The sequence below is a fragment of the Achromobacter sp. FW305-C-28 genome (assembly GCF_058783235.1).
The window spans coordinates 55,542-279,879 of record NZ_JBYSYL010000002.1 but is presented as its reverse complement, the minus strand read 5'-3'; the positions used below and the strand labels follow the sequence as shown (position 1 = coordinate 279,879).

The window sequence follows — 224,338 nt, the reverse complement described above, 5'->3', positions numbered from 1 at the left end:
CGGCGACGTTCACGTTGGACGTTTCCACGTAGTTCTGCATGAACGTGCCGGCGCCGTCCACGCCGGGCTGCAGCAGGTTGGCCGGGCCCGAGGCGTCGGTTTCCAGGTACAGGTTCTCGCCCACGCTTTGCAGGCCGGTCGGGTTGATGAACGTAGCGACCTGCAACTGGCCGATCTGCACGTTCACGCCGGCCGCGCCAGGCTGCGTCACCGACACGATGCCGTCCTTGCCGATGGAGATGGACAAGGCGTTGTCCGGCACGTTCATGGGCGGCTGGATCACGTAGCCGCTGACCGTGGTCAGCTGGCCGTTCTGGTCGCGTTGCAGCGCGCCGTCGCGGGTGTAGGCCTGGGTGCCGTCAGGCAGTTCGACCTGCAGGAAGCCGCGGCCGTTGATCGCCACGTCCAGTTCGCCGCCGGTGTTGTTCAGGCCGCCGGTGGTGTGGATGCGCTCGGTCGCGGCCACGCGCGCGCCGGTACCCAGTTGCAGGCCCGACGGCAGCTGCGTCGCGTCGCCCACCTGGGCGCCCGGCTGGCGCAGGGTCTGGTACATCAGATCCTGGAACACGGCGCGGCCGCGCTTGAAGCCGTTGGTCGAGACGTTGGCCAGGTTGTTGGAAATGACGTCCATCGAGGTCTGTTGACCTTCCAGGCCCGTCTTGGCAATCCACAGTGAACGCATCATGATGAAGTACTCCTGCTACGGCGGCCAGGCCGCCCGCGAAAATTTTTATTGGGATCAGCTGACCGACAGAATGCCGTTGGCACGCTCGGCGTTGCGATCCGCCTGCTGCACCACCTGCATCTGCTGCTCGAAGCGACGGGCGTTTTCGATCATGCCCACCATCGCTGCCATGGGGTTGGTGTTGCTGCCTTCCAGCACGCCGGACAGCACCCGCAGGCTGGGGTCGGCAGGCACCGGCGGCGCCGGCTGGCCATTGACCGGCGCCAGGCGGAACACGCCATCGTCGCCATGCACCAGTTGCGCTTCCGGCGGATTGACCAGCTTGATGCGCCCCAGGTTCAGGATGTTGTTGGGCGCGTCGCCCGCGCCGATGGCCGTGATGGTGCCGTCGGAGGTGATCGTCAGCGATGCCTGATCGGGCACGTCGATGATGCCGTTCTGGTCGGACATCACCGGCTGGCCCAGCGACGTCTGCAACAGGCCGTTCACGCCCACTTGCAGGCTGCCGGCACGGGTATAGGCCTCGCCCTGCGGGGTCTGCACGGCGATCCAGCCGTTCGAGCTGGCCAGGGCCACGTCCAGGTCGCGGCCCGTGGTCTGCATGTTGCCCATTTCGAAGTTGTTGCGGGGCGTGGACGCCACCGTCGAGACACGCGTCGGCAGGCTCACGCCGTCGTTCACCGGAACCGACCGGTACAGCGCGATCTGCTCGCGAAAGCCCGGCGTGTTCACGTTGGCCATGTTGTTGGAGAGCGCGGCCTGGTGCTCCGTGATCCGCGCTGCGCCATTCATGGCGGTGTAGATGATTCGATCCATTGCCTATTCCGTCGGTGTCGTCGCTTGCCCGTCAGCCATTACTTCAGGTTCATCAGGACTTGCATGATTTCGTCCTGGGTCTTGATGGTCTGGGAGTTGGCCTGGTAGGTGCGCTGGGCGATGATCATGTTGACCAGCTCCTTGCTCATGTCCACGTTCGACGCTTCGGTCGCCTGGCCCACGACCTTGGACAGGCCGTTGCTGCCCGGCTGGCCCAGGATCGGCTGGCCGGAGGTCGACGTTTCCTTCCAGGCGTTGTTGCCCACCGGCTGCAGGCCTTGCAGGTTGGCGAAGTCGGCCAGCACGATGGTGCCCACCACGGACGTTTCGCCGTTGGTGTAGTCGGCCACCAGGCTGCCGTCGGCGCCGATGTTGATGCCGCGGAATTCACCCGAGGTGTAGCCGTCGGGCACGGACTTGAGCGCGTAGGCGCTGCCGTACTGGGTGGTGCCGGTGTAGTTCACGGCGATCGCCAGCGGATCGGCGGGCGTGGTGCCGCCGCCCGGGGTCGCGAACGACAGGTTCACCGTGGTGGCGCTGGTCATCACGCCGGCCTTGTTGAACGTGAACTTGGTCGGGTTGCCCCACGTGCCGGCCGCCTCGGTGGTGGGGGCCATGGCCTGGCCGTCCATCGTGTAGTAGACGTCGTAGGTGCTGTTGCCCGCGGCATCGGCCGCGCGCTTGACGAAGTACTGCATCACCTGGTGCGAGTTGCCCAGCGAGTCATAGACCGTCATGGGCGAGGCGTTGGTGTAGCTGCTGGTGACCTTGGGGTCGAACGGCTTGCCGACTTCGGTCACGGCGGCCGTGTAGTTCTTGTAGCCGGGCACCTGGGCCAGGTCGCCCGTGGTGACGGCGCCGGCGGCGTCGATGGTGACCAGGTTGGGCGCGGCGCCATAGGTGCCGGCCGGCGGCTGGTTCACCCACACGATGTTGCCGACCGGATCACGCGTGAAATCGTATTGCGTGGCGGGCGACGGCGGCGTGGTGCCCGTCATCGTCACCGAGCCGTTCACGGCCGGCGAGGTCACGGTGTTGGTTTCGTAGATGACCTTGGCGTTGGCGTCCAGGTTGGCCACGGTGGTCGCGGTGGTGGTCGCCTTGGGCGCCACGTTGGCGGTGGGCAGCTGCAGCTCGACCGGGTTGGCGCCGATCGCGCCGGCGGGGTAGCCGGTCAGGCGGTAGCCCTGGGCATTGACGATGAAGTTGTTCTTGTCGACCAGGAACTCGCCGTTGCGGGTGTACATCACGGCGCCGCTCTGGTCCGTGACGCGGAACATGCCCTTGGCGCCGTCGATGGCGATGTCGTATTCGCCGCCGCCGCCGTTGACCGTGCCCACGGTGAAGCGCTGGGTGATCGCCGACACCTTGGTGCCCAGGCCCACGCGCGAGCTGGCGTACACGTCGGCGAACGACGCGGTCGACGACTTGAAGCCGACGGTGCCCGAGTTGGCGATGTTGTTGCCGATGACGTCCAGGTTCTGCGCCGCGGCATTCAAGCCGCTCAATCCTTGTCCGAAGCCCATGTTTTCTCTCGCTAATCTCTAATGTGGAAACCGCCGCCGTGGCGCCGGCTGATAATCAAACCGGCCCGGGTCAGGCGCCGATCACCTTGCGCACATCCAGCATGCTGGTCTGGCCGTCCAGGCCCATGTCCAGACGCAGGCCATTGGTGGAGTACGCCACGCTCTTGACCTGGCCATACTTCAGCACTTCAGCGGAAACCTTCTTGCCATCGGCGTCGGACGCCGAAATGGACACGGTGTAGGCGCCCGGCTCCATCGCCAGGCCGCCGTCGTTCTTGCCGTCCCAGTCCAGCGTGTAGACACCGGCTTCTTTCTGGCCCAGATCCATCGTGCGGACGACCGCGCCGTTGGCGTCCGAAATACGCACCTGCACCTTGGTGGCGTCGCCCTGCAGGTCGATACCGTAGGGCGTCACCACGCGTTCGGACGGATGTTCGGCGTCCACCCCCACCTTGACCGTCGAACCCGGGATCAGCACGCCCTTGCCGATCATCGCGACCGCGTTCATGGACTGCGACACGTCGATCTGGCCGCTGATGGCCAGCATGGTGTTCTTCAGGTTATTGATGCCTTCCACCGTCGAGATCTGCGCCAGCTGTGAGGTCAGCTCGGCGTTCTGCATCGGGTTCAGGGGATCCTGGTTCTTCAGCTGCGTCACCAGCAGCTTCAGGAACTGGTCCTGCAGCCCTTGCGCGGTGGACGAGCCGTTGGCGCCCGATTGCGCCAGGCCCAGGCCGGTCTTGCTCGTGGATTGGTCGACGGTGGTCATGGATTCACTTTGTCTGGATTATTCCGCGCGGGCGGCGCGGCGCGCGGAATCTGGAGATCAGGACTGACCGATGGTCAGCGTCTTCTGCATCAGGCTCTTGGCGGTGTTCAGCACTTCGACGTTGGCCTGGTAAGAACGCGACGCCGCAATCATGTTGACCGTTTCGGCCACCGGATCGACGTTGGGCATGCTGACGTAGCCCTGGGCATCGGCCAGCGGATGCTTGGGGTCGTAGACCTGCTTCAGAGGCGACTGATCCTGGATCACGCCGGCCACGCGCACGCCGCCGATCTCCTGGCCCAGGGCCTGGCCGGCCGACGGGTTGACCTGGAACACCACCTGGCGGGCGCGGTAAGGCTGGCCGTCGGGGCCCACCACGCTGTCGGCGTTGGCCATGTTGCTGGCCGCCACGTTCATGCGCTGCGATTGCGCGCTAAGCGCCGAACCGGCGATATCGAAAATGCTCAACAAGGACATTGCCTGCGGCTCCTTATGAAAATCAATCCTGGATGGCGGCCATCATGGTCCGGATACGGCCGGACAGCATCTGCATGGTGCTTTGGTAGTGCAAAGTGTTGTCGGCGAACTGGACGCGTTCGATGTCCATGTCCACCGTGTTGCCGTCCAGGCTGGGCTGGTACGGCAGGCGGTACAGCAGGTCCGTCGGACCCTGCGACACGGCCTTGGCGGGAATATGGCGCGCCGACGTCAGCGTGAGCGAGGTGTCCGGCAGGCGCTTGGAGCCTTCCATCGCGTTCTGCATCGCGGCCTTGAAGTCGAAGTCACGCGCCTTGTAGTTGGGCGTGTCGGCGTTGGCGATGTTCGAGGACAGCACTTCCTGGCGCTGCGCGCGCAGTCCCAGGGACTGCTGGTAGAAGCGGAAATCTTCGTTAAGCCTGTCTAGCATCGGATCGCCTTCAATACGGATGAAACCCGGGACAGCGGACACACCGTTATCCCATTGGATGACGGCATCATAGGGGTCGCAGGCAGAACACAATCAGCCAAATAACCCGTCATTTCTCATCCAATTCACGTATTGCCAAGCGGCGCGGGCTTCTACAATTCAGTCATCATGAAATTCCCCGCAAGCATCCGCGCGCGCGCCGCCTGCCTGGCCGCCCTGCTCCTGGCCCCCGCCGCCGCGGCCCAGGCGCAAGAGGCCGCCGTCCAGGCGCCCGAGGCGGTCGTCATCGCCGCGCAGGCCTATCTGCTGGAACAGCTGGCGGGCCTGTCCGGCCAGCCGTCGGTCGCCATCGACCCGCCTCGGGTCGAGCGGCTGGCGCCCTGCGATGCTTTGTCCCCATTTATGCCGGCAGGCATGAAGCCGCGCTCGCGCATGACCGTGGGCGTGCGCTGCAATGCGCCCAAGTCCTGGACCACCTACGTGCAGGCCACGGTCAGCGTGCCGGGCTATTACTACGTGGCCTCGCGCATGATCGCGGCCGGCCAGGCGCTGACGCCTGCCGACCTGTCGCCACGCGACGGCGACCTGGTCGCCCTGCCCCCGGGCGTCATCACCAACCCGGACACCGTGGTGGGCATGACGGCGGCCTATCGCATCAACGCCGGCCAGCCGGTCAAGGGCGCGGCCCTGCGCAACGCCCAGTCGGTCACGCGCGGTTCCAATGTGCGCATCAACGCCCGCGGCAACGGCTTCGTGGTCAGCAGCGAAGGCCAGGCCCTGGACAACGCGGCGCCCGGCGCCACGGTGCAGGTGCGCACCGCCAGCGGACAGGTCGTAACGGGTGTCGTGCGCAATGCCGGGCTGGTCGAAATACAACTTTAGGCTATGTTACATATCGCGCAGCGGCAGAGGCCGGTCTACCCTAAAGTTCCTTCCAGCCCTGTCGTTACAGAGACATAAGTAGGCGGAACCGTCGCACATCGACCCAGGACGCCCTGCGGAGAAAACCTTGAAAATCAATTCGACCACCAACCGGCCCATCTCGGCCGACGCCGTCAGCCCCCGCGCCGAGTCCTCGGTCGCCCAGGCCTACGGCGCCGGCGGCGGCAGCGGCGCCAGCAGCTCGCAAGTCGCGCTGAGCTCGGCCTCGCGCAAAATGCTCGCCCTGCAGGACGGCTCGAACGACATCAATGTCGAACGCGTCGCTGCCATCCGTGCAGCCATCGCCTCGGGCCAGCTCAAGATCGATACCAGCCGCATCGCTGACGGCCTGATCGCCAGCGCCCGTGACCTGTTGAAGTAGGCCTGCCCCGCGCAGGCCCGTTTGCCTCAGTCCGATTCTCCTTACGACCCGCAGCCACCCGCATGACCATGAACCCTGTCGATTCCCTGCAAGCCTGCCTCAAGCAGGAAGATGCCCTGATCACCGAGTTCTCCACCATCCTGGAAGAAGAAACCAAGGTGCTGGTCGGCCCGGGCAACGTCGACGCGCTGCATGACGTCACCGAACGCAAGGGCAACGTCGCCCGGCAACTGGTCGACCTGAGCCACGCCCGCGACGGCCTGCTGGCCGAACTTGGCCTGCCCGCCGGACACGCCGGCACCGAACAGGCTGCCGTACTGCACCCGCAACTGTCGGGCGTGTGGCAGGCGCTGCTCAGCAAATCCGCGTCGGCCAACGAAATCAACATGCGCAATGGCGCGCTGATCGACGTGCACATGCGCTACAACCAGCAATCGCTGGACGCCCTGCGCAACCTGGGCGGCATGGGCGTCACGTCCACCTACGACGCGCAAGGCCGCGGCGCCCGCAGTGCCCCGGGCCGCAAGCCCATCGTCGCCGGCTGATCGCCAGCCTGCCCAAAGAAAACAGCCCGCATCAGCGGGCTGTTTTGTTTTACCCCTCAGCCATTTCCAGCAGGGCGAACATTTTCAGCAACGCGACTGGCAACAGACGTCCCGACAGCTTGCGGTCGGCGCTGACCACGCCCGACAGCGTCGAGCGGGCCGAGTCGGCCGCCGGCGCATGCGCCAGTTGCCAGCACGCCGCGCCCAGCTGGCCGGCCATCAACGATTGGCGCGCCAGGGTGTGGGCGCCATCGACGGCCGGCAGCGCCTGCCAGGCGTTGGCCATGTAGCGGAAACCGGCGCGAGCTTCTTCCTGCAACACCAGCCAGCGCGCCACGGTGGCGGCATCGGCCTGGCTGGCCGTCAGGTTGGTCAGGCCGAAAAGCTGGCCGGCGACCTCGCCGCTGGCCGTGTCGATCAGGCGGGCGCAGACCAGCCGCAGGCGCGTGTCATCGCCCCGGCCCGGCAGGCCGATTTCGGTGCCCGAGGCCCACAAGGCCAAAGGCGCCGGCCGCGAACCCGGCACGGCGCGCAGGCCGGGCATGTCACCCGGCTGGCCCACCGGCAGGTAGCCCACGCTCTTGCCCACTGCATTCAGGTTGGTGGGGCATTCGTCCTGGATCACGCGCAGGCCGCCCGGGTTGCGCGCCACCCACGACACGCCCTGTTCGGAGAGGCTCTGCCACAAGGCAGACGTGCCGGCTTCCAGCATGTGCACCACGGGCAGGCGATCGAGCTGGCCGCCCAGCCAGCGGATGCGGGCTTCCAGCGCCAGCGCCGTGTCCGGCTGGGCCGCGCTGGCGGGATCGAACGAGGACAGCATGCCGTGCGGCAGCACCAACTGCTGGGCCGGCGCGGCCATCGCGGCGCCGCGATCGCTCATCAGGACCGAACTGAGCAGCGTGCCGCCCGGCAGACCGTCGCCCTTCATGCTGGTCTTGCCGTGCATGGCCAGCAGATGACGGCCGCAGGCGCTGGAGAATTCGCGCCGCACCATCGCCAGGGGCGATTCGCCCAGCGCGGCCAGGCTGGAGCCCGCGCCATCGCTGACGTATTCGCGCCACGACGCGCGCGCCTGCACGCAGGCCGCGTCGCTGTCGAGCCAGCCGATGGCGTCGTCCAGGTTCTGCGCGGCGTCGATGGCGGCCGCGCCGCCCTGCGGACGCAGGATGGCGGACGCCAGCAATTGCCGCCGGCGGGCGGGATCGACGGCGGCGCTGTCGCGCGGGGCGGCGGACCATAGCGAGGCCAGGTCGGCCTCGCTGGGGGTATACAGGGCGCGGGCGCGCTCGACCATGGCGAAAGCGCGGTCGATCAGGGCATCGGCGCGGGCCAGTTCCAGATGCTCGGGCACCTTCTGGCCGATAGACGAATAGTGGATCGGCAACCGGTGGCGAATCGCCGTGTCCAGCGCTGCACCCAGGCGCGAGGCCTCGTCCAGCTTGGTGATGATGCAGCCGGCCACGTCTTCGCCCACGCCGTTGCGGTAGGCGTGCGCCACTTCGTCCAGCGTATCGCCCTGGCTGGCGGCGTTCAGCACCAGCAGCCGGCGCACCGGTTTGCCGGCGTTGCACAGCATGGCGGCCTGTTCGGCCACATGGCGGTCGCGCTGGCTGATGCCGGTGGTGTCGATCAGCACGATCTTGCGATTGCCCAGTTCGGCCAGGATGCGGCGCAGTTCGCCGGCATCGCGCACCGAGTGCGCCGGCACGCCCATCAGGCGGCCGTAGATCTGCAGCTGTTCCAGTGCGCCGATCCGGAAATTGTCGGTGGTCAGCATGGCCACCTGCTCGCGGCCCTCGCGGGCCACGCAGCGCGCCGCCAGCTTGGCCAGCGTGGTGGTCTTGCCCACGCCGGTCGGGCCGACCAGCGCGTACACGCCGCCGCCCAGGAATTCGTCTTCCGATCCCAGCACCGGCAAGTGGGTCACCAGTTCATTGCGGGCCCATGCCAGCGCGGCCTCGGCAGACATGCCTTCCGGCATGCGCTCGACCAGCGCGCGCACGAGCTTGGTGCTGAAGCCCGCGTCCAGCAGGCTGCGGAACAAGGCCGCGCCGGCCGGCTCGCGGCCAGGGCCTTGGCGGCCGCCCCACAGCAGGCCGTCCATGCGGCTTTCCAGCGCGCCGCGCAAGGCGCTGATCGCGTCCTGCAGGCCGGCCGCGGCATCGCCCGGCAAGACCGCGGGCGGCACCACGGGTCCGTTGCGCAGGGGCGCGTCGGGCATGCGGGACATGGGCGGTTGCGGCGCGGTCGGTTGCGACATGGGCGGCTGCGGCGCCGGCATGGCGGGCATGCGCGCGACGGGCGGCTGGGGCGCCTGAGGCATGCGGGCCACTGGCGGCTGCGCCGCGGCCGGCTGCTCGCGCGAGAGCGGCGGCAAGGCGGGCATTTCCATGCGCACCGGCGCGACGGGCGCGGCCACGGCGGCGGCAGGCGGTGCCGCGACGACGGGCGGTGCCGACGGTGCGACCGTTTCCTGCAGTTCATCCTGCTCCGGCAATGCCGACGACGCGTAGGCAGACTGATAGGCGGCGATGGAGCGCGCCGGCGCGGCGTAGCCGGGCTGCGGCGTGGCGGCAGGCGCGGCGTAGGCCGGCTGCGGCGCGGTTTCCTGCGGCGCGGACTGACGCGGCGATTCCTGCGGCACGTCGTCAAACGCGCCCTCCACCGTGGCCAGCACCTCAATGCCCCCATCGACGCTGCGGTTCGACACGATCAGCGCGTCCGGGCCCAGCACCTGGCGCACCTGGCGCATGACGTCGCGGCTATTCGCCCCAAAGAAGCGGCTTATCTTCATTGACCATTACCCCCGCCGATCAGCGCGGTCACGCGGACCATGCGCTCATCCGGAATTTCCGTATTCGACAACACACCCAACTGCGGCAAATGGTGGCGCAGGAAGCGCGACAGCGGCGCGCGCAGCACCGGCGACACCAGCAGCACCGGCGCGTTGCCCTGCGATTCCTGGCGCTCGACCGCCGCCTGCGTCTCGCGCAGCAGCGTGTCGGCCAGGCCGGGCTCGAGCCCGCCGCTGGTGGTCAGCGCCTGCGACAGCACGCGTTCGAGCTTGACGTCCAGCCCGATGACACGCAGTTCGCCTTCGCCCGGGAACCATTGCTGGGTGATGGCGCGGCCCAGCGCGCGGCGCGTCAGCGCGATCAGTTCGTTGATGTCCGGCTGCCCGCCCGCCCCGGCCGCCAGCGCTGCCAGGCGCGGACCGTGTTCGGACAGGGTGTCGATGATCGTGCGCATGTCGCGGATCGGCACTTCCTCGGCCAACAGGCCCTGCAGCACCTTCTGCAACGCGGTCAGCGACAGGGTCTTGGGCACCAGGTCCTCGACCAGCTTGGGCGCGTCGCGGCCGATGCGATCCAGCAGCTGCTGCACTTCCTGGCGGCCCAGCAGGTTCGAGCCATGGCGGTGCATCAGGTGGTTCAAATGGGTGGCTACCACGGTGCCGGCATCCACCACCGTATAACCGACCACCTGGGCCTGGTCGCGCAGGCTGCCGTCGATCCACAGCGCCGGCAGGCCGAACGCCGGATCGGTGGTGGGCGTGCCCTTGATCTGCATGGTGACGCCGCCCGGGTCGATGGCCAGCCACTGGCCCGGCATGGCCACGCCGTGGCCGATCTCGACGCCGGACAAGAGGATGCGATAGTCGTTGGGCTTGAGTTCGAGGTTGTCGCGGATGTGCACCACCGGCGGCAGGAAACCCACGTCCTGGGCGAACTTCTTGCGCAGGCTGCGGATGCGGTGCAGCAGCTCGCCGTTCTGGGCGTGGTCCACCAGCGGAATCAGCCGGTAGCCCACTTCCAGCCCCAGCTGGTCCACCATCGACACGTCGTCCCAGCTCGCTTCGGCCGCCGCGGCCTGCGCCTGCGTCACGGCCTGCTGCGGCACGTCCCGGGCAGCCGCCTCGGCCGCCTTGCGCCGCTTCTGCAACGCCCAGCCGCCCCAGGCCAGGCCGCCGGCCAGGGTCAGGAAGGCGATGTGCGGCATGTTGGGAATCAGGCCCATGATGCCGATGATGCCAGCCGTCAGGAACAGCACGGCGGGGTTCGAGAACAGCTGGCTGATGATCTGCTGGCCGATGTCCTGGTCGGTCGACACGCGCGACACGACCACGCCCGCGGCGGTGGAGATCACCAGCGCCGGGATCTGGGCCACCAGGCCGTCACCGATGGTCAGCAGCGTGTAGACGCGGGCCGAATCGCTCATCGACATGTCGTGCTGGGCCACGCCCACGATCAGGCCGCCGATGATGTTGATGGCCATGATCAGCAGGCCGGCGATGGCGTCGCCGCGCACGAACTTGCTGGCGCCGTCCATCGAGCCGAAGAAGTCGGATTCCTGCGAGACCTCGGCGCGGCGCCGGCGAGCCTCGTCCTCGCCGATCAGGCCGGCGTTCAGGTCGGCGTCGATGGCCATCTGCTTGCCGGGCATGGCGTCCAGGGTGAAGCGCGCGCCGACTTCGGCGATACGGCCCGCACCCTTGGTGATGACGATGAAGTTGATGATCGTCAGGATGATGAAGACGATGATACCGACGGCGAAGTTGCCGCCCACCAGGAAGTGGCCGAAGGCCTCGATCACCTTGCCCGCGGCGTCCGGCCCGGTGTGGCCATGCAGCAGCACCACCCGGGTCGAGGCGACGTTCAGCGACAGGCGCAGCAGCGTGGCGAACAGCAGCACGGCCGGAAAGGCCGCGAAGTCCAGCGGCTTGCGCGTGAACATGGCCACCAGCAGGATCATCACCGACAAGGCGATGTTGAAGGTGAACAGCAAGTCCAAGAGGAAGGTGGGCAGCGGCAGCACCATCATGCCCAGCACCATCACGATCAGGACGGGGCCGGCCAGAAGGCGCGCGTGCGTGCCTCCGCTGCTTTTCAACATGGTGAGCAAAGCGCTCATTCCTTACACTCCTTGTGCTGCGGTTTTGGCATGCGGGTCCAGGTCGGCCGGCACGGGCAGGGACGACGGCGCCGTCGGTTCGACCCCCCATCCCGAACGCCATGAGCGCAACTGGAAGACCCACGCCAGCACTTCCGCGACCGCGGTATATAGCTCGGCCGGGATTTCTTTGCCCAGCTCGACGTGTTGATACAGGGCGCGCGCCAGCGGCGGCGCTTCCAAGGTGGGGATACGGTGTTCGGCGGCCAATTCGCGGATCTTGGCCGCGATCAGCCCGGTGCCCTTGGCCAGCACCCGCGGCGCGCCGTTCTTGTCTTCTTCGTACTTCAGCGCCACCGCGTAGTGGGTCGGGTTGGTCACGACCACGTCGGCGTTGGGCACTTCGGACATCATCCGGCGGCGCGCGGCCTGGCGCTGCTGCTGGCGGATGCGGGCCTTGGTGTGGGGGTCGCCCTCGCTTTCCTTGTGTTCCTGGCGCACGTCCTCCTTGGACATGCGCAGCTTTTTCAGGTGGCTCCAGATCTGCCACGGCACATCCAGCATCACGATCACCATCAGCGAGGCCACGATGAAGGCGCAGCACATCGCCACCAGGGTCAGGGCCTTGGTCAGCGCCGCCGTGGGCGCCACGTGCATCAGGCCCAGCATGTCGTCGTGGTAGCGCCAGATGATCCAGACGGCCACGCCGCCCACCAGCAGCGCCTTGGCCAGCGCTTTGACCAGTTCCACGACGGTCTGCGCCGAGAACATCCGCTTCAGACCGGCAAACAGGCTCAGCTTGGAGAAATTCGGCGACAACGGCTTGCCCGAGATCACGATGCCGCCCAGCAACACGCTGGACAGCACGGCAATCACGGCCAGCAGGCCAAAGATCGGCAGGATCACCATCAGGGCATGGCCAAAGCCATTGACCGCCAGTTCGACCATCACGCCCGGGTCGGACACCACGCGCTGGTCGAACGCCAGTCCGCCGCGCAGCACCCCGCTCAGTCCCCGATAAAGCGAGCCGCCGCCCATCCAGATCGCCCCGACACCGGCGGCCAGCATCATGAACGTGCCCAGTTCCCGGGAACGCGCAATCTGCCCCTCCTCGCGCGCCTTTTCCAGGCGCCTGGGAGAGGCGGCTTCGGATTTCTCGAGGTCGCTTTCTTCGGCCATGCTCTGCGGTGTCGTTGCGGCTCGCGGATTGACGGATTACGAGCTGCCCGCCGAGATTCTAGGTGGCATGGCCGTTTGGCGATAAGCCAAGAAACGGGGGGAAAGCGGCGCTATTCCTCAGCCCGCCGCCGCCAGCGGGTGCCGGCCGGGTTCGCCAGCCGCCAGGGCAGCCTGGAAGCGCATGTAATCCAGCCCGATCCGGACCGCGCCCCAGTGCTCGCCGTCCAGGTACAGGGGCACCGAAATGTCGTTGACGATCTCGCCGGTATCCCGGGAATAGGTCTGGAACAGCAGCGTTTCGGTGTTCGCCGCCAGGCGGGCCCCCACCGGGTCGTTGAAGATGCGCTTGTGACGCGAGCGCAGGATGTCCTGGGCCGGATCGCCGCTGGGCGGGTGCGAATAGCGGCTGTTATGGGCCGGGGCGTAACCGCGCTGATCCACCAGCAAGGTGTAACTGCCGCCGGGTACCGCTTCCAGCACGCTGTCCAGCAGGCGCGTCAGGGCCTCGTCGATGCCCTGGTCATACGCCGTGTGATAGCGCGGCGGCTCGCTGCCCGCGATCCGCTGGTAGTGACGGTCGAACACGTCCAGCCCGCGCCCCTGGGCGTGTTCGAGCAGCCGGATGGCCGCCAGCCGGAAGGCATCCAGCGTCTCCGACAGCCGGTCGAACGCCGTATTGCCCGTACGCATGTCCGACAGCACTTCCTGCACGCTCTCGGTCTGGCGCCGGATGCGGTCGATTTCGCCAGACATGCTGGCCACCCGCTCGCGCACGTCGGCGCTCAGGGCCGCGATCCGGCTGACGTCCTGGCTCATGCCGTGGTTGGTGGCGTCGACCTCGCCGATCGCCTGAACCACCTCGCCCACCTGGCGGTTCATGCTGTCGAAGTCGCGCACGAAATGCTGGAAATCCTGGCGGGTCTTGCCCAGCACGGCGCCCGAAGCGTCGACGTCTTCCCGCAACAGGCCGGTCTGGCGCTGGGTCGAATCCACCAGTTCCAGCATTTCGCCGGTATGGCGACCGATATCGCTGGTCGCCGCATTGACCCGCTCGGCCAGCCGGCCGACTTCGCTGGCCACCACCGCGAAGCCGCGGCCGGCGTCGCCCGCCCTCGCCGCCTCGACGCCGGCGTTCAGCGCCAGCAGCTGGGTCTGCAAGGCAATGTCCTTGATCAGCTTGCTGATGTCGCCCACCGAGCGCGCCCGGCCGGTCAGTTGTTCCACCACCGTCGTGAACGTGGCCATCTCGCGGGTCATGCGGTCGACCCGCTCCTTGACCTCGGACAGTTCCGCCAGCGCCTGCTCGGCGGCCCGCAGGTGCTGGCCCGACACCTGTGCGATCTCGCGCGCATGGGTCGAGGTGGACGCGGACAGGGCTGCTATCTGGGCGCCACTGGCGGCCAGGGCCTCGGCCGCGCGCGCCTGCTCCTGCGCCAGCACGGCACAGCGCCCCGCCTGGAACTGGGTACGGGCGGTGTTCAGGGCGATTTCGATGCTGGATTGCCGCACGGTCACGACGCGGCTGCGGATGCCGGACAAAAAGCGGTAAAGCGGCCAGGCGGCCGGACTGACGGATAGCGGGCGATCGGACAGCGCGGCGCGGCCGCGATTGAGCCGGCGCAGTAAACCCCAGATGCCTCCGAATGCGAATACGGATCTGGCCACGATGCACCTCCTTGTGCGGCCCGGATCGCCTTCTATGGGCATCCGTTGCCTGGGCGCGGCGGGCGCGCCCTGTCTCCTGCTGCTGGCCCCGATTCTTATGGTTGTGCAGTCTACCCAAGCATGCGGCTTCGTACTCTTAGGGAATACGACCATGCCCGGTCAAGCAAAGCGGCGGACGGGACAAGCCCCGGCCGCCGCCGAGTCCGGGTCAGAAACCCAGGCTGGCCAGCAGGTCGTCGACCTGATCCTGGCTGGTGACCACGTCGGTCTTGCCTTGCGGGCTGACCTGCGGGCCGTTGAGCAGGCTGTTGGCCTCGTCGCGGCGCTCTTGCGGCACGTTGTCCAGCAGCACCTGCAGCAGTTCGCGCTCGATCGCGCCGACCACGTCCATCATGCGCATGATGACCTGGCCGGTCAGGTCCTGGAAGTCCTGCGCCATGATGATTTCCATCAGCTTGGACTGGGTCTGCTGCGTCTGCTTGGGCACGTCCTGCAGGAAGGCGCGCGTGTCCTTGACCAGTTCGCGGGCCTCGGGCAATTCCAGCGGCTGGTCATACCATTGCTGCCAGCGGGCATCCAGCGCCTGGGCCGAGCGCGACATGCCATCCTGGATCGGGCCGGCGGCCTCGGTCGCGTTCAGCACGCGGTTGGCGGCCTGTTCGGTCATCTGCGCCACGTAGCGCAGGCGGTCGCGGGCGTCGGGAATGGCGTTGGCCGCGTCCTTGATGGCCTGGTCCAGGCCCAGCTCGCGCATGCTGTCGCGCAGCATGCGGGTCAGCGAGGCGATGCGGTGGATCAGGTCCGGGGATTCGGCCGGGTCAACATTCTGCGTCGTGCTCATTCACGCACCTCAGCCGGCAATTTTCTCGAAGATCTTGACCAGCTTCTCTTCCAGCGTCGCCGCGGTGAAAGGCTTGACCACGTAGCCGTTGGCGCCGGCCTGGGCCGCCGCAACGATGTTTTCCTTCTTGGCCTCGGCCGTCACCATCAGCACCGGCAGCGAAGCCAGCGCGGCATCGGCGCGGATCTGCTTGAGCATTTCCAGGCCGTCCAGGTTGGGCATGTTCCAGTCGGACACGACGAACTGGAAGCCGCCGTTACGCAGCTTTTCCAGGCCGATGGCGCCGTCTTCGGCCTCATCCACGTTCTCGAAACCCAGCTCTTTGAGCAGGTTGCGGATGATCCGCCGCATAGTGGGGAAGTCATCCACCACCAGAATCTTGATGCCCTTGTCTACCATCTTCTACTCCAAAAGAAATGTGCTTGAGACCGATCGGGGAGACGTCCGCGTCAAACGCGGTGCCCCCGGTCGCCCAGGCGAGTCAGAATGCGCTCACTCATCGCCGACAGCGGCACCACTTCGTCAGCCGCGCCTATCGCGATAGCCTCCCGGGGCATGCCGAAGACCACGCAACTGGCTTCATCCTGCGCAATGGTGTGGGCGCCGGCGCGGTGCATGGCCAGCATGCCGGCCGCTCCGTCCTTGCCCATCCCGGTCAGGATGACGCCGATGGCGTTCTTGCCCGCTGCCACGGCGGCGGAATTAAACAGTACATCCACCGACGGGCGGTGGCGATTGACGGGTTCGCTGGCGTCCAGCTCGATCACGTAGTTGGCGCCGCTGCGGCCCAGCCGCATGTGCGTGTCGCCGCCCGGCGCCAGGTAGACGTGGCCGGGCAGCACGCGTTCACCGTGCACGGCCTCTCGCACCGTCACCGCGCACAACGCATCCAGGCGCTGCGCGAACGACCGCGTGAAACCGGCCGGCATGTGCTGCGTGATGAGAATGGCCGGGCTGTCCGGCGGCAACGGCTGCAACACCTCCCGGATGGCTTCCGTGCCGCCCGTGGACGCGCCCACGATCACCAGCTTTTCCGAGCTGGACAGCGGCCGGCGCAACATCGGCGACGGCGCCGACGGCGCCGCGTGCGGGCTGGGTGCGCGCAGCTTGGCGCGCGAGGCCGCGCGGATCTTGTCGGCGATCAGTTCCGTGTATTCCAGCAGCCCGTCGCGGATGCCCAGCTTGGGCTTGGTCACGAAATCGATGGCGCCCAGTTCCAGGGCGCGCAGCGTGATTTCGCCGCCGCGCTCGGTCAGCGACGACACCATCACCACCGGCATCGGCCGCAGGCGCATCAGCTTTTCCAGGAAATCCAGCCCGTCCATGCGGGGCATTTCCACGTCCAGCGTCAGCACGTCCGGGTTGTGCTTCTTGATCAGTTCACGCGCCACCAGCGGGTCGGGCGCGGTCGCGACGACCTCCATGTCCGGCTGGCTGTTGATGATCTCGGTCATCAGCCCCCGCACCAGCGCGGAGTCGTCCACACATAACACTCTTATTTTTTGCATTGTTTTGCCGCCTCAGTCTCACGTAGCTTTACGCACGACCCGCGCATTCGTATACGGTCTGCCCGCGCAGACGGAAATCCCGACTGATGTAGGTGAAGTTCTCGGAATGGCCCGCAAACAGCAGGCCGCCCGGCTTGAGCAGCGGAACAAAGCGCTCAAGGATCTTCGCCTGGGTCGGTTTATCGAAATAGATCATCACGTTGCGGCAGAAGATCACATCGAACTTTTCGCTGATCGGCCAGGACGGCGCCAGCAGGTTCAAGGTTTCGTACCGCACCATGTCCGCGATCTCGGGCCGCACCCGCACCTGGCCCTCGTTGGCGCCGCGGCCTTTCAGGAAGAACCGTTTGAGCCGGCTGTCTTCCATCTTGGCCACGCGTTCGGCCGGATAGACCGCCGTGCGCGCCCGATTCAGCACATTGGTGTCGATGTCGGTCGCCAGCACCGAGCAGCCGCTGGCCCGGGCGCCCAGCGCCTCGGCCAGGGTGATGGCGATGGAATACGGCTCTTCGCCGGTCGACGCCGCACAGCACCACACCGATACCGGGCCGCCGCGCTTTTGCGCGAAATCGGCCAGGATCGGGAAATGATGCGATTCGCGGAAAAACGCCGTCAGGTTGGTCGTCAAGGCGTTGACGAAGTCTTCCCATTCGGCCGCGTCGGGCTCGTTTTCAAGCTGGTCCAGGTAACTGCCGAAGTCCTGCCGGCCCAGCGCCCGCAGGCGCCGCGCCAAGCGGCTGTAGACCATTTCGCGCTTGTGCGTGCCCAGCGAAATGCCGGCACGCGCGTGGATCATCTTGCGCACGCGGGTGAAATCCGCGTCGCGAAAATCGAATTGGCGGTCCACCGAAATGGACGGCGCCGTGTTTGCTGCTGTCGCCACCACTGCCCTCAGTGTCCAAGGGCAAGCGCATCGGGCGCTTGCAACCGCGAATCATCCCCAGGCGCCGTGCGCCCCGCGGACAGCCGGTGCGCCGGCACTTCGATGACTTCGCCCGCATTGATCTTGAAGACGGCCACGGCCTCGGCCAGGCGCTGCGCCTGTTCCTGCAGCGAGCCGGCCGCGGCAGCGGCTTCTTCCACCAGCGCCGCGTTCTGCTGCGTCACTTCGTCCATCTGCGACACCGCGCGGTTCACCTGGTCGATGCCGCTGGACTGCTCTTCGGACGCTGCCGAGATCTCGCCCATGATGTCCGTCACGCGCTTCACCGACGCCACGATTTCCTGCATCGTGGCACCCGCACGTTCGACCTGCTGCGAACCGGCGCCCACCTTGGTCACCGAGTCCTCGATCAGGCCCTTGATTTCCTTGGCCGCCTGGGCGCTGCGCTGGGCCAGCGAGCGCACTTCGCCCGCCACCACCGCAAAACCCTTGCCCTGCTCGCCGGCACGGGCCGCTTCCACGGCCGCGTTCAGCGCCAGGATGTTGGTCTGGAAGGCGATGCCGTCAATGACCGACACGATTTCCGAGATCTTGCGCGAGCTGGCCGAAATGCCCTGCATGGTGTTGACCACTTCGGCCACGGCAGAGCCGCCGCGCTCGGCCACGTCCGACGCGCTCGCGGCCAGCTGGTTGGCCTGGCGGGCGTTGTCGGCGTTCTGCTTCACGGTCGAGGCCAGCTCTTCCATCGAGGCCGCGGTTTCTTCCAGCGAGGCCGCCTGCTGCTCGGTGCGGCTGGACAGGTCCGTATTGCCGGCCGCAATCTCGTGCGAACCGACGTTGATTTCGTCCACGCCACGGCGCACCGACGCCACCGTGCGAGTCAGGCTTTCCTGCATGCGCTTGAGCGCGGCGAACAGCTGGCCGATCTCGTTGGTGTTGCGGGCGTCGACGCGGGCGGTCAGGTCGCCGCCGGCAATGCGGTCAAAGTGATGGCCGGCTTCCTTCAGCGGCTGCAGCACACGGCGGCGCAGGAACACGTAAGTGGCGAACACCAGCAGCGCAGCGATCACACCGCCGGCGCTGACGGCGAGCAGCACGAATTGGTAGCGCACCTGCGCCACTTCATGGGCGTCCAGCATTTTGCTGGCGCGCCAGAAATCAAATCCTTCGACGGCGCGGGCGAAACGCCCTTCCAGCGCGTCCTGCACCTTCTGCACCTGCGCCTGGTAGGCCGGCATGTCGGCCTTTTCCAACGCGGCGGTCAGCGGCGTCAACCCTTGCTGGACCAGCGCGGTGTACGAATCCTCGACCTCTTTCAACGACTCGGCCGCTTCCGGGGGCTTGGGCAGCGTCTTGAAGAAATCGAATTCGGCCTGGCCCTTGTTCATCGATGCCTTGGCGCGCTCCAGCAGGCCGGCGGCCTCGCTGGACAGGCCTTGCGTCAAGAGCGTGGGCTGGCCAACGCTGCGCACGATGTCGGCGTAGTTCGCCGCGGCCGAGCGGCCCAGGCCGTTCAGCGTGTCCTTATAGCTGGACACGACGCGGCCTACCGCGTCGTCCAGTTCCTGCGATTGCTTGATTTCGGCCAGGGTGCCGTTGCTGATGCGCAGCGACAGCACGCCGAGCGCCGCTCCAATCACCAACATGAATGAGAAGAACGCCAGCACCCACAACAGGCTGCTGCGTATCGTCATGTTCGCGAAAAACTTGCGCATCACAAGAACCACTCCTGACTGCCATCGTTAAGGAAAGCGCCATATTGGTTCAATATGGCGCGCTCATCTCACTGGATTGCAACCGCTCCGATCAGGAGGCGGCCTTCTCCACCAATGCCATTTCGTCGCTGGTCATCATCTTTTCGATGTCGACCAGGATCAGCATGCGTTCGTCGACCGTGCCCAGGCCCGTCAGGTATTCCGTGGACAGCGTGGCCCCGAACTCTGGGGCCGGACGGATCTGGCCGGCGTTCAGCATCAGCACGTCCGACACGCCGTCGACCACGATGCCGACGACGCGGCGATCCAGGTTCAGGATGATGACGACGGTCTGCTCGTTATATTCGACGCTGCCCAGGTTGAACTTGATGCGCAGGTCCACGATCGGCACGATGATGCCGCGCAGGTTGGTCACGCCCTTGATGAACGGCGGGACGTTGGCGATGCGGGTCACCGTGTCGGCGTCGTAGCCGCGGATTTCCTGCACCTTCAGGATGTCGATGCCGTACTCTTCGTCGCCCAGCGTAAACACCAGGAACTCGTTGCCGACATCTTCATTGCGCGCGGCTTGCGCTTGCGGTTTGGCTGCCATGGGGCTATTTCTCCATCAATTCAGAATGGCTTCGGGCTGCGACCAACGCTCACGGTTGGCGCGCGCAAGCGCAAATACGTCGACGATCAACGCCACGCTGCCATCGCCCAGGATGGTGGCGGCGGAGATGCCGGGGACCTTGCGGTAGTTCGATTCCAGGTTCTTGACCACCACCTGGTGCTGGCCGATCAGGTGATCCACCAGCAGCGCGAAACGGCGGTCTTCGGCCTGCATGATGACCGCGATGGCCTGGGTCGGGTCGGTCTGCGCCGAGCCGACCGAGAACACGCGGTGCATTTCCACCAGCGGCAGGTATTCGCCGCGCACATGCATCACGCGCTCGTTGCCGGCCACGGAATAGATCTGGTCGTTGGTCGGTTGCAGCGATTCGGTCACGTGGTTCAGCGGCAGGATGAAGGTTTCTTCGCCCACCCGCACCGACATGCCGTCCAGGATCGCCAGCGTCAGCGGCAGCACGATGCGCGTGGTGGTGCCGTTGCCCGGCTCGCACGACAGCTGCACGTGGCCGCCCATGTCCTGGATGTTGCGTCGCACCACGTCCATGCCCACGCCGCGTCCCGAGATATCGGTGACCTTTTCGGCGGTGGAAAAACCGGGCGCGAAGATCAGCTGCCAGATTTCGTCGTCCGGCGAATTCTCATTGACCGGCAGACCCTGGGCCATGGCCTTCTTCAGGATCTTCTCGCGATTCAGGCCGGCGCCGTCGTCACTGACTTCGATGACGATGTTGCCGCCGTTGTGCTGGGCCGACAGCACCAGCTGGCCAACCGGGTCCTTGCCTGCGGCGACCCGCTTTTCAGGCGTCTCGATGCCGTGGTCCAGGCTGTTGCGCACCAGGTGGGTCAGCGGATCGATGATGCGTTCGATCAGGCTCTTGTCCAGCTCGGTGGCACGGCCATAGGTCTGCAGTTCGATCTGCTTGCCCATCTTGCCGGCAATGTCGCGCACCAGGCGCGGAAAGCGGCTGAACACGTAGTCCATCGGCATCATGCGGATGGACATCACGGCTTCCTGCAGGTCGCGCGCGTTGCGTTCGAGCTGTTCCATGCCGTTGAGCAGGCGATCGTGCAGCACCGGGTCCAGCGTCGACGCGGTCTGCGCCAGCATGGCCTGGGTGATCACCAGTTCGCCGACCAGGTTGATCACCTGGTCGACTTTTTCCACGCCCACGCGGATCGAGGTCGATTCCTTGTCGGCATGGGCGGGCGCGGCGGCGCGGCTGGTGCGAGCGGCCTGCGAGATGGCTTCGGCCGCCGCGGCGGATTCGGCCACGGCCGGCGCGGCGGCTTGCGGGGCAGCTTCGACCGGGGCCACAGCCTCCGGGGCGGCCGCGACCGGCTCGGCAACCGCCGGCACCGCCACGGCAGGCGCGGCCTCACGGGCGATGTTCAGTTGGTCGGCATCGACGATGAAGCAGCACACCGCTTCGATATCGTCCGGCGTGCAGGTGCTGTCGACCCACACGGTCAGCACGCCATTGGCGCGCTCGCTGGCCTTGACCTGGCCCAGGTTGCCCATTTCTTCCAGCAACGACTCGGCGTCCTTGTCGGACACCTTGGTGATGCGCACGCGCAACGGCAGGCCGGCGCTGTCGGCGGCCGGAGCGGCCTCGGCCACCGGTTCGGGCGCAACCTGCACCGGCGCGGGCACGGGCGTCGCGACGGGCGCTGCAACGGGGGCCGGAGCGGGCGCCGCGGCGGCGGGGTCCTTCTGCTCCAGGGCGAGCTGCCTCAAGACCGCGCAGATGCGTTCAAACACGGCTTCATCGGGCTCTTCGGAGGCCCGGTAGGCATCCAGTTGGCTTTTGAGCACGTCTTTCGTTTCCAAGAAAATATCAATCATGTCCGTGCGCAGCGCCATTTCGCCGCGACGGATCGCGTCCAGCAGGTTTTCCAGCAGATGGGTCGTGCCCGCCAGCTGCGTGAAGCAGCCGAACGTGGCCGCGCCGCCCTTGATCGAGTGGGCTGCGCGGAAAATGGCATTGAGCTGCTCGATGTCGGGCGCACCCACGTCGAGCTCGAGCAGAAGCTGCTCCATTTGCGCGAGCAGCTCGTCTGCCTCGTCGAAAAAGGTCTCGTAAAACTGACTGAGATCCAAACCAGAACTCATGACCCGTACGCCTTCATAAATGAACTTGCTTACGCGCCGGACTGCTCGTCGAGCAATTCGGACGCCAATTCCACCAGCACATCGGGGTCGACCGGCTTGGAAAGCCAGCCACAAACGCCCAGATCCCGAGCGGCCATCTTGCTATCCACATCGTCTTCGGTGGTCAGCACCAGCACCGGTACGTCCAGGTACTGGTCCTGTTCACGCAAACCCTGGATCAGCTCCAGGCCGCCCATCACGGGCATGTTCCAGTCGCTGACCACGAGGTCCACCGGGTGGCTCTTGGCCATCTCCAGCGCTTCCTGGCCGTTGCCGGCCGTCAGCACCTTCCACCCCGCGCCCGTCAGCGTCGCCTGAACGATCATTCTCATCGTCGCCGAGTCGTCCGCCACCAGAATCGTTGCCGCCATTGCTATCGAGCCCCTTCGGCTTGCGGCGTTGCCGCCGTTTCGCCCTGCTTGGTTGCCGTCGTGGCCTGGGCGGCGGCTTGCACCGCCTCCACGGCCGTTCCAACCTCGCGGGCATCCTTGGCGCTCACGTCCGCAGCGGCGGCGTTCTCGTTTTCGATGCGCCGCTGGGTGCTCTGGTTGAGCACCACTAGGCTGATACGTCTATTAACGGCCGCATACGGATCATCTTTAACCAGGCTCATGCTGGAAGACAGACCCTGGATGCGCATGACCTTGCTTTCGTTCATGCCGCCGGCCACCAATTCCTGGCGCGACGCGTTGGCGCGGTCGGCCGACAGCTCCCAGTTGCTATAGGCGCGCTCGCCCCGGGCGTACTGTGAGGCGTCCGTGTGACCGGAGATGCTGACCTTGTTGGGCAGCTCGTTCAACACCGGCCCCAATTCGCGCAGGATGTCGCGCATATAGGGCTGCACCTCGGCGCGGCCGGTGGCGAACATCGGGCGGTTCTGGTTGTCGATGATCTGGATGCGCAGGCCTTCGGTGGTCAGGTCGATCAGCAATTGGGGCCGGAAGCTTTTCAGGATCGGGCTGTTCTCGATGACGTTTTCCAGCCGCTTCTTGAGGTTTTCCAGGCGGTGCTGGTCGCGGCGTTCGGCGTCGCCCATGGGCTGGGCCTCGACCCGGTTGCCCTGCGCGCGGCGCACATCGCCGTCGTTGCGCAAAGGATCGCGGCCGCCGCCGGGTACGGCGCTGGTTTCGGCCGAACTGCTGGGGCCGCCGGTCAACGCCACGCGCAGCGGCATGCGGAAGTATTCCGCGATGCCCTTCAGTTCTTCGCGCGGCACGATGCTGATCAGCCACATCACCAGGAAAAACGCCATCATCGCGGTGATGAAGTCGGCGTAGGCAATCTTCCAGCTGCCGCCGTGATGTCCGCCGCCGTGGACCTTCTTGCGGCGAATCACCACACGGTGGTTGTTTACCGTGCTCATGGCCCGCTCCGTCAGGCCTTGGCGGTCGACTTGGTCTGCCGGACGTGCTCTTCCAGCTCACCGAAGGTCGGACGCACGGACGAGAACAGCACCTTGCGGCCGAATTCCACCGCCAGTTGCGGCGGGTAGCCGTTCATGCTGGCCAGCAGCGTGGTCTTGATGCATTCCAGCACTTTCATGGCTTCGTCCGAGCGGCGTTCGACGCGCGAGGCCATCGGGCCGACAAAGCCGTAAGCCAGCAAAATGCCCAGGAAGGTGCCGACCATGGCCTTGGAGATCAGGTCGCCCAGGATGGCGGGCGGCTGGTCCACGGCGGCCAGCGCCTTGATCACGCCCAGCACCGCGGCCACGATGCCGAAGGCCGGCAGGCCGTCGGCCATCTGCTTGAGCGCATTGGCAGGCACTTCGCGCTCGTGGCGGTAGGTCTCGATTTCCTCGTCCATGAGCGTTTCGATTTCGAACGAGCTCATGTTGCCGCTGATCATGATGCGCAGGTAGTCCGTGATGAACTCCATGAGCTTGGCGTCTTTGGCGATACGAGGGTATTCACTGAAGATCGGGCTGGACGCCGGATCCTCGATATGCGATTCGATGGCCATGAGGCCTTCGCGCCGCGCCTTGTTCAGCAGCACGTACAGGAGCGCCATCAGCTCCATGTAGACGTCCTTGCCGTAGCGCGAGCTTTTCAGCATGTCGGGCAGCGCGCTCTTGACCAGCATCAAGGACTTCTTGCTGTTGCTGGCCAGGAAGGCGCCGAAGGCGGCGCCAAAGATCAGCGTGAGTTCGAACGGCTGGTAAAGCGCGCCCAAGTGGCCGCCCAGCGCTATGAAGCTGCCGACGACCGACACGATCACCACGAGAAAACCGATAACAATCAACACATCAGGCCCCTGCCAACGAAGTCTAAAACCGGCGTCAATGATCCCCTGTTCCCCCCGACCCAAAAAGGCGGGTTACGGGGAGTTTTCCAGGGCTTTTGATGTATTTGGACACGCCGCTCAAGAGCGGGCGGCGTCCACGGCGGGTGCGGGACGGCTGCCGGCGCGGGCTTTGGCCGCGGCGCGGGTCTTGCCTGCCCGGGGTGGCGGGCGGCAGATCGCGCACACGAAATCCGACTGCGGATCATGGGCGTGCGCAATGAAATGGCCGCCGCACTGGCGGCAGGCGGACAGCTGCAGCATGCCGCTGTCGAAAAAGCGCACCAGCATCCATGCACGCGTGAAGCTCAGCACGGGTTCGGCGGACTCGGCGTTGTCCACGCCGGCGTTTTCGAGGTACAGGCGATACGCGTCGATGATGGCGCGGATGCCTTTGCTGCTGGTGCGTGCATTCAGGAACGAATACACGTTATAGAAGAGCGAAGAATGGATGTTCGGCAGCCAGGTCATGAACCAGTCGACCGAAAACGGCAGCATGCCCTTCGGTGGCGAGCAGCCGCGTATTTCGCGGTACAGGCGTGCCAGGCGGTCGTGGCTCAGGCTGGTTTCAGCCTCGAGCACCTGCAGCCGCGCCCCCAGCGTGATCATGGAGCTGGCAAGCAGGATGTCATCCGCTTCCTGCGAAACGCTCTTGGTGGCCATTACACGTGTCCCAGTGGGGTAGACAGGCCGTCAGGCCAGTTCTTCAACAGGTTGCTTGGCCAGCAGGATCGTCGCGTGCGCTTGCTGCAGCGCGCCGCCCAGCACATCGTGCGTCAGTGCGGACAGCAGGCTGTAGTCGTCGAAACGGAAACGGCACAGGAGCGAACTGGAGCTGGCCAGCTTCACCAGCTGAGCCGGAGAAAGACGCATCAGGATATCGGCAACTTCGTTGCTGAAACCCAAGCGGAACATCGATGCAGCATAGTCATCGCGCAGCATGCGCTGTGCGAGCAATAGATAAGACAGATTCACTTCGCGAATATCTGCCAGCAAAGAATTTTCGACTTGTTGCACGCCCGACTCCCTATTCCCTATCCCACCGAAGGGGCTTGATAACCAAGGACAATTCGCAACATTGTTGCGCCCTGCCCGCTGCATCCTGTTTTAATGCGAAATGTATCATTTGTTCGCAATTTAAGTAAAATTTACCACAGGTCATGTCATTTTCTATGACTTATATGACAAATCTTTGTTGATATTGCGCAACTTGGAAGTTTAGATACACCTTGACATAGAAATTCCTGACAAATCTACGTCAATTTGCCAAATAAGCATTCAAAACGTTGCGTACTTTAAGGAATGAAATAACGGCTTTTGCCGACAATGACACCTTGCCGATCACAGAATCTTGCTAGCTTTAGCGCAGCCGCGCGTTTGTCGACAATGTCGCAAATTGACAACAATCGACGATGCGTCACGATGGACACCGCCCGACATTCCCGCAATGCCCCACGCAGATGACAGCTTGGTCGAATATGCCCCGCTAGTGCGGAAGCTGGCCCTGCAATTGCTCGCCCGGCTGCCGGCCAGCGTCGAACTGGACGACCTGATCCAAGCCGGCATGATCGGCCTTCTGGACGCCGTGCGGCGTTACCAGGAAACCGCTGACGCGCAGTTCGAAACCTACGCCACCACCCGCATCCGCGGCGCCATGCTCGATGAGCTGCGCGGCCAGGACTGGCTGCCGCGCAGCGTGCGCGCCAAGGCCCGCAAGATCGAACAGGCCATCCAGCAACTGGAACAGCGCCTGATGCGCGCCCCCACCGAGGCCGAGATCGCGCAGCAGCTGGACATGCCGCTGAACGAATACCAGACGCTGCTGCACGACGCCCAGGGCGTGCAGATCGTGCACTACGAAGATTTCGCCACCGAGCCCGACGCCGCCTCGGGCCAGACTGACTGGGCCGCCACGCTGAACCACGGCTCGGCTGGCGGCAATCCGCTGGATTCGCTCCTGGCGGGCGATTTCCGCCAGGCGCTCATCCACGCCATCGACACCCTGCCCGACCGCGAAAAGCTGCTGCTGTCGCTGTGCTACGAGCAAGGCCTGAACCTGAAGGAAATCGGCGCGATCATGAACGTGACCGAGGCCCGCGTCTGCCAGCTGCGCTCGCAGGCCACCGCCCGCATCCGCGCCAAGCTGCGCGAGCAGGCCTGGCAGGATTTGCCCCAGGAAGGGCAGATCGCGCAGATCATCTGACCGCGCCAGACGAGCGCCCGGGAATCCCGGGAATTTCGCACCTTGTTCGGGCCATCGGCCCGGCGCCATTGTTGTTAGCCTTGCAGGCTGACACCCCTAGGTGCGCCGGCAGCGGTTAACCGCAAGCCGCGACCGCGACCCCTGGAATTTCGCCATGAATGCACCCGACGTCCTGACGCAGGCCATTTCCGACGCCTACGACGAAACCCCCTACATTTCCCTGCCGTTCTCGTATTCGTCCCCCGGGCACCTGCGCGCGGTCGCCAGCCTGTACAACCTGGACGCGCCGGCGCTGAGCCATGCCCGGGTACTGGAACTGGGTTGCGCCGCCGGCGGCAACCTGCTGCCATTCGCGCTGGCCCACCCCGAGGCCACGATCGTCGGCATCGACCTCTCGCCCCAGCAGATCGATGCCGGCCGACGGGCCGCCGAAGCGGTCGGCGCCCGCAACGTGGATCTGCGGGCCATGAGCCTGACGGACATCACCGCCGAGTTCGGCGTGTTCGACTACATCATCTGCCACGGCGTGTTCAGCTGGGTACCTCCGGAGGTGCGCGAGGCCATCTGGCGCATCTGCCGCGACAACCTCGCCCCGGAGGGTATCGCCTATATCAGCTACAACACCTACCCGGGTTGGAAGGCGTCGGACGTCATCCGCGACGCCATGATCCTGAATACCTTCGGCGCCGAAACGCCGCAGGAAAAGGTGGCCCGGGCCAAGGACATGCTGGAACTGATCGAGGGCGGCCTGTGGCACAACAACCCGCTGCGTTCGGCCCTGCAGCTGGCGGCGCGGCAGTTGCGCGGCCAGACCGACCACTACCTGCTGCATGAATACCTGGAGGCGATCAACACGCCGTGCTACTTCCTGGAATTCGCCGCCGCCGCGCAGCAGGCCGGGCTGGCCTATGTGACCGACGCCGAACCCCAGGTGACGTTCCCGTCCACCTTCGGCGCTGCCGTGGCGGTGGGCTTGAATGGCCTGTCCGTCAACGCCGGCCGCGAAATGCGCGAGCAATACCTGGATTTTGCCGTGGGCCGCTCTTTCCGCAGAAGCTTGCTGGTGCACGCCGAACGCGCTGAAGGCATGCTGGACCAGCCCGAAGGCGGCGCCTTCACCCGCATGCATTTCGCCGCCGACCTGACGGCGCAGCCGGGCCCGACCGGCCAGCGCCAGTACCGCGCCCCGCACGGCGTCATCGATAGCCAGGACGCCTCGATGATCGCCCTGATGGATGCATTGGCGCAGGCCTGGCCGCAATCTCTGCCGTTCGACACCCTGGTCGACGCCGTGCGCCCGCTGGCCCCCGAGACGCCTGCCGACGGCCTGGCAACCATCGTGATCGGCCATCTGGTGGCGCTGGTCCAGGCCAACGCCCTGCACTACCGCCTGGAACCCGCCGCCTATCAGGCAGCGCAATCCAGGCCACGGCTGATTCCGGGCGCCCTTGAGTTGCTACAACAAGTAACCAAGCCCGGATGCCAGGTCGGCATGCACAACCTCTGGCATCACCCTATCACCGCGCCCGCCGACGCCCTGTACCGCTACGCGACCAGCCAGATCGACGGCGAACGCAGCACGACCGAACTACGCACCCTGGTGCGCGACGCGCTGACCTCCGGGCGATACCTCCATCCCACTGGCCAGTCCTATAAAGGCGCCCGCAACCTGGATCCGGTGGCGCAAGAGGTGGTCACCAGCCTTCTGGGCGAGCTGCGCCGCGTCGGCCTGCTGCTGAACTGACCGGCCCGCGGCGGGCCGCCCTGCAGCCAGGCCCGCCGTTTTCCCCCGCTTTCGACAACATATTTACGAATACCAAAAAAAAGCCCTAAAGATTGATTTGCGACTGCCGTAATCCTGGCAACGGAGAAATTCGCAGACGCAAGAACCCGAATTCTTCCCGTTACAACGATGGGCGGCCCCGCTGCCCGGTTTGAAGAAGCCTTTCTCTCTTGGGAGCCTAAACATGGCTGCAGTCATTAACACCAACTACTTGTCGCTCGTTGCTCAGAACAACCTGAACAAGTCGCAATCGTCCCTGGGTACCGCCATCGAACGCCTGTCGTCGGGCCTGCGCATCAACAGCGCCAAGGACGACGCCGCCGGTATGGCCATTGCCAACCGCTTCACCGCGAACGTCAAGGGCCTGACCCAAGCCGCTCGTAACGCCAACGACGGCATCTCGCTGGCCCAGACGACGGAAGGCGCCGCCTCCGAAATCAACACCCACCTGCAGCGCGTTCGCGAACTGACGGTGCAAGCCGGCAACGGCAGCTACTCGCAAGAGCAGCTGAACTCGATGCAAGACGAAATCAACCAACGTCTGTCGGACATCGACCGCATCTCGCAGCAAACCGACTTCAACGGCGTGAAGGTCCTGTCGGCCAACGCCAAGCCCCTGACGCTGCAAGTCGGCGCCAACGACGGCGAAACGATCACCCTGAACCTGTCGGAAATCAGCGTCAAGACGCTGGGTCTGGACGGCTTCAACGTCAACGGCTCGGGCGTGACCCAGAACCGTTCGGCTACCGTGTCCGACCTGCAAGCCGCTGGTGGCGCAACCGTCGCTGCCAACGAATGGCAAGTGACGACCACGCACGCTGCCGCGACCGCTGACCAAGTCTTCGGCAAGCTGCAAGGCGGCAACACCGTCACCGTCGGTACCGGTGCAGGCGCCACGACCTACACGTACGACGCCACCAACAAGAACTTCACGTTCACCGACAAGTCGGCTTCGGACGCCACCGCCATCACGGCCCTGGCCACCTCGCTGCGCCCGGCTACCGGCACCACCACCGGCACCTACACCCACTCGAACGGCTCGGCCACGACCTCGTTCAACGTGGACGCCACGGGCAAGGTCACGGTCGGCGGCCAAGACGCCTACCTGGACGCCGCTGGCAACCTGACCACCAACAACGGTGGTGGCGCGACCGCCGCTACGCTGGATGGCGTTCTGCAAGCTGCTGGCGCCAACACCGGCGCCGCCGGTACGTCGTCGGTCTCGATCGGTGGCAAGACGTACTCCAACACGGGTACCGCTGCTGCCCTGTCGTTCACCAACACCATCGCCTCCGATGCGCTGCTGGCCAACGTCAAGGCTGCCGCCAACTCGTCCGTGACCCTGGGCTCGGGCATCACCAGCGCCACCGTGACGCTCGTGAACGGCGCCTCGAACAACACGTACGTCGACGGCAAGGACGCCTTCACGACCACCAAGAACTACACCACCAACTACCTGGTTGATCCCAACACGGGTAAGGTGACGGTCAAGAGCGGCACGGGCACGGGCGACTACGCTCCCAAGGTCGGCGCCGAAGCCAAGATCAACAGCAGCGGCAAGCTGACGACGGAAGACACCAGCAAGGGCACGCTGACCAGCGACCCGCTGAAGACGCTGGACTCGGCCTTCACGAAGCTGGACAAGCTGACCGGCGAACTGGGCGCTGTGCAAAACCGCCTGGAATCGACGATCGCCAACCTGAACAACGTGGTCAACAACCTGTCCAACGCCCGTTCGCGTATTCAAGACGCCGACTACGCCACGGAAGTGTCGAACATGTCCAAGGCTCAGATCCTGCAACAGGCTGGCACCTCGGTTCTGGCGCAAGCCAACCAAGTGCCGCAAACCGTGCTGTCGCTGCTGCGTTAATTCTCGGCAACAGACCGTACGGCAGGGAGACTCCGGTTTCCCCGTCCGGACAGCCGGCCAAGGTCTTTCGCGCCCTGGCCGGCGCCCCGAAAACCCGCCTCACGGCGGGTTTTTTTCGTTTTGATCCCCCGGAATCCGGTTTTGTCCAAACTGGCGGGAAATTCAGACGCTGATTCGCCGAATGAGCGCTCGCCCCCATTCGTAGAATTCCCGCAATAGCTCCCCTGTGCCCGCCCCGCCGCACCACGACATGTCCTATCCGGCCTACACCCACCGCCAAGCCACCGCCGACCCTGGCCGCCTGGCTCCCAGCCATTCCCCCGCGCGGCTGCGTGCCACGGCCCACCTGTATGGCGTGGAAACCGTGCCGCTGGAGCGCGCCCGGGTACTGGCCATCGGTTGCGGCGACGGTGCGGGCCTGATGCCTTTCGCGCTGGCCTACCCAGAGGCCCAGGCCATCGGCATCGACGCGTCGGACGCGCTGATCGCCCAAGGCACCGCGGCCGCCCAGCGCCTGGGCATGACCAACCTGACGCTGTATGCCGGTCAGGCCACCGATATCGGCACGCAGCTGGGGCTGTTCGACTACATCATCGTCTCGGGCCTCTATAGTTACTTGCCCGCCGAAGCCGGCCAGGCATTGATGCACGCCTGCGGCCAGTTGCTGTCGCCACGCGGCATGCTGTACCTGGACAGCCACGTCTATCCCGGAGCCAAGTCCCTGGAAGTCGTGCGCGACGCGATCCTGCTGCACGGCCACGCCGCGCAAACGGATGCCGAGCTGCGGGAAAGCGCCCTCGCGGCGCTGTCTCTGTTCAAGGACGGCATGGCGCCGGCCAACCCGCACGGTGCCCTGCTGGCTGCGGCCGCGGCGCAATTTGAACGCGCCCTGGGAGCCGATTCGGCCGGCGCACCAGCGGCTGCCGGGCCGCTGGCCTGCAACCCCAGCTATTTCGTCGAGCTGGCGGGCATTGCCGCCCAGGCCGGACTGGCCTATCTGGGCGACGCGCAGCCGCTCAGTGAAATTGCCCTGTCGTTCGGTCCGGGTGTGTCGCTCAATCACAGCCTGCTGGCCATGGGCCAGCCGGCCACCGTACGCCAGCAGTATCTGGATTTCGCCACAGGACGCGCCTTTCGCCAATCTCTCTGGGTCGCGCAGGAACGTGCCGCGCAGGTTCAGAGCCAGCCCGATATGGCCCGGTTACAGGACCTGCGTTACGCGGCCGGCCTTGTCCGCCTGGCAGCCAATGGCCAGGAACAGGGCGCCACCTATGTGAATCACCTGGGCCGGGCGCTGATCACGCAGGACGACGACGTCGTGACCGTGGTAGATACCCTGGCGCACGCTTGGCCGGCATCAATGCCCTATAGCACCCTGGTGGCGGTGCTGATGCACAAGAACCAGATCGACACCACAGCAGCGGCCAAAACGCTGAGCCGTGTCCTGCAGACCCTGCTGGAAAACGACCTGCTTCATTACTGTCTGGATCGGGGCCCCTATGAAGCCGAGACCGACGCGCCGCTGCGCCTGCCCGCTTTTCTGACCGAACCGGCCCCAGCGCCGGGCGACGCGCCGCTGCCTCGCTTCAACCTCTGGCACGAGCCCGTCAATTACCTGCCCTCGCCCGCCCAGGCGGCGATCCTGGGCCATCTGGCCGCGGGCCGGCTGCCCAGCGAGCCGGCCGCCGACGGATCCTCGGCCGAACCGGCGGAAGTGGGTGAAACCCTGGCGCTGCTCAAACGCTATGCGCTGGCGCTGGCCAATACCAGAACCTGGGCTGACGTACTGCGCCGCACGCTCGAAGCGGCGGATGGCTACATGCCCCTGATAGGCCTGTATGTCAGCGCCCAAGCCACCCTGACCCTGAATGCGCGGGTGCTCTCGGCCAGCGGGCATCAACCCAATCCGGGCGCCAACATCGCCTCGCAGGTCCAGCGCATGCACGAGTTGATGGTGCAAAAGGCCTATCTCGACGCCGAACCGCTGGCGCGGCGCCTGACGAAAGTCGCGCCCCGCTTCTGGGACGCCTGGGAAGCGCTGGCCGTCGCCTTGTTCAGCACCTTCCGCGGCCAGGAAGCGCTGCGGCCGGCGTTGACCATGGTGGATCTGGCACCGGCCGACACCCAAAGCTATATCGTGCTGGCGGCCATCCTGACGCAGCTTGGACGCACCTCCGAAGCGATCGGCGCGGGGCGGCGTGCGGTCGAGCTGGCGCCTCGCCATGCCGAAGCGCATTCGGCGCTGGCGGACGCCCTGGCCGCCGAACGGCGTTACAAGGAAGCCCAGGCCAGCAATCGCACCGCGATTGCCCTGGACCCCAGGCAGCGTAAGGCGCGCGTCAACCTGAGCAAGGCGTACATCGACGCCGGCGAAGTCGCGCTGGCCACGCAGGCGGCGCGCGACACCGTGGAGATGTTCCCGACAGAAGCCCTGCCTCGCAGCAATCTGCTGTTCACACTGAATTATTCCGAGGAACACACCGCCCAGGAGGTGTTCCAGGCGTATCAGGAATGCGATCGCGTACTCTACCAGCCGCTGCGCGACAAATGGCGCCCCCATGCCAACCCACGGCACACGAACCGCAAGCTGAAGATCGGCTATGTCTCGCCCGACTTCAAACAGCACTCAGGCAACAGCTTTATCGAACTCGTCTTCGCCCATCACGACCGGCAGACGTTCGAGCTGACCGCCTACGCCGAACTGGCCAGGGAAGACAGCGTCACTACCCGCTTCAAGACCTACTTCGACCACTGGGTGCCTACCGCCTCATTGACGGACGCCGAGCTGGCCGAAAAGATCCGCGCCGACGGCATCGACATACTGATCGACCTGGCCGGGCATACCCAAGGCAACCGGCTCGGCGCGTTCGCCCGCAAACCCGCCCCGGTATCACTGACCTGGATGGGGTACGGCTACACCACCGGCCTGACGGCCATCGACTATATCGTCATGGACGAGGCGATGGCGCCGGCAGGCAGCGAAGCGCTGTTCTCGGAAAAGATCTGGCGCCTGAAGACCTGCTGCGCGTACCGTCCCGACACGGCGATGGGCGAAGTCAGCGCGTTGCCTGCGATGTCGAATGATTACGTCACCTTCGGCACGCTGTCGCGCGCCATCCGCATCAACCACCGCACCGTCCGCACCTGGGCCGCGATCCTGCGACAGGTGCCGAACGCCCGCCTCGTGGTCGACAGCGGCAGCTACCGGGATGCGGCCATGTGCGATGTCTTGGCCGCTCGCTTCGAAGCCCACGGAATCAGCCGCGACCGCCTCATGATCGGCTACCACAGCCCGCCCTGGGATGTGCTGCGCCAGATCGACATCGGCCTGGACTGCTTCCCCCACAATTCCGGCACGACCCTGGTGGAGTTCATCTACATGGGCGTGCCCTACCTGTCTCTGGCCGACCGGCCAAGCGTCGGCCGCCTGGGAAGCTCGATTCTGAAGTCGGTGGGCCACCCCGAACTGATCTGCGGCACCGAGCAAGAGTACGTGGAAAAGGCCGTGGCGCTGGCCAGCGACTTGCCAGCGCTTGCCCGCATCCGCAAACAACTGCGCCAGGCCATGCAGGACAGCGTCCTGATGGACGAGGTGGGTTTTACCCGCGAATTCGAAATGGGACTCAAGAAAATGTATACCCAATGGTGCGAGGAACAAGCATGAAGGCTATCATCCTCGCTGGCGGTCTGGGCACCCGGATCTCGGAAGAAACCCAGTCTCGCCCCAAGCCGATGATCGAGATCGGCGGTCGCCCCATCCTGTGGCACATCATGAAGACCTACTCCGCCTACGGCGTGAACGACTTCGTGATCTGCTGCGGCTACAAGGGCTACATGATCAAGGAGTACTTTGCCAATTACTTCCTGCACATGTCGGACGTGACGTTCGACATGGCCGACAACCGGATGGAAGTCCATCAGCGCAAAGCCGAGCCCTGGCGCGTCACCTTGGTGGACACGGGCGAAACCACCATGACCGGCGGGCGGCTCAAACGTGTCGAGGCCTACGTCAAGGAAGAAGAGGCGTTCTGCTTCACCTACGGCGACGGCGTATCCGATGTCGATATCGGCGCCCTGATTGCATTCCACCGCCGCCACGGCAAGGCCGCCACGGTCACCGCAGTGCAGCCGCCGGGACGCTACGGCGCGCTGCGACGCGACGGCGACGCGGTGACCGGCTTCACCGAGAAACCGCGCGGCGACGGCGGCCTGATCAATGGCGGCTTTTTCGTGCTGTCGCCCAGTGTGCTGTCGTTGATTGAAAGCGACGACATGCCGTGGGAAGGCGTGCCCCTGGAAACGCTGAGCCGCAATGGCGAGCTGCAGGCCTACGAACATCTGGGTTTCTGGCAGCCCATGGACACGCTGCGCGACAAGAACCAGCTGGAAGCCTTGTGGGCGCAGGGAAATCCGCCATGGAAAAAATGGGCGTAACGCAATTTGACGGAGCCTACGACGGCGCCCGGGTCCTGCTCACCGGCCATACCGGGTTCAAGGGCAGCTGGCTCGCGATCTGGTTGAAGCAGCTGGGCGCGCGGGTGACCGGACTGTCGCTGCCGCAATTGGACGAACCGAGCCACTGGACCGGACTGCGGGATTGCGCGGTGGACCTGCGCGGCGATGTGCGCGACGCAGACGCCGTAACCGACGCCATGGCGCAGGCTCGGCCGGATATTGTCTTTCACCTGGCCGCGCAGACCCTGGTACGGCAATCCTACGGTGCGCCACTGGACAGCTGGTCAACCAATGTCATGGGCACGGCGAATGTTCTGGACGCTTGCCGCCGCACGCCTGGTGTCCGCGCCGTGGTCGTCGTCACCACGGACAAGGTCTACGCCAACCGGGAATGGCATTGGGGGTATCGCGAGAACGACATCCTGGGTGGCCACGACCCCTATAGCGCGTCCAAGGCTGCCTGCGAAATCCTGGTGGAAAGCTATCGCAAGTCGTTCTGGCAAGCCGGTGCGCCGGTGCTGCTGGCCTCGGCGCGGGCCGGCAACGTCATCGGCGGTGGCGATTGGGCCCCGGATCGGCTGGTGCCGGACCTGGTGCGGGCGGTGCAATCGAACCAGCCGCTGGAAATCCGCTCACCGACATCGACGCGGCCGTGGCAACATGTGCTCGACTGCCTGTCGGGCTACCTCATGCTCGGCCAGCAGTTGCTGGCCGGCAACGCCACATTCGCCGATAGCTGGAATTTTGGCCCCGCCGCACAAGACAACCGCAGCGTGGCGCAGTTGCTGGGCATGCTGAATGGCTACTGGCCACAGCTGCAATGGGCCGCGCGTCCGCCCAGCCCGGCCCTGCACGAAGCCGGCCTGCTGCTGCTCGATTGCGCCAAGGCGCACAACGTCCTGGGCTGGCGCCCGACGCTCGCGCTGCCTGATGCCCTGTCGATGACCGCAGACTGGTACCGGCATCATCACGCGACCGGTCAATCCCTGTCGTTGGAGCAACTCCGCCGGTATGTCGAGATGGCCGCCGCCATCGGCAACGCATGGGCACGGTCATGAATGTAATGCCGACCCCCATCGCCGGCGCGGTCGTGGTCCGGACACTGGCACACCAGGACACGCGGGGCGCCTTTTCCCGCCTGTTTTGCGCAGAGGAACTGGCCCACGTCATCGGGTCGCGGCAGATCGTGCAGATCAACCAGTCACGCACGCTGCATGCCGGAGCCATACGGGGCATGCACTTCCAGCATCCGCCCCACGCTGAAATGAAACTGGTGCGCTGCATCCGCGGGCGGGTCTGGGACGTGTTGGTGGACCTGCGCGCCGGCTCGCCCACTTTCCTGCATTGGCATGCACACGAGCTTGATGCCCGATCCGCTGACATGTTGGTGATACCGGAAGGCTGCGCACACGGTTTCCAGGTGCTGCAGGCCGACAGTGAACTGCTCTATCTGCACACGGCCTTCTACACGCCCGCGGCGGAATCGGGCGTCAGGCACGACGACCCCAGACTGGACATTCGTTGGCCGCTCACGGCGACGGACCTTTCTCCCCGGGACCGGGCCCATGCCCTGCTACCCGACGATTTCGCAGGAATCCAAGTATGAAATGCCGCCATTGCGCGACGCCGTTGCAATTGACGCTGGTCGATCTGGGCACGGCGCCGCCCTCGAATGCGTATCTGACCGAGCAGGATCTGAGCCGCCCCGAAGCGTATTACCCGTTGAAGGTCCGCGTCTGCGACCATTGCTGGCTGGCCCAGACAGAGGACTACACCGAAGCCGATGCGCTGTTCACGCACGACTACGCCTATTTCTCGTCCACCTCGGCCAGTTGGCTGGACCACGCGGAACGCTACAGCAACATGATCACCGAGCGCTTGGCGCTGGCACGCGACAGCCTGGTGGTTGAGCTGGCCTCCAACGACGGCTACCTGCTCAAGAACTTCGTCGCTGCCGGCATTGCCTGCCTTGGGATCGAACCTACCGCCAGCACTGCCCAAGCCGCCCAGGCGCTGGGCATTCCCGTGCTGCGCGAGTTTTTCTCGGAAGCGCTGGGCCGCAGACTGCACGCCCAGGGCCAGGCGGCGGATTTGATCATCGGCAACAATGTCTACGCCCACGTGCCGGACATCAACGACTTCACCCGGGGCATGAAAGCCCTGCTGAAGACGGGCGGAACCATTACGCTGGAGTTCCCCCACCTGCTGCGCCTGTTGGCACAGACCCAGTTCGACACCATCTACCACGAGCATTTTTCGTATCTCTCGCTGTACGCCGTGAGCCGGATCTTCGCCCACTGCGGCCTACGCGTGACGGACGTCGACGAATTGCCGACCCATGGCGGCAGCCTGCGGGTCTATGGCTGCCACGCGGACGATGCCCGCGCAGATAGCCCCGCGGTCGCGCGCCTGCTGCAGGCCGAACACGATGCCGGCCTGCAATCGCCGCAGGTCTATCAAGCCTTTCAGGCGCGCGTGGACGAGATCAAGAACAACTTCGTCGAATTCCTGATCCAGCAACAGCGCGCAGGCAAGACCGTGGCGGCCTACGGCGCCGCGGCCAAAGGCAATACCTTGTTGAACTATGCAGGCGTCAAGCCGGATCTGTTGCCGTTGGTCTGCGATGCGGCGGCGTACAAGCAAGGCAAGTATCTGCCGGGCAGCCGGATTCCGATCCATGCCCCCGAGAAGCTAAAAGATGCCCGGCCGGACTACGTGATCGTGTTTCCCTGGAACATCGTCGACGAAGTCATTGGCCAGAACCCGCACGTACACGCCTGGGGCGGAAAGTTTGTGACAGCGGTTCCTACCCTGGAAATCCGATGAGCGCGCGCATCCACTACACCAAACCGTCCATCACCGATCTGGAAGTCGAATACGCCACCGACGCCGCACGGCATGGCTGGGGTGAACGTTGCTACGAATACCTGGGCCGCTTCGAGCGCGGGTTTGCGCAACACATTGGCACCCGGCAAGCCATCGCCACGTCCAGCTGCACGGGCGCACTGCACATCGGCATGGCGGCGCTGGGCATCGGCCCGGGTGACGAAGTCATCATGGCTGACACCAATTGGATCGCCAGCGCCGCGCCCATTGTGCACCTGGGCGCCAAGCCCGTATTCGTGGACATCCTGCCCGACTCCTGGTGCATCGACCCGGCACTGGCCGAAGCTGCGATCACCCCCCGCACCAAAGCCATCCTGGCCGTCCATCTGTACGGCAACCTGTGCGACATGAGCCGCCTCCTGGACATTGGCAAACGCCACGGCATTGCCATCATCGAGGATGCCGCAGAAGCCATCGGTTCATCCTACCGCGGTCAGCGCGCCGGCAGCATGGGGGCATTCGGCACCTTTTCGTTCCACGGCACCAAAACGTTGACGACAGGCGAAGGCGGCATGCTGGTCACCAACGATGCCGCCCTGCACGAAACCGCCGCGACCTTGTCCAACCATGGCCGGCACGCCAGGCAGACCAAGCAATTCTGGCCCGACCTGCTGGGATTCAAGTACAAGATGTCCAACATCCAGGCGGCAATCGGCTGCGCGCAGCTCGAGCGCATCGACGAGCTGATCGCCGGCAAGCGCCGGGTGTTCGAGTTCTACCAACAAGCCTTGCGCGACGTGCCTGGCGTGACACTCAATCCCGAACCGGAGGGCACGCGCAACGGCTACTGGATGCCCACGGTGGTACTGGACCGTGCGCTGGGGATTTCCCGCGAAATGCTCCAGGCCGCGCTCAACCCCGAAGGCATCGACGCCCGCGTCTTCTTCCACCCCCTGTCCAGCCTGCCGATGTTCGAGCGTTGCCCGCAGAACACCCATGCTTACGACATTGCACAGCGGGCGATCAACTTGCCGAGCTATCACGACATGACTGATGCAGACCAGGAACGCGTGGTCCGCACGATCCGGAGGCTGGTGCAGGAGTCGCCCCGTGGCTAGCCCGTCGCGCTGCGCCGTGGTTTCCCAGCCCATGTACTTTCCCTGGGTGGGCATGCTTGAGCAGATCCGGCTCGCCGACCACTTCGTCTACTACGACGATGTGCAATTCGCGCGGGGCTTTTTCAACCGGGTGCAGATCAAGACGCGCACCGGCTCGAGCTGGCTGACGGTCCCGCTGGCGGGGCTCAAGCGCGGACAACTGATCAACGAAGTCCGGATCGACAATCAGACCAATTGGAAACGCAGCCACATCGATCAATTGAAACAGGCTTACGACGGTGCGCCGTTCCGCGCGGACATGCTTGCCGTGGTGGAGCAGGTATTTTCGGCTGACTATCGAACGCTTGCTGATCTGGCGCGGGCCTCGATGGATGCCCTGGTTCACTACTATCCGGCCATCGGGGCGAACAAGCCCTTCTCGGCGTCTTCTGCCCTGGAGGTTCCGGGTGCAAGCACGCAGCGGCTGGTGAACATTTGCGTGGCCCTTGAAGCCGACCACTACCTGACGGGGCATGGTGCGCGGCATTATCTCGATCACGCAGCCTTCGAGTCGCGCGGCATCGCCGTGTCATACATCCGATACGGCACCCCGCCCTACTCCCAGCTGCACGGTGAATTCACGCCCTACGTCAGCGCGCTGGATCTGATTGCAAACCGCGGCGCCGCAGGCCTGGCCGACATTGCCGGCCAAGCCGTTCCCTGGCGTGAATTCATCACCACATCGGCCGAGACCGCCACATGAACATGAAACCCGATCTGAATGCCGTCTCTTCGGAATACCGTCCCAACGGCGCCACCGAAATCGAAAACAACCTGATGCTGAATTGGTATCCGCATCGAATCATCGATCGGTTCAAGCACACCGATTCGCTCCTGGAACTGGGGCTGGGCCACGGCTATACCTCGCGCATTTTTGCGCAGGCCAGCAATCGGCACGTGATCGTCGACGGCGCCAGCGTCGTGATCGAGCAATTCCGCCAGAACACGCCGGGTTTCACCGGCGATATCGTCGAAGCCTATTTCGAGGACTACACCCCGAATGAGCAATTCGACGTCATCGTCATGGGGTTCATTCTCGAACACGTCGAAGATCCCGACCTGATCCTGGAGCGCTATCGGCGCTTTCTGAAACCCGGCGGAAAGATGTACGTGGCGGTGCCCAACGCAAAGTCGATGAATCGACGCCTGGGCCTGGAATTGGGGTTGATTGACGACATCTACAGCCTGAACGCCAATGACATTGCGCTGGGCCATCAGCGCCAGTACTGCCGCGACACACTGACCGCCGCGGTGCAACGGGCCGGTTATCGCGTTACCCACGAAGAAGGCATCTATCTGAAGCCGCTGCCCCTGGCCGTGCTCAAGACCCTGGACGACTTTGACGCGAACCTGCAAGCGATGCTGCGGGTCGGCGTGGACTTCCCGGATCTTTGCGTTGCCTTGTTGATGGAACTGGACGCCAAATGAGTTCGCCGGATCAGGACACCGGTGTCGCCGCCGTGCCGCCTGAGACCATGGTGATCGCCGTGACCGGCGTGGGCGCCATCATCGGCCAGGGCATTGTCAAGAGCCTGCGTCAATGCCGCTACGCCGTTCGGGTCGTAGGGGTCGATCGCAATGCCGACTCCCCCGGTCCCAGGCTGTGCGATGCCTTCGAACAGAAGCCGGACGCATCGGAAGACAGCCAGGCCTATCTGGACTATTGGACTCGCATCGTCCAGACGCACGGCATCTGCCTGGTCCTGCCAGGCCTCGAAATCGATATGGCGTTTTTCAACCGCCATCGGACGTTCTTTGCCGATCTTGGGGTGAAACTTGCCCTGAATACCGCCGGACTGATCGAGAAAACCGGCAACAAATGGGATTTCGGCCTGGAACTGGCGGCCTTCGGCTACCCGGTGATCCCCTCGGCTCGGCCCGCATCCTGGGCCGAGGCGATCGCGAGCCTCGGGCCGGCGCCATTGCTGCTCAAACCGCTGCAAGGCAATGGGTCGCGCGGCATCCAATGGCTTGAAGACGAAGCTGACTTCAACTACTGGACGCGTAAGGCCAGCTACGCCTGGATGCTGCAACGCATCGTCGGCACGCCTCAGGAGGAATTCACGGTGGGCGTGTTCGGCTTGGGCGGTGGCCGACGGCTGCGCCCGCTGATATTCCGGCGCCGGTTATCCAGCGCCGGCAACACGCTGGTCGCGCAGGTCGTTCCCGAACATCGGGTGCTCGAAGCCGCTCTCGACCGACTTTGCGAGCATTTCCAACCCCTGGGGCCGACCAACTTCCAATTCAGGGTGGAAAACGACACGGCGTTCCTCCTCGAAATCAATCCGCGCTTCTCCAGCAGCAATTCTCTGCGCACGGCATTCGGCTTCAACGAGGCGGAGATGGCGATCGAACTGCACCTGCTGGGCCAGACGCCCCCCGAGCCTCGCATCTGCGCAGGCAAAGCCTGGCGCTACACCGAGGACTTTGTGATCCATGCTGGCCATTCTTTCTGACATACACGGCAACCTGCCCGCGCTGGAGGCAGTCGTCGCGGATGCCCAAGCCCAAGGCTGCACCCGCTACCTGTCGCTGGGCGACGTTGCCGGCTATTACGCCGAGCCTGGCGCTTGCATCGATCTGCTACGCGACCTGGGCGCGCCCAATGTGCTGGGCAATCATGACAGCTACATCACCCTGGACGAAAACTGCCCGCGCTCGCGGGTCGTCACCCAGATCATCAATTTCCAGAAGACCCAACTCAGCAAGGAGCAGGTGGACTGGTTGAAAGGTTCGCACGCGTTCATACGCGACGACGATCGGCTGTTCGTGCACGGTGGCCCCGAAGATCCCCGCGACCAGTATCTCTACACGATCCAGCGTGCCAGCATCCCCGCAGACGTGCGGCTGCTGTTCTCGGGCCATACACATGTCCAGGTGCTGGCCGATTTCGGCGACAAGCGCTATTGCAACCCGGGATCGATCGGCCAGCCCAGGGACGGCAACAGCCAGGCAGCCTATGCGATCCTGGACAACGACGAAATACGGCTACGCCGCGTGGCCTATGACATCGACCGCACCGCCCACGCCATGAAGAACGCGGGATTCGAACCGTTCTGCTACGAAAACCTCTATAAGGGCGCGCAAATCGGCGGCAGAGTCGATAGCGTCACTATCCTTCACACCTCAGAGTAAGACACCATGGACGCCATCAAGCAGTTCAACAACGAAGTACAAGCGAATATCGAGCGACTGGGTGCGGACGAGGCGCTGGCCGCCGACACCCTGGCTTGGATGATCAAGGCCGGCACTGTCGGTGCGTACACCTACAATTTCCAATGGCTGGGCCGGCCCATCATTCAATATCCGCAAGACATTCATGCGATGCAGGAGCTGATCTGGGCCACCCGTCCGGACGTCATCATCGAAACCGGCATTGCCCACGGCGGTTCGCTGATCCTGAGCGCTTCAATGCTGGCGATGCTCGACTACTGCGACGCCCAGACCAACCGGACGCCCCTGCTGCCAGGCATGTCCAACCGGCGCGTCATCGGCGTGGATATCGACATCCGGGCCCACAATCGCAAGGAAATCGTCGCGCATCCGCTGAGCCATCTCATCACGATGATCCAGGGCTCCAGCATCGCCCCGGACGTCATCGAACAGGTGCGCCAGGCGGCGGGCGATGCCAAACGCGTGCTGGTCTGCCTGGACTCCAACCACACGCACGATCACGTGCTCGCCGAACTCGAGGCATACGCCCCAATGACCTCCGTTGGCAGCTATTGCGTCGTCTTCGATACCGTCATCGAGGACATGCCGGCCGAGCTTTGCGCCAACCGCCCATGGGGTCAGGGCAACAGCCCGAAATCAGCGGTCCGTTCATGGCTCCCGCAGCATCCCGAATTCACGCAGGACTTGGCCATGCAACACAAGCTGCAGATTACGGTCGCGCAGGACGGTTTTCTCAAGCGCACACGCTAGGCCACGGCTGGCCGAGCCGCCCGCGGATGCGCCGAAGCCATGCCAAGCCCCCATTTTTCCCAGCTGTTCGCACGATGGCATGACAACCGCGTCATTCATAATTGACGCAGGCTGTTTGTATCTATATTTTTCGTAACATGACCATCCCCCCGCTCGGTCCTACCGCTACGCAGCATGACAGCATGACGGATCCCCACGACGAGGAGCCGGAAGACGCGCAGACCCAGCAGTTGCGCGAAGAGAACCGCGCGCTGCGAGAGTTGCTGGCCGCGCAGGTGCAGGCGTCGCTGCCCCAGCCTGGCCCGGCCAGGCGCCTGGGCTGGTGGTTGATCAGCGCACCCGGCGCCGCCCTGGTCGGCTGGCGTCGTTTGCTGGGTCGCGGAAACGCCCGCCCCATGACCGGCAAACGGGTGGGGTACGCCACGCTGACAGTCCTGTACACGCTGGCCATCTACGGCGCCCTGGTATTGCTGGTGGTGTCGTGGAGCACACCCAAAGCCGCGCGCTCGGGCGTTAACGCGGCCGGGCCAGTACGTGTCCCGCTGCAGTCGCCCCCCGCGCCCGGCAAGGAGTCCCAGCCCAAATCGTTCGATCCCGCTGCGACCAGCACGCCTTCGCTGGCGGCGGTTGCCACGGACGAACGCGTGACGACCGCTGCCGGGACGGAGCCTTCCCCCGGGACGCCAGCCAGGTCCTCCACCGAGCCCGACGTTACCGAAACTCCACCGTCGGACAGGCCGGCGATCAGCTCTCACACACCCGCCCCGCGTGACCCAGCCGCCACGCCGGCCCCCTCCACGCCGCCCAAATCCACGCTGCGCATCACAGAAATACCCGCCGAAAACCCCCACGCCTGGGTCGACCACCTGAAAGCGGCACTCGCACGCTGCGCCACGCTGGGATTTTTCGAGCGTCCCGACTGTGCCTGGGCTGCGCGCAAGCAATTCTGCGAGCCAAACCAGGGCTGGGGCGCGATCAAGGAATGCCCGATCCTGCAATGACATCGGCCGTCGAGCGGTCGTAAAACGTTGCCCCTGAGATGCGAAGCAGGCGATAATCGACTCATCCTTGCCGGACTCCGCCCGGCATGCACGCCACCAGGACACCCCGCCATGGATCTTTCCGTCAACAACACCGTCAATACCGGCCTGGCCATGCGTGATGCGCAGCTGATGCAGGAAATCCAGGCGCGCGTGACCAAGAAGGCCATCAATGCGCAAGCCGATACGGTCGCCACGCTGATGCAATCGCTGCCGGTAGTCGCCATCGACGGCACCCTGGGCACGCGCATCAACACCCAAGCGTAACGGCCGCGCTGCCCGCCACGCGGCAGCGCCACCCGCCGCCCGAGCCGGACGGCGCATGCCCGTCCCATCCGCCCTCACTACGCCGCTACGCCCGAGTCCAGGTGCTTGCGCATCAGCTCCTCGAACCATTCCAGAAATATCGCCAAGCGGCGCGAGCGCTGCCGCCGGTGCGGATACAGCAGGGTCACCGGCATGGCCGGAGCACGGTGGGTCGGCATGACCTCGACCAGTTCACCCGCATCCAGCAGGTGCTGCACATCGAAGCGCGGAATCTGGATCAGCCCCAAACCTGCCAGGCAGCAGGCGATATAGCTTTCGGCATTGTTCACCACGACGCGGCTGGGTAGCCCGATCGCCTGCGTGGCCCCCTGCCCGGCCTCGATCTCCCAGGGCAATTCGCGGCCCGTCGTCGGCGAGGCATAGCCCACCATCCAATGGCCCTCGGCCAGATCTTCCGGCTTGAGCGGCGCCCCCTGCTCGCGCAGGTAGGCCGGGCTGGCGCAGTTGATCAGGGCGATGCTGCCCAGCGGCCGCGACACCAGGCTGCTGTCGTGCAGCGCGCCGACGCGCACCGCGCAATCGACGCCTTCCTGAATCAGGTCGATGGCGCGGTCGCTGGACCCCAGCGCCAATTGCAATCGCGGATGGCGGCGCAGCAGCCCGGGCAGCGCCGGCGCCACCAACCGTCGGGCGATGCGGCTGGGCACGTCCACGTTCAGGCGCCCGGATACCTGGCGGGCGCTTTGCTCGAACAAGTGGTCGATCTCTTCCACCTCGGCCAGCAGCGGCCGCAGGCGTTCCAACAATTGCCCGCCGTCGGCCGTCAGGCGTACCTGGCGGGTAGTCCGATGCAGCAGGCGCACGCCCACGTGGGTCTCCAATTGCTGGATCGCCGCCGATACGGAGGCGCGCGGCAGCTCCAGCGCATTGGCGGCCTTGATGAAACTGCCCATCTCCGCGACCTGCGCGAAGACGCGGTACTGTTCGAGTCTATCCATGATCCCGATCCCGGCGTTGCCCGGCGGCACCGTGCCGCCGGAGCCAGCATAGCCGGTCTGCCCGCTATTTCTCCCTGGCCGGCCGGTCCGGGCCGCCCGCCGCTGGGTCTGGCCGCTGCGTTGGACGCCTACTTGGTGGTGTAGCCGCCGTTGATCAGGATGGTCTGGCCGGTGATCCACCAACCATCGCTGACCAGATGGCGGATAAAGGGCACGACATCCTCAATGTCGGTCAGGCCGGTCTTGGAGAACGGCGACAGCGCCGCGGCGGTCTTGTGATACGCCACCGCGTCGGCGCCTTCGGCCGGATAGAAGAACGGCGTATCCATCGGGCCCGGACCCACCGCCGTCACCGAGATGCCGCGGGCGCCGAACTCCTTGGCCGCCGCGCGGGTGTAGTGCTCGACCGGCGCCTTGCTGCCGGCATAGGCCGCATAGAACGGCGTGAATGCCCCCAGCAACGAGGTCACCAGCGTGCAGACCTTGCCGTTGTCGTTGACGTGGCGGCCCGCCTCTTTCAGGAAGAAGAAGGCCGATTTGGCGTTGACCGCCGCCATCTCGTCGTATTCGGCTTCGCTGATCTCGGTCAGGGGCTTTTTGAGCACTTTGCCCACGGTGTTGATGGCGATGTCGGGCCGGCCCACCGCGGCCACGGTATCGGCAAACAGCTTTTCAACGGCACCCGCGGTGCTCAGGTCGGCTTGCAACGCCACGGCCTGGGCGCCGGCGGCCTGAATGGCGGCCACCGTGGCGTCGGCGTCCGCCTTGGACGCCGCGCTGTTGTAGTGGATGACGACGGCGCGAGCGCCTTGCTGGGCCAGATCGCGTGCGATCAGGCCGCCCAGGTTCTTGGCGCCGCCGGCAATCAGCGCGACTTTGCCCTTGATGGAATGGTCTGCCATGGAAACTCTCCTGCTTCGGTGGGGAAGCTTCGATTCTAGGCAGCCGCACCGCGCGGATCAGCCCGCTACGGCGAGATGGATTATCCAGAAAAGCGTTCCAATGCCAGGCCGAGTGCCCGGCGCCGGCCCGGCAAGCCGGCCCCCCCAATGCAAACAGCCCGAAGGGAGGACCGTGGTCCTGCCTTCGGGCTGGGGTGCGCCGACCGCGGCGGACCCAGGTCCGCCGCGCGTCGTAACGGCTTACTTCTTCTTCATGGGCGGCAGATCGGTGCAGACGCCTTCGGCCACTTCGGCCGCCATGCCCACCGATTCGCCCAGGGTCGGGTGCGGGTGGATGGTCTTGGCGATGTCGATGACGTCGGCGCCCATTTCCACGGCCAGCGCCACTTCGCTGATCAGGTCGCCGGCGTGGGTACCCACGATGCCGCCGCCCAGGATGCGATGCGACTCGGCGTCGAACAGCAGCTTGGTGAAGCCTTCGTCGCGGCCGTTGGCGATGGCGCGACCCGAGGCTGCCCAGGGGAAGACGCCCTTCTCTACCTTGATGCCCTGCTTCTTGGCTTCGTCTTCGGTCAGCCCGACCCACGCCACTTCCGGATCGGTGTAGGCCACCGACGGAATCACGCGGGCGTCGAAGAACGACTTTTGGCCGGCGGCGACTTCGGCTGCCACGTGGCCTTCATGCACCGCCTTGTGCGCCAGCATGGGCTGGCCCACGATGTCGCCGATGGCGAAGATGTGCGGCACGTTGGTGCGCATCTGGCGATCGACTTCGATAAAGCCGCGGTCGGTCACCGCGATACCGGCCTTGTCGGCACCGATCTTCTTGCCGTTGGGGCTGCGGCCCACGGCCTGCAGCACCAGGTCGTAGCGCTGCGGTTCTTTCGGCGCGCCCTCGCCCTCGAAGGTGACGTAGATGCCGTCTTTTTTGGCCTCTGCGCCGACCGTCTTGGTCTTCTGCATGATGTTGTCGAAACGGCCGACGTTCTTTTTCTGCCAGACCTTGACCAGGTCGCGGTCGGCGCCCTGCATCAGGCCGTCCAGCATTTCCACGACGTCCAGGCGCGCGCCCAGCGTGGAATACACCGTGCCCATTTCCAGGCCGATGATGCCGCCGCCGATGATCAGCATCTTCTTGGGGATTTCACGCAGCAGCAACGCGCCGGTGGAATCGACGATGCGCTCGTCGGCGGGCAGGAACGGCAGCTTCACCGACTGGCTGCCGGCGGCGATGATGGCCTGCTTGAAGCGGATGGTCTGCGACTTGCCGTCGGCGCCCTTGACCGCCAGGTGGTTGGCATCGGCGAACTCGCCCACGCCCGTCACCACGGTGACCTTGCGGGCCTTGGCCATGCCGGCCAGGCCGCCGGTCAGCTTGGCGACCACGCTGTCCTTGTAGCCGCGCAGCTTGTCCAGATCGATCTTGGGCTCGCCGAAGCTGATGCCGTGGGCCGCCAGCTCGCGCGCTTCGTCGATGATGGCGGCGTTGTGCAGCAGCGCCTTGGACGGAATGCAGCCCACGTTCAGGCACACGCCGCCCAGCGTCGAATAGCGCTCGACCAGCACCACGGACAAGCCCAGGTCGGCGGCGCGGAAGGCGGCCGAATAGCCGCCGGGGCCGGCGCCCAGCACCAGCACGTCGCATTCGGAATCGGCCGAACCCTTGAAGCTGGCGGCCGCGGGAGCCGGTGCGGCGGCCTTGGGGGCCTCGGCTTTCGCGTCGGCCTTCGGGGCCTCTGCCTTGGGCGCGTCGGCCTTGGCGGCCGGCGCGGCAGCGGCATCCGAGGCTTCGACCTCGAGCACCACGGCGCCCTCGGCGACCTTGTCGCCCACCTTCACGGCGATCGACTTGACCACGCCACCCTGCGAGGCCGGGATTTCCATCGAGGCCTTGTCGGATTCGACGGTGATCAGGCTTTGCTCGGCCTTGATCGTATCGCCCACGGCCACCAGCACTTCGATGACTTCGACTTCCTTGAAGTCGCCGATGTCCGGCACTTTGATTTGAACGGTATTGCTCATAGGGCTCCCCGTTTACAGCGCGATGCGGCGGAAGTCGGCCAGCAAGGCGCCCAGATAGGCGTTGAAGCGGGCAGCAGCCGCGCCGTCGATGACGCGATGGTCGTACGACAGCGACAGCGGCACGATCAGGCGCGGCACGAACTGCTTGCCGTCCCAGACCGGCTTGTGCGACGAACGCGACACGCCCAGGATGGCCACTTCGGGCGCGTTGATGATCGGCGTGAACGACGTGCCGCCAATGCCGCCCAGCGACGAGATCGAGAAGCAGCCGCCCTGCATGTCGGAGGGCGAGATCTTGCCGTCGCGCGCTTTCTTGGACAGGTCGGTCATTTCCTGGGCGATCTGCAAAATGCCCTTCTTGTCGGCATCGCGGATCACCGGCACCACCAGCCCGTTGGGCGTGTCGGCGGCGAAACCGATGTGGTAGTACTGCTTGAGCACCAGGTTGTCGCCATCCAGCGAGGCGTTGAACTCGGGGAATTTCTTCAGGGCCGCGACCACGGCCTTGATCAGGAAGGCCAGCATCGTGACCTTGATGCCCGACTTCTCGTTTTCCTTGTTCAGCGTGACGCGCAGCGCTTCCAGGTCGGTGATGTCCGCTTCGTCGTTGTTGGTGACGTGCGGGATCATGACCCAGTTGCGGTGCAGGTTCGCGCCGGAAATCTTCTTGATGCGCGACAGGGGCTTGGCTTCGACCGGACCGAACTTGGTGAAGTCGACCTTGGGCCACGGCAACAGGCCCAGCGCGGCGCCGTCGGCCGAACCGCCGGCGGCGGCAGGCGCGGCCGAAGACGACAGGGCCTGCTTGACGAAGGCGCGCACGTCCTCGGCGGTGATGCGGTCTTTCGGACCAGAACCCTTGACGCGGCTGAGGTTCACACCCAGTTCGCGGGCGAACTTGCGCACCGACGGCGATGCGTGCGGCAGCTGGCCGGGCTTGAGGTTGGCGTCTTCCAGCGCGGCGGCCGGGGCCGGGCGCGAGGCGGGCGCTGCCGGGGCGGCTTCCGACTTGGCCTCGGCCTTCGGCGCGGCGGCGGTTTCGGTCTTGGCGGCAGGTGCAGCGGCCGGTGCGGCGGCGGCAGGCGCGCTGCCTTCCACCACGACCACGATCGAGCCCTTGGCGACCTTGTCGCCGACCTTGACCTTCACTTCCTTGACCACGCCGCCTTGCGAGGCGGGAATTTCCATCGAGGCCTTGTCGGACTCGACGGTGATCAGGCTTTGCTCGGCCTTGATCGTGTCGCCCACGGCGACCATGACTTCGATGACTTCCACTTCCTTGAAGTCGCCGATGTCCGGCACTTCGATCTCGACCGGGCCGCTGGCGGCGGCCGGCGCGGCCGCTTCCGCCTTGGCGGCGGGCGCGGCGGCGGCAGCCTGCTTGGGCGCTTCCTTGGCTTCGGCCTGGGGGGCTTCTTCCTTGGCGGCCGGCGCGGCAGCGTCCGACGCTTCCACTTCGAGCACCACGGCGCCTTCGGCGACCTTGTCGCCGACCTTCACGGCGATCGACTTCACCACCCCGCCCTGCGAGGCGGGGATTTCCATCGAAGCCTTGTCGGACTCGACGGTAATCAGGCTCTGCTCGGCCTTGATCGTGTCGCCCACCGCCACCAGCACTTCAATGACTTCCACTTCCTTGAAGTCGCCGATGTCGGGAACCTTGATTTGCACGACGTTGCTCATGTCTCTTTACCCTCAGGCGTATTGCGGGTTGGCTTTGTTCGGATTGATGCCGTACTTCTTGATGGCTTCGGCCACCTTGGCAACCGGCACCTTGCCTTCGTCGGCCAGCGCGCGCAGCGCGGCGACCACGACGAAGTGGCGATCCACTTCGAAGTGCTCACGCAGCTTGGCACGGAAATCCGAGCGGCCGAAACCGTCGGTGCCCAGCACCTTGTATTCGCGGCCCTTGGGCACGAACGGGCGGATCTGGTCGGCGAACAGCTTCATGTAGTCGGTCGACGCGATGATCGGGCCTTCCGTCTTGGCCAGCTGCTCGGTGACGTAGGCCACCTGGGGCTTCTTCTCGTCGGGGTGCAGCATGTTGTGGCGCTCGGCGTCCAGGCCATTGCGGCGCAGCTCGGTGAAGCTGGTGACGCTCCAGAGGTCGGATGCCACGCCCCAATCGGCTTCCAGCAGCTCTTGCGCGGCCATGACTTCGCGCAGGATCGTGCCCGAACCCATCAGTTGCACGCGGTTCTTGCCCTTGCCGTGCGACTTGAGCTTGTACATGCCCTTGATGATGCCTTCCTCGTCGCCCTGGGTCAGACCGGGCTGCGGGTAGTTTTCGTTCATCACCGTCAGGTAGTAGTAGACGTTTTCCTGGTCTTCCACCATGCGCTTCAAGCCATGCTGGATGATGACGGCCAGTTCATGGCCGAACGTCGGGTCGTACGAGACGCAGTTGGGGATGGTCGAGGCCAGGATATGGCTGTGGCCGTCTTCGTGCTGCAGGCCTTCGCCGTTCAGCGTGGTGCGGCCCGCGGTGCCGCCCAGGAGGAAGCCACGCGCCTGCATGTCGCCGGCAGCCCAGGCCAGGTCGCCGATGCGCTGGAACCCGAACATCGAGTAGTAGATGAAGAACGGGATCATGATGCGGTTGTTCGAGGAGTACGACGTGGCCGCCGCAATCCAGGAGCTCATCGCGCCCGCTTCGTTGATGCCTTCCTGCAGGAGCTGGCCGTCGGCCGCTTCCTTGTAGTACATGACCTGGTCCTTGTCGACCGGGGTGTACTTCTGGCCTTCCGGCGCGTAGATGCCGATCTGGCGGAACAGGCCTTCCATGCCGAAGGTGCGCGATTCGTCGGCCAGGATCGGCACGACGCGCGGACCCAGTTCCTTGTCGCGCAGCACCTGGTTCAGGATGCGCACGAAAGCTTGGGTGGTGGAGATCTCACGGCCTTCGGCGGTGGGTTCCAGCACGGCCTTGAAGGCTTCCAGGGCGGGGGCCTTCAGTTGCTCGTCGGCCTTGGCGCGGCGGCGCGGCAGGTAGCCGCCCAGCGCGGCGCGGCGCTCGTGCAGGTACTTCATTTCGGGCGAATCATCGGCCGGCTTGAAGTACGGCAGGTCGGCCAGCTGGTCGTCCGGGATGGGGATGCCGAAGCGGTCGCGGAATTCGCGGATCGAGTCCAGTTCCAGCTTCTTTTGCTGGTGGGTCGGGTTCTTGGCCTGGCCCACGTGGCCCATGCCGTAGCCCTTGATGGTCTTGGCCAGGATGACGGTCGGCTGACCGGTGTGGCTGGTCGCGGCGTCGAACGCGGCGTAGACCTTGTGGGGATCATGGCCGCCGCGGTTCAGGCGCCAGATGTCTTCGTCGCTCATGCGCGACACGGCTTCGAGCAGCTTGGGGTGCTTGCCGAAGAAATGCTCGCGCACGAACTTGCCGTCGTTGGCCTTGTACGCCTGGTACTCGCCGTCGACGGTTTCTTCCATGATCTTGCGCAGGATGCCTTCCTTGTCGTGCGCCAGCAGCGGGTCCCAGTAGCCGCCCCAGATCAGCTTGATGACGTTCCAGCCCGAACCGCGGAAGTCGCCTTCGAGTTCCTGGATGATCTTGCCGTTGCCGCGCACCGGGCCGTCCAGGCGCTGCAGGTTGCAGTTGACGACGAAGATCAGGTTGTCGAGCTTTTCGCGGGCCGCCAGGGCGATGGCGCCCAGCGACTCGGGTTCGTCCATTTCGCCGTCGCCGCAGAACACCCAGACCTTGCGGTTGCTGGTGTCGGCGATGCCGCGGGCGTGCAGGTACTTCAGGAAGCGGGCCTGGTAGATGGCCATCAGCGGGCCCAGGCCCATCGACACCGTGGGGAACTGCCAGAAGTCGGGCATCAGCTTCGGATGCGGGTACGACGACAGGCCCTTGCCGTCCACTTCCTGGCGGAAGTGGTTCAGCTGTTCTTCGGTCAGGCGGCCTTCAAGGTAGGCGCGGCCGTACATGCCGGGCGAGGTGTGGCCCTGGAAGTAGACCAGGTCGCCGCCGTGGCCTTCGTCTTCGGCGTGCCAGAAGTGGTTCTGGCCGCAGCCGATCATGGTGGCCAGCGAGGCGAACGACGCGATGTGGCCGCCCAGGTCGCCGCCGTCCGGCGGATTGTGCTTGTTGGCCTTGACCACCATGGCCATGGCGTTCCAGCGCACGTACGAGCGGATGCGCGATTCCAGTTCCAGGTTGCCCGGATGCGCGGGCTCCAGGCCCGGGGGAATCGTGTTGACGTAAGCGGTATTCGGCGAGAACGGGATGTGGGCGCCGGAGCGACGGGCTTCGTCGATCAGGCGTTCCAGCAGGTAATGTGCGCGCTGCGGTCCTTCGCGATCAAGGACTGCCGCCAGGGCTTCGAGCCACTCCTGGGTTTCAAGGGTGTCTTCGTCGTTGGCAGCCTGCACGGCGCCAGCCTGGGCGAAAGAGGACATCGTGTGTCTCCTGTTGGGGTTCGTTCGTGACCACACCCGCTTATTTGATCTACTCGCGGACACGCCATGGTAGCCGGGATCATCCGGGCTGCCCTGCCATGCATGGGTCGGGGTGTTGTGCTAGAGACCGGCTACTAGATGAGCGGTATCTCTCTATCAGCCGGCATTCTAAGAAAGAAGATTAACCGGTCGCAAGGAAAATTTCATGTTGCGGTACGGCATTTCATAATGCGAAAATATGAATGCAAGCTGAAAAGGAGGAGAGCCACTTTTTTAGCCGATCGCCGGGTTCGCGGGCTTGATTCCCGGCAATTCCGTTCCGACACGCATTAAAATGCCCCCCACGCCGCGCCTTCGGCTTGCTGCCCCCGCGGGGTCGTTTTCATCTTGAGGCGGCTCGGCAATGAAAAATGCCCGCCCTATCCGGCCCGAATTCCATGTCCAGCGCGCCCAAGTCCAATATACCCACGCCGTTCCACGACCACGCCCGCACGCGCCGCCGCGGGGTGTACTGGGTCACGCCCGCGATGGTGCTGATCCTCTATATCTGTGTGATGGGGGTGTTTTTCTGGTTGCAGCGCATCCACGACGACAGCGTCATGTTCGTGACCATCGACCAGGAAATGCGGCAGCAACGCCTGATCTGGGTGGTGCTGGCGCTGTCGTGCGTGATCGTCATCAGCCTGTTGATGCTGTGGCGCTATACCCGCTTCCGCTCGGCGGCCGAGGCCGCGCTCATCGCCGAAACGGGTTTTCGCCGCGCCATGGAAAACTCCATGTCCACCGGCATGCGGGTGCTCGACATGGAAGGCCGCATCGCCTACGTCAACCCGGCGTTCTGCCGCATGATCGGCTGGAACGAAGCCGACCTGATCGGCCGCAGCCCGCCCTTCCCTTATTGGGTGCCCGGCCGCCACGAGCAGCACCAGCACACGCTGGACGTGCTGATGTCGGGCAAGACACCCAGCAGCGGCCTGGAAGTCGAAGCCCAGCGGCGCGACGGCTCGCGCTTCACGGCGCGCATGTACGTGTCGCCCCTGCTGGACCCCAATGGCAACCAGATCGGCTGGATGACCTCCATGACCGACATCACCGAGCCCAAGCGCATCCGCGAGGCCCTGACCGCCGCCCACGAACGCTTCATGACCGTGCTGGAAGGCCTGGACGACGCCATCTCGGTCACGGCCGATACCCACGACGGGCTTGAGCTGCTGTTTGCCAACCGCACCTACCGCCGCGTGTTCGGCGCCCAGACGGGCGGCCACGACGAACTGCTGGCCGGCCGCCGCGGCCGCTTCACCGACGAATCCGTCGAAGTGTTCGCGCCGTCGGTGCAGCGCTGGTTCGAAGTGCACCACCGCATGCTGGCCTGGACCGACGGGCGCCGCGTGCGCATGCAGGTGGCGCGCGACATCACCGAACGCCGCGGCCACGAAGAAGCCTCGCGCGTACAGCAGGAAAAGATCCAGCTGACCAGCCGCCTGACCACCATGGGCGAAATGGCCTCGTCGCTGGCGCACGAGCTGAACCAGCCCCTGACCGCCATCGCCAACTACAGCATGGGCGCCGTGGCCCTGGTCAAGGCGGGCCACACCAGCCCCAACATGCTGTTGCCCGCCCTGGAAAAGGCCGCCTCGCAGGCCGAGCGCGCCGGCAAGATCATCAGCCGCATCCGTGAATTCGTGAAGCGCAGCGAGCCGCGCCGCCAGCGCGTGGCCATCGGCCGCATTGTCGACAACGCCATCGGTTTTGCCGAAATCGACGCCCGCAAGCGCCGCATCCGCATCGACAGCTTCGTGCCGTCCAACGCGCCCGACGTGCTGGCCGACCCCATCCTGATCGAACAGGTGCTGCTGAATTTGCTCAAGAATGGCCTGGAAGCCATGGAAAAGAGCGAGTCCGACGAGCTCAAGGTGGCGGTCATCCTGCACGAACAGCACATCGAAGTGGCGGTGGTCGACCGCGGCCACGGCCTGGCCGAGCCGGAACGCCTGTTCGAACCCTTCTTCAGCACCAAGACCCAGGGCCTGGGCATGGGACTGAATATCTGCCGTACCATTATCGAATCGCACCACGGCCGCCTTTGGGCGGACCCCAATCCCGCCGGCGGTACTATTTTCCGCTTTACCCTGCCCTGCGCTGCGTCTCAGACGCAGGCTCAGAATGATCAGTCCGAGGAGTTGCACGCATGAACACGCCCCACCTGTCGAGCACGGTATTCATTGTTGATGACGACGAAGCGGTCCGCGATTCGCTGCGCTGGCTGCTGGAAGCCAACGGCTATCGCGTCCGCGCCTATGCCAGCGGCGAATCCTTCCTGGAAGACTACGACGCCAGCCAGATCGGGGTGCTGATCGCCGACGTGCGCATGCCCGGCATGAGCGGCCTGGAACTGCAAGAGCAGCTCATCGCTCGCAACGCCCCGCTGCCCATCGTCTTCATCACCGGCCACGGCGACGTGCCCATGGCCGTGTCGACCATGAAGAAGGGCGCCGTCGACTTCCTCGAAAAGCCGTTCAACGAATCCGATTTGCGCGAAATCGTGGCGCGCATGCTTGAGCAGGCCACGCAACGCGTGAGCAAGCACCAGGCCCAGAAGGACCACGAAGCCATGCTGGCGCGCCTGACCGCGCGCGAGCAGCAGGTGCTGGAGCGCATCGTCGCCGGCCGCTTGAACAAGCAGATCGCCGACGACCTGGGCATCAGCATCAAGACCGTCGAGGCGCACCGCGCCAACATCATGGAAAAACTTGAAGTGACCACCGTTGCTGATTTGATGAAAGTGGCTTTGGCCAAACCGGAGGCGCACGCATGAGCCGCAGGGCCGCTCCCAAGGCGAATACCGTAGCGCTCCGCGCGGAGGCTGCCGAATGACCGCCAGGATTATCGATGGCGTGGCATTGTCGCTGCGCATTCGCGAAGACGTCGCCCAACGCGTCGCCGCCCTGGCCGCCAAGGGCACGCGCCCCGGGCTGGCCGTGGTGCTGGTCGGCGAAGACCCGGCGTCGCAAGTGTATGTCCGCAACAAGGTCGCGGCCTGCGAAAAGGCCGGGCTGCATTCCGTCAAGGAACAGTACCCCGCCGACATGACCGAGGCCGAGCTGCTGGCCCGCATCGACAAGCTGAACCGTGATCCGTCCATCCACGGCATCCTGGTGCAGTTGCCGCTGCCCAAGCACATGGACTCCCACAAGGTCATCGAAGCCATCGCGGCCGAAAAGGACGTGGACGGCTTTCACATCAGCAACGCCGGCCTGCTCATGACGGGCCAGCCGCTGTTCCGCCCCTGCACGCCCTACGGCGTGATGAAGATGCTGGAATCCGAAGGCGTGGCCCTGCGCGGCGCCGAAGCCGTCATCGTGGGCGCCAGCAACATCGTGGGCAAGCCCATGGCCATGCTGCTGCTGGCCGCCGGCGCCACCATCACGATCTGCAATTCCAAGACGCGTGACCTGGCGGCCCAGACCCGCCGCGCCGACGTCCTGGTGGTCGCCACCGGCAAGCCCGGCATGATCGACGGCTCGATGATCAAGCCCGGCGCCGTCGTCATCGACGTCGGCATCAACCGCGGCGCCGACGGCAAGCTGTGCGGCGACGTGGACTTCGCATCCGCCAGCCAGGTGGCCGGCGCCATCACGCCCGTGCCGGGCGGCGTAGGCCCCATGACCATCGCCATGCTGCTGGTCAACACCGTCGAAGCGGCGGAACGGGCCGCTGCCTGAAGCCGACCGTCTGCCCCGCTGCGGCGCCCCTGTGGGTTTGCCCCGCGCCCTTTCGAGGGACGGGGGGCAAACCCATAATCGTTTCTGGGCGCGGCCAGGGTCACCCGCCGCGGCCGGCGCGCCTGCGGCAAGCGACGCCCTTGCTTTTCGGCGCGCCGCCCCAACCTGATCCTTATGTTTGCCGGCGCGCTCGCGTGCTGCCCGCCCCCCTCTTACGCAATTGGTAACGCCATGACCCAGAATCCCCTGCTCGCCCCCGTCTCCGAACTGGTCGATTACCAGGCGGTCAAGCCCGCCCACGTGGTGCCGGCCATTGAAGAACTCCTGGGCATCGCCCGCCAGGCCGTGGACCGCGCCGCCGATCCGGCGCTGGCGCCCACTTGGGAAGCCGTGGTCGAGCCGCTGGACACGGCATCCGAACGCTTGTGGCGCGCCTGGTCGGTGGCCGGCCACCTGAACGCCGTGGTCAACACGCCCGAACTGCGCGAGGCCTACAACGCCGCCCTGCCCCTGGTGACCGAGTTTTCCACCTGGGTCGGCCTGCACGAGGGCCTGTACCAGCAGTACCAGCGCCTGGCCGCCGCGCCCGATTTCGCATCGTGGACCCCGGTGCGCCGCCGCATCGTGGAAATGGCCCTGCGCGACTTCCGCCTGAGCGGCGTCGAACTGCGCGGCGCCGACCGCGAACGCTATGCCGCGATTTCCGACCGCGAAGCCCAGGCCTCGCAGAAATTCTCTGAAAACGTGCTGGACGCCATCGACGCCTGGTCGCTGGTGGTCGAGGACGAATCCCGCCTGAAGGGCATTCCGGCCGACGTGCTGGCCGCCGCCCGCGCCGCCGCCGACGAAGACGGCAAGGCCGGCTGGAAGCTGACGCTGAAGATGCCCTGCTACCTGCCGGTGATGCAATACGCGCAGGACCGCACGCTGCGCGAAGCGCTGTACCGCGGCTACGGCACGGTGGCCTCCGAGCAGGGCGATGCCCAGTTCGACAATTCCCCGTTGATCGAAGAACTGCTGTCGCTGCGCGCCGAAGAATCGAACCTGCTGGGCCTGGGCACGTTCGCCGCGCTGCGCCTGCAGACCCGCATGGCGCGCGACGCCGCCGAAGTCACCGGTTTCCTGCGCGACCTGGCCGCGCGCGCCAAGCCCTACGCCGAACGCGACCTGGCCGAACTGAAGGCCTTTGCCGCCGCCGAACTCGGCCTGGCCGATCTGCAACCCTGGGACGTGGGCTATGCGTCCGAGCGCCTGCGCGAGTCGCGCTATGCGTACTCGGAAGACGAGGTCAAGCAGTACTTCACCGAGCCGCGCGTGCTGGCCGGCCTGTTCGAGGTCATCGAAACGCTGTTCGACGTGCGCCTGGCCGAAACCCCGGTGTCGTCCTGGCATGCGGACGTGCGCGGCGTGCGCGTCGAAAGCCCCAAGGGCGACCTGATCGGCTACCTGTACCTGGACCTGTACGCCCGCTCGGGCAAGCAAAGCGGCGCCTGGGTCGACAGCGAGCGCACCCGCCGCGTCGTGGCCGGCCGCGTGCAGACGCCCATCGCCTACCTGACCTGCAACTTCTCGCGCCCCAATGGCGACCGCGCCGCCGTGCTGACGCACGATGACGTCATCACCCTGTTCCACGAAACCGGCCACGCCCTGCACGCGCTCCTGTCCGAAGTGGACGAGCCCGGCGCCGCCGCCTTCGCCAGCGTCGAATGGGACGCCATCGAGCTGCCCTCGCAGTTCATGGAAAACTTCTGCTGGGAATGGGCCGTGGTGCAAAAGCTGTCGGCCCACGTCGAGACCGGCGAACCGCTGCCGCGCGCGCTCTACGACCGCCTGGTCGCGGCCCGCAATTACCAGAGCGGCATGCAGACCGTGCGCCAGATCGAATTCGCGCTGTTCGACATGCTGATGCATGACCGCGCCAAGGGTGCGTCCATCGACGAAGTACTGGCCTTGCTGCAGCAGGTGCGCAGCGAGGTCGCGGTGCTGTTCCCGCCGGCCTGGCACCGCCTGCCGCACGCGTTCTCGCACCTGTTCGCAGGCGGCTACGGCGCGGGCTACTACAGCTACAAATGGGCCGAGGTGCTGTCCGCCGACGCCTACGAGGCCTTCGAGGAAGCCGCTGCTGGCCAGGCCGCCAACGCCCTGGGCACGCTGGACCCGGCCACCGGCGCGCGCTTCCGCCGCGAAGTGCTGGCCGTGGGCGGTTCGCGCCCGGCCGCCGAATCGTTCGCCGCGTTCCGTGGCCGCGCCCCACGGATTGATGCGCTGCTGCGTCACAGCGGCATGCAGCCGGCCTGAGGCCGGCACGCAGCGCTACTGCCCGCCGGGCCGGCGCGCTGACACCACCAGCCAGCGCCCGTGCAGCGATGAATCCGACCCAGCCTGCCGCCAGAAGTGGCGGCTGGGTTCGTCCTGGGCACGTTTGAGGCGGGCTTGGCAATCGCGCCGCGCCGGCCACGCAATCAGCCGGTCAAGCCAGGGGACCTGGCCGGCTTCGACCACTTTGTGCAGGGTGATGTCGGCAAAGCCCTGGTCCGCCAGCAGCCGATGCAATTGCGCGAAGCCCCAGGGCAAAGGCATCGCACTCGCGGTGCTGCCGGGCGGGTTCGATTGCGCCGAGGAATCGGCCTGGAACCCCCGCTTGAGCGCCCGAAGCCGGGCGCGCACATCGACCGCATTCGGTGCGGTCAGCACCAGCGTGCCGCCGGGGCGCAACGCTTGACGCAACGCCTGGACCAGCAGGCCGGGATCGGTCGCCTGATGGATGGCTTCGCTGCAAACAACCGCGTCGTACGGTGCCGGCACGGGTAGCGGCGATTCCAGGTCGTGCACCGTCAGTCGGCGATAGCCATTGGCCGACTCGGGCAAGGCAGCCGGGCCGATGCCGTCCACCTCGACGTCGCGCCCCGTGGCCGGGCGCGCCATGTCGCCCAGCCAGCCGCGGCTGCAGGGCGCGTCCAGCACGCTGTCGGCCCGCCGGCTGCGCAGGATGTCCAGCACTACCGGGTAATACGGAAAATAGGGATAGCCCAGCGCATGGTTGGCCGCAGTATTCATGGATGACGCCTCGCCGGTTCGATTACTGACACGGCCCTGAATGTATGCCCTGCCGCGCCCCGCGGGGGCCGTTTTGGCAGAAGGCCAACAATATTCAGACAAAGCTTCACAAGTGGCCTTTGCGCCAGGACAAGTCCGCGTCTGCCGCCCCACCGGCCGCCCCCAGCCAAGCAGGTAGAATCGACGGGTTTATCCCCCAACCGGCGATGGAACTCATGCGACACCTGAACACCGGCCGCGCCTGGCGCGGCCTGCTGCTGGCCCTGTGCGTACTGCTTGCCGCCTGCGGCGACCGCAACGTCGACTGGAAGCTGTACAACGTTCGCGGCCATCTGCCCGACCTGAAGTTCTCGTTGCCGGGCGCCGGCGGCAAGACGGTCAGCAGCGACGACCTGAAGGGCAAGACAGTACTGCTGTTCTTCGGTTACGCCAGTTGCCCGGACATCTGCCCCACCACCATGGCCCAGCTGTCGGCCGTGTTGCAGAACCTGGGCGACAAGGCCCGCGACGTGCGCATCCTGTTCGTCAGCGTCGATCCGCACCGCGATACGCCCGACATCCTGCAGGCCTACGTCAACGCCTTCAACAACAACGCCATCGGCGTGACCGGCAACGAAAAGCAGGTGGCCGACCTGGCGCGGCGCTACCGCGTGGCCTACCAGATCGAAAAACCCAAGCCGGGCGACGATGCCGATCAGTACGAGGTCACGCACAGCCGCGGCGTGTATATATTCGACAAGGAAGGCCGCGCGCGGCTGCTGGCTTCGGACACCGACAGCATCGAGACGCTGACCCACGACCTGCGCCAGCTGATCGACCTGACGTCCTGACGATTGCTTCACCCGCACGACGGCGGGACGACGCGGCGCAGCATGTTGCGCCTGCGCCCCACATACCAGTTGTTACAGCCCCTGCGCGGTGCGCGTGAGTAATATCAGGACGCATTGCCCCTTTACCCTCGCAAGGAGTACGCGCATGAGCATCATCATCATGATCATCGTCGGGTTCATCGTGGGCCTGATCGCCCGCGCGATCATGCCCGGGGACCAGAACATGGGGATCATCATGACCACCATCCTGGGCATCATCGGCGCCGTCGTGGCCGGTTTCCTGGGCCAGAACCTGGGCTGGTATGCCCCCGGCGAACCGGCAGGCTGGATCGGTTCGGTCGTCGGCGCGATCATCGTGCTGTTCGTCGTCGGGCTGATCACCAAGAAACGCGGCTGACGCGCCAGGCGCACGCATCAAGCAAAGCGGGCCGATCTTTCGATCGGCCCGCTTTTTTTTGCACCGTCCCTTGCGACAAGGCGGCGCACCACGCGTGGCAGAACGTCAGCCGGGCTGCGCCTGGCCGGCCGCCGGCGTGGCCGCGCCATCCGCCGGCTGCGCCGCGGTGACGGTGCGCTCGGTCCAGCCGCCGCCCAGCACCTTGTACAAGGTGACCAGGTTCGACAGGCGCGTCAGGCGCGTGTTCACCAGCGTCTGCTGGGCGTTGTAGAGCGAACGCTGCGAGTCCAGCACCGTCAGGTAGTCATCGATGCCCTGGCGAAAGCGCTGGTCGGACAGGTCGTAGGCGCGCTGGTTGGCGGACACCAGCAGTTGCTGCGCCTGGATCTGCTCGTCCAGCGTGCCGCGGCCGGCCAAGGCGTCGGCGACTTCGCGAAAGCCCGTCTGGATGGACTTTTCGTACTGCGCGACCTGGATGTTCTTCTGCACCTTGGCCAGGTCCAGATTCGCCAGCAGCGAGCCGCCCGCGAAGATCGGCACGGTGATCTGGGGCACGAAGCTCCAGGCGCCGGAACCGCCGTCGAACAGGCCGCCCAGGCTGGCGCTGGCCGTACCGGCGTTGCCGGTCAGGCTGATGGTCGGGAAGAACGCGGCGCGCGCCGCGCCGATGTTGGCGTTGGCGCCCTTCAACTGGTGCTCGGCCGCGCGGATGTCCGGGCGGCGCGCCAGCAGTTCGGACGGCAGGCCGGCCGGCAAGGCAGTGGGCAGCATGCCGTCGTCCAGCTTGACCGCGTTGTCCAGCGCTGCCGACATATCGGGCGACAGCGGCTGGCCCACCAGCAACACCAGCGCGTTGCGGTCCTGGGCGGCCTGGCGCGTGTACTGCGACAGGTTGCTCTGGGCAGTGCGCAGCGACACTTCGGCCTGACTCAGGTCCAGCGCCGTGGACAGGCCCTGGTCGAAGCTTTGCTTGGTGAGCTTGTACGAGTCGTCCTGGCTCTTGAAGGTATCGCGAGTCAGGTTCAGCAGTTCCTGGTCGGCGCGCAGCGTCAAGTAGGCGTTGGCCACTTCGGCAATCAGCGTCAACTGGGTCGCCGTACGGGTTTCGTCCAGGGCCAGGTAGGATTCCAGCGCCTTGTCGCTCAGGCTGCGGATGCGCCCGAACAGGTCCAGTTCCCACGACGACAGCGCAGCGCCCACCTGGTAATTGTGGCTGGTGGAAGCCTGGCCGCTGGGCGACAGGTCGGCCGGCGTGCGTTGCGCGGTTTCCTTGCCGGCGAGGCCCACGGTGGGCAACAGGTCGGCGCGCTGGATCCGGTATTGCGCCCGGGCGGCCTCGACGTTCAGGGCCGCCACGCGCAGGTCGCGGTTGTTGGCCAGCGACTGCTCGATCAACTGCTGCAGCAGCGGATCGGTGAAGAAGTCGCGCCAGCCAATGTCGGCGGTGGCCACGCCGGTGCCCGCCGCGTCCGCCTTGTAGGACGGACCGGTCGGGTACGCCGAAGACACCGGCGCATCGGGCCGCTCGTAGGTCGGGGCCAGCGAGCAGCCCGCCAGGGCCGCCGCCAGGGAAACAGACAGCAAGGTTCTCATCTGAAGCTTCATTGCGGTTTTCCTTCGACGGACACGTCCTGCGCATCGTTGGCGCTGGGGTCGTGCTTGTCGCGCCGCGCGCTCATGCGTTCCACCTTGAACAGGCGCAGCATGATCACGAAGAACGCGGGGACGAAGAAGATGGCCAGGAAGGTCGCGGTCAGCATGCCGCCGATCACGCCGGTACCGATGGCGTTCTGGCTGCCCGAACCGGCGCCCGACGAGATCGCGAGCGGCACCACGCCCAGGATGAACGCCAGCGACGTCATCAGGATGGGGCGCAGGCGCTGGCGGGCCGCGTGGATGGCCGATTCGGTCAGGCTGGCGCCGGCCTCGTAGTGCTCTTTGGCGAACTCCACGATCAGGATGGCGTTTTTGGCCGCCAGCCCGATTGTCGTCAACAGGCCCACCTGGAAGTACACGTCGTTGGACAGGCCGCGCAGCAGCGTGGCCGCCAGCGCGCCGATGATCCCCAGCGGCACCACCAGCATGACCGCCGTCGGGATGCTCCAGCTTTCATACAGTGCCGCCAGGCACAGGAACACCACGATCAGCGAAATCGCGTACAGCGCGGGAGCCTGGGCGCCCGACAGCCGTTCTTCGTACGACATGCCGGTCCATTCGAAACCGACGCCCACCGGCAGCTTGCTGGCGATGCGTTCCATTTCGTTCATGGCCGCGCCCGAGCTGTAGCCCGGCGCCGCCTGGCCTTGGATGTTGAAGGACGGCACGCCGTTGTAGCGGTTCAGCTTTTGCGGGCCGAAGCTCCAGGTGGCCTTGGCAAACGCCGAGAAAGGCACCATGTCGCCGTTGTTGTTGCGCACGTACCATTTGTCCAGGTCATCGGGCAGCATGCGCGAGGACGCTTCGCCCTGTGCGAACACCTTCTTGACCCGGCCGCGATCGATGAAGTCGTTGACGTACGACGAGCCCCACGCGGTGGACAGCGTGCTGTTGATGTCCGACACGGCCACGCCCAGCGCACGCGCCTTTTCACGGTCGATGTCCAGCTGGTACTGCGGCGCGTCTTCGATGCCGTTGGGGCGCACGCCCTGCAGGATCTTGCTTTGCGCCGCTTCGCCCAGCAACTGGTTGCGCGCGGCCAGCAGTTTTTCATGGCCCACGCCGGCGCGGTCCATCAGCTGGAAGTCGAAACCGTCGACGTTGCCCAGTTCCATCACCGAAGGCGGCGGCACCACGAACAGCTGGGCGTCGCGCTGGGTCTTCCTGAAGTGGGCGTTGGCGCGCGCCGCCACGGCGGCCGCCTTCAACTTGGCGTCGCCGCGCTCTTCCCAGTCGCGCAGCTTGATGAACAGGATCGAGGCGTTCTGGCCGCGGCCGCCGAAGTTGAAGCCGTTGACGGCGAACACGGACGTGACGGCGTCTTTTTCCTCGGTCAGGAGGTAGTTGGTGGCTTCGTCGATGACGGCCTTGGTGCGTTCGGCGGTAGCGCCGGCCGGGGTCTGGATCTGGGCGAACAGAATGCCCTGGTCTTCGCCCGGCAGGAACGCGGTCGGGATACGGGTGAACATCCAGCCCATCGCGATGACGATGGCCAGGTACACCACCATCAGGCGCTTGGTGCGGCCCAGGCCGCGCGCCACGGTGTTGGCGTAGCCGTTGCTGCTGCGCTCGAACGTGCGGTTGAACCAGCCGAAGAAGCCGCGCTTGGTGCCGTGGTGGCCCTTGGGAATGGGCTTGAGCAGCGTGGCGCACAAGGCCGGCGTGAAGACGATGGCCACGATCACCGACAGCACCATCGAGGACACGATGGTGATGGAGAACTGGCGGTAGATCACGCCCGTGGAGCCGCCAAAGAACGCCATCGGGATGAACACGGCGGCCAGCACCATGGCGATGCCGACCAGCGCGCCGGTGATCTGGCTCATGGATTTACGCGTGGCCTGCTTGGGCGTCAGGCCCTCTTCGGCCATCACCCGTTCCACGTTTTCCACGACCACGATGGCATCGTCCACCAACAGGCCGATGGCCAGCACCATGCCGAACATCGTCAAGGTATTGATGGAATAGCCGAACGCGGCCAACACGCCGAACGTACCCAGCAGCACCACCGGCACCGCCAGCGTCGGAATCAACGTGGCGCGGAAGTTCTGCAGGAACAGGTACATCACCAGGAAGACCAGGATGATGGCTTCGATCAGCGTCTTGAACACTTCCTCGATGGACAGGCTGACGAACGGCGTCGTGTCGTACGGATAGACGACGTCCATGCCCGGCGGGAAGTACGGCTTTAGGTTGTTGATGGTGTCGCGCACCGCCTGGGCCGTATCCAGCGCGTTGGCGCCCGGGGCCAGCTTGATCGCCAGGCCCGAAGCGGGCTTGCCGTTGAAGTAGCTGTCGATGGCGTAGGTCTGGCCGCCCAGTTCGATGCGGGCGACGTTGGCCAGGCGCACCTGGGAACCATCGGGATTGACCTTGAGCAGGATGCGGCCGAAGTCTTCCGGCTTTTCCAGGCGCGAGGGGCCGATGATGGTGGCGTTCAACTGCTGGCCGCGCACGGCGGGCAGGCCGCCGAGCTGGCCGGACGACACCTGGACGTTCTGCTCTTTGATGGCGTTGACCACGTCGACCGTGGTCAGGCCGTAGTTCACCAGCTTGGCCGGATCGAGCCAGATGCGCATGGCGTACTGCGAGCCGAACAGCTGGAAGTCACCCACGCCCTCGGTACGGCTGATGGGATCCTGGACGTACGAGGCGACGTAGTCGGCCAGGTCGTCCTTGGTCATCGTGCCGTCGGTGGACACGAAGCCCGCCACGATCAGGAAGTTCTTGGTGGCCTTGGTGACGCGAATGCCCTGCTGCTGCACTTCCTGCGGCAAGAGCGGTTGCGCCAGCGACAGCTTGTTCTGCACCTGCACCTGGGCGGTGTCGGGGTTGGTGCCCTGGCGGAACGTCAGCGTGATGGACATGCTGCCGTCGGAGTTGCTTTCCGAGGAAATGTATTCCAGGCCGTCAAGGCCGTTCATCTGCTGCTCGATCACCTGCACCACGGTGTCCTGCACGGTCTGCGCGGACGCGCCCGGGTAGGTCACCGCGATGCCGATGGCCGGCGGCGCGATATTCGGATATTGCGAAACCGGCAGTTTCAGGATGGACAACGCGCCGGCCATCATCAGCACGATCGCGATCACCCATGCGAAAACCGGTCTTTCGATAAAAAACTTTGCCATGCAAGGCTCCCTGACTACTGCTTGGCGGCCGCGGCGCCCGCTTGCGGCTGCTGCGGCGACTTGGCGCCGGCTTCGGTGGCAACCACCTCAACGCCCGGACGCACCATCTGCACGCCTTCCACGATGACCTTTTCGCCGGCCTTCAGGCCGTCGGTAACCAGCCACTGGTCGCCGATGGCGCGATCGGTCTTGAGTTCACGCAGTTCGACTTTGTTCTCGGCGTTCACCACCAGGGCCGTCGGCAGGCCGCGCTGGTTGCGCGTCACGCCGCGTTGCGGCACCAGCAGGCCGTCGGCCGCCACGCCGTCGACCAGGCGGGCACGCACGAACATGCCCGGCAGCAGCCGGCGATCGGGGTTGGGGAACACGGCGCGCAGCGTGACCGAGCCCGTGCCCGGGTCCACCGTCACTTCCGAGAACTGCAGCTTGCCTTGCTGGGTGTATTGCGAACCGTCTTCCAGCGTCAGCGTCACCAGCGCGGCCTGCTCGCCTTCGGCCTTTTTCAGCTGGCCGCTGGCCAGCGCATTCTGCAGGCGCAGCAGCTGGACGCTGGATTGGGTGAGGTCGACGTACATCGGGTCGATCTGCTGGACCGCGGCCAGGGCCGTGGCCTGGTTGGCCGTGACCAGCGCGCCTTCGGTGACGGCCGAGCGGCCGATGATGCCGTCGATGGGCGACAGCACCTTGGTGTAGACCAGGTTGATGCGTGCGGTGTCCAGCGCGGCCTTGGCCGACAGCACGTCGGCAACGGCCTGGTCGCGCGAGGCGACGGCGTTGTCGTAGGTCTGTTGGCTGACGGCGCGGGTGGCGACCAGCGGCTTGTAGCGTTCGGCCAGCAGCGCGGCGGTCTTTTGCTGCGCCTGGGCGCGCGCCAGGGCGGCCTTCTGGCTGTCGAAGCTGGCCTGGTAGAGCGCGGGGTCGATCTGGTAGAGCTGCTCGTTCGCCTTGACCTCGCCGCCTTCGGTGAACAGGCGCTTTTGCACGATGCCGTTGACCTGCGGGCGGACTTCAGCCACGCGGAAAGGCGAGGTGCGGCCGGGCAGTTCGGTGGTCAGGGAAACCGGCTTGGTGGTCAGCGTCACCACCGTCACCTGCGGCTTGCCCGCCTGGGGCGCGTCCTGCTTCTTGCCGCAAGCGGCCAACGTCAGAGCCGATGCCGTCAGCGTGACCACCGCCGCGCTGCGCCACATAGCGCTTTTCTTGTTCATAGATTGCATTCCCGATTTCCAACTAAAAAGGTAGCCCTCGCGCCCGCCCGTCAGGGGCTGATCGCCCGCTGGAAGGCCCCGGTCGCCGCGGGAGTCGCGGCGGCATCGGCGGCACGTCCCGAGCCGCGCGGCGGTCGGGATCGCGAGGATTGACTGGGGTGGTGTTGCCTCAGGCATCAGGCGGGGCTTAGACGCAATGCTGCATTGCAGAAATTGCATTTTGCGTTATCCCGTTCCAGAAACAAAGGGGCATATGGAGAAAACATCATTCCAGATATGGGACAATCTTGAGCCCCATCGTGTGACAGAATCGCTTTCATGAAACGCTTACAAGGCATGGAACTCTTCGTCGAGGTCGCCAAGACGCGTAGTTTTAGCCGCGCCGCGGCCGCGCTGGGAGTCCCGAAATCCACGTTGTCTCGCCAGGTGGCCGAACTTGAACGTTCGGTCGGCCTGCGCCTGCTCAGCCGCACCACCCGCAAGGTCGAGCTGACCGACGCCGGCCGGCTGTACTTCGAACGCTGCCAGCGCATCGTGGCCGAGGCCCAGATCGCCCATGAAGAGCTGCAGAAGCTGGTCGACACGCCGTCGGGGCCGCTGCGGGTGAACATGCCTGCGGATTTCGGCACGGACTTCCTGGCTGAATCGTTCATGGAATTCTCGCGCCGCTATCCCGACGTCACCTTTTTCCTGGACCTTGCCAATCCCGACCACGCACAGCGCGTGTTCCAGACCTGCGATATTTCCATCGAAATCGGCGATCTGCCCGACTCGACGCAGATTGCGAGGCTGCTGGGCATGCTGCCGGCCCATCTGTACGCCTCGCGGGAATACCTGGAGAAACATGGCGAACCCACGCACCCCAGCGACTTGACCCGCCACGAGTGCATCGAGTTCCGCGCCGAAGGCGCCGGCCGGGTGACCCGCTGGCCGCTGAACAGCGGCGACCAACACATTCAGTTCACGCCGGGCAACCGGTTTTCCGTGAATGGCGTGGCGATGGCCCGGCGCCTGGCGATGCTGGGCGCGGGAATCACCGTGCTGGTCGGCGGGCAGACCGCCGAACAGAAATCGGGCCAGTTGCGGCGTGTGCTGCCCGATTGGCAGCTGGGCCCGTTTCCGGTGTATGCCGTCACGGAAACACGATTGCTGCCCGCCAAGACCCGGATTTTCATCGAATTCCTGATGGAGCGCCTGGGTGGCGACGGGCAAGCGAAGGATACCGCGCCCTTCATGAAATGAAGGCGGTTCGGAAACAGACTGAAAAGTTTGTGGCGCGGCGGCCAGGCCCCGCGCCGCGCTGAGCGGCGCGCGGGCGCCGGCCCCTAGAAGCGTTCGTCGTCGCGCAGGTAACGCCATTGCCCCAGCGGCAGGTCGCCCAGCGACACCCGGCCGATGCGCACGCGCTTGAGCCCCACCACTTTCAGCCCCACCAGTTCGCACATGCGGCGGATCTGGCGCTTCTTGCCTTCGCGCAGCACGAAACGCAACTGGTCGTGGTTCTGCCAGCGCACCTGCGCGGGCTTGAGCGCCTTGCCGTCCAGCGACAGGCCATGGTTGAGCAGCGCCAGGCCGTGGTCGGACAGGTCGCCCTGCACCCGCACCAGGTATTCCTTGTCGACGCTGGAATCCTCGCCGATCAGGTGCTTGGCGATGCGGCCGTCCTGCGTCAGCACCAACAGGCCCTGCGAATCGATGTCCAGCCGCCCGGCCACGGCCAGGCCGTCCAGGTGGCCGCGTTCGAAGCGCTGCGGGCTGCGGCAGCCTTCGAAGCGCGAGCGCGCGTCGATCAGCGCGACGGCCGGCGTGTAGCCTTTTTCGGCCTGGCCTGACACGTAGCCCACCGGCTTGTTGATGAGGATGGTGACGCGCGAGGTCTGGCGCGCCTGCGCCGCGCGTTCCAGGGTGATGACCTGGTCGGGATAGGCCTTGGCGCCCAGTTCGGACACCACTTCGCCGTCGACCCGGACCCAGCCGCGTTCGATATAGCTGTCGGCCTCGCGGCGCGAACAGAGTCCACGCTCGGACATGAGCTTGGAGATTCGTACTTTTTCCATGGGCGGTATTGTATGCGGAGCCCGGCGCGCGGCCGGTGCCGCGCCTTGCCCGGCGCCCCTGCGGCAATCGGACACAGGGCGCGGGCGCGAATCTGCCCGCAGCCCTTGGCATAATACGCAGCCATGATGAACCTAGCCGTAGCACATCACCCTCCCCTGGCAACGGGCTGGCTGGCCAGCGCCCCGCCCGTGCTGCCCCTGGCGCAGCGCCATTGGCTGTTCCGTCCCGGCGCCCTGACCGCCGGCCTGCGCCAGGTCGGCCAGGTACGCCTGCGGGTGCTGGCCGAATACGCCGACGGCGCCCCCGCCGACGAAGCGCGCGCCATGCGCATCGCCCCCGGCTCGCCGGTGTGGGTGCGCGAGGTGCTGATGTCGGTCAATGGCGTGGACAGCGTGCCGGCGCGCAGCCTGACGCCGCTGCGCGCCTCGCATGGCGCCTGGCAAGGCATGCGCCGCCTGCTGACGCGGCCGCTGGCCGACATGCTTTACCACGACAGCACCGTCATCCGTTCGCCGTTCGCGTGCCGGCGCCTGGCCTCGCCCGTGCCGTTCCATGCCACCGCCACCACGGCGCTGGCGCAAGGCGGCCGGCCGCAGGATGCCGACCGCGTCTGGGCTCGCCGTTCGGTGTTCTGGCGCCAGGGCCAGCCGCTGCTGGTGGCCGAATGCTTCCTGCCGGGCTTCTGGGAACAGGTGACGGGCCGCCAGGCGCCGCCTCTGGTCCCGCACCAGCGCACCCCGCGCTGATCGTTGCGCGTGGCGCACCCTGCCCGCGCGCTCAGGCATGCGCAGGCCGCGGCCGGGTATCCACCGCCAGGCACAACAGCGCCGTCAGCAGCGCCAGGCCCACGTGGCCGATGTACAGCGGATCGAAATCCGCATGGCTCAGCGAGCCCTTGCCCAGCAGCAGCACGGTCAGCGCCACGCCCAGCACCGCGCCGATCTGCCGCGTCGCCTGGTTGACGGCGCTGCCCACCGCATAGTGCTGCGGCGGCAGGCGGTTGACCGCGGCGCCGGCCAGTGACGGCAGCACCATGCCCACACCCAGGCCGCTCAGGATCAGCCCCGGCAGCCATTGCGTCAGATACGCCGGCTCGGCGCCCGGCATCAACAGGAACCACAGGCCGCTGGCCGCGTACACCAGCGATCCGCCTACCAGGAACGGCCGGTGCCCCAGGCGGGCCGCCAGCTTGCCCGTAATGATCGCGGTGGGCATCACCAGCAACGGCCCCGGCGTGACGGCCAGGCCGGCGCGCGGCAGGCTGTAGTGCCAGACGCCCGTCATGTAGAAGAAGAAGGCGAAGAACATCATCGCGAACGCGATGCCGAAGCTGAGCGTGGCCAGGTTCACGTAGCGGTAGGTGCGATGCTTGAACAACGACAGGTCCACCAGCGGATGCGGCGTGGTGCGGGCCCAGCCCACGAAGGCCGCCAGCGATACCAGCCCCACAGCCGCCACCATCCACAGCTCGCCGCGCGTCCAGGTGGGCGATTCGGACTGCACGATGGACAACGCCACCGCCCCCACGCCCACCATCAGCAGCGCCATGCCCACGCCGTCGACGCGGCGGCGCGCTTCGGGCCGCACCGATTCCACCAGCCGGCTGGCGCCGAACCACAGCGACAGCGCGCCCAGCGGCAGGTTGATGTAGAAGGCCCAGGGCCAGCCGGCCGCGTCCACCACGAAGGCGCCCAGGCTGGGGCCCACGGCCGCGGCCAAGCCGGCCACGGCGCCCCACAGGCTGACCGCCACCGAACGCTGCGACGCCGGAAAGGCGGCCAGCACGATGGACAGCGACGCGGGCGTCAGCAACGCGGCGCCGACCGCCTGCGCCACGCGCGCGGCGATCAGCCAGCCCACATTGCCGGCCAGCCCGCAGGCCGCCGACGCCGCCAGGAACAGCAGCACGCCGACCATGAACATGCGCTTGCGGCCATGCGTGTCGGCCAGGCCGCCCGACGGGATCAGCATCGCCGCGTAGACCACGGTGTAGCCATTGAGCACCCACGACATGTCGGCGGCCGAGGCCTCGGGAAAGCCGGCGCGCATGGCGCTGAACGCGGCGTAGAGCATGGTCGCGTCCAGCGAGACCAGGAAGACGGCGACGCTGGCGATCCAGAAGATGGGCCAGGGCGACGCGGCCGCGTGCGGCACGGCGGCGGGCTGGGCCGCCGCGGAACTTGCAGGGGAGGACATGATGGTCGGGCTCGAAAGGCGATGGGAAGGAATAGGGCGACGGGAGGCTGTCAAAGGCAGGCAAGCGGCCGGCTGGCCGCGCCCATCACGCTTGCAGATAGGACGCCTGTTCGGCGGACAGGCCCTGCTTGACCTGGCGGGTCAGCGGGTCGGCCAACACTTCTTTCGCCCCGGCCTCGAGCGCGTCGAACGCCTGCTTGACCACGTCGTCGGGGCTGAGCTTGGGCGCGTCCAGGTCACGGGTCAGGTCGGTATCCACAAAGCCCATGTGCAGCGCCAGCACCTGGGTGCCCTGCTCGCGCAGTTCATGGCGCAGGCCGTTGGTCAGGGCCCAGGCGGCCGATTTGCTCATGCCATATACGCCCAGGCTAGGCCGGTTGATCCAGCTGGCGATGGACAGCACATTGAGCAGCGCGCCACCGCCATTGGCGGCCAGCGCCGGGGCAAAGGCCTGCGCCACGCGCAGCGCGCCGATCAGGTTGGTTTCCAGGTGGCGGCGGGTCGATTCGATGCTGTCCTTGGCCAGGAAGCCGCCAAAGTCCGCAATGCCTGCGTTGTTGATGACCAGCGTCACGTCGCCAGCCCGCGCGGCCGCGGCGGTCACGTCGTCGTCGCGGGTGACGTCCAGCTTGATCGGCTCTACGCCGGGCAGCGTGACGCTGGCGGGATCGCGGGCCCCGGCGTAGACCTTGCGGGCGCCGCGCGCCAGGGCCTCGCGGGCAAAGGCCAGGCCGATGCCGCGATTGGCGCCGGTGATCAGTACGGTTGCGTTCTTCAGTTGCATGATGGGTTCCTTCGGGTTCGCAGCAGTGGCCCTGATAGCGGGGCCGGTTATATAAATATGATGATCATCATATTCAGGGAGTGAAAAAAGGCCGCGGACAGCGGCCGACGACGGCGGGCATCAATGGGAAGCTTGCCCGCCTTCGGTGTCGTATTGATCCAGGATGGACTGGCGCGCCGCGGCCAGCATCGCCCTGCCCTCAGCGTTGTCGCCCAGGGCGCGCGCCAGTTGCATGGCGCCCACCAGGTTCGCAGTGATGGCCATGGCGGCGTGCTCGCCGGCAGTGGCCGGCAGCGCCTGCTGCAAGGCCCTGACCAGCCCCTGCACCCGGGCGGCCGAGGCTGCGCGCACCTCGGCCGATTGGCGCGGCATTTCCGAGGCCAGCGCGGCTATCGGGCAACCGGTTTCGCAACTGACCAGCATTCTGTCGGACAGGTAGCTCTCGACCATGGCGCGCAGCGGGCTGGCGCCTTCGGCCTGGCGCCGGGCCATGCCTTGCGCCATGCGGCCGGCGCCGTCGCGGCCGGCGCGTTCCATCGCGGCGGCCAGCATGGCATCGCGCGATGGGAAATGGGCGTAGAAGCCGCCGTGGGTCAGACCGGCTTCTTTCATGACGTCAGCCACGCCCACGCCGGCATACCCCTCACGCCGGATCGCACGCGCGGCCGCTTCCACGATGCGCTCGTGGGATAACGCTTTGCGGGAGGCGGGGCCGGCCATGATCGGGATTCCTAAAATATGATGGTCGTAATATAAATCCGCCCAAAGAACTTTGCACGTTCTTTTTTGTTGCGGCGCAGTATTTATTCTGGAATGGGCTTCGGCCCAGGGGACGACAGGTTGCCGCCCCACCACCGCTCGCGTCAGGGCTCGATCAGGCGAGCCACCGCGTCAGCAATGGCCTGGCGCGAATCGGCCGGGGGCACCATGCCACTATGGGCCTCGGGGCTGTCAGGCGCGCCCATCCGGGTCAGGGTCAGCACCAGCAGCAGCAGGATCTCGGGGCTGAAGCGCTTGCTGACACGGCCGGCCTCTTGCGCCTGCCGCACGGCATCGATCTTGTGCCCCATGGAGGCCATGGCGGCCGGCGGCAGCGGCTTGCCTTCCAGCTGGTACCAGCCGGCCAGCCGCAAGGTTTCGGGATGCGCCTGGTAGCGGTCGAACAGGCGCACCGCGTAGCCCGGCAGGTCGAAGGCATCGATGGGCACGCTTTCCAGGATGTCTTCGACCATGGCGTCCAGCACGGCGTCGCACAGCCCGTCCTTGCTGCCGTAATAGGCGTAGATCGCCTGCTTGTTGCAGCGGGCAGCGTCGGCAATGCGGTCGACCCGGGCGCCGGCAATGCCATACGCGGCGAATTCGGCGGCGGCGGCTTCGAGCAGGCGCTTGCGGGTGTCTTCTGAATTTCTGGCCATGGCGAATTATAACCAACCGGTTGGTTGACAACATCGCGGCCCCGGTCGTACATTGATAAAACCAACCAGTTGGTTGGATTCCTGAATACCCTACCCAACCCTGCTGCGCCGATTGGATTCGCCCTCATGACCTCCCCTCTTACCCAACGCGTCGCCCTGGTGACGGGCGCCTCTTCCGGCATCGGCGAAGCCATTGCCCTGCGATTCGCCTCGATGGGCATCACCACCTACGCCGCCGCGCGCCGCGTCGACCGCATGGCGGCGCTGCGCCAGCACGGCATCCACGTGCTGCCGCTGGACCTGACCGACGCCGCATCCATCGACGACTGCGTGGCGCAGATCACCGCCCGCCATGGCGGCGTGGACATCCTGGTCAACAACGCCGGCTACGGCGCCTACGGCTCGGTCGAGGAAATGCCGATGGACGAAGCGCGCCGCCAGGTCGAAGTGAACCTGTTCGGCCTGGCGGCGATCACCCGCCGCGTCATCCCGCACATGCGCGCGCAGCGCTGGGGCAAGATCCTGAACATCACGTCCATCGGCGGCGTGCAGGCCGCGCCCTACGGCGGCTGGTACCACGCCACCAAATTCGCGGTCGAAGGGCTGTCGTCGTCGCTGCGCCAGGAACTGGCGCCGTTCGACGTGGACGTGGTGCTGATCCGCCCGGGCGCGATCCGCTCGGAGTGGGCCGACATCGCGGCCGGCCACATGCAGGAGGTGTCCGGCGCCGGCCCGTACGGCGCGGCAGTCGGCGCGCTGCACGCCCTGTTCACCAGCGAACGCCTGCAGAAGATGGCGGGCGACCCGGCCGTGATTGCCGACGTGGCCCAGCGCGCCATTTCGGCGGCACGGCCGAAATCGGCCTATACCGCGCCGCGCGCCGCGCGTGTCATGCTTTGGGTGGGCAAGCTGCTGGGCAGCGACCGCCTGCGTGACGCGTCCACCCGGGCCTTCATGGGCCTGCCGGCCAAAATGTAAGGAGCACGCCATGAAAGTGATGCTGTTCGGCGCCAGCGGGATGGTGGGGCAAGGCGTGCTGCGCGCGGCCTTGCAGGCCGACGACGTGACCGAGGTGCTGGCCGTGGGCCGGGCGCCGTCGGGGCTGCAACACGCGAAGCTGCGCGACCGGGTGCTGCCGGACCTGTTCGGCTTTGCCGCCGCCCAGCCGCTGCCCACGGGCTACGACGCCTGCTTTTTCTGCCTGGGCGTGTCGTCAGGCGGCATGACCGAAGCCGACTACCAACGACTGACCTACGACCTGACGCTTGCCATCGCCACCGCGCTGGCGCCCGCCAATCCGGGCATGACCTTCATTTACGTGTCGGGCGCCGGCACCGACAGCAGCGAGCAGGGGCGCACGATGTGGGCGCGGGTGAAGGGCCGTACCGAAAACGCGCTGTTGCGGCTGCCGTTCAAGGCGGTGTACCTGATGCGGCCCGGCATGATCCAGCCGCTGGACGGCATCCAGTCCAAGACGCCCGCCTACCGCTGGATGTACCGGGTGATCGGCCCGCTGCTGACGCCGCTGCGCCGGCTGCTGCCGCGCCATATCCTGACCACGCGCAGCGTGGGCCAGGCCATGCTGGCGGCGGCGCGCCACGGAGCGCCGTCGGCGGTGCTGGAAACGGCGGATATCCAGGCGCTGGCCGCACGCGGCTAGCGCCTGCGAGGCGCCTTAACGCCAGGCTTCGGGTTCGACGCTGACTTCGCCCTTGTCGGCCGAGAAATACACCACGCCGTCGGAAATGTTGGCGTTCAGCTGCATGGTGCGCTCGGCCAGCTTGGCCAGCGCGCGGGTCTGGTCCGACGGCAGGTTGACCACCTTGAGATTGCGCGTGCGTTCGAGCTTGTTGCGCACGCCGTCCCACCAGATCTTGCTGGCCGAGCCGCCGTAGCAATACACGATGACTTCGTCGGCGCGGCCACAGGCGCGCAGGATGCGGCGTTCTTCGGGCTGGCCCACTTCGATCCACAGCTTGATCGCGCCGGTCAGGTCCTTGACCCACAGGTCCGGCTCGTCGGTGTCGCTCAGGCCCTTGGTGAAGGCCAGTTCTTCCTGCGCGTGCAGCGCGTACGCGACCAGGCGCACCATCATGCGCTCATCGGTTTCGGACGGGTGGCGGGCGACGGTCAGCGAGTGGCTGCCGTAGTAGTGCCGATCGGTGTCGGCGACGTTGAGCTCGGCCTTGTAGATGGTGGCGCGCAGGGCCATGGCGAAAAATCCGTTCAGAAAGCAAATTGTCGAAGGCCGCCATGATACCGCCTGCACGCCCGGCGCTACACTGACGCCCTCGGCCAGCCTGTAGCTGGCGCGCTCAAGCCGGCGGGTTGCCGGCTTTTCCCCGGTCTGCTTGCTTGCCGGCTTTCCCCCCGGTCTGCTAGCTGCCGGTTTCCCTTTCAGGCAGACCCTCATGACCGCCACCGCCGCCCTGCTCGCCTTCACCCTGGCCGCCGCCATCCTGACCATCACGCCGGGGCTGGACACCGCCCTGGTGCTGCGCACCGCCGCGGTCGAAGGCGGACGCCGCGCCTTCATGGCGGGCCTGGGCATCTGCGCGGGCTGCCTGCTGTGGGGCGCCATCGCGGCGCTGGGGCTGGGTTCGCTGCTGGCGGTATCGACGCTGGCCTACGATGTGCTGCGCCTGTGCGCGGCCGTGTACCTGTTCTACCTGGGCGCCAAGCTGCTGTGGCGCACCCTGCCCGGCCGCCGCGCGGCAACGGGCGCCAGCGATGCCCCGGCAGCGGCCGCGCCCACCAGCGCCAGCGCGGCCGGCTGGTTCGCACGCGGCTGCCTGACCAACGCGCTCAATCCCAAGGTGGGCGTGTTCTACATCACCTTCTTGCCGCAGTTCATCCCCGCGGGCGCGGACGTGCTGCGCTTTTCCCTGCTGCTGGCCGGCATCCACGCCTTGCTGGGCGTGGTGTGGTTCGCGCTGCTGGTGGCGGCGACCCGGCCGTTGGCGCGCTGGCTGTCGCGCCCCGCGGTGATGCGAGGGCTGGATCGCATGACCGGCGCGGTGTTCATCGCCTTCGGCCTCCGGCTGGCGCTGGAAAAGCGCTGACGCCCGCGCGGCACGCGGCCGGCGTCGGTGTGCCGCCGCGCCGGGCACACTGCCGTCACTGCACCGGCAGATTGGCCGCACGCACCACGGCGGCCCATTTGACGGTTTCCTTTTCGGCGTAGTCCGCCAACGCCTGCGGCGCGCCGCCCACGATTTCATCGTTGCCCAGCGCCACCAGCCGGTCGCGCACGGCCGGATCGGCCAGCACTTCATTGAAGCAGCGATTCAGGCGGTCGACGATGGCGGCCGGCGTGCCCGGCGGCGCCACGATGCCGCCCCAGGCCACGCCTTCGAAGCCCGGCAAGGCGCCTTCGGCGACGGTGGGCAGGTCGGGAAATTGCGGCGAACGCGCCAGGCCTGTCGAGGCCAGCGCCCGCAGCTTGCCTGAACGGATGTAGGGCGTGATGCTGATGGTGTTGTCGAAGATGGCATCCACCTGCCCGCCGATCACGTCGGTGGTAGCGGCGGGGCTGCCGCGGTACGGCACATGGATCATCCGCAGCTTGGACGCCTGCGCCAGCATTTCGCCGGTCAGGTGACCCGACGTGCCCTGGCCGGGCGAAGCAAAGGTGACCTTGTCGGGATGCTGGCGCACGTATTCGACGAATTCGGGCAGGGTCTTGACCGGCATGTCCGGATTGACCGCCAGCACGTTGGCGACCTTGAGCACGAAGATCACGGGCGTAAGCTTTTGCGGATCGTAGGGCAGCTGGCTGAAGGTGCTGCGGTTGATCGCCAGCGTGACGTTGTTGGCGTAGCCCAGCGTGTAGCCGTCGGGCGCGGCGCGATACACGTCCAGCATGCCGGCGATGCCCGACGAGCCCGGCTTGTTCTCGACGACCAGCGTCTGGCCCAGCCGCTTGCCGGCTTCCTGCGCCACCAGGCGCATCACCGTGTCCGGCGAGCCGCCTGCCGCCGACGGCACCACCAGCCGGATCGGCCGCGACGGATATTCCTGCGCGTGGCTGGCCTGGGCCAGCAAACACGCCGCGCCCACGGACAGCAGCGCGGCGCCACGTTTCAAGACTCGGTGCAACATGGTTTTCCCCTGGATCTTCTATGGCCGGGAGACGGCCCGGCTCAGGCAGTCATCGTAGGCGCTTATGAAACGTTTGATCCATTAATGATTACCCCGATATAAATGTTTCACAATCGGACCAAAAGAAGCGCGGCCGGACGAGGTCGGGCCGCGCGTCTTTTGGTCCAGGCCGCCTTGCGCCTGCAGGCGTCTACCGTATCAATACACGCCGATGGCGTGCCGCGCGACGTAGTGGCCTTCGCCCACCTGCACCAGCGGCTCGACCAGGGGGTCGTCGCCCAGCTTGCGCATCGGGCTGGGGATCTCGTCGACCAGCAGCGAACGCTCGCGGTGGCGCCGCTGCGGATCGGCAATGGGTACCGCCGCCATCAGCTTCCTGGTATAGGGATGCTGCGGATTCTCGAAAATGGCACGGCGCGGGCCGATCTCGACGATCTGCCCCAGGTACATCACCGCCACGCGGTGGCTGACGCGTTCGACCACCGCCATGTCGTGCGAGATGAACAGGAACGACACGCCCAGTTCGCGTTGCAGGTCCAGCAGCAGGTTCACGATCTGCGCCTGGATCGACACGTCCAGCGCCGACACGGATTCATCGGCGATCACGACCTTGGGGTTCAGCGCCAGGGCCCGCGCGATGCAGATGCGCTGGCGCTGGCCGCCCGAGAACTCGTGCGGATAGCGGTCGATCATTTCGGGTGCCAGGCCGCACTTGTCCATCAGCCAGCGCACCCGTTCCTGGGCCTCGCGGCCGCGCGCCACGTTGTGGATCAGCAGGGGTTCCATGATGGAATAGCCCACCGTCATGCGCGGATCGAGCGAGGCGAACGGGTCCTGGAAGATGAACTGGATGTGCCGGCGCAGCGTCTGCATGGCGCTGCCGCGCAGCGCGCCAATGTTCTGGCCGTCGAATTCGATCGAGCCGCCCTGGCTCTTGACCAGCTGCAGCAGCGACCGGCCGGTGGTGGTCTTGCCGCAACCGGACTCGCCCACCAGCGACAGGGTTTCGCCGGGATAGAGGTCGAAGCTGACCTTTTCCACGGCGTGCACGCGCTTTTGCACCCGGCCCAGGATGCCGCCGGTGATGTCGAAACTGGTGGTCAGGTCGCGCACTTTCAGCACCGGGCCGTTTTCGCGACGCACGGTGGACGGAGCCGCCACGGGGGCCTGGTCCGGCAGGGGCTGATGAGCCGCTTCCTCGACCTTCAGCAAGGGGAACGGCGCGGGCTCGTCGGTGCCGTGCATGGCGCCCAGGCGCGGCACGGCCGACAGCAAGGCGCGGGTGTAGGCATGCTGCGGCCGCGCGAAGACTTCGTCGGAACCGCCCTCTTCGACCTTATCGCCGCGGTACATGACCAGCACGCGGTCGGCCACTTCGGCCACCACGCCCATGTCGTGCGTGATGAAGATGACGCCCATGTCCATCTCTTCCTGCAGTTGGCGGATCAGCTGCAGGATCTGGGCCTGGATGGTGACGTCCAGGGCCGTGGTGGGTTCGTCCGCGATCAGCAACTGCGGCTTGCACGACAGCGCCATGGCGATCATGACGCGCTGGCGCATGCCGCCGGACAGCTGGTGCGGATAGCGGTCGAGAATGGCGCGGGCCTCGGGAATGCGCACGCGTTCCAGCATGCGCAGCGTTTCGGCGCGCGCGGCGGCAGCGTCCAGCCCCTGGTGCAGCTGCAAGGCTTCGGCGATCTGGTTGCCGGCCGTGAAGCTGGGGTTGAGCGAGGTCATGGGCTCCTGGAAGATCATGGCCACGTCGGCGCCGCGCACGCGTTGCAGCGTGCTGTCGGGCGCGTTGACCAGGTCCAGCACCTCGCCATTGCGACGGCGCAGCAGCATGCCGCCGTTGACGATCTTGCCGCCGCCATACTCCACCAGGCGCATCAGCGCCAGCGAGGTCACGGACTTGCCCGAGCCGGACTCGCCCACGATCGCCAGCGTTTCGCCGCGGTCGACGTGAAACGACACGTTGCGCACCGCTTCCACGGTGCGTTCGGGGGTCGTAAAGCGCACGGTCAGGTCATTGACCTGGACGACGCGTTTGGAATCCATTGTTGCCATGGTGATCATTTTTCCTGACGGGGATCCAGCGCATCGCGCAGCCCGTCGCCCAGCAGATTGAAGCCCAGCACCACCAGGAAAATGGCCGACCCGGGGAAGATCGACATCCAGGGCGCCTGGGTCATGAAGTTCTTGGCGGTGTTCAGCATCGAGCCCCACGACGGGTTCGGCGGCTGCAGCCCCAGGCCCAGGAACGACAGGCTGGCCTCGGCGATGATGGCCGTGGCGATGGTGATGGTGGCCTGCACGATCAGCGGGGGCATGACGTTGGGAAACACGTGCCGGGCGATGATGCGCAAGTCGGAGGCGCCCAGCGCGCGGGCGCTCTGGACGTAGTCTTCGTTTTTCACGGCCAGCACCTGGCCGCGCGTCAGCCGCACGAACTTGGGCGCCGCGGACACGCCGATGGCAATCATGGCGTTGATCAGGCTGGGCCCCAGGAAGGCCGCCAGCGCAATGGCCAGGATCAGGAAGGGAATCGCCAGCAGCGCTTCGGTGGCGCGCGAGATGCAGCTGTCGGTCCAGCCGCCAAAATAGCCGGCGGCCAGGCCGAACGGCACGCCCACGGCCAGCGCGATCAGCACCGACACCAGGCCGGCCATGAGCGAGGCGCGCGCGCCATAGACCATGCGGCTGAAGATGTCGCGGCCCAGTTCATCGGTACCCAGCCAGTACGAAGCCGAAGGCGCCTTGCGGATGGTCGTGAAGCTGGTCTGGAACGGATCGTGGTTGGCGATCAGCGGCGCCAAGAGGGCCAGCAGCACGAAGAACGCGACGATGCCCAGGCCCAACATGGCCACGTGGTTGCGTTTGAATTTGCCCCAGGCGCGGTTGCGGCTGCGGGGCGGCGTGACGGCAGCGGCCGTTGCAGGAAGTGCGCTCATGAGTGCCTCAGGCGGGGATTGACCAGGATGTACAGGATGTCGGCCAGCAGGTTCATCAGGATGAAGCCCACTGCAACGCAGAGCACCACGCCCTGCACCACCGCGTAGTCGCGCGTGAACACCGCGTCGACCACCAGCTTGCCGAACCCCGGGATCGTGAAGACCTGCTCGGTCAGCACGGCGCCCGCCAGCAATTCACCAAACAGCAGCGTCACCAGGGTGACGATGGGCATCAAGGCATTGCGCAGCGCGTGGCGCAGCACCACCCGGCGCGGCGACACGCCCTTGGCGCGCGCGGTGCGCACGTAGTCGGCCGACAGCGCTTCGAGCATGGCCGAGCGGGTGTGGCGCATCAGGTAGGCGGCGATGGCGGTGGACAGCACCAGCGCCGGCATCAACATGGTCTTGATCGACAGCCAGAAGTCTTCGGCCGGCGACACATAGCCCGACGCCGGCAACAGCTTCCATTGCACCGACACCACCATGATGAGGATGATGCCGAGCCAGAAATTGGGGATGGACATGCCGGACAGCGCCGCGATGTTGGCGCCCATTTCGATGGGCTTGCCCTTGCGCACCGCGGCCAGGATGCCCATGGGTATGCCCACCAGCAACGCGAAGAACATGGCCATGGCCGCCAGTTGCAGGGTCACGGGCAGCTTCTGGGCGATCAGCGTGGTGACCGGCACGTCGGTGCGCAGCGACTTGCCCAGATCGCCCTGCACCACCTGGGTGGCCCAGGCGACGTACTGCATCGGCAAGGGGTCGTTCAGGCGGTATTTTTCGCGCAGGTAATCCAGCACGGCCGGATCGCGCTCTTCGCCGGCCATGGTCAGCACCGCATCGCCGGGCAGGATTTTCTGCAGCATGAAGACGATCATCGACACCAGTATCAGTGTCGGTATCGCGACGATCACGCGGCGCAAGATAAGTTTAAGCATGTGGGAAAACCGTAGAACAAAAGCGGTGGACGACAGCCGGGCCGGTCAGGCTTGGCGCACGGCCACCGCGGGAAACAAGCGGCCGCGCGAAACGCGCGGCCGGCGGGCGCGGCGGCAAGCCGCCGCATCCCGTTTACTTCTGTGCGAACGTCACGCCCTTCAGGCGGATCATGCCGTCCGGGTACGGCACGAAGCCCTTGACCTTCTTGCCCAGCGCGAACGGCCACGGCTGGTAGTAGTTGTACACCCCCGGCAGTTCGTCCTGGATGATCGCCTGGGCCTGATCGTAGATGGCGCGGCGGCGGGTTTCATCTGGCACCGTGCGGGCCTCGTTGAGCAGCTTGTCGACTTCCGGGTTGCAATAGTGGCCGTCGTTCAGGGCGCCCTTGCAGGTCACGAAGGTATGGATGTTGCCGTCCGGATCGACCCGGCCCGACCAGCCCAGCATCACGACCTGGAAGTTGCCGCCGGCCGATTCCTTTTGCAGGGCGGCGTATTCCGTGGGGCGCAGCGACAGGTCGAAGCCCGCCTCGGACGCCATGGCCTGCACCATTTCGGCCACCGAGGAGGTCGTGGTGTTGTTGCCGAACATGACCTCGGCCTTGACGCGGTCAAAGCCGGCCTGTTTGAGCAGCGCGCGGGCCTTGGCAACGTCGCGCTTGGTCACGGGGAACTTGTCGCTGTGGTAGGGGCTGGCGGGCGGGAACGGCTGCTGCGCCGGTTCGAAGATGCCGCCGCCGGCCACGTCGTTGATGGCGTTGCGGTCGATGGACAGCTGGAACGCCTGGCGCACCAGCTTGTTCTTGAACGGGTTGTCTTCGGCGCGCTTGCCGTTGCCCACGTTGAACATGAACTGCTGGAAGCCCAGGCCGGCCACCGGCGCGAAGGTCAGGCTGGCGTCGGTCTTGACCTGCGGCGCGTCGGACGGGTTCAGGCGTTCGAGCATATCCAGGTCGCCAGCGCGCAGGTTCGACAGGCGCACGGTGGTGTCCGGAATGGGCAGGAAAGTGATGCGCTTGAAGGCGTAGTCCTTGGCGTCGTAGTACTGGTCGAATTTCTCGAGCACGACGCGGTCGTTCTGGATGCGTTCGACGAACTTGTACGGACCCGAGCAGATGGGCTTGCGGCCCACCGAGGCGACGTCGGGATCGGCGAAGGTCTTGGGCGACAGCATCATGCCGGCGCGGTCGGACAGCTGCGCCAGCAGCGTGGCGTCGGGCTGCTTGAGCGTCAGCACCAGCGTGGTGGCGTCGGGCGCGTCGACCTTCTCGACCGAGGCCAGTTCGCCCTTGCGCAGGCTGTCGGGCAGCGTCATGGCGCGGTCCAGGTTGGCCTTGGCGGCCGCGGCATCGAACTTGCTGCCGTCGTGGAACAGCGCGTCTTCGCGCAGCTTGAAGGTCAGCACCTTGTTGTCGGGGCTGAACGACCACGAGGTGGCCAGTTGCGGCACGAAGTGCAGCTTGGGATCGATGTCCACCAGCTTGTCGCACAGCGAGGTGAAGACGATGCGGCCGACGTAGGTGCGGGCGCGGTGCGGGTCCAGGACGTCGGGATCTTCCTGCAGGCCGATCCGGATGTTCTGGGCGCAGGCGGCGCCGGCGGCCAGCGCCAGCACGCTGGCGCCGAAGGTCATGGTCAAGCGTTTCATTGTGATTTTTCCCCTTGAGGCTGCACTGCCGAGTATCAGAAGCCGACGGCCTGGCCGTCGCGGCGGCTGTCGCTGGCGGCGACGTAGCCCAACTCGTTGTCGCTTTCGGACATGCGCCAGATGAACTGGCCGGCGCCGAAGTCCATGTAAGGATCGTCCACCGACTTCAAAGCATGCCCGAGGTCTTTCAGGCCCGCAATAGTGGAAGCCTTCATATTGGTCTCGATATCCAGCGTGAAATCGCGGTTGACCTTCCAGCGCGGCGCGCAGCAGGCGGCCTGCGGGTTCTGGTGGTAGTCGATCATGCGCACGACGGTCTGCATGTGGCCCTGGGGCTGCATGTCGCCGCCCATCACGCCAAAGCTCATGACCGGCTTGCCGCCGCGGGTCAGGAAGCCCGGGATGATGGTGTGGAACGGGCGCTTGCCGCCTTCGACCACGTTGGCCGACTTGGGATTCATCGAGAAGCCCACGCCGCGGTTCTGCATGCTGATGCCGGTGCCCGGCACCACCACGCCCGAGCCGAAGCCCATGTAGTTGGACTGGATGAACGAGATCATCATGCCGTTTTCGTCGGCGGCGGTCAGGTAGACGGTGCCGCCGGCATGCGGACGGCCGGCTTCGAAGTGGGTGGCGCCGTCCAGGCGGATCAGCTTGGCGCGGCTGTCCAGGTAGTCGTCGGACAGCATCTGCTCGGGCGTGACTTCCATCGAGCGCGGGTCGGCCACGTACTTGTACAGGTCGGCAAAGGCCAGCTTCATGGCTTCGATCTGCACGTGCTGCGACTGCACCGAGTCGACCGGCAAGCTGGCCATGTCGAAGCGTTCGACGATGCCCAGCGCGATCAGCGCGGCGATGCCCTGCCCGTTCGGCGGAATTTCGTGCAGCTCGTAGCCGCGGTACGACTTGGAGATCGGCTTGACCCATTCCGGGCGGTAGCCACGCAGGTCTTCCAGCGTCATGGCGCCGCCGCCTTCCTTGGCGAAAGCGGCGATGCGCTCGGCCAGTTCGCCTTCATAGAAGTCGCGGCCATGCGATTCGGCAATGCGGCGCAGCGTGTTGGCGGCGTCCGGGAAGCGGAAGTGTTCGCCGACCTTGGGCGCGCGGCCTTCCGGCATGAACGCCTGGGCGTAGCCCGGCTGATTGCTCAGTTCCTGGGCGGCGGCAGCCCACTTGTGCGCCACCACCGGCGGCACGGCGTACCCACGCTCGGCGATTTCGATGGCGGGTTCGAACAGCTGTTCGAACGGCAGCTTGCCCAGCTTTTCGTGCAGGGCCGACCAGCCGGCGACCACGCCCGGCACCGTCACCGAGTCCCAGCCGCGCTTGGGCTGGATGGCCAGGCCGTCGGGGCCCGTGCCGTACTTGCGCTTGAAGTATTCGACGTTCCAGGCGGCCGGAGCCACGCCCGACGAGTTCAGGCCATGCAGTTCCTTGCCGTCCCAGACGATGGCGAAGCAATCGCCGCCCAGGCCGCACGACACCGGTTCGACCAGCACGATGGTGGCGGCCGCGGCAATGGCGGCGTCCACGGCGTTGCCGCCCTTGAGCAGCATGCGCAGGCCCGCCTGGGCCGCCAGCGGGTGCGACGTGGACACCACGTTGCGGGCGAACAGCGGAATGCGGACGGAGGGGTAAGGGTTGACCCAGTCGAAGGATTTCATGGCGCGTGTCTCAGATAGGTAAGCCCGCGAAGGTACTCCCGTGATCTAATTAAATCAATTTGATTTTTTGTTCGCTCATAAAAGAAATTTTTGTGAGTCAACAGGGGCTTTTCCTGCACAGATCGCCCCTGGATTCAACCCCGGAATCACCCTGATGAGCACCATCCGCTTCTTGCGCACGTTCCTGGCCGTGGCCCACCACGGGTCGTTTTCCGAGGCGGCCGAGCAGGTCGCCCTGACCCAGGCCGCCGTCAGCTTCCAGATGCGCTCGCTGGAAGCCGAGCTGGGGCGCGAATTGTTCGACCGCAGCGGGCGTCTTGCCATTCTTAACGCAGCCGGCCGGGAATTGCTACCGGAAATCAAGCACTTGCTGGATTTATACGACCGCATGCGGCTGCCGCGCACCGTCCCGGGTGAACTGGCGGGGTCGGTGTCGGTGGGCAGCATCGTGTCGTGCATGGGGACGCTGTCCAAGGTGGTGTCGGGCATGAAAAAGGCCCATCCCAAACTGGACGTGCGGATTCTGTCGGGCAAGGCCAGCGAACTGGCCGGCAAGGTCGAAGACGGCGAGCTGGACGCGGCGTTCCTGGTGGAAGCCGGCCGCAAGATGGCCAGCACCCGCTGGGTGCCGCTGTATGAAGAACCGCTGGTGGTGATCGCCTCGCCGTCCGCTGCGGGCCGCGATGCCCGCCAGGTGCTGGCGGGCAACCCCTTTTTGCGGTTCGACCGGACCCAGCGCACCGGGCTGCAGATCGACCGGCTGCTGCGGCGCCTGGCGGTGCCGCTGAACGAATTCCTGGAACTGAACGCGATCGAAACCCTGGTCGAGCTGGTGCGCCAGGAGGTCGGCGTAACGCTGTTGCCGCTGATCAACGGCTCGAACTGGCACGCCAGTCCGGAACTGCGCATCCTGCCCCTGCCCGCCGACCTGGGTCCGATGTCGCGGGCCATCGGCATGCTGGAACGCCGTGAACATGCCCGCCAGGGCATCACCGCGGCCATCTGCGAGGCCTGCGCCGCGGCATTCCGGGCACGCGAACCGCAGGGGGCCGCCCCGGCCTGACGGCGCCAGGCCGGATGCGGTGGCGCCCGGGGGCCCGCCGATACGGGGCGGCCCCGGACCCTGCCCAGGCATGGCAGGTCCCGGGGCGCGGGGCCGTACCTTACGTACCCATCGCCGGGTCGGTCACCGTCGGCTTGCCCGTTTCCACGCGGCCGGCAAAGCGGCGCAGGTAGGCGGGGTCTTCGTTCAGGCGCACCGAGAAGTCGTACCAGGCGCCGCTGGCCTTCAGGGCCCACGACTGTTCCACCTGGCTGCCCGCCGGCACCGTGAACGACCACTTCTCATTATTGGTGTAGTAGGCGTTGGGCGTGACGACGAACGTGACCGGTTTCTTGCCGCTGTTGATGAAGCTGGCGTAGACGTCGCCGTTGGCCACGTCGTAGCAGACGCGGATCTCGGCATCGAGCTGCTCGCTGCGGGCCAGGGCCAGGTCGCCGGCAAAATGGCGCAGGTAGCCGTTCGGACCCATCACCCACAGGTCGTACTTGCCGCCGTCCGCGGCCGCATCCCAGCTGCCTTCCAGCTGCTTGTTCGGCTCGACCGTATAGCGGCGCGGCAGGCGGTCCAGGTGCAGGCGGTCATAGACGTGGAACACGCCCGTGGCCGTGCCGGTATTGGCGAACACCAGCCACATGGCGCTGGTGCCCGGCTGGGCGCGGCCGCTGGTGTGCAGTTCGTAAGGCAGCGGACGCGAGAAGCGCACGCCGGTTTCCTGCACGGGCTTGGCCTGCGTGGTGGTGTCGGGCAAGGCCACCTGGGGCAGCGCCTGCTGGTCGGCACGGGTCTGGTCCGCCTGGGCCTTGGTCAGCAAGCTCAGGTCGGGCAGCTTTTCGTCGTTGGGCGTGGCGAAGTTGAAGGCCGACGTCAGGTCGCCCAGCACGGCGCGGCGCCACGGGCTGATGTTCTTTTCCGCCACGCCGAAACGCGCTTCCAGGAAACGCAGCACCGAGGTGTGGTCGAACGCCTGCGAATTGACCCAGCCGCCGCGGCTCCAGGGCGACACGATGTACATCGGCACGCGCGGACCGGGGCCGTAGACGCGGTTGTCGGCCGCATCCTGGGCCGAAGGCCGCGTGTGGCGTTCCAGGTCGGTGTTGACGGTGGATGCGCCCGCCATCGAGCCGTCCGGGTTGATCGACGGCGCGGCCGGCGACGGCACGTGGTCGAAGAAGCCGTCGTTCTCGTCGAAGTTGACCAGCAGCACGGTCTTGCTCCAGACGTCCGGGTTGGCCGTCAGGGCATTCAGCGTTTCCTGGATGTACCAGGCGCCCTGCACCGGGCTCGACGGGCCGGGGTGCTCGGAATAGTTCGCGGGCGCGACGATCCAGGACACCTGCGGCAGGTTGCCGTTCATCACGTCATCGCGCAGGGCCTGCAGCAGGCCGCCGTCCGGCATGGTGTTGGCCGTGCCCTTGTAAAGCGGGTTGGTCGCGTCCGATGCGGGCGTCCAGGCCGGCGGGTTGGGCGTGACGGTGGGGTCGTTGCCCGACAGTTCGTAGGCCTTGCGGAACTGGCGGAAACCGGCCAGCGGGTTGTCGGTGAAGTTGTCGGGCAGGTTCTGGTAGACCTTCCAGGTCACGCCGTTTTCCTGCAGGCGCTCGGGGTAGGTCTTCCAGGTCCAGCCGATGGTCGAGGCGCCCAGGCCGTCCCATTGGTTGCGGGTGGACGGGCCGTTGCCCTGGGCCAGCGGATCGTTGGTGCCGGTCCAGTGGAACAGGCGGTTGGTGTTGGTGCCGCCGTGCGAGGCGCAGTGATAGGCATCGCACAACGTGAAGGCCTCGGCCAGCGCGAACTGGAAGCCCAGCTCTTGCCGGGTGTAGTAGCCCATGGACTGGTTCTGCTTGTAGCGCGGCCACTGGTACAGGCGGCCGCCGTCCCAGGCGTTCTGCGCGTCCAGATAGTCGTGCGGCGTGCCGGACACGCGCTGGGCGTTGCCCTTGGTGCTGTCCAGGTGATACGGCAGCACCACGCGGGTGCCGTTGGTCTGTTCCCAGACCGAGCGGTTCTGCGGCAGCGGCACGGTAATGCGGTCGCCAAAGCCGCGCACGCCCTTGAACGTGCCGAAGTACATGTCGAACGAGCGGTTTTCCTGCATCAGGATGACCACGTGCTCGACGTCGTTGATGGTGCCGGTGCGGTTGTTGGCGGGAATCGCCAGCGCGCGGCGGATGGCCGGCGGGAACATCGACAAGGCGGTCAGGCCGGCGGTCGAGGCGGCGGCGTTGCGCAGGAAGCGGCGCTTGCCGGCGTGGATCGGGTCTTTTTCGGACGTCACAGGTGCTATTCCTTGAATTCTGATTGAGGCGCCGCCGTCAGGGCGCGCAACGCAATTGGGGCTTGGCGGGCTGGGTCGGCGTCTCGGGGTTGCCGCCGCCGGGGGTGCCGCTGTCGCTGTCGTCGTCCTTGTCGCCGCCGCAGGCGGTCAGGGTGGCGGCGATCATCAGCACCGCGCCCAGGCGCAGGAACGCGCGCAAGATCGGAGAAGTATTCATGTTGTGTCTATCCTTGGGACATCAGGGGATCAGTTCGGAAACGGACTTGCCGGACAGGGCCAGCGACTTGATCTCGGCTTCGGTCAGCGCGCGCGACCAGAAGGCCAGGTCGTCGAAATACATCGTGTAGGGGCCCTTGGTGCCGGCGCAGCACACGCCGTAGGTGCCCTTGCCGTCTTCATTCAGACCCAGGTGCGGGCCGAACAGGCCGGCGATCTTGGTCAGGTCGACCGCGGCGGTGGGCGTGGAACGGCTGGTGAAGCCCAGTTCCGGGTCATAGACGTAGGCCGACATGGTCTTGGCCGTCTTGTCCACGGACATGGCCACGTACACGGGTTTGTTCGGCGTGAACTTCACCCCGTTGATGTCGACCCGGGTCCCGCCAGCCAGGTTGAAGCGCAGCTCGGGGCCGGCCCACTGGGCGATGGTGATGCCGGGGTTGCCGCCCGAGTTGTAGTCCTTGTTGCCCAGGATGGAGCGGTCGTTGGCGGTGCCGTCCGACTGGTACCAGAAGCCGATGGTGAAGGCGTTGACGGTGTCCAGCAGGCCCGCCGGATAGTCCAGCTTGAAGGCGCCGATGGGGTCGCCGGTACGCACGTTCTGGAACATCTTGCCGAACACGCCCTTGTCGGCGAACACCGGCGTCTGCGTGCCGTCGTAGGGGGTGATCGCCCCGCCGCCGGCCGCCTTGTCGGTCAGGTTGCCTTCGAACGGGAACAGCAGCGTCAGGCCGGTACGCAGCGACGCCAGCAGCGGCACCGGCGCCGTGTACACCACCGTGGCGCGCACCGCCGTCACGGCATTGCCCACCGAGATGGTGTAGTTCAACTCGTGCATGCCTTCGGTCGTGAACGAGAACGCGGTGTCGACGTAGTCGGTCGCCGTGCCGGGCAGGCGGGCGATTTCGGCGCCGTCACGCGCAATCACGATGTCGCCGGTCGGGATGCCGACACGGGTCCAGTTCAGCGACACGCTCTTGTTGTCCATCGACGTGCGGCTGGCGGCGCGGCGCAGGGCCACCGACTCGGTCAGGGCGGCGCCCGCCATGTCGTACTGGCCGGCGGCCGGCATGGCGCCCAGGTGCGCCAGCACGGTGGGCGCGGCGTCGGCGGCGCTGGGCAAGGCGTACCAGGCGCTGTTCCAGACGCCGTCGAACGACGCGTCGTCGGCGCTGCCGCCCAGCAATTGCGGCCGGTTCACCGCCAGCAGCGTGGTCTTGTTGAGCGAGAGCTGCAGGCCGTCGCTGCCGCCCGTGCGGTCCAGGCCGTGGCTGGACGCCACCACCACCAGCCAGTTCTCTTCCGGATGGTCGGCGCGGCGGCCGGCCACCTGGGCCAGCAAGGCGCCGATAGCGCTGTCGGTCTGGCGCAAAGTGGCCTGGTAGCCGGCGCCGAAGCCGGCGGCCAGGGCCGCGGTCTCGGGCGCGCCGAACTGCGCCACCACTACGTCATAGCCTTCGGTGATGCGATCGCGCGCCTGGCTGGCCACGCAGGTGTCCACGCCCGCACAGTCGGTCAGGCTTTGCAGGTAGCCGGCAGCGCGGTCGTTGCCCGCCAGGCTGGCCAGCAACGTCGCATTGAAGGCCGCCGCGGTGCGTGCGGCGGGCTTGGCCGTCTTGACGCGCTGGAACAGCGTCGGCGTCTTGGGCGCCTGGCCCGGCGCGTTGCTGCGCACGCCGTGCTGGTCGGCCCACTGGCCGGTCAGGAGCGTGGTCCAGCCCGGCACCAACAGCGTGGGTTGCTGCGTCACGCCGCCCGTCACGCCGCCGGTCCAGCTGCGCGTCACGGTCAGTTGCGCCAGGCTGGGCAGGGACTTGTCCGCCACGCTCTGGCGGTAGGCGTCGTACGTCAGGCCGTCCACGCCGATGAAAAGCACCTTGTTGGCCGCAGACGCGGCGGGCGGCTGCGTGGCCGGCGGCGGCGTCGCCTCGTCGTCGTTCTTGTCGTCGCTGCCGCCGCATCCGGCCAACGCGCCCAGGGCGGCCAGCGCCGCGCACCAGCGCTTCCACTTCATTACCTGCATGTTCTTTCCCTTTCGAAACCCGCTTTGTGGGTGGCCCACATAGTGGCTTCGCAAGGTGAACGACGCATGAAGCAAAGAAAGGAATCGCTGATCGACGGATCAGGATTTTTTTCTGATGCGACACACACGGAAACAAAGCGAAGGGACCGGCGCGCCGGTCCCTTCGAGGTATCGCGCAGGCGGGCGCGGCGTGTTGCGCACCGCATCCGCCCTGTTCGGCGCCAGGCCGATCAGCTGCCGATCTTCACGCCGGTCAGGTAGCCCACCGACGCGCCGAAGCCGTCCTTGTAGTTGGCCTTGACCAGCGGTTCCAGCGTGGGCCGCACCTTGGCGTGCACGCTGCCCCAGTCGGCGGCGTGCTGGAAATTGCTGGTGATGTAGGTCCAGCCATTGATCTCGTCCACCGCCTGCAGGCCGGTGGATTCCGCCGCCACCGGGCACGACAAGAGGCGCGACAGCGCCTTGGTGTCGACGTTGTAGGCCCACAGGAAGTTGTTGACGTGGCCGCCGCTGTCCTCACCCACGAACAAGGTGCGCAGCTTTTCCGAGAACTTCAGGTTGTCGGGGTTGGAGATCTTGTCGGCGTTGTGGGTGTTGCCCAGCTCGTCGACCGGAGAGATCGGCGTGCCGACCAGTTCGGCCACGGCCGCCATGTCCACGGGCACCCATTCGCTGTCGATCGCCTGGCCGTTGGTGTCGACCTGGCCGGCCTTCATGTGCAGCTGATAGACGGCGCCGGCCGAGTTGGCCGTGACCTTCATGCCGGCCACGGTGCCGTCGACCATCGAGCTTTCGATGCGCGACATGGCGCTGTAGGCGATCTTGTCCTTGACGTTGACCGTGGTGCCTTCCATCTTGGTGAAGCCCAGCGTGCCGCCGACCAGCGCGGCGTAGCGGTGGGTTTCCAGGAAGGCGGCGGCCTGGCGGCGGCCCGGCATCAGCTTGACCCAGTTGTCACCGCCGCTGAAGCGGATCTTGGTGAAGGTGTTGTCGGCGGGGTCCGTCTTGCGCACGTCCATGATGTCGGCGGCGGTCAGCTGGTCGGCCAGTTCCTTGACTTCGGCGCTGGTGGCGTGACCCAGGTTGATCCAGGTCAGCGTGCCGGCGCCCGGGCCGGTGCCCGAGGTCTGCGCCCACTTGGCCACGTACAGCGAGCCCGACGACAGGTCGGCCTTGCGGTCGGCCACGAACATGAACAGGCCACCGTTGGTGGCGTCGTCGCCCATCAGCGCGGTGCGCTGGTCGGGCATGATCTGGACCAGCTCGTGCGAGATGCGGCCCATGCAGTAGTGCTTCTTGATGCTGCCGGTGCCGTCCGGGTTCACCGTCACTTCCGGCATGTGGCCGTAGTGGTACGGGTTGGCCTTGTTGGGGTCGTTGAACAGGTTCTGGCTGTAGGCCTGGAACTGCGCCTGGGTCTTGGCGACGGTGGCATCGGGTTCGTATTCTTCGCTGGACAGGTGGGTATTCCAGGGCGACAGGCTGGCGCCGCAGGTGATCCACAGGCCGTTCACCGACGAAGTGTCGACGTTGCTGTACTTGACCAGGCTGAGCTTGCCGGTGGCCGGATCCTGCGCCAGGGTCAGCACGGCGATCGGCGACGGCAGGCGGCCGTACATGTCGTTGCCGGCCTGGTCCATCGACTGGTATTCGAACTGCACCACGGCGAACACGGTGTTGCCATTGACGCCCGGCACCTTGGGCGCCTCCAGCTTCAGCAGCGACATGCCGTCCGGGCAGTTCGAGAAGAACGCGCGCGCCTTGGCGGGCACCGAGTTGTCCATGATGGGCGCGCCGGTGTTGTCGAAATAGGCGCCGGCGATGATGCTGCCGCCCTTGCCGTCCGGCACCGCGTCGCCGGTCATGAAGAACTGTTCGTAGCCCAGGTCGACCTTGCGGGTCGAACCGTCGCTGAACGTCAGCACCATTGACGAGCCTACCGTGGTACGCGCCATCAGGGCGGGGTTGGCCAGGGAAGGCGCGGGCATCGACGTGAACGAGGCGGACTTGAACGTGACGTTGGGCGCGGGCGGGTTGCCCGGCGTGACGACTTCATCATCGTCATCGTCGCTGGAATTACAGCCCGCCAGCAGCGCGGCCATGCTTACGCCGCCCAGCGGCAGCATCGGCGCACCGCCGAGCATTTTCAGAAGGCGACGGCGGTTGGCGTGTGTCGTGTCTTGCATCGTTGTTTCCTGTGGGGAGGGGTCAATGCCGCGGGGCTTCGCCGCAGCGTGCACGCATGCTAGACAGACGGCATTTAAGCTTGATGACAGCGCGTCGTTTGCATCTTGAAAGCAATTGCCCCCCGCTATCGCGGACTTGTCATGATCGGCCGCTATAGTCGGGCGCATTCCTGTCTGCGCGCCCCGCCTGTCGGTGCGCGTCTTTCTCCTTGCCTTCATGCCTTTGTCCCTGCGCTTGTCTCTTCCCGCGGCGCCCGCCGCGCTTCGTGTCCTGGCCGTGCTGGCGCTGGCCGCCGGCCTGGGCGTGTGGGGCGCGGTGCTGTTCGCACCCGGCCCCGGTCCCCTGCCCCCCGCGCTGTCCGCGCCCGCGCCGCGCGCCGCGGACAACACGCCGGTGGCGCTCTGGTTCGGCCGCGATGAAGTGATGCGCACGCAGATCAGCGTGCTGGGCGTGATCGCCGCGGGCACGGACGGCGCCGCCGTCTTCAGCGTCGACGGCGGTCCGCCCCTGGCCTGGCGCGTGGGCGATGAAGTCGCGCCGGGGATTCTCTTGAAAGAGATCAGCGCCGACGCCATCACGGTCGAGCAAGGCGGCCGCGCCAGCCGCCTGACGGCCCCGGTGTTCCCGGCCCCCGCGGACGGCATCGCCAGCGCGGCCAGGTGAGCGCGCCAGGCTCATATTGCTGTCATATTTCATGTCCACAATCCTCCGCTTCTACTGAAAGACCGGAGTTGTAAAGTGCGTCAGACATCGCGTGGGCCAGCCCGCCAGCAAGGTTTCACCCTGATCGAGATCATGGTGGTCATCGTGATCATGGGGATTCTTGCGGCCCTGATCGTTCCGCGCGTGCTCGACCGTCCCGACCAGGCCCGCCAGGTGGCGGCGCGCCAGGATATCGGCGGCATCATGCAGGCGCTCAAGCTGTATCGGCTGGACAACGGCCGCTACCCCACCACGGCCCAAGGTTTGCGCGCGCTGGTCGAAAAGCCCGAAGGCGCGTCCAACTGGCGCGGCTACCTGGACAAGCTGCCCAATGACCCGTGGGGCCATCCGTACCAATACCTGAGCCCTGGCGTCAAAGGCGATATCGATGTGTTCTCGTTCGGCGCCGACAACAAGCCCGGGGGAGAAGGCGGCGATGCCGACATCGGTTCGTGGGAACTCTGAACGCGGCTTCACGCTAGTCGAAGTCCTGGTGGTGCTGGTGATCGTCGCCATCGCCGCCAGCATGGTCAGCCTGTCCATCGGCAAAGGCCCGGACCCGCTGCGCGACGACGCGCAGCGTCTGGCCGACGCCTTTACCGTGGCCCAAAGCGAAGCCCGCAGCGACGGCCGGCCGATACGCTGGCTGCCCGCTGCCGGCGGCTGGTCGTTCGAACGCCAGGGCCGCGCCGACTCGCCCACCGCCGACGAAAACGTGACGCTGCCCGTGGACAAGCTGGAACGCGACGACGCGCTGCGCCCGCGCACCTGGCTGGCCGGCCCTGTGCAACTGCGGCTGGACCCGAACCAGCCGCTGGTCTTCAATACCGAGTGGGTGGCCGATCCGTTCAGCCTGCAATTGCGGGCGGGCGAATCGCTCGTGACGCTGTCGCGCGATGCGTCGGGACACTATGACATCCGCTGAATCCCCCGCCTTGCGGCAACGCCAGCGCGGCTTCACTTTGATTGAAGTGCTGGTGGCGCTGGCCATCATCGCCGTCGCGATGGGCGCGGCCCTGCGCGCCACCGGCGTCATGGCCGCCAACAACCGCGCGCTGCAGGACAAGACGCTGGCGCTGCTGGCCGCGCAGAACGCGCTGACCCAGTTGCGGCTGGAGCAGATGCTGCCGCGCGCCGGCACGCAGACCGTGCCCTGCCCCCAAGGCGGCCTGGCGCTGCGCTGCGAGCTGGAATTCACCAATTCGCTGAACCGCAGTTTCCGCCAGGTCTCGGTCAAGGTCCGCGATAACGCGGACGGCGGGGTCCTGCTGCAACTGGACGGCCTGTTGTCGAGCCTGCGATGAGTCTGTGCCACACCTCGCGTCCCACTGCGCGCCCGGCTTCACACTGCCCTCGCCGCCGCGCCGAAGCGGGCTTCACCCTGATCGAAGTGCTGGTGGCCCTTGCGCTGATGGCGCTGGTCAGCCTGATGGCCTGGCGCGGCCTGGAAAGCGTGTCCAGCGCGCGCGAATGGATCTCGCAGCAGGCCGAAGACACCGACGCCATCGTGCGTACGCTGGGCCAGATCGGACGCGACGCCGAACTGGCCTACAACGGCCCGTCGTTCGCCTCGCCCGGCATCGATGCGCGCGTCTTCACCAGCGGCATCCGCCTCTTGCCCGGGACGGCCGGCGCGCAGACGCTGGAAATTCTGCGGCCCGATCCGGACGGCAGCGGCCGCTGGCAGCGCGTGCAATGGTCCGTGCGCAAGGACGGCCTGTGGCGCGCCAGCGGTGCGTCGGCCGAACAGGCGCCGCTGCCGCCGGCGGGCGACGGCGTGCTGCTCCTGCCCGGCGTGCGCGCGCTGGTGCTGCGCGGCTGGGTCCCCGGGGCCGGCTGGATGGACACGCGGTCGCCATTTTCGGCCAGGCCCAGCGGTATCGAGATCGCGCTGGACCGCGGCGCGGGCGGCGACACCCGGCGCTACAGCCGCATCCTGGAGCTGCCATGAACGCGCCCCAGCCCCGCGAACGCGGCGCCGCCGTCATCAGCGCCCTGATCATCGTGGCCATCGTGGCCGCGCTGACCACCAGCCTGTTCCAGCGCCAGACCGCCAGCACGCGCCGCGTCGAAAACGAAATGGCGCGCGTGCAGGCGCGCATGATGCTGGCCGGCGGCATCGACTGGGCCCGCCTGGTGATCCGCGACCACGGCAAGCGCGAATCCACCACCCGCGGCGACCAGATCTGGGCCACGCCGATACTCGACACCCGCATCGAACGCCCCGGTGACGACCGCGTGGCGGTGTTCTCCGGCCGGGTACAGGACGAACAAGGCAAGTACAACCTGAACAACCTGGCCAGCCACGGCGTGCCGCAGCCCGAACAGGAGCAGGTGCTGCGGCGCCTGTTGGCCAGCCTGCGCCTGCCCGACGCGCTGGCCGCGCGCATGCTCGACATCATCGTGGCCAGCCAGCCGCCCGCGCAGCCGGCCGATGCGCCCACGCCGGCCCAGGGCGGCCAGACCCCGGATGCCCGTGCGCCGCAGCCGCGCGGCATCGACGACGTGGCCGCGTTGCTGGGGCTGGCGCCCGCGGTGCGCAACGAACTGCGCCGCACCATGACCGTGCTGCCGCTGGCCACCAATGTCAACGTCAACACCGCGCCGCCGGAGGTCATCGCCGCCCTGGTGCCGGGCCTGTCGCTCAGCCAGGCCCGCGCCATCACCGGCGAACGCGACCGCGGCAACTGGTTCAACAACAGCGGCGACTTCGCCAACCGGCTCGCCGCCACGGGCGTGAAAACCCCGGCGCCGGCCGTCGTCACCGCCAGCGGCTGGTTCATCGCCAATGGCGTGGTTGCTTACGAACGGGCCCGGGTCTCGATGCAGGCGCTGATACGCAGCGCCCCGCCGGCCGCGCCCGACACCCTCTGGACAAGAGAAAATCCGTGAAGAATTCCTTGCGCATCGCGCTGCCCCCCCTGGCCGAATTCGGCCCCGGCTCGCCGCTGCCCTTTGCGTGGTTCGACCGCCGCGGCAATTGCGCGCGTCGCGGTGAACTGACGCTGGCTGCCCTGGGCCAGGCCTATCCGCAAGCCGCTTGCGAAGCGGTGCTGCATCCCGGCGATGTCATCGCCGCCACCGTGCAGGTGCCCGCCGTGGCCCGCGCGCGTTTCGGCGCCGCGGTGCGCAGCGCGCTCGAACCCCTGGTGCTGAGCGACCTGGACGACCTGGCGATCGGCCACGGCCCGCGCGCCGCCGACGGCTCGGTGCCGCTGGCCTGGGCCGCGCGCGAGCCGGTGCGCCGCGCGTGGAGCCTGCTGAACACCCACGGCCTGCGCGCCCACGCCTTGATCGCGCCGCAGACCTTGGCGCCCGACGACGCCACGCCGTTGCGCGACCCCGCCGACCCGCGCTGGCGGGCTCCGTCGCCGTCCTGGTCGCTCGCCATGCCGCAGTTGGCGCCTGCACGCGTATCGCGTTGGCAGCCCGTCTGGCGCTGGGGCGCGGCGGCCGCCGTGGTCTGGATCGGCGGATTGAACCTGCACGCCGCGCAATTGCGCGGCGAGGCCCAGTCCCTGCGCGACGGCATGCGCCGCCAGGTGCTGGCCGCGTTTCCGGACATTCCCGTGGTGCTGGACCCGGCCCGCCAGGCCCAGCAAGGCCTGGATGCGCTGCGCAACCATCGCGGCGCCGCCAGCGCGGGCGACTTCCTGCCGCTGGCCCGCGCCGCGGCACAGACCCTGCCCTTCGCCGCCGACAAAGTGGCGCGGCTGACCTACGCCGACCAGGCCCTGACCCTGCAACTGGCCGACGCCGGCCCTGCCGCCCAACGCGTGGCCGAAACCCCCGCGCTGATCCAGCAAGCGGCCGCGCAAGGCCTGAAGCTGGAACGCGGCGATACCGACAACACCTGGCGCATCACGCGCAGCCAACCATGAAGCCCTTCGAACGCCTTGACGCCGCCTGGCGCGCCGTCCGCAAACCCCTGGCGCCCGCCGCCGATCGCGCCCGCCAACGCTACCTGGCCCTGGCGCCGCGCGAACGCCGGCTGGTCAACGCGGCCGGCGCGTTGCTGGGTGCGGTCGTAGTCTTTACCGTGCTGATCGAACCGGCCCTGACCACCACCCGCAAGCTGCGCGATGAACTGCCCCTGCTGCGCACGCAGGCGGCATCCGTGGCCGACCTGGGCGCGCAGGCCATGGCCTTGCGCGGCAAGGCGGCTGCGCCCGCCGCCACCCTGCCCGCCGCGGCCGACATCGGCACCAGCCTGGAACGCGCGGGCCTGCCGGCCGACCACTGGAAGCTGGATCACCCGGGCCAGGGCGACAGCGTCAAGCTGTCCCTGTCTGAAATCCCCTCGTCCGCCCTGCTGCGCTGGCTGGAAAACGCCGCGGGCGATTGGGGACTGGCCGTCAAAGACGTGGACCTGGCCCGCGCCGCCAATGCCAACGGCCGCCCGTTGCCCGGCCTGGTCAACGGCAGCATCACGCTGGCGCTGCCGGCACGCAAGGCCCGTTCCTGATGCGCCTGCCCCGTTTGCCCAAGCGCACCGGCCTGGTGCTGGCCTGCGGCGCCTGTGCGCTGGCGGCCGCCGCCGCGGTGCTGCCGGCCCGCTGGCTGCTGGCGCTGCTGCCCGCCGACGCACCGGTCACGCTGGCCGACGCCGCCGGCACGGTCTGGAACGGCAGCGCCTGGATCGCGCTGGGTCCGCCCGGCGCGCGCCGGCTGCTGCCACAGGCGCTGCACTGGCAATGGCGCTGGCCGTCGATGACGCTGGAACTGTCGCACCCCTGGCTGCAAGGGCCGGTGCGCGCAGGCGTCAGTTGGACGGGCCTCACGCTGTCGGCTCAATCGCTGCGCCTGCCGGCCACCGCCCTGCCCGCGCTGGGCGCCCCCTGGAACACGCTGGCCCCCGAAGGCACGATCGAGGTCAATTGGCAGGCCCTGCGCCTGGGCGGCAACCTGCCCGACGCGCCACTGGCCGACCTGCGCTGGCGCGATGCCGGCACGGCGCTCACGCGCGTCTCGCCGGTGGGCACCTACCTGCTCAGGATTCGTGGCAACGGCAAGTCCGGCGCCACGCTGGCGCTGACTACCGAAAGCGGCCCGCTGGCCGTCACCGGCCAGGGCAGCGCCAATGCGCGCGGCGTGCGCTTCACGGGCCAGGCCACGTTCGCCCCGTCGGCCAGCGAGACCGACCGCGCGGCGCTGGACGGCCTGATGTCCACGTTGGGCCGGCGCAGCGGCGATACGGTGGAGTTCGGCACCGGCAAGTAAGGCCGCGGACGCGCGCGACGCGCCATGGCGGGCCGCCCGCGCATGCCCTGCGGTCTCGCGCCCTCTTGCGCTGCGGGGCGTGCGCACTGCCGCCCCGCGTCCTTCAGGCGTCCCGCGTCACCCGCAGGATTTCTTCCGGCGACGTATCGCCGCTTGCCACCCAGCGTGCGCCGTCTTCGCGCATGCTGAACATGCCCGCAGCGCTGGCCGCGCGGCGCAGCTCGCGCTCGTCGCTGCCTTCGTGGATCAGCCTGCGGGCCTCGTCGTCCACCGTGAACAGCTCGTGGATGCCCGAGCGGCCGCTGTAGCCCGTGTGGTTGCAGGCCTCGCAGCCCACCGGCTGGAACACCGGCACGCCATCCTGCATCGACGGCTTCTTGCACGCCGGACACAGCTTGCGCACCAGCCGCTGCGCCAGCACGCCCAGCAACGACGACGACAACAGGAAGGGTTCCACGCCCATGTCCGTCAGCCGGGTCACGGCCGACACCGCATCGTTGGTGTGCAGCGTGGCCAGCACCAGGTGGCCCGTCAGCGACGCCTGCACGGCAATCTGCGCCGTTTCCAGGTCGCGGATTTCGCCGATCATGATCACGTCCGGGTCCTGCCGCAGAATCGCCCGCAGCGCCAGCGCGAAACTCATGTCGATCTTGGCGTTGACCTGCGTCTGGCTGATGCCCGGCAGGTCGTATTCGATCGGATCTTCCACCGTCAGGATGTTGCTGGTGGAGGCATCCAGGCGGCTCAGGGCAGCATACAGCGTCGTGGTCTTGCCGCTACCGGTCGGCCCGGTCACCAGCACGATGCCGTGTGGCTGGCGGATCAGCCGGTCCAGCTGGCCCAGCACGCCGGGCGCCATGCCCAGCTTTTCCAGCCGCAGCCGGCCGGCTTCCTTGTCCAGCAAGCGCAGCACCGCGCGTTCGCCATGCCCCGTGGGCAGCGTGGATACGCGGATGTCGATCGGCCGGCCGCCCACCCGCAGCGCAATGCGGCCATCCTGCGGCAGGCGCTTTTCGGCGATGTCCAGGTGCGCCATGATCTTGATGCGCGAGATCAGCGCCGCATGCAGCGCCTTGCGCGGCGACACCACGTCGCGCAGCGTGCCGTCCACCCGGTAGCGCACCACCGAATGCGTCTCGAACGGCTCGATGTGGATGTCGCTGGCGCCGTCGCGCGCGGCCTGCGCGAACAGCGCGTTGATCATTCGGATCACCGGCGCGTCGTCCTGTGCGTCCAGCAGGTCCGCCACTTCGGGCATGTCCTGCAGCAGGCGGTCCAGGTCGATCTCGTTTTCGGCCACGCCCATCACCGAGGCCGCATCCTCGGCATGGCTGTAGGCGGCCGCCAATAACGTTTCCAGCGCCTCGTCGTCCACCTGCGCCACGGCGATATCGCCGTGGCAGCGCCGGATCTCGCGCACCGCCCATTCCGGCGTGCGCGGGCTGACCGTCAACTGCGCATGGCCCGCGCGCAACGACAGCACCGCCCGCTGGGCGCGGGCCCAGGCATAGGGCAAGGGATGCGCGCTCATTGCAGCGACGACAGGTCACGCGCCGCGCCCGCGGCCAGGGGTCGGGTCGCGCGGATCGGCACGGACGGATCGCCGGTCTGAACCAGGTCCGGATACTGCCGCACTGCGAACGACTGCACCGTGGCCGCAGCCGGCCGCGCGGCCTGGGCCTGCGGGTTGCCGCGGAAGTCGTAGACGTTGTTGGACACCGAGCCCGCGCCCGCGCCGGCCGGCGGCAGCATCGGCGCCTGCGCGTCCGGCAGCAGCCAGTGGTTGCTCGGCTGCGTGGCCGCCTGGGCGCGGCGCATGTAGTCGTAGCGGTCCAGCGTGACCGACGCGCTGCGGTTGGCATCGCGCACCACGTAGGGTCGCAGGAACACCATCAGGTTGGTCTTGGTGCGCTTGCGGCTTTCGTACTTGAACAGCTCGCCCAGCACGGGAATCGAGCTCAGGCCCGGCACGTTGTTCGACGTGATCGTCACGTTTTCTTCCAGCAGGCCGCCCAGCACGATGATCTCGCCGTCGTCCACCAGCACGCTGGTGTCGATGGCGCGCTTGTTGGTCACGATGCCCGTGGTGGGCGTCGAGCGGCTTTCGTCGATGCTGCTGACTTCCTGGTAGATGTCCAGCTTGACCGAGCCGCCTTCCGACACCTGCGGCCGGATGTTCAGCTTCAGACCCACGTCTTCGCGTTCGATGGTCTGGAACGGATTGTTGTTGTTGCCGCCGCTGGTCACGTACTGCCCCGTCACGAACGGCACCGTCTTGCCCACCAGGATGCTGGCCGACTGATTGTCCAGCGTCAGCAGATTCGGCGTGGACAGGATGTTGGCCTGCCCCGTGTTCTGCATGGCTCGCGCCAGCACGCCCAGGTTGATCACCTTGTTGCCCAGCACGTCCACCGTGCCCTTGACGACGCCCAGGCTCAGACCGCCGCCCAGCGCATCGATCGACGTCGGACCCTTGCCCGACAGGCCGCTGCCGCCCAGGTTGGTGCCGCCGATGAAGCTGGTGCCGCCGCTGTTGATGTTGCCCGCGCCCGTCATCCACTGGATGCCGAACTCGGCCGCCGCGTCTTCGCTCACTTCGACGATCAGGCTTTCCACCAGCACCTGCGCGCGGCGCTGGTCCAGCTGGTCGATCACTTCACGCAGGCTGCGGTACAGCGGCTCCGGCGCCGAGATGATCAGCGAATTGGTGGCCGGGTCCGCCTGGATGGTGGCGCCGCCCGCCGAATACGACACCGCCTGGTTGCCGGTCTCGTCACGCGCGATGCGTTCCTGGTCGCCCGACATGCCGCCCTTGGACGAACTGGACGAACCCGTCGAGCCCGACAGCCCCAGGCCGTTGTTGCCCGTGCTGCTGCCCGTGGGCTGCTGCGTCCGGTTGTTGCCGGTCTGTGCACCGCCCGCATTGCCGCCCGTCGGGTTGGCGCCGGGCGCGGCATTGGCCTGGCCGGCCAGCAAGCCGCCCAGCACTTCCGCGATACGCGTGGCCTGCGCATTGCGCATGTACACCACGTGCAGGTTGCCCGCGCGGTTCTGCTGCGCGTCCAGCTTCAGGATCAGATCGCGCGCCAAACGCGTGCGCGCCGGGCTGCCCGCGCGCACCAGCACGCTGTTGCTGCGCGGGTCCGCCACCACCGCGATACGCTGCGTGGGGTCGTTGCTTTGCGTGTCCAGCAACTGCGACGCCAACACCGCTATATCCGACGCGATGCCCGACCGTACCGGCACCACGTCCGTATCGATCGAACTGGGCACATCGATCCGCGCGATCACCGCCGCGATGCGCTCCAGGTTGTCCGCGTAGTCCGTCACCACCAGCGTGTTGTTGCCGGGATACGCATTGATCGGGTTGTTCGGCGGCACCATCGGGCGCAGCACCGGCACCAGGTTCGCCGCGTTCTCGTACTTCAGCGGAAATACGCGCGTCAGCATCTCGCCGCTATTGCCCGAGCCGTTGCGCGCAAACGTCGACACCGGCACCGAACCCTTGGCCGCGCCGCCCGCAGGCGCCGCCGGCCGCGAATCGCCCACCACCGCGCTGCCCTGCAGCTTGGCGTCGGCTTCCGGCACCACGCGCGTCACGCCGTCCACCTCGACGATCGCAAAGCCTTGCAGCCGCAGCGCACCCGTCAGCATCGACAAGGCCTGGGCGCTATCGACGGGCCGATCCGACACCAGCGTGAGCTTGCCCTTGACCCGAGGATCCACCAGGAAATTGCGCTTGGTGAACAGCGACAGCGCACGCAGCACGGCCGGGATATCCGTGTCCACGAAGTTCAGGCTGACGCGATTGTCTGCCTGTTGAGCATAGGCCTGGCTGGCCGTGGGTCCGAGTTGGCTTGCCGCGAGCAAGACCGCAAGGCTGAACTGCGCGATATGACGCATGACGAGATGTGCCTGAGACGTGAAGACGTGTGAAAAGACGTGAAAGCGCGTCGGAGTATACGGGGTGACACTGCAACACTACGGTCATAATCCAAAGGCAAGGTGACGGCCTGGAAAGCCTTTATTCACGGGCCTCTCGCGCCTGCGGGCAGGCTCCCGGATCACCCTCCCACCATGCCATCCTTTCGTTACGAAGCCACTGACGCGCTCGGAAAAATCGTGCATGGCACGATCGACGCCGACAGTGAGCGCGGCGCCCGCAATCAACTGCGCGGCCGCGGCCTCTTGCCCCTGTCCACGTCCCCCGCCGCGCGCGCCGAGGGTCTGGGCGCGGCCTTGCGCACGCGACTGTCCGATGCCGACCTGGCCTGGCTCACCCGCCAGCTCGCCAGCCTGCTCGCCGCCCGCCTGCCGCTGGACGCTGCGCTGTCCGCCACCCTGGAACAAGCCGAAAAGAAACACATCGCGGCCACCCTCGAAGGCGTACGCGACGACGTGCGCGCCGGCCACCGCCTGTCCACCGCGCTCGCCTCGCGCCCGCGCGACTTCCCCGAGATCTACCGCGCCCTGATCGGCGCCGGCGAAGAATCCGGCGACCTCGCCCAGGTCATGGAAAAACTCGCCGACTACATCGAAGAACGCAACACCCTGCGCAGCAAGGTCATGACCGCGTTCATCTACCCCGCCGTCGTCGGCTGCGTCTCGGTCATCATCGTCATCTTCCTGCTCGGCTACGTCGTGCCCCAGGTCGTCTCCGCCTTCAGCCACGCCAAACAGCAGCTGCCGCTGCTCACCCGCATCATGCTGTCGCTGTCCGACTACGTGCGTGACTGGGGCCTGGCCACCGGCGCCGCCATCGCCCTGGCCATCATCCTGTGGCGCTACTCCTTGCGCGTGCCCGCCGCCCGCCATGCATGGCACGCCCGCGTCCTGCGCCTGCCCCTGGCCGGCCGCTTCGTCCTGGGCGTCAACGCCGCCCGCTTCGCCTCGACCCTCGCCATCCTGTGCGGCAGCGGCGTCGCCCTGCTCACCGCCCTCGAAGCCGCCCGCCGCACCCTCGGCAACGACGTGCTGCGCACCGCGGTCGATGAAGCCTCCGCCCGCGTGCGCGAAGGCGCCGCCCTGTCCAGTTCGCTAGCCGCCCAGAAAGTCTTCCCCTCCCTGCTCGTCCACCTGATCGCCAGCGGCGAAAAGACCGGCCAGCTTCCAGAACTGCTGGACCGAGGCGCCCAAAACCTCTCCCGCGACCTGGAACGCCGAGCCATGGCAATGACCGCGCTGCTCGAGCCCGCGCTGATCCTGCTGATGGGGGGATTCGTACTGTTGATTGTGCTGGCGGTGATGATGCCGATCCTGGAAATGAATCAGCTGATCCGCTAGAGGGGAAGGTCCGGAGCGAAGGCTCCGGACCGCAATCGTTGGCGCGCACACGCGGTGCGCGGCCCGCGCCGGGCGACCTACGAAGAAAAGATACCTACGAAGACCAACAACCTACAAAAGAATCACAAAGCTTCTTCGTCGCTCTCACCCGTCCGAATCCGGATGGCTTGTTCGACCGGCGTGACGAAAATCTTGCCGTCCCCGATCTTGCCCGTACGCGCCGCTTTCACGACCGCTTCGATCGCGGCTTCGACCTGATCATCCGGCAGCACCACTTCCACCCGGATCTTCGGCAGGAAATCCACCACGTATTCCGCCCCCCGATAAAGCTCGGTATGCCCCTTCTGGCGCCCGAACCCTTTCACTTCCGTCACGGTCAGCCCGCTGACGCCCACCTCGGCGAGCGCCTCGCGGACTTCGTCGAGCTTGAAGGGTTTGATAATGGCGGTGACTTGTTTCACGTTCGTCGTCCTGGTTTTTGATCTGTTGCAACGCCTCGCCCCGGCCACATGCCGGCAAGGCGCAATGATTAAGAGAATACCACCGGGCATAGCGGCCGCCACGCTGGCGCCGCCCCCCGTGCCGCCGGGAAAACCCGCAGGCGCCTAGGGCCTGTTCACACTAGAAGGCGCCTCGTCCGGAATCCGGTCCGCGTCCCGCATCCACACCACCGATTCCGAATCACTCGGCGCCCGCCAGTCGCCACGCGGCGACAGCGACCCGCCCGACCCCACCTTCGGCGCATTCGGCACGCACGTCCGCTTGAACTGGCTGAGCCGGAAGAACCGATCCAGGAAAATCTTCAGGTTGCGCTTGATCGCCGCCAGGTCGTACTGGTTGCGCGCCACGTGGCCGCCGTCCGGCCAGGCCCCCGCATCCCGGTCGCGCCAGGCCGCCAGGGCCAGGAAAGCCACCTTCGTCGGAGAAAAACCGTAGCGCAGCGTGTAGTACAGATTGAAATCCTGCAGCTCGTACGGCCCGATCGTGTCCTCGCTCTTTTGCCCCGGCTTGCCGTCGGCCCCGCCCGGCACCAGCTCGGGGCTCACGTCCGTGCCCAGCACGTCCAGCAGCACCGCCGCGCCTTCCGGCCCCAGGCGGCCCGACTCGGCCACCCAGCGCACTAGGTGCGTGATCAGCGTCTTGGGCACGCTGGCGTTCACGCTGTAGTGCGACATATGGTCACCCACCCCATACGTGCACCAGCCCAGCGCCAGTTCGCTCAGGTCGCCCGTGCCGATCACGATCGCGTTCTTGAAATTGGCGATGCGGAACAAGTGGTTGGTGCGTTCGCCCGCCTGCACATTTTCAAACGTGATGTCGTACACCGGCTGGCCGTCGGCATACGGGTGCCCCAGGTCTTTCAGCATCTGCAGGCAACTGGGGCGGATATCGATCTCGGACGCCGTGCAACCCACCACCGCCATCAGCTGGCGCGCCTGCTGCAGCGTGCGCGTGCTGGTCGCGAAACCCGGCATCGTGATCGCCAGGATGTTCGAGCGTGGCAGCCCCAGCGTATCCATCGCCTGCGCGCACACCAGCAGCGCGTGGGTCGAATCCAGTCCGCCCGAAATGCCGATCACCACCTTGGACATGCCGCTGGCCGACAGACGCTGAGCCAGCGCCTGCACCTGGATGCTGTAGACCTCTTTGCAGCGCGCGTCGCGGCGCTGCGCATCGGCCGGCACATAGGGAAAGCGCGCCACGCGGCGCTCGAGCGGCAGCTCGGCGTCTTCGAGCGGCGGATTCACCGGCACGAGCACGCTTCGAAACTTGCACACTTCGTCCTGGTGGCGCCGCACCGACTGGCCGAAGGTGGTCTGACGCATGCGTTCGCGCGACAGACGTTCCAGGTCGACGTCCGAGAACAGCAGATGCGATTCGGTCAGGAAGCGGTCGGATTCGCCCAGCAGTTCGCCGTTTTCGTAGATCAGGGCCTGGCCGTCCCAGGCCAGGTCGGTCGACGATTCGCCGCGCCCGGCCGACGTGTACAGGTACGCCGACAGGCAGCGCGCCGACTGCTGCGCCACCAACTGGTGGCGGTATTCGGACTTGCCCACCACGATGTTCGAGGCCGACAGGTTCACCAGCACCGTCGCACCCGCCAGCGCCGCGAACGACGACGGCGGAATCGGTACCCACACGTCTTCGCAGATCTCGACGTGGAACTGGAACAGCGGCAGCTTTTCCATCTGGAACAGCAGTTCGGCGCCGAACGGCACCGTCTGGCCCAGCAGGGAGATTTCAGCCTGCGCCGCGCAATCGGCCGCGCTGAACTGGCGCGCTTCGTAGAATTCGCCGTAGTTCGGCAGATAGGTCTTGGGCACCACGCCCAGGATGCGGCCGCCGGCCACCACCACCGCGCAATTGAACAGCTGGTGCGCCACCCGCAGCGGCGCCCCGACGATCAAGGCGATATCCAGTTCGGCCGTGGCCTGCACCACCTGGTCCAGCGCCGCCTCGCAGGCGTCCAGCAGGGCCTTCTGGTGGAACAGGTCGTCGCAGGAGTAGGCCGACAGGCCCAGCTCGGGGAACGCGGCCAGCACGGCGCCGCCCTGGGCGGCCTGCTGCGCCAGCGCAATGGTCTGCGCGGCATTGAAGGCCGGGTCTGCGACCCGGCACTCGGGCACGCCCACCGCCACGCGGGCGAAACCGTGGGAATACAGGTTGAAGAACGGGTTCGACATCGGGTTTCTATCGCCTGGGAATCCAAGCGCCGATTATCTCACGGCGTCATCCGGATAACCGGGGCATTCCCCTATGGGCGGGAGGGTGCCGCCGGAGGCGCCAGGCGGTCCGGCCCCGGGTGTCCGCCCTCCGCCGCCAGCGCGGCCTGGATGGCGCCGTCGCGCAGGTAGCTGCCCATGGCGCCGATGTCGGCGCCGGACGGCTGCTGGTACAGGCGCAGGCCCAGTTCCGGCAGGATCGCCAGGAGGTGGTCGAAAATGTCGCCCTGGATGCGCTCGTACTCGACCCAGGCCGTGACCGCCGTGAAGCAATAGACCTCGACCGGAATGCCGTCGGCCGTGGGTTCCATCATGCGCACCATCATGGCCATGTCCTGGCGCACCTCGGTGTTCTGCTTCAGGAAGGCCAGGCCATAGGCGCGAAACGTGCCGATATTGGTCAGGCGGCGGCGGTTGGCCGGCACGCTGGCCAGTTCGCCCATGGTCTGGTTGGCCTGGGCGATGTCGTGCGTCTTGACCCGCAGGTAGTCGTGCAGCAGGCGAAAGCGCATCAGCCGCTGGGCTTCTTCGTCGGTCAGAAAGCGCACGCTGCTGGCGTCGATGCGCAGCGTGCGCTTGATGCGCCGGCCGCCCGACTCGAACATGTGGCGGTAATTGCGATAGCTTTCGGAAAACAGTTTGTAGGTCGGCACCGTGGTGACGGTGTTGTCCCAGTTCTGCACCTTGACCGTGTGCAGGGCAATGTCCTTGACGAAGCCGTCGGCGTTGGACTGCGGCATTTCGATCCAGTCGCCGATGCGCAGCATGTCGTTGCTGGTCAGCTGGGTGCTGGCCACCAGCGACAGCAGGGTATCCTTGAACACCAGCAGCAGCACCGCCGACAACGCGCCCAGGCCCGAAATCATCCACAGCGGCGAGCGGTCGATCAAGATCGACAGCACCAAAACGGTGCATACGGCCATCAGGATCAGCTTGCTGATCTGGATGTAGCCCTTGATGGAACGGGTCTGCGCCCGCGTGGTGGCCGAATAGGTGTCCTGCCAGGCGCTCAGCACCCCCGAAAACGCCACGAACACGCAGATCCAGGCCCCGGCATGCGCCAGCCGGCCCACCAGCGCGGCCGCCTTTTCCACGTGCGGCACCAGCTCGATGCCGATCGACACCACCGCGAAGGGCACGGCGTACCACAGGTTCTGGTAGGCGCGGCGGCGCTGCAGCGCCTTGTCCCAGTCTTCGTGGCCGCTCACCACCAGCAGCCGGTGGGCCAGCAGCAGCACCACCCGCGCGACCACCCACTGGACGAACAGCGCCGTCAGGATCAGCACGCCGATGCCGACCAGCGTCTGGGCCCAGGGCTGGTGCGGCATGTAGGTATCAAGTTCGGTGGCCAGTTCTTCCCATTCCATGGGCATAGCGCGAGTGCTCTCTAGTGATTCGGACAAGGCGGCGCGGTGCGAACCGGCCAGATCGCTGCCGCCAGGATACGCCCCGGCGGCCCGCGGATACGACCCTGAATTATCCGACAAGTCACGACGGGGCAAAGTATCCAGGCGCTACCAGGACGCCCGGCTGCGGCGCCCCCTCCCCCTGCGGTCACTACGGACTCGGCAAGTCCGGATTCGTCAGCCCTCCATGGCAGGCCCTATAATTCGGGCCATCATGGCAAACACTCCCTCCCCCGATCAAAACCAGTTCGCCAACAAGGCGCAGGCCTGGTCCGCCCGGTTCTCGGAACCGGTTTCCGAACTCGTCAAACGCTATACGGCGTCCGTGGATTTCGACAAGCGCCTGGCGCACGTCGACATTCAAGGTTCGCTCGCGCACGCAGACATGCTGGCCGCCCAGGGCATCATCGGCGCCCAGGACCTGGCTGACATCCAGCGCGGCATGACCCAGATCCTGTCCGAAATCGACGCCGGCAGTTTCCAGTGGCTGCTCGACCTGGAAGACGTCCACCTCAACATCGAAAAGCGCCTGGTCGAGCTGGTCGGCGACGCGGGCAAGCGCCTGCACACCGGCCGTTCGCGCAACGACCAGGTCGCCACCGACATCCGCCTGTGGCTGCGCGGCGAAATCGACACCCTGATCGACCTGCTGCGCCAGTTGCGCCACGCGCTGGCCTCGGTCGCGCTGGACAACGCCAGCACCATCATGCCCGGCTTCACCCACCTGCAAGTGGCCCAGCCCGTCACGTTCGGCCACCACCTGCTGGCCTACGCCGAAATGTTCGGCCGCGACGCCGAACGCCTGGCCGACTGCCGCCGCCGCGTCAACCGCCTGCCGCTGGGCGCCGCCGCCCTGGCCGGCACGTCGTTCCCCATCGACCGCGAACGCGTCGCCAAGACCCTGGGCTTTGACGGCGTCTGCCGCAACTCGCTCGACGCCGTCTCCGACCGCGACTTCGCCATCGAATTCTGCGCCGCCGGCGCACTGATCATGACGCACGTCTCGCGCCTGTCCGAAGAGCTGGTGCTCTGGATGAGCCCGCGCGTGGGCTTCATCGACCTGGCCGACCGTTTCTGCACCGGCAGCTCGATCATGCCGCAAAAGAAAAACCCCGACGTGCCCGAACTGGCCCGCGGCAAGACCGGCCGCGTCAACGGCAATCTGGTCGCCCTCTTGACCCTGATGAAAGGCCAGCCGCTGGCCTACAACAAGGACAACCAGGAAGACAAGGAAGGCCTGTTCGACACGGTCGACACCGTGCGCGACACGCTGACCATCTTCGCGGACATGGCCGCCGGCATCAAGGTCAAGGCCGACAACATGCGCGCCGCCGCCCTGCAAGGCTTCGCCACCGCCACCGACCTGGCCGACTACCTGGTCAAGCGCGGCGTGCCCTTCCGCGACGCCCACGAAGTCGTGGCCCACGCCGTGCGCGACTGCGAACAACGCGGCTGCGACCTGGCCGACCTGTCGCTGGCTGAACTCAAGGCCTACCACGCCCAGATCGGCGACGACGTCCACCAGGTCCTGACCCTGGAAGGCTCCGTCGCGGCCCGCAAGCACGTCGGCGGCACCGCCCCCGAGCGCGTGGCCGAAGAAGCCCGCCGCGTACTGCAGGAAACGGCAACCTGACACGCCAATCGGCTCTGCACGAAAAAACGGCTCCGGATTCTTTCCGGAGCCGTTTTTCTTTGGCCAATGAATGCCTGTGCCGGATTAACAGACGACCGAGATGACAGAGGAAAAGCACGCCTGCCCGACACGCGCCGCAAGCCCCGCCAGGTTCGCTATCATGTTCGCTTTCCGGCCCCACTCCCGCCCCATGCCCTCCTTGCGCGCGCCTGCCGTCACGCCGTTCGCCCTGCCCCGTTTTGGTCTGGCCCTACTGGCCAGCGCCTGCCTGATGGCGCTGGCCGCCGGCCCGCTGGCCCAGGCTCAGACGGCCCGCAAGCCGTCGCCCTACGAAAATTCCCGGCCTTTGCGGCCCGAGGAGATCGAGGCCCGCAAGGCCGAGGACGCCCGCCGGGGCGGGTCGGCCTTTCTGGCCAAGGTGCAAAGCCAGGCGGAATTCCAGCAACTGGCCCGCGTCTACAACGCCGGCACGCCGCTGGAAATGCCGCACGTGCTGTTCGTCATCGATCGCCAGCGCGGCAACCGCATCTATTACCTGGACACGCCGCGCTACGGCCTGCATGAGACCTTTGCGCGCGAACGCAAGCTCTTGCCCGGCAAGGACAAGGCCGCGCTGATCGCGCAGTACAAGGACCCGAACCGGCGCCTGCTGTTCGGCACCCTCAGCTGGCAGCGCGACCTGCCGGGCTATACCTATGAATTCTGGGAAGGCGACCGCCTGACGCCCGATCTGCTGAAAGTGGCGGACGAGGCGGTCAAGAAGAGCTTCTATGCTCCCGTGAAGTTCAAGAGCAATTCCACCTTGCAGGAACAGGCCGCCAAGACCACGGGGCTGACGTTCGTGACGCAGGAAGCCCTGCTGCGCGAGCAGCCCTTCCTGCCGCTGAACCCGGGCCGCGCCCAAGGCCGGCTGCGCATCGTCACGTCGGTGGACAACACCCCCGACCTGGCGCGCGACGACATCGTGGTGCTGGACGAGGTGCCGATCTGGCTGCCGCCCGTGGCCGGGCTGATCACGCAGCGGCCGTCCACGCTGCTGTCGCACGTCAATCTGCTGGCCAAGGGCTGGGGCGTGCCCAACGCCTACGTGCGCGACGCGGCCAAGACGCTGCGCCAGTACGACGGACAATGGGTGACGCTGACCGTCACCGGCAACGACTACCAGGTGCAGCCCGCCGAACGCCCCGCCACCGCCGGCCCGGGGAGCCAACCGCCCAAGCCGCAGGCGCTGCTGCCCAAGCCCGACCTGACGGTGCAGGCCGCAAAGCCGCTGGACGCCCTGGCCGTGCGCGACAGCCGCCATTGCGGCGTCAAGGCCGCGAACCTGGGCGCGCTGAAATCGGCCCTGCCCCCGGCCGCCAGCGTGCCGGACGGCTTCTGCATTCCGTTCTCGCAATACGCGGCATTCATGAAGCAGCTGGGCATCGCCCAGCGGGTGGCGGCGCTGGAACAGCGCGACGATTTCAAGGCCGACGCCACGGTGCGCCGACAGGAACTGGCCACGCTGCGCCAGGACATCCAGGCGGCCCGCCCCGACCCGACGCTGGCCGCCGCCTGGCAGGCACGCTGGCAACAGCAATTGCAGGGCCGCGGCGTGTTCGTGCGCAGCTCGTCCAATTCCGAGGACCTGCCGGGCTTCAGCGGCGCCGGGCTGTACACCACCGTGCCCAACGTGGTGCAGGCCGATGCGCTGACGCAGGCCGTGCTGACGGTGTGGGCCTCGGTCTACAACTTCGAGGCCTACGAGGCGCGCCGCGCCGCGGGCATCGGCCAGGACGCGGTGGTGATGGCCGTGCTGGTGCAGTTGGCCGCGCCGTCCGACAGCTCCGGCGTGATGATCACGCGCGACCCATTCGACGCCAGCCGGCGCTACGTGACCTACATTTCGGCCAAGCGCGGCCTGGGCATCAAGGTGGTCGAAGGCAAGCGCCAGGCAGAACAGGTGATGTATTCCAGCTGGTCCAAGGCGGTACAGGTGCTGACCCGCTCGGCCGAAGACACGCAATTGGTGGCGGACGCCGCCGGCGGCGTGCGCGAAGTGGCGCTGACGGACAACCGCCAGGTGCTGAACGACGCGCTGGTGGCGCGGCTGGCCGCCGTGGGCAGGCAGATCAAGCAGCGGCTGGGCGGCGTGGACCAGGATATCGAGTGGGCCGTGGTAGGCGACAAGATCGTGATCCTGCAGTCGCGGCCCTACGTCGACGGCCGCCGTTGAGCAGCGCCGCCGCCCCGCCCAAGACGTGGCGGCGGCATCCTCAGCTCCCATGAAAAAGCCGCGGCACGATATCCTCGTGCCGCGGCCGGTCACGCCGAGCCAGTCAGCTCAGGCCAGGCCCGCTAGATGTGCAACGCGTGCCCCAGCGCCTTGAGCGCCGCTTCCTGCACCGCTTCGCCCAGCGTCGGATGCGCATGGATGGTGCCCGCCACGTCTTCCAGCGTAGCGCCCATTTCCAGCGACTGGCCAAAGGCCGTCGACAGCTCGGACACGCCGCGCCCCACCGCCTGCCAGCCCACGATCAGGTGGTTGTCGCGACGCGCCACCACCCGCACGAAACCGTCGGTGGATTCCAGCGTCATGGCACGGCCGTTGGCGGCGAACGGGAACGAGGCGGCCAGGCAGTCCAGCCCCGCGGCTTCGGCATCGGCGGGCGACAGGCCCGCCACCACCACCTCGGGGTCGGTGAAGCACACGGCGGGGATGGCGGCCGGCTGGAAGTGGCGGCGCTTGCCGGACACCAACTCCGCCACCATCTCGCCCTGCGCCATGGCCCGGTGCGCCAGCATGGGTTCGCCGGCAATGTCGCCGATGGCCCAGACGTCGCGCATGGACGTGCGGCATTGGTCGTCGATGCGCAGCGCGTTGCCCTTGCGGTCCAGTTGCAGGTTTTCCAAACCCCAGCCCTGCGTGCGCGGGCGGCGGCCGACGGCGATCAGCACGCGATCGGCCGGCAGCTGGGCCTCGGCGCCGCTGGCGTCCTGCACCCGCACCGCGTTGCCTGCGCCGTTCAGCCCCAGCACCTTGCGGCCCAGGTGCAATTCGACGCCCAGCTTGGCCAGCGCGGCCGCCACGGGCTTGGTCAGTTCGGCGTCGTAGGTCGGCAGGATGCGGTCCTGCGCCTCGACCACGGCCACCTCGGCGCCCAGCTTGCGGTACACCGTGCCCAGCTCCAGGCCGATGTAGCCGCCGCCCACCACCACCAGCTTCTTGGGGATGTCGGCGGGCGACAGCGCCTCGGTGGAGGACACCACGATGCCGCCGAACGGCACCGACGGCAGCGGCGTCGGCTCGGACCCGGCCGCCAGCAGCAGGTGTTCGCACTGGATGCGCACGCGTCCCTGGTCGGCGGTATCGACCTCGACCGTCTTGCCGTCCAGCAGGCTGGCCCAGCCGTGCACCACCTGCACGCCGTTCTTCTTGAGCAGCGCGCCCACGCCGCCGGTCAGCTTGCCGACGATGCCGTCTTTCCAGGCCACGGTGCGGCCAATGTCGATGGCCGGCGCCGACACCGAGATGCCCAGCGCCGACTGGCCGGCGTAGTGCCGCGCCTTGTCGAATTCCTCGGCCGCGTGGATCAGCGCCTTGGACGGAATGCAGCCGATGTTCAGGCAGGTGCCGCCCAGGCGGTCGCCTTCGACCAGGATGGTGGGCACGCCCAACTGGCCGGCCCGGATCGCGGCCACATAACCGCCGGGCCCGCCGCCGATCACCAGCAAGGTTGTCGTCTTGGTAGTCTGGCTCATGCTTACTCCACGAAAAGCAGCGCGGGTTGTTCCAGCAGCGCGCGCACGGCCTGGATGAACCGGGCGGCGTCCATGCCGTCGACCACGCGGTGGTCGAACGAGGACGACAGGTTCATCAGCTTGCGCGCCACCACGGCGCCTTGGCGGAAGGCGGGCCGCTCGACGATGCGGTTCACGCCCACGATGCCGACCTCGGGATGGTTGATGACCGGCGTGGTGACGATGCCGCCCAGCGGCCCCAGGCTGGTGATGGTGATGGTGGACCCGGACAGCTCGTCGCGGCCGGCGCTGCCGGACCGTACTGCCTGCGCCAGGCGCGCGATCTCGGCCGCCATGGCCCAGACGTCGCGCGCTTCGGCGTGGCGCATCACCGGCACCATCAGGCCGCCGTCGCTTTGCGTGGCGATGCCGATGTGCACGGCGCCGTAGCGCGTCACCTGGCCCGCTTCGTCGTCATAGCGCGCGTTGATCTGCGGAAAATCGCGCAGCGCGATCACCATGGCGCGCGCCAGCAGCGGCAGCAGCGTCAGCTTGCCGCGCGCCTCGCCGAACTTCTGGTTCAGCTGCGTGCGCAGGTCTTCCAGCTCGGTGACGTCGATCTCTTCCACATAGCTGAAGTGCGGAATGCGGCGCTTGGACTCGGCCATCTTCTGCGCGATCTTCCTGCGCAGGCCGATGACCGGCACGAGTTCCTCGTCGTTGCGTTCGGCGTAGGCGGGACCGCTGCGCGCGCTGGCCGCGCCCTGCCCTTGCAGGTAGGCGTCCAGGTCTTCGTGCATGACGCGCCCGGCCGGGCCGCTGCCCGGCACGAAGCGCAGTTCGATGCCCAGGTCCCAGGCGCGCTTGCGCACGGCGGGCGAGGCCAGCGGCTTTTCACCGGGCTGGCGCACCGCGGCGGGCGCCTGGCGCGCGGCGCCCGAACGGCCCTGGCCTTGCGGCGCGGACGCGTGCGACGGGGTTGCCGCGGTGGATGCCGCCGGCGCCGCCGCTTGCAGCGATGCGGCGATCTGCCCCGCCACGCCGCCCGCGGGCGCCTTGTCCGCCTTGGCGGGCGCCTTGTCCGCCTTGGCGGGCGCCGCCGCGGAGGCCCCCGCCGGCTCCGCCGTGGACACGGCTGCCGCCTGGGGCTTTTGCGCCGCGTCGGCCTTGAGGTTGCCCTCGCCTTCGACTTCCAGGCGGATCAGTTCGCCGCCCACGGCCATCACCTGGCCCACGTCGCCGCCCAAGGCGACCACGCGACCCACCACGGGCGACGGAATCTCGACCGTGGCCTTGTCCGTCATGACGTCGGCCAGCGGCTGGTCTTCGGCGACGGTGTCGCCGACCTTGACGTGCCAACCGACCAATTCGACCTCGGCAATGCCTTCGCCGATGTCGGGCATCTTGATGACATGAATCCCCATCTCACACCTCCATCGCGCGTTTGAACGCTTCGCCGACCCGGCGCGGGCCGGGGAAGTACGCCCATTCCTGCGCATGCGGGTAGGGAGTATCCCAACCGGTAACGCGCTCGACAGGCGCCTCCAGGTGATGGAAGCAGTGCTCTTGCACCAGCGAAATCAGTTCGGCGCCATAGCCGCAGGTGCGCGTGGCTTCGTGCACCACGACGCAGCGGCCGGTCTTCTTGACCGAATTGACGATGGTTTCCAGGTCCAGCGGCCACAGGCTGCGCAGGTCGATGACTTCGGCGTCGATGCCGGTTTCCTCGGCGGCCGTCAGCGACACGTGCACGGTGGTGCCATAGGTCAGCACCGTCAGCGCGTTGCCGGGCCGCACGATGGCGGCCGTGTCCAGCGGCACCGTGTAGTAGCCGGTGGGCACCACGCTGCCGGGGCGCCCGGTCCAGGGCGTGACGGGGCGGTCATGGTGGCCGTCGAACGGGCCGTTGTACAGGCGCTTGGGTTCCAGGAAGATGACCGGGTCGTCGTTTTCGATGGACGCGATGAGCAGGCCCTTGGCGTCGTACGGGTTGGACGGCATCACCGTGCGCAGGCCGCACACCTGGGTGAACATCGCCTCGGGACTCTGGCTGTGCGTCTGGCCGCCGTAGATGCCGCCGCCGCAAGGCATGCGGATGGTCATGGGGGCAATGAATTCGCCCACCGAGCGGTAGCGCAGCCGCGCGGCCTCGGACACGATCTGGTCGGAAGCCGGGTAGAAATAGTCGGCGAACTGGATTTCGCAGACGGGCCGCAGGCCATAGGCGCCCATGCCCACCGCCACGCCGACGATGCCGCCTTCGGAAATGGGGGTGTCGAACACCCGCGAGCTGCCGAACTTGGCCTGCAGGCCTTCGGTGCAGCGGAACACGCCGCCGAAATAGCCCACGTCCTGGCCGAACACCACCACGTTGTTGTCGCGCTCCAGCATGACATCCATGGCCGAGCGCAAAGCCTGGATCATGGTCATCGGCGCAGAGGCCGGACCCACGTTGTTATCGATAGCCATCACTCACACTCCGAGCTGCTGACGTTGCCGGCGCAGATGCTCCGGCATGTCCTTGTAGACGTCTTCAAAGATGCTGGCGGCGCTGGGGACGTGGCCGTCCACCAGAGTGCCGTAGCTTTCCGCTTCTTTCTGGGCCGCCTGGATCTCGGCGTCGAGCTCGGCGCGCACGGCGTCGTGTTCGGCGTCGGACCAGATGCCCAGCAGGATCAGGTGCTTCTTGAAGCGCTCGATCGGATCGCCCAGCGGGAAGTGGCTCCAGTCGTCGCCCGGACGGTACTTGGAGGGGTCATCGGAGGTAGAGTGCGGGCCCGCGCGGTAAGTCACCCATTCGATCAGGGTCGGGCCCAGGTTGCGGCGGGCGCGCTCGGCGGCCCAGCGCGAGGCGGCATACACCGCCAGGAAATCGTTGCCATCCACCCGCAGCGAAGCGATGCCGCAGCCCACGCCGCGGCCGGCGAAGGTGGCGCCCTCGCCCCCGGCGATGGCCTGGAAGGTCGAGATGGCCCACTGGTTGTTGACCACGTTCAGGATGACCGGCGCGCGGTACACGTGCGCAAAGGTCAGCGCGGTGTGGAAGTCGGCTTCGGCGGTAGCGCCGTCGCCGATCCAGCCCGACGCGATGCGCGTGTCGCCCTTGATGGCCGAGGCCATGGCCCAGCCCACCGCCTGGATGAACTGCGTGGCCAGGTTGCCCGAAATCGTGAAAAAGCCGTTGGGCTTGTCGGAATACATCACCGGCAGCTGGCGTCCCTTGAGCGGGTCGCGCTCGTTGGACATCAGTTGGCACATCATGGTCACCAGCGACACGTCGCGCGACAGCAGGATGCTCTGCTGACGGTAGGTCGGGAAACACATGTCGCCCTGCTCCAGCGCCAGCGCATGGGCCGAACCGATGGCTTCCTCGCCCAGGCTCTGCATATAGAAGGAGATTTTCTTCTTGCGCTGCGCGGTCAGCATGCGGCCATCGAAGATGCGCGTCTTGAGCATGGCGCGCATGCCTGCGCGCAGCAGCTCGTTGCTGATCTCCGGGGCCCAGGGCCCGACGGCGCGCCCATCGTCGTCGATCACCCGCACCAGGCTGTACGCCAGGGGGCCGGTATCGATCGCGGCAACATCAATGGGGGGTTTGGGCACCTCGCCTGGCGGCGACAGGCGCAGGTAGGAAAAGTCTGTCTTGCAACCCGGACGCCCGGTAGGCTCGGGGACGTGCAACTTCAGCGGCCCATATTGGCTCATGGTTTGTCTCCACGCTTGATCGTGTCATGCGTCTTCTTCTTGCCAAAGACACTGTTCAAGGGGGTGACCTCGAACACTGCCATCGTCGGCGCATGCAAAGGGATGATCATGCATGGCCGGGGGCCAGATTAGCACAGGGCACGAGGGCTTGCGATGCCCCGGCGGGAGTATGAAAAACCCGGCTGGTGGCCGGGTTTTTCACTTCATGACGAACTCGCGCCCCGCGTCAGACCGGACCGGTCCAGGTGGTGACGAATTCGCTATACGCCGGGCGGTTGGCCGGCGGCACCGCGCAGGCGGGCGTGCCGATGGCCAGGAAACCCAGGAAGCGGTAGTCCAGGGAATCCAGGCCCAGCGCATGCTGCACGTCTTCGACGTAGGTGCCGATGCCGGTGCTCCAGAACGCGCCGTAGCCCAGCATGTGGGCGGCGTTCAGGATGTTCATGGTGGCGCAGCCAGTGGCCAGCAGTTGCTCGGCTTCGGGGATCTTGGTGTTGTCGTGGGCGATCTTCTGCGCCACGGCGATGAACAGCGGCACCCCCGCCATCCATTCGCGCACCGACTTTTCCTTTTCGGGCGTCATGCGCGGGTCGCCGCTGCGCTTGACCGCGTCCAGCGCCACGTCAGCCAGCTTGCCGATGGCCTCGCCCTGGATCACCACGAAACGCCACGGACGCAGCGCGCCGTGGTCGGGGGCCGACATGGCGGCCTGCAGGATCTGTTCAAGTTCGTCGGGCTTGGGCGCCGGAGCGCGCAGGAATTTGACGGAACGGCGCGAGGTGATGGCGTGCAGCGGAGTGGCAGTCGTGGTCTGGGTCATGGATCTGGCGCAATGGGGCCGGAGCGGCAAGAGCCGCAACAGCGTAAATAGGAAAGGTTCTCATATTACGCCACGACCGCGGCGGGGGGGGCTATCCCCCTGCCCCGGGCATGGCGACTCGGGCTGCCGGCGCGGCAAACGCCCGGCGGCCCGGCAGGATCATCCCAGGTGGGTATGACGTTCCTGGCGTTCCTCGACCTGCATTTCCGACAGGCCGTGCAGGATGCCGCAATCGTCCGTATCCGGGCGCGCCGACAGGCAGCGCTGGCGCAGGTCGGTCAGCTGCGACTTCAGCTGGGTCAGTTCGGCGATGCGTTCATCCACGTGGGAAATATGCTCGTCGAACAGCTCGTTAATGGGGCCACATCCCGTCTGATGATTGTCGGCCAGCGACAGGATGGCGCGGATTTCGTCCTGCGTCATATCCAGCGCGCGGCAGTTGCGGATCAGCCGCAGCCGCTCAAGGTGGGTCTGACCATAGCTGCGGTAGTTGTTCAGCCCCCGTTCCGGGGCGGGCAGCAGCCCTTCTTTCTCGTAATACCTGACGGTTTCGACCGTGGTGCCGGCCGCCGTGGCCAATTCGCCGATACGCATGACGCCTCCCGGAATGCATCCGATGGGTCGGGGCCGATTCACACGAAAAAGCCCCAGGGGGTTGACCCTATAGTAACTCCAAGGTGTGAAATGCGGCCAATCGCTTACGAAAAGGCAACGAGCATGTCCCTGGCACCCATCAAAATCTCCCGCGATACCCCGTCCGCGCAGCCAGACGCCTGCTGCGGCGGGCACGGCGATGCCCAGGCCCGGGCGCAGGATCATGGCCTCAAGCATGACCACGGGCACGATCACGGCCATGACCATGGGCACGACCATGACCACGGCCACAAGCACGACCACACTGACGACCACGCCCACGATCACGCCCCCGCCGCCGCGGCCTGCTGCGGCCACGACCATGGCGCGGCCGATGTGCGCCTGTCCGCGGGCGGCGCAGCCGCGCTGCAAGCCGGCCCGGGCCAGGTGCTGGCCCGCCTGCGCATCGGCCAGATGGACTGCCCGACCGAGGAAACGCTGATCCGCAAGAAGCTGGACGGCATGAATGAAGTCCACGCGCTGGACTTCAACCTGATGCAGCGCATCCTGACCGTGGTGCACGCCGAAGGCGCGCTGGACCGCGTCGTGGCCGCCATCCACTCGCTGGGCATGACGCCCGAGCCCCTGGCCGACGACGCCCCGCGCCCGCCGGCTCCCGCCGCCGCCCCCGTGAACTGGTGGGCCATCGGCGGCGCCGGCGTGCTGGCGGCCCTGTCCGAAGCCTCGCACTTTGCCGGCATGCATTGGGGCGCCACCGCGGCGCTGGCGCTGGCCGCCATCCTGGCCTGCGGCATCAGCACCTACCGCAAGGGCTGGATCGCCGTGCGCAATGGCAACCTGAACATCAACGCGCTGATGAGCATCGCCGTCACCGGCGCCGTGCTGATCGGCCAATGGCCCGAAGCCGCCATGGTGATGTTCCTGTTCAACGTCGCCGAACTGATCGAAGCGCGCTCGCTGGACCGGGCCCGCAACGCCATCCGCGGCCTGCTCGACCTGGCCCCGGAAACCGCCACCGTGCGCCAGGCCGACGGCAACTGGCGCGAGGTGCCGGCCGCGCAATTGCAGGTGGACGACGTGGTGCGCGTGCGCCCGGGCGAACGCATCGCCGCGGACGGCATCATCGTCAGTGGCCGCTCGGCGGTCGACCAATCGCCCATCACCGGTGAAAGCCTGCCGGTGGAAAAGGCCGAGAACGATCCCGTCTTTGCGGCCACCGTCAACGCGGCCGGCTCGTTCGACTACCGCGTCACCGCAGCGGCGGGCAATACCACCCTGGCCCGCATCATCCACGCCGTCGAGCAAGCCCAGGGCGCCCGCGCCCCGACCCAGCGCTTCATCGACCGCTTCTCGCGCATCTACACCCCGGCCGTGGTCGGCGTGGCGCTGCTCGTGGCGGTGCTGCCGCCGCTGTTCTGGGGCCAGCCCTGGTTCGACGCGATCTACCGCGCGCTGGCGCTGCTTATCATCGCCTGCCCCTGCGCACTGGTGATTTCCACGCCGGTGAGCATCGTCAGCGGCCTGACGGCGGCCTCGCGCCGCGGCATCCTCGTCAAGGGCGGCGTCTATCTGGAAGAAGGCCGCAACCTGAAGTGGCTGGCGCTGGACAAGACCGGCACGCTGACCCACGGCAAGCCCGTGCAGACCGACCTGCTGGATTGGGACGTGTCCGACCAGACCCGCCAGCCCGCCGCGCTGATCGCGGCCAGCCTGGCCGCCCGTTCGGACCACCCGGTGTCGCTGGCCGTGGCCAACGCCGCGCGCGCAGCCGGCAAGCCCCTGCTGGAAGTCGCCGACTTCACCGCACTGCCCGGGCGCGGCGTCAGCGGCCGGGTGGACGGCGTGCCGTTCCAGCTGGGCAACCGCCGCCTGATGCGCGAACTGGGCGTGGCCAGCCCGCAGCTGGAAACCCGGCTGGACGAGCTGGAACGCCAGGGCAAGAGCGCCATCGCCCTGACCGACGGCATCCGCGTGCTGGCGGTGGCGGCCGTGGCCGACACGGTCAAGCCCACCAGCGCGGCCGCCATTGCCGACCTGCATGCCCTGGGCGTGCGCACGCTGATGCTGACCGGTGACAACACGCCGACCGCGCAGGCGATTGCCCGCCAGGTGGACATCGACGAAGCCCGCGGCGACCAACTGCCCGAAGACAAGCTGGCCGCCATCGAAAGCAAGCTGGCGCCTGCGGGCAAGGTCGGCATGGTGGGCGACGGCATCAACGACGCCCCCGCCCTGGCCCGCGCCGACATCGGCTTCGCCATGGGCGCGGCCGGCACCGGCACCGCCATCGAAACGGCCGACGTGGCCCTGATGGACGACGACCTGCGCAAGATCGGCACCTTCCTGCGGCTGTCGCGCGCCACCCACCGCGTGCTGATCCAGAACATCGTGCTGGCGCTGGGCATCAAGGTGGTGTTCCTGGCGCTAGCGATGACGGGCAACGCGACTCTGTGGATGGCGGTGTTCGCCGACGTGGGCGCCAGCCTGCTGGTGGTGGCCAACGGCCTGCGCCTGCTGCGCGCAGTGCCGCAGGCGGCTTGATTTCCACGCCATCCGGCAGCCAAAAAAACGCCCCGCAGGCATGACCCTGCGGGGCGTTTGCTTTGGGATCGAATAACCCGTCAGCCCGTCTGCTCTTCCTGCGGCCAGTCGCGCAGCACCGGCGCATCGGGCGCGCCCGGCCCCACGTCGCGCAGGTGGTCATGCTGCAGCAGCGCCATCCGGTAGGCGTCGCGATACATGCCATTGGAGAAGAATTCTTCCTTCAGCAGCCCTTCGATCTGGAAACCGCAACGCTCGTACACGTGCACGGCGGCGGTGTTGTCCTTGTCGACGACCAGGTACACCTTGTGCAGGTTCAGCACGCGGAACGCGTAGCCCACCGCGATGCGGGTCGCCGCCTTGGCGTAGCCCCGGCCCTGATAGCTGGGCGCGATGATGATCTGGAATTCGGCGCGGCGGTGGATGTAGTCGATTTCCACCAGCTCGACCAGGCCCGCGGGCTGGCCGGTGTCGTGCTCGATGATGAAGCGCCGCTCGTTCTGGTCGTGCAAGTGGCGGTCATAAAGGGCGACCAGTTCGTCGTAGGCCTCGTAGGGCTCTTCGAACCAATAACGCATGATGACGTCGTTGTTGTTGATCTTGTGCACGAAGTGCAGGTCGCCGCGCTCCAGGGGGCGTATTTTGATATCGGATATGACCGACATAGAAACCTCCGAAAGTGGCTCCATTGTAGCTGACACTGCCCTGAAATGCCCGTCGCACGGTTTTCTTGCAACAGAAGTGGCGTATTCATTGACCTACAGCAACAAAATGCCCGAAAAAGCGCGTGGATGCTGGTTTTGCTATTTTTCACACTCCGCCAACGGTAACGGAATGCACGCCACCTCGGACCGGCGGGTTGCGGCTGCCCGCCGGCCCCCTGGCCGACGGCATCCGCACTTGCCGCGCTACGGCGCCGCAAACGCGGGCAGGCGTTGCTCGATGCGCCTGACCACGTCATGGGCTGCCGACGACAACGGCCGCCCCAGCCGCAGCAACACCTGGCATTCCGGTGCGCTCAGGATGGGATGCGCGATCGGCAGCGCCACCAGTTCGCCGCTGGCCACCTCGTGGTGCACGCCCAGGTTGGGCATCAGCGTCACCCCCGCGCCACTGATGGCGTATTGCTTGAGCACACGTAGCGAATTGGTGGTCAGGCTGGGCGTCAGGTGGATGCGCTCGGTGAATTCCAGCAGGTCCACCGCCTGGCGCAGGCCGTAGGGCGCCGACATCAGCGCGAATGGATACGGCAGGATATCGGCGATGGTCAGCGGCGCGCGGTGCCGCGCCAGCGCATGCCCCCGCGCCGCCAGCAGGCACACCGGGTGCTTGCGGCTGACCCGGCAACGCAGCCGCGGGTCCACCGGCGGGTTGTAGGCCAGGCCGATATGCGCGGCGTCGGTGGCCACCGCCTCGACCACCTCGTTCACCGACCCGACATTGACGCTGATGTTGATCTGCGGGTGCTCGATGCAGAACGGCCCCACCACGTGTTCCATCAGGCTGTCGATGAAGCCTTCGCTGATCATCAGGTGGACATTGCCGCGGCGCATGCCGCGCAGTTCCTGCAGCCGGGTGTTCAGGTGTTCCTGCTGGGCGCGGCAGCCGCGGTGGTATTCCAGCAGCATGTCGGCGGCCTCGGTGGGCGTGAGCCCGCGCGAACGGCGTTCGAACAACGCCACGCCCAGCTCTTTTTCCAGCAGCTGGATCTGACGGCTGATGACCGACGGCGCGGTGCCCAGCTTGTCGGCCGCGCCGCGGATCGAACCGCAGGCCACGACCTCGTTGAAGTACTTCAGCCGCAGCTGGCTGATTTCCTGCATGGCGCTTCCCCGTCTGACGCGGCGTGACCGGCGCGGCCCGCGACGGCGCCTGTGCCGCCCCGGCCGCGCAACCGTCCCGTGCTGCGTCTTGTTTTAAGTGTTGCCTTGAAGGCAACGATAATTTATCACCCCGGTCATTGTTTCGAACACCCGGCTCTCGCAATATGGACGCCGCGCGGACCCGCCCCGGGACCGCCCCCCCTATTTCAGCCGCCGCGGGCGCAGACCCGCGCGAGGAGACTCGACAATGCCCCATCAGGCCACGCCAGGCGCCGATCCGCGCCTGGCCCCCCTTTACCGCAAGATCACCTGGCGCCTGTTGCCGTTCCTGCTGCTCTGTTATGTGTTCGCCTACCTGGACCGCATCAACATCGGCTTTGCCAAGTTGCAGATGCAGCAGGACATCGGCATCTCGGACGCCGTCTACGGCCTGGGCGCCGGCATCTTCTTCCTGGGCTACGTCATGTTCGAGGTGCCCAGCAACCTGCTGCTGACGCGCATCGGCGCCCGCCGCACCATCAGCCGCATCATGGTGCTGTGGGGCCTGACGTCGGCCTCGATGCTGTTCGTGCAGGGCGAATGGAGCTTCTACGTCCTGCGCTTCATGCTGGGCGTGTTCGAAGCCGGCTTCGCGCCCGGCATGATCTTCTACCTGACCTACTGGTATTCGCAGTCGCGCATGGCCGGCGTGATGGCCGTGGTGATGCTGGCGGGCCCCATCGGCGGCATCGTCGGCGGCCCGGTGTCGGCCTGGATCATGACGGCGTTTTCCGGCGCGCACGGCCTGGACGGCTGGCAATGGATGTTCCTGCTCGAAGGCCTGCCCTGCGTGCTGCTGGGCGTCATTGCCTTTCGCTTCCTGGACGACAAGCCGGCCGATGCCCGCTGGCTCAGCGCCGACGAAAAGGCCCTGCTGGCCGCCGACCTGGAAAGCCGCGGCGCGCACAAGAAGCACGCCTTTGCCCAGGTGCTGCGCGACCCGGCCATCTACGGCATGGCGCTGACGTATTTCTGCCTGATCTGCGGCATCTACGCCGTGAGCTTCTGGCTGCCCACCCTGCTCAAGCTGGCGGGCGTGCAGGACACCATGGAGATCGGCCTGTATTCGGCGATTCCGTACATCGCCGCGGCCATCTTCATGCTGGCGTTCGCGCGCAGTTCGGACCGCCGCCGCGAGCGCCGCTGGCACACGCTGGTGCCCGCGCTGCTGGCCGGCATCGCCCTGTGCGTGGCCACCGCCGCGCCGACGCAATTCGCGCTATCCCTGACGGCCATCACGCTGGCCACGGGGTTCATGTGGGCGGCATACACGGTATTCTGGGCGATCCCGTCGCAGTACCTGCAAGGCGAGGCCGCAGCCGGCGGCATCGCGCTGATCAACAGCATCGGCCTCTTGGGCGGCTTTCTCAGCCCGTCCATCATCGGCTGGTCCAAAGCGGCCACCGGCACGCTTGCCGGCGGCCTGTATGTGATCTCGGCGTTGTTGGTGGCCGGGGCCTTGCTGCTGCTGGTGAACCGTCCTCCGAAATCCGCGCCCGCGCGCGCCTGACGAACCAAGGAATCGATCATGCATATCCTGGTGGCTGGCTTCCAGCACGAAACCAATACCTTCGCGCCGTCCAAGGCCGCCTACGAGAACTTCGTGCGCGGCGAGGGCTTTCCCGCCATGGTGCGCGGGCAAGACATGCTGGCGCTGCGCGAGGTCAACATCCCCGCGGGCGGCTTCATCAACGCCGTACTGGCCGATGGCCATACGGTCAGCACCGTGATCTGGGCGGGCGCCAGCCCGTCGGCACACGTCACCCGCGATGCGTATGAGCGCATTGCCGGCGAGATCGTCGACGCCGCGCGCGCCGGCGGCTACGACGCCATCTACCTGGACCTGCACGGCGCCATGGTGGCCGAGCACCTGGACGACGGCGAAGGCGAACTGCTGGCGCGCGTGCGCGCCGTGGCCGGCCCCGATCTGCCGGTGGTGGCCAGCCTGGACCTGCACGCCAACGTCACTGCCCGGATGCTGCACGAGGCCGACGGCCTGGCGGCGTTTCGCACCTATCCGCACGTGGACATGGCCGATACCGGCGAGCACACCGCGCGCCTGTTGGCCGCGCGCCTCGCGGCGGGCAACGCCTGGGTGCGGGCCGAGCGCCGCCTGCCCTTCCTGATTCCCATCAACGGCATGTGCACGCTGTTGCAGCCGTCCCAAGGCGTGTACGAAGAACTGGAACGCCTGGAAAAGACGCCGGGCGTCGCGTCCATCTCGTTCGCGCCGGGTTTTCCGGCAGCGGACTTTCCCGAGTGCGGGCCGGTGGTCTGGGCCTATGGCACCGACGCCGCCGCGGTCGAACGCGTGACCGACGCGCTGTACCAGCGTGTGCTGGAACTGGAGCCGCAATGGTCGCCCGACTTCCTGGCGCCGGCCGACGCCGTCAAGCGCGCGCAGGCCCTGGCGGCCGGCGCCTCGCGGCCCGTGGTCATTGCCGACACGCAGGACAACCCCGGCGCGGGCGGCGACGCCAACACCACCGGCATGCTGCGCGCGCTGGTCGAGGCCGACGCGCAGAATGCGGCGCTGGGCCTGCTCTGTGATCCCGAGGCCGTGCGCCAGGCCACCGCCGCGGGCGTGGGCAACACGGTGCGGCTGCGGCTGGGCGGGCAGTCCGGCGTGGCCGGCGATACGCCCTTCGAAGGGGAATTCGTGGTGGAAACGCTGTCGCCCGGCAAACTGCGCTATGACGGTCCGATGATGCACGGCATGGACGTGGACCTGGAAGCCGTGGCCGGCCTGCGGCTGGGCGGCGTGCGCGTGGTGGTCAGCGCCACCAAGACGCAGATGCTGGACCGCAACCTGTTCCGCGTGGGCGGCGTGCAGCCCGAGGAAATGGCCATCCTGGTGGTGAAGAGCTCGGTGCACTTTCGCGCCGACTTCCAGCCGATCGCGCACGAGGTGCTGGTGGCCAAGGCCCCCGGCCCGATGCAGGCCGACCCCGCCGACCTGCCCTGGACCCGGCTGCAGCCGGGCATCCGCGTCAAGCCGCTGGGACGCGCGTTTACCGAGTGAACGAATGGGCGCGGCAAGCGGCACGACGGCCGCCGCGCCGCGCACTGCCAGCGTTACTTGAGCTTGCCCTGGGGGCTGACGAAATCTTCGAGCGTCAGCCCTTTTTCCTTCAGGATGGCTTCCAGCAGCGGTTGCAGGCGGCCCAGGCTTTCCTGGACGGTTTCGCGCACGGTGTCCACCACCACCTGGGTGCTGCGTTCGATTTCGATATTGACCGAATCGCCCACCTGCTTGTCTTCGAACACCGTCATGCGGCGGGTTTCGGGGATCAGCCAGACTTCGAACCAGCCTTCGGCGCGGTTCACTTCCGATACGGTCAGGCTGGCGCCGTTGATGGCGATGTAGCCCTTGGCGAAGACGTATTTGCGGAACGCCTCGGGGATGGAAAAACGCATCAGCCGGTTGGTGTCCGACGATTTCACCATCACGACTTCCGAGGTGAAATCGACGTGGCCGGACAACGGGTGGCCGCCGATCTCGGCGCCATCCTTGGCGGCCCGCTCGACGTTGGCGCGGTCGCCTTCCTGGTAGCTGCCCAGGGTGGTGATGGCCAGGCTTTGCAGCATGACATCGAAGGTGGCCTGGTTGGCGTCGAGGATTTCGGTGACGGTCAGGCAGACGCCGTCGGTCGAGACGCTGGCGCCGATGGCCAGGTCCTGGCAGAAGCCTTCGGGAAATTGCAGCGTAAACGTGCGCAGGCCTTCGCGGTCCGCGATGTTCGCGATCTTCGCGGTGCCTTGGACAATACCGGTGAACATGCTGATCCTGGATACGGGGCGTGGTGCCCCTGGCAAAACATCAAAGTTAACCGATATTTTGCCACCGGACGCCGGCCCCGGGCGGGGCGCGGCGCCCGATTGCCGCCGGATCAGTGGCGGATGGCGATGGTCTTCAGGGTGGTGAAGCCGTACAGCGCCTCGAAGCCCTTTTCGCGGCCGTAGCCCGATTGGCGCGACCCGCCGAAGGGCAGCTCCACGCCGCCGCCGGCGCCGTAGTTGTTGACGAACACCTGGCCCGCGCGCAGCTTGCGCGCCAGGCGCAGCTGGCGGCCGCCGTCGCGCGTCCACACGCCGGCCACCAGGCCGTACAGCGTGCCGTTGGCGATTTCCAGGGCCTCTTCCTCGGTGTCGAACACCATGGCCGCCAGCACCGGGCCGAATACTTCTTCCTGCGCCAGGCGGCTCTTGGGCGGCACGTCGCGAAACAGCACGGGCGGCTGGTAGAAGCCGGCATCCGGCGTGCCGTCCTTGAGCTTGCCGCGCGCAGCGACCTTCAGGCCTTCGGCTTCGGCCTCGGCCAGGAAGCCGCGCACGCGGTCATGCTGGCGGGCGCTGATCAACGGGCCCACGTCCAGGTCCTGGGCGGCGGGGCCGGTGACCGTGGCCGAGAACGCCTCGCCCAGGCGCGCCAACACCTTTTCGTACACGCCGCGCTGGATCAGCACGCGGCTGCCGGCCGAGCAGGTCTGGCCGGCGTTCTGGATGATGGCGGCCAGCAACACCGGCAGGGCGGCGTCCAGGTCGGCATCGTCGAACACGATCTGCGGCGACTTGCCGCCCAGTTCCAGCGTGACCGGCACGTGGTTGTCGGCGGCGGCGTGGGCCACCATCTTGCCCGTCTGTGGCGAACCGGTGAACGAAATATGGTCGATGCCCGGATGCGCCGACAGCGCCGCCCCGGCTTCGTGGCCGTAGCCCGTGCAGATGTTCAGCGCGCCGGCCGGCAGGCCGGCTTCGGCCGCGATCTCGGCCACCTTGAGCAGCGACAGGCAGGCGTCTTCGGCCGGCTTGACGACGCAGGCATTGCCCGCCGCCAGGGCCGCGCCCACGCTGCGCCCGAAGATCTGCAGCGGATAGTTCCACGGCACGATGTGGCCGGTCACGCCATGCGCCTCGCGCACGGTCAGCACCGTGAAGCCGGGGGTATAGGGAATGGTCTCGCCGTGCAGCTTGTCCACCGCGCCGGCATAGAACTCGAAATAGCGGGCCACGGCGGCCGCGTCGGCACGGGCCTGCTTGATCGGCTTGCCGGTGTCGGCGGATTCCAGCTGCGCCAGTTCTTCCTGGCGGTCCAGCAGCGCAAAGGCGATGCGCATCAGCAGGCGGCTGCGGGCGGCCGGCGCCATCTGGCCCCACTCGCCCTCGAAGGCCTCGCGCGCGGCCACGACCGCGCGGTCCACGTCCGCCTCGCCCGAGCGCGCGATGGCCTCGAACGGCTTGCCATCGGACGGGTTCAGGACGGGAATGGTTTCACCGGTGGCGGCGGCCACCCATTGGTTGGCGATAAAGTTCTTCTGAGTCACGATGTGCGGAGTAAAGTGTGGGCCGTATGGCAGGGGTGTCAGTATCGGAACAAGGTACGAGAGCCCTCCTCGACTTGTCAATTCAATTGACACCTTTCGTCCCAAGCTTCAGGATAATTTGGGTCGACCTGGGGAAATCCCTAGTTGGATGGCGACCTTGCAAAGCCCCTGCCACGGACCCGATTTGTCATTACGAATAACAAAACCGACCGGCCCGGCCGGAGGAACCAAGCAATGAGCAATGTGCGCGACCCGCAGCTGGACAAGCTGCTGATCGCGGCCAGCCGGCCGCGGCCCGAACTGGATGTGCTGGCGGAAGTCGCTTCCGGGTTGGGTTATGTACGCGCCGAACGGTTCGCCGAGCGTGTCTACGAAAGCCTGTTCTACGCCATCGCCACCGGCAAGATCGGCCCGGGCGCCAAGCTGCCTACCGAACTGGAACTGGCCGCGCTGTTCGAGGTGTCGCGTCCTGTCGTGCGCCAGGCGCTGGACCGGCTGCGCGAAGACCAATTGGTCGAATCGATACGCGGGTCCGGCAGCTACGTGCGCGCCAAACCCGACCTGATGGGCGGCATGCCTGCGGTGGACCCGGCCCGGCGCGTGGGCCACATCCTGGAAGGGCTGGAACTGCGCCGCGTCATCGAGCCCGAGTGCGCCTATCTGGCTGCGCTGCGCCGCACCGACGAAGACCTGCAGGAAATGGACCGCATGCTGACCGGCTACGAAGCGGCCGACGCCGCCGGCGCCATCGCCCATCACCACGATTACGGTTTTCATCGCGCCATCGCCGCGGCCACCGGTAACCAGCGTTTCGTGCAGGTGCTCAAATCCCTGGAGTACGACGTCAGCCACGCCGTCAACATGATGCGCCACCTGGTTCACAGCGAACCCTGGAAGCGCACCCGCGCCGCCATCGACGAGCACCGCCAGATCTACCGCCTGATCCAGCAGCAGGACGCCGACGGCGCCCGCCACATCATGCTGGCCCATATCGAGAAAGCCCGCAGCCGCATGCTCAACAGCGGCTCGGAACACTGAACCGGTGCCACTGCGCCTTTGATGCTTGCCCGGCCACGCCGCCGGCCAGCGACCGTTTTCCTGAATCCGAACCGCGGCGCTTCACGCGCCATGAAGCTCCCATGCAACGTCCCGTCTTGAACCTGAACCAGCAACTCGTCATCGTCACCGGCGCCAGCCGCGGCCTGGGCGCGGCCATCGCCCGCGCCTTCCTGCGCGAAGGCGCGCAGGTCGTCATCAACTACCTGAACAGCGAGGCCCAGGCCCGCGAACTGGCCGCCACCGCGCCCGACCGCGCCCTGGCGCTGCAGGCCGATGTGCGCGATGCCGAGGCCGTGGCCGCGATGGTGGCCCGCGCCAGCCAGCATTTCGGCCGGCCCGTCAGCACCGTGATCAACAACGCCCTGCCCGCCTTCCAGTTCAACGGCGATGCGCGTCCGCATGCCGACACGCTGAACTGGGCGCAGATGCAGGCGCAACTGGAAGGCAGCGTGCGCGCGGCCCTGAACACCACCCAGGCCGTGCTGCCGCTGATGCGCGCGGCCGGCGGCGGCAGGATCATCAACGTGGGCACCAACCTGGTCCAGAACCCGGTCGTGCCTTACCACGACTACACCGCCGCCAAGGCCGCGCTGCTGGCCTTCACCCGCACCCTGTCGCATGAACTGGGCGCCGACGGCATCACCGTCAACATGGTGTCTGGCGGCCTCTTGCGCACCACCGACGCGTCGGCCGCCACCCCCGAAGCCGTGTTCGACCTGATTGCCGAAGGCACGCCGCTGCGCGAAGTGACCACGCCCGACCAGTTCGCGGACGCGGTGCTGTTCTTTGCCAGCCCGTGGTCGCGCGCGGTGACGGGGCAGAACCTGATCGTGGATGGGGGGCTGGTGAAGGGGTAGCAAGACTGACCACCGCCACACTGGACCCTGAAGGCTGCAAGGCAGTTACGCAAGATCGTCGAAATCGAAGAAGTGAGGAAACGCGATGAACGCACCTACTAGTATTCAGGTCATCAACGGCCCCGACGGACAGCCGGCATTCGTCGTCATTCCCTACACGGATTACATCAGCGCCCGCATGCGGAAAAAGGCCTTATTCCGCATGCGGTGATCAGCCGCAGCGTGGACGGTGCCACGCCGTCGCGCGCCTGGCGTGAGCATCTGGGGCTGACCCAAGCCGATATGGCCGAGCGCCTGGGTATCAGCCAATCGGCCTATGCGCAACAGGAAGGCAACGCACGGCTGCGCAAGAGCAGCCGCGAGAAGATCGCGGCTGCGCTGGGCATCGAGACAGCGCAATTGGACTTCTGAGGCCTCGGTACGCCGCGTCAGCGGGTATCATCTGGCCTTGCACAAACGATCGACAAGAAACATGAAATTAGCCACCTGGAACGTCAACTCCCTGAACGTGCGCCTGCCGCAAGTGCTGGATTGGCTGGCCGCCAACCCGGTCGACGTGCTGTGCATCCAGGAACTGAAGCTCACCGACGACAAGTTCCCCGAAGCCGCCTTCAAGGAAGCGGGCTACCACGCCGTCTGGGCCGGCCAGAAGACGTACAACGGCGTGGCCATCGTGTCGCGCATGCCGGGCACGTCCATGGTGCGCAACATCCCGGGCTACGAAGACCCGCAGCAGCGCGTGCTGGCGCTGACCTTCCCCAGCCCTGACGGCGATGTGCGCGTGGTCTGCGCGTACTGCCCCAATGGCCAGTCCGTCGGCTCGGACAAATACGCCTACAAGCTGGAATGGTTCGAAGCCATGCGCGCCTGGCTGGCCGACGAGATCAAGCAATACCCGCGCCTGGCGGTGCTGGGCGACTACAACGTCGCCCCGGCCGACGAAGACGTGCACAACCCCGAAAAATGGGAAGGCCAGGTGCTGGTGTCCGTGCCGGAACGCCAGGCGCTGAACCACCTGATCGACCTGGGCCTGGCCGATTCCTTCCGTCTGTTCGAGCAGCCCGAAAAATCGTTTTCGTGGTGGGATTACCGCCAGTTCGCCTTTCGCCGCAATGCGGGCCTGCGCATCGACCACGTCCTGCTGTCGGCCCCGCTGGTCAAGCGCTGCACCGCCTGCGTGATCGACAAGGAACCGCGCCGTAACGAACAGCCGTCCGACCACGCGCCGGTGGTGGCCACGCTGACGTTTGACTAATGCCTCTCGGGGCCGCCTGCTTGCGCGGCCTGTAAATGTTCCTGTATAGTTTTGGTCTTGCTTGATTGGGGCGGTAGCTCAGCTGGGAGAGCGTCGCGTTCGCAATGCGAAGGTCGGGAGTTCGATCCTCCTCCGCTCCACCAAATTCCAGACAAAAAAGCCTTGGACTCGCGTCCAAGGCTTTTTTGTTTTCGGCGCCCTTTTGTGATTGCCGGAGGAGTCATTGCCGGAAAAGTCATTGCCGAAGCATTGCCGGAGCCCGACCATGGAATGCGTACCGAGGGATCCGCAACAGGACATGCCGCAGCTTGCGAGCCCCCCCTGCAAGAGTGATATCATTTAAATAAAGTGATATCATGCGGAACAAGCGGAGGAATCAATCATGCCTTCTATCACCGTCAGAAACATTCCCGAGGAAGTGCACCGAGCCATACGGGCTCGGGCCGCCACGCACGGTCACAGCACCGAGGCGGAGGTTCGGCTCATTCTGGAGCAAGCCGCACGACCTCAGGGACGACTCAAATTCGGTTCAATGCTGGCGTCCATCGCCCGCGACGCGGGTGGCTTGACCGAGGCCGAAGCTGAAGCCATCAGTGGCGGGCGTGACAAGACCCCCGCCACACCGCTGGACTTCGAATGATCGTCATCGACACCAATGTCATCTCCGAGCTCTGGAAAGCCGAGCCCGCGCCACAGGTGCTGGCCTGGATGGACGCGCAGATGATCGAAACACTGTATCTGTCCGCGATCACCGTGGCCGAACTGCGATTTGGCTTGGCAGCCATGCCGCCGGGCAAGCGCCGGACCACCTATCTGGACCGGCTGGAACGCGAAGTCATCCCCGCGTTCTCAGGGCGCGTGCTGCCGTTCGATCTGGATGCATCGCGTGCCTACGGCGACCTGATGGCGGGCGCCAAGGCCACGGGCAACGCCGTGGGCAAGGCGGACGGATACATTGCCGCCTCGGCGGCCGCGCGGGGCTACACGGTCGCCACACGCGACACCAACCCGTTTGAGGCAGCAGGATTGGCCGTCATCAACCCCTGGCAGCACCGCTGATACCTGGGGGCACGCTCAAGCCGCATCGTAGCGTCGATTCGGTCCTGAATGCCGGCGCTATTGCGCCAAGTTACGCCAGCGGGTTCGCGGCGGGAGCCCTGCGGCGCTTCGCGTCATGGATGGCGAACGCCTGAGACGCACCGCGACATAATCATAGAAAATTGCGCCGGGATAATGCATCAGCACGCCGCCCGCGACCGCGGCCAAGGCGGCGACGGTACCGGCTAATTCCCAAGTGCTCATGATGGCTCTCCGTGCAAGGGGGTGGACGTGCAGCTTCGACGCCACACCCATGGACGAAGTCTACCAACGGCCACGCAATTATGGTAGCGGCTGGTGGTGCTTGGAAACACGACGAAACAGGAAATGGGACGAAAAGCGGAAAGGGAAGCGGGAAGAAAAGCGGGATGGGAAACGGGAAGGGAAACGGAAAAAAAGCGGGATGGCGAAAACGCGACGGGTTGAGCCGCCCCCCCAAAAAAACGTTGCCTTGGCGTCCCGCCCACGTCGGCCATCGCTTGATGGCTAGGTCAGGTCTTTCGCCACGCCCCACTCCAGCCGCAAGGCCTTGATTTCCCAGACGCGCTGCGCGCTGCGTTCGGCGATGCACTTGGCACGGGTTTCGGGTTCGGCCATTTCCGGAGCATCGCAGATGGCTTGCGTCTTTTTCAGCCATTCGCGTTGCGCCTGGCGCAGCGTTTCGCCGTGTTCGGGGCGCAAAACCGGCGCGGACAGCGTGTGGCGGTAGATCTGGTTCAGGCGGTCGTCGTAATACTGCTGCAGGAAAGCGTAGGGACGGTTCGGGTCCAGTTCGCCGGGCAAGCGGCTGAGGTCGAAGAATTCGTCCTGGTTGCCATTGTAGAAACCGTTGTAGCCGACCTTGGCCTGGAAGAAGCGGCCGCCTGCGTCGGCGGCGGAAGCGTTGCCCACTGGCGACGTGCGCCAGCGCAGCAGCAGGTAGTCGGTGTTGCCCAATTGCGCCACGACATCGGAACGCAGGTTGGAAATCTGCAGGTGGCTGTCGCGCAACTGCACCGCATAGCAGGCGCCGTCGGCGTTGATGTCTTCGGGCACGGGCCCGGTGCAGGCGCCGGACTGCACGGGGCTTTCGGCGAATTGTTCTTCGTTGCGATCGATGGCGATGACGCCCAGCAGGGCCGCGGCCTGGTCGCCGTCGCGCGCCATGTCGAGCAGGTCGACCACCAGCAGGGCTTCGGCATGGGCCGGGGTGGCGATGGCGGATAGCGACAGCGCCGCGCCGGCCACCCAGGCGCGCCACGTCCGGCGCGGGTACGCGCGTGCAGCGGATACGTTCAGGCAAAGGTCGGCAGTGACCGGGAAAATAGGCATGATGGATAGCGTGCTTTGCGTCCGGGCGCTTATCTTATCCCAGCCGCCGCACCGCCTGGGCGGCCCGGTTGAACTGCGCCACGCCCCCAACAGCACTGCGTTCATTCGCCTTTTGCCACCGGAGTCACCCGCCCATGCCCTCCCCCGCCGCGCCTGCCGATGAACGCCTGCCCTTGCTGCTGAGCCTGAACGGCGGCTATGTCGATACCCTGGGGTTCATTGCCTTGCACGGCCTGTTCTCGGCGCACGTGACGGGCAACTTCGTGACGATCGGCTATGCGCTGGGCAACGGCGCGTCCGGCGCCTGGACCAAGCTGGCGGCGTTGCCGGTGTTCTGCCTGGGCGTGTTCCTGGCGCGGCTGTACGGCCAGTCGCGGCGCGATGCGGGGCGGCCGGCATTCATGTGGCTGCTGTCGATGAAGACGCTGCTGTTGTGCGTGGCGGCGGCGGTGGCATTGGCGCTGGGGCCATTTCCGGTGGGCGACAGCTGGGGGTTGTTCGCCACCGGCATGACGATGGTGCTGGCGATGTCGATCCAGAACGCGGTGCATCGGGTGCATCTGAGCGCGGCGCCGCCGTCGACACTGATGACGGGCACCACCACGCAGATCATGCTGGACCTGGCCGACGCCGCGCGCGGCGAATGCGACGAAGCCGGCAAGCGCCGCATGGCGCGGATGAGCCGGGCGGTGCTGGCGTTTGCGGTGGGCTGCGGCGCGGCCGCGCTGCTGCACGCGGGCATCGGCCTCTGGGCCTTCGTGGCGCCGCCCGTGATTTCGTTGGCGGGCCAGGGCCTGGCGCGACGCTATCCCGGCTGATGACGCGACGCCCGCGCGTGCCGCCCCGCGCAAGCGGCCTATCCCGGCTGACGCACCTGGCGGCCGGGCGTCGAACTGGCGGACGCCGCCGACGTCTCGGCGGCATGGACCTGCCCCGAAGGCTCATCAGATTGCCCGCTCCGCAACCGCGTCGCAAGGTAGTCATAAAGCCGCACGCCCGGCATGCGCACCAGCAGCATCACCAGCCCCCCCAACAGCAGGCACCACAACACGGCGCGACCCGAGATCATGGCGCCCCCTCGGCCTGGCCGGCGCGCAGGTGGCGACGGATGGACTTCGAGAAGCCCATCGAGTCTTCGCCCAGAATGGGCGGGATGCCGACGAAGCCGCGTTCGCGCAGCGTCTGCAGCGGCAGGCTGGTGTCCAGCCCGCCCTGGTCGTACAGGTATTCGGGCAGATAGCCCGACAGCAGGATGCGGTAGTCCAGCGGCAACCCGGGCACGATGGCGCGCACCATGCGATAGACCAAGGTGGTGCAGTTGGCGGTGACGGTGTGATAGAAGCGCGGCGTATCGGCCAGGTCGTTGGCGGTGCGAATGTACGACAGGAAGAGCGCGCGCATGTCCTCTACCGGCATCTTGACGGGGTAGATATAGACGTTCTCGGCGCGCGGGCCGGCGCGCACGTAGAGCACGTCGCGTTCGTCGGCGGCCACCACGCTCAGTTCGAACTTCTTGAAAAAGCCGCCCAGTTCCGAGAATTGTTCGCCACGCTCTTTACGGATCTCGACCGAGAACACCAGGTGGCGGCCGTCGGCAAAGCCGAACGACACCAGCGTGTGGGCGATGGCCGGGCCATCCCAGTACGACAGCACCATGTCCACCGATTGCAGGTCGTTCAGGTCGTAGACGCGGGTTTCCCAGCGCGGCGTGTAGTCGGTGTCCGAGCGCCACTTGAAGTCGCGCACATTGTCCAGCGTGACGATGTTGCCGGCCACCGTGCCGCGCAGTGTCTTGGCGACGTCATCGGCCCAGACGCGGTCATTGGACGGCGCGATGGCCTGCCACCACAGCGCCAGGAGGACCAGCGCCACGAGGTAGGCCCACAGCGCGGGCCGGCGCCGCAGCCGGCCGATACCATGCCACAGGCGCAGCAGCGCATACAGGCCAAGCACCGTCCAGGCCAGCATCAGCAGCCCCTTGGCCCAGAATGCGGACGGCCCCTGGTACCACAGGGCCAGGCAGGCCCACACCATGGACAACAGGATCGCGAGGCTCAGCGCGGCCAGGCCCAGCACGCGCAGGCAGCGCCGGGCGAGGCTGGGAGCGTCAGGCGCCGGCGGCATGTTGGGCCACGATTTCAAGCACGCCGTTGATGACGAACTGCACCGCCATGCACACGAGCAGAAAGCCCATGATGCGCGAGATGGCTTCGACGCCGCTGTTGCCGATCAGGGCGACGATGCGGCCGGCCGAGCGCAGGCAGATCCAGAACAACAGGCCCAGCAGCACGAATACGATGATCGGCGTGACGGCGATGGTCCAGGCGGGGTAGTGCCCGGCGGTTTCGCCGCCCACGGTCGAGGCGGCGCTGATGATCATGGCGATGGTACCCGGACCCGCGGTGCCGGGCAGCGCCAGCGGCACGAAGGCGATGTTGGGCACCTGGCGGTGCACGGCGACGTCGGCGGCCACGTCGGCCTCGCGTTCATCGGTGGCCGTGCTGGACGGGAACAGCATGGAAAAGCCGATGCTGGCCACGATCAGGCCGCCGGCGATGCGCAGGCCGGGAATGGAAATGCCGAAGGTGGCCATGATCCAGGCGCCCGCGTAGTAGGTCACCAGCATGATGCCCACCACATAACAGGCGGCCTGCCGGATCTGGCGTTCGCGCTCTTTGAAGGGAATGTGCTGCCCCAGGGACAGCAGCAGGGTCATCGAAGTCAGCGGGTTGGCCAGCGGCAGCATCAGCGCCAGGCCCAGGCTGACCAGCTTGCCCAGTTGAACCAGATCATCAATCATCGCGGCGGGGGAAAGAGCGGCGGATCGGGAAAGGCGCGCAATGATCCGCCTGCACCGATTTGCACCAGGCCCTCTAGTGTAATGTAAGCAAAGGCACGTTCTAGTATTTACCCTAGTCTCGCTTCCTATACGATGCCGCCTGCTTGCGCGGAGGGCATCGGCTTGATCGATGTGGCCGCCGCGCCCCCCTTTCGCCCTTCAGGAGTTTGCCCCTAGATGCGCCGTTTCTCGCCTTGCTCGTTCGCCGCCCTGCCCCTGGCGCTTGCCGCGTTTGCCGCGCCCGCGGCGGCGGCGGGCATGGACTGTGGCCGCGCCCGCACGCCCGCCGAAATTGCCATTTGCGCCGACCCGGGCCTGTATGCGCTGGACGCCGAGCTGGGCACCACCTACGGCACGCTGCGCGCGGCCCAGCCGCAACAGGCCGATGCGTTGCGGCAGACGCAGCGCGGCTGGTTGAAGCAGCGCGATCTGTGCCGCGCCGATGCCGCCTGCCTGCGTGCGCGCTATGAGGCGCGCGTGGCCGACCTGCAAGGGCAACTGGCCCGCGTGCAGGCGTATCAGCCCGATGACATCGACCGCCTGGCGCTGGCCGACCTGCGCCAGGCCGTGGACGCGGCGCGGGCGAACGATCCGGAATTCGCGCTGGAGAAAACACTGGAGTCCCTGTCGGTCAAGGCTGGCACGACGACCTTTGCCAACGTGCGCGACAAAGACAGCGATGACGCGGCGCACTTTCCCACGGCGCGGCCGGACGGCGTGACGGACGACGAATGGCGCGCCTTGCAGGCGTCCGGCCTGGAGGTCGAGGCCGAAGGCGGCAACGTCGGCTATACGCTGATGGACCTGGACGGCGACGGCCGGCGCGACCTGGTCATCGATGCCTATGTGGGCGGCACGGGCCTGTTTTCGGATGTCAGCGCCTGGCGTCGCGATGGCGCGCGCTTCGTGCCGGCCGACGTCGGCAATGCCGATGGCGACGCCGGCTCGTCGCTGTACACCATCAACGGCCGCGGCGCCAACCAGGAAGGCACCTGGATCCGCTTGCGCGACCGCGTCTACGTCGCCTACCGCGTGGGCGCCTACGGGCAGGACCGCGTGTACCTGATGCGGCCGCTGCACCGCATCGGCGATGTGCCGACGCTGACGGTGCGCTACCGCTACGGGATGTCGGTGCCCAAGCAGCAGAAGATTGACAACGGCGCGACCCGGACGCTGGACGACACCCTGCACGCGGAGTTGACCCGTTCATTGAAGGGCATCGATACCAGCCAGGTGCGCGAGGCCTACAGCGGCGAAGAACCGCTGTGCCCGATGCCGCCCGGCGTATCCCAGGACGACCGCGACAGCTACTACGGTTTCGGCGCTGGGCACTACAGCTACGAAATCGTGGGCGACATGGCCGTGTACGTCGGCCAGCGCTGCCATATCGGCCGGGTGGTGGACTGGTTCGGCAGCTACAACAAGGACGGCCTGGCCGCGCAGCTCTGGATCCGCGACCCGGGCCCCGACGGCAAGGAACAGACGTTCGACCTGACCGGCAAGCGCAACGTGATCAAGACCGACACGTCGATCGGCCCGGTGGTGGGCGACAACGGCTAAGGCCGATCGCCCCCAGGGATCAGGCCAGCGGTTGCCAGCGCTGCGCCGCCAAGGCCAGCAGGCGCGCGTCCGATCCTTCGGCCGCCACCAATTGCAGGCTTACGGGCATGCCGTCTACGAAACCCGCCGGCAAGGCGATGGCCGGCAAACCCAGCAGGTTCCACGGATTGGTCAGGCCCAGCAGGGTTTCGCGCACGCCCGCGCTGCCCGGGCCGGCCACGCTGCGCTGCTGCAAGGCCGGCGCGGTGATCGCCACCGTCGGCAATGCCAGCACATCGACCCGCTCGAAGATTTCCGCGAACACGGCGCGCAGCCGGGTGCGGGTGTTGAGGGCGCGCACGTATTCCCAGCCTTGCACGGGGCGCGAGGCCCGCAGGCGTTCCAGGACTTCGGGGTCGAACTTTTCGGGTTCGTCCTCGACCCGTTCGGCATGCACGGCGTAGGCTTCCGAACGCTGGATGGCGCCCAGCGCGCCTTGCAGCGCGCGGGCATGGCGGGTGACCTCGGCGCCGTCCCGCAGGCCGGCGTCGTCCGGTGACCCCAGAAATCGCAGCGCCGCCGCCCGCACGCAGGCAGTGACCGCTGCCTCGTCGATGGCGAATGGCGCGTTGGGCACCCACATCATGCGCGGCGCGGCCAGGCCCGGATCGGCAGCGTCGGCAAAGGCGCCGATGGCGCCGCCGGACAAGGCCTGCATGAAGGCCTGGGCATCCTGCACGGTATTGGCCAGTACGCCGGCATCTTCGATACTGGGCGACAGCGGGAACAGGCCTTGCGCCGACACGCGGCCATGCGTGGGCTTGAAGCCCACCAGGCCGCACAGCGCCGACGGCACGCGCACCGAGCCGCCTGTGTCGGTGCCCAGCGCCACCGGCACCATGCCGGATGCGACCGCCGCCGCGCTGCCGGCGCTGGAACCGCCCGTGATCTGGGTGGTGCGCCACGGGTTGCGCGACGCGCCCTGCACGCTGCGGTCGCCGGTGGGGCCGTAGGCGAATTCGTGGGTCAAGGTCTTGCCGATGACGATGGCGCCGGCCGCGCGCAGCAACGCTACGCAGTCGGCGTCGGCCGCGGGGCGGTGGCCCAGGAAGTGCGCGGCGCCCATGGTGGTGGGCATGTCGGCGGTGTCGACGTTGTCTTTGATGGCGACGGGAATGCCATGCAGCGGTCCGCGCACCCGGCCCTGCGCGCGCTCGTCGTCCAGGGCCCGCGCCGTGGCCAGGGCGGCGTCGATGTCGACGTGCACGAAGGCGTTGAGCAGCGGGTTCAGGCGTTCGATCGCAGCGCCGGCATGGCGCACCAGGACTTCGGCGCTGAGCGCGCCCTGGCGCATGGCGTCCTGCAGGTCGGCCAGCGTGCGGCCGGCGAAGAAGCCGGGCTCGACGGCCATGGGCGGGCGTGGGGGGTGTTGCGGGTTCATCGTGCGGCTCCTTGGCGCGGGGCGGACGGCAGGCGCGGGCCGACCCCGGGGCGAACCTGCAGCATCGCACACATGCCGACCGCGGTGGCGACCGAAGCGGCCACGAACATGACCGAATAGCCGTGGCGCGCGGCCAGGTAGCCGGTCAGCGTAGGCGCCAGGATGGACGCGATGTTGGCGAAAAAGTGCATCAGGCCGCTGAAGGTGCCGACGCGATTGGCCGGCGCGGTATCGATGACGACGGCCCAGTAGACCGAGTTGGGCAGTGCGTTCAGGGCGTTGGCCAGCGTCATCAGGGCAATCACGGCGAACACCGATTGCGCCTGCGACACGAGCAGGAAGCACAGCGTGGTGGCCAGCAGGCAACCGGCGGCGAACCAGCTGCGGGCGATCTTCAGGCTGCCGGTGCGCTTGAACAGCAGGTCGGAAATACGGCCGCCCAGCAGCACGGTGACGCAGGCGCCGGTCCAGGGGATCATGCCCATGTACCAGAGCGACGACAGGCTGTAGCCGAAGTTGTCCTGCAGGTACTTCGGCGTCCAGGTCAGCAGCAGGAAGTTCACGTACATGAACGAGAAGTAGCCCAGGGTGTTCAGCACCAGGGTCTTGCTGCGAAAGAAACTCCACCACGGCAGCGGCGGGGCGTCGTCGCCCTGCCCGGCCGCGGCCTGGGCGCGGGCGGCCTGGATTTCCTGCAACTCGGCCGGGGACACGCGCGGATTGGTTTCCGGGCGGTCGGTGAAGATGCGCATGAAGAACACCAGCACGATCAGGCCGGCGGCGCCCAGGATGTAGAACATGGCGCGCCAGCTGCCGGTCAGGCTGAGCAGGCCCACGGCCACCGGGGCGGTCAGCAAGGCGCCCAGCGGCGTGCTGAGCAGGCCGAAGCCGACCACGAAGCCGCGCTCGCGGGGGGTGGCCCAGTTGGCAATGGTCTTGTTGATGATGGAATACGCCGGGCCTTCGGCCGCGCCGAACAGGATGCGGATGGTGGCAAAGCCGGCCAGCGCCGAGCCGCCCAGGAAGGCCAGGCCGAAATCCCCCGCCCAGGCGGTGGCGATCTCGAAGATGGACCAGGTCACGCCGGCCACGATCCAGACCTTGCGCGGGCCGAAGTGGTCGGCCAGCATGCCGCCGAACAGCGCGCCGACCATGTAGCCGTAGCCGAAGTAGCCCAGCACCGAGCCCCAGTCGCCGCGGTCCAGGCCATATTCGCCGGTGATGTGGGCGGCGGCGTAGGACATGGCGCCGCGGTCGATGTAATTGATCAGTGCCAGCAGCACGACCATGGTGAAGATCCGGTAGCGGAACCGGGAATTCTGGGTGTCAGGTGTCATTGCGAATCGATCCAGTCGTTTGACCCAAACGTTTGGGTTGCGGAATACTAAGGGGTCGTAAGCGAAAAATCGACACCGTGTAAACCCTAGGTTGCCGGCGAAGGCCCTAAGGCGGTATTCGAACGTGTATCCTCCAGCCCCATGAATAAATCGCGCCCTGTCACGCTGCAAAGCCTGGCGCGGCAGCTCGGTTTGAACGTTTCGACCGTGTCCCGCGTCCTCAACGGTTCCGAGGACGACGCACGCGCCGCCGCCGCGCCCGACACCGTCAAACGCATCCGCACGCTGGCCGCCGAACTGCAATATCAGACCAACCCTCATGCGGCCAGCCTGAAGACGCGCCGCAGCCGCACCATTGGCGTGCTGGTGCCGCGGCTGTCGGACATGGTGCTGGCCACCATCTACGAAGGCGTGGACGAGGCCGCGGCCGAACATGGCTACCTGACCTTCGTATCGAACACCCAGGACGTGCCCGACAAACAGCGCAAGCTGATCGAGATGGCCCTGGCGCGCCGCGTGGACGGCCTGATCCTGGGCGATGCGCACAGCCACGATGGCGCCGAGGTCAATCCCCTGCTGGCCGAGCTGGCGCAGCACGAGGTGCCGTTCGTGCTGGTCAGCCGCCATGCCGACGACCATTGCGCCGTCACCTGCGACGACATCGAAGGCGGCCGCCTGGCCGCCGAACACCTGCTGGCCATGGGCCACCGCCGCATCGCGGTGATGTTGGGCGAGCCGTTCGCCAGCACCGGCCGCGACCGCTCGGCGGGATTCTTCGCGGCCTGTGCCCGGCAAGGGGTGGACGTGCCGGCCCACTGGCGCATCGAAAGCCCGTTCGATACCGATGCGGGCCGCCACGTGGGCGCGCGCCTGTTGGCCGGCCCCGACCGCCCGACTGCCATCTTCGCGGTCAACGACTTCCTGGCGGTGGGCGTGATGGGCGCGGCGCGCGAACAGGGCCTGGAAGCCGGCCGTGACGTGGCCATCGTGGGCTACAACGACACGCCGCTGGCGGGCGCCCTGCCCATCGGCCTGACCACCATTCATTCGCCCATGCACCAGATGGGCCGGCTGGGCCTGGAACTGCTGTTGCAGAAAATCGCCGGCCACCAGCCGGACAGCGTGCGGCTGGCCCCGGCGCTGGTGGTGCGCGGCAGCAGCGATCGGCCGATTCCGGGCTGACGCTGCCGCCCCGGCTGACGGAACCATCCGCGACGGGGCGTTACTCACTTTCCTGGCATCCGGCCGTGGCGGCCGATGCATCGCACCAGGAGAGGCGCATGAACCCCCAAGTACGTTTCGAGGAACTGCTGGCGGCGCTGGCCCAGGCCTTGGGCCAGCCATCCCTGCCCGTGGGGCAGGACGGCACCTGCACGCTGATCATCGACGGCCGGTTGGCGGTGAACCTGGCGGTGGATCCGCAGGGCCGCGACGTTCAGATCTTCGCCTCGCTGGGCCACGTGCCCGCCGAGCATCGTGCCGCCGTCCATGTCCGCATGCTGCAAGCCAATGGCGCGGGCGCCTCGCCCTACACGCTGGGACTGACCCGCCAGGGCGACACCGCCATCCTCAGTGCGCGCCGGCCGCTGGCCGAGCCCGCCGTGCCGGACCTGGCGGACGGCATTGCGGCATTCGCCCAGAACGCCCTGCGCTGGCAGGCGTCGCTGCGGGCGCCCGCCGACGATACTGCCGGCGCCGCGCCTGCCCCCGGCACCTGGATGCCAGCCTGAGGAGCACGCCATGGGCTTTGACATCAGCCAATTCAGAAACATCGCCGCCAACCGCGCAGCGAGCGACCAGATCGACATCGACAGGCAGAATCCGCAGGCGCCGGCATTGACCACACGGCCCGAGAGCAGCGGGTTGGCCTGGTTGCTCGACCAGGTCATCGAGTTTGGCGACAACCTGTTCGAAGGCCCGTTGTTTGCGCAGCAGCAGGAAGTGCTGCTGGCCTTCCACGATGCCTTGAGCCAGGGCCTGAGCCCACAAGCCGCCGATGCCGTGCTGGCCCGCGAACCGATACAGCCCCTGACCGCCGGCCGCATTGCCACGCTGATCCAGCAGGCCGAAGGCTGGGAGGCCACGCGCATGGCCGCCCTGCAGCTGGCGTCGCAGCCCGGCGCCTCGGCCTCGGCCATGAATACCGCGCTGGACTATGTCCTGGACGAATGCGTGCTGCCGGAAGGCGCCCACTGCGCGCTCATCGTGCCCACGTTGCGTGATGCCCTGAGGCAGGTGCTGCCTGCCCTGGTGCAGGCCGACGGCACGGCGCGGCTGGAACTGGCCGGCCGCCTGGCCTCGCAATTGGCGCCGCGGATCGAGGAATACATCGTGCGTGCGCTGTTTGCGCAATCGATGCAGCCCGCCAGCACGGTCAAGGGGCTGAACGGCAAATCCGCAGATGAGGTGATCGCCACCCTGGACAGCCTGGGCGGCCTGCCCCGCCTGCATCAGGACGTACCGGCCCTGAACGTGCATCTGCAACGCGAAGTCGCGGGCTTCGTGACCTGCCTGAACACGCTGTTGAACCGGGTCGACCAGGACAAGGCCGACATCGGCACGCGCTTCTTCGGCGACAACGCGCCGGGCAAGCTGCAAGGCATCAGGCTGACCGACAGCGACCCCCACAAGCAGGGCAACCGCGTCGCCATCCTGAGCTTCGGCACAGACCGGCAGGTCGTGTACAAGCCGCGCGACGTGCGCATCGACGAGGCGCTTTCCGGCGCACACCTGGCGCCCGACGCCCAAGGCCCCCGCCAGAGCCTGCTGGAAATGGCCGGTGCGGACGCCATGACCTACCGCTTTCTGCCGCGGCAGCAAGCGGGCGTGGACTATGGCTACGTGCAGTTCTTGCCCCACGGCGACGCGCAAGACCATGTGATCGACGCGACCGACGCGCCGCGGGTGTTCGGCGACCTGGGCCGAGCCATCGGCGCGCTGATGCTGGCCGGCGCCAGCGATCTGCACCACGAGAACATCATGGTCAGCGGCGGCCGCTTCTATTTCACCGACCTGGAATTCGCGCTGTCGCCGCAAGCCATCGGCTATGCGACGCAACTGTTGTCGCGCCAGCCCGGCCCGCTCGATGCGGATGGCGTGCCGTCCGACCAGGTGGCCGCGCGGGCCGAGTACGACGACCTCATGCGCAGCATGATATTGAACGATACGTTCCAGCGAGCGACCGACAACAATCCGCTATGCAGCCCGTGCACGGTGGCCCAGGGCCGGTTCCATCCGGCCGACACCAGCAGTGAAGTCATCGAAAGCCTGGTCATCCTGCGCACGGTGGGTCCGGACGGTACGCAATACCTTGACAACCGGCGCGCCCCCGACGGGGAAGACGACAACCTCTACGCGCGCTATCACCAGCCTTTCGGCCAAGGCGTCGCGGCGGGCCTGAAGGCCGTGCGCGATGCCGCCGGCCAGGGGCTGCCTCAGTTTCATGCGTCGATCCCGGATTTCCACCTGCGCTATCACCCCATCAGCACGGGGGACCAGCGCACCGTGCTGAGCGATCTGCGTTTTGAATCATTCAACGCCAGCGCCCTGCAGGCGGTGAACGACCTGTACGACGGGACCACCCCTACCCAATCGCTGACCGACAAACTCGCCGACATCACCCTGTGCAACCAGGATGCCGCCAAGCTGAACGCGCTTCGGCAAGCCATGTACGGCGCCTACCAGCAGCACGACATCCCCTACTTCAGCCGGCAGGTTTCGGGCCAGGCGTTGTTCCCGGACGGCATGACCAACCAGCCTTTTCAATGGGGCCCCGGTCCGCACGACTACTTCCCCACGCGCGCCGACACGCACGCCCAGGGGCTGGAAGCGCTGCTGGCAGGCGTGTCCGATGCCGTGCTGGATCGCCTGGGCACCCTGGCAGGCAGCTGGATGAACGAGCAGTCCCCGCGCGAGGCCTACGTGCTGCAATTTCCGAACGGCAAGACGCAACGGATGATCGACGACATCACGCGCCAGTGAGTTTCACCGCGCGCGTCGCCAGGAACGTCGGCAGGTAGCGGTCGATCAAAAAGCGCGGCCGCGGCTGGCGGTCTTCGTGAAAGCCGGCCAGGACGAAGCCGGCATCGAGCTGGCCGCCGATCTGGTCCTGCAGCGTATGGCCGAACACCAGCGCTTCGCCGCGGGCGCGCTTGGCGGCGAGCGCGGCCGGGTCCAGGGCGTCGACATCGGCATACGGCAGTGCGTGCAACGGCCGGATCAGGCCCTGCTCGGCCAGCGCCGGATCGCGGTCGCCAACGAAAACCACCGGGTTGTAGAAGCTGGACAAGAGGCTGCCGCCAGGCCGCAAGACGCGGAAGCACTCGCGCCACACGGGCCGCACGTCGGGCACGTACAGGTTGGAAATCGGGTGGAACACCACATCGAAGGACTGGTCGGCAAAGGCCGACAGGTCGCGCATGTCGCCTTGCACGGCGGTCAGCGAAAGGCCGTCGCGGCGGGCCACGGCGCGGTCCTGTTCCAGCTGGCGTTCGGACAGGTCGAACACCGTGACCTGGGCGCCGGCCGCGGCCAGTACCGGCGCCTGCTGGCCGCCGGCAGACGCCAGGCACAGGATGGACAGCCCGGCGACGTGGTCCAGCCAGCCGGCCGGCAAGGGGCCGGGCGTGAGATGCACGGCCCAGTCGCCTTGGCGGGCGGCGGCAATGAGGTCGGCGGTGACCGGCCGCGACCATTCGCAGTCTTGCGCGGCGAGCTGGTCCCAGGCGGCCTGGTTGTGGGCGATGAGGTCGAACGAAGTGTGAGCAGGCATGAGTCCTCCTTGAACGGGATGCGGGCAGCGGCCTGCAATCAGGCGCGGCAGCGGGCGATGGGTTCAGGCAGCGAGGATCATGTTGGCAGACTCCGGTGGACGGGCGTTATTCTAGCGGACATGAACGCCCCTACGTCATCCCCCACCGTGCGCCACATCGGCGGCCTGCGCACCCTGGTCTTCAGCGACACCGGCCCCATCCTGGCCACGGGCCAGGACACCAACGACCTGATCAGCGCCGCCTGGGAACACGAGGCCGAGTGGCTGGTGCTGCCAGCCGCCCGCGTGCATCCCGATTTCTTCCGCCTCGAAACCCGCATCGCGGGCGAACTAATCCAGAAGTTCGTCAACTACCACCTGCATTGCGCGGTGGTGGGCGACATATCGGCGCACCTGGCCGCCAGCAAGTCGCTGCGCGATTTTGCCTACGAGACCAACCGAGGCCGCGTGTTCTGGCTGCTGGATGACGCAGCGGCGTTTGAAGCGCGGCTGGCGCCTGCCGCGGCCTGATTGCCCTTGCATTGGCCGGCGGACCGTGATGCGGGGGCCGGCACGCGCCCTGCCCTACACCACCGTATCGCCCGGCGCCAAGGGATGGAAGCAGGCCGCGGCGCGGTCGCCGTCCTGCGCCAGCGCCGGCACCTTCTGCTTGCAATCCGCCTGGACCCGCGCGCAACGCGGATGAAAGGTGCAGCCCGGCGGTAGATGGGTGGGCGCGGGAATCTCGCCTTCGATTTTGGCCAGCCGGATGCGCGCCTGCGGGTCGGGCACGGGCGACGAATCGCGCAACACCCGGCTGTACGGATGCCGCGGCTGGTCCAGCACCTGCGCGGTGGGACCCCGTTCGATGATGCGGCCCAGGTACATGACGCAGACCGTATCGCAGAAGTGCCGCACCACGCCGAGGTCGTGCGAGACGAACACGAACGACAGGCCGCGATCGCGCTTCAGGCGTTCCAGCAATTGCAGGATCTGCGCCTGCACCGACACGTCCAGCGCCGACACGGGTTCGTCGGCCACGATCAGTTCCGGGTCCAGCACCAGCGCGCGGGCGATGCCGATGCGCTGGCGCTGGCCACCGGAGAACTCGTGCGGATGACGCTCCAGCGCGGACAGCGGCAGCCCCACTTCCTGGATGGTCTGTTCGACCTTGGCGCGGATCTGCTCGGCGTTGCCGCGGCGATGCACGTGCAAGGGCTCGACCAGCGCCTGGCGCACCGTGCGGCGCGGGTTGAGCGACGCATACGGGTCCTGGAACACGATCTGGATGCGCTGGCGCAGCGCCCGCAGCGCCGACGCGCTGGCCTGGCGGATGTCGTGGCCGTCGAACACTATGCTGCCTTCGTCGGGTTCGATCAGGCGCAAGAGCGTGCGCGCCACGGTGGACTTGCCGCAACCCGATTCGCCCACCAGCCCCAGCGACTGGCCGCGCGCGACGCTGAACGACACGTCGTTGACCGCCCGGACGGTCTGGCGCGGACCGCCCAGCCAGCCGCCGCCGCTTTCGAAACGCTTGACCAGATTGCGCACCTGCAACAGCTCGCTCATGCCTTGTCCTTGTACGGTTCGGCGCGCACCACGCAGCGCACCTGGTGGCCCGGGCCGATGCCGCTCAGATCCGGCCGGCGGGCCTCGCAGCGCGCCTCTTTGAGACGGCAGCGCGGCGCGAAGGCGCAGCCGGCCGGCATCGCCGTGATGGCCGGCACTCCGCCCGGAATCGATTCCAGCACCTGGCTGTCGGCGTCCACACGCGGCATGGCGCGCAACAGCGCTTCGGTATAGGGATGGGTGGGTCGCGCAAACAGCGTCCGCACGTCGGCCGTCTCGACCACTTCGCCCGCGTACATGACGGCGACGCGGTCGGCGATCTGCGCCACCACGCCCAGGTTGTGGGTGATGAACAGCACGGCCATGCCGTGCGCCGCCTTCAGTTCCGACAGCAGGTTCAGGATCTGCGCCTGGATGGTGACGTCCAGCGCCGTGGTGGGTTCGTCGGCCAGCAGCACCCGCGGCTTGCAGGCCAGCGCCATCGCGATCATGACCCGCTGGCGCATGCCGCCCGAAAACTGATGCGGATAGTCGTCAAAGCGCCGCGCGGCGGCGGGGATCTTGACCTCTTCCAGCACCGCCAGCGCCAGCCGCCGCGCCTCTTTCCATGACAGCTTGCGGTGCAGCCGGATGGCCTCGGCGATCTGGTCGCCCACCGTCATGGTGGGGTTCAGCGAGGTCATGGGCTCCTGGAAGATCATGGCGATGGCCTCGCCGCGCAGCCGGCTCATCTGCTTTTCCGACAGCGCCGTCAGGTCCTGCCCGTCCAGCAGCACCTGCCCGCCGCCATGGCGGGCGCCGGCCCCGGGCAAGAGGCGCAGCACCGACAGCGCGGTCACGCTCTTGCCGCTGCCGGATTCGCCGACCACGGCCAGCGTTTCGTTGCGGCCCACTTGCAGCGACACGTCGCGCACCGCCGCGTGCCAGGCGCCGCCGACACGGAATTCCGTGCGCAGCGCGCGCAGTTCCAAAACGGGGGCTTCTGCAGTCATGAGCGCTCCGAACGCAGCTTGGGGTCAATGGCGTCGCGCAGGGCGTCGCCCAGCAGATTGAGCGCCAGCACGGTCAAGAGAATGGCGACGCTGGGAAACACGGTCAGCCACCAGGCGTCCAGGATGTTCTCGAAGCCTTCGCGGATCATGCTGCCCCAGGTGGCCGCTGGCGGCGGCACGCCCAGGCCGATGAAGCTGAGCGAGGCTTCGGTGCGGATGGCGGAGGCCATCCACAGCGAACCCAGCACCACCACGTCGGACACCATGTTGGGCAGGATGTGCACGCCCATCAGGCGCAGCGGGCCGTAGCCCAGCGCCCTGCCCGCCTCGACGAAATCGCGTTGCTTGAGCGCGATGGTGGGCGCCCGCGCCACCCGCACGAACGGCGCGATCTCGGTGATGGCGATGGCGATGATCAGGTTTTCCAGGCTGGCGCCGAGCATGGCGGCCACCATCAGGCCCAGCAGCAGCGTCGGAAAAGACAGCAGCACGTCGACCAGGCCCATGATGAGCTGGTCCACCAGCCCGCCGACGTAGCCGGCCAGGATGCCCAGCGCCGAGCCGATGCACATGGCGATCAGGATGGCCACGAAGCCCACCAGCAGCGACACGCGGGCGCCGTAGATCAGGCGCGACAGCACGTCGCGGCCATAGCTGTCGGTGCCCAGCCAGAATTCGGCCGACGGCGGTTCAAGGCGGTAGGCGATGTTCTGCTGCAGCGGATCGTGCGGCGCCAGCCAGGGCGCCAGCACGGCGGCCAGCACGATGATCAGCAACAGGCCGATGCCGACCCAGGACAGGCGGTTGCGGGACAAGGCCTGCCACAAGGCGTTGGGGCGGGCGGGGGATGCGGCGACGACGGCGCTCATTGGTATTTCACCCGGGGATCGACCAGCCCGTACACCAGTTCGGTCAAGAGGTTGACGACAATCACGCAGGACGCGAACACCACCATCAGCCCTTGCAGCAACGTGTAGTCGCGGCTGTTCAGGGCGCCCAGGATCAGCTTGCCCAGGCCGGGGCGGTTGAACACGATCTCGGTCAGCACCGAGTTGCCGATCAGCGTGCCGAAGTACAGGCCCACCACGGTGACGATGGGAATCAGCGCGTTGCGCAGGCCGTGGCGCACGATCAGGCGCGCCGGCCGCACGCCCTTGGCGCGGGCGGTGCGGACGTAGTCTTCGCCCATCACGCCCAGCATCGACGAGCGCGTGACGCGCATGACGTACGCCATCATGATCAGCCCCAGGTTGAAGGCCGGCAGCACCAGGTTGCGCAGTTGCGAAGCCCAGTCGCCCGAGCCGCCGCTGCCGATCACCGGAAACCAGCGCAGCTGGATGGCGAACACCAGCAACATCAGGATGGCCGAGACGAAAGCGGGAAACGACAGGCCCGTCAGGGACAGCAGTCGACCCAGGTAGTCGGGCCAGGCGTTGCGGCGCAGCGCCGCCCAGATGCCCAGCGGCAGGCCGAAGACCACGCCGATCAGGATGGCGGCGGCGGTCAGCTGCAAGGTCCAGGGCAGTACCAGCGCCACCTCTTGCAGCACGGTGCGGCCGCTGGCCATGGATACGCCAAAGTTGCCCGTCAGCATGTCGCCGAGAAAGCGGCCGTACTGCACGTAGGTGGGCAGGTCCAGGCCCAGCCGCAGGCGCAGCGCGGCCAGGGCCTCGGCGCTGGCCTGGTCGCCCAGCATGACGGCAGCCGGGTCGCCCGGCACCAGCCGTACCAGGATGAAGACCGCGGTCAGCATCGCCAGCAGCGTGGGGATGGCCAGCAGCAGTCGCTTGATGGCGTAACGCATCATGATGCTTGCTCCTTCGCGGGCGGCTGCATCAAGCGCGCCGCCTGCAGGTTGCCGATGGCGCGGGCGGTCTGCCCGCGCAGCGCCAGGTCGGCCAGCGCGGCGCCCACCACCGGCACCAGTTCGAAACCGTGGCCCGAAAAGCCGAAGGCGTGCAGCACGCCGGGCGCATTGGGCGACGGCCCCACCACCGGCAGCATGTCTTGCGTCTTGGCTTCCAGGCCCGCCCAGACCCGCACGATGCGGATGTCGCGCACCGCCGGGAACAGGTCGGTGGCGGCGTGCGCGCCCTTGGCCAGCACGCGCATGCGCGCCGTGGACGTCTCGCGGTCCAGGTCGGGAATGCCCTGCAGGCCGCCGCCGATGACCAGGGTGCCCTGGTCGGACTGCTTGAACGACAGCGAGCGGCCCATGATGGCCACTACCGGCTTGATGAAGGGCCGCAACCGCTCGCTGACCATCATCATCGACGACTTGGCCGACAGCGGAATCTGGTCGCCAGCCATCGCGGCGATGCGCGCCGACCAGGCGCCCGCGGCGTTGATGACGCAGGGCGCGGTGTAGACGCCGGCGTCGGTCTGTACCTGCCAGTCCTGGCCTTGCTGTTCCAGGCCGTTCACGCCGCAATGTTCGATGATGGTCACCCCGGCCGCCTCGGCGCTGCGCCGGAACGCGCGCAGGGCCCGATGCGGGTCCGCCGCGCCGTCGCGCCGCGCGATCGACGCGCCCAGGCAGTGCGGGCTCAGCTCAGGCAACAGGCGCCGCAGCTCGTCGGGGCCGATGATTTCCTCGTGGGCATAGCCGGCGGCGTGCAGGCCGGCCACGCGCGCTTCCAGCTTGGCCAGCGCCGCGGGCGTTTCGGCCACGCAGATCTGGCCGTTGGCATGAAAACCGCAGTCATCGCCCACCAGCGACGCCATGGCGTGCCACATGTCCATGGCTTCCAGCGACAGGTCCAGTTCGCCCAGGTCGCGGTTCAGCGTGCGCACCCCGGCGGCCGTGGCGCCGGAGGCATGGCGGCCCACCCAGTGTTTTTCGATGACGATGACGCGTTTGCCTTCGCGCGCCACGTGCAGCGCGGCCGACAGGCCATGCAGGCCGCCGCCGATCACGATCACATCGCAATGCCGTGCGCTCATGCCTGTTCTTCCTCGATGTCCAGCGACGCCAGTTCGCCCAGCGTCAGGGGCTTGAGCGGCGGGCGGATGCGGTAGAAGCCCACCTCGGCCACCGGCCGCTTCTGCTCGGCCGCCACGATATGGGCGATGGTGTAGCCGCACTGGCGGCCCTGGCACGGGCCCATGCCGGCGCGGGTGTAGGACTTGATCTGGTTGGGGCCGGGCTGGCCGATGGCGGCGGCGCGGCGGATGTCGCCCGCCGTCAGTTCCTCGCAGCGGCAGACGATGGTGTCGTCGGGCGGCGCGAAGATGCCGGCGCGGGGCGGATACAGCGCGTCCAGCATGGGACGCAGCCGCAGCAGCCCGGCCAGCTTGCTGCGCAGCGGCGCCGCGGCATCGGCCGCCCCCTGCGGCGTCAGCTTGCCGGCATGCAGCGCGATGCCCAGCGCCGCCAATTCGCCGCGCACGCAGGCGGCCTGCGCGCCGCCGATACCGGCGCCGTCGCCGGCGACGAAGATGCCGGGCCGGCTGGCCTGGCCCCATTCGTCCAGGTCCGGCGCCAGGCAGGCCTGCTGGGGGTTCCAGCTGTGCGCGCATTCCAGCGCGCGGGTCATGTGGATGGACGGCACCACGCCTTCATGGGACAACAGCACGCTGGCCGGCGCCCGCACCGCGCGGCCGTCGGCCGTGGCGTATTCGATTTCGCGCAGTTGCCCCTCGCCCAGCGCGCGCAGCGTGGTCACCCCGCGCACGCGCTTGACGCCGGCCGCGCGGATCTCGCGCAGCCAGGCCAGGCCCTTGCGCACGTCACCCCACGCCGCCAGCGCGTCGCCCGCCCACGGCAGCGCGCGGCGCCAGCCGCCGGGCGGCGAGGTGTCCAACCAGCCGGCGATCTGGCCGCCGGCACGCAGCAGCTGCGCCATATACAGCAACGGCAAGGGGCCACTGCCCGCCACCCAGACGGGGCCGGCCGGCACCTGGCGCGAGGTCTTGAGCAGGATCTGCGCGGCGCCCACGGTCAGCACGCCAGGCAAGGTCCAGCCGGGGAACGGCGCGGGCCGTTCCTGGGCGCCCAGCGCCAGCACCACGCGGGCCGCCCGCACCACTTCGGCGCGGCCCTTGCAGGTCATGTAGACGTGCCAGTCGGGCTCGATCTGCCAGACCTGGGTATCGGGTTCGTAGAACGCGCCGCAGCGGCGAAAGCGCTCGGCCAGGCTTGCGCCAGCCCGGTATTCGTCGCCCAGCAGCCGGCCGGTGGGCGTGGCCGCCACCGCTTCCACCGCGCGCCAGATCTGGCCGCCCGGCGCGGGCTGTTCGTCCACCACCAGCACCGACAGGCCCTGGCCGCGCAGGCCGATGGCCGCGCTCATGCCGGCGGGGCCGGCGCCGATCACCACCACATCGAATTCGCGTTTCATGGCAGCACGCTCCGCTTGCCGAACTGGCGCTGCACCTGCATGCCTTCACGCACGGTGACCAGGCAGGTCTGGGTGGACGCCACGCCGTCGACGACCGCCAGGCAGTCAAAGCACACGCCCATCATGCAGAACGGGGCGCGCGGGCTTTCGTGCACGGGCGTGGTGCGGCTGGCGGGAGATTCCTGGCGCAGCAGCACCGCGGCCACGGTCTCGCCAGGGGAAGCGGCGACCGGTTCGCCGTCGATGGTGAGCGTCAGCGCGGGCGCGCCGGACTCAGGCAACTTTCTGAACATTGAAGCGCTCATGGTGAAAGGCATCCAGGGTTTCAAGGGGCGCGCCGCCGGCCAGCGCGCGGGCGTACGGCCCCGCGTGGAACGAGGCCAGCGTCACGCCGGAATGGCAAAGCGCGATGGACACGCCATCGTGGGTGGGAGACTGCGCGTAGACCGGGCCGCCGTCGGGCGTCATGATCCGCAGGCACGACCAGTGCCGCACCAGCCGCGCGGCGGCCAGGCCCGGCAGGATGCGCAGGGCGTTGCGGCTCATGCGCGCCGCGGCCGCCGACGTCGTGCCCAGGTCGTAGCCGACTTCTTCCTGCGTCAGGCCCACCATGACGGTGCCCTCGCCGGTCTGGCGCATGCCGCTGGCGGGCACCGGCAGCAAGGGCGCCAGGCGTTCGGTGACCAGGATCTGGCCGCGTTGCGGCCGCAGCGGCACGTCCAGCCCGACCATCGCGCCCAGCGCGGCGGAACCGAGGCCGGCGGCAATGACCAGGCGCGGCGCGCGGGCCTGCAAGGCGCCGGCGCTGACCTGCAAGCCGCCGCCGGCAGCATGGGTGATGGCGGTGACCGCGTGGCGGTTGCGCAATTGGCCGCCGCGCCGCAGGAATGCGGCTTGCAGCGCGGCCAGCAGGCGCAGCGGATTGACGTGGCCGTCCTGCTCGCCCAGGCTGGCGCCGGCCACGGCGTCGCCCAGTCGAAGGGCCGGAAAACGACGCCGCAACTCGGCGCGGTCCAGTATCCGGGTACAGGGCGGCAGGTCCGGCGCCTGCCCGCGCCAGGCGTCCAGGCGGGCGGCGCGGTGGGCCAGATCATCGTCGCTCATGCAGAAATGCAGGCCGCCGCGCTGCTCGTAGTCCAGCGTGATGCCGCTGTCGTCCTGCAGTTGGCGGGCGAATGCCGGCCAGGCCTGTACGGCCTGGCGCGACAGCCGCTGGTAGGCGGGATAGCCGTGGCCCTTGCCTTGCAGCCAGACCAGGCCGAAGTTGGCCTTGGCGGCGCGGTAGTCGGTATCGGCGCCGTCCAGCAGCAGCACGCGCTGCCCCTCGCAGGCCAGGCCGTAGGCCACCGCCGCGCCGACCATGCCGGCGCCGGCCACGATCACGTCGTAGTCATGCGCCATGGTGCGGGGTCCTGTCGAGGGGCGGGGCGTCTGCGTGGGCCATCCTTGCGCAGTCGCGAGCCAGGCTATAACCTTCGCGACTGGAAACCGGACCAACGCCCTGTGAGGTTATGGCATGAAAGAGACCCTGAACCTGCGGCAGATCGAAGCCTTCAAGGCGGTGGTGGAACACGGCACCGTCAGCCAGGCCGCCGTCGTGCTGGGCGTGTCGCAGCCCGCGGTGAGCAAGCTGCTGTCGCACCTGGAAGCCGACACCGGGCTGGCGCTGTTCGATCGCGTGCGCGGCAAGCTGGCGCTGACCGCCCAAGGCATGCGCCTGTACCAGGAGATCGACCGCGTCTTCAGCGGCCTGCGGCAGGTGGAGCAAGCGGTGGATTCGATCCGCCGCGACGAGCAGCGCACGTTGACCGTGGGCGTGCTGCCGGCCCTGGCGGGCTCGTTCATCCGCCGCGCCACCATGCGGTTCCTGGAAAGCCATCCCGACGTGCGGGTGTCGATCCAGATCCGCGGGTCGCTGTTCCTGGCGGACTGGCTGGCGACTCGCCACATCGATGTGGCGCTGGTGGGCAGCCGGGTCGACAACCCGTATATCGAGCGCGAGGCGCTGTTCCGCTTTCCGCTGGTGTGCGCCCTGCCCGTCAACCACGAGCTGACGCGCAAGCGCGTGATCCGGCCGCGCGACCTGGACGGCCTGCCGTTCGTCTCGTTCGGCGCCGACAGCCAGACGCAGGCGTTGGTCCTGCAAGCGTTTTCCGCGTCGGACGCCAGACTGAACGTGGTGCTCGATACCAGCACGGCGCCGACGGTGTGCGAGTTCGTCGCCGCGGGCCTGGGAGTGTCGTTGATTCATCCGCTGTTCGCCGAAGGGTTTCAAAGCCGCCTGGTGCTGCGGCGGTTCGATCCGGAATTGAATTTCCATTTCCAGCTGTGCCGCGCGCAGGCATCGCGCAACGCGGCGTTGGTCGAGACCTTTGTCCAGGCGGCCCGCGACGTGGCCGCGCAGGTCTCCCGGGAAGTGTTGAAGGGACATTGATCGGGGCAGTGATTGCGCCGGGTGACGCGGCCGGGCCGCGTCACCCGGCGCCGCGGATCAGGGCGCCTTGACCGTGGCCAGCTCGGTGATGGGTGGCTGCAGGTTCAGCGCGCCCTTGAGCGCATAGCCGTAGTTCACCCGGTCGCTGTGCACCCAGACCTGCTTGAGCCCGAACAGCGGCACCGCGCAGACGTCGTCGTGGATCTTGGCCTGGGCCTCTTTCCACAGCGCCAGCTGGCGGGCGGCGTCGGGTTCGACGCGGGCCTGGCGGATGGCGTCATCGGCCACCGAGCAGTGCGAGAAATTCGACATCGCGGCCGGCGCGCCGATGGCGGCGGCCGAGTCGTAGAACTCGGTCAGGTAGGTATCGGCGTTGGGAAAGCGCGCCGCGCCGTAGAACACCAGGCCGCTCAGGTCCTGGCGGCTCTTGGCCTGGTAGGTGGCGTGATCCACCACTTCCATGTTGAGCTTGATGCCGGCCTTGGCCAGCTGCGCTTGCACGATTTCCATGATGGGCTGCTGTGCCGAGATATTCGACACGATCGACTTGATCTCGATGCCGTTCGGAAAGCCCGCCTCGGCCAGCAGCTTGCGGGCGCGGTCCGGGTCGTAGGCATAGCCGCCCGCGCCGCAGTCCTGGCCCAGGTAGCCGTTGGGCACCACCGAGCAGCCCTTTTCGGCCACGTCCTTGCCGGCGTAGCGCACGATCTCGTCGACGTTGATGGCGGCGGCAATGGCCTGGCGCACCTTCAGGTTGTCCAGCGGCTTGATGTTGCGGTTGATGTGCAGCGTGCGAAATTCCGCGGGTTCGAAGATGTCGACCTGCATGCCGCGCTTGGCCGAGCGTTCGACCCAGCGCTGTTCGCGCTTGCCCTGCATGATGTCGATCTCGTTGGACGTGAAGGCCAGTTCGCGGGCGCTGTCCGACGGGATCATGCGGTACATGATGCCGCCCAACTTGGGCTTGCCGCGAAAGTAGGCATCGTTGGCCACCAGCTTCACGTATTGCTGCGTGACGTGTTCGCCAAAGGCGAACGGCCCGGTGCCCACGGGCGAGGCGCCGAACTTGTCGCCCAGCTTTTCGGCGGCTTTCTTGCTGACGATATTGCCGCCGTGATAGTTCGACACGCGGCCCAGGAACGCGGCGTCCGGATACTTCAGCGTGAAGCGCACGGTGTAGTCGTCCAGCGCCTCGACGCTGTCGATCAGCGCGAACGTGGCGGCGAAGCTGGAGCGGTTGGGGTCGGCGGCGCGCTGGATCGAATACACCACGTCGTCCGCCTTCAGTTCGCCATAGCCGGCGTGAAACTGCACGCCATGGCGCAGGTGGAAGGTCCAGGTCTTGCTGTCCGGCGAGGCTTCCCAGCGTTCGGCCAGGTCGGGTTCCAGCGCCTTGGGGTCGGCGCTGCCGGCCGGAAAGCGCACCAGCGCGTCGAACATCTGCGCGGCCACGCCCTTGTCGGCCGTGGACGTGGCGCGGTGCGGGTCCAGCGAGGCGTTGTCGGCGGCGCCCGAACTGATGCGCAAGAGCGGGCGATCCTGGGCATGGGCGGGCGCGGTCAGGCCGGCGCTACAGGCCGCGAACATCGCGGCGGCGAAGACGAAAGAGGCAGGACGGTTCATGACTTCCCTTGTGCGCCGCACGGTGGCGGCTTGTCGTGGTCTGCAGTCAGAGGTACAGCGTGCTGGCAGACTAGAAGCGGCAAGCCCATGGCGTCAAAGTCCTGTGTCTACATAACCTATTCCGCAGGGTTATATGATGGCGCTTGCCTGTGCGGGCTTCCCAGGGGCGGCGACCGCACCTAGTGGTTAGTACTGATACGTAGAAAAGCGGCAAATTCAGGGAAAACACCGAGACCATGGCCGCACCTGCAAGCCCCTGCCCGGCACAGGTTCTCGCTTGACCGGGCGAATGGCTGCCCGTATTCTTATTTGAACGAACATTCCACAAAGACCGCCATGCGCACCAAGGACTTCGAACCCGACGACGTCGCCGACGCCGCCATGCACGTGTTCTGGCAACGCGGCTACGCCGCCACGTCGGTGCAGGACCTGGTCGACGGCACCGGCCTGGGCCGCGGCAGCCTGTACAACGCCTTCGGCAGCAAGCAAGGCCTGTACGAGGCCGCCCTGCGCCGCTATCACGACCTGACGATCGCCAACCTGGAACTGCTGGCCCGGCCCGGCACCGCGCGCGAGCGCATCGGCCGCCTGCTCGATTTCATTGCCGACGACGAACTGCGCGAAGCCACCCGGCGCGGCTGCCTGGTGGCCAACGCCTCGCTGGAAATGGCGGGCCAGGACGAAGCCGTGGCCGAACTGGTGCGGCGCAATTTCCAGCGCCTGGAGAAGGCGCTGGAGAAGATCCTGACCGACGCGCAGGCATCCGGCGAGATCGATGCCGGCAAGTCGCCGCGCGCATTGGCCCGCTTCATCGTCACCACCATCCAGGGCCTGCGCGTGGTCAGCAAGGGCAACAACGCCCGCGAACGCCGCCAGTGGCTGGCGGACGTGGTGGCGGTAGCGCTGGGCGCGCTGTAGCGCCCGTTTTCAATCCCCGCGGTCGCCCCGTGGCGCCCGCATTTTTTTACCCCATATTGGAATGATCATTCCAATTTAACCTGTGTTTCAATCCCCGCGAACCATGACACCCCCCTCTGCTTCCTCCGCGCTGCCCGCCAGCGCCAGCCTGCCCGACACCCCTGAAAGCCTGCCGCTGGGCAAACTGCTGGCCATGGCGCTGGCCGGCTTCATCACCATCATGACCGAGACCGTGCCCGCCGGCCTGCTGCCGCAGATCGGCCTGGGCCTGGGCGTCTCGGAATCCCTTGCCGGGCAACTGGTCACCCTGTTTGCCGCCGGCTCGGTGCTGACCGCCATTCCCATCATGGCCGCCACCCGCAGCTGGAACCGCCGGCCCTTGCTGCTGCTGGCCCTGGCCTGCCTGTGCCTCTTCAACGTCGTCACCGCGCTGTCCAACCACTACGTGTTGACGCTGGCCGCCCGTTTCATCGGCGGCATGGCCGCGGGCCTGCTGTGGGGCCTGTTGGCCGGCTATGCCCGCCGCCTGGTGCCGCCCCGCCAGCAGGGCCGGGCGCTGGCAGTAGTGGGCGCCGGCCAGCCCCTGGCGCTTTGCCTGGGCGTGCCCGCGGGCGCCTGGCTGGGCAGCCTGATGGACTGGCGCGGCGTGTTCTGGATCATGGCCGGCGTGTCGCTGGCGCTGGTGGTGTGGGTACGCGCGGCCGTGCCTGATTTCGCCGGCCAGGCCGCGCGCCAGCGCCAGTCCATCGCGCGCACCTTTCTCATGCCCGGCATCCGCCCGATCCTGTTCGTGCTGTTCACCTGGATCCTGGCGCACAACGTGCTCTATACGTATATCGCACCCTACCTGGCCCATCACGGCCAGCCGGTGCAAGTGGATGCGGTGCTGCTGGTGTTCGGCGCCAGCGCCGTCGCGGGCCTGTGGCTGATCGGCCTGCAGGTGGATCGCCGGCTGCGCGCCATGACGTTGGCGTCCCTGGCGCTGTTCGCCCTGACCGCGTGCCTGCTGGGATTGGCCGGCCATCAACCCGTGGCGGTGCTGATCGGCGTGGCCTTGTGGGGCCTGAGCTTTGGCGGCGCGCCCACCCTGCTGCAGACCGCCATTGCCGATACCGCCGGCGAACACTCGGATGTGGCCCAATCGATGCTGGTCACCATCTTCAACCTGGCGATTGCCTGCGGCGGCGTGCTGGGCGGGATATTGCTGGATACGGCGGGCGCGGGCTCGTTCGCCTGGACGGTCGCCGCGGTGGCCGGCATTGCGCTGCTGGCCGCGTGGCAGGCGCGCACGCATGGCTTTCGGGCGGGCCATCGGGCTTGACGCAAGGCGACACGCGGCGCTGGCCGCGCTCTACCCCTGGACGAAGACATCGACGGCGACGTGGCGCTCTGACGCAACGCCACGGCTGGACGCCAAACTGAATGGGACTCGCCGCAGCCTTGATCCCGTGATCCCGATCTACCGAAACAGCCGGCTAGCCCGCCATTTGAATCAGCTATCATGATGTTCAGCATCGCCACTGACGATGCAAATGCCCGCAGCCGATTCGTCTGCCTAGCATAGCGGCAGCCAGCCGGCGCCGCGCCGCCTGCCTTACCGCCTTACACCCCGGAGTTTTCGTTGAGCGACATCTATCACTTCAGCCGCGGGTCCGCGCCGCTGCTGATCTCCATTCCCCATCTCGGCAGCCAGATTCCCGACGCGCAGCGCGCCCGGATGACGCCTGTCGGCCAGCAGTCCGGGGACACCGACTGGCACCTGGACACGCTGTACCAGTTCGCCGACGCACTGGGCGCCTCGGTGCTGGGCGCGCGCTATTCGCGCTACGTGGTGGACCTGAACCGCTCGCCCGACGACGCAAGCCTGTACCCCGGCCAGACCAAGACCGGCCTGTGCCCGACCCACACCTTCCGCGGCGAACCGCTGTACCTGAGCGACGCCGCCCTGACCGACGACGAGCGCGCGCACCGCGTGCAGAACTACTGGCAGCCCTACCACGCCAAGCTGCGCGAAGAACTCGACCGCATCCGCGCCGAGCACGGCACGGTGCTGCTGTGGGAAGCCCATTCCATCGCCAGCGTGCTGCCGCGCCTGTTCGAAGGCAAGCTGCCCGACCTGAACCTGGGCACCGCCGACGGCGCCAGCTGCGCCCCCGACATCCTGGCCGCCATCGGCGAACGGCTGCCCGGCTGCGGCTACACCTCGGCCCTGAACGGCCGCTTCAAGGGCGGCTACATCACGCGCCACTATGGCTCGCCGGCCGAAGACATCCACGCCGTGCAGCTCGAGATGTGCCAGTCCACCTACATGGACGAGGCCTACCCCTACGGCTACCAGGCGCAGTCCGCCAACAAGGTCATTCCCGTGGTGGAAGGCCTGGTGCGCGCCGCGCTGGCGCAGACGCTGGCCCGCAAGCGCTGAGCCGGCCCCGCGCCCGCCTGAATGCCGCCGCCCATGAACCGCTTTTCGGTCAGCGCCACCGAGAACTATCCTGAATGGAGCCTGCTGCTGACCTGGGTGGCGGTGGTGGAAGCGGCGTCGGTTTCAGGCGCGGCGCGCCTGCTGGGGCTGTCGCAGGCGGCCGTATCGCAGCGCATCAAGCAGCTCGAAGCGGCCATGGCCACCGAACTGCTGGACCGCAGCACGCGGCCGGCGCGCCCCACGCCGGCGGGTGAATTGCTGTTCGAGCACGCCGCCCGGCTGCTGGCCCAGGCTGGCGACATGACGGAAAGCGTGCGCAATCTCAGCCGGGCCAAGCGCAACATCGTGCGCTTTGGCTGCGTGGACTCGTTTGCCGGCACCCTGGGGCCGACGCTGATCCACGGGCTGTCGGGCGCGTCGCGCCAGATCCGCCTGTGGTCGGGCATCACGCCCGTGCTGGACAAGCAACTGGAAGATCGGCAGCTGGACCTGGTGGTGACCACCAGCGCCGCCACCGGCAAACCCGGTATCCGCAAGACCCCCCTGTTCAGCGAACCCTACGTACTGGTGGTGCCGCGCACCCTGGACATGGACCGCATCACCACACTGAAAGAACTGGGCAAGCGGGCGCAGTTCATTCGCTACAGCGCCCGCTCGTTCATCGGCGCCGAGATCGACCGCCTGGTCGAGGCGCACGACGTGATGATCGAGCGCACCTTTGAATTCGACAACACCGACCCCCTGCTCAGCCTGGTCACGGCCGGACTGGGGTTCGGCATCAGCACGCCGCTGTGCGTCTGGCAGTCGCGCCATTTCGTCGACCAGTTGCGCGTGCTGCCGCTGGCGCCCTTCCTCGGCATGGCGCGCAGCGACGACGCCAGCCTGTCGCGCAGCTTCTACCTGGCGGCCCGCCCGCAAGAGGTCGGCAAGCTGCCGACCGAGGCGCGCGACGTCATCCTGGTGGCCATGGAACGGCTGGTGCACAAAGACATCGCCCCCGCGCTCGGCCTGCCGCCGGCCACGCTCTGGCGCAGCCTGCGGCGTTAGGCAGTTCGACCGGACCACCGGTCAACCCCATTCAGCCGGCAATCGGTCCATGGGCTTGCCGACCCGTGGGCCAACGGCCAGCCCAGGTCATCACAGTGCCGCGGTCAGCGCCGGCACGGCCTCGAACAGATCCGCGACCAGGCCGTAGTCGGCCACGCCGAAGATCGGCGCATCGCCATCCTTGTTGATGGCAACGATGGTCTTGGAATCCTTCATGCCGGCCAGATGCTGGATGGCGCCCGAGATGCCCACCGCCACGTACAGTTCAGGCGCGACGATCTTGCCCGTCTGCCCCACCTGCCAGTCATTGGGCGCATAGCCCGCGTCCACTGCCGCGCGGGAAGCGCCCAGCGCCGCCCCCAGCTTTTGCGCCAGCGGATCGAGCAGCTTGAAGTGCTGCGCGCTGCCCAGGCCGCGTCCGCCCGACACGACGGTGCGTGCGCCGCCCAGTTCGGGGCGTTCGGACGTGACGATTTCGCGGCTGACGACGCGGGCCAGCCCCGTATCGGCCACGGCGGCCACCTCTTGCACGGGAGCATTGCCGCCGCCCGCGGCCGCGTCGAACGCCGTGGGGCGGATGGTGGCCACCACCACCGGATAGGCGCTGCGCACCGTGGCGATGGCGTTGCCCGCGTAGATGGGGCGCTTGAAGGTGTCGGCGGCCAGCACCTCGATCACGTCCGAGACTTGCGCCACGTCCAGCAGCGCGGCGATGCGCGGCGCCACGCTCTTGCCCTGCGCGGTGGCAGCCAGGAAGACGTGCGTGTATCCGCCGGCCAGCGCCACCGCCTGCGCGGCCAGGTTCTCGGGCAGGCCATCGGCCAAGTGTGGGGCCTGCGCCAGCAGCACCTGATCCACACCCGCCACGTGCGCGGCGGCATCGGCCACCGCCTGCACGCCGTCGCCGGCCACCAGCACGTGGATGGGCCGCGCCAGCCGGGCGGCGGCGGCGATGGCATTGAGGGTGGCGCCGTGCAGCGTGCGCCCATCGTGTTCGGCAATTACCAGGACGGTCATCAGATCACCTTTGCTTCATGCTTGAGTTTGTCGATCAGCGCGGCCACGTCGGCCACCTTGATGCCGGGCGCGCGCGCGGCGGGCGATTCCACCCGCAGGGTCTCCAGGCGCGAGGCGGGGTCCACCGCCAAGGCCTCGGGCGAGGTCACGTCCACCGGTTTTTTCTTGGCCTTCATGATGTTGGGCAGCGTGACGTAACGTGGTTCGTTCAGGCGCAGGTCGGCCGTGACGACGGCCGGCAGCGCCAGATCCACCACTTCCAGGCCGCCGTCGACCTCGCGGGTGATGCGGGCGCGGCCGTCTTCGATCTGGATGGCGCTGGCCTGGGTGGCTTGCGGCCAGCCCAGCAGCGCGGCCAGCATCTGGCCCGTCTGGCAGGCGTCGTCGTCGATGGCCTGCTTGCCCAGGATCACGAGCGCCGGCTGCTCGGCCGCCACCACGGCGCGCAACAGCCTCGCCACCGCCAGGGGCTGCAAGGCGACCTCGGTCTGCACCAGCACGCCCCGGTCCGCGCCGATGGCCAGCGCAGTGCGCAGCGTTTCCTGCGCGGCCGCGACGCCGCAGGTCACGGCCACCACCTCGGTCGCGACGCCCTGCTCTTTCAGGCGCACGGCGGCCTCGACGGCGATCTCGTCGAACGGGTTCATCGACATCTTGACGTTGCCGATGTCGACACCCGTCTGGTCGGCCTTGACGCGTACGTTGACGTTGTAGTCCACCACACGCTTGACCGCGGCAATTACCTTCATGAAATGACTCCTGGGTCAGTAGAAAATGTCCAGCAATACGGCGGCCAGGCCGGGGGCTTGCCGTGACACGCTGGCGATGGGCGCGAACGTGTCTACCGCCTGGCCCGCAGCGGCACGGGGACCGCCGGGATTCACCGGGCTGCCGGGACAGGCCGCCGGCCACAGCAGGAACTCGCCCGCGGCCAACTCAGCCGCGCCATCCGGCGTCTGCCAGCGGCCCGCGACAAGCGCAGCGCACAACCGCAGATGCCGCGCGGCGCCGTCTGCGCAAGCCAGCGCGCCTGCTGACACGTCTGCCGGCGCGGCTGGCGGCGCCAGGCTCACGCCGCGCACCCGCGCCCGCGCCGCCCCGCGCCGCACGAACAGGTTCAGCACCTGCACCGGGCCGTCGACCAGCGTGCCGTGCCAGGCCGCGTCGCCCGCGAAGGCGACAGGCTGGCCGGGCGCCAACAAAACCTGCGCTGCCGCGTCGCACACCTGCGCTTCTACGTCGCACACCTGCGCTTCTACGTCGCACACCTGCGCTTCTACGTCGCACACCTGCGCTTCTACGTCGCGCAGTAGCGCTTCTACGTCGCACACCTGCGCTTCTACGTCGCGCAGTAGCGTTCCTGCATTGCGCCGGGGCATGCTTTCATCGCGCAACGCCGCACGGGTATCGCGCAACACCACACCCGCGCCAGACAGCACCACCGACACGCGGTCATCGCCCGCGAAGCGGGAATACAGGCCATCCCGTGTGATATCCGCGATGCTGACGCGCCACCGCGCCGCCGCGCTCTCGGCCGCATCCTTGTCCGCGGCCAGCGTGCGCGTCACGCCGCCGCCGTTCTTCCACGGCTCGGGCGGCAGCGCCCGCCAAGGGCCGCGCCGCGCGCCGCCGGCTTCAGGAGACGGCGCCAAGGCCGTACTTCCCGGTCAGCAACGCGCCGCGCTGAAAGCGGCTCAGCGCGTACGGCGCCAGCGATACGTCGGTGGCCAGGCCCAGCGCTTCCTGCGCCAGCACCCGGCCCACGGTGGGCGACAGCTTGAAGCCATGGCCCGAAAAGCCGAACCCCACCACCAGCCCCTCGACGCCAGGCACCCGGCCCAGCACCGGGTTCCAGTCCGGCGTCACGTCGTACACGCCCGTCCACGACGACGCCAGGCCGGCGGTTTCATAGGCCGGAAAGCGGTCGGCCACCTGCGCGCCGACCTCGGCCACGTAATCCAGCGGAATGTCGCCTTGCTCGGCGTCGCTGTGCTGCAGGGTTTCGCCCACCACGCCCTCGCTCACCAGCATCTGGTTGCCGCCGTAGCTGCGGCAATACAGCATGCCGGGCGAGGCCAGGTCCTTGTAGACCGGCATCGAATAGGTATAGGGCGCGGCCTCGCATTCCAGCGCCAGCACCGCGTGGCGTTCGGGCAGGACGGGCATGGCCACGCCGGTCCAGGCGGCCAGTTCCGACGTCCAGATGTTCTGCGTGCTGATGACGAGCGGGCTGGCGAAATCGCCCTCGGACGTGGACACGCCGATGACCCGGCCGCTCTCGACCAGCAGGCGCTGCACGTCGACATTTTCGCGGATGGTGACGCCGCGGCGGCGGGCGCCGCGCGCAAAGCTGGTGGCCACCAGGTAGGCATCGGCAAAGCCGGCATCCGGTTCGAAGCCGATCAATGCAGCGTCATCGAAGGTGGCGATCGGCAGCAGTTCACGGGCTTGCGCGGCATTGAGCAATTCCAGCGCGATGCCCTGGGCCTGCTGCTGCGCCAGCGCGCTGCGCAGCGGTTCCAGCTTGTCGTTGTCGGCCGCGCTGATCAGGTAGCCGCACTTGACCAGGCCGCACGAGGCTTCGTCGTCGCCCAGGTAGTTGGCGAAATCGTTGAACACGCCCCACGAGCGCTGGGCCAGTTCCACGTTCTCGCGCACCGAATAGTGGGTGCGCAGAATGCCGGACGATTGCGAAGTGGTGCCCGCGCCGATCGTCGCGCGATCCAGCACCAGCACATCCTTCGCCCCCAACGCGGCCAGGTGGAAGGCCACCGAACTGCCGATCACGCCCGCCCCGATCACGATCACGTCATAACTTTTCACGACTTGGCTCCAAGAACAAGTGGCCGGAGTGTGAACCCGCGTTTCCCGGGCCATCGAAATATAAGCGCGTTGGATTTAGAGCATCGGCATTGCTTATATACAGGCCGGCGCCGCGGCGGCGGGCGAAAGTCTGGGCAGCCGCACCGCAGAGTGCCGGCGACATCAGTCGTTCAGTCCATCACCAATCAAGCAGGGGAAATCGCATGAACATGAATCGCCGCGCCATGCTGGTCCGCACCGCCGCGCTGGCCGGGGCCAGCGCCTTGGGCTTTCCGATGATCGGCCGCGCCGCCGGGGCGTCCTACACCTACGGCGGCTCGGCCTGGCTGGGCCATTACTCGGCCTACATCGCCCTGAAGACGGGCCTGTTCGCCAAGCAGGGCCTGGATATCAAGTGGCAGAGCTTTGCCACCTCGTCCGACCGGATGAGCGCCGTGATGGCCGGCAACATCGACCTGGCCGGCACTGGCGTGGTCTCGTCGCTGGCGCTGATGGCGGCCGGCGCCCGCCAGTTCCAGGTGATCGCCACGCCCAACAATTTCGGCCGCGCCGAAGGCGTGCTGGTGCGCGACGACGTCAAGTCGGTCGCCGACCTGAAGGGCAAGAAGATCGGCGTGACCTACGCGTCCAGCGCCCACGTGCTGCTGCTGGACGTCTTGCGCCAGGCCGGGCTGGACCCGGACCGCGACGTGTCCATCATCAACCTGCCCGCCACCAACATCCTGTCGGCCTACCAGGGCAAGCAGATCGATGCCGCCGTGGCCTGGACGCCGGCCTTCGACCGCATCAAGGCCGTGCCCGGCACCCGTGTACTGCTGGACGACACCGCTTTCTCGCTCTACAAGCAATACGCCATCACGCCCGGCCCGGATGTGCTGCTGACCCGTGCCAAGCTGGGCCAGGACAACCCCGAGGCCGTGCGCAAGTTCCTGGCGGCCGTGTTCCAGGCCAACACCCTGCTGACCGAGCAGCCGCAGGAAGCGGCCGGCGTGCTGCTGGAACTGACCGGCCTGTCGCGCGACGACCAGCTGGGCGTCATCAAGCAGACCCAGTGGTACAGCGCGGCCGACCAGAAAGCGCTGATGGTGGACCCGGGCAATTTCGTCAGCGGCATGCAGAAGCTGGCCGAGATGCTGGTGTCCCTGAAGCAGATCGACCGCGCCCCGGCGGTCAAGGACTGGGTCCAGGCCTCGTACCTGTAAACCCGGAGCCGTCGCCTCATGTCCACGCGTACCGCTCCCCGCGATACCACGCTGATCTGGGTCAGCGTGGTGTCCCTGCTGTGTTTCCTGCTGTTGTGGGAAGGCCTGTGCCGCGCCGGCGCGGTCGACCCGATCTTCCTGCCCGCGCCGTCGCAGGTGCTGGCTCGCGCCCTGTCGATGTCCGACCAGGGCACGTTGTTCTATAACGTGCTGGCCTCGACCCGGCGCGTGATGGTGGGCTTTCTGGCGGCCGTGGCAGTGGCCATTCCGCTGGGCATCCTGCTGGGCACGTCCAAGGTGGCGCGCGCCGTGTTCGACCCCATCATCTCGTTCCTGCGCCCGCTGCCGTCCATGAGCTGGATTCCGCTGTCGCTGCTGTGGTTCGGCATCACCGAGACGCAGAAGTACAGCATCGTCTTCATGGGCTCGTTCGTGCCCGCCCTGCTCTACGTGATGGAAGCGTCGCGCAGCATCGACCCCGTGCTGGTGCGGGCCGCGCGCAACCTGGGCGCCAACCGCTGGCAGGTGATGCGCGAAGTGCTGTTTCCCGGCTGCCTGCCGCAGATCCTGTCGGGCATGAAGATCATCCTGGGCCTGTCCTGGACCTGCGTCATCTCGGCCGAGCTGGTCGCGTCCAAGGAAGGCCTGGGCTTCATGATCATGAACGGCAAGGAATTCTTCCAGACCGACACCGTGGTGCTGGGCATGGTGCTGATCAGCTTCACCGTGCTGGTCACCGACCTCTGTCTGCGTCTACTTGAACGATGGGTACTGGCATGGCAACGATAAGCAACGACACGATGATCCGCCTGCAGGACGTGTCCAAGGCCTATGGCGACATCACCGTGCTGGACAAGGTGGACCTGTCGGTCAAGCGCGGCGAATTCCTGGTGCTGCTGGGCGCTTCGGGCTGCGGCAAGTCCACCTTGCTGAACCTGATGGCCGGCTTCATCACCCCCAACACGGGCACGGTGACAGTGAACGGCAAGCCGGTCACCGACGTCACGGCGGCCTGCGGCATGGTGTTCCAGCAGTACGCGCTGTTTCCGTGGCGCACGGTACAGGAAAACGTGGAATTCGGCCTGAAGATGCGCGGCCTGTCCCGCGCGGAACGCGCGCCCATCGCCCGCAAATACATCGAGATGGTGGGCCTGAAGCAGGCGGCCGATAAATACCCGCACGCGCTGTCCGGCGGCATGAAGCAGCGCGTATCCATCGCGCGGGTGCTGGCCAACGACCCGGACGTGATGCTGTTCGACGAGCCATTTGCCGCGCTGGACGCCATGACGCGGCAGGTGCTGCAGGAACAACTGCTGTCGATCTACGAGCAGAGCGGAAAGACCATTGTCTTCATCACCCATTCCATCGACGAGGCGCTGACGCTGTCCACCCGTATGGCGGTCATGGGGTCCAAGCCCGGTCGCATCGTGCAGGACATCCAGAACGACCTGCCCCACCCGCGCAGCGCGGACGTGCAGCTGTCGCCGCGCTTCGTGGAACTGAAGCGCGCCATCTGGGAACGGGTGCAGGAAGAAGTGACGCGCAGCATGGAGCTGGCCGACGGCTAGGGCACCAACGCCAGCGGGCGCGGCCCGGGCCGCGCCCGCCCCTCAGGGCGCTTCGGTGTACCGCTCGATGCGGACGTGAAAGCTGGGAATCTGGTCCCACTGCGAACGGGACGACAGCAGGGTTTCTTCGGAACCGAAGCCGATCGTGTAGCCGTCCCCTGTGCGGGGATCGCGCCAGAACTGCGGCGGCGTCTGCCAGCCGCAGCACTGGTATTGCAGCGGCGCGATGCCGAATTGACGCCGCAGATAGCTTTCGGCCAGCGCAGCGGCGGCGCCATCCACCCGGTAGCGCGCCACCAGCGGCTTGCCGTGCGTGCGCATTTCCAGGCGGCACCCCTGGTACTCGATGAAATCGGGCTTGTTCGTCAGGGCCGCCAGGAAATCGTCGCAACCTGGCGTGGGCGCGGCCTGCGCCTGGACGGACAGCGGCAACAACAAGACCGGCAGCAACAGCCAGGCGCGCAGCGGGCGCAACAGCAATTGAACCAAGGTATTCAAGGACGCCTCGACAGGAATGGGCCGCGGACACTTGCCCTTTCGCCAGATGGCGCCGCGGGCCGGCGCGCTACCTGCGCGCCGCAACCGGATTCTGCCATGCCGCGGCGGCGCGGCCCTCTTCGGCCAGGAATTCCACCAGCGCCGGCAACGACGCGTCCATCGGCCGGTTGGCATGGATGCGCATCACGTAGCCCCACGAGCCCGGCATGCGCAGGCCCGGCGTCAGCGCCACCAGCCGGCCGCTGGCCAGTTCTTCGTCGATCAGCGGCGCGCGGCCCAGCGCGATGCCCACGCCGGCCGCGGCAGCCGCCACCACCGTGCTCAGGCCCGACAGCACCAGCGGGTCCTGGCCGGCGCTTTCCGCCAGGCCAAGACGCGGGCGCCAGGTGCGCCAGTCGGTTTCCGGGCTGTCGATGTGCTTTTCTTCCAGCCAGCGATGGCGCGCGAAGACGTTGGGGTCGTCGCGATCCTGCGGCGCCACCAGCGCGGGGCTGCACACCGGCACCACGGTCTCGGTCATCAGCGGAATGTCGCCCGGCGCGGCCAGATGCGGCCCCAGGGCGCGCACGTGCAGGAACGCCAGGTCGATGTCCTGCGCCTTCCAGGCCGGGTCCTGGCTGGCGTGCAGGAACACCTGGATGTCGATGTCCGGGTGCAATTCGATGAACCGGCCGATGCGCGGGGCCAGCCACAGCGCCGCCAGCGACGGGTTGGCCGACACGTTCAGGTTGTAGCGGCGCTTGCCCCGGGCGCTGGCCCGCGCGTTGCGGCAGGCGGTCTCCAGCAGGGTCAAGGCCTGTTGTACCGACGCCAGCAGCGCGGCGCCTGCCTCGGTGGTTTCGGCGCGCCGCACCGTGCCCCCGCGCCGCAGCAGGCTCACCCCCAGGTCGGCTTCCAGCGCCCGCAACTGGTGGCTGACGGCGCTTTTGGTCACGTGCAGCTCAACCGCGGCGCGGCTCAGGCTGCCCAGGCGGGCAACGGCTTCAAAGGCGCGCAGGGCGGCCAAGGGCGGCGTATGGGTGGGCAGATCGGACATAGGGGTTGAGTTTATCTCAACCCATGATTGAATAACTATCGCTTTCGCGCCGCTGCCGGATGCGTGACCATTCAGGCTTCAGAGGGAGCATTGATATGTATTTCGATTCCAGGCTTTGGCGATTGACCGAGGGTTTGCGCGCCGCCATGGCGGGCGGCATTTTCCTGGGCCTCTTGGCGCTGGCCGCAGGCATCGCCCGCTATGTTTTCCTGGGCCAGTTGCTGGCACGCGTGTTCGACGGCGCCGCGTGGCAGCAGTGGCTCACGCCCGCTATCTGCGCCGGCGCCATGGTGCTGCTGCGCGCCCTGTTCGACCACCTGCGCACCGTACAGGCCAACCGCTGCTCGGCCGACGTGCAGCAGGCGCTGCGCGCGCGTCTGTACGACCGCATCGTGGCGCTGGGCCCGGCCTGGTTCGCCAACCAGCGCACCGGCGGCGTCATGCTCACCGTCGTGGACGGCGTCGAGCAGTTGCAGACTTTCTTCGGCCAATACCTGCCGCAGGTCGCCATCGCCGCGGCCGCGCCGTTCGCCATCTTCGCCGTCATCGCCTTCTGGGACGTGCCCACCGCGCTGGTGTTCCTGGTGGCCGCGCTGTTCGCGCTGTTCGGCCCGATGGCCGTGCACATGCTCGACCGCCGCGCCAGCCTGGCGCGCACCCGTTCGCTGAATGAATTCGGCGAAGAATTCCTGGACGCCGTACAGGGCCTGCCCACGCTGAAGTCCTACGGCCAGGGCAAGGCCTGGGGGGAGCGCCTGGCCGCCCGTGCCCGCAAACTGTCCGACAACACCTTCTGGGTGCTGTCCGTCAGCCTGCTCACCCGCGGCATCAGCGACCTGGGCGTGGCCCTGGGCGCCGCGCTGGCGCTGACCGTCGGCGCCTGGCGCGTGGCGGCTGGCGACATGAGCGTCGAGGCCCTGCTGATCGTGCTGATGGCCGGCACCGAGATCTTCCGCCCGCTGCGCGACCTGCGCTCGGTCCTGCATCGCGGCATGCTCGGCCAGTCCGCCGCGCTCAGCATCCATGCGCTGATGGACGCCCGCCCCCAGACCGCCGCGCCCCAGGTCCAGGCGGCCACCGCCCCCGCGCGGCTGGCCCCCACCATCGAATTCGACAACGTCGCCTTCTCGTACACGCCGGAACGCCACGCCCACCAGGGCCTGTCCTTCCGCATCGCGGCCGGTGAGCGCGTCGGCATCGTCGGCCCCAGCGGCGCCGGCAAGTCCACCATCGTGCGCCTGTTGCTGCGCGAATGCGTGCCCCAGGCCGGCGCCATTCGCGTCGGCGGCCACGACGTCAACCAGATCGATACCCAGACGCTGCTCGGCCACATGGCCCTGGTCAGCCAGGACATCACGCTGTTTCACGGCACCATCGACGACAACCTGCGCCTGGGCCGGCCCGACGCCACCCACGAACAGGTGCGCGCCGCTGCCCGCGCCGCCAACATCGACGACTTCATCATGGCGCTGCCGCAAGGCTACGCCACCCGCATCGGCGAACGCGGCCTGCAACTGTCCGGTGGCCAGCGCCAGCGCGTGGCCATTGCCCGCGCCCTGCTGCGTGATGCGCCCATCCTGATCCTGGACGAAGCGCTGTCGTCCGTCGACACCGAAAACGAAGCCCTGATCCAGCAGGCGCTGGACCGCCTGATGGCCGGCCGCACCACCCTCATCCTGGCCCACCGCCTGGCCAGCGTCATCGGCGCCGACCGCTGCCTGGTGCTCGACCAGGGCCGCGTCGTCGAACAAGGCCCCCACGCCGAACTGATGCAGCAGCACGGCCTGTACTACCGCCTGATGCACGAACAGGCCGTGGCGCTGGCCGCCCCGCCGGCCGCCGCCAGCGACGCCCTGCGCACGGCCAGCGACGCCCTGCGCACGGCCACCGACACCGCCCTCGCCCAGTCGCCCGCCGATGGCGGCGATAACAGCGGCAACGACAGCGGCGACGGCCAGGGCCCCGCCCTGCGCCCGCTGGACGCCGACGCCGAACAGGTCGGCTGGCGCGCCACGCTCGGCACCCTGCTGTCCGTGGTGCGTCCGTGGCGCGGCACCCTCATCGCCACTATCCTCCTGGGCGTGGCGCGCGTCGCCGCCTTCATCGGCGTGGGCGTACTGAGCGCCCTGGTCGTCGCCGCCATCCGCGACGGCCGCGACACCGGCGCCCTCATCACCGGCCTGCTCATCGCCGCGCCGCTCGCCGCCCTGTTCCATTGGCTGGAATCCTGGCTGGCCCACGCGATGGCGTACCAGTTGCTGGCCGACATGCGCGTCAAGCTCTACGACAAGCTCGAACGGCTGGCCCCCGCCTACCTGCTGCAACGGCGCTCCGGCGACCTGGTCGCCCTGGCCACGCAAGATGTCGAAATGGTCGAATACTTCTACGCCCACACCATCGCGCCCGCCATCGTCTCGGTGCTGGTGCCCTTGTCGGTGCTGGGTTTCCTGGCCGTCTACAGCTGGCCCGTCGCCCTGGCCCTGCTGCCCTTCCTGGCCTATGCCCTGGTCTCGCCCATCAGCGGCCGCCGCAAGGTCGACGCCCTGGGCGACCGCGCCCGCCACGCCCTGGGCGAAATGAGCGCCCATACCACCGACACCATCCAGGGCCTGGCCGACCTCACCGCCTTCCAGGCCACCGGCCGCCGCCGCGACGAATTCCTCAAGGTCGCCCAGCAGTACCGCGGCCGCCGCCTGGACATCCTGCGCGACCTCTCCCGCCAGACCGCCTGGTTCGAAGTCGCCATGGGCCTGGGCGGCCTGGCCGTGGCCGTCGTCGGCGCCCTGCAAGTGTCCGCCGGCGCCCTGTCCGCCAGCATGCTGCCCCTGCTCGTGCTCATCGCCCTGGCCACCTTCCTGCCTGTCTCCGAAATCTCGCAGGTCAGCCGTCAACTGGCCGACACCATCGCCGCCACGCGCCGCCTGCACGTCGTCAACAACGAACCCGAACCCGTCACCGACGGCCCCCTGCCCCCGCCCGTCGCCGCGCACGGCCTGTCCCTGGCCTTCGACCACGTCCACTTCGCCTACCCCGGCAAGCAACGGGACACCCTGCGCGACCTGACCTTCATCGCCCCCGCCGGCGCCACCGTCGCCATCGTCGGCGCCTCCGGCGCCGGCAAGAGCACCGTCGCCAGCCTGCTCCTGCGCTTCTGGGACCCGCGCCAGGGCGCCGTCAAACTCGACGGCGTCGACGTCCGTCAGCTCAACCTGGACGGCCTGCGCGAACGCGTCGCCCTCGTCACGCAAGACACCTACCTGTTCAACGACACCCTCGAAGGCAACATCCGCCTGGCCCGCCCCGACGCCAGCCGCGAAGACCTTGCCCGCGCCCTGGACCAGGCCGCCCTCACGTCCTTCGTCCAGACCCTGCCCGACGGCCTGGCCACCCGCGTCGGCGAACGCGGCATGCAGCTATCCGGCGGCCAGCGCCAGCGCATCTCCATCGCCCGCGCCTTCCTGAAAAACGCCCCCGTCCTGATCCTGGACGAAGCCACCTCGCACCTGGACACCCTGTCCGAACTACAGGTCCGCGGCGCCCTGGACATCCTGATGCGCCACCGCACCACCCTGGTCATCGCCCACCGCCTGTCCACCATCCGCGACGCCGACCTGATCCTGGTCCTGGAAAACGGCACCCTGGCCGAATCCGGCACCCACGACCAATTGCTGCGCAAGCAAGGCGCCTACGCCAAACTCGCCAGCCATCAAGGCGCGCACGTGCAGGACACCGGCAACGCGGCGCCGATCCCGACGTAGCTCACCGCCACCAAGGCGGTGCGCCGCCCTCCCGACAAAACGCCAAGCAAACCACCCGCCCCAACCCCGCCGCGACGGGCGTCACCAGAACCCCACCCCAGGCAAGCAACCAAAGCGATACAACCCAAACCCCTCACCCCCCCGGCAACCACTCCTCCAACGTCACTTCAAACGTCATGCAAATCGTATTGGCCCCCGGCACGAACGCTCCCCCATGGACCCGCCCATCCGGATCCGCCACCACCCCCGACAGCGACGCCACGACAGACCCGTCCGCCTGCGCCCGCACCTCTCCCGCCAGGCTCACGATTTCCACCGCCGGCCCCGCCACCTGCCGAACTCCGTCCCGCGTATAAAGGCAAGCATCCACCAGACTGCCCAACGCCCCTCGCACGAACGCATTGCGAAACCCCTGCGCCAGGCACAGCTTTTCCACCCCCTGCACCAGATCCTCATTCGGACCGATGCGCGCATACGCCACCCGTCCCATGCTTCCGCTTTCCACCTCGGCCGGCATCATCATCAGACCTCCCACGGCTGCAACAGCCGCAAATTCGTTTCCGCGTCATACGTCGCCCGCAGCTCGAAGCCATCCAGCGACGTCACCAGCACCGGCACCGGTACCGGGCCCACGATCGTCGTCTGCGTCATGATGTGTCCGCCCAGCGGCTCGCCATCGGCCGCGCTGAACGCCGCATGGCAATGCACCAGCGGCGCGCCCGTATCGCTCTTGCCCAACGTCGCATTGCCGAAAATCAGGTACGCCGGCCCCGCCGCGATCGGTTCGGTATAGGCCACCACCCGCAGGTGCGCCGGATCGGGCGGCGCCGTGCAGTAATCCAGGTGGCTGAAGGCGCCGCCCAGCAGCGTCATCGACGCGTTCTGCACGCCGGCCTGGGCCAGCGCGTCAACCAGCGCATCGAACAGGGTCGCCCCAGGGCGCAGCCCCAGGCGCAGATGCCTGCCGCGGCCCGCGCAGCGGCTATGGATTCGTACCGGGTTGAACGCCCCGGGATGGATCAGCGTTCTGGGACGGGGTAGTACCGGTGACACCCGCAAGGAACGATCCACGGTGGTGGTTCGCATGATGTGCACTCCGTGCGCTTGTGGCGCAAGATGGGAATCAAACAAGACAGGGATAGAACACAGCCGGCCGCGGTAGCCGGAAACCTCGGTTTCAGTGCACCGCCGGCAGCATCCCCGCCGCAGTGAACCCGCCATCCACGCAAATCACCTGCCCCGTCACGAAGCTGGCCAGCGACTCATCCAGCAGCCAGCCTATCGTGCCGTTCAGCTCTTCCGGCGCCGCGTAGCGATGCTGCGGCACCACCTGGCGCCAGGCCGCCCGCGCCGCGTCCGTATGCATCTGCTCCACCAACGGCGTCTCGATCGGCCCTGGCGCCACGGCATTCACCCGGATGCCATAGGCGGCCAGCTCCACCGCCATCACCCGCGTCAGCGTCACCACCCCGCCCTTGGACGCCCCGTATGCCGCGCGCCCCGCATTGCCGCGGATGCCCGACACCGACGCGATGTTCACGATCGATCCGCGGCCGCGCTCGCGCATGCGCCGCGCCGCCTCGCGCGCCACCACGAACGACCCCACCAGGTTCACTTCCAGGATGCGCCGCAACAACGCCGCGTCCGTGTCCAGGAACGGCACGTCGCGCCCGATCCCGGCGGAATTCACCAAGCCGGAAATCGGCCCGAAATCCACTTCCAGCCGCGCCAGCGTGTCCATCACCTGCGCCTCGTCGGCCACGTCCAGCCGCGCGCAGCCCAGTTGGTCCGGCGGCGCCATGCCGCGCACCTCGTCCAGCCGCTCCTGCGATACGTCGGCCACCAGCACCCGGCGGCCCGCCCCCAGCAGACCGCGGGCCACGGCCAGGCCGATGCCCGACGCGCCGCCCGTGACCAGAACTGCTTCCTGCGTCACATCCATGATTCTGTCTCCTCGTTGTGATGCACTGCGTCGTTGCTGTTGAATCGACTTCCACGTCTTCTTTGCTCCGCGACAGGCACTCGGCAGCGGTCAGCCGGCAGGCAGGCAGCCGCGCTCGCGCAGGGCGTCGCGCACCAGCTTCTTGGTGATCTTGCCGTAGCCCGACCGCGGCAACGCGTCCCAGAAAAACACCTGGCGCGGCAGCTTGTAGCGCGCCATGCGCGGCCCCAGCCAATCCAGCAACGCGTCCGCGTCGAGCGCCTGCCCGGGACGCAGCACGCAGACCATCACGCCCACCTCCCCCCACACCGGGTCGGGCACGCCCAGCACCGCCGCTTCGGCCACTGCCGGATGCGCCAGCACTTTTTCCTCGACCTCGCGCGGATAGATGTTGGAACCGCCCGAGATATACATGTCGGACTCGCGGCCCGTGATGTAGAGGTAGCCCTCGTCGTCCTGGTAGCCCAGGTCGCCCGTGCGGAACCAGCCATCGCGAAAAGCCTTGGCGTTGGCCTGCGGATTGGCGTAGTAGCCCGCGAATACCGCCGGCCCGGCCACGCAGATCTCGCCCGTCTGCCCGCATGGCAACGGGCGGCCGGCGTCGTCCTGAATGCTGATCTGCATGCCGGTACGCTCGTAGCCGCAGGTGCCGACGCGGGCTTCGGGGCCGTCGCCAGCGTGGTGCTGCGACGGCGGCAGCACGGTGATGTTGCCGGTGACTTCGCCCAGCCCGAAGTACTGCACCAGCACCGGACCCAGCTTCGCCAGGGCGCGCTTCTGGTCTTCGCGGTACATCGGCGCCCCGGCATAGATCACGTAGCGCAGGCTGCCATGGTCGAACGCGTCCACCGCCGCATGCTCCACCAGCATCTTGACGATGGTGGGCACGGTGAACAGGTTGGTCACCCCGTGTTCCTGCACCAGCTGCCACGCCTGGGCCGCATCGAACCGGTCGCCCTCGGGCAGCACCGTGCACGCCGCGCGCGCCACCTGCGTCAGGAAATGGATGCCCGCGCCGTGCGACAGCGGCGCCACCACCAGGCTCACGTCGGCTTCGGTCGTGCCCGGCATCAGGTCGCACAGGTGGTTGGTCACCACGAACGCCATCTGCCCGTGCGTGAGCACCGCCGCCTTCGGTTGGCCGGTAGTGCCGGACGTGAAAAAGAACCAGCACGGGTCGTCGTAGGCCACGTCGGCACAGGCTGGCGCCGCCGTCCCCAGCCGCGCCGCAATCAGGGATGCGGTATCGGCCTCGCCGAAGTCACCCGGGCCCAGCCGCGCCAGCAGCGCCAGCTGCGGCATGGCTGCCGCCACCGCCGCGGCATGCTGCGGCGACTGACCTTCGCACAAGAACGCCTTGACCCCGGCCGCCTGCGCCAGATAGACCGCCTCGTCCGGCGAGATCCGGCAGTTGGTCGGCACCCACACCGCGCCCAGGCGCAGCACGGCAAACAGGGTTTCGGCGAACGCAAAGCTGTTGCGTGCGTGCACCAGCACCCGGTCGCCCTTGCCCACGCCGCGCTCGGCCAGCGCCTGCGCCAGCGCCGCCGTGCGCGCATCCAGCTCACGCCAGCTCAAGCGGGCATCGCCGCACACCAGCGCCGGCCGGGCGGGATGGCGGCGCGCCGCCTGCACCAGGAAATGCGCCAGGTTCATCGCCCGGCGCGACACGGGCGCCACGCCGCCCAGCGGCGGCCCCGCGGCCTGATCCGACGGGCCGCTCATTTGACGCGCTCCAGGATGCTGACGTAGTTGGCCACCGCCGCCCCGCCCATGTTGAACACGCCGGCCAGCGTCGCGCCCGGCACCTGCATGCCCCCGGCCTCGCCCGCCAGTTGCAGGCATGCCATCACATGCATCGACACCCCCGTCGCGCCCACCGGATGGCCCTTGGCCTTGAGTCCGCCCGACGGATTGACCGGCAGGCGCCCGCCCCGCTGGACCCAGCCTTCACGCAACGCCCGCGCCCCCTGCCCGCGCGGCGCCAGGCCCATGGCCTCGTACTCGATCAGTTCGGCGATGGTGAAGCAATCGTGCGTCTCGACCAGGCTCAGGTCGTCCAACGTGACGCCGGCGTCGGCCAGCGCGTCACGCCAGGCCCGCGTCGCCCCCTCGAAGGCGATCGGGTCGCGCCGGCTGAGCGGCAGGATGTCATTGACCTGGCGCCGCGCCCGAAAGCCGATGGCGCGCCGCAGGCTGGCCGCCGTGTTGGCATCCGCCAGCACCAGCGCCGCGGCGCCGTCCGAGATCAACGAACAGTCGGTGCGCCGCAGCGGCGCGGCCACATAGGGATTCTTGTCCGACACCGTGTTGCAGAACGCAAAGCCCAGGTCCTTGCGGATCTGCGCGTAGGGGTTGTCCACGCCATTGGCGTGGTTCTTGGCGGCGATGGCGGCCAGCGCCTCGCTGTGGTCGCCATGGCGTTCGAAATAGGCGGCGGCGATACGGCCGAATACGCCCGCGAACCCCCCGGCGATATCGGCCTCTTCCTTGCGGTAGCTGGCGTTGAGCAGGATGTCGCCGATTTCGGCCGTGGGCCGCGAGGTCATTTTCTCGGCCCCCACCACCAACGCGATGCGGCCGCGTCCGGCTTCGATGAAGTCCATGGCCGCATACAGCGCCGCCGATCCCGTGGCGCAGGCGTTTTCCAGCCGCGTCGCGGGCACGTGGGCCAGCGCCGGATCGGCCAACGCCACCAGCGCCCCCTGGAAGTCCTGCTTCTGGAAGCCGCTGTTCATCACGCCGGCATAGATGCCGTCCACGGCGTCGGGGCCGATGCCCGCATGATCCAGCGCGGCGCCGGACACCCGCGCCATCAGGCTTTCGGTGTCGGGGTCGTCGAGTTTGCCGAACGGGATGTGCGACCATCCCACGATGACGGCACGCTTGCTCATTGCTGTCTCCTCTGGTGGCAACCCCGCCGCGCCGACGCGGCGCTTCAGGGTTTGGGCTTGGCGGCCGGCGGGCGCACCCGCGCCTCGCGGCCTGCCGGGTTGGCCTGCGCAAGCAGGCGTTTGGCCTCGCGTGACAACAGCTTGGCCAGCTGGAACTGCCTTTCCTCATCCATGCGCGACTCGACCGCGGCAATGCTCAGCGCGCCCAGCACGTGGCCCGCTTCGTCGCGCAGCGGCATGCCGATGCCCCACGAGCCCGGCACCACCAGACCGCGATTCACGGCGTAGCCCTGCTCGCGCACCTCATCGACCAGCGTGCGGATCAGCGGCACCGAATAATGCGGATAGCGCCGCTCGATCAACCCGGCATTGGCCTGCAGGCAGGCCTGGACCTCGTCGTCGGGCAGCGCCGCCAAAATGGCCAGGCTGCCCGCGCCGATGCCCAGCGGATGGCGGTCGCCCGGCAGCAGTACGTGGGTCTTGAGCGGATAGTCGCCGTCTTCGCGCAATACGCAGACTGCGAACACGTCGCGGCGCAGCGAGAAGAACGCGGAATCGCCACATTCGTGCGCCAGCCGCGCCACCACCGGCGCGGCCAGGCGATTGATGCCGAACCGTTCGCTGGCGATGTTGCCCAGCACGTGGCATTCGGGGCCCAGAAAGTAACGGCGGCTGGCGGCGTCTTGCTCGACCATGCCTTCGGCTGCCAGGGCCGCCAGGATCCGGTGCACGGTCGGTTTGCTCATGCCGGTGTCGCGCGTCAGCGCCAGCAAGCCCGCGCCGTCGCTGCGCGTGCGCGACACGGCGCGCAGCACCAGCATGGCCCGCGAGATCGCCTGGGCGCCACCGACCTGGGATGAGGTCTCCGTCACGTCTCCGCCTGATTTTTCCAGAGGTCCATTTTGTGGACCATCAAACTGATTTTGTTTTTTCATTCTGCACCAGTTTTATTGATTTACGCCAGTAAATCGATGTGATTAAATAAATTTAAGGGTAGTAAGTAGGTCCACATAATGGACCTCATGCAAAGATAAAGCAAGAAGCCTGGCAAGGCGCTTTATCCGGCCACCCTCGATGGCGGCCGGATCTCATAACCAAGGAGACAGCATGAACACCACTCGACGCAAACTCATGAGCGCCGCGGGAGGCGGCGCGATCCTGGCCCTGGCGCCGTTCCAGCGAACGCTGGCGGCGCCGCAGTTTCGCTACAAGTACGCCAACAACCTGCCCCCTTCGCACCCGATGAACCTGCGCGCCAACGAAGCCGCGCAAAACATTCTGAAGGACACCGGCGGGCGCTTCGAACTGGCGGTATTCCCCAGCAGCCAGCTGGGGTCCGACACCGACACCCTCAGCCAGCTGCGGGCCGGCGCGGTCGAATTCTTCACGCTGTCCGGACTGATCCTGTCCACCCTGGTGCCCAGCGCATCCATCAGCGGGGTGGGTTTTGCCTTTCCCGATTACGACTCGGTCTGGAAAGCGATGGATGGCGAGCTGGGCGCGCACATCCGCGCCGAGATCAACGCCAAAGGCCTGTTCGTGATGGACCGCATCTGGGATAGCGGCTTTCGCCAGGTCACCACCAGCTCGCGCGCGATCAGCGGCCCCGACGACTTTCGCGACCTGAAGATCCGCGTGCCCGTCAGCCCGCTCTGGACGTCGATGTTCAAGGCGCTGGGCTCGTCGCCGGCCAGCATCAACTTCAACGAAACCTATTCCGCGTTGCAGACCCGGGTGGTGGACGCCCAGGAAAACCCACTGGCCATCATCCAGACCGCCAAGCTGTACGAAGTCCAGAAATACTGTTCCATGACCAACCACATGTGGGACGGCTTCTGGTTCCTGGGCAACCGCCGCGCCTGGGAAAAGCTGCCAGCCGATATCCGCGACGTCGTCGCCCGGCACATCAACGCGGCCGGCATGGCCGAGCGCGCCGACGTGCTGGCGCTCAACACCCAGCTGCAAGCCAAGCTGGCCGAAGAAGGCCTGGCCTTCAACACCCCCGAACCCGGCCCCATCCGCGAGTCCCTGCGCCACGCCGGCTTCTACGCAAGCTGGAAGGAAAAGTACGGCGACAAGGCCTGGGGCCTGCTGGAGCAGGCGGCCGGGAGACTGTCATGAGGGCTGCGCTGACCCACCCGGCGGACCTGCGGGGCGACGCCGGCGCGGCACCCGGCGCCCGGCGGCCCTGGGCCGTGGCCGCCGACAACGCGCTGGGCCACCTGGTGGAGATTCCCGCGGCCATCCTGGTGGTCGCGGAAATCGTCATCCTGTTCTCGGGCATCGTGGCGCGCTATGCCCTGCACACGCCGCTGGTGTGGTCGGACGAACTGGCCTCGATCCTGTTCCTGTGGCTGGCGATGCTGGGCGCGGTGGTCGCCTTTCGCCGCGGCGAACACATGCGCATGGGCGCGCTGGTCAACCGCGCCTCGCCCGCCACCCGCGCGCTGCTCGACATGGTGGCGGTGGCGGCGGCGCTGGCCTTTCTTGCGCTCGTGCTGGCGCCAGGCTACGAGTACGCGTCGGAAGAACGCTACGTCACCACCGCCGCGCTGGAAATCCCCAATATCTGGCGCGCCGCGGCGCTGCCGGTGGGCACCGCCCTGATGCTGCTGATCGCCCTGCTGCGGCTGGTGGAGCGGGCACAGTGGCGCATCACCGGACTGGCGTTGCTGCTGGTGGGCGGCGTCGTGGCCGGCATGATGGCATTGCAGCCCGTGCTGGCCGGCCTGGGCAACGCCAACCTGCTGATCTTCTTTGTCGGGGTCGTGGCCGCCACCGTGTTCACCGGCGTGCCGATCGCGTTCTCATTCGGGCTGGCCACCTTCGGCTACCTGTCGCTCACCACCGAGGTGCCGATGATGGTGGTGGTCGGACGCATGGACGAAGGCATGTCGCACCTGATCCTGCTGGCGGTGCCGCTGTTCGTGTTCCTGGGCGTGCTGATCGAGATGACCGGCATGGCCAAGCGCATGGTCGCTTTCCTGGCCAGCCTGCTGGGCCACGTGCGCGGCGGCCTGTCATACGTGCTGATCGGCGCCATGTACGTGGTCTCGGGCATTTCCGGAGCCAAGGCGGCCGACATGGCGGCCGTGGCCCCGGTGCTTTTTCCCGAAATGCGCGAACGCGGCGCCAACGAAGGCGACCTGGTCGCGCTGCTGTCGGCCACCGGCGCGCAGACGGAAACCGTGCCGCCCAGCCTGGTGCTGATCACCATCGGCTCGGTCACCGGCGTGTCGATCACGGCGCTGTTCACGGGCGGCCTGCTGCCTGGCCTGGTGCTGGGCGTGATGCTGTGCCTGGTGGTGTGGCGGCGCAACCGCCACGAAGACCTGAGCGCCGTGCGCCGCGCCACCGGCCGCCAGATCGGCCACGCGCTGATGGTTGCGCTGCCCGCGCTGGCCCTGCCCTTCGTCATCCGCGCGGCGGTGGTCGAAGGCGTGGCCACCGCCACCGAGGTCTCCACCATCGGCATCGTCTACGCCACGCTGGTCGGGCTGCTGGTCTACCGCTGTTTCGACCCCAAGCGGCTCAAGCCGATGCTGGTCGACACGGCCTGCCTGTCCGGCTCGATCCTGCTCATCATCGGCACCGCCACGGCCATGGCGTGGGCGTTGACGCAGTCCGGCTTCTCGACCCAGTTGGCCCAGGCCATGTCCGGCCTGCCCGGCGGCGCGGCAACCTTCATGGGCGTCTCCATTGCGGCCTTCGTCATCCTGGGCAGCGTGCTGGAAGGCATTCCCGCCATCGTGCTGTTCGGCCCGTTGCTGTTCCCGATCGCCCACCAGATGGGCATTCATGAAGTCCACTACGCCATGGTGGTCATCCTGTCGATGGGCCTGGGCCTGTTCGCCCCGCCGTTCGGGGTGGGCTACTACGCCGCCTGCGCCATCGGCCGGGTCGCGCCGGAAGCCGGCATCCGGCCCATCTTGGGTTACCTGGGCTCGATGGCGGTCGGCATCGTCGTCATCGCCGCGGTGCCCTGGATCTCGACGGGGTTCCTGAAGTAGCGCCGCGCGCTGCCGCCCCGCCAGAGCGCGCCCTGGGTCAGTCGCGCCACGCGGCCCGCCGGCACCTTGCCGGCGGGCCGCCACCGTTGAAAAAAACCCACACGCGCCCTGATCGCGGCGCCACCCGGTTGATTCCCCTACACCATTTCTATAGAATCATCAATCCGGGCCTACGCCCACGTTTTTTCCCTTCACCTACACCTGGGAGGCGCAAGATGATGAATCCGCATACCGCCATCCCGCGCGTATCTCCGCGACGCCACTAAGTCGTCGTCGCCCGCGCGGACCCATCGCCTGGTTACCTGGCGACTGGTCCTCCGTGCCCGCTCCAACCCCTTGAACGCAATGCCTGCGCCTCGCTGCGCAGGTCGTATCACCCCCTTTCCCACAAGGAATCCGGCATCCCCGCGTTGCCGGCCAATCGCAATGAATCGAACAAAAATCGATCTGCGAGGACAAGCCTTCAAGGACGTCCTCGGCTTTACCTTCCGCTATTGGCGCGCCCAGCCCTGGCGCACCGCCGTCATCATCGGCCTGGCATTGCTGTCCGCATTGGCCGACGTGCTGACCCCGCTGTACGCCGGCCGCCTGGTCGACGCCGTCGCGTCCGGCGCCGCGGCCGACGAGATGATCTGGGGCGCGGCCATCACCTCGTTCTGGCTGCTGATCGCCCTGGGCATCGGCGGCACCCTGCTGCGCCAAGGGGTCTTCCAGAACATCATCACCTTCACCCTGAAGATGATGAATGAAATGGTGTCCAACGCGTTCTATCGCGTGCAGCGCTTTTCCACCGACTGGCATGCCAACAGCTTCGCCGGCTCGACGGTGCGCAAGATCACCCGCGGCATGTGGGCCGTCGATGTGCTCAACGACACCTTGCTGGTGGCCCTGCTGCCGTCCGTCGTCATGCTGGTCGGCGCTACCGCCTTGCTGGGCGTGCACTGGCCCATCATGGGCCTGGTCGTCGGCGCAGGGTCGGTGCTGTACATCGCCGTCACCGCGACGCTGTCGCTGGGCTACGTCGCGCCGGCCGCGCGGCTGGGCAACGCCTGGGATACGCGCATGGGCGGCGCCCTGGCCGATGCCGTCAGCTGCAACCCCGTGGTCAAGGCCTTCGGCGCCGAAACGCGCGAAGAAACCCGGCTGGGCCGCGTGGTCGACAAGTGGCGCCGCCGCACGCGCCGCACCTGGGTTCGCGCCACCATCAACGGTGGCGTCCAGGGCGCGATGCTGGTGGCGATGCAGGCCGGCATCCTGGGCGCGTCGCTGTTCCTGTGGTCGCGCAACCAGGCCAGCGTCGGTGACATCACCTTCGCGCTGACGATGTTCTTCATGCTGCAGGGCCACCTGCGCGACGTAGGCATGCACATCCGCAACCTGCAGCGCTCGGTCAACGACATGGAAGAACTGGTGGCCATGGCGCGGCATCCGCTGGGCGTGGACGACCGGCCCGGCGCGGGCGACATCCGCGTCGGTGCGGGCGAAATCCGCTTCGAGGACGTCACGTTCCGCTACGGCCGGCACGACACGGCGCTGTACGACCATTTTTCGGCGCGCATCGCCCCGGGCGAACGCGTCGGGCTGGTCGGCCATTCGGGGTCGGGCAAGACCACGTTCATCAAGCTGATCCAGCGCCTGTATGACGTGAACGGCGGCCGCATCACCATCGACGGGCAGGACATCGCCCAGGTGAAGCAGTCGTCGCTGCGCAGCCAGATCGCAATCGTGCAGCAGGAACCGGTGCTGTTTCACCGCACGCTGGCCGAGAACATCGCCTACGCCCGCCCCGGCGCGACGCAGGCCGAGATCGAGCACGCGGCGCGGCTGGCCAGCGCACACGAGTTCATCATGGCGCTGCCCAAGGGCTATGAAACGCTGGTGGGCGAGCGCGGTGTGAAGCTGTCGGGCGGCGAGCGCCAGCGCGTCGCGATCGCGCGGGCGTTCCTGGCGGACGCGCCCATCCTGATCCTGGACGAGGCCACTTCGAGCCTGGACAGCGAAAGCGAAGTGCTGATCCAGCAGGCCATGGAGCGCCTGATGGTCGGCCGCACCACGCTGGTGGTCGCGCACCGCCTGTCGACCGTGCGTGCGCTGGATCGCCTGCTGGTGATGGACCGTGGCCGCATCATCGAAGAAGGCAGCCATGACCAGCTGATCCGCTTGAAGGGCGGCCTGTACCGGCGCCTGTTCGAGCGCCAGGCCCTGGAACTGACCAAGGGCCTGACGCAAGCGGAAATGCTGGCCGATGGCGCCCAGCCCAAGCCGGTGAAAACGGATGGCGAGGCCGAGGACCAGGACGAAACATCCTTTGCCTTCGGCAAGTAATGCGCCGGCAACGCCGCAGATGACAAATGGGCCTGACATATGTCAGGCCCATTTTTTTGGCCGAGCCGCCCCTGCGCCTACCGGCTCAAGGTCAGCTTCAAGCCGAACCCGATCAGCGCGGTGCCGAACACCGCGCCCTGCCACTTGCGTACCCGCGGCCGGGCCGCCAGCCAGCGGCCCAGCGCGCCGCCGGCCAAGGCGCACAGCACGTCGAACGTCAGCCCCAGGCTCACCAGCACCACACCCAGCACCGCGAACTGCTGGCCGATGCTGCCTTGGGCCGGCGACACGAATTGCGGCAGCAGCACCGAGCAGAACAACAGCGCCTTGGGATTGAGCACATTGGTCAGCACGCCGCTCAGCAGCGCCGCGCCCAGGCCCTTGCCGCGCGCGGCGGCCTGCGCCTGGGCCGCCACGTCATACGACAGCGGCCCGGCGCGCAGCAGACGCACGCCCAGCCACACCAGGTAGCAGCCGCCCACCGTGCGCGCCGCGTCGAACGCCCACGGATGCGTCTTGAACAGCGCCGCCAGCCCCAGCGCGGCCAGCGTGACGTGGGCGGCGCGGGCAATCGCCAGGCCCACTGCCACGGCCAGAGCCGGCGCCCGGCCGCGCAAGGCGCCGGTTTCGAGCAGCAGGATCATGTCTGGCCCGGGCACCACATAGACCACCAGCAACGCCCCCAGGAACAACGCCATATCGGCCATGACCACCCTCTTTCAACGACTTGGAATGAGGGTCATTCTAGGGAAAAGGCATCGGCATGTGCTTTCTATTCCTGCCACTTGAAGTAGCATTATTGGCATACCTCACCAATCAACGACATTTTCGATCAATTCCATGCCAAAACGTGAATTGGACGCCTACGACCGCCGCATTCTGGAAGCCCTGCAGAAGAACGGCCGCCTGACCAACGTGGAACTGGCCGAGCAGATCGGCCTGTCGCCGTCGCCCTGCCTGCGGCGGGTGCGCCTGATGGAAGAGGCCGGCGTGATCCAGGGTTACGAAGCGCGGCTCGCGCCCGACGAGGTCGGCCTGGGCCTGACCGTGTTCGTGGGCGTCAAGGTCGAACGCCACCACGAGCGCGACGCCGCCCAGTTCCGCCAGGAAGTCAGCGCGCTGCCCGAAGTGGTGGCCGCTCACCTGGTGTCGGGCGAATCCGACTTCCTGTTGCAGGTGGTGGTGCCGGACCTGCGCGCCTATGAAACCTTCCTGCTCGGCACCCTGCTGAAACTGACCGGCGTGAAGGACATCCGCAGCAACTTCGCGATCCAGACCGTCAAGCCGCATGGTCCGCTGCCGCTGGATCATCTGGGGCGCTAGGCGCCCACCCGAGGCCTGGGCAGGCCGGCGCCAAGCCCCCCGAGCAACAGGCGCCTAGTCCCGCGGCATCGCCGCCGCGGCGCGCTCGACCGCCGCGCGGCGCGTCTCGAACCGCGCCTGCGACATATCCAGGTAACGCTGCACGATGGCCGGCTCCGACGTCTTGGGCGTGCCGCCCGGAAACGGCGGCTTGGGGTCGTATTCGATCTGCAGCTGGATCTGCTTGGCCACGTCGTCACCGCACAGCGTGGCCACCACTTTCAGGGCCATGTCGATGCCGGACGTGACGCCGCCCGCCGTAAAGAATTTGCCGTCCACGCACAGGCGTTCGTCGCTGGGGATGGCGCCGAAATGCGCCAGCAGCTCGCGCGCCCGCCAGTGGCTGGACGCGCGCTTGCCGCGCAGCAGGCCCGCGGCACCCAGCAGCAGCGACCCCGTGCAGATGCCGAACACGTGCCCCGCCGCTACCCCCTGCCGGCGGGTAAAGGCTACCCAGTCCGGATCAACGATGGCATCATCCGTGCCCGGCCCGCCGGGCGCCACCAGCAGATCGCAGGGCGGCGCCGAATCCAGCGTCTGGGTTGGCACGAACCGCAGGCCGCGATCACTACGCACCGGTGCGAGCGTTTTTGCGACAAAATCCACGGTGAAGCCAGGCGCGGCGGCCAGTACCTCGTACGGCCCCGTCATATCCAGCTGGGTCAGCCCTTCGAACAAGAGAATATTCACATGCATGACGATGCTCCTTCGCAGAATGGAAACGCCAGCGTAGGCGGACGCGCCGGCAAGCAGGCGCCAAATGCGTCCGCGATCGCGCCAAAACGCATTGTGTTCCTGCTGTACGACGGTTTCCAGCCGCTGGACCTGGCCGGCCCCTGGCAGGCCTTCAGCGCTGCCAACGAAGAAGGCGGCGCCGCCCATTACCAATTGGCCACCGTGGCCGCCACGCCGGTGGTATCCACCTGGGACCAGGGTCTGCGCATGCAGGCCGACGCCACCTTCGCCCACGACGACGACGCCCCGATCGACATGCTGTTCGTGCCCGGCGGCCCCGGCATCGACCTGGCCAGCGCCCACGGCGAAACGCTGGCCTGGCTGCGCCGCCGCAGCCCGCAGGCGCGCCGCACGTGCAGCGTCTGCACCGGCGCTTTCCTGCTGGCCTCGGCCGGCCTGCTCGAGGGCCGCCGCGTGACCACGCATTGGCGCTCGGCCGACCGGCTGCGCCAGCTGCATCCCGGGCTACGGGTGGAAGACGACCGCATCTATATCGAAAGCGGCGCCATCTGGACGTCGGCGGGCGTGACGGCCGGCATCGACCTGGCGCTGGCCCTGATCGAACGCGACGTCGGCGCCCAGGTGGCGCAAGACGTGGCGCGGCGCCTGGTCGTGTTCATGCGCAGAAATGGCGACCAGCGCCAGTACAGCCAATCATTGCGGCTGCAAGACCGCATGTCGGCGCCGTTTCGCGACCTGGTGGAAAAGATCGAAGCCAGCCTGTCGGCGCGCTGGTCGGTGGACGACATGGCGGACGCCTGCCATATGTCGCGCCGCACCTTCCAGCGCAAGTTCGCCGCCCATTTCGGCGTGACGCCGGCCGAGGTGCTGCGCCGGCTGCGGCAGGAACGCGCCGAGGCCTTGCAGGCTTCGGGCAAGGTGTCCGCCAAGACGTTGCGGCACGTGATCGGCCGGAAGCGGCCCTCAGCCTGACCCGAACGCCGCCGCGCCCTTCAGGCCAGAACAATTTCCACGCGTTCGCGATCGCGACCGGGATTTCTGCGCTTGAGCAACACGCCGCCGATTTCGCCCGTGCTGCGGGGATGGGTGCCGCCGCAAGCCATCTGCGCAAAGCCGTCGACCCGCCAGTAGCGTCGCTCGGTGCCTGCGTCGCTGAAGGCCGTGACGATGGGATGATCGGCCTCGATCAGCGCCTGCGCGTCGCCAGCGATGCCGGCCAACAACGGCGCCAGGCTGTGCTCGCTGGTGAAATCGATCCTCGCCTTGGCCGGCGCGATGTGCGCGCCGGTCCTCACGATACCGGGACATCGCTGGTAAATCAGCTGCAGCACCATCTCGGCCGCGAAATGCAGTCGCATGAGCCGGTAGCGACGGTCCCAGTCAAGCTGCGTAGCCACCCTGTCGCCCACCTTGATCGCGTGATCGGCGGGCAAGGTGTAAACGATGTCCAGCCCACGCTTGGCCGCCTGCAGGACGGGATAGCCGGCAATCGTGCCGGCATCGCTTTCCTGGCCGCCAGAAAAGGCGAACAGAATCGTCTGGTCGAGCAGCAGCTGGGCGCCGGCCACCTCGATGACCTGGGCGTCGAGCGCAGTCAGGTACGGGTCTTGCCAGAATATCTTGCGGGTCATCACGGCAACGTCGGGCGAAGAATGCCCGCATCATAGCCACGCCACGTCGGAGGGCGCCGGTACACCTTGTCGGATGCCGCCCTGTACAGCGGGCGGCGCCCGCATTGCGCCAGAACGGATTACGCTACCGGTTCCGCCTCCTGATGATTGCCGCAGGCCCCGCCATTGCCCTCGTACCCCGACCATGACCGAACGCATCACGCAATCGCCCTGCCCCGAGTGCGGCCAGCCCCAGATCGTGGCCGAACAGGGCCTGAGCCTGATCGCGCGGTGCACCGCATGCGGCTGGATGGTGGCCACGACCAATCCCAACCATCCCTTCCACGACCGCACGCCCTACACGCTGTGGGCGACGCCCGGCGCGCTGGGCACGGCCACCGCCATCGCCCGGCTGTCGGTGGCGCTGGGCATTGGCGTCAAGCGGGCGCGCGACCTGATCACGCAGAACCTGCCAGTCGCCGAAGACCAACTGGCGCATGAAGTGATCCGGCTGCACCAATTGCTGTCGCAGGCGGGGTTGGAATTGCGCATCACGCCGGACTTTCCCTGGCCGCTCAACGGCAGCGACGGCGCCGCCTGACCGGCTGGCGCCACCCTGCTCACCCGCCACCGGCCCCTACCCCGCCAACCCCACCGACATTCCCCCGCACACGTACAGCACCTGCCCGGTGATGAAGCCCGCGCGCGGGTCCATGAATCCGGACACCGCATGCGCCACATCTTCTGGTCTGCCGATCCGGCCCACGGGAATCGACGCTTCCAGCGCCACGGTCTTCGGCTCGCCCGGCGGGTTGGACTGATCGAACAGCTCGGTGGCGATGGGCCCCGGCGCCACCGTGTTGACGGTGACACCGGTCTTGCCCAGTTCCAGCGCCCAGGTGCGCGTCATGCCGACCAGGCCCGACTTGGTGGCGCCGTAGACCGAGCGGCCGGGCTTGCCCAGGGCCGCCCGGCTGCCGACGTTGACCACCCGGCCGTAGCCGGCCTGGCGCATGCCCGGCAGCAGCGCCTGCATCAGCAAAAGCGGCGCGGTCAGGTTCAGTGCCACGGTACGCGCCAGATCTTCCTGCGTGACGGATTCGATATCGGCGACCTGGATCATGCCGGCGTTGTTGACCAGGTGCAGCACGGGTTGCGCGGCGACCAGCGCGCCCGCCGCCGCGACGGTCGCCGCGGCATCGCCCAGGTCGACGGACTGGAAGGTCTCGCCGGGCAAGGTTTCGTCAGGCGCGCGGCGGCTGAAATTGACGACCCGAAAGCCGTCCTGCAACAGCCGCGCGACGATGGCGCGGCCAATGCCGCGGCTGCCGCCGGTCACCAATGCGATGGGAGAAGCGTTCATTGCGCGGTGATTCCTTTGTCTTTGATGAGGCCGCCCCATTTCTTGCGCTCGTCGCGCTCGAAGGCGCCCAGGTCGGGGCCGAACAGCGTACCCGGCCGGGCGCCCATGGTGGCGAAATTGGTAGCGATGGCCGGACTGGCCAGGCCCGTACGCGCGGCCTCGATCAGTTGCTTGACGACCGCTTCCGGCGTGCCGCGCGGCGCATACAGCGCGAACCAGGCCGTGACGTCAAAGCCCGGCAGGCCGGACTCGGCCACGGTGGGCAGGTCGGGCAGCGACGGGTCGCGCGTGGCCGAGGTGACGGCCACGCCGCGCACCAGGTTGCCGTCCTTGATCTGCGCCAGCGCGCCCGGCAGGTTGTCGAACAGCAGGTCCACCTGACCGCCCGCCACCGCCGGCAGCGACGCCGACGTGCCCTTGAACGGCACGTGCAGCATCGTCACCCCCGCCATCGCCTCGAAATAGGCGCCGGTCAGGTGCACCGACGAGCCGATGCCGGGCGAGGCATAGGTCAGCTTCTTGTCTTTGGACTGCCGGGCCGCCTGGATCACGTCGGCCACGGTCTTGTAGGGCGACTTGGCGCTGACGGCAATGACGTTGGGCGTGGTGGACACCAGCGCGATCGGCACCAGGTCGCGCTCGGGGTCGAACGTCATATTGGCATACAGGAACGGGTTGATGCTCTGCGTGCCGATGGTGCCCAGGCCCAGCGTGTAGCCGTCGGCCTTGGCGCGGGCCACGTAGGCCATGCCGATGTTGCCGCCGGCGCCGGGCTTGTTCTCGACCAGCACAGTCTGCTTCAGGCCCGGCTGCAGCGCATTGGCGATGGCGCGGCCGAAGATATCCGCGCCGCCGCCCGGCGGATACGGCACGACCACGGTGACGGGATGCTCCGGATAGCCCGCGGCGTGCGCCGCGGACAGGGCCAGCGCGGCCAGGGCGGCCGCGGCCAGCGCCTGCCGCCCGGCACGGCGATGCAGGGAATGCGTCATGGATCTGTCTCCTCGCGAATCCGCTGATCGCGGATTTCTGTTGGCTCCGCCGGCGGCGAATTGCCATTTTTTTCCTGCCGACCCACGCGGCTTGCGGCGAGCGAGGCCAACAGGTGCTTCCTATAGTACGTAAATACGGACTATATTCACAAGCACACGAAAAACAGACCGGAGACATGCCCATGAAACGCTGGACGCAACGGCCCGAAGGATCCACCTGGGGCGATTTCGGCCCCGACGACGAGATCGGCCGCCTGAACCTCCTGACAGAGGAAAAGGTGCTGCAAGCCGTGCGCGAGGTGCGCGCGGGCAAGGTGTTCTGCCTGTCGCTGCCGCTGGACCTGCCCGGCGGCAACGTGCTGAATCCGCGCCGTCATCCGCCGGTGCTCAAGCCCACGTTTCGCGACGGCGCGCCCTACCTGAACTTCGCCATGTCGCGCCTGCAACCCGAGGCCGTGGACGTGCTGTCCGACGACCAGGTCACGCTCAGCATGCAGTATTCGACCCAGTGGGACGGCCTGTGCCACGTGGGCGCGCAGTTCGACATCCAGGGCGACGGGGAGGCCCGCCGCGTCTACTACAACGGTTATGCGGCCGGCGTGGACGTGTTCGGCGGCGACGATGTCGCCCCGGGCGACTGCTGCCCGCCCGGCGGCTCCTATGCCCGCAAGCTCGGCATCCACCGCTACGCCGAAAAAGGCATGCAGGGCCGCGGCGTGCTGATCGACCTGGCGCGCGCCTTCGGCCCCGGCCGCACGCGGGTCGGCCATACCCAGTTGCAGGCGGCCATGCGCGAACAGAAGGTGGTGGTCGAACCCGGCGACATGCTGGTGCTGCGCACGGGCTTTGCCGAAACGCTGGTGGAAATGAGCGGCCAGCCCGATCCGCACCGGCTCGAGCAGACCGGCGCGGTGCTGGACGGGGCCGACCCGGCGCTGCTGGGCTGGATCACCGACAGCGGCGTGGCGGCCATCTGCGCCGACAACTACGCGGTGGAAGCGTACCCGGCGCGTACCTCGGGGCCCGGCCATTCGATCCTGCCGCTGCACCATCACTGCCTGTTCAAGCTGGGCGTGCCGCTGGCCGAGCTGTGGTACCTGAAGGCGCTGGCCGACTGGCTGCACACGCAAGGGCGCAACCGCTTTCTCTTGACCGCACCGCCCCTGCGCATGCCGGGCGCCGTGGGTTCGCCCGTCACCCCCATCGCCACGGTGTAAGCCATGACGCAGCCTGTTGCCTCGGCCCCGTTCGCTGCCACGTCCGACTCGTCGCGCCTGACGCCGATCGCCGCCACCTTTTCGCAGCACCTGGACGCCCTGGCCGCGCGCCAGCCCGATGCCCCCGCGCTGATCGACCGCGACCAGCCCATCAGCCACACGCAGCTGCGCACCCGCAGCCGCGCCCTGGCCGCCGGCCTGGCGCGCGCCGGTGTGCGCCCCGGCGACCGCGTGGCGGTGTGGCTGCCCAATTGCGCCGCCTGGGTCGAGACCTTCCTGGCCGCCGCCCACCTGGGCGCCCTGGTGCTGGCGGTGAACACGCGCTTTCGCGCGCTGGAAGTAGCCGACATCCTGGGCCGCGGCCGCGCCGACTGGCTGGTGTTCTGGCCGGGGTTCAAGGGCATCGACTTCCAAGGCATCCTGAACGACGTCGCGCCTGAATACCTGGCGCGCCTGCGCGGCGTGGTGGCGGTGGCCGACGAAGGCGGGGCGGACGACGCGTCTTCCCTGGCTTCCCGGAACGGCCGGCCGCTCTACCGCTACGCCGACCTTCTGGCCTGCCCCGACGCCCCGCCGCCCGCCCAGCCCAATGCCGGCGTGCTGTGCTTCACCACGTCCGGCACCACCTCGCAGCCCAAGTTCGTGCTGCACGACCAGACGACGCTGCTGCGCCACGGCGCGGCGGTGGCCCACGCCTTCGGCTACGACGACCGCACGTGCGTGCTGGCCAGCGCGCCATTCTGCGGCGCCTTCGGCTTTGCCACCCTGGTGGGGGGCCTGGCACAAGGCGCGCCGGTCGTGTGCGCGCCGGTGTTCGATGCCGCCGAGTCCGCCGCCGCGGTGGCGCGCCACCGGGTCACGCACACCTATGCCAACAACGAAGCGCTGGTCGCCATGATGCGCGCCGCCGCCCCCGGCGGCTTCGCCTCGGCCCGGCTGTTCGGCTTTGCCAGCTTCACGCCCGCGCTGGACCACATGCTGGACCTGGCCCGCGAGGCCGGCGTGCCCTTGACCGGCCTGTATGGATCCAGCGAGCTGATTGCCCTGGTGGCCGGCCAGCCGCGCGAGGCCGCGCAAGGCGACGTGTCGGCCCGCCACCAGCCCGGCGGCACGCTGGTCTACCCCGACGCCCGCGTGCGAACGCGCGACCCGGCCAGCGGCGCGGTGCTGCCGCACGGCGAATCGGGCGAACTGGAAGTTCGGTCGCCCAGCCTGATGCAGGGCTACCTGGACAACCCCGACGCCACCGCCCGCGCCTTTACCGAGGACGGCTACTTCAAGACGGGCGACCTGGGCTACACGCTGAATCCGCGCCAGTTCGTGTTCCAAACCCGCATGGGCGATTCGCTGCGGCTGTCGGGCTTTCTGGTGAACCCGGTGGAAATCGAACAGGTCGTCGAAACCCTGCCCGGCGTGCGCGCCTGCCAGGTGGTGGGCGCCACCCGCCACGGCAAGATCGTGCCCTACGCCTTTGTGCTGCTGCACCCGGACGCCGTGGCCGATGCGGCCGGCTGGACCGCCGCGTGCAAACAGGCGATGGCCGGCTTCAAGGTGCCCGTGGGCTTTACCGCACTGGACGCCTTTCCGTCGGTGGAAAGCGCCAATTCGGTGAAAATCCAGAAACACCGGCTGCGCGACATGGCCGACGCCCTGCTCGCCGCCCCTCTCTCTTCCTGATTCTGCCGACCCATGCCCGCGCGCAAGCTTTTCTCGCACAGTCCCCAGCCCCTGTACCTGCAGGCGGCCGCGCTGTTTCGCAGCCACATCCAGAATCGCACTTGGCGGCCCGGCCAGCAGATTCCGCCGCTGGAATCGCTGATGGACACCTACGGCATTTCGCGCGCCACCATCCGCCAGGCCTTCGGCCTGCTGGAGCAGGACGGCCTGATCCGGCGTTCGCGCGGATCAGGCACCTTCGTCAATGCCGCGCTGCCCGAAACGCCCACGCTGCTGATCCCCAAGACCTGGGCCGAAACGGTGGAACTGAGCAATCAGCTGGGCACCGTGTCGCTGGTGGAATCCAGCGCCGATTCGCCATTGCCGGACACCCTGGGCATGCCGTGCGAGGCCGACCGCGATGGCCGCTTCCAGTACCTGCGGCGGGTGCATACCACCGATGCCGGCCCCTTCTGCTACAGCGAGGTGTTCCTGGAAAGCAGCCTGTTTCGCAAGCACCGGGCCCGCATCCAGAAAAGTACCGTGGCGCCGGTGCTGGACCAGTTCTACGGCGCCCGCATCAGCGAAGCGCGCCAGGTGCTGAACGTGATCGAGGCCGGCCAGGAATCCGCGGAATCGTTGCAGATTCCCGTGTCCTCGCCCGTGGCCGAACTGCGCCGCTACGCCTGCATCGACGGTCGCGTGGTGTATTTCGCGCGGCTGGAGTTTCCGTTCCGCAAGGTCCGCATGGAATTCGACCTGCTGACGCAGCGCTAGCCGCGCCTGTGGCGCACGCGGCGCCCCCCGCTATTCCAGAAAAGGCGCGGCTGACCGCCCAAGCGCCCGCTGTTCCCCGCACGTATCCGGCATAACCATAAATGGAGACAACCATGACCCCGATGCCCCGGATTTCGCAGCAACGCAGCCCCCGACCCCGCCGCCACTTCGCACGGCTTGCGCCGTGCGCGGTGGTGCTGGCCACCGCCCTGGCATGGAGCGGCCCAGGCGCCGCCCAGTCCGCCCCCGCCATCTCGGACGACATCGTCCGGCTGGGCCTGATCCTGGACATGAGCGGCGTCTACGCCGACGTGACCGGCAAGGGCAGCGCCACCGCCGCGCAGATGGCCATCGACGACTTCGGCGGCACGGTGCTGGGCAAGAAGATCGACCTGCTGGTGGCCGACCACCAGAACAAGGCCGACATCGCCGCGGCCCGCGCCCGCGAGTGGTACGACACGCAGAAAGTCGACGCCGTGATGGACGTGGCCGGCTCGGCTCCGGCGCTGGCGGTGCTGGAAGTGGCCCGCGAGAAAAAGAAGATCGTGGTCTTCAGCGGCCCCGGCACCGAACGCATCACCAACGACCTGTGCTCGCCCTATTCGGTGCACTACACCTACGACACCTGGTCGCTGGCCAACACCACCGCCCGCGCCATCGTCGACCGCGGCGGCAAGAGCTGGTACTTCCTGACGGCCGATTACGCCTTCGGCCACACGCTGCAAGCCTCTGCCACCGACGTGGTCAAGGCCCGCGGCGGCACCGTGCTGGGCGCCGCGCGCCATCCGCTGGGGTCCAGCGACTTCGCCTCGTACCTGTTGCAGGCGCAGTCCAGCCGCGCCCAGGTGGTGGGCCTGGCCAACGCGGGCGGCGACACAGTCAACGCCATCAAGGCGGCCAGCGAATTCGGCCTGACCCAGGGCGGCCAGAAGATGGCCGGCCTGCTGCTGTACATCAACGACATCCACGCCATCGGCCTGGAGGCGGCCAGCGGCCTGATGCTGACCGAGGCCTTCTACTGGGACATGAACGACCAGACCCGCGCCTGGTCGCAGCGCTACTACGACAAGCTCAAGAAGATGCCGAACATGAGCCAGGCCGGCACGTATTCGTCGGTGATGCACTACCTGAAGGCGGTGCAGGCCGCCGGCACCGACGCGCCGGACGCGGTGATGAAGCAGATGAAGGCCATGCCCATCAACGACTTCTTCGCCACCAATGGCCGCATCCGCGAAGACGGCCGCATGGTGCACGACATGTACCTGTTCGAAGTGAAAAAGCCGTCTGAATCGAAACGGCCCTGGGACTACTACCACCGGGTGGCCACGGTGCCGGGCGACGAGGCCTTCATGCCTTTGGCTAAGTCGACCTGCCCGCTGGTGAAGGCGGCGGCGAAGTAGGCGGCGCCTGGGCCCGGTCCGTCAGAATGGCCGGGCCTGGCAGCCGCGCTTCACGCCCGCCCCGACCCGATCAGGCCACGCGTCGCTATGCCGGCGCCGCCACCGCCTCTTCCAGCATGTCCAGCCGGTCCTGCCCCCAGAACAGCTCGCCGCGGTACACGTACGACGGCGAGCCGAACACGCCCGCCGCCACCGCGGCGTCGGTGTTCTGGCGGTAGATCTGCTCGGCTTCGGGGCGCTCGGCGGCGGCCAGCCAGGCGTCGGCGTCCAGGCCCTGCTGCCTGATGATCGCGTGCAGCGTGGCGGGCGACGAAATGTCCTGCTCGTCGCACCACTCGGCCTTCAAGATGGCCTTGTACAGCGCCGCCACCGGCAACCCGGCGCGATCCGCCGCGATGACGATGCGCGAGGCCAGCCCCGCGTCCGGGCACATGAACGCCGGCTTGGGGTTGACGGCAATGCCCAGCTTGCGGCACCAGCGCGCCAGCTCGGCCACGCGGTAGGCCTGGCGTTCGGGCGAGCGCTGGCCCAGCAGCACGCCGCCGGTACGCGAGTACACATCGGGCAGGTCCACCGGCAGGTAGCGGATGCGCGCCTGGTGACGCGCCGCCAGGGCTTCGAGCCGGTCGGCGCCCAGGTAGGCCCAGTCGGAATTCAGCCAGAAGTAGTAGTCGATCGTCTTCATGTCGTCCTCAGGTTCGGATGCCGGCCGGAACGGCCCGCGCCACCTGCGCCGGTGTATCGCCGCGCATGCGCCAGGCGCTGAACACGGCAACGACGCCCAGTGCGCTCAGGTAAGCCACCACGTACTTCGGATCGCCGCCCGCCTTGGCCAGCAGCCAGGTCGCGATGATCGGCGCCAGGCCGCCGCCGATGGCGCCGGACACCTGCACCGCCAGCGAGATACCGGTGTAGCGCACCTCGGCCGGGAACTGGCTGGAAAACAGCGTACCCTCGGGGCCGTATAGGCAAGCGTAGACCAATCCCACCGCCAGGCATACCGCCGTGATGATCCAGGCAGTCTGGCCCGTAGCCAGCAGCTGGAAGAACAGCGGCGCGCAGGCCAGGATGCCCACGGCGCCCGCCATGAAGACCCACTTGTGGCCGACCTTGTCGCCCAGCACGCCGAACAGCGGCATGGTGAACAGCGCCAGCGCCGCGCCCCAGATGGTGGCGTCCAGCATTACCGAACGCGGGATGCCCAAGGTGCCCGTGGCATAGGCCAGCGAGAACGTCACCACCGTGTAGAACCACGTCACTTCGGCCAGCCGGGCGCCCACCACCGTCAGCAGCGCGCGTCGGTGGTGCTTGAGCACCACGGCCACGGGCACTTCCACCTTGGCGCCCTGCTCGCGCATCTGCTCGAAGTCCGGCGACTCGGCCACCTTGACGCGGATGAACCAGCCCACCAGCAACAGCACCACGCTGGCCAGGAACGGCAGGCGCCAGCCCCAGGCCAGCATGTCGGCTTCGGGCAGCGCGGCCACCGCCCCCATCGCCAGCGACGACAGGATCAGCCCCGGCGCCACGCCCGCCTGCGGCAGGCTGCCGAAAAAGCCCTTCTTGCCTTCGGGCGCGTGCTCGACGGCCATCAGCACCGCCCCGCCCCATTCGCCGCCCACCGCGATACCTTGCAGGAAACGCATCAGCACCAGCAGCACCGCGGCCCAGTAGCCGATCAGCTCGTACGACGGAATCAGCCCGATCAGGATGGTGGGCACGCCCATCAGCAGCAGCGTGATCAGCAGCATGGACTTGCGGCCGATCCTGTCGCCGTAATGGCCGAAGATCACCCCGCCCAGCGGCCGCGCGAAAAAGCCCACCGAATAGGTGGCAAAGGCCGCCAGCGTGCCCGTCAGCGGATCGAACGATGGAAAGAAGATCTTGTTGAAGATCAGCGCGGCGGCCGTGCCGTACAGGAAAAAGTCGTACCACTCGATGGTGGTACCCATCATGCTGGCCAGGCCAGCCGTGACGTAGTCGCGGCGCGAGCGCGCGCGTGGTGTCTTGGACGTCATCTGCGTGACTCCCCTTGAAATGTTGGTATGGAAAGCCGCGCTTAACGGCTGGGCAGCGGCAACGGCGCGATGCCGTGCGTCTGGCGGCACCAGTAATCGAAGGTGGCGCGCACGATGGAAGGCTTGAGCAGGTAGTCGTGCGCTTCGCGCGCCAGGGCGTCGTCCACCGGCGTCAGCGGGCCGAAGGCCTGCGCCCGGATCTGCATGCGCGCGGCGCGTTCCAGGTAGACCGACAGATACGTCGCTTCCTCACAGCTGGCGCCCGCCGTCAGGTAGCCGTGGTGCGCCAGGATGATGGCGCGCTTGGCGCCCAGCGCGGCCGAGATGATCACGCCTTCCTGGTCGGCGATGGGCACCCCGGGCCACTCGCCCAGGAACGCGCAGTCATCGTGCAGCGGGGTCATGTCCATCTGCGAAATCACCAGCGGCTGGCGCGCCGCCGCCAGCGCCGAGGCCCACGGCGAATGCGTGTGGATGATCGAGCGCACGTCGGGCCGGGCTTCGTACACCCACAGGTGAAAGCGCGTGGCCGGGTTGGCCATGCCCTCGCCCGTCAGGGTGTTCAGGTCGCGATCCACCTCGATGAAATCGGCCGGCGTGGCCTCGTCAAAGCCCAGGCCGAAGCGCAGCGTCCAGTAGGCGCCCGGGCGGTCCGAGCGCACGCTGATCTGGCCGGCCAGGCCGGCTTCCTGCTCGGTCATCGCCAGGATGCGGCAGGCGTAGGCCATGGTTTCCTGCGTGGTGCGCGGCACCGCGCGCAGGTGTTGCGCCATTTCCCTGGTGGCGCGGGTGTCGAAATAGGCTTTCTCGCGCAGGGCGTTGTCCATGCTGTCTCCTCATGTTGCGGACGGCGCGGACGAACCCCGCGCCATGGGAAGCAGTATGGAAACCTTGGCGGCATCAAGCCATGCAGTGCGGGTCATAGCAGGTATTCGGCGGCCGCCGCGGGCCAGCCTTGCCGCCCCTACCCCCGCGCGATGCGGCGCGCGCAGTCCAGCAGTTCGCCCACCAGCGGCAGCGGCTGGCGCTGGGCCGGGGTGATGGCCACCACCCGGCGGCGCAGCACCGGGCTGGCAATGGCCACCTTGCGCAGTTCGTAGTCGGCCAGCAGTTTTTCGGGAATGCGCGACGGCAGGATACAGGCGCCCACGCCCGAGGACACCAGTTTGAGCATGGCGTCGATGGTTTCGGCTTCGGCCACGAATTCGGGCTGCAGGCCCGCGCTGTGGATCATCTTGCGCAGCGCGTAGTGCGGCGGAAAGCCCACCAGCCGCAGCGCCATGGCGCCCAGGTCGACGCCGTCGGCGACGTCGACCCCGCGCCGCACGATCAGGCACATGTCGTCGTCGAACAGCGGCGTGGACGCCAGCGCATCGGACGCCACCGCGGCGTCGTAGACAAAACCGATGTCGGCCTTGCCGCTTTCCACCAGCGCCACCACCTCGGGCGAGCTGCGGCCCATGACCGACAGATTGACGTGTTCCCGGCTGCTGACGAACTGCGCCACCACCTCGGCCATGAAGTAATAGCTGAGCGTATGCACCGTGGCCAGCCGGACCGAGCCCTGCGTCACGCCTTCGCGCTGGCGCACGGCCTCCAGCGTCTGGTCGATGCTGCGATAGGCGGGCAGGATGCCGTCCAGCAAGCGCGTGCCAGCTTCGGTCAGTTCGACCCCGCGGCCCGTGCGCACGAACAGCGGCTTGCCCACGTGCGCTTCCAGCGCGGCCAGCTGGCGGCTCAGGCCCGACTGCGTCTGGTCCAGGTCTTCCGCCGCGCGCGACAGCGATTTCAATTCCGCGATCCGCACGAAATAGCGCAATTGGCGGTCTGGCGTGTCCATGCTTTCCCCTGCGAGGCCTGTCGGCGGGCCCCATCCTTATCGATCGCGCTCGAAGCGGCGCGGCTGACAGTGTGCCCCAAGGGGCGCGGCGCCACTATCGGGAGTTTCATTGATCGATGATAAATTACCGCACTGGACAAGGAACCCCGACATGGCCAAATTGCAACGTGACGCCGTCATCGCCAGCGCGCTGGAACTGCTGGACGAAGTGGGCGTGGACGGCCTCACCACCCGCAAGCTGGCCGAGCGCCTGGGCGTGCAGCAGCCGGCGCTGTACTGGCATTTCAAGAGCAAGCAGGCGCTGCTGGACGCGCTGGCCGAGGCCATGCTGCGCGACCCTATGCAGGCCATGCCGACGCCGGGCGGCCCCTGGAAGGAATTCCTGCAGGCCAACGCCCGCAGCTTTCGCCGGGCGCTGCTGGCCCATCGCGACGGGGCGCGCATCCACGCCGGCACCCGGCGCGCCGAACCCCAATACGACCGCGTGCAGGCCCAGTTGGCACTGTTGTGCGATGCCGGCTTCACGCCGCTGCGCGCGGCCAATGCGCTGCGGGTGATCGGCCACTATGTGGTGGGCTCGGTGATGGAGCAGCAGGCCTTTGACGCCGCCGCGCCCGATCGCGTCGCACCGCCCAGCCCGCCGCCGGCCCTGGCCCGCGCCATGAAGGCGCTGGACAAACAAGGCCCCGACGCCACCTTCGAATTCGGCCTGGCGATGATGCTGGACGGCCTGGCGCCCGACCCGGCCCCACGCCCCATCGCCGCCACCATCGCCGCCGTCGTCCGCGACGGCCACGTGCTGCTGGTGCAACGCGCCAACCCGCCCGACCAGCACCGCTGGGCCTTTCCCGGCGGCAAGATCGATGCCGGCGAACGCCTGGAAGACGCGGCCGCGCGCGAATTGTTCGAGGAATGCGGCGTGCGCGCCGAGCCGTTGAGGGTGTTCGATGCCGTTGACGTATTCGACCGCGACGACAGCGGCGCGCTGCGCCGGCACTACATCCTGACCGCGGTGCTGTGCCAATGGCAGTCCGGCGAACCGGTGGCCGGCGACGATGCGCTGGATGCGCGCTGGGTGCCGCTGGCCGACCTGGATGGCCAGGCGCTGGCTACCAGCTTCGGCGTGGCCGACATCGCGCGCAAGGCGGCGGCGCTGATGGCCCGGGACGGTAAGCTATAGCGCGATCGCCCAGGCCCCGGCCTGCCCATTGCCGAATGACCGACACAAGCCCATGTTCGACCCCTACCTGTCCCGCTGGAACCTCGTGCCCGACGGCGCCCCCCTCACCACGCCCGCCGCGCGGCTCTTGCCGGTGCGCCAGGCGGGCGTGCCCGCCATGCTGAAGGTGTCGGTCGAGGAAGACGAACGCCAGGGCGGCGTGTTGATGACCTGGTGGGATGGCCAGGGCGCGGCCCGGGTGCTGGCGCATGACGCGGATGCCATCCTGCTCGAACGCGCCACCGGCACGCGTTCGCTGGCCGCCTACGCCCGCACCGGCCGCGACGACGAAGCCACCCGCATCATCTGCGGCGTGCTGCGCGACCTGCACGCGCCGCGCGGCAAGCCCCTGCCGCCGCTGCGCCCTTTGCACGAATGGTTCGCCGACCTGTGGCCGATGGCGCAAGCGCGCGGCGGCCTGTTGGCCCACAGCGCCCGCCACGCCCGCGCGCTGCTCGATGATCCGCAAGACCCGGTCGTGCTGCACGGCGACGCGCATCACGACAACATCCTGGACTTCGGCGACCGCGGCTGGCTGGTCATCGACCCCAAGCGGCTCTATGGCGAACGCGCGTTCGACTACGCCAACGTGTTCTGCAACCCCGACCTGGCCGACCCGAACCCGGCGGTTGCCATCGTGCCGGGCTGCTTCGAACGGCGCCTGAACATCATGGTCGACGAATCGGGCCTGGACCGCCGCCGCCTGCTGCAATGGGTGGTGGCTTGGTGCGGCCTGTCGGCCGCGTGGTTCCTGGGCGATGGCGACGATGCGGCCATCGACCTGAACATCGCCGCGCAGGCGCTGGCGCTGCTGGAAGGCTAGCGGGCCACGCCACGAAGATCGGCAGGCCAGGCCCCGGCCAGCCGCGCCCCGCCCCCCCGCTACGTCGGCGCAATCTGCTCCAGATAGCGCGTGGGCGACACCCCCATCAGATTGCGGAACATATACACGAACGCGCTGGCGCTGGCATAGCCCAGCGCGCGCGCCACGCTCACCACCGACTGGCCCTGCAACAGCCGGCAGATGCCTTCGTCGATGCGCACCTGCAGGCGCCAATGGTGAAACGTCATGCCGGTCTCGTCCTTCATGCGGCGTGCCAGCGTGCGGGCGCTGGCCCCCATGCGCTCGCCCCACTGTTCCAGCGTGTCGTCGTTGCCCGGCGTTTGCAGCACGGCCGCGCAGACCTTGCGCAGGCGGCGGTCGAACGGCAGCGGCAGCTGGCGGTGCTGGCGTTCGGTGCCGGCCAGCAGATTGAGCAGCAGTTCGGCGCTCAGGCGCTGCACCGGCCCATGGCGCGCGGCCGGCTGGTTCAGCGTCAGGATCAGTTCGCGCATCAGCGGCGCCACGTCGAGCGCGCAGGTATCCTTCCAGAGCCACGGCGCGGCGTCCGGCGCGATGAAGGCCGACCGCATGGTGACCTTGCCCACCATCCGCACTTCGTGGGCCACGCCCGGCGGAATCCACAGCGCGCGCATCGGCGCCAGCAGCCAGGCGCCGTCTTCGGTCATGACGCGCATGATGCCGGTGGGCGAATACATCAGCTGGATGCGTTCGTGCGAATGCGGCTCCTGGCGCTGGCCGTCTTCATAGTGAAACGAGCGCGCCACCACCGGTGGCGCCTCGGAAGGAAACTCTCGCATTGGCGGGTTTTCGATAGTAATGGGTCAAACGACGCGCATCCAGACAGTTATGTCTGTTTTTCGACATTTTCTGTCCTGCGTTCGGGGAACTTGCTTTTTATCATTAATGCAAATGATTCCCATTGTTTTCAAAAGAAAATGACCCCCGCCGCACTCCTCCCTGTCGCTTTTGGCCCACGCCCCGCTGTCTTCCCCCACACCGCCCCGCACCGCCTGCGCCTGACCCTGGCCGCCGCCCTGCTGGCCCAGGCGTGCCTGCCCGCCCTGGCCCGCGCCGACGACGCCGTGCCGCAACTGAGCCCGGTGCGCGTGACCGGCTCGGCCGACAAGATGTCCGACCCCGGCCAGACCGAAGGCGTGCCGTCCTACACCGCCAACAAGGCCACCGTCAGCAAGACCGGCGCCGACGTGCGCAATATTCCCAATTCAGTGTCGGTCGTGACGCGCCAGCGCATGGACGACCAGAACATGGTCACGGTGGAAGACGCCCTGCGCCAGACCACCGGCGTCAGCGCCATGGCCTACGGCGATGGCACCGCCTATTTCACCGCGCGCGGCTACGAGGCCGACGTGCAGTTCGACGGCATTCCGGCCAACGGCGCCCTGCAATACCTGCCGCAGTTCGACCTGGCCCTGTACGACCGCGTGGAAGTGCTGCGCGGCCCCGCCGGCCTGCTGCAAGGCTTTGGCAGCCCCGCCGGCACCGTCAACCTGGTGCGCAAGCGCCCGCAGGATGCCTTCAGCCTGACCGGCGCGGTCATGGCCGGTTCCTGGAACAACTATCGCACCGAGCTGGATGCCACCGGCCCGATCACCGAAGACGGCCGCGTGCGCGCCCGCGCCGGTTTCGCCGCGCAGGACCGCGACTATTTCTTCGACAAGGCCAACACCCGCCAGGGCCTGGTCTACGGCGCGCTGGAATTCGACCTGACGGCCAACACCACGTTGACCTTGTCCGCCGCCTACCAGCGCCAGCGCATGGCGCCGTTCGACTACGGCCTGTCGATCTACTCGAACGGCAAGTTCGTCGATTCGCCGCGCAAGGGCTTCTACGGCACCGACTGGGCGCGCGGCGACACTACCCTGTCCGAAATCTATACCGAACTGAGCCACCGCTTTGCCAATGGCTGGACCGGCCAGGTGTCCATGAACTACCGCTCGACCGACCTGGACAGCCGCTACGGCTACGTCAATGGCCCGGTCAACCCCGCCAACGACCGCGCCGGCTACCGCCTGCAAGTGCAGAAAGACCAGATCCGCTGGCTGGGCATGGACACCCATGCCACGGGTCCGTTCGAACTCTTCGGCCGCACCCATCAGGCCATGATCGGCGCCAACTACGCCGAGCGTAACCAGGACAGCCGCTCGGGCGGCGCCAACTACACCAACGTGTCGATCTACGACATCGACGTGCCCAACCCGGACCTGCCCTACACCTCGGGCGACAAGTCCACGTCCAGCCAGATGGGCGTCTACGGCCAGTTGAGCTTGAACGTCGCCGACCCGCTGACGCTGATCGTGGGCGGGCGCCAGAGCTGGTATCGCAATTCCACGCAGGCCGTGCTGCCCATGCCGGGCGACACCCGGCGCGACCCCGAAGTGCGCAAGTTCGTGCCCTACTACGGTGCGGTGGCGCAGCTGAATTCGTGGCTGTCCGCTTATGCCAGCTATTCGGACGTCTACGCGTTCTCGGAAGCCTGGCAGATGACGGCCGACGGCAAACCGCTCAAGCCGCGCACCGGCAAGCAGTACGAAGTCGGCCTGAAGGGCGAATTCCTGGACGGTGCGGCCAACGCTTCGCTGGCGCTGTTCCGCATCCGCGACAAGGACCGTGCCGTGGCGGACGACGCCAACCCCGGCCGCTACCTGGCCCAGGGCGAGGCCCAGAGCCAGGGCGTGGAAGCCGAAATCACCGGCCGCCTGCTGCCCAATTGGGACCTGTACGCCGGCTACACCTACCTGCAGACCCGCTACCTGTCGGACCCCACGCAGGAAGGCCAGATCGTCAACCCCGAAACGCCCAAGCACCTGTTCAAGGTCTGGACCACCTACCGCTTCACCCCCGACGTGCTGCCGGGCTGGCGCGTGGGCGGCGGCGTGCGCACGCAAAGCCGCACCAGCCGCAACAACGTCTCGTGGCAAGGCGGCTACGCGGTGGTCGACGCGCAGGTTGGCTACAAGATCAACCGCAACCTGGATGCCTCGCTGACGCTGAACAACGTCTTTGACCGCAGCTACTACGCCCGCGTGCCGTCCAGCTACTACGGCATCTATGGCGAACCGCGCAACGTGATGCTGACGCTGCGCGCGACCTACTAGGCATCCGGGTCCGCGGCGGCGCGGGCCTGTGCCCTGTCAAGCGGCCGCCTGGTTTGATTTGTTAAGGTGTAGCTCCACACCCCTTGACCTCTCATTCCAGGAGTACCGGATGACCGGATTGTTTATCGTGGTGGCGGCGTTGGCATTTCTGATGCTGGCGGCGTATCGAGGCTACAGCGTGATTCTCTGCGCGCCCATCGCAGCCATGGGCGCGGTGCTGTTGACCGACCCGTCGGCGCTGGCGCCCGTGTTCTCGGGCATCTTCATGGAGCGCATGGCGGGTTTTGCCAAGCTGTACTTCCCCGTCTTCCTGCTGGGCGCCGTGTTCGGCAAGCTGATCGAACTGTCGGGCTTTTCGCGGGCCATCGTGCAGGCCGTGCTGCGCCTGATCGGCGCCGAGCGCGCCATCATGGCCATCGTGCTGGTGTGCGCCGTGCTGACCTACGGCGGCGTATCGCTGTTCGTCGTGGTGTTCGCCGTGTACCCCTTCGCGGCCGAGATGTTCCGCCAGGGCGGCATCCCCAAGCGACTGATGCCCGGCGCCATCGCGCTGGGCGCCTTCACCTTCACCATGACGGCGCTGCCCGGCACGCCGCAGATCCAGAACATCATCCCCACGACGTTCTTCGAGACCACCACCTGGGCGGCGCCCTGGCTGGGGCTGATCGGCGCCGCCTTCACGCTGACGGCCGGCATCAGCTACCTGGAATGGCGCCGCAAGCGCGCGGCCGCCGCGGGCGAAACCTACGGCACCGACCTGCGCAACGAACCGGCCACGCCGCCCGATGGGCGCGAGCATCACCCGCTGATCGCCCTGCTGCCCCTGGTGGTCGTGGGCGTGGCCAACTACCTGCTGACGCGCTGGATTCCCGGCTGGTACCCCGCCGGCTCGCAGGTGGACCTGCCCGGCCTGGCCCAGCCCATGCCCGTCAACGCCGACGATCAGGTCGCGCTGTGGGCGGTGATGGGCGCGCTGATCGCCGGCATCGTCACCATCCTCGTGTTCTCGTTTTCCAGCATCAGGGCGCATTTCGCCGAGGGCAGCAAAAGCGCCGTGTCCGGCGCTCTGCTGGCGTCCATGAACACCGCCGCCGAATACGGCTTTGGCGGCGTCATCGCCGCGCTGCCGGGGTTTCTGATGGTGGCCGGCGCGCTCAAGGCCATTCCCGACCCGCTGGTGGGCGAAGCCGTGGCGGTCACGTCGCTGGCCGGTATCACCGGGTCGGCCTCGGGCGGCATGAGCATCGCCCTGGCGGCCATGGCGCAGACCTTCATCGACAGCGCGAACGCCGCCGGCATCCCCATGGAAGTGCTGCACCGCATCGCCGCCATGGCCAGCGGGGGCATGGACACCCTGCCCCACAACGGCGCCGTCATCACCCTGCTGGCCGTCACCGGCCTGACCCACCGCCAGTCGTATGGCGACATCTTCGCCATCACCCTGATCTCGACGCTGTCCGTCTTCCTGGTGATCGCGGTGTACTACCTGACCGGCATCGTCTGACCAAACGCCTGGCCGAAGATCTCGGCCAGCCACTGGCTGAACACCCGCACCCGCGCCGACACCTGGCGGTTCTGCGGGTACAGCACCGACACCGGCATCGGCGCCGGCGGGCAATCGGGCAGCACCACAATCAGCCGCCCGCTGGCCAGTTCATCGGCCACGCGGTAGCGCGGCACCTGCGCCAGCCCCAGGCCGGCCAGCGCCGCGCTGGCATACAGTTCGGCGCCCGTCACGCTGACCACCGCCGCCGGGCGCACCAGCACATTGCGCCCGTCCACCATGAAATCCAGCGGCAGGCTGCGGCCGGTGGACGATGACAGGTAATCCACCGCCTGGTGGCCTTGCAGATCGTCCAGGGTGCGCGGTTCGCCATGGCGCGCCAGGTAGGCAGGACTGGCCACCGTCACTTGCGGCATCAACGCGATCTGCCTTCCCACCAGCGACGAATCCTGCAAGGTGCCCGCGCGCAACACGCAATCGACCCCTTCGCGCACCAGGTCCACCAGGCGATCATCTTCGCCCAGGTGCAGCACGATGTCCGGGTAGCGCGCCAGGAACGCCGGCAACGCCGGCACCACGAACACCCGCGCCAGCGTGCCCTGCACATTCACCCGCAACAACCCCTTGGGCGCCGTGTTCAGAAAGGCCCCGTCCGCCTCTTCCAGGTCGGCCAACAGGCGCACGCAGCGGCGGTAATAGGCCTCGCCGTCGTGCGTCAGCCGCACCTGGCGGGTGGTGCGTTCCAGCAGCCGCGTCCCCAGCCGCTTTTCCATGCGCTTGATCAGGTTGGTCACGGTCGCGCGGGGAATCTGCAGGTCTTCCGACGCCTGCGAAAAACTGCGCCGCTCGGCAATGCGCACGAACACCTGCATTTCCTGAAAGCGATCCATAACCGGCCCCGATTATTAAAGTAAATGAAATTATGTTAGCAAAACCAGGGTAATTATCTTTTGTTTGGAATAGTCGATGATTCGTCTCACCCCCTCACCCACGGAGCCTTATATGAACACCCAAGCCCCCCAACGCGTTGCCCTGGTCACCGGCGGATCCCGCGGCATCGGCGCCGCCATCGTGCGCCGCCTGGCCGCCGACGGCCTTGCCGTCGCCATCAACTACGCGTCCGGCGCCACCGAAGCCGACGCCCTGGCCACCGAAATCCGCCAGGCCGGCGGCCGCGCCACCACTGTGCGGGCCGACGTGGCCAACAGCGCCGACGTGCGCGCCATGTTCGATCACGTCGAGGCCGACCTGGGCCGCATCGACGTACTGGTCAACAACGCAGGCGTGCTCAAGCTGCAGACGCTGGCCGACACCACCGACGAGCAATACGACCAGACCTTCGACATCAACACCCGCGGCACCTTCAACACCCTGCGCGAAGCCGGCGCCCGCCTGGCCGACGGCGGCGCCATCGTCAACGTGTCCAGCACCACCTTGGCGCTGAACATGCCCACCTATGGCATCTACATCGCCAGCAAGGCCGCCGTCGAAGGCTTCACCCGCGTGTTCGCCAAGGAACTGCGCGGCCGCCGCATCACCGTCAACGCCGTCGCCCCCGGCCCCGTCGCCACCGACCTCTTCAAGAAAGGCAAGAGCCCCGAACTGATCGAGCACTTCGCCAAGATGCCGCCCCTGGAACGCCTGGGCGAACCCGAAGACATCTCCGGCGTCGTCTCCTTCCTGGCCAGCCAGGACGGCGGCTGGATCAACGGCCAGGTGTTGCGCGCCAACGGCGGCATCGCCTGATTCAACGGCCGGGTGCTGCCCGTCCCCCCTGATTGAACCGCCAAGTGCCGCGCATCGACAGCGGCACCGAACACTTTCCCAGCGCCGGCAAACCCAGCGACACGGCGCGCGTGGCGGCGTATGCGCGCTATGACGGGGTCATGGATCGGGTGGGCGAGCGGCTGATGGTTCGCTTGAAACAGGCTTCATTGGTCGATTGGCGCAACGATCGGTTTCAAGGCATCAAAGATGCCTGCGCTCTGCCACGGCATCCCATGCCCTCTTAATGCAAAAGGTTCGGTAGGATATCCAACCCAGCCGCCGAGCCAGCACGCCACGCGTCATCGGTCCGTATCATTCCCACCTGCCCAGTGCAGCGCTCATCGACGAAGAATCCACATGCATCGACGTTTTCCGCACGCCCTGTTGATCGCCCTGGCGGCCTGCCTCGGCGCCCTGGCCGCCCCCGCGCACGCTCAGGCCCCATCGACGCCCAAGGTGCAGTCGGGTGACGGGCACCCCTACGAGATCGCCGATAGCGAGGTATGGGACGTGCCCGATCCCGTATCCAAACGCGGCTACCAAGTCTTCGTTGCGCTGCCGCCGTCCTATGCCAAGGAGCCGCAGCGGCGCTACCCCGTGCTGTACGTGACCGACGCCGACTACGCCTTCCCGATCATCCGCCAGTTGGCGCGCCGCCTGAATGTCGAAGGCCCCAAGATCGAGGAGTTCATTCTCGTCGGCTTGTCCTATGGCAAAGGCGAGGCCGGCGGCGCCAGCCGCCAGCGTGACTACACGCCGACACCGAACGGCCCGAGCACGGCCCCCGCAGGGTCGATCCATGGCCAGGCGCAGGCCTATCAACACTATCTGCGCGATCAGGCCAAGCCCTTCATCACCGCTCGCTATCGCACCGACCCTGCCAGGGCAATCTTCCTGGGCCACTCCTACGGCGCGCTGCTAGGCACGCAGATCCTGTTCACCGAACCAGGCTTGTTCAGCAGCTATATCCTCGGCAGCCCGTCTCTCTGGTACGACAAGCGATATGCCTTGAAGCTTGAAGCGAGCTACGCCAGGCAGCACCAGGACCTGAAGGCGAATGTCTATCTTTATGTCGGCGCCTACGAGGCCTTGCGCAAAGGCGATCGACGCTATAACCAAACGGTGGACATGGTCGCCGACAACCGGGCCTTGGAAACGGCGCTGCAAAGCAGAAAGTACCCGGGCCTGAAACTGAAGTCAGTGGTCTTGAACGACGAGGATCATCTCACCGTCGCGCCACGGGGCTTCACGCAAGGGTTGAAGTATCTGCTGCCAGTGCGTTGAAGCGTCGCTGCGCCAGGAACCGCGGATCGCATTCGCCGAACGGATCGGCACGACGGAAGATAACGAACCAGACTACCTTTCAGACGGCGCATGGAATTGAAAACGTAGTCAGGATCGTTATTTCCGTCGTTCCAATTCGGCGAGCAAGCACTCTAACGCAAGCGAATACTGCTGCCGGCGCATTTCGGCCGCTTTCGTGCCGCCCGCGGCGGATATTCTCGCCAGGCCGCTGCCGTGGGCATGATCAATCAGGATATCCCGCCACGTCTCGGCATTCGATGTCAACGTCGCCAGCAAGACGGTGAGATTGGCAGTGATCTGTCTGGTAACGCCAGCAAAGGCCTGTGGCTCGGAGAAAATGGCGAGCGTCAGTTGGGGGTGCCTGGAGACAGCATCGTAGTAGCGCAGCAAGAGCCGCCGGACCTGTGCAAGCTGACTCAGCGATACCTTGTTTTCCTCCAGCACCTCGCCGTACACCTTGTCCGCGAGCGCGCGCAACAGTGACGCGCGATCTGCGACGTGGTGGTAAAGACTCATAGGCGTGACATGCAACTTCGAGGCCAGAAGCGCATAACAGCTTTGCGCCCCCAGGCCCATCCCCAGGCGCTCACCGACTCCTAGACTGGCTGCCAATCATCGCAGTCAAGGAGAGGTCCGTTGCAATCGCTGTTATCCAACCTGAAAGTGCTCGACCTGAGCCGCGTGCTGGCCGGCCCCTGGGCCAGCCAGATCCTGGCGGACCTGGGCGCTGACGTCATCAAGGTCGAGCGGCCCGGCCAGGGCGACGACACCCGGTCCTGGGGGCCGCCCTTCCTGAAGGACGAGCAGGGCCGCGATACGGCGGACGGCGCCTACTTCGTGGCCACCAACCGGGGCAAGCGTTCCATCACGCTGGACCTGCAGACGGCCGAGGGCCAGGCGCTGGTCAAGCAGCTGAGCCGCGATGCCGACGTGGTGCTGGAGAACTACAAGGTCGGTACGCTGGCGAGGCTGGGACTGGACTACGCGTCGCTGTCGGCGACCAACCCGCGCCTGGTGTACTGCTCGGTGACGGGGTTCGGCCAGACCGGGCCGCGCGCGGCCGAGCCGGCCTACGATTTCCTGATCCAGGCCATGGGCGGGCTGATGAGCGTGACCGGCGAACGCGATGACAAGCCGGGCGGCGGGCCGCAGAAGGTGGGCGTGCCGATCGTGGACCTGACCACCGGCGTGTATGCCGCGCTGGGCATCGTGGCCGCCTTGCTGCGGCGCTCGCAGACCGGCCAGGGCGAGTACATCGACGTGGCCATGCTGGACGTGCAGGTAGGCCTCCTGGCCAACCAGGCCATGAATTTTCTGCTGGGCGGGCGCGTGCCGCGCCGCACCGGCACGGCGCATCCCAATATCCAGCCGCAGCGCACCTTTGCCTGCGCCGATGGCGACATCGTCATCGTGGTGGGCAACGACGCGCAGTTCGTCACCCTGTGCGATGCGTTGGGTCAGCCCAATCTGGCGCGCGATCCGCGCTACGTCAGCAACAGCCAGCGCGTGCAGAACCTGGACACGCTCGATCCGCTGCTGGACGCCATTTTCATCCGCGAGCCGCGCGCCCATTGGCTGGACCTGCTGAAGCGGGCCGGGGTGCCGGCCGGCTCGATCAACACGGTGCCCGAGGTGTTCGACGACCCGCAGGTGCAGCACCGCGGCATGCTGCGGCGACTGCCCCACCCCGTCGCCGGCGAGGTGCCGCAGGTGATGAACCCGCTGCGCTTCGGGCAGTCGGCACTGCGGGTGGACCGCGCGCCGGCGCTGCTGGGCCAGCACACCGACGAAGTGCTGGCCGAACTGGGGCTGAGCGCGGCGCAGATCCAGGACTACCGCGACCGCAAGATCATCTGACCGGCCTCGACAGACCCGACAACAAGGAGACACACCATGACCATGCCGGAAAACCTGGCCGGGCCCTACACCGCGCTGGACGTCAGCCTGGACGGCGGCGTCGCCGCCATCCTGCTGGCCAATCCCCCCGTCAACGCGCTCAGCACCGAGATGATGAACGAGCTTGCGTGGGTGCTGGACCGCATTTCCGAGACGCCCGAGGTGCGCGCGGTAGTGCTGTCAGGCCAAGGCAAGACCTTCTGCGCCGGCGCCGACCTGAAGAACCGCGCCGCCACCATCAAGGGGCCGGGCGACCTGCCGCAGCATTCGCGCCGAACGCGCGAGTGCTTCCACGCCATCCGCGAATGCGCCAAGCCGGTGGTGGGCGCCATCAACGGCGCCGCGCTGGGTGCGGGTTTGGCCATCGTGGCCTCGTGCGACATCCTGCTGGCGGCGTCCGACGCGGTGGTGGGCCTGCCGGAGATCAACGTCGGGCTGCTGGGCGGCGGACGTCACGGCATGCGGCTGTTCGGCCATTCGCGCCTGCGGCGCATGATGCTGACCGGGCTGCGGGTGGACGGCAACGAGCTGTACCGGCTGGGCGTGGTCGAGGAAGCGCTGCCGGCCGAGGCCCTGATGCCACGCGCGCTGGAACTGGCGCGCGAGCTGGCGTCCAAAAGCCCGCTGGCGACCATGCTGGCCAAGCAGACGCTCAACGCCATCGAGGACATGAGCCTGCGCGACGGCTACCGCTACGAACAGGACATGACCGCGGCCATCGCCAAGACCGAAGACGCGATGGAGGCGCGCCGCGCCTTCCTCGAAAAACGCGCGCCGGTATTCCAGGGGCGCTAGCAGCGCCGCCCCGGGGACGGGACGCATGACAGCTATTGCGGTGGCGCCGCAGGAGCAAGACCTGGCGCTGCCTGCACTTCGCAGAGAAAAAAGACACAAGGAGACGACATGACGAGCGCATTGGACGGCGTGAAGGTGCTGGACCTGAGCCGGGTGTTCTCTGGGCCGTGGGCGGCGCAGATGCTGGCCGACTTCGGCGCCGAGGTGATCAAGGTCGAGCGCCCCGGGCGCGGCGACGACGTGCGCCACCAGGGCTACCCGATGCCCGGCCGCGACGGCGCACCCAGCCCGCAGACCTCGTCGTTCGTGGCCATGAACCGCGGCAAGAAGTCGCTGACCATCGACATTTCCCGACCCGAGGGGCAGGCGCTGGTGCGGCAGCTGGCACGACAGGCGGACATCGTCATCGAGAACTTCAAGGCCGGAGACCTGCGCCGCTACGGGCTGGACTACGCGGCGCTGGCGGCCGTCAATCCGCGCCTGGTGTATTGCTCGATCACCGGCTTCGGCCAGAGCGGGCCCTACAGCCACCTGCCGGGTTACGACCCCATCTTCCAGTCCATGAGCGGGCTGATGAGCGTGACCGGCGTGCCCGACGGCGAGCCCGGCGCGGGGCCGGTCAAGGCAGGCTATTCGGTGTCGGACCTGACGGCGGGGTTCTATGCGGTATGCGCCATCCTGGCGGCGCTGCGGCACCGTGACCAGGTTTCCGGCACGGGCCAGCACATCGACCTGGCGCTGCTGGACGCGCAGATCGCGGCCTTGTCGCACATCGGCATGAACTACCTGGCCAGCGGCCAGTTGCCGGCGCGCATGGGCTCGGCCTCGCAGATCACCGCGCCGTTCCGTGCGTTCGAATGCCAGGACGGGCACCTGATGGTGGCGGTGGGCAACGACTCGCAGTTCCGCGGCTTCTGCCAGGTGATCGGGCTGCCCGACCTGGCATGCGATGCGCGCTTCGATACCAACCCCAAGCGCGCCGCCGCGCAGCCGCAACTGTCGCGACTGATCGAGCCGGCCATGCGCGCCCGCACCGTGCAGGACTGGAACCAGGCGCTGGCGGCGGCCAACGTGCCCTGCGGGCCCATCTACACCATGGACCAGGTGTTCGAAGACCCGCAGGTGCGCCACCGCGAGGTGCTGGGCAGCGTCGAGCACCCGCAACTGGGCACCCTGCCGGTCATCCGCAATCCAATCCATTTTTCCGGCACGCCGATCTCGGGCGGCCTGCCGCCGCCCCTGCTGGGCGAGCACACGGCCGAGATCCTGCGCACCGAACTGGGACTGGCCGATGACGAGATTGCCCGCTTGCGGGCGGAGGGCATCGTATGAGCGGCATCGACCCTGACCTGATCGAAGAGATCCGCGACAGCGCGCGCGACTTCCTGCAGCGGCGCGACCAGCGCCAGCGCAAGCGCAGCGCGGCCCCGCCGGACCGCGACTACTGGCGCGAGATCGCCGAGGTCGGCTGGCTCGGCATGAGCGTGCCCGAAGCGCGAGGCGGCCTTGGGCTGGACTGGCGGGCCATGGCGGCGGTACTGGAGGAAGCGGGCCGCGCGCAACTGCCCGAACCGCTGGTGGCCGCGGGCGTGCTGCCGGCGGCGCTGCTGGCACGGATCGCGCCGGTCGATGCGGCGCGACGCGACGCGCTATTGCAAGCGGTGTGCGGCGGCGCAACGCTGATCGGGCTGGCCTGGCAAGAGACCGAGGGCCAGCTGGAGGCCGGCGAGGCCGCCACGGCCTTCGGCGTCAGCGTCATCGAACGCGAGGGTGCGTACGTGCTCAATGGCGAGAAGCGCCACGTGGTACCGGGGGCCGGCGTCGATGGCTGGCTGGTCACGGCCGATGGCGAGCGCGGCAGCGCCCTCTTCTACGTCGCGGCCGGCACGCCAGGCGTGTCCGCGCACGTCCACGAGCGCGCCGACGGCACCGTCGCCTGCCACCTGGCGATCGAGTCGGCCGTGGTGCCGGCGCACGCGCTGCTGGCAATCGACGCAGTGCTGGACGCGGTGGACGAAGCGCTGGACCTGGGCCGCCTGATGCAAGCGGCGGAACTGGTGGGCCTGGCGCGGCAAGTGCTGGCCGATTCGGTGGCCTACCTGAACACGCGCCAGCAGTTCGGCCGGCCGCTGGCGTCGTTCCAGGCCTTGCAGCACCGGCTGGTGGACGCCGCCATGCAGGTCGAGCTGGCGGCCAACAGCCTGCTGGACGCGCTGGATGCGCTGGCCGCGCAGCCGGACGACGCCACCTTGCGCAAGAGCGTGGCCAGCCGCGCCAAGGCCCGTGCGGCGCGCGCCGGCCTTGAGGCCGCGCGGCTGGCGATCCAGCTGCACGGCGCCATCGGCTACACCGACGAATGCGACGTCAGCCTGTACTTCCGCAGCGCGCTGCACCTGGCGGCGTGGCTGGGCAATGCTGCGGCCCATCGCCAGCGCTATGGCGCGCTGGCGGCGCTGCCTGCGCAGGACGCCGAGGACGACGCCGCCGTGCCCGCCATCGACTTCCCGCGCGAGGCCGACTGGAACGGCATGCCTGAAGCTGATTTCCGCCGGCTGGTACGCGGCTTTTTCCGCGCCCATTATCCCGAGCACCTGCGCCACGTGCCGTGGCGGCTGCACTGGGACGAGATCAGGGACTGGTATTTCACGCTGTCGCGCCAGGGCTGGATCGCGCCGTCGTGGCCGCGCGAGCATGGCGGCATGGCGCTGTCGCCAGCGCGCCAGATCGCCTTCATCGAAGAGGCCGAACGCCACGGCGTGGCGCGCGCGCCGGACCAGGGGCTGGTGATGCTGGGGCCGATCCTGATCCGCCACGGCACCGCAGAACAACGCGCCCGCTTCCTGCCGGGCATCCTGTCGGGCGTAGCGGTATGGGCGCAGGGCTATTCGGAGCCGAACGCCGGTTCGGACCTGGCCTCGCTGCGCTGCGAGGCGCTGGTCGACGGCGACGAGCTGGTGGTGAGCGGCCAGAAGACCTGGTCGACGCTGGCCCAGGACGCGACCCACATGTTCATGCTGGTGCGCACCGACAAGACGGTCAAGAAGCAGGCCGGCATCAGCTTCCTGCTGGTCGACCTGGCCAGTCCGGGCGTGAGCCGCCGCCCCATCCGCACGCTGTCGGGGCACGAGGAATTCTGCGAGGTGTTCTTCGACCAGGTGCGCGTGCCGCGCGCCAACGTCGTCGGCGAGCTGAACGCCGGCTGGGGCATCGCCAAGGCGCTGCTGGGCTTCGAGCGCCTGTTCAGCGGCAGCCCCAAGCACGCCAACCATGCCTTGCAGCAGATCTACAGCATCGCGCGCCAGCGCGGCCTGCTGGCCGACCCGGCATTCGCCGACCGGCTGGCCGAGTTACGGCTGGACGCGGCCGACCTGACCGCCATGTACAGCGTCTTCGCAGAGCTCGCCAAGGCCGGGCGGCCGCTGCCGCCCGAGCTGTCGCTGCTGAAGGTGTGGGCCACGGAGACGCACGAACGGCTGGGCGCCCTGCTGATCCAGATCGCCGAGGAATACGGCGGCGCGGCGATGCGGCTGGGCTATGGCAACGGGCAGGTGCACGCGCTGGCGCCATACGTCAACGCGCTGGCGGCCACCATTTTCAGCGGCACCAACGAGATCCAGCGCAATATCTACGCCAGGCAGCTCGGCCTGGAAGGCGCATGACAACGATGCGCCGGCCCCGAGCCGGCGCCACAGGAGAGAGACAGATGAAGCAAGCAACCGCAATGACGGTGGCCACCCTGCTGCTGGGCGCCACCTTTGCCGCCCCGGGCCAGGCCGCCGCGCCCTGGCCGAGCCAGCCGATCCGGCTGATCGTGCCCTACCCGCCCGGCGGCTCGGTCGACAACCTGGCGCGGCTGCTGGCGCCGGCGCTGGGCCAGCGGCTGGGCCAGACCATCGTGATCGAGAACAAGGCCGGCGCCAGCGGCACCATCGGCGTGGATGCCACGGTGCGCGCCACGCCCGACGGCAACACCTTCGGCTTCGGCGTGCCGGGCGCCATCACCGGCCTGCCGCACGTGATGAAGGTGCCGTACGACGTGTCCAGGATCCAGTACGTGTCACTGGTGGCGCGCATTCCCTTGGTGATCGTGGTCAACCCGTCCCTGCCCGACGCCACGCTGGCCGACTTCGTCGCCAGCGCCCGGCGCCAGCCCGGCAAGTACAACTATGGCTCGGCCGGCAACGTCACCACCCCGCACCTGGGCGGCGAACTGCTCAAGCAGCAGACCGGCATCGACATCATGCACGTGCCGTACAAGGGCGCGTCGCCCGCCGTCACGGCGCTGCTGTCCAACGAGGTGCAGATGTTCCCCGGAGACGCCTCGGCGGTGCTGGGCTTCATCAAGGCCGGCAAGCTGCGCACGCTGGCGGTCGCCAGCCCGACGCGCTTCGAGGGTCTGCCCGATGTGCCGACCACCAAGGAGGCGGGTTTTCCCGATGTGATCGTGGAATCGAACTACGGCATCATCGCCCCGACCGGCACCCCGCCCGAGATCGTGCAGAAGATGTCGCAGGCCATCGCCCAGACGCTGGCCGAGCCGGCCCTGCGGCAGAAAATGATCGACCAGGGGGCCATTCCCACGGCCACCACGCCCGAGGCCTACCAGGCGCTGATGCAGGCCGAATCGAAGAAATGGGGCGAGGTGATCCGGCGCGGCAAGCTGGGGCTGGAATAGTCCCATGCCGGCCCGCTTTTGCCGTACCCTTATGCCGTCTATTTCGTTGCCGCCTTATTGATCATGCCGCCTGCCAAAGCCACGGGCCTGAGCCTGGACGTCACCGCCGACCTGCACAAGTGGCGGGCCTTCCTGGCCATCGCGGAACTGGGCAGCATCTCGCGCGCCGCCCTGTACCTGGACCAGGACCAGTCGGTGCTGAGCCGCCGCATCAACGCGCTGGAACGCGAGTGCAATGCGCGGCTGTTCAATCGCACCGGCCGCGGCGTGCACCTGTCCGAGGTGGGCGAGCGCCTGTTTCCGCTGGTACGCACGCTGCTTGGCGATGCCGAGCGCCTGGAACTGGAACTGAACGGCGAGGCACGCGAGCCGGCCGGCGAAGTCACGCTGGGGCTGCTGCCGTCCACCGCGCATCCGCTGATCCGGCGGCTGTTCTCGCGGCTGCGCAAACAGTTCCCCAAGGTACACCTGAAGATTCTCGAAGGCTCCAGCGGCCAGATCGAAGAATGGCTGACCGACAGCCGCGTGGACATCGCCATCCTTTACCGCTATGGCGACAAATGCCCACCGGGCGAGCAAGCGCTGGCCTCGGTCGATTCGTACCTGGTGGGCGCGGCCGGCGATCCCCTGACGAGCGGCGGCGAAGTCGCGTTCGAACAGCTGGATGGCCTGCCCTTCATCCTGCCCGGCGCGCCCAACGGCCTGCGCAATGCGCTGGACGGGCTGGCGCGGGCGCGCAAGATCACCATCGCGCCGCTCATCGAGGCCGATTCGCTGCCGCTGATGAAGTCCATCGTCGAGCACGAGCACATGTACACGGTGCTACCGCTGCACGCGGTCTGGCAAGAGGTGCAGGAAGGCCGCCTGGGCATTGCCGCGCTGCGCGATCCGGCCATGGGCCGAATCATCTCGATGGCGTTTGCCCGCGCCAAGGGGCCGGGCCGCACCGTCACCGAGGTGGCGGCGCAAATCCAGAGCCTGGTGCGCGAGATCGGCGGCGAAGGCGTGTGGCACGCCAGCCCCTGACGGGCCGGCGCTTCAGGCGAAGCCGTACAGCCGCGCCGGGTTATCGACCCACACCTTGCGACGCAGGGCGTCATCGCCCAGCCAACGCTGCGCCACCGCCACCAGGGCGTCGGCCGAGGGGGCAGACTCGCCCATGCGCACGAACGGCCAGTCCGAGCCCCACAGCACCTGATCAGGGTTGGCGGCGACGAAGGCGTCGTGGATGAAACGCGCGTTCTCGTAGTCCGGCGCGCTGCCCACGCGGCACAGCGTCAGCTTCATCCACAGGCGGCCATCGGCCAGCAGGCCGCGCAGCAGCTGGAACGCCGGATCCTGCTCGCCACGCGCAGGCACCAGGCTGCCCAGGTGGTCGATCACCAACGGCAGGTTCAGCGTCGCCAGCGCCGGCAGGTGCTGCAGATAGGTATCGCACGGGGCCCACAGCTGCGCGTGCAGGCCGTATTGCTTCATGCGTGGGGCCAGCGCGGCGACCTGATCGAAGCCGACGCTGCCCGGAAACAGATTCCCGGCCGGGTCGCGCGCCTCGACAAAGCGCAGTCCGCGCACGCCGCCGTCATACAGGGCCTGCAGTTGCGCGTCGCTGACCGACGGGTCGGCCACCGCGATACCGCGCAGGCGGTCGCCGCCCTGCGCCAGCGCGTCCAGCAAGGCGTCGGGATGCGTGCCGTAGGGTGCGGGCTGCACCAGCACGCCGCGTGCGGCGCCCAGGGTGTCCAGCATGCGCAGGTAGCGCTGCGCCGGCGCGTCGGGCGCGGCATAGGACGACGGATGCCAGAGCGGAAAGCGGTCGTAGGGGCCGAACACGTGGCAGTGCGTGTCGCAGGCCTGTGGCGGCAGCGGCTGGGCGGGGACCGCCGGCATACGCGGCGTCTCGACGCTGTCGGGCACGTAAGCGCTGGCGGCGGTCATGCCTTGCCTTGCCCGGCCAGCGGCGCCAGCCGGCTCAGCGCCGGCCAGCCATCCTGTTGCGGCACGTCCAGCGGCGCGGGCGCGTCGTCCGGCATCGGGATCTCATGCGCGTTCAGCGTCATCGACACCATGGTGTAGTAGCCGATGACGGCGGTCAGCTCGACCACGCCCACCGCGGCCCAGCGCCGCACCGCCTCGGCGTAGAGCGCGGGTTCGACCTGGCCGGTCTCCTGCAACTGGCAGGCGTAGGCGTAGACGATCTCGTCGTCGCGGTTGTCGAAGGCAGGTTCGCGGCGGGCCTGGATGGCGTCCAGCACCGCATCCGAAATGCCGGCGGCGCGGGCGGCCTGGGCGTGGATGTGCCATTCGATCTGGCTGTTCCAGCGCCGCGCGGTGACCACGATGGCCAGTTCGCTGACGCGCGGCGGCAGGCTGGTGCCAAAGCGTAGCAACGCGCCCAGCGCCTGCCAGCGCTCGGCCAGCTCGGGATTGTGCAGCGCCGCACGCAAGGGGCCGACCAGCCGGCCGCGCGGGCCGGAGACGATGCGCTCGTACACGCGCTTCTGGTCGTCGCTCATGCTGTCGGGCGTGGGCAGGGGAATGCGGCTCATCATCGTCCTTCGCTCAAGGGGTTTCGTCGGGCTGGCTGCGCTGCACCGAGGGCCGTGCACTGAAGTCCTGGTGCCAGGTGGCCAGCGCCGGATGGCCATCGCGCCAGGCCAGGTCCGGGAAACGATAGTCCAGATACGACAACGCGCAACCGATGGCGATCAGGCCCAGGTTGAAGCGGCTGGCCCGCAGCGCCGGGGCCTCGGCTTCCAGCACGGCCAGCACGGCGCGGGTCTTCAGCGCGAAGGCATCGAGCCAGGCCTGGGTCTGCTTGTCGACCGGTTTGTTGCGCTCCTGCCGGTACAGCAGCAGCGCGTCCAGGAAACCGTCGCCCAGCGCCTGGCGGCGTTCGGCCAGCAGGCGCGCGGCCGGGTCCGCCGGCAACAGGCCGGCGCCGGCCAGGCCGTCCAGATAGGCGCAGATGACACGCGAGTCGTACACCGGGGTGCCGTCGTCCAGCACCAGCGTTGGCAGCTTGATCAACGGGTTGTCCGCCACCAGGTCCAGGTTGGGCTTGTCCATCGCCACCGGCGTGCGCACCAGCGTCACGCGGTCGGCGATGCCGGCTTCGTACAGAACGATCATCACCTTGCGCACGAAGGGCGAGCGCGGCGACCAATGCAGTTTCATCAAAAGGCTCCCTGTGGATTCGCAATCGTGACGCGCTTCAATGGCCCTGGGCCGGCCGCACCGCCGGATCGTTGGCGGCGTCCGGCGCGCGCATCTGGAACAGGTCGCTGGTGTGCGCATACCAGCCGGCGCCGTGCATGCGGCCCAGCAGGCGCAGCGCGGGGGTGTCCACGTGGAAGCGCTGTGCATCCAGCAGCGCGTCGTCGCGCAGGTACAGCGCCACCACCCGCGCCAGCACGATGACCCGCTGCGGCGCGGCATCAAGCACCTGCCACACGCGGCATTCCAGCGCTGCCGGGCTGAGGGCGATGCGCGGCGGCGCGACCACCAGCGACGGTTCGGTCGCCAGCCCGGCGCGCGTCAGCTCATCCACCTCAGCCACGTAGTCCAGGCTGGTGTGGTTCATCTGCGCGGCCAGCTCGGCCGACACCAGGTTGATGACGAACTCGCCGGTCTCAAGAATATTGCGCGACGTGTCTTTGAGGTGTCCGCCGCGCGGGCCAATGCCCAGCGCCACGATCGGCGGATCGCTGCTGACCACGTTGAAGAACGAGAACGGCGCGGCGTTGCGTTGCCCCAGGGCCGACTGGCTCACCACCCAGGCGATGGGCCGCGGCACCACCACGCTGGACAGCAGCTTGAAGGCATTGGTGGTGCTCAGTTGGCTGAAATCGAAATTCATGGATGATGCGTCCCTTGCGTCCTCATTTGGCCAGCAGCCCCAGCGCGCCCAGCAGTCGGCGCATGTCGGCCTGGTCCTTGGCGACGTAGGCGTCCGCCTCCTGCGGCGACAACGCCATCAACTCTATCGCCTGCTCCTGCATGACGCGGCGGTAGTCGGGATCGTCGTTCACGGACCGGACGGTCTCGCTCAGCGTGCGCACGATGTCCGCGGGCGTGCCGGCGGGCGCCGCCAGGCTGTACCAGGTGGCCGCGTCCGCGCCCGCCACGCCCGCTTCGGCCAGCGTCGGCACGTCCGGCAGCAAGGGGGAGCGCTTGTCCGACGCATAGGCCAGCGCCACCAGGCGCCCCTGGCGAATGAACGGCAGGCTGGCCGACAGGTTCAGCATGGCCAGGTCGGTCTGGCCGCCCACCACGTCGTTGATGGCAGGCGACGCACCGGCATAGGGAATGTGATTCAACTGCACACCCGCGACCTGCTGAAACAGTTCGGCGCCCAGGTGCGTGGCGCCGCCCACGCCGGCCGAGCCGTAGCTCCACTTGCCGGGTTCGGCCTTGGCGCGGGCGATCAGCGCCGGCACCGAGCGGATGCCGCGCGACGGATTGACCACCAGCATGATGGGCTGCACCGCCACCACCGAGCAGAAGGCGAAGCCCTTGACGCCGTCGTACGCGGTCTTCTGCATCAGCGGCGTGACCACGTGGCCGGCAGAGGTGCCCAGCAGCAGCGTGTAGCCGTCCGGCTTGGCGCGCGCCACGAAGCCGGTGCCGATAGACGCGCCGCCGCCGGGCTTGTTCTCCACCACCACCGGCTGGCCCAGGCGCTTTTCCAGCGCCCGCGCCAGGCTGCGCGCCACCACGTCGGCGGGGCCGCCCGCGGCATAGGGATTGACCAGAATGACGGGCCGGTCGGGATAGGCCGCCATGGCGGAGGCGGCAGCGACGGACAGCGCAACCGTCGCCAGCAGGGATCGAAGCATCATACGCATGGGAGTTCCCTTGGGGGCCGGGGCTTCAATCGGCGCGTGCGCCGGACTGTTCGATGATGCGCGCCCATTTTGCCGTATCGACGCGGATGCGTTCGGCGAAGGCCTCCGGCGTGCTGTGAGTGGTCTGGATGCCATAGCCGGCCATGCGCTCGACCATCTGCGGCGACGTCATCACCGCCTGGATGTCGGCATTCAGGCGGTCAATGACCGGACGCGGCGTGCCCGCCGGCGCCAGCACGCCCGACCACAGGCTGACCTCGTAGTCCTCGAACCCCGGCGTCTCCGACATCGATGGCACGTCGGGCAGCGCCGCCAGTCGCTGGCGGCTGGTCACGGCCAGCGCCCGCACCTTGCCCTGCTTGACCTGCTCGATGAAGTTGGACGAGGTGTCGATCATCATCGAGATGCGGCCGGCCAGGAAGTCATTGATGGCGCCCGACGTCCCCTTGTAGGGAATGTGACGGATGTCGGCATGCGCCGCTGTCTTGAACATCTCGCCCGCCAGGTGGCTGGTGGTGCCGTTGCCCGAGGAACTGAAGGTCAGTTCGCCCGGCCGCTGGCGCGCCATCTCGGCCAGCGCAGCCACCGAGTCGACCTTCAGCGCGGGGTTGACCACCAGCAGGTTGGAGGTCAGGTTGGTCAGCGACACCGGTGCGAAGCTGCGCTGCGGGTCATAGCGCAGCTTGGGATACAACGACGGGTTGATGGTCAGCACGCCCATGGTCGAATACAGCAGCGTGTAGCCGTCGGGCGTGGCGCTGGCCACGGCCTCGGCGCCGATGGCGCCGCCGGCCCCCCCGCGGTTTTCCACCACGACGGTCTGGCCGAGCTTTTCGCCCAGCCCCTGCGCCAGCGAGCGCGCCATCAGGTCGGTGGCCCCGCCGGCCGGGAACGGCACGATCAGTTTGACCGGCCGGTCGGGATACGCCCCGGCCGCCACCGCCGCCGATATCAGGCCCGCACCGAGCCACAGGCTGACCGCTGTCAGCGCACTTGCCATTCGCATGCTGTCTCCACCCTGGGGGTTCTTGTGTTTGCAGCATGGTAGGCGCGGCGCAGATATGGCGCTATGCGCAGGACCGCATATCTGCTTTGCTCGACATCGGGACGCGGAGCGGCAGCGCGACTACGATGCAGACAGCCGCCTCACGCGCGGCCGGGCAGGCGGCGGTGCGTCCGACTTAGAGATCGGCTACGTCGCGCAGCCGTACGCCGGAGAAGTTGGCCGCACGCAATGCGTCAAACATCGCGCGATCGCAGATGGGAGGCGCTCCCATGCGATCCTGGCGGAAAATATGGGCCTCTCCCACAACATCCTGTCTGAACACCAGGCTGGCGCCGCCGACGAGGCTATAAAGCTTCTCGTCCTCGCCGGTCTGATAATTGTGGTCGAGCTTGGTCCGCACGCGGGAGGAGGCTTCATCCAGGGCATCGAGTCTGCGCAGCACATTGCCCAGGTAGTACTGGGGACCGGGGCTCCCGTCAGCAAGGCTGAAGTCGCATGCCACAAATGCAAACGCCTCGGCGTCCATCTGCTCAAACACCTGCTTCAAAGGTTCCGACACAATCCATATGCCGGCAAGCTCCTCCAGATCCCGTGGCATTGCGCCCTTCTCCGGTACATGGACCAGGTGGGGACGCTCCGGATACTGATTTGGCGTTCCGTCAGGCCGCGAGACGACATTCATCCCCGGAAGGATCAACGTCTCTTCGTTGGCGATTGCTATGCCGGCGACCCCGCCGTTGCCCAGGAAGCTGGCGTCGATCATGAAAAAAACGCCCTTAAGCGAGGCGGCTGCGGCTGAAACGTCAATGGCGGTAGGTTCGGTCACGGTGGCTTGCATCATGGTGGCTAAAGGGGTCGAATTCGCTGAAGCCAATCTTGATGAATCCTTTTGTTCGGAGTGAGCTGGATATATAGCCCGCGGCAGATCTTCGTCGCTGCCAGGCAATTTTCGAGGTATCTCATTGAATGCAATGGCCTGCTTTTCTGCGCAGGGTGTGTCCAGCGGCTTGGCATGGGATTTCGCCATAGTAAAACGTATGGCCGCTCGCGGGGCCAGAAGCGGACGCTGGGCGCGTGCGGTCCATCAGGGTTATTTGAACGAACTGGACCGCAGGGAGACTTAACGGGTTGCGTCATTTTCGGGTCGGTCCGGTGCCTCACTGCTGAGAGGTGAGGCTTTACTCCTTCGGCTTGGCCGCACCCTGGCCGCTATGCCCCCGCGCCAACGGATAGGTTGCGTACCTACAAAAGGACACTGGCCGCGCTGGCGAAATTTGAGGGATCAACGTCTTTTACGCAGAACACCAGTAGGGTGAAACTTCGACATTGCCTATGCGACGGCTGGCGTCTTCGTCAAAAAGAGAGCGATGTATGAATGATCTTTCAGGAAAGCGGGCGATCGTCACCGGCGGGGCTCGGGGGATCGGCGCGGCGATTGCGCAGGAGCTATCTGCACGCGGCGCGGACGCCGTGATCACCTACCCAGACGGACGCCACATCACAGGCACCGGCCTGGTCGTTGACGGCGAAATCAACGCCTGACGAGTTCAATCTTCATCGCTCGTTCCAGGATAATGCAAATGGCACCCGGCCCTTCTCAGCAAATAGCGCGGCCCACATTGCTGCTAACCGGCGCGAGCCGTGGTATTGGGCACGCGACAGTGAAATTGTTTCACCACAGAGGGTGGCGTGTCTTGACGGTATCGCGGGCGAGCTTTTCGAGTGAATGCGCGTGGGTGGGCGGCGTAGACGACCACATTACCGCCGATCTGGCGAACCCGAGCTCGTACGAGCTGATCGCGGCTGAAGTCCGCCGGCGCCTGGGTGGCGCGAAACTGGCCGCGATTATCAACAATGCCGCGATTTCACCGAAACTGGCGAACGGCGAGCGCAAGGGCGTCAGCATGACGGCATATGAAGAGTGGCTTTCGCTTTTCAACGTCAATCTTTTCTCCGCAGCGATGATCGTCCGTCTACTCCTGCCGGAACTCCGCATAGCGCAAGGCGCGATCGTCAACGTGACGTCGATAGCGGGTTCTCGCGTTCATCCCTTCGCAGGAGCGGCTTATGCCTGCTCTAAGGCGGCCCTCACCGCGCTCACGCGCGAACAGGCTTTCGAGTTCGGTCCGATGGGAATCCGGGCCAATGCGATCGCGCCCGGCGAGATCGACACCTCCCTCTTGTCTCCAGGCACCGAGGCCATGGTTCAGGCGAACGTGCCGATGGGCCGGCTTGGCGACCCAACAGAAATCGCAGGAGTGATGTTCTTCCTTTGTTCGAACGGAGCCTCGTATGTGAATGGCGCGGAAATCGACGTGAATGGAGGCCAGCACGTTTAATCGCCTGGATGACCGCGGCCTTCCGCAACAACACTCGCTGGGCGCTTACTGGGCATGCCAGCCCGGACGGCCGCCGGATTAAAGGATTGGCTCCACTCCCGGGTGGGCACCATAGTCAGGCAAGCGGAGACGCTTCCCGGGATGCCATGCGCCGGATGCTCTGCGGCGGGTGACCAAGCACGCGAATGAATGCCCGGCGCATTCTTTCGGGATCGGTGAAACCGATTTTGTGGGCGATGATTTCGATAGGCTCCGCGCCACGCTCGACGCGCTGCCTGGCCACCTCGACTCTCAGGCGCTCGACAGCCTTGGCCGGAGTCTCCCCCGTTTCGGCAAGAAAGGCGCGGCCGAACTGCCGGGGGCTCAGGCAGGCCACGGAAGCCAGGAGCTCGGTCGACAATGATTCGTGCAAGTGTTCACGTATATAAGTCAGCACATTACGAATTCTGTCCGACTCGGGCTCCATATCGGCGATGGCCGAAAATTGGGATTGCCCTCCGGGCCGGCGATGGTAGACGACCAGCATCTGGGCGACCGCGTGAGACAAGTCGGCGCCATGATCTTCTTCGATCATTGCCAACGCCATGTCGATGCCAGTCGTGACGCCGGCTGACGTCCAGATGCCACCTTCTCGTGTGAAGATCCGATCGCCATCCACTTTCACCCGCGGGTACTCCCGTTGCAGACGGGCGGCGTATTTCCAGTGTGTCGTCGCGCACCGACCGTCCAAGAGGCCGCTCGCAGCCAGAATGAAGGCCCCTGTGCATACGCTTGCGATGCGGCGAGCGCCCTTGGCGACGACGTGGTTCAAGTAGTCGCGGGTTTCCGGCAATGCGTCATCGGGGTAGGCGCCAAGGCCGGCTCCCGCCACGATCACTGTGTCGTAGGCCGAAAATCCGGCCTTCGCCGTGGTGACTTCCAGGCCCGCCGAACTTTGAACGGGTCCTCCTGCCAGCGATATGACCTGGCATCCGTAAGCGTCGTCGCCCAGGAGCCTGCTGGCCACCTCGAAC

The 224,338-nt window shown here is 67.4% G+C and carries 202 protein-coding genes, 1 tRNA gene and 2 pseudogenes (2 of these 205 only partly in view); 94 read left to right on the top strand and 111 right to left on the bottom strand.

Features of this window, described 5'->3' with window-relative positions; translation table 11 throughout:
* The 6 genes from flgG to flgB form a co-directional block, all read right to left on the bottom strand.
* Nucleotides 1–685: the 5' portion of a flagellar basal-body rod protein FlgG gene (gene flgG, locus AC3WMR_RS06210; protein ID WP_006394443.1), read on the bottom strand. It extends 101 nt beyond the left edge of the window; the window shows 685 of its 786 coding nt (coding positions 1–685); the start codon lies at nt 683–685; the stop codon falls past the left edge of the window.
* Between the two features lie 54 nt (nt 686–739).
* Complete coding sequence (locus AC3WMR_RS06205; protein ID WP_263912020.1) at nt 740–1,501, bottom strand: flagellar basal body rod protein FlgF; 762 nt, start codon at nt 1,499–1,501, stop codon at nt 740–742.
* A gap of 38 nt (nt 1,502–1,539) precedes the next feature.
* Nucleotides 1,540–3,027: a flagellar hook-basal body complex protein gene (locus AC3WMR_RS06200; protein ID WP_492263754.1), complete on the bottom strand. Its 1,488-nt coding sequence runs from the start codon at nt 3,025–3,027 to the stop codon at nt 1,540–1,542.
* A 70-nt stretch (nt 3,028–3,097) separates the two neighbouring features.
* On the bottom strand, nt 3,098–3,796 hold the full coding sequence (locus tag AC3WMR_RS06195) for a flagellar hook capping FlgD N-terminal domain-containing protein (RefSeq protein ID WP_492263755.1): 699 nt from the start codon (nt 3,794–3,796) through the stop codon (nt 3,098–3,100).
* 57 nt (nt 3,797–3,853) lie between these two features.
* Complete coding sequence (gene flgC / locus AC3WMR_RS06190; RefSeq protein WP_175193814.1) at nt 3,854–4,273, bottom strand: flagellar basal body rod protein FlgC; 420 nt, start codon at nt 4,271–4,273, stop codon at nt 3,854–3,856.
* A gap of 22 nt (nt 4,274–4,295) precedes the next feature.
* Nucleotides 4,296–4,703, bottom strand: coding sequence for a flagellar basal body rod protein FlgB (gene flgB / locus AC3WMR_RS06185; protein ID WP_025138895.1), 408 nt, complete (start codon nt 4,701–4,703; stop codon nt 4,296–4,298).
* A gap of 168 nt (nt 4,704–4,871) precedes the next feature.
* On the opposite strand from flgB, the gene flgA reads away from it, so the two are divergent.
* From flgA to AC3WMR_RS06170, 3 genes are all read left to right on the top strand, one after another.
* The gene (gene flgA, locus AC3WMR_RS06180; RefSeq protein WP_492263756.1) at nt 4,872–5,585 is read left to right on the top strand and encodes a flagellar basal body P-ring formation chaperone FlgA; all 714 of its coding nucleotides are present in this window, start codon (nt 4,872–4,874) and stop codon (nt 5,583–5,585) included.
* Nucleotides 5,586–5,712: 127 nt separating this feature from the next.
* The gene (flgM, locus tag AC3WMR_RS06175) at nt 5,713–6,006 is read left to right on the top strand and encodes a flagellar biosynthesis anti-sigma factor FlgM (RefSeq protein ID WP_006385251.1); all 294 of its coding nucleotides are present in this window, start codon (nt 5,713–5,715) and stop codon (nt 6,004–6,006) included.
* Nucleotides 6,007–6,074: 68 nt separating this feature from the next.
* Complete coding sequence (locus AC3WMR_RS06170; protein ID WP_492263942.1) at nt 6,075–6,551, top strand: flagella synthesis protein FlgN; 477 nt, start codon at nt 6,075–6,077, stop codon at nt 6,549–6,551.
* Between the two features lie 49 nt (nt 6,552–6,600).
* Here AC3WMR_RS06170 and flhF read toward each other — a convergent pair whose 3' ends face one another.
* The 16 genes from flhF to flhD all read right to left on the bottom strand — a co-directional run bounded on the left by flhF (nt 6,601) and on the right by flhD (nt 25,293).
* Nucleotides 6,601–9,348 (bottom strand): flagellar biosynthesis GTPase FlhF, encoded by a 2,748-nt coding sequence (flhF, locus tag AC3WMR_RS06165; protein WP_492263757.1) that lies wholly within the window; start codon nt 9,346–9,348, stop codon nt 6,601–6,603.
* Nucleotides 9,345–11,465, bottom strand: coding sequence for a flagellar biosynthesis protein FlhA (gene flhA / locus AC3WMR_RS06160; protein ID WP_492263758.1), 2,121 nt, complete (start codon nt 11,463–11,465; stop codon nt 9,345–9,347). Before flhA ends, flhF begins: the two co-directional genes overlap by 4 nt.
* 3 nt (nt 11,466–11,468) lie before the next feature.
* Nucleotides 11,469–12,623, bottom strand: coding sequence for a flagellar biosynthesis protein FlhB (flhB, locus tag AC3WMR_RS06155; protein ID WP_492263759.1), 1,155 nt, complete (start codon nt 12,621–12,623; stop codon nt 11,469–11,471).
* Between the two features lie 117 nt (nt 12,624–12,740).
* Nucleotides 12,741–14,288, bottom strand: a complete 1,548-nt coding sequence (locus AC3WMR_RS06150; RefSeq protein ID WP_492263760.1) for a methyl-accepting chemotaxis protein — start codon at nt 14,286–14,288, stop codon at nt 12,741–12,743.
* 208 nt (nt 14,289–14,496) lie between these two features.
* The gene (gene cheZ / locus AC3WMR_RS06145; RefSeq protein WP_492263761.1) at nt 14,497–15,129 is read right to left on the bottom strand and encodes a protein phosphatase CheZ; all 633 of its coding nucleotides are present in this window, start codon (nt 15,127–15,129) and stop codon (nt 14,497–14,499) included.
* Between the two features lie 9 nt (nt 15,130–15,138).
* The gene (gene cheY / locus AC3WMR_RS06140) at nt 15,139–15,528 is read right to left on the bottom strand and encodes a chemotaxis response regulator CheY (RefSeq protein ID WP_025138903.1); all 390 of its coding nucleotides are present in this window, start codon (nt 15,526–15,528) and stop codon (nt 15,139–15,141) included.
* Between the two features lie 50 nt (nt 15,529–15,578).
* On the bottom strand, nt 15,579–16,637 hold the full coding sequence (locus AC3WMR_RS06135; RefSeq protein WP_492263762.1) for a protein-glutamate methylesterase/protein-glutamine glutaminase: 1,059 nt from the start codon (nt 16,635–16,637) through the stop codon (nt 15,579–15,581).
* Nucleotides 16,638–16,665: 28 nt separating this feature from the next.
* Nucleotides 16,666–17,520, bottom strand: a complete 855-nt coding sequence (locus tag AC3WMR_RS06130; RefSeq protein WP_025138905.1) for a CheR family methyltransferase — start codon at nt 17,518–17,520, stop codon at nt 16,666–16,668.
* Nucleotides 17,521–17,528: 8 nt separating this feature from the next.
* Entirely contained in the window at nt 17,529–19,235 is a 1,707-nt protein-coding gene (locus tag AC3WMR_RS06125) for a methyl-accepting chemotaxis protein (RefSeq protein ID WP_492263763.1), read from the bottom strand.
* 91 nt (nt 19,236–19,326) lie between these two features.
* A complete protein-coding gene (gene cheW, locus AC3WMR_RS06120) occupies nt 19,327–19,827 on the bottom strand; it encodes a chemotaxis protein CheW (RefSeq protein WP_025138907.1) in 501 nt (166 codons plus the stop codon).
* 15 nt (nt 19,828–19,842) lie between these two features.
* Entirely contained in the window at nt 19,843–21,957 is a 2,115-nt protein-coding gene (gene cheA / locus AC3WMR_RS06115; protein WP_492263764.1) for a chemotaxis protein CheA, read from the bottom strand.
* Between the two features lie 29 nt (nt 21,958–21,986).
* Nucleotides 21,987–22,367 carry a response regulator gene (locus AC3WMR_RS06110; RefSeq protein ID WP_175193820.1) on the bottom strand — a complete coding sequence of 127 codons (381 nt, stop codon included), beginning with the start codon at nt 22,365–22,367 and terminating at the stop codon, nt 21,987–21,989.
* Between the two features lie 2 nt (nt 22,368–22,369).
* Nucleotides 22,370–23,359 carry a flagellar motor protein MotB gene (gene motB, locus AC3WMR_RS06105; protein ID WP_492263765.1) on the bottom strand — a complete coding sequence of 330 codons (990 nt, stop codon included), beginning with the start codon at nt 23,357–23,359 and terminating at the stop codon, nt 22,370–22,372.
* 11 nt (nt 23,360–23,370) lie between these two features.
* Complete coding sequence (gene motA, locus AC3WMR_RS06100) at nt 23,371–24,240, bottom strand: flagellar motor stator protein MotA (protein ID WP_025138911.1); 870 nt, start codon at nt 24,238–24,240, stop codon at nt 23,371–23,373.
* 117 nt (nt 24,241–24,357) lie between these two features.
* Nucleotides 24,358–24,939 carry a flagellar transcriptional regulator FlhC gene (gene flhC, locus AC3WMR_RS06095; protein WP_025138912.1) on the bottom strand — a complete coding sequence of 194 codons (582 nt, stop codon included), beginning with the start codon at nt 24,937–24,939 and terminating at the stop codon, nt 24,358–24,360.
* A 30-nt stretch (nt 24,940–24,969) separates the two neighbouring features.
* Complete coding sequence (gene flhD, locus AC3WMR_RS06090; protein WP_006219025.1) at nt 24,970–25,293, bottom strand: flagellar transcriptional regulator FlhD; 324 nt, start codon at nt 25,291–25,293, stop codon at nt 24,970–24,972.
* Nucleotides 25,294–25,723: 430 nt separating this feature from the next.
* On the opposite strand from flhD, the gene AC3WMR_RS06085 reads away from it, so the two are divergent.
* The 16 genes from AC3WMR_RS06085 (at nt 25,724) to AC3WMR_RS06010 (ending at nt 43,801) form a co-directional block, all read left to right on the top strand.
* On the top strand, nt 25,724–26,479 hold the full coding sequence (locus AC3WMR_RS06085) for an RNA polymerase sigma factor FliA (RefSeq protein WP_492263766.1): 756 nt from the start codon (nt 25,724–25,726) through the stop codon (nt 26,477–26,479).
* Between the two features lie 154 nt (nt 26,480–26,633).
* The gene (locus AC3WMR_RS06080) at nt 26,634–28,223 is read left to right on the top strand and encodes a class I SAM-dependent methyltransferase (protein WP_199164968.1); all 1,590 of its coding nucleotides are present in this window, start codon (nt 26,634–26,636) and stop codon (nt 28,221–28,223) included.
* A gap of 223 nt (nt 28,224–28,446) precedes the next feature.
* Complete coding sequence (locus AC3WMR_RS06075; RefSeq protein ID WP_492263767.1) at nt 28,447–30,132, top strand: flagellin N-terminal helical domain-containing protein; 1,686 nt, start codon at nt 28,447–28,449, stop codon at nt 30,130–30,132.
* A gap of 250 nt (nt 30,133–30,382) precedes the next feature.
* Nucleotides 30,383–33,796 carry an O-linked N-acetylglucosamine transferase family protein gene (locus AC3WMR_RS06070; RefSeq protein WP_492263768.1) on the top strand — a complete coding sequence of 1,138 codons (3,414 nt, stop codon included), beginning with the start codon at nt 30,383–30,385 and terminating at the stop codon, nt 33,794–33,796.
* Complete coding sequence (rfbF, locus tag AC3WMR_RS06065; RefSeq protein ID WP_199164966.1) at nt 33,793–34,566, top strand: glucose-1-phosphate cytidylyltransferase; 774 nt, start codon at nt 33,793–33,795, stop codon at nt 34,564–34,566. The genes AC3WMR_RS06070 and rfbF overlap by 4 nt, the downstream gene beginning before the upstream one ends.
* Nucleotides 34,548–35,645 (top strand): CDP-glucose 4,6-dehydratase, encoded by a 1,098-nt coding sequence (gene rfbG, locus AC3WMR_RS06060; protein WP_492263769.1) that lies wholly within the window; start codon nt 34,548–34,550, stop codon nt 35,643–35,645. The genes rfbF and rfbG overlap by 19 nt, the downstream gene beginning before the upstream one ends.
* A complete protein-coding gene (locus AC3WMR_RS06055) occupies nt 35,642–36,193 on the top strand; it encodes a dTDP-4-dehydrorhamnose 3,5-epimerase family protein (RefSeq protein ID WP_492263943.1) in 552 nt (183 codons plus the stop codon). The genes rfbG and AC3WMR_RS06055 overlap by 4 nt, the downstream gene beginning before the upstream one ends.
* Nucleotides 36,190–37,413 carry a class I SAM-dependent methyltransferase gene (locus tag AC3WMR_RS06050; RefSeq protein ID WP_199164964.1) on the top strand — a complete coding sequence of 408 codons (1,224 nt, stop codon included), beginning with the start codon at nt 36,190–36,192 and terminating at the stop codon, nt 37,411–37,413. The genes AC3WMR_RS06055 and AC3WMR_RS06050 overlap by 4 nt, the downstream gene beginning before the upstream one ends.
* A complete protein-coding gene (locus tag AC3WMR_RS06045) occupies nt 37,410–38,531 on the top strand; it encodes a DegT/DnrJ/EryC1/StrS family aminotransferase (RefSeq protein WP_199164963.1) in 1,122 nt (373 codons plus the stop codon). The genes AC3WMR_RS06050 and AC3WMR_RS06045 overlap by 4 nt, the downstream gene beginning before the upstream one ends.
* Entirely contained in the window at nt 38,524–39,273 is a 750-nt protein-coding gene (locus AC3WMR_RS06040; RefSeq protein ID WP_492263770.1) for a WbqC family protein, read from the top strand. The genes AC3WMR_RS06045 and AC3WMR_RS06040 overlap by 8 nt, the downstream gene beginning before the upstream one ends.
* Entirely contained in the window at nt 39,270–39,998 is a 729-nt protein-coding gene (locus AC3WMR_RS06035) for a class I SAM-dependent methyltransferase (protein WP_233175219.1), read from the top strand. The genes AC3WMR_RS06040 and AC3WMR_RS06035 overlap by 4 nt, the downstream gene beginning before the upstream one ends.
* Entirely contained in the window at nt 39,995–41,026 is a 1,032-nt protein-coding gene (locus AC3WMR_RS06030) for an ATP-grasp domain-containing protein (RefSeq protein WP_492263771.1), read from the top strand. The genes AC3WMR_RS06035 and AC3WMR_RS06030 overlap by 4 nt, the downstream gene beginning before the upstream one ends.
* Entirely contained in the window at nt 41,007–41,705 is a 699-nt protein-coding gene (locus AC3WMR_RS06025; protein ID WP_199164961.1) for a metallophosphoesterase family protein, read from the top strand. The genes AC3WMR_RS06030 and AC3WMR_RS06025 overlap by 20 nt, the downstream gene beginning before the upstream one ends.
* 6 nt (nt 41,706–41,711) lie before the next feature.
* Complete coding sequence (locus AC3WMR_RS06020) at nt 41,712–42,494, top strand: cephalosporin hydroxylase family protein (RefSeq protein WP_492263772.1); 783 nt, start codon at nt 41,712–41,714, stop codon at nt 42,492–42,494.
* Between the two features lie 182 nt (nt 42,495–42,676).
* Nucleotides 42,677–43,495 carry a hypothetical protein gene (locus AC3WMR_RS06015; protein ID WP_492263773.1) on the top strand — a complete coding sequence of 273 codons (819 nt, stop codon included), beginning with the start codon at nt 42,677–42,679 and terminating at the stop codon, nt 43,493–43,495.
* 111 nt (nt 43,496–43,606) lie between these two features.
* Entirely contained in the window at nt 43,607–43,801 is a 195-nt protein-coding gene (locus AC3WMR_RS06010; RefSeq protein WP_183002917.1) for a putative motility protein, read from the top strand.
* A gap of 77 nt (nt 43,802–43,878) precedes the next feature.
* Here the strand turns inward: AC3WMR_RS06010 and AC3WMR_RS06005 are convergent, their stop codons facing one another.
* The 5 genes from AC3WMR_RS06005 to aceE form a co-directional block, all read right to left on the bottom strand.
* Nucleotides 43,879–44,799 (bottom strand): LysR family transcriptional regulator, encoded by a 921-nt coding sequence (locus AC3WMR_RS06005; protein ID WP_199164958.1) that lies wholly within the window; start codon nt 44,797–44,799, stop codon nt 43,879–43,881.
* A gap of 128 nt (nt 44,800–44,927) precedes the next feature.
* Nucleotides 44,928–45,701 (bottom strand): SDR family oxidoreductase, encoded by a 774-nt coding sequence (locus AC3WMR_RS06000; protein ID WP_492263774.1) that lies wholly within the window; start codon nt 45,699–45,701, stop codon nt 44,928–44,930.
* Nucleotides 45,702–45,941: 240 nt separating this feature from the next.
* Nucleotides 45,942–47,723 (bottom strand): dihydrolipoyl dehydrogenase, encoded by a 1,782-nt coding sequence (lpdA, locus tag AC3WMR_RS05995; protein ID WP_492263775.1) that lies wholly within the window; start codon nt 47,721–47,723, stop codon nt 45,942–45,944.
* Between the two features lie 12 nt (nt 47,724–47,735).
* The gene (gene aceF / locus AC3WMR_RS05990; protein WP_492263776.1) at nt 47,736–49,406 is read right to left on the bottom strand and encodes a dihydrolipoyllysine-residue acetyltransferase; all 1,671 of its coding nucleotides are present in this window, start codon (nt 49,404–49,406) and stop codon (nt 47,736–47,738) included.
* A gap of 12 nt (nt 49,407–49,418) precedes the next feature.
* Nucleotides 49,419–52,127 carry a pyruvate dehydrogenase (acetyl-transferring), homodimeric type gene (aceE, locus tag AC3WMR_RS05985; protein WP_492263777.1) on the bottom strand — a complete coding sequence of 903 codons (2,709 nt, stop codon included), beginning with the start codon at nt 52,125–52,127 and terminating at the stop codon, nt 49,419–49,421.
* Nucleotides 52,128–52,564: 437 nt separating this feature from the next.
* On the opposite strand from aceE, the gene AC3WMR_RS05980 reads away from it, so the two are divergent.
* The 4 genes from AC3WMR_RS05980 (at nt 52,565) to AC3WMR_RS05965 (ending at nt 58,147) form a co-directional block, all read left to right on the top strand.
* Entirely contained in the window at nt 52,565–54,319 is a 1,755-nt protein-coding gene (locus AC3WMR_RS05980; protein ID WP_025138923.1) for a PAS domain-containing sensor histidine kinase, read from the top strand.
* The gene (locus AC3WMR_RS05975; protein ID WP_006219003.1) at nt 54,316–54,942 is read left to right on the top strand and encodes a response regulator transcription factor; all 627 of its coding nucleotides are present in this window, start codon (nt 54,316–54,318) and stop codon (nt 54,940–54,942) included. The genes AC3WMR_RS05980 and AC3WMR_RS05975 overlap by 4 nt, the downstream gene beginning before the upstream one ends.
* A gap of 55 nt (nt 54,943–54,997) precedes the next feature.
* The gene (gene folD, locus AC3WMR_RS05970; protein ID WP_492263778.1) at nt 54,998–55,849 is read left to right on the top strand and encodes a bifunctional methylenetetrahydrofolate dehydrogenase/methenyltetrahydrofolate cyclohydrolase FolD; all 852 of its coding nucleotides are present in this window, start codon (nt 54,998–55,000) and stop codon (nt 55,847–55,849) included.
* 231 nt (nt 55,850–56,080) lie between these two features.
* On the top strand, nt 56,081–58,147 hold the full coding sequence (locus AC3WMR_RS05965; RefSeq protein WP_492263779.1) for a M3 family metallopeptidase: 2,067 nt from the start codon (nt 56,081–56,083) through the stop codon (nt 58,145–58,147).
* Between the two features lie 15 nt (nt 58,148–58,162).
* On the opposite strand, the gene AC3WMR_RS05960 is transcribed toward AC3WMR_RS05965, so the two are convergent.
* Nucleotides 58,163–58,906, bottom strand: a complete 744-nt coding sequence (locus tag AC3WMR_RS05960; RefSeq protein ID WP_492263780.1) for a class I SAM-dependent methyltransferase — start codon at nt 58,904–58,906, stop codon at nt 58,163–58,165.
* Nucleotides 58,907–59,121: 215 nt separating this feature from the next.
* Here AC3WMR_RS05960 and AC3WMR_RS05955 point away from each other — a divergent pair, with 215 nt between their 5' ends.
* Nucleotides 59,122–59,736 carry an SCO family protein gene (locus tag AC3WMR_RS05955; RefSeq protein ID WP_492263781.1) on the top strand — a complete coding sequence of 205 codons (615 nt, stop codon included), beginning with the start codon at nt 59,122–59,124 and terminating at the stop codon, nt 59,734–59,736.
* Nucleotides 59,737–59,881: 145 nt separating this feature from the next.
* Entirely contained in the window at nt 59,882–60,133 is a 252-nt protein-coding gene (locus AC3WMR_RS05950) for a GlsB/YeaQ/YmgE family stress response membrane protein (RefSeq protein ID WP_492263782.1), read from the top strand.
* A 105-nt stretch (nt 60,134–60,238) separates the two neighbouring features.
* On the opposite strand, the gene adeC is transcribed toward AC3WMR_RS05950, so the two are convergent.
* From adeC to AC3WMR_RS05935, 3 genes are read right to left on the bottom strand one after another with little or no spacing between them, the layout of a single operon-like run.
* Entirely contained in the window at nt 60,239–61,738 is a 1,500-nt protein-coding gene (adeC, locus tag AC3WMR_RS05945) for an AdeC/AdeK/OprM family multidrug efflux complex outer membrane factor (protein ID WP_492263783.1), read from the bottom strand.
* Nucleotides 61,735–64,917: an efflux RND transporter permease subunit gene (locus tag AC3WMR_RS05940; protein ID WP_492263784.1), complete on the bottom strand. Its 3,183-nt coding sequence runs from the start codon at nt 64,915–64,917 to the stop codon at nt 61,735–61,737. Before AC3WMR_RS05940 ends, adeC begins: the two co-directional genes overlap by 4 nt.
* 14 nt (nt 64,918–64,931) lie before the next feature.
* Entirely contained in the window at nt 64,932–66,125 is a 1,194-nt protein-coding gene (locus tag AC3WMR_RS05935; protein WP_492263785.1) for an efflux RND transporter periplasmic adaptor subunit, read from the bottom strand.
* Nucleotides 66,126–66,461: 336 nt separating this feature from the next.
* On the opposite strand from AC3WMR_RS05935, the gene AC3WMR_RS05930 reads away from it, so the two are divergent.
* Entirely contained in the window at nt 66,462–67,367 is a 906-nt protein-coding gene (locus AC3WMR_RS05930) for a LysR family transcriptional regulator (RefSeq protein ID WP_025138932.1), read from the top strand.
* A gap of 83 nt (nt 67,368–67,450) precedes the next feature.
* Here AC3WMR_RS05930 and AC3WMR_RS05925 read toward each other — a convergent pair whose 3' ends face one another.
* The gene (locus AC3WMR_RS05925) at nt 67,451–68,182 is read right to left on the bottom strand and encodes a pseudouridine synthase (protein WP_025138933.1); all 732 of its coding nucleotides are present in this window, start codon (nt 68,180–68,182) and stop codon (nt 67,451–67,453) included.
* 126 nt (nt 68,183–68,308) lie between these two features.
* On the opposite strand from AC3WMR_RS05925, the gene AC3WMR_RS05920 reads away from it, so the two are divergent.
* Entirely contained in the window at nt 68,309–68,929 is a 621-nt protein-coding gene (locus AC3WMR_RS05920) for a chorismate--pyruvate lyase family protein (protein ID WP_492263786.1), read from the top strand.
* 31 nt (nt 68,930–68,960) lie between these two features.
* On the opposite strand, the gene AC3WMR_RS05915 is transcribed toward AC3WMR_RS05920, so the two are convergent.
* The 4 genes from AC3WMR_RS05915 to AC3WMR_RS05900 form a co-directional block, all read right to left on the bottom strand.
* Entirely contained in the window at nt 68,961–70,379 is a 1,419-nt protein-coding gene (locus tag AC3WMR_RS05915) for a DHA2 family efflux MFS transporter permease subunit (protein ID WP_492263787.1), read from the bottom strand.
* Between the two features lie 85 nt (nt 70,380–70,464).
* On the bottom strand, nt 70,465–71,163 hold the full coding sequence (locus AC3WMR_RS05910) for an SDR family oxidoreductase (protein ID WP_492263788.1): 699 nt from the start codon (nt 71,161–71,163) through the stop codon (nt 70,465–70,467).
* Between the two features lie 120 nt (nt 71,164–71,283).
* On the bottom strand, nt 71,284–71,883 hold the full coding sequence (locus AC3WMR_RS05905; protein ID WP_492263789.1) for a TetR/AcrR family transcriptional regulator: 600 nt from the start codon (nt 71,881–71,883) through the stop codon (nt 71,284–71,286).
* A gap of 143 nt (nt 71,884–72,026) precedes the next feature.
* The gene (locus tag AC3WMR_RS05900) at nt 72,027–72,578 is read right to left on the bottom strand and encodes a TetR/AcrR family transcriptional regulator (RefSeq protein WP_175193841.1); all 552 of its coding nucleotides are present in this window, start codon (nt 72,576–72,578) and stop codon (nt 72,027–72,029) included.
* A gap of 126 nt (nt 72,579–72,704) precedes the next feature.
* Between AC3WMR_RS05900 and AC3WMR_RS05895 the strand changes: the two genes are divergently transcribed.
* On the top strand, nt 72,705–73,556 hold the full coding sequence (locus tag AC3WMR_RS05895) for an oxidoreductase (RefSeq protein WP_492263790.1): 852 nt from the start codon (nt 72,705–72,707) through the stop codon (nt 73,554–73,556).
* A gap of 10 nt (nt 73,557–73,566) precedes the next feature.
* A complete protein-coding gene (locus AC3WMR_RS05890) occupies nt 73,567–74,238 on the top strand; it encodes a Rossmann-fold NAD(P)-binding domain-containing protein (protein ID WP_492263791.1) in 672 nt (223 codons plus the stop codon).
* A gap of 15 nt (nt 74,239–74,253) precedes the next feature.
* On the opposite strand, the gene AC3WMR_RS05885 is transcribed toward AC3WMR_RS05890, so the two are convergent.
* Nucleotides 74,254–74,790 (bottom strand): YaeQ family protein, encoded by a 537-nt coding sequence (locus tag AC3WMR_RS05885; RefSeq protein WP_492263792.1) that lies wholly within the window; start codon nt 74,788–74,790, stop codon nt 74,254–74,256.
* 199 nt (nt 74,791–74,989) lie between these two features.
* Here AC3WMR_RS05885 and AC3WMR_RS05880 point away from each other — a divergent pair, with 199 nt between their 5' ends.
* Entirely contained in the window at nt 74,990–75,640 is a 651-nt protein-coding gene (locus tag AC3WMR_RS05880) for a LysE family translocator (protein WP_492263793.1), read from the top strand.
* Nucleotides 75,641–75,695: 55 nt separating this feature from the next.
* On the opposite strand, the gene AC3WMR_RS05875 is transcribed toward AC3WMR_RS05880, so the two are convergent.
* The 6 genes from AC3WMR_RS05875 to ggt form a co-directional block, all read right to left on the bottom strand.
* Nucleotides 75,696–76,679 carry a Bug family tripartite tricarboxylate transporter substrate binding protein gene (locus AC3WMR_RS05875; RefSeq protein WP_492263794.1) on the bottom strand — a complete coding sequence of 328 codons (984 nt, stop codon included), beginning with the start codon at nt 76,677–76,679 and terminating at the stop codon, nt 75,696–75,698.
* 198 nt (nt 76,680–76,877) lie between these two features.
* Entirely contained in the window at nt 76,878–78,737 is a 1,860-nt protein-coding gene (locus AC3WMR_RS05870; RefSeq protein WP_492263944.1) for a dipeptide ABC transporter ATP-binding protein, read from the bottom strand.
* A gap of 14 nt (nt 78,738–78,751) precedes the next feature.
* A complete protein-coding gene (locus AC3WMR_RS05865) occupies nt 78,752–79,630 on the bottom strand; it encodes an ABC transporter permease (protein ID WP_199167692.1) in 879 nt (292 codons plus the stop codon).
* On the bottom strand, nt 79,627–80,571 hold the full coding sequence (locus tag AC3WMR_RS05860; protein WP_025138946.1) for an ABC transporter permease: 945 nt from the start codon (nt 80,569–80,571) through the stop codon (nt 79,627–79,629). The genes AC3WMR_RS05865 and AC3WMR_RS05860 overlap by 4 nt, the downstream gene beginning before the upstream one ends.
* A gap of 133 nt (nt 80,572–80,704) precedes the next feature.
* The gene (locus AC3WMR_RS05855) at nt 80,705–82,219 is read right to left on the bottom strand and encodes an ABC transporter substrate-binding protein (protein WP_492263795.1); all 1,515 of its coding nucleotides are present in this window, start codon (nt 82,217–82,219) and stop codon (nt 80,705–80,707) included.
* 35 nt (nt 82,220–82,254) lie between these two features.
* Nucleotides 82,255–83,883, bottom strand: a complete 1,629-nt coding sequence (gene ggt / locus AC3WMR_RS05850) for a gamma-glutamyltransferase (protein WP_492263796.1) — start codon at nt 83,881–83,883, stop codon at nt 82,255–82,257.
* A gap of 154 nt (nt 83,884–84,037) precedes the next feature.
* Between ggt and AC3WMR_RS05845 the strand changes: the two genes are divergently transcribed.
* A complete protein-coding gene (locus AC3WMR_RS05845) occupies nt 84,038–84,946 on the top strand; it encodes a LysR family transcriptional regulator (protein WP_025138949.1) in 909 nt (302 codons plus the stop codon).
* A 100-nt stretch (nt 84,947–85,046) separates the two neighbouring features.
* Here AC3WMR_RS05845 and AC3WMR_RS05840 read toward each other — a convergent pair whose 3' ends face one another.
* The 4 genes from AC3WMR_RS05840 to AC3WMR_RS05825 form a co-directional block, all read right to left on the bottom strand.
* Complete coding sequence (locus tag AC3WMR_RS05840) at nt 85,047–87,221, bottom strand: phosphocholine-specific phospholipase C (protein WP_492263797.1); 2,175 nt, start codon at nt 87,219–87,221, stop codon at nt 85,047–85,049.
* A 37-nt stretch (nt 87,222–87,258) separates the two neighbouring features.
* The gene (locus AC3WMR_RS05835; protein WP_025138951.1) at nt 87,259–87,438 is read right to left on the bottom strand and encodes a hypothetical protein; all 180 of its coding nucleotides are present in this window, start codon (nt 87,436–87,438) and stop codon (nt 87,259–87,261) included.
* A gap of 21 nt (nt 87,439–87,459) precedes the next feature.
* Complete coding sequence (locus AC3WMR_RS05830) at nt 87,460–89,460, bottom strand: LamG-like jellyroll fold domain-containing protein (protein WP_492263798.1); 2,001 nt, start codon at nt 89,458–89,460, stop codon at nt 87,460–87,462.
* A 230-nt stretch (nt 89,461–89,690) separates the two neighbouring features.
* Nucleotides 89,691–91,646 carry a PhoX family protein gene (locus tag AC3WMR_RS05825; RefSeq protein WP_492263799.1) on the bottom strand — a complete coding sequence of 652 codons (1,956 nt, stop codon included), beginning with the start codon at nt 91,644–91,646 and terminating at the stop codon, nt 89,691–89,693.
* Nucleotides 91,647–91,863: 217 nt separating this feature from the next.
* Between AC3WMR_RS05825 and AC3WMR_RS05820 the strand changes: the two genes are divergently transcribed.
* The 9 genes from AC3WMR_RS05820 to gspN all read left to right on the top strand — a co-directional run bounded on the left by AC3WMR_RS05820 (nt 91,864) and on the right by gspN (nt 97,569).
* Nucleotides 91,864–92,310, top strand: coding sequence for a hypothetical protein (locus AC3WMR_RS05820; RefSeq protein WP_492263800.1), 447 nt, complete (start codon nt 91,864–91,866; stop codon nt 92,308–92,310).
* 75 nt (nt 92,311–92,385) lie between these two features.
* On the top strand, nt 92,386–92,814 hold the full coding sequence (gene gspG, locus AC3WMR_RS05815; RefSeq protein ID WP_029954106.1) for a type II secretion system major pseudopilin GspG: 429 nt from the start codon (nt 92,386–92,388) through the stop codon (nt 92,812–92,814).
* Nucleotides 92,786–93,274 carry a type II secretion system minor pseudopilin GspH gene (gspH, locus tag AC3WMR_RS05810; protein WP_492263801.1) on the top strand — a complete coding sequence of 163 codons (489 nt, stop codon included), beginning with the start codon at nt 92,786–92,788 and terminating at the stop codon, nt 93,272–93,274. The genes gspG and gspH overlap by 29 nt, the downstream gene beginning before the upstream one ends.
* Nucleotides 93,261–93,653, top strand: a complete 393-nt coding sequence (gene gspI / locus AC3WMR_RS05805; protein WP_492263802.1) for a type II secretion system minor pseudopilin GspI — start codon at nt 93,261–93,263, stop codon at nt 93,651–93,653. Before gspH ends, gspI begins: the two co-directional genes overlap by 14 nt.
* The gene (locus AC3WMR_RS05800) at nt 93,650–94,300 is read left to right on the top strand and encodes a type II secretion system protein GspJ (RefSeq protein ID WP_492263803.1); all 651 of its coding nucleotides are present in this window, start codon (nt 93,650–93,652) and stop codon (nt 94,298–94,300) included. The genes gspI and AC3WMR_RS05800 overlap by 4 nt, the downstream gene beginning before the upstream one ends.
* Nucleotides 94,297–95,241 carry a type II secretion system minor pseudopilin GspK gene (gene gspK / locus AC3WMR_RS05795; protein WP_492263804.1) on the top strand — a complete coding sequence of 315 codons (945 nt, stop codon included), beginning with the start codon at nt 94,297–94,299 and terminating at the stop codon, nt 95,239–95,241. Before AC3WMR_RS05800 ends, gspK begins: the two co-directional genes overlap by 4 nt.
* Nucleotides 95,238–96,230 (top strand): type II secretion system protein GspL, encoded by a 993-nt coding sequence (gene gspL / locus AC3WMR_RS05790; protein WP_492263805.1) that lies wholly within the window; start codon nt 95,238–95,240, stop codon nt 96,228–96,230. The genes gspK and gspL overlap by 4 nt, the downstream gene beginning before the upstream one ends.
* Entirely contained in the window at nt 96,227–96,814 is a 588-nt protein-coding gene (locus AC3WMR_RS05785; protein ID WP_492263806.1) for a type II secretion system protein M, read from the top strand. The genes gspL and AC3WMR_RS05785 overlap by 4 nt, the downstream gene beginning before the upstream one ends.
* Nucleotides 96,814–97,569, top strand: coding sequence for a type II secretion system protein N (gene gspN / locus AC3WMR_RS05780; RefSeq protein WP_492263807.1), 756 nt, complete (start codon nt 96,814–96,816; stop codon nt 97,567–97,569). Before AC3WMR_RS05785 ends, gspN begins: the two co-directional genes overlap by 1 nt.
* 103 nt (nt 97,570–97,672) lie before the next feature.
* Here the strand turns inward: gspN and gspE are convergent, their stop codons facing one another.
* Nucleotides 97,673–99,100: a type II secretion system ATPase GspE gene (gene gspE / locus AC3WMR_RS05775; RefSeq protein WP_492263808.1), complete on the bottom strand. Its 1,428-nt coding sequence runs from the start codon at nt 99,098–99,100 to the stop codon at nt 97,673–97,675.
* Entirely contained in the window at nt 99,097–101,472 is a 2,376-nt protein-coding gene (gene gspD, locus AC3WMR_RS05770; RefSeq protein WP_492263809.1) for a type II secretion system secretin GspD, read from the bottom strand. The genes gspE and gspD overlap by 4 nt, the downstream gene beginning before the upstream one ends.
* A gap of 174 nt (nt 101,473–101,646) precedes the next feature.
* Between gspD and gspF the strand changes: the two genes are divergently transcribed.
* Entirely contained in the window at nt 101,647–102,852 is a 1,206-nt protein-coding gene (gene gspF, locus AC3WMR_RS05765) for a type II secretion system inner membrane protein GspF (protein ID WP_025138965.1), read from the top strand.
* Between the two features lie 122 nt (nt 102,853–102,974).
* Here gspF and AC3WMR_RS05760 read toward each other — a convergent pair whose 3' ends face one another.
* The 3 genes from AC3WMR_RS05760 to AC3WMR_RS05750 all read right to left on the bottom strand — a co-directional run bounded on the left by AC3WMR_RS05760 (nt 102,975) and on the right by AC3WMR_RS05750 (nt 106,942).
* Entirely contained in the window at nt 102,975–103,313 is a 339-nt protein-coding gene (locus AC3WMR_RS05760; protein WP_006386376.1) for a P-II family nitrogen regulator, read from the bottom strand.
* A gap of 144 nt (nt 103,314–103,457) precedes the next feature.
* Complete coding sequence (locus tag AC3WMR_RS05755) at nt 103,458–105,536, bottom strand: NAD(+) synthase (RefSeq protein ID WP_492263810.1); 2,079 nt, start codon at nt 105,534–105,536, stop codon at nt 103,458–103,460.
* 71 nt (nt 105,537–105,607) lie between these two features.
* Nucleotides 105,608–106,942 carry a mechanosensitive ion channel family protein gene (locus tag AC3WMR_RS05750; RefSeq protein ID WP_492263945.1) on the bottom strand — a complete coding sequence of 445 codons (1,335 nt, stop codon included), beginning with the start codon at nt 106,940–106,942 and terminating at the stop codon, nt 105,608–105,610.
* A 253-nt stretch (nt 106,943–107,195) separates the two neighbouring features.
* Here AC3WMR_RS05750 and argH point away from each other — a divergent pair, with 253 nt between their 5' ends.
* Both argH and AC3WMR_RS05740 read left to right on the top strand, forming a co-directional pair.
* Nucleotides 107,196–108,614, top strand: a complete 1,419-nt coding sequence (gene argH / locus AC3WMR_RS05745; protein WP_492263811.1) for an argininosuccinate lyase — start codon at nt 107,196–107,198, stop codon at nt 108,612–108,614.
* Between the two features lie 190 nt (nt 108,615–108,804).
* A complete protein-coding gene (locus AC3WMR_RS05740) occupies nt 108,805–110,829 on the top strand; it encodes a PEP/pyruvate-binding domain-containing protein (protein WP_492263812.1) in 2,025 nt (674 codons plus the stop codon).
* 122 nt (nt 110,830–110,951) lie between these two features.
* Here AC3WMR_RS05740 and lpdA (AC3WMR_RS05735) read toward each other — a convergent pair whose 3' ends face one another.
* The 6 genes from lpdA (AC3WMR_RS05735) to cadR all read right to left on the bottom strand — a co-directional run bounded on the left by lpdA (AC3WMR_RS05735) (nt 110,952) and on the right by cadR (nt 117,453).
* Nucleotides 110,952–112,355 carry a dihydrolipoyl dehydrogenase gene (gene lpdA / locus AC3WMR_RS05735; RefSeq protein WP_492263813.1) on the bottom strand — a complete coding sequence of 468 codons (1,404 nt, stop codon included), beginning with the start codon at nt 112,353–112,355 and terminating at the stop codon, nt 110,952–110,954.
* 2 nt (nt 112,356–112,357) lie between these two features.
* The gene (locus AC3WMR_RS05730) at nt 112,358–113,758 is read right to left on the bottom strand and encodes a dihydrolipoamide acetyltransferase family protein (RefSeq protein WP_492263814.1); all 1,401 of its coding nucleotides are present in this window, start codon (nt 113,756–113,758) and stop codon (nt 112,358–112,360) included.
* A 1-nt stretch (nt 113,759) separates the two neighbouring features.
* Nucleotides 113,760–114,803 (bottom strand): alpha-ketoacid dehydrogenase subunit beta, encoded by a 1,044-nt coding sequence (locus AC3WMR_RS05725; protein WP_025138973.1) that lies wholly within the window; start codon nt 114,801–114,803, stop codon nt 113,760–113,762.
* Nucleotides 114,804–114,806: 3 nt separating this feature from the next.
* Nucleotides 114,807–116,039: a 3-methyl-2-oxobutanoate dehydrogenase (2-methylpropanoyl-transferring) subunit alpha gene (locus AC3WMR_RS05720; protein WP_175193865.1), complete on the bottom strand. Its 1,233-nt coding sequence runs from the start codon at nt 116,037–116,039 to the stop codon at nt 114,807–114,809.
* A gap of 226 nt (nt 116,040–116,265) precedes the next feature.
* Nucleotides 116,266–116,859, bottom strand: a complete 594-nt coding sequence (locus tag AC3WMR_RS05715; protein ID WP_175193866.1) for a nitroreductase family protein — start codon at nt 116,857–116,859, stop codon at nt 116,266–116,268.
* Between the two features lie 159 nt (nt 116,860–117,018).
* Nucleotides 117,019–117,453, bottom strand: coding sequence for a Cd(II)/Pb(II)-responsive transcriptional regulator (gene cadR, locus AC3WMR_RS05710; RefSeq protein ID WP_025138976.1), 435 nt, complete (start codon nt 117,451–117,453; stop codon nt 117,019–117,021).
* Nucleotides 117,454–117,576: 123 nt separating this feature from the next.
* Here cadR and AC3WMR_RS05705 point away from each other — a divergent pair, with 123 nt between their 5' ends.
* A complete protein-coding gene (locus AC3WMR_RS05705; RefSeq protein WP_492263815.1) occupies nt 117,577–119,994 on the top strand; it encodes a heavy metal translocating P-type ATPase in 2,418 nt (805 codons plus the stop codon).
* 80 nt (nt 119,995–120,074) lie between these two features.
* On the opposite strand, the gene speG is transcribed toward AC3WMR_RS05705, so the two are convergent.
* Nucleotides 120,075–120,659: a spermidine N1-acetyltransferase gene (speG, locus tag AC3WMR_RS05700; protein WP_175193867.1), complete on the bottom strand. Its 585-nt coding sequence runs from the start codon at nt 120,657–120,659 to the stop codon at nt 120,075–120,077.
* A 243-nt stretch (nt 120,660–120,902) separates the two neighbouring features.
* Nucleotides 120,903–121,817, bottom strand: a complete 915-nt coding sequence (locus AC3WMR_RS05695) for a LysR family transcriptional regulator (protein ID WP_492263816.1) — start codon at nt 121,815–121,817, stop codon at nt 120,903–120,905.
* A gap of 247 nt (nt 121,818–122,064) precedes the next feature.
* On the opposite strand from AC3WMR_RS05695, the gene AC3WMR_RS05690 reads away from it, so the two are divergent.
* Together AC3WMR_RS05690 and AC3WMR_RS05685 are read left to right on the top strand one after the other, a co-directional pair.
* Nucleotides 122,065–123,366 carry an MFS transporter gene (locus AC3WMR_RS05690; protein ID WP_175193869.1) on the top strand — a complete coding sequence of 434 codons (1,302 nt, stop codon included), beginning with the start codon at nt 122,065–122,067 and terminating at the stop codon, nt 123,364–123,366.
* Nucleotides 123,367–123,384: 18 nt separating this feature from the next.
* On the top strand, nt 123,385–124,878 hold the full coding sequence (locus AC3WMR_RS05685; protein WP_492263817.1) for a M81 family metallopeptidase: 1,494 nt from the start codon (nt 123,385–123,387) through the stop codon (nt 124,876–124,878).
* Nucleotides 124,879–124,931: 53 nt separating this feature from the next.
* Here the strand turns inward: AC3WMR_RS05685 and AC3WMR_RS05680 are convergent, their stop codons facing one another.
* Both AC3WMR_RS05680 and AC3WMR_RS05675 read right to left on the bottom strand, forming a co-directional pair.
* Entirely contained in the window at nt 124,932–125,636 is a 705-nt protein-coding gene (locus tag AC3WMR_RS05680) for a riboflavin synthase (protein ID WP_025138983.1), read from the bottom strand.
* Between the two features lie 110 nt (nt 125,637–125,746).
* Entirely contained in the window at nt 125,747–127,183 is a 1,437-nt protein-coding gene (locus AC3WMR_RS05675) for an aldehyde dehydrogenase family protein (protein WP_492263946.1), read from the bottom strand.
* A 231-nt stretch (nt 127,184–127,414) separates the two neighbouring features.
* Here AC3WMR_RS05675 and AC3WMR_RS05670 point away from each other — a divergent pair, with 231 nt between their 5' ends.
* From AC3WMR_RS05670 to AC3WMR_RS05640, 7 genes and pseudogenes are all read left to right on the top strand, one after another.
* Nucleotides 127,415–128,218: a FadR/GntR family transcriptional regulator gene (locus tag AC3WMR_RS05670; RefSeq protein ID WP_492263818.1), complete on the top strand. Its 804-nt coding sequence runs from the start codon at nt 127,415–127,417 to the stop codon at nt 128,216–128,218.
* Between the two features lie 101 nt (nt 128,219–128,319).
* Complete coding sequence (locus tag AC3WMR_RS05665; protein ID WP_492263819.1) at nt 128,320–129,096, top strand: 3-oxoacyl-ACP reductase; 777 nt, start codon at nt 128,320–128,322, stop codon at nt 129,094–129,096.
* 85 nt (nt 129,097–129,181) lie between these two features.
* Nucleotides 129,182–129,507: pseudogene (locus tag AC3WMR_RS05660) on the top strand (helix-turn-helix domain-containing protein).
* A 61-nt stretch (nt 129,508–129,568) separates the two neighbouring features.
* Complete coding sequence (gene xth / locus AC3WMR_RS05655; protein ID WP_492263820.1) at nt 129,569–130,351, top strand: exodeoxyribonuclease III; 783 nt, start codon at nt 129,569–129,571, stop codon at nt 130,349–130,351.
* A 67-nt stretch (nt 130,352–130,418) separates the two neighbouring features.
* Nucleotides 130,419–130,494, top strand: a tRNA-Ala gene (locus AC3WMR_RS05650).
* Nucleotides 130,495–130,733: 239 nt separating this feature from the next.
* The gene (locus AC3WMR_RS05645) at nt 130,734–130,991 is read left to right on the top strand and encodes a FitA-like ribbon-helix-helix domain-containing protein (protein WP_492263821.1); all 258 of its coding nucleotides are present in this window, start codon (nt 130,734–130,736) and stop codon (nt 130,989–130,991) included.
* A complete protein-coding gene (locus AC3WMR_RS05640) occupies nt 130,988–131,410 on the top strand; it encodes a type II toxin-antitoxin system VapC family toxin (protein ID WP_492263822.1) in 423 nt (140 codons plus the stop codon). Before AC3WMR_RS05645 ends, AC3WMR_RS05640 begins: the two co-directional genes overlap by 4 nt.
* A gap of 57 nt (nt 131,411–131,467) precedes the next feature.
* Here the strand turns inward: AC3WMR_RS05640 and AC3WMR_RS05635 are convergent, their stop codons facing one another.
* Both AC3WMR_RS05635 and AC3WMR_RS05630 read right to left on the bottom strand, forming a co-directional pair.
* The gene (locus tag AC3WMR_RS05635) at nt 131,468–131,653 is read right to left on the bottom strand and encodes a hypothetical protein (protein ID WP_492281564.1); all 186 of its coding nucleotides are present in this window, start codon (nt 131,651–131,653) and stop codon (nt 131,468–131,470) included.
* A gap of 282 nt (nt 131,654–131,935) precedes the next feature.
* Nucleotides 131,936–132,760, bottom strand: coding sequence for a lysozyme inhibitor LprI family protein (locus AC3WMR_RS05630; RefSeq protein WP_492263823.1), 825 nt, complete (start codon nt 132,758–132,760; stop codon nt 131,936–131,938).
* A gap of 134 nt (nt 132,761–132,894) precedes the next feature.
* On the opposite strand from AC3WMR_RS05630, the gene AC3WMR_RS05625 reads away from it, so the two are divergent.
* Entirely contained in the window at nt 132,895–133,578 is a 684-nt protein-coding gene (locus AC3WMR_RS05625; protein WP_175193876.1) for a YoaK family protein, read from the top strand.
* A 38-nt stretch (nt 133,579–133,616) separates the two neighbouring features.
* Here the strand turns inward: AC3WMR_RS05625 and AC3WMR_RS05620 are convergent, their stop codons facing one another.
* Genes AC3WMR_RS05620 through AC3WMR_RS05610 form a run of 3 tightly spaced genes read right to left on the bottom strand, consistent with a single transcriptional unit; the run spans nt 133,617 to nt 135,560 of the window.
* A complete protein-coding gene (locus tag AC3WMR_RS05620) occupies nt 133,617–133,829 on the bottom strand; it encodes a hypothetical protein (RefSeq protein ID WP_492281563.1) in 213 nt (70 codons plus the stop codon).
* Entirely contained in the window at nt 133,826–134,884 is a 1,059-nt protein-coding gene (locus tag AC3WMR_RS05615; RefSeq protein ID WP_492263947.1) for an Lnb N-terminal periplasmic domain-containing protein, read from the bottom strand. Before AC3WMR_RS05615 ends, AC3WMR_RS05620 begins: the two co-directional genes overlap by 4 nt.
* Nucleotides 134,868–135,560, bottom strand: coding sequence for a MarC family NAAT transporter (locus AC3WMR_RS05610; protein ID WP_492263824.1), 693 nt, complete (start codon nt 135,558–135,560; stop codon nt 134,868–134,870). The genes AC3WMR_RS05615 and AC3WMR_RS05610 overlap by 17 nt, the downstream gene beginning before the upstream one ends.
* 216 nt (nt 135,561–135,776) lie before the next feature.
* On the opposite strand from AC3WMR_RS05610, the gene AC3WMR_RS05605 reads away from it, so the two are divergent.
* Nucleotides 135,777–137,159, top strand: coding sequence for a lysozyme inhibitor LprI family protein (locus AC3WMR_RS05605; protein WP_492263825.1), 1,383 nt, complete (start codon nt 135,777–135,779; stop codon nt 137,157–137,159).
* A 19-nt stretch (nt 137,160–137,178) separates the two neighbouring features.
* Here AC3WMR_RS05605 and AC3WMR_RS05600 read toward each other — a convergent pair whose 3' ends face one another.
* A complete protein-coding gene (locus tag AC3WMR_RS05600) occupies nt 137,179–138,579 on the bottom strand; it encodes an amidase (RefSeq protein WP_492263826.1) in 1,401 nt (466 codons plus the stop codon).
* Entirely contained in the window at nt 138,576–139,916 is a 1,341-nt protein-coding gene (locus AC3WMR_RS05595) for an MFS transporter (RefSeq protein ID WP_492263827.1), read from the bottom strand. Before AC3WMR_RS05595 ends, AC3WMR_RS05600 begins: the two co-directional genes overlap by 4 nt.
* Nucleotides 139,917–140,057: 141 nt before the next feature.
* Between AC3WMR_RS05595 and AC3WMR_RS05590 the strand changes: the two genes are divergently transcribed.
* From AC3WMR_RS05590 to AC3WMR_RS05580, 3 genes are all read left to right on the top strand, one after another.
* Nucleotides 140,058–141,098, top strand: a complete 1,041-nt coding sequence (locus AC3WMR_RS05590; protein ID WP_492263828.1) for a LacI family DNA-binding transcriptional regulator — start codon at nt 140,058–140,060, stop codon at nt 141,096–141,098.
* A gap of 98 nt (nt 141,099–141,196) precedes the next feature.
* Entirely contained in the window at nt 141,197–141,646 is a 450-nt protein-coding gene (locus tag AC3WMR_RS05585; RefSeq protein ID WP_492263829.1) for a type III secretion system chaperone, read from the top strand.
* 10 nt (nt 141,647–141,656) lie between these two features.
* Nucleotides 141,657–143,897, top strand: coding sequence for a DUF4135 domain-containing protein (locus AC3WMR_RS05580; RefSeq protein ID WP_492263830.1), 2,241 nt, complete (start codon nt 141,657–141,659; stop codon nt 143,895–143,897).
* On the opposite strand, the gene AC3WMR_RS05575 is transcribed toward AC3WMR_RS05580, so the two are convergent.
* Nucleotides 143,884–144,687, bottom strand: coding sequence for a class I SAM-dependent methyltransferase (locus AC3WMR_RS05575; protein ID WP_492263831.1), 804 nt, complete (start codon nt 144,685–144,687; stop codon nt 143,884–143,886). The genes AC3WMR_RS05580 and AC3WMR_RS05575 overlap by 14 nt on opposite strands.
* A 120-nt stretch (nt 144,688–144,807) precedes the next feature.
* On the opposite strand from AC3WMR_RS05575, the gene AC3WMR_RS05570 reads away from it, so the two are divergent.
* Nucleotides 144,808–145,197: a DUF4180 domain-containing protein gene (locus AC3WMR_RS05570; RefSeq protein ID WP_492263832.1), complete on the top strand. Its 390-nt coding sequence runs from the start codon at nt 144,808–144,810 to the stop codon at nt 145,195–145,197.
* A gap of 54 nt (nt 145,198–145,251) precedes the next feature.
* On the opposite strand, the gene AC3WMR_RS05565 is transcribed toward AC3WMR_RS05570, so the two are convergent.
* Genes AC3WMR_RS05565 through AC3WMR_RS05530 form a run of 8 tightly spaced genes read right to left on the bottom strand, consistent with a single transcriptional unit; the run spans nt 145,252 to nt 152,968 of the window.
* The gene (locus AC3WMR_RS05565; RefSeq protein ID WP_492263833.1) at nt 145,252–146,235 is read right to left on the bottom strand and encodes an ABC transporter ATP-binding protein; all 984 of its coding nucleotides are present in this window, start codon (nt 146,233–146,235) and stop codon (nt 145,252–145,254) included.
* Complete coding sequence (locus tag AC3WMR_RS05560; protein WP_492263834.1) at nt 146,232–147,227, bottom strand: ABC transporter ATP-binding protein; 996 nt, start codon at nt 147,225–147,227, stop codon at nt 146,232–146,234. Before AC3WMR_RS05560 ends, AC3WMR_RS05565 begins: the two co-directional genes overlap by 4 nt.
* Nucleotides 147,224–148,096 carry an ABC transporter permease gene (locus AC3WMR_RS05555; protein ID WP_492263835.1) on the bottom strand — a complete coding sequence of 291 codons (873 nt, stop codon included), beginning with the start codon at nt 148,094–148,096 and terminating at the stop codon, nt 147,224–147,226. Before AC3WMR_RS05555 ends, AC3WMR_RS05560 begins: the two co-directional genes overlap by 4 nt.
* Nucleotides 148,093–149,034: an ABC transporter permease gene (locus tag AC3WMR_RS05550; RefSeq protein ID WP_492263836.1), complete on the bottom strand. Its 942-nt coding sequence runs from the start codon at nt 149,032–149,034 to the stop codon at nt 148,093–148,095. The genes AC3WMR_RS05555 and AC3WMR_RS05550 overlap by 4 nt, the downstream gene beginning before the upstream one ends.
* A complete protein-coding gene (locus AC3WMR_RS05545; protein ID WP_492263837.1) occupies nt 149,031–150,170 on the bottom strand; it encodes an NAD(P)/FAD-dependent oxidoreductase in 1,140 nt (379 codons plus the stop codon). The genes AC3WMR_RS05550 and AC3WMR_RS05545 overlap by 4 nt, the downstream gene beginning before the upstream one ends.
* Nucleotides 150,167–151,567 (bottom strand): FAD-dependent oxidoreductase, encoded by a 1,401-nt coding sequence (locus AC3WMR_RS05540; protein WP_492263838.1) that lies wholly within the window; start codon nt 151,565–151,567, stop codon nt 150,167–150,169. Before AC3WMR_RS05540 ends, AC3WMR_RS05545 begins: the two co-directional genes overlap by 4 nt.
* Complete coding sequence (locus AC3WMR_RS05535; protein WP_025139070.1) at nt 151,564–151,860, bottom strand: (2Fe-2S)-binding protein; 297 nt, start codon at nt 151,858–151,860, stop codon at nt 151,564–151,566. Before AC3WMR_RS05535 ends, AC3WMR_RS05540 begins: the two co-directional genes overlap by 4 nt.
* Nucleotides 151,841–152,968, bottom strand: a complete 1,128-nt coding sequence (locus tag AC3WMR_RS05530) for an NAD(P)/FAD-dependent oxidoreductase (RefSeq protein WP_492263839.1) — start codon at nt 152,966–152,968, stop codon at nt 151,841–151,843. Before AC3WMR_RS05530 ends, AC3WMR_RS05535 begins: the two co-directional genes overlap by 20 nt.
* 115 nt (nt 152,969–153,083) lie before the next feature.
* Here AC3WMR_RS05530 and AC3WMR_RS05525 point away from each other — a divergent pair, with 115 nt between their 5' ends.
* Nucleotides 153,084–154,001: a LysR family transcriptional regulator gene (locus tag AC3WMR_RS05525; protein WP_492263840.1), complete on the top strand. Its 918-nt coding sequence runs from the start codon at nt 153,084–153,086 to the stop codon at nt 153,999–154,001.
* A gap of 57 nt (nt 154,002–154,058) precedes the next feature.
* Here AC3WMR_RS05525 and AC3WMR_RS05520 read toward each other — a convergent pair whose 3' ends face one another.
* Nucleotides 154,059–155,624, bottom strand: a complete 1,566-nt coding sequence (locus tag AC3WMR_RS05520; protein WP_492263841.1) for an ABC transporter substrate-binding protein — start codon at nt 155,622–155,624, stop codon at nt 154,059–154,061.
* A gap of 336 nt (nt 155,625–155,960) precedes the next feature.
* On the opposite strand from AC3WMR_RS05520, the gene AC3WMR_RS05515 reads away from it, so the two are divergent.
* From AC3WMR_RS05515 to AC3WMR_RS05500, 4 genes are all read left to right on the top strand, one after another.
* A complete protein-coding gene (locus AC3WMR_RS05515; protein ID WP_492263842.1) occupies nt 155,961–156,542 on the top strand; it encodes a TetR/AcrR family transcriptional regulator in 582 nt (193 codons plus the stop codon).
* A 103-nt stretch (nt 156,543–156,645) separates the two neighbouring features.
* On the top strand, nt 156,646–157,863 hold the full coding sequence (locus AC3WMR_RS05510; RefSeq protein WP_492263843.1) for an MFS transporter: 1,218 nt from the start codon (nt 156,646–156,648) through the stop codon (nt 157,861–157,863).
* Nucleotides 157,864–158,163: 300 nt separating this feature from the next.
* Nucleotides 158,164–158,964: an N-formylglutamate deformylase gene (gene hutG / locus AC3WMR_RS05505; RefSeq protein WP_492263844.1), complete on the top strand. Its 801-nt coding sequence runs from the start codon at nt 158,164–158,166 to the stop codon at nt 158,962–158,964.
* 33 nt (nt 158,965–158,997) lie between these two features.
* Nucleotides 158,998–160,011: a LysR family transcriptional regulator gene (locus AC3WMR_RS05500; protein WP_492263845.1), complete on the top strand. Its 1,014-nt coding sequence runs from the start codon at nt 158,998–159,000 to the stop codon at nt 160,009–160,011.
* Nucleotides 160,012–160,101: 90 nt separating this feature from the next.
* Here AC3WMR_RS05500 and AC3WMR_RS05495 read toward each other — a convergent pair whose 3' ends face one another.
* From AC3WMR_RS05495 to AC3WMR_RS05480, 4 genes are read right to left on the bottom strand one after another with little or no spacing between them, the layout of a single operon-like run.
* The gene (locus AC3WMR_RS05495) at nt 160,102–161,028 is read right to left on the bottom strand and encodes an electron transfer flavoprotein subunit alpha/FixB family protein (protein WP_492263846.1); all 927 of its coding nucleotides are present in this window, start codon (nt 161,026–161,028) and stop codon (nt 160,102–160,104) included.
* On the bottom strand, nt 161,028–161,777 hold the full coding sequence (locus AC3WMR_RS05490; RefSeq protein WP_492263847.1) for an electron transfer flavoprotein subunit beta/FixA family protein: 750 nt from the start codon (nt 161,775–161,777) through the stop codon (nt 161,028–161,030). Before AC3WMR_RS05490 ends, AC3WMR_RS05495 begins: the two co-directional genes overlap by 1 nt.
* Before the next feature lie 15 nt (nt 161,778–161,792).
* Nucleotides 161,793–162,680 carry a HutD/Ves family protein gene (locus tag AC3WMR_RS05485; protein WP_492263848.1) on the bottom strand — a complete coding sequence of 296 codons (888 nt, stop codon included), beginning with the start codon at nt 162,678–162,680 and terminating at the stop codon, nt 161,793–161,795.
* Nucleotides 162,664–163,851 carry an NAD(P)/FAD-dependent oxidoreductase gene (locus AC3WMR_RS05480; RefSeq protein ID WP_492263849.1) on the bottom strand — a complete coding sequence of 396 codons (1,188 nt, stop codon included), beginning with the start codon at nt 163,849–163,851 and terminating at the stop codon, nt 162,664–162,666. Before AC3WMR_RS05480 ends, AC3WMR_RS05485 begins: the two co-directional genes overlap by 17 nt.
* A gap of 203 nt (nt 163,852–164,054) precedes the next feature.
* Here AC3WMR_RS05480 and AC3WMR_RS05475 point away from each other — a divergent pair, with 203 nt between their 5' ends.
* Genes AC3WMR_RS05475 through AC3WMR_RS05465 form a run of 3 tightly spaced genes read left to right on the top strand, consistent with a single transcriptional unit; the run spans nt 164,055 to nt 166,621 of the window.
* A complete protein-coding gene (locus AC3WMR_RS05475; protein ID WP_492263850.1) occupies nt 164,055–165,053 on the top strand; it encodes an aliphatic sulfonate ABC transporter substrate-binding protein in 999 nt (332 codons plus the stop codon).
* Between the two features lie 18 nt (nt 165,054–165,071).
* Nucleotides 165,072–165,842 (top strand): ABC transporter permease, encoded by a 771-nt coding sequence (locus AC3WMR_RS05470; RefSeq protein ID WP_175194941.1) that lies wholly within the window; start codon nt 165,072–165,074, stop codon nt 165,840–165,842.
* Nucleotides 165,830–166,621 carry an ABC transporter ATP-binding protein gene (locus tag AC3WMR_RS05465; RefSeq protein ID WP_025139087.1) on the top strand — a complete coding sequence of 264 codons (792 nt, stop codon included), beginning with the start codon at nt 165,830–165,832 and terminating at the stop codon, nt 166,619–166,621. Before AC3WMR_RS05470 ends, AC3WMR_RS05465 begins: the two co-directional genes overlap by 13 nt.
* 42 nt (nt 166,622–166,663) lie before the next feature.
* On the opposite strand, the gene AC3WMR_RS05460 is transcribed toward AC3WMR_RS05465, so the two are convergent.
* Both AC3WMR_RS05460 and AC3WMR_RS05455 read right to left on the bottom strand, forming a co-directional pair.
* A complete protein-coding gene (locus AC3WMR_RS05460; RefSeq protein ID WP_492263851.1) occupies nt 166,664–167,119 on the bottom strand; it encodes a DUF4952 domain-containing protein in 456 nt (151 codons plus the stop codon).
* 67 nt (nt 167,120–167,186) lie between these two features.
* Complete coding sequence (locus AC3WMR_RS05455) at nt 167,187–168,155, bottom strand: LysR substrate-binding domain-containing protein (protein WP_025139089.1); 969 nt, start codon at nt 168,153–168,155, stop codon at nt 167,187–167,189.
* Between the two features lie 95 nt (nt 168,156–168,250).
* On the opposite strand from AC3WMR_RS05455, the gene AC3WMR_RS05450 reads away from it, so the two are divergent.
* On the top strand, nt 168,251–171,913 hold the full coding sequence (locus AC3WMR_RS05450) for an ABC transporter ATP-binding protein/permease (protein ID WP_492263852.1): 3,663 nt from the start codon (nt 168,251–168,253) through the stop codon (nt 171,911–171,913).
* Between the two features lie 133 nt (nt 171,914–172,046).
* Here AC3WMR_RS05450 and AC3WMR_RS05445 read toward each other — a convergent pair whose 3' ends face one another.
* The 6 genes from AC3WMR_RS05445 to AC3WMR_RS05420 all read right to left on the bottom strand — a co-directional run bounded on the left by AC3WMR_RS05445 (nt 172,047) and on the right by AC3WMR_RS05420 (nt 177,621).
* The gene (locus AC3WMR_RS05445; RefSeq protein WP_492263948.1) at nt 172,047–172,433 is read right to left on the bottom strand and encodes a PPC domain-containing DNA-binding protein; all 387 of its coding nucleotides are present in this window, start codon (nt 172,431–172,433) and stop codon (nt 172,047–172,049) included.
* A 2-nt stretch (nt 172,434–172,435) separates the two neighbouring features.
* On the bottom strand, nt 172,436–172,999 hold the full coding sequence (locus tag AC3WMR_RS05440; protein ID WP_492263853.1) for a PCC domain-containing protein: 564 nt from the start codon (nt 172,997–172,999) through the stop codon (nt 172,436–172,438).
* 91 nt (nt 173,000–173,090) lie between these two features.
* A complete protein-coding gene (locus tag AC3WMR_RS05435) occupies nt 173,091–173,855 on the bottom strand; it encodes an SDR family NAD(P)-dependent oxidoreductase (RefSeq protein ID WP_492263854.1) in 765 nt (254 codons plus the stop codon).
* Between the two features lie 90 nt (nt 173,856–173,945).
* A complete protein-coding gene (locus AC3WMR_RS05430) occupies nt 173,946–175,580 on the bottom strand; it encodes an acyl-CoA synthetase (protein ID WP_492263855.1) in 1,635 nt (544 codons plus the stop codon).
* Entirely contained in the window at nt 175,577–176,749 is a 1,173-nt protein-coding gene (locus AC3WMR_RS05425) for an acetyl-CoA acetyltransferase (RefSeq protein ID WP_492263856.1), read from the bottom strand. Before AC3WMR_RS05425 ends, AC3WMR_RS05430 begins: the two co-directional genes overlap by 4 nt.
* Before the next feature lie 44 nt (nt 176,750–176,793).
* Nucleotides 176,794–177,621, bottom strand: a complete 828-nt coding sequence (locus AC3WMR_RS05420) for an IclR family transcriptional regulator (protein ID WP_232786640.1) — start codon at nt 177,619–177,621, stop codon at nt 176,794–176,796.
* A 235-nt stretch (nt 177,622–177,856) separates the two neighbouring features.
* On the opposite strand from AC3WMR_RS05420, the gene AC3WMR_RS05415 reads away from it, so the two are divergent.
* The 3 genes from AC3WMR_RS05415 (at nt 177,857) to AC3WMR_RS05405 (ending at nt 183,084) form a co-directional block, all read left to right on the top strand.
* The gene (locus AC3WMR_RS05415) at nt 177,857–178,870 is read left to right on the top strand and encodes a TRAP transporter substrate-binding protein (protein ID WP_492263857.1); all 1,014 of its coding nucleotides are present in this window, start codon (nt 177,857–177,859) and stop codon (nt 178,868–178,870) included.
* Nucleotides 178,867–180,759 (top strand): TRAP transporter large permease, encoded by a 1,893-nt coding sequence (locus AC3WMR_RS05410; protein WP_492263858.1) that lies wholly within the window; start codon nt 178,867–178,869, stop codon nt 180,757–180,759. The genes AC3WMR_RS05415 and AC3WMR_RS05410 overlap by 4 nt, the downstream gene beginning before the upstream one ends.
* 426 nt (nt 180,760–181,185) lie before the next feature.
* Nucleotides 181,186–183,084, top strand: coding sequence for an ABC transporter ATP-binding protein (locus AC3WMR_RS05405; RefSeq protein ID WP_492263859.1), 1,899 nt, complete (start codon nt 181,186–181,188; stop codon nt 183,082–183,084).
* Nucleotides 183,085–183,161: 77 nt separating this feature from the next.
* Here the strand turns inward: AC3WMR_RS05405 and AC3WMR_RS05400 are convergent, their stop codons facing one another.
* Nucleotides 183,162–183,791: a LysE family translocator gene (locus AC3WMR_RS05400; RefSeq protein ID WP_492263860.1), complete on the bottom strand. Its 630-nt coding sequence runs from the start codon at nt 183,789–183,791 to the stop codon at nt 183,162–183,164.
* Nucleotides 183,792–183,924: 133 nt separating this feature from the next.
* Here AC3WMR_RS05400 and AC3WMR_RS05395 point away from each other — a divergent pair, with 133 nt between their 5' ends.
* Nucleotides 183,925–184,407 (top strand): Lrp/AsnC family transcriptional regulator, encoded by a 483-nt coding sequence (locus tag AC3WMR_RS05395; protein WP_175194931.1) that lies wholly within the window; start codon nt 183,925–183,927, stop codon nt 184,405–184,407.
* 54 nt (nt 184,408–184,461) lie between these two features.
* Here the strand turns inward: AC3WMR_RS05395 and AC3WMR_RS05390 are convergent, their stop codons facing one another.
* Entirely contained in the window at nt 184,462–185,142 is a 681-nt protein-coding gene (locus AC3WMR_RS05390; protein ID WP_492263861.1) for a DJ-1/PfpI family protein, read from the bottom strand.
* On the opposite strand from AC3WMR_RS05390, the gene AC3WMR_RS05385 reads away from it, so the two are divergent.
* A complete protein-coding gene (locus AC3WMR_RS05385; RefSeq protein WP_492263862.1) occupies nt 185,137–186,114 on the top strand; it encodes a GlxA family transcriptional regulator in 978 nt (325 codons plus the stop codon). The two genes, AC3WMR_RS05390 and AC3WMR_RS05385, sit on opposite strands and share 6 nt — an antisense overlap.
* A 20-nt stretch (nt 186,115–186,134) precedes the next feature.
* Here the strand turns inward: AC3WMR_RS05385 and AC3WMR_RS05380 are convergent, their stop codons facing one another.
* Nucleotides 186,135–186,773: an alanyl-tRNA editing protein gene (locus AC3WMR_RS05380; protein ID WP_492263949.1), complete on the bottom strand. Its 639-nt coding sequence runs from the start codon at nt 186,771–186,773 to the stop codon at nt 186,135–186,137.
* 184 nt (nt 186,774–186,957) lie between these two features.
* Here AC3WMR_RS05380 and AC3WMR_RS05375 point away from each other — a divergent pair, with 184 nt between their 5' ends.
* Complete coding sequence (locus tag AC3WMR_RS05375) at nt 186,958–187,353, top strand: hypothetical protein (protein WP_492263863.1); 396 nt, start codon at nt 186,958–186,960, stop codon at nt 187,351–187,353.
* A gap of 36 nt (nt 187,354–187,389) precedes the next feature.
* Here AC3WMR_RS05375 and AC3WMR_RS05370 read toward each other — a convergent pair whose 3' ends face one another.
* Nucleotides 187,390–188,115, bottom strand: coding sequence for an SDR family NAD(P)-dependent oxidoreductase (locus AC3WMR_RS05370; protein WP_492263864.1), 726 nt, complete (start codon nt 188,113–188,115; stop codon nt 187,390–187,392).
* Nucleotides 188,112–189,107, bottom strand: coding sequence for a Bug family tripartite tricarboxylate transporter substrate binding protein (locus tag AC3WMR_RS05365; protein ID WP_492263865.1), 996 nt, complete (start codon nt 189,105–189,107; stop codon nt 188,112–188,114). The genes AC3WMR_RS05370 and AC3WMR_RS05365 overlap by 4 nt, the downstream gene beginning before the upstream one ends.
* A 182-nt stretch (nt 189,108–189,289) precedes the next feature.
* Here AC3WMR_RS05365 and AC3WMR_RS05360 point away from each other — a divergent pair, with 182 nt between their 5' ends.
* From AC3WMR_RS05360 to AC3WMR_RS05345, 4 genes are all read left to right on the top strand, one after another.
* Entirely contained in the window at nt 189,290–190,324 is a 1,035-nt protein-coding gene (locus AC3WMR_RS05360; protein ID WP_492263866.1) for a cyclase family protein, read from the top strand.
* 3 nt (nt 190,325–190,327) lie between these two features.
* Complete coding sequence (locus AC3WMR_RS05355; RefSeq protein ID WP_492263867.1) at nt 190,328–192,001, top strand: AMP-binding protein; 1,674 nt, start codon at nt 190,328–190,330, stop codon at nt 191,999–192,001.
* Between the two features lie 12 nt (nt 192,002–192,013).
* Nucleotides 192,014–192,757 carry a GntR family transcriptional regulator gene (locus AC3WMR_RS05350; RefSeq protein ID WP_175194915.1) on the top strand — a complete coding sequence of 248 codons (744 nt, stop codon included), beginning with the start codon at nt 192,014–192,016 and terminating at the stop codon, nt 192,755–192,757.
* Nucleotides 192,758–192,870: 113 nt separating this feature from the next.
* Nucleotides 192,871–194,157 carry an ABC transporter substrate-binding protein gene (locus AC3WMR_RS05345; RefSeq protein ID WP_492263868.1) on the top strand — a complete coding sequence of 429 codons (1,287 nt, stop codon included), beginning with the start codon at nt 192,871–192,873 and terminating at the stop codon, nt 194,155–194,157.
* A gap of 85 nt (nt 194,158–194,242) precedes the next feature.
* On the opposite strand, the gene AC3WMR_RS05340 is transcribed toward AC3WMR_RS05345, so the two are convergent.
* From AC3WMR_RS05340 to AC3WMR_RS05325, 4 genes are all read right to left on the bottom strand, one after another.
* The gene (locus AC3WMR_RS05340) at nt 194,243–194,842 is read right to left on the bottom strand and encodes a 2-hydroxychromene-2-carboxylate isomerase (RefSeq protein WP_492263869.1); all 600 of its coding nucleotides are present in this window, start codon (nt 194,840–194,842) and stop codon (nt 194,243–194,245) included.
* 7 nt (nt 194,843–194,849) lie between these two features.
* Nucleotides 194,850–196,175, bottom strand: a complete 1,326-nt coding sequence (locus tag AC3WMR_RS05335) for an MFS transporter (protein ID WP_492263870.1) — start codon at nt 196,173–196,175, stop codon at nt 194,850–194,852.
* 41 nt (nt 196,176–196,216) lie between these two features.
* Nucleotides 196,217–197,002: an aldolase gene (locus AC3WMR_RS05330; RefSeq protein WP_492263871.1), complete on the bottom strand. Its 786-nt coding sequence runs from the start codon at nt 197,000–197,002 to the stop codon at nt 196,217–196,219.
* Between the two features lie 137 nt (nt 197,003–197,139).
* A complete protein-coding gene (locus AC3WMR_RS05325) occupies nt 197,140–198,015 on the bottom strand; it encodes a LysR family transcriptional regulator (protein ID WP_025140986.1) in 876 nt (291 codons plus the stop codon).
* A gap of 151 nt (nt 198,016–198,166) precedes the next feature.
* Here AC3WMR_RS05325 and tetR point away from each other — a divergent pair.
* The 3 genes and pseudogenes from tetR to AC3WMR_RS05310 all read left to right on the top strand — a co-directional run.
* Nucleotides 198,167–198,754, top strand: a pseudogene (gene tetR / locus AC3WMR_RS05320) (tetracycline resistance transcriptional repressor TetR); the annotation flags it as partial.
* A complete protein-coding gene (locus AC3WMR_RS05315; RefSeq protein WP_492263950.1) occupies nt 198,734–199,195 on the top strand; it encodes an NUDIX hydrolase in 462 nt (153 codons plus the stop codon). The pseudogene tetR and the gene AC3WMR_RS05315, both read left to right, overlap by 21 nt.
* A 52-nt stretch (nt 199,196–199,247) precedes the next feature.
* On the top strand, nt 199,248–200,057 hold the full coding sequence (locus tag AC3WMR_RS05310) for an aminoglycoside phosphotransferase family protein (protein ID WP_492263872.1): 810 nt from the start codon (nt 199,248–199,250) through the stop codon (nt 200,055–200,057).
* Between the two features lie 59 nt (nt 200,058–200,116).
* Here AC3WMR_RS05310 and AC3WMR_RS05305 read toward each other — a convergent pair whose 3' ends face one another.
* Nucleotides 200,117–200,875 carry an AraC family transcriptional regulator gene (locus AC3WMR_RS05305; protein WP_025140981.1) on the bottom strand — a complete coding sequence of 253 codons (759 nt, stop codon included), beginning with the start codon at nt 200,873–200,875 and terminating at the stop codon, nt 200,117–200,119.
* Between the two features lie 138 nt (nt 200,876–201,013).
* Between AC3WMR_RS05305 and AC3WMR_RS05300 the strand changes: the two genes are divergently transcribed.
* Both AC3WMR_RS05300 and AC3WMR_RS05295 read left to right on the top strand, forming a co-directional pair.
* Nucleotides 201,014–203,194: a TonB-dependent siderophore receptor gene (locus AC3WMR_RS05300; RefSeq protein ID WP_492263873.1), complete on the top strand. Its 2,181-nt coding sequence runs from the start codon at nt 201,014–201,016 to the stop codon at nt 203,192–203,194.
* A gap of 109 nt (nt 203,195–203,303) precedes the next feature.
* Nucleotides 203,304–204,698 (top strand): GntP family permease, encoded by a 1,395-nt coding sequence (locus tag AC3WMR_RS05295; RefSeq protein WP_492263874.1) that lies wholly within the window; start codon nt 203,304–203,306, stop codon nt 204,696–204,698.
* Here AC3WMR_RS05295 and AC3WMR_RS05290 read toward each other — a convergent pair.
* Complete coding sequence (locus AC3WMR_RS05290; RefSeq protein WP_492263875.1) at nt 204,677–205,588, bottom strand: LysR family transcriptional regulator; 912 nt, start codon at nt 205,586–205,588, stop codon at nt 204,677–204,679. The genes AC3WMR_RS05295 and AC3WMR_RS05290 overlap by 22 nt on opposite strands.
* Nucleotides 205,589–205,700: 112 nt before the next feature.
* On the opposite strand from AC3WMR_RS05290, the gene AC3WMR_RS05285 reads away from it, so the two are divergent.
* From AC3WMR_RS05285 to AC3WMR_RS05275, 3 genes are all read left to right on the top strand, one after another.
* Entirely contained in the window at nt 205,701–206,444 is a 744-nt protein-coding gene (locus tag AC3WMR_RS05285; RefSeq protein WP_492263876.1) for an SDR family oxidoreductase, read from the top strand.
* Between the two features lie 44 nt (nt 206,445–206,488).
* Nucleotides 206,489–206,710 (top strand): hypothetical protein, encoded by a 222-nt coding sequence (locus AC3WMR_RS05280; RefSeq protein ID WP_492263877.1) that lies wholly within the window; start codon nt 206,489–206,491, stop codon nt 206,708–206,710.
* 112 nt (nt 206,711–206,822) lie between these two features.
* Nucleotides 206,823–207,749 (top strand): alpha/beta hydrolase, encoded by a 927-nt coding sequence (locus tag AC3WMR_RS05275; protein WP_492263878.1) that lies wholly within the window; start codon nt 206,823–206,825, stop codon nt 207,747–207,749.
* Nucleotides 207,750–207,866: 117 nt separating this feature from the next.
* On the opposite strand, the gene AC3WMR_RS05270 is transcribed toward AC3WMR_RS05275, so the two are convergent.
* Entirely contained in the window at nt 207,867–208,286 is a 420-nt protein-coding gene (locus AC3WMR_RS05270) for a TetR/AcrR family transcriptional regulator (RefSeq protein ID WP_492263879.1), read from the bottom strand.
* A 120-nt stretch (nt 208,287–208,406) separates the two neighbouring features.
* Between AC3WMR_RS05270 and AC3WMR_RS05265 the strand changes: the two genes are divergently transcribed.
* The 6 genes from AC3WMR_RS05265 (at nt 208,407) to AC3WMR_RS05240 (ending at nt 216,162) form a co-directional block, all read left to right on the top strand.
* Nucleotides 208,407–209,627, top strand: a complete 1,221-nt coding sequence (locus tag AC3WMR_RS05265; protein ID WP_492263880.1) for a CaiB/BaiF CoA transferase family protein — start codon at nt 208,407–208,409, stop codon at nt 209,625–209,627.
* A 36-nt stretch (nt 209,628–209,663) separates the two neighbouring features.
* On the top strand, nt 209,664–210,461 hold the full coding sequence (locus AC3WMR_RS05260; RefSeq protein WP_492263881.1) for an enoyl-CoA hydratase/isomerase family protein: 798 nt from the start codon (nt 209,664–209,666) through the stop codon (nt 210,459–210,461).
* A gap of 108 nt (nt 210,462–210,569) precedes the next feature.
* Nucleotides 210,570–211,793: a CaiB/BaiF CoA transferase family protein gene (locus AC3WMR_RS05255; RefSeq protein WP_492263882.1), complete on the top strand. Its 1,224-nt coding sequence runs from the start codon at nt 210,570–210,572 to the stop codon at nt 211,791–211,793.
* Nucleotides 211,790–214,120, top strand: coding sequence for an acyl-CoA dehydrogenase family protein (locus AC3WMR_RS05250; protein WP_492263883.1), 2,331 nt, complete (start codon nt 211,790–211,792; stop codon nt 214,118–214,120). Before AC3WMR_RS05255 ends, AC3WMR_RS05250 begins: the two co-directional genes overlap by 4 nt.
* A 44-nt stretch (nt 214,121–214,164) precedes the next feature.
* Nucleotides 214,165–215,136, top strand: coding sequence for a Bug family tripartite tricarboxylate transporter substrate binding protein (locus tag AC3WMR_RS05245; protein WP_492263884.1), 972 nt, complete (start codon nt 214,165–214,167; stop codon nt 215,134–215,136).
* A 63-nt stretch (nt 215,137–215,199) separates the two neighbouring features.
* The gene (locus tag AC3WMR_RS05240) at nt 215,200–216,162 is read left to right on the top strand and encodes a LysR family transcriptional regulator (protein WP_025140970.1); all 963 of its coding nucleotides are present in this window, start codon (nt 215,200–215,202) and stop codon (nt 216,160–216,162) included.
* 12 nt (nt 216,163–216,174) lie between these two features.
* On the opposite strand, the gene AC3WMR_RS05235 is transcribed toward AC3WMR_RS05240, so the two are convergent.
* The 7 genes from AC3WMR_RS05235 to AC3WMR_RS05205 form a co-directional block, all read right to left on the bottom strand.
* Nucleotides 216,175–217,071: an amidohydrolase family protein gene (locus AC3WMR_RS05235; protein WP_492263885.1), complete on the bottom strand. Its 897-nt coding sequence runs from the start codon at nt 217,069–217,071 to the stop codon at nt 216,175–216,177.
* Nucleotides 217,068–217,682, bottom strand: a complete 615-nt coding sequence (locus tag AC3WMR_RS05230) for a carboxymuconolactone decarboxylase family protein (RefSeq protein WP_492263886.1) — start codon at nt 217,680–217,682, stop codon at nt 217,068–217,070. The genes AC3WMR_RS05235 and AC3WMR_RS05230 overlap by 4 nt, the downstream gene beginning before the upstream one ends.
* 13 nt (nt 217,683–217,695) lie before the next feature.
* Entirely contained in the window at nt 217,696–218,310 is a 615-nt protein-coding gene (locus AC3WMR_RS05225; RefSeq protein WP_492263887.1) for a glutathione S-transferase family protein, read from the bottom strand.
* 37 nt (nt 218,311–218,347) lie between these two features.
* Nucleotides 218,348–218,992 (bottom strand): flavin reductase family protein, encoded by a 645-nt coding sequence (locus tag AC3WMR_RS05220; RefSeq protein ID WP_492263888.1) that lies wholly within the window; start codon nt 218,990–218,992, stop codon nt 218,348–218,350.
* 22 nt (nt 218,993–219,014) lie between these two features.
* Nucleotides 219,015–219,971, bottom strand: coding sequence for a tripartite tricarboxylate transporter substrate binding protein (locus AC3WMR_RS05215; RefSeq protein ID WP_492263951.1), 957 nt, complete (start codon nt 219,969–219,971; stop codon nt 219,015–219,017).
* 34 nt (nt 219,972–220,005) lie between these two features.
* Complete coding sequence (locus AC3WMR_RS05210) at nt 220,006–220,986, bottom strand: Bug family tripartite tricarboxylate transporter substrate binding protein (RefSeq protein WP_492263889.1); 981 nt, start codon at nt 220,984–220,986, stop codon at nt 220,006–220,008.
* 175 nt (nt 220,987–221,161) lie between these two features.
* On the bottom strand, nt 221,162–222,013 hold the full coding sequence (locus tag AC3WMR_RS05205) for an imm11 family protein (RefSeq protein ID WP_492263890.1): 852 nt from the start codon (nt 222,011–222,013) through the stop codon (nt 221,162–221,164).
* A 344-nt stretch (nt 222,014–222,357) separates the two neighbouring features.
* Here AC3WMR_RS05205 and AC3WMR_RS05200 point away from each other — a divergent pair, with 344 nt between their 5' ends.
* The gene (locus AC3WMR_RS05200) at nt 222,358–222,528 is read left to right on the top strand and encodes an SDR family NAD(P)-dependent oxidoreductase (RefSeq protein WP_492263891.1); all 171 of its coding nucleotides are present in this window, start codon (nt 222,358–222,360) and stop codon (nt 222,526–222,528) included.
* A gap of 38 nt (nt 222,529–222,566) precedes the next feature.
* Nucleotides 222,567–223,325: an SDR family NAD(P)-dependent oxidoreductase gene (locus tag AC3WMR_RS05195; RefSeq protein WP_492263892.1), complete on the top strand. Its 759-nt coding sequence runs from the start codon at nt 222,567–222,569 to the stop codon at nt 223,323–223,325.
* Between the two features lie 115 nt (nt 223,326–223,440).
* Here AC3WMR_RS05195 and AC3WMR_RS05190 read toward each other — a convergent pair whose 3' ends face one another.
* A protein-coding gene (locus AC3WMR_RS05190) for a GlxA family transcriptional regulator (protein WP_492263893.1) crosses the window boundary here: on the bottom strand, nt 223,441–224,338 show its 3' portion. It continues 101 nt past the right edge of the window; only the last 898 of its 999 coding nucleotides appear in the window; the start codon falls outside the window, past its right edge — the gene reads right to left on this strand; its stop codon occupies nt 223,441–223,443.

What these genes read in the sequence shown, in the direction of transcription:
- AC3WMR_RS06205 (WP_263912020.1), bottom strand. Translation starts at nt 1,501, where the DNA reads ATGGATCGAATCATCTACACCGCCATGAATGGCGCAGCGCGGATCACG.
- AC3WMR_RS06200 (WP_492263754.1), bottom strand. Translation starts at nt 3,027, where the DNA reads ATGGGCTTCGGACAAGGATTGAGCGGCTTGAATGCCGCGGCGCAGAAC.
- AC3WMR_RS06195 (WP_492263755.1), bottom strand. Translation starts at nt 3,796, where the DNA reads ATGACCACCGTCGACCAATCCACGAGCAAGACCGGCCTGGGCCTGGCG.
- flgC (WP_175193814.1), bottom strand. Translation starts at nt 4,273, where the DNA reads ATGTCCTTGTTGAGCATTTTCGATATCGCCGGTTCGGCGCTTAGCGCG.
- flgB (WP_025138895.1), bottom strand. Translation starts at nt 4,703, where the DNA reads ATGCTAGACAGGCTTAACGAAGATTTCCGCTTCTACCAGCAGTCCCTG.
- flgA (WP_492263756.1), top strand. Translation starts at nt 4,872, where the DNA reads ATGAAATTCCCCGCAAGCATCCGCGCGCGCGCCGCCTGCCTGGCCGCC.
- AC3WMR_RS06170 (WP_492263942.1), top strand. Translation starts at nt 6,075, where the DNA reads ATGAACCCTGTCGATTCCCTGCAAGCCTGCCTCAAGCAGGAAGATGCC.
- flhF (WP_492263757.1), bottom strand. Translation starts at nt 9,348, where the DNA reads ATGAAGATAAGCCGCTTCTTTGGGGCGAATAGCCGCGACGTCATGCGC.
- flhA (WP_492263758.1), bottom strand. Translation starts at nt 11,465, where the DNA reads ATGAGCGCTTTGCTCACCATGTTGAAAAGCAGCGGAGGCACGCACGCG.
- flhB (WP_492263759.1), bottom strand. Translation starts at nt 12,623, where the DNA reads ATGGCCGAAGAAAGCGACCTCGAGAAATCCGAAGCCGCCTCTCCCAGG.
- cheZ (WP_492263761.1), bottom strand. Translation starts at nt 15,129, where the DNA reads ATGAGCACGACGCAGAATGTTGACCCGGCCGAATCCCCGGACCTGATC.
- cheY (WP_025138903.1), bottom strand. Translation starts at nt 15,528, where the DNA reads ATGGTAGACAAGGGCATCAAGATTCTGGTGGTGGATGACTTCCCCACT.
- AC3WMR_RS06135 (WP_492263762.1), bottom strand. Translation starts at nt 16,637, where the DNA reads ATGCAAAAAATAAGAGTGTTATGTGTGGACGACTCCGCGCTGGTGCGG.
- AC3WMR_RS06125 (WP_492263763.1), bottom strand. Translation starts at nt 19,235, where the DNA reads ATGCGCAAGTTTTTCGCGAACATGACGATACGCAGCAGCCTGTTGTGG.
- cheW (WP_025138907.1), bottom strand. Translation starts at nt 19,827, where the DNA reads ATGGCAGCCAAACCGCAAGCGCAAGCCGCGCGCAATGAAGATGTCGGC.
- cheA (WP_492263764.1), bottom strand. Translation starts at nt 21,957, where the DNA reads ATGAGTTCTGGTTTGGATCTCAGTCAGTTTTACGAGACCTTTTTCGAC.
- AC3WMR_RS06110 (WP_175193820.1), bottom strand. Translation starts at nt 22,367, where the DNA reads ATGGCGGCAACGATTCTGGTGGCGGACGACTCGGCGACGATGAGAATG.
- motB (WP_492263765.1), bottom strand. Translation starts at nt 23,359, where the DNA reads ATGAGCACGGTAAACAACCACCGTGTGGTGATTCGCCGCAAGAAGGTC.
- flhC (WP_025138912.1), bottom strand. Translation starts at nt 24,939, where the DNA reads ATGGCCACCAAGAGCGTTTCGCAGGAAGCGGATGACATCCTGCTTGCC.
- AC3WMR_RS06085 (WP_492263766.1), top strand. Translation starts at nt 25,724, where the DNA reads ATGCCCCACGCAGATGACAGCTTGGTCGAATATGCCCCGCTAGTGCGG.
- AC3WMR_RS06080 (WP_199164968.1), top strand. Translation starts at nt 26,634, where the DNA reads ATGAATGCACCCGACGTCCTGACGCAGGCCATTTCCGACGCCTACGAC.
- AC3WMR_RS06075 (WP_492263767.1), top strand. Translation starts at nt 28,447, where the DNA reads ATGGCTGCAGTCATTAACACCAACTACTTGTCGCTCGTTGCTCAGAAC.
- AC3WMR_RS06070 (WP_492263768.1), top strand. Translation starts at nt 30,383, where the DNA reads ATGTCCTATCCGGCCTACACCCACCGCCAAGCCACCGCCGACCCTGGC.
- rfbF (WP_199164966.1), top strand. Translation starts at nt 33,793, where the DNA reads ATGAAGGCTATCATCCTCGCTGGCGGTCTGGGCACCCGGATCTCGGAA.
- rfbG (WP_492263769.1), top strand. Translation starts at nt 34,548, where the DNA reads ATGGAAAAAATGGGCGTAACGCAATTTGACGGAGCCTACGACGGCGCC.
- AC3WMR_RS06055 (WP_492263943.1), top strand. Translation starts at nt 35,642, where the DNA reads ATGAATGTAATGCCGACCCCCATCGCCGGCGCGGTCGTGGTCCGGACA.
- AC3WMR_RS06050 (WP_199164964.1), top strand. Translation starts at nt 36,190, where the DNA reads ATGAAATGCCGCCATTGCGCGACGCCGTTGCAATTGACGCTGGTCGAT.
- AC3WMR_RS06045 (WP_199164963.1), top strand. Translation starts at nt 37,410, where the DNA reads ATGAGCGCGCGCATCCACTACACCAAACCGTCCATCACCGATCTGGAA.
- AC3WMR_RS06035 (WP_233175219.1), top strand. Translation starts at nt 39,270, where the DNA reads ATGAACATGAAACCCGATCTGAATGCCGTCTCTTCGGAATACCGTCCC.
- AC3WMR_RS06030 (WP_492263771.1), top strand. Translation starts at nt 39,995, where the DNA reads ATGAGTTCGCCGGATCAGGACACCGGTGTCGCCGCCGTGCCGCCTGAG.
- AC3WMR_RS06025 (WP_199164961.1), top strand. Translation starts at nt 41,007, where the DNA reads ATGCTGGCCATTCTTTCTGACATACACGGCAACCTGCCCGCGCTGGAG.
- AC3WMR_RS06020 (WP_492263772.1), top strand. Translation starts at nt 41,712, where the DNA reads ATGGACGCCATCAAGCAGTTCAACAACGAAGTACAAGCGAATATCGAG.
- AC3WMR_RS06015 (WP_492263773.1), top strand. Translation starts at nt 42,677, where the DNA reads ATGACGGATCCCCACGACGAGGAGCCGGAAGACGCGCAGACCCAGCAG.
- AC3WMR_RS06010 (WP_183002917.1), top strand. Translation starts at nt 43,607, where the DNA reads ATGGATCTTTCCGTCAACAACACCGTCAATACCGGCCTGGCCATGCGT.
- AC3WMR_RS06005 (WP_199164958.1), bottom strand. Translation starts at nt 44,799, where the DNA reads ATGGATAGACTCGAACAGTACCGCGTCTTCGCGCAGGTCGCGGAGATG.
- AC3WMR_RS06000 (WP_492263774.1), bottom strand. Translation starts at nt 45,701, where the DNA reads ATGGCAGACCATTCCATCAAGGGCAAAGTCGCGCTGATTGCCGGCGGC.
- lpdA (WP_492263775.1), bottom strand. Translation starts at nt 47,723, where the DNA reads ATGAGCAATACCGTTCAAATCAAAGTGCCGGACATCGGCGACTTCAAG.
- aceF (WP_492263776.1), bottom strand. Translation starts at nt 49,406, where the DNA reads ATGAGCAACGTCGTGCAAATCAAGGTTCCCGACATCGGCGACTTCAAG.
- aceE (WP_492263777.1), bottom strand. Translation starts at nt 52,127, where the DNA reads ATGTCCTCTTTCGCCCAGGCTGGCGCCGTGCAGGCTGCCAACGACGAA.
- AC3WMR_RS05980 (WP_025138923.1), top strand. Translation starts at nt 52,565, where the DNA reads ATGTCCAGCGCGCCCAAGTCCAATATACCCACGCCGTTCCACGACCAC.
- AC3WMR_RS05975 (WP_006219003.1), top strand. Translation starts at nt 54,316, where the DNA reads ATGAACACGCCCCACCTGTCGAGCACGGTATTCATTGTTGATGACGAC.
- folD (WP_492263778.1), top strand. Translation starts at nt 54,998, where the DNA reads ATGACCGCCAGGATTATCGATGGCGTGGCATTGTCGCTGCGCATTCGC.
- AC3WMR_RS05965 (WP_492263779.1), top strand. Translation starts at nt 56,081, where the DNA reads ATGACCCAGAATCCCCTGCTCGCCCCCGTCTCCGAACTGGTCGATTAC.
- AC3WMR_RS05960 (WP_492263780.1), bottom strand. Translation starts at nt 58,906, where the DNA reads ATGAATACTGCGGCCAACCATGCGCTGGGCTATCCCTATTTTCCGTAT.
- AC3WMR_RS05955 (WP_492263781.1), top strand. Translation starts at nt 59,122, where the DNA reads ATGCGACACCTGAACACCGGCCGCGCCTGGCGCGGCCTGCTGCTGGCC.
- AC3WMR_RS05950 (WP_492263782.1), top strand. Translation starts at nt 59,882, where the DNA reads ATGAGCATCATCATCATGATCATCGTCGGGTTCATCGTGGGCCTGATC.
- adeC (WP_492263783.1), bottom strand. Translation starts at nt 61,738, where the DNA reads ATGAAGCTTCAGATGAGAACCTTGCTGTCTGTTTCCCTGGCGGCGGCC.
- AC3WMR_RS05940 (WP_492263784.1), bottom strand. Translation starts at nt 64,917, where the DNA reads ATGGCAAAGTTTTTTATCGAAAGACCGGTTTTCGCATGGGTGATCGCG.
- AC3WMR_RS05935 (WP_492263785.1), bottom strand. Translation starts at nt 66,125, where the DNA reads ATGAACAAGAAAAGCGCTATGTGGCGCAGCGCGGCGGTGGTCACGCTG.
- AC3WMR_RS05930 (WP_025138932.1), top strand. Translation starts at nt 66,462, where the DNA reads ATGGAACTCTTCGTCGAGGTCGCCAAGACGCGTAGTTTTAGCCGCGCC.
- AC3WMR_RS05925 (WP_025138933.1), bottom strand. Translation starts at nt 68,182, where the DNA reads ATGGAAAAAGTACGAATCTCCAAGCTCATGTCCGAGCGTGGACTCTGT.
- AC3WMR_RS05920 (WP_492263786.1), top strand. Translation starts at nt 68,309, where the DNA reads ATGAACCTAGCCGTAGCACATCACCCTCCCCTGGCAACGGGCTGGCTG.
- AC3WMR_RS05915 (WP_492263787.1), bottom strand. Translation starts at nt 70,379, where the DNA reads ATGTCCTCCCCTGCAAGTTCCGCGGCGGCCCAGCCCGCCGCCGTGCCG.
- AC3WMR_RS05910 (WP_492263788.1), bottom strand. Translation starts at nt 71,163, where the DNA reads ATGCAACTGAAGAACGCAACCGTACTGATCACCGGCGCCAATCGCGGC.
- AC3WMR_RS05905 (WP_492263789.1), bottom strand. Translation starts at nt 71,883, where the DNA reads ATGGCCGGCCCCGCCTCCCGCAAAGCGTTATCCCACGAGCGCATCGTG.
- AC3WMR_RS05900 (WP_175193841.1), bottom strand. Translation starts at nt 72,578, where the DNA reads ATGGCCAGAAATTCAGAAGACACCCGCAAGCGCCTGCTCGAAGCCGCC.
- AC3WMR_RS05895 (WP_492263790.1), top strand. Translation starts at nt 72,705, where the DNA reads ATGACCTCCCCTCTTACCCAACGCGTCGCCCTGGTGACGGGCGCCTCT.
- AC3WMR_RS05890 (WP_492263791.1), top strand. Translation starts at nt 73,567, where the DNA reads ATGAAAGTGATGCTGTTCGGCGCCAGCGGGATGGTGGGGCAAGGCGTG.
- AC3WMR_RS05885 (WP_492263792.1), bottom strand. Translation starts at nt 74,790, where the DNA reads ATGGCCCTGCGCGCCACCATCTACAAGGCCGAGCTCAACGTCGCCGAC.
- AC3WMR_RS05880 (WP_492263793.1), top strand. Translation starts at nt 74,990, where the DNA reads ATGACCGCCACCGCCGCCCTGCTCGCCTTCACCCTGGCCGCCGCCATC.
- AC3WMR_RS05875 (WP_492263794.1), bottom strand. Translation starts at nt 76,679, where the DNA reads ATGTTGCACCGAGTCTTGAAACGTGGCGCCGCGCTGCTGTCCGTGGGC.
- AC3WMR_RS05870 (WP_492263944.1), bottom strand. Translation starts at nt 78,737, where the DNA reads ATGGATTCCAAACGCGTCGTCCAGGTCAATGACCTGACCGTGCGCTTT.
- AC3WMR_RS05865 (WP_199167692.1), bottom strand. Translation starts at nt 79,630, where the DNA reads ATGAGCGCACTTCCTGCAACGGCCGCTGCCGTCACGCCGCCCCGCAGC.
- AC3WMR_RS05860 (WP_025138946.1), bottom strand. Translation starts at nt 80,571, where the DNA reads ATGCTTAAACTTATCTTGCGCCGCGTGATCGTCGCGATACCGACACTG.
- AC3WMR_RS05855 (WP_492263795.1), bottom strand. Translation starts at nt 82,219, where the DNA reads ATGAAACGCTTGACCATGACCTTCGGCGCCAGCGTGCTGGCGCTGGCC.
- ggt (WP_492263796.1), bottom strand. Translation starts at nt 83,883, where the DNA reads ATGAAATCCTTCGACTGGGTCAACCCTTACCCCTCCGTCCGCATTCCG.
- AC3WMR_RS05845 (WP_025138949.1), top strand. Translation starts at nt 84,038, where the DNA reads ATGAGCACCATCCGCTTCTTGCGCACGTTCCTGGCCGTGGCCCACCAC.
- AC3WMR_RS05835 (WP_025138951.1), bottom strand. Translation starts at nt 87,438, where the DNA reads ATGAATACTTCTCCGATCTTGCGCGCGTTCCTGCGCCTGGGCGCGGTG.
- AC3WMR_RS05830 (WP_492263798.1), bottom strand. Translation starts at nt 89,460, where the DNA reads ATGCAGGTAATGAAGTGGAAGCGCTGGTGCGCGGCGCTGGCCGCCCTG.
- AC3WMR_RS05825 (WP_492263799.1), bottom strand. Translation starts at nt 91,646, where the DNA reads ATGCAAGACACGACACACGCCAACCGCCGTCGCCTTCTGAAAATGCTC.
- AC3WMR_RS05820 (WP_492263800.1), top strand. Translation starts at nt 91,864, where the DNA reads ATGCCTTTGTCCCTGCGCTTGTCTCTTCCCGCGGCGCCCGCCGCGCTT.
- gspH (WP_492263801.1), top strand. Translation starts at nt 92,786, where the DNA reads ATGCCGACATCGGTTCGTGGGAACTCTGAACGCGGCTTCACGCTAGTC.
- gspI (WP_492263802.1), top strand. Translation starts at nt 93,261, where the DNA reads ATGACATCCGCTGAATCCCCCGCCTTGCGGCAACGCCAGCGCGGCTTC.
- AC3WMR_RS05800 (WP_492263803.1), top strand. Translation starts at nt 93,650, where the DNA reads ATGAGTCTGTGCCACACCTCGCGTCCCACTGCGCGCCCGGCTTCACAC.
- gspK (WP_492263804.1), top strand. Translation starts at nt 94,297, where the DNA reads ATGAACGCGCCCCAGCCCCGCGAACGCGGCGCCGCCGTCATCAGCGCC.
- AC3WMR_RS05785 (WP_492263806.1), top strand. Translation starts at nt 96,227, where the DNA reads ATGAAGCCCTTCGAACGCCTTGACGCCGCCTGGCGCGCCGTCCGCAAA.
- gspN (WP_492263807.1), top strand. Translation starts at nt 96,814, where the DNA reads ATGCGCCTGCCCCGTTTGCCCAAGCGCACCGGCCTGGTGCTGGCCTGC.
- gspE (WP_492263808.1), bottom strand. Translation starts at nt 99,100, where the DNA reads ATGAGCGCGCATCCCTTGCCCTATGCCTGGGCCCGCGCCCAGCGGGCG.
- gspD (WP_492263809.1), bottom strand. Translation starts at nt 101,472, where the DNA reads ATGCGTCATATCGCGCAGTTCAGCCTTGCGGTCTTGCTCGCGGCAAGC.
- gspF (WP_025138965.1), top strand. Translation starts at nt 101,647, where the DNA reads ATGCCATCCTTTCGTTACGAAGCCACTGACGCGCTCGGAAAAATCGTG.
- AC3WMR_RS05755 (WP_492263810.1), bottom strand. Translation starts at nt 105,536, where the DNA reads ATGTCGAACCCGTTCTTCAACCTGTATTCCCACGGTTTCGCCCGCGTG.
- AC3WMR_RS05750 (WP_492263945.1), bottom strand. Translation starts at nt 106,942, where the DNA reads ATGGAATGGGAAGAACTGGCCACCGAACTTGATACCTACATGCCGCAC.
- argH (WP_492263811.1), top strand. Translation starts at nt 107,196, where the DNA reads ATGGCAAACACTCCCTCCCCCGATCAAAACCAGTTCGCCAACAAGGCG.
- AC3WMR_RS05740 (WP_492263812.1), top strand. Translation starts at nt 108,805, where the DNA reads ATGCCCTCCTTGCGCGCGCCTGCCGTCACGCCGTTCGCCCTGCCCCGT.
- lpdA (WP_492263813.1), bottom strand. Translation starts at nt 112,355, where the DNA reads ATGAGCCAGACTACCAAGACGACAACCTTGCTGGTGATCGGCGGCGGG.
- AC3WMR_RS05730 (WP_492263814.1), bottom strand. Translation starts at nt 113,758, where the DNA reads ATGGGGATTCATGTCATCAAGATGCCCGACATCGGCGAAGGCATTGCC.
- AC3WMR_RS05725 (WP_025138973.1), bottom strand. Translation starts at nt 114,803, where the DNA reads ATGGCTATCGATAACAACGTGGGTCCGGCCTCTGCGCCGATGACCATG.
- AC3WMR_RS05720 (WP_175193865.1), bottom strand. Translation starts at nt 116,039, where the DNA reads ATGAGCCAATATGGGCCGCTGAAGTTGCACGTCCCCGAGCCTACCGGG.
- AC3WMR_RS05715 (WP_175193866.1), bottom strand. Translation starts at nt 116,859, where the DNA reads ATGACCCAGACCACGACTGCCACTCCGCTGCACGCCATCACCTCGCGC.
- cadR (WP_025138976.1), bottom strand. Translation starts at nt 117,453, where the DNA reads ATGCGTATCGGCGAATTGGCCACGGCGGCCGGCACCACGGTCGAAACC.
- AC3WMR_RS05705 (WP_492263815.1), top strand. Translation starts at nt 117,577, where the DNA reads ATGTCCCTGGCACCCATCAAAATCTCCCGCGATACCCCGTCCGCGCAG.
- speG (WP_175193867.1), bottom strand. Translation starts at nt 120,659, where the DNA reads ATGTCGGTCATATCCGATATCAAAATACGCCCCCTGGAGCGCGGCGAC.
- AC3WMR_RS05695 (WP_492263816.1), bottom strand. Translation starts at nt 121,817, where the DNA reads ATGCAGGAAATCAGCCAGCTGCGGCTGAAGTACTTCAACGAGGTCGTG.
- AC3WMR_RS05690 (WP_175193869.1), top strand. Translation starts at nt 122,065, where the DNA reads ATGCCCCATCAGGCCACGCCAGGCGCCGATCCGCGCCTGGCCCCCCTT.
- AC3WMR_RS05685 (WP_492263817.1), top strand. Translation starts at nt 123,385, where the DNA reads ATGCATATCCTGGTGGCTGGCTTCCAGCACGAAACCAATACCTTCGCG.
- AC3WMR_RS05680 (WP_025138983.1), bottom strand. Translation starts at nt 125,636, where the DNA reads ATGTTCACCGGTATTGTCCAAGGCACCGCGAAGATCGCGAACATCGCG.
- AC3WMR_RS05670 (WP_492263818.1), top strand. Translation starts at nt 127,415, where the DNA reads ATGAGCAATGTGCGCGACCCGCAGCTGGACAAGCTGCTGATCGCGGCC.
- AC3WMR_RS05665 (WP_492263819.1), top strand. Translation starts at nt 128,320, where the DNA reads ATGCAACGTCCCGTCTTGAACCTGAACCAGCAACTCGTCATCGTCACC.
- xth (WP_492263820.1), top strand. Translation starts at nt 129,569, where the DNA reads ATGAAATTAGCCACCTGGAACGTCAACTCCCTGAACGTGCGCCTGCCG.
- AC3WMR_RS05645 (WP_492263821.1), top strand. Translation starts at nt 130,734, where the DNA reads ATGCCTTCTATCACCGTCAGAAACATTCCCGAGGAAGTGCACCGAGCC.
- AC3WMR_RS05640 (WP_492263822.1), top strand. Translation starts at nt 130,988, where the DNA reads ATGATCGTCATCGACACCAATGTCATCTCCGAGCTCTGGAAAGCCGAG.
- AC3WMR_RS05635 (WP_492281564.1), bottom strand. Translation starts at nt 131,653, where the DNA reads ATGAGCACTTGGGAATTAGCCGGTACCGTCGCCGCCTTGGCCGCGGTC.
- AC3WMR_RS05630 (WP_492263823.1), bottom strand. Translation starts at nt 132,760, where the DNA reads ATGCCTATTTTCCCGGTCACTGCCGACCTTTGCCTGAACGTATCCGCT.
- AC3WMR_RS05625 (WP_175193876.1), top strand. Translation starts at nt 132,895, where the DNA reads ATGCCCTCCCCCGCCGCGCCTGCCGATGAACGCCTGCCCTTGCTGCTG.
- AC3WMR_RS05620 (WP_492281563.1), bottom strand. Translation starts at nt 133,829, where the DNA reads ATGATCTCGGGTCGCGCCGTGTTGTGGTGCCTGCTGTTGGGGGGGCTG.
- AC3WMR_RS05615 (WP_492263947.1), bottom strand. Translation starts at nt 134,884, where the DNA reads ATGCCGCCGGCGCCTGACGCTCCCAGCCTCGCCCGGCGCTGCCTGCGC.
- AC3WMR_RS05610 (WP_492263824.1), bottom strand. Translation starts at nt 135,560, where the DNA reads ATGATTGATGATCTGGTTCAACTGGGCAAGCTGGTCAGCCTGGGCCTG.
- AC3WMR_RS05605 (WP_492263825.1), top strand. Translation starts at nt 135,777, where the DNA reads ATGCGCCGTTTCTCGCCTTGCTCGTTCGCCGCCCTGCCCCTGGCGCTT.
- AC3WMR_RS05600 (WP_492263826.1), bottom strand. Translation starts at nt 138,579, where the DNA reads ATGAACCCGCAACACCCCCCACGCCCGCCCATGGCCGTCGAGCCCGGC.
- AC3WMR_RS05595 (WP_492263827.1), bottom strand. Translation starts at nt 139,916, where the DNA reads ATGACACCTGACACCCAGAATTCCCGGTTCCGCTACCGGATCTTCACC.
- AC3WMR_RS05590 (WP_492263828.1), top strand. Translation starts at nt 140,058, where the DNA reads ATGAATAAATCGCGCCCTGTCACGCTGCAAAGCCTGGCGCGGCAGCTC.
- AC3WMR_RS05585 (WP_492263829.1), top strand. Translation starts at nt 141,197, where the DNA reads ATGAACCCCCAAGTACGTTTCGAGGAACTGCTGGCGGCGCTGGCCCAG.
- AC3WMR_RS05580 (WP_492263830.1), top strand. Translation starts at nt 141,657, where the DNA reads ATGGGCTTTGACATCAGCCAATTCAGAAACATCGCCGCCAACCGCGCA.
- AC3WMR_RS05575 (WP_492263831.1), bottom strand. Translation starts at nt 144,687, where the DNA reads ATGCCTGCTCACACTTCGTTCGACCTCATCGCCCACAACCAGGCCGCC.
- AC3WMR_RS05570 (WP_492263832.1), top strand. Translation starts at nt 144,808, where the DNA reads ATGAACGCCCCTACGTCATCCCCCACCGTGCGCCACATCGGCGGCCTG.
- AC3WMR_RS05565 (WP_492263833.1), bottom strand. Translation starts at nt 146,235, where the DNA reads ATGAGCGAGCTGTTGCAGGTGCGCAATCTGGTCAAGCGTTTCGAAAGC.
- AC3WMR_RS05560 (WP_492263834.1), bottom strand. Translation starts at nt 147,227, where the DNA reads ATGACTGCAGAAGCCCCCGTTTTGGAACTGCGCGCGCTGCGCACGGAA.
- AC3WMR_RS05555 (WP_492263835.1), bottom strand. Translation starts at nt 148,096, where the DNA reads ATGAGCGCCGTCGTCGCCGCATCCCCCGCCCGCCCCAACGCCTTGTGG.
- AC3WMR_RS05550 (WP_492263836.1), bottom strand. Translation starts at nt 149,034, where the DNA reads ATGATGCGTTACGCCATCAAGCGACTGCTGCTGGCCATCCCCACGCTG.
- AC3WMR_RS05545 (WP_492263837.1), bottom strand. Translation starts at nt 150,170, where the DNA reads ATGAGCGCACGGCATTGCGATGTGATCGTGATCGGCGGCGGCCTGCAT.
- AC3WMR_RS05540 (WP_492263838.1), bottom strand. Translation starts at nt 151,567, where the DNA reads ATGAAACGCGAATTCGATGTGGTGGTGATCGGCGCCGGCCCCGCCGGC.
- AC3WMR_RS05535 (WP_025139070.1), bottom strand. Translation starts at nt 151,860, where the DNA reads ATGTTCAGAAAGTTGCCTGAGTCCGGCGCGCCCGCGCTGACGCTCACC.
- AC3WMR_RS05530 (WP_492263839.1), bottom strand. Translation starts at nt 152,968, where the DNA reads ATGGCGCATGACTACGACGTGATCGTGGCCGGCGCCGGCATGGTCGGC.
- AC3WMR_RS05525 (WP_492263840.1), top strand. Translation starts at nt 153,084, where the DNA reads ATGAAAGAGACCCTGAACCTGCGGCAGATCGAAGCCTTCAAGGCGGTG.
- AC3WMR_RS05520 (WP_492263841.1), bottom strand. Translation starts at nt 155,624, where the DNA reads ATGAACCGTCCTGCCTCTTTCGTCTTCGCCGCCGCGATGTTCGCGGCC.
- AC3WMR_RS05515 (WP_492263842.1), top strand. Translation starts at nt 155,961, where the DNA reads ATGCGCACCAAGGACTTCGAACCCGACGACGTCGCCGACGCCGCCATG.
- AC3WMR_RS05510 (WP_492263843.1), top strand. Translation starts at nt 156,646, where the DNA reads ATGACACCCCCCTCTGCTTCCTCCGCGCTGCCCGCCAGCGCCAGCCTG.
- AC3WMR_RS05500 (WP_492263845.1), top strand. Translation starts at nt 158,998, where the DNA reads ATGAACCGCTTTTCGGTCAGCGCCACCGAGAACTATCCTGAATGGAGC.
- AC3WMR_RS05495 (WP_492263846.1), bottom strand. Translation starts at nt 161,028, where the DNA reads ATGACCGTCCTGGTAATTGCCGAACACGATGGGCGCACGCTGCACGGC.
- AC3WMR_RS05490 (WP_492263847.1), bottom strand. Translation starts at nt 161,777, where the DNA reads ATGAAGGTAATTGCCGCGGTCAAGCGTGTGGTGGACTACAACGTCAAC.
- AC3WMR_RS05475 (WP_492263850.1), top strand. Translation starts at nt 164,055, where the DNA reads ATGAACATGAATCGCCGCGCCATGCTGGTCCGCACCGCCGCGCTGGCC.
- AC3WMR_RS05470 (WP_175194941.1), top strand. Translation starts at nt 165,072, where the DNA reads ATGTCCACGCGTACCGCTCCCCGCGATACCACGCTGATCTGGGTCAGC.
- AC3WMR_RS05465 (WP_025139087.1), top strand. Translation starts at nt 165,830, where the DNA reads ATGGCAACGATAAGCAACGACACGATGATCCGCCTGCAGGACGTGTCC.
- AC3WMR_RS05455 (WP_025139089.1), bottom strand. Translation starts at nt 168,155, where the DNA reads ATGTCCGATCTGCCCACCCATACGCCGCCCTTGGCCGCCCTGCGCGCC.
- AC3WMR_RS05450 (WP_492263852.1), top strand. Translation starts at nt 168,251, where the DNA reads ATGTATTTCGATTCCAGGCTTTGGCGATTGACCGAGGGTTTGCGCGCC.
- AC3WMR_RS05445 (WP_492263948.1), bottom strand. Translation starts at nt 172,433, where the DNA reads ATGATGCCGGCCGAGGTGGAAAGCGGAAGCATGGGACGGGTGGCGTAT.
- AC3WMR_RS05440 (WP_492263853.1), bottom strand. Translation starts at nt 172,999, where the DNA reads ATGCGAACCACCACCGTGGATCGTTCCTTGCGGGTGTCACCGGTACTA.
- AC3WMR_RS05435 (WP_492263854.1), bottom strand. Translation starts at nt 173,855, where the DNA reads ATGGATGTGACGCAGGAAGCAGTTCTGGTCACGGGCGGCGCGTCGGGC.
- AC3WMR_RS05430 (WP_492263855.1), bottom strand. Translation starts at nt 175,580, where the DNA reads ATGAGCGGCCCGTCGGATCAGGCCGCGGGGCCGCCGCTGGGCGGCGTG.
- AC3WMR_RS05425 (WP_492263856.1), bottom strand. Translation starts at nt 176,749, where the DNA reads ATGAGCAAGCGTGCCGTCATCGTGGGATGGTCGCACATCCCGTTCGGC.
- AC3WMR_RS05415 (WP_492263857.1), top strand. Translation starts at nt 177,857, where the DNA reads ATGAACACCACTCGACGCAAACTCATGAGCGCCGCGGGAGGCGGCGCG.
- AC3WMR_RS05410 (WP_492263858.1), top strand. Translation starts at nt 178,867, where the DNA reads ATGAGGGCTGCGCTGACCCACCCGGCGGACCTGCGGGGCGACGCCGGC.
- AC3WMR_RS05405 (WP_492263859.1), top strand. Translation starts at nt 181,186, where the DNA reads ATGAATCGAACAAAAATCGATCTGCGAGGACAAGCCTTCAAGGACGTC.
- AC3WMR_RS05400 (WP_492263860.1), bottom strand. Translation starts at nt 183,791, where the DNA reads ATGGCCGATATGGCGTTGTTCCTGGGGGCGTTGCTGGTGGTCTATGTG.
- AC3WMR_RS05395 (WP_175194931.1), top strand. Translation starts at nt 183,925, where the DNA reads ATGCCAAAACGTGAATTGGACGCCTACGACCGCCGCATTCTGGAAGCC.
- AC3WMR_RS05385 (WP_492263862.1), top strand. Translation starts at nt 185,137, where the DNA reads ATGCATGACGATGCTCCTTCGCAGAATGGAAACGCCAGCGTAGGCGGA.
- AC3WMR_RS05390 (WP_492263861.1), bottom strand. Translation starts at nt 185,142, where the DNA reads ATGCATGTGAATATTCTCTTGTTCGAAGGGCTGACCCAGCTGGATATG.
- AC3WMR_RS05380 (WP_492263949.1), bottom strand. Translation starts at nt 186,773, where the DNA reads ATGACCCGCAAGATATTCTGGCAAGACCCGTACCTGACTGCGCTCGAC.
- AC3WMR_RS05375 (WP_492263863.1), top strand. Translation starts at nt 186,958, where the DNA reads ATGACCGAACGCATCACGCAATCGCCCTGCCCCGAGTGCGGCCAGCCC.
- AC3WMR_RS05370 (WP_492263864.1), bottom strand. Translation starts at nt 188,115, where the DNA reads ATGAACGCTTCTCCCATCGCATTGGTGACCGGCGGCAGCCGCGGCATT.
- AC3WMR_RS05365 (WP_492263865.1), bottom strand. Translation starts at nt 189,107, where the DNA reads ATGACGCATTCCCTGCATCGCCGTGCCGGGCGGCAGGCGCTGGCCGCG.
- AC3WMR_RS05360 (WP_492263866.1), top strand. Translation starts at nt 189,290, where the DNA reads ATGAAACGCTGGACGCAACGGCCCGAAGGATCCACCTGGGGCGATTTC.
- AC3WMR_RS05355 (WP_492263867.1), top strand. Translation starts at nt 190,328, where the DNA reads ATGACGCAGCCTGTTGCCTCGGCCCCGTTCGCTGCCACGTCCGACTCG.
- AC3WMR_RS05350 (WP_175194915.1), top strand. Translation starts at nt 192,014, where the DNA reads ATGCCCGCGCGCAAGCTTTTCTCGCACAGTCCCCAGCCCCTGTACCTG.
- AC3WMR_RS05345 (WP_492263868.1), top strand. Translation starts at nt 192,871, where the DNA reads ATGACCCCGATGCCCCGGATTTCGCAGCAACGCAGCCCCCGACCCCGC.
- AC3WMR_RS05340 (WP_492263869.1), bottom strand. Translation starts at nt 194,842, where the DNA reads ATGAAGACGATCGACTACTACTTCTGGCTGAATTCCGACTGGGCCTAC.
- AC3WMR_RS05335 (WP_492263870.1), bottom strand. Translation starts at nt 196,175, where the DNA reads ATGACGTCCAAGACACCACGCGCGCGCTCGCGCCGCGACTACGTCACG.
- AC3WMR_RS05330 (WP_492263871.1), bottom strand. Translation starts at nt 197,002, where the DNA reads ATGGACAACGCCCTGCGCGAGAAAGCCTATTTCGACACCCGCGCCACC.
- AC3WMR_RS05325 (WP_025140986.1), bottom strand. Translation starts at nt 198,015, where the DNA reads ATGGACACGCCAGACCGCCAATTGCGCTATTTCGTGCGGATCGCGGAA.
- AC3WMR_RS05315 (WP_492263950.1), top strand. Translation starts at nt 198,734, where the DNA reads ATGCTGGACGGCCTGGCGCCCGACCCGGCCCCACGCCCCATCGCCGCC.
- AC3WMR_RS05310 (WP_492263872.1), top strand. Translation starts at nt 199,248, where the DNA reads ATGTTCGACCCCTACCTGTCCCGCTGGAACCTCGTGCCCGACGGCGCC.
- AC3WMR_RS05305 (WP_025140981.1), bottom strand. Translation starts at nt 200,875, where the DNA reads ATGCGAGAGTTTCCTTCCGAGGCGCCACCGGTGGTGGCGCGCTCGTTT.
- AC3WMR_RS05300 (WP_492263873.1), top strand. Translation starts at nt 201,014, where the DNA reads ATGACCCCCGCCGCACTCCTCCCTGTCGCTTTTGGCCCACGCCCCGCT.
- AC3WMR_RS05295 (WP_492263874.1), top strand. Translation starts at nt 203,304, where the DNA reads ATGACCGGATTGTTTATCGTGGTGGCGGCGTTGGCATTTCTGATGCTG.
- AC3WMR_RS05290 (WP_492263875.1), bottom strand. Translation starts at nt 205,588, where the DNA reads ATGGATCGCTTTCAGGAAATGCAGGTGTTCGTGCGCATTGCCGAGCGG.
- AC3WMR_RS05285 (WP_492263876.1), top strand. Translation starts at nt 205,701, where the DNA reads ATGAACACCCAAGCCCCCCAACGCGTTGCCCTGGTCACCGGCGGATCC.
- AC3WMR_RS05275 (WP_492263878.1), top strand. Translation starts at nt 206,823, where the DNA reads ATGCATCGACGTTTTCCGCACGCCCTGTTGATCGCCCTGGCGGCCTGC.
- AC3WMR_RS05270 (WP_492263879.1), bottom strand. Translation starts at nt 208,286, where the DNA reads ATGAGTCTTTACCACCACGTCGCAGATCGCGCGTCACTGTTGCGCGCG.
- AC3WMR_RS05260 (WP_492263881.1), top strand. Translation starts at nt 209,664, where the DNA reads ATGACCATGCCGGAAAACCTGGCCGGGCCCTACACCGCGCTGGACGTC.
- AC3WMR_RS05255 (WP_492263882.1), top strand. Translation starts at nt 210,570, where the DNA reads ATGACGAGCGCATTGGACGGCGTGAAGGTGCTGGACCTGAGCCGGGTG.
- AC3WMR_RS05250 (WP_492263883.1), top strand. Translation starts at nt 211,790, where the DNA reads ATGAGCGGCATCGACCCTGACCTGATCGAAGAGATCCGCGACAGCGCG.
- AC3WMR_RS05245 (WP_492263884.1), top strand. Translation starts at nt 214,165, where the DNA reads ATGAAGCAAGCAACCGCAATGACGGTGGCCACCCTGCTGCTGGGCGCC.
- AC3WMR_RS05240 (WP_025140970.1), top strand. Translation starts at nt 215,200, where the DNA reads ATGCCGCCTGCCAAAGCCACGGGCCTGAGCCTGGACGTCACCGCCGAC.
- AC3WMR_RS05235 (WP_492263885.1), bottom strand. Translation starts at nt 217,071, where the DNA reads ATGACCGCCGCCAGCGCTTACGTGCCCGACAGCGTCGAGACGCCGCGT.
- AC3WMR_RS05230 (WP_492263886.1), bottom strand. Translation starts at nt 217,682, where the DNA reads ATGAGCCGCATTCCCCTGCCCACGCCCGACAGCATGAGCGACGACCAG.
- AC3WMR_RS05225 (WP_492263887.1), bottom strand. Translation starts at nt 218,310, where the DNA reads ATGAAACTGCATTGGTCGCCGCGCTCGCCCTTCGTGCGCAAGGTGATG.
- AC3WMR_RS05220 (WP_492263888.1), bottom strand. Translation starts at nt 218,992, where the DNA reads ATGAATTTCGATTTCAGCCAACTGAGCACCACCAATGCCTTCAAGCTG.
- AC3WMR_RS05215 (WP_492263951.1), bottom strand. Translation starts at nt 219,971, where the DNA reads ATGCTTCGATCCCTGCTGGCGACGGTTGCGCTGTCCGTCGCTGCCGCC.
- AC3WMR_RS05210 (WP_492263889.1), bottom strand. Translation starts at nt 220,986, where the DNA reads ATGCGAATGGCAAGTGCGCTGACAGCGGTCAGCCTGTGGCTCGGTGCG.
- AC3WMR_RS05205 (WP_492263890.1), bottom strand. Translation starts at nt 222,013, where the DNA reads ATGGCGAAATCCCATGCCAAGCCGCTGGACACACCCTGCGCAGAAAAG.
- AC3WMR_RS05200 (WP_492263891.1), top strand. Translation starts at nt 222,358, where the DNA reads ATGAATGATCTTTCAGGAAAGCGGGCGATCGTCACCGGCGGGGCTCGG.
- AC3WMR_RS05195 (WP_492263892.1), top strand. Translation starts at nt 222,567, where the DNA reads ATGGCACCCGGCCCTTCTCAGCAAATAGCGCGGCCCACATTGCTGCTA.